Source organism: Rhizobium sp. T1470 (assembly GCF_042140505.1).
Lineage (GTDB): Bacteria > Pseudomonadota > Alphaproteobacteria > Rhizobiales > Rhizobiaceae > Rhizobium > Rhizobium favelukesii.
Genome location: NZ_CP148091.1, coordinates 618,039 through 841,738 on the forward strand (window position 1 = coordinate 618,039; position 223,700 = coordinate 841,738).

The following is a 223,700-nucleotide window of genomic DNA, read 5'->3' on the forward strand; positions in this document are numbered from 1 at the left end:
CGGAGATGATCCGCTTTGTCGAAAGCCTTGCCGAAAAGCTTCTCGGATCGGTGCTGCTGCGCTACACGGCGGCCTTCTCGGATGGGAAGGCGCTCTACGCGATCCGTTATGCGACCGACCGCAAGGCGCCGACGCTCTATGCATCACCCCTTGGCAAGGGCTACTGCCTGGTGTCCGAGCCGCTCAACGACGACGTCGATGCCTGGGCTGAGATCCCGGACGGGAGCGCCATCACGCTCGGCGAAAATGGCCTCGATATCGCGCCGTTTCGTCCGGTGCAGGCAGCCGCAAAAACCGTCCCGGTTGCAATCACTGCTTGAGCCGTTCGGCGACCATCGCCGCGAGCCTCGTCGCAACCTCTTCCTTCGCTAGATCCGGCCACTGCTCGATGCCGCTGTGGGAGACGATCCTCACCCGGTTGCGAACGCCGCCCATGATGCCGGTTGCCGGCGAAACATCGTTGGCGACGATGATGTCGGCACCCTTGCGGTCAAGCTTCGCCTTGGCGTTGCTTTCCACATCCTGCGTCTCTGCCGCGAAGCCGATCACCAGCTTCGGCCGCATCGTATGATGGCCGACCGTCTTCAGAATATCGGGGTTCTCCGTCAGTGCGAGCGTCGGAATGGATTCGCCGGGATGTTTCTTGATTTTCTGGTCGGCAGCGGATGCCACGCGCCAGTCGGCGACGGCCGCAACCATCACGGCGACATCGGCGGGAAGCGCGGCAAGAACGGCGTCCCGCATCTGGTCCGCCCGCTCGACATGAATGACCCTGACGCCAAAAGGATCCGGAATGGAGACCGGCCCGGAAACGAGTGTCACGTCCGCCCCAAGCGCGGCAAGCGCCGCGGCAATCGCGTGTCCCTGGCGGCCGGAGGAGCGATTGGCGATGTAGCGCACCGGGTCGATCGGCTCATGCGTCGGCCCGGAGGTGACGATCGCCTTGCGGCCGGTAAGCGGCTTCGGCCGATCATGGAGCAAGGCTTCCGCGGCCGCGACGATCTCCAGCGGTTCGGCCATCCGCCCGATGCCCGCTTCGCGGCTCTCGGCCATCTCGCCGGACATCGGTCCGATGAAACGGATGCGGTCGCCGCGCAGCGTCTCGATGTTGCGCCTCGTTGCCGGATGCGCCCACATATGCGGGTTCATGGCAGGGGCTGCGAGCACCTGCCGATCGGTCGCAAGCAGCACGGTCGAGGCAAGGTCGTCGGCAAGTCCGTTCGCCATCTTGGCAAGCAGGTCTGCGGTCGCCGGCGCGATCAGGACGAGGTCGCAATCGCGCGCCAGCCGGATATGGCCGACATCCTGCTCGTCCTGACGCGAGAAAAGATCGGTGAACACATGGTCGGCGGCGAGCGCCCCGACGGCAAGCGGCGTTACGAATTCCTGCGCACCCTTGGTCATCAGCGGGCGCACCGATGCGCCTCGCTCCCTGAGCCGTCGGATCAGATCCAGGCTTTTATAGGCAGCGATCCCGCCTGAAATGATGAGGAGGATGCGTTTGCCGCTGAGAACCATGGCGTTCGTCCATCGAATATCTGATTGCAAGAAACCCTAAGCCTTTGGGGAATAATAAGCAATCGGCAGCGCCGGCCGATCGGTCGCAGTGACAACGCCGTGCTGCTGTGGCATGGAGCGAAGCATGGGGACCATGCGTATCATCTTGCGGGATCAGGTGTCGGCCAGCGCTGTCGCGCTGCTGGTTGCCTGTCTGCTGCTGATGCAAGGGCTGCTGACTGGCACTGCGCAGGGCGCCATGGCGGCATCCGCCGTCGATCCCTTCGAGATCATTTGCTCTTCGAGCGGACACGGTTCCGTCGATGACGCCGGACATGGCAATTTGCCGGCCAAGAAAGCGCCGGAGTGCCCGTGCGGCGCGCTCTGCCGTTTGGCATCGGCTTCCACGCCGGCAATTCTTCTTGGGCAGGCGGGACCGCTTTTCGTCGCAGTCGAGACTGCGATCGACACAACGATCCGAACCGATGCTGTCTTTTTGCCTGCCTTACGCGGGCGGATCGCCGAACCCCGTGCACCTCCCGTCACTGCCTGACGTCCTCGTTCCGCCTTCGCGCGTATTGCGCAGAGGCCCGATTTCTTACGTTGGGAGACATTCATGTCCGATCTTACCATCGGTCGCGAGAGCGTCGGCGCTTCGGTGCGCTCCGCCTCCGACCTCTACCGCGCCGTCTGGCGCTGGCATTTCTACGCAGGCCTTCTCGTCCTGCCTTTCATGATCACGCTGGCAATCACTGGTGGCCTCTACCTCTTCAAGGATGAGATCGATGCGGTGATCCATTCCGATCTCAAGCGCGTCGAGGTGCAGCAAGGCGCAAGCCGGGCTGCGCCTTCGGCAATCGTGGCCGCCGCCCTTGCCGCCCACCCGGGAACGCCGATCAAGTTCACCGACCCGGCCACGCCGGATGCCACTGCTGAAATCACGGTCGGCACGGAGAAGGAAGGCAAACTTGTGGTCTACGTCAATCCTTACACGGCGCAGGTGCTGGGCGCGCTGCCGGATCGGGGCACGGTCACGTGGACTATCCGCTACCTTCACAGCCTCAAATACTTCGGCAACTACGCGCGCATGCTGATCGAGGTCGCCGCCGGCTGGTCCATCCTCATCGTCGCCACCGGCATCTATCTCTGGTGGCCGCGCCGGCAGACCGGCGGCGTTCTTTCCGTTCGCGGTACGCCAAAGCGGCGGGTGTTCTGGCGGGACCTGCATGCTGTAACCGGGATCTCTGTCGGCTTCATCATCATCTTCCTGGCCATCACCGGAATGCCCTGGTCCGGTGTCTGGGGTGGCAAGGTCAATGAATGGGCGAACGGCAACAACTTCGGCTATCCCGCAGGTGTGCGGGTTGCCGTGCCGATGTCCGGCGAACATCTCGATCATGTCGCCAAGACCTCCTGGTCGCTGGAACAGGCGCAGGTGCCACAGTCTGCCGCTGGGAACGCGCATCGTTCACAGACGATTGGTCTCGATGATGCCGTCGCCACCTTCGACCGTCTTGGCCTGCATCGAGGCTATGCCGTCAACACACCACCCACGGCGGATGGTGTGTTCTCCGGCTCGGTCTATCCCGACGATCTCTCGCAGCAGCGGGTCGTGCATCTCGACCAATACTCCGGGAAGCCGCTGATCGATATGAGTTATGCCGACTACGGTCCGCTAGGGAAATCGCTTGAGTGGGGCATTAACACCCATCTCGGCCAGCAATTCGGGCTCGCGAACCAGCTGGTGCTGCTCGCCGCCTGCTTGGCGGTCATCCTGCTTGCGGTTTCGGCCGCCGTCATGTGGTGGAAGCGACGCCCGGCGGGATCGCTCGGCGTTCCGCCGATGCCTGTAGACAAGCGCGTGTTCGCCGGCCTGATCGCGATCCTTGCCGTCGGCGGGATCGTTTTCCCGCTGGTCGGCCTGTCGTTGATCGTCATGCTGGCGGTGGATTGGGTCTATCTCAGAACCAGGAAGCAGCGTTCGGTATGAGCCGGCAGAGGCGCTCGCCCGGGCGTCTCTGCTCTATCCGATGATCTCGATGCAGAAGTCGATGAAGGCTCTGACCTTGGCAGGCACATGCCGGCGCGAGGGATAGAAGACATAGAGCGGGAATGTCTCGTCTAACCAGTCGGGAAAGAGGTTCACGAGCTGTCCATTGTTCAGATAGCCCGTCATCCCGAGCGAAAAGACCTGGGCGATGCCGATCCCGGCAAGGCAGGTCGCCAAGGTCGTGCCGGCATCGTTCACCAGAATGCGGCTGCGGGTCTCGATCGAGACGGTTTCGTCACCACGCCGAAGCTCCCATCCGAAAGGCCTACCGGTTGACGGGTCCTGGAACTGGATACAGGTATGCTCGCTCAAATCCTGAGGGCGCTGCGGCCGACCGTAACGCTCGATATAGGCGGGAGCGGCGATCGTGATCACGCGCGTCTGCATCAAAAGGCGCGAGATCAGCGACCTCTGTGCGGGCTCACCGAAGCGCACCGCGACGTCAACGCCGTCAGCGACAAGATCTCCGATTTCATTGCGGGTGATGATCTCGATCTGGATATCCGGGTAACGATCGAGGAAGGCGCCTAGCCGCGGACCAAGTACGAGACGTGAGAAATATGGGTCGACATCGACGCGCAGTCGGCCGCGCACCGCCTGTCGGGCACCAGCAGCCGTCTGCGCGGCCTCTTCGATACCGCTTAAAAGCGGAGCCACCTGTTCGTAGAAGCGCGCGCCGTCGTCCGTCAGCCGCATCGTGCGTGTCGTTCGGTCGAGCAGCCGCAAGCCGATCCGTCCCTCAAGCCGGGCAACGGCGCGGCTGACGCCCGATGGGGACAGGCCCATGGCCTCGGCCGCCCGTGCGAAGCTGCCACTCTCGATTACGGCGGCGAGTACGCTCACGCCGTTCAATAGTCGTCCGTCAAACATCGCCCGTCCGTGATTTTGAGTCACCAATCATGTGACAGAAACGCGCTTCAGTCAAAGACCGTCAAAGGACATGATCAGCGCAAACAGACCACCGGCCAACTGGCGGTGAAGACATCAAAGGAGTTTAGCCATGTTTGTGATCACCGGAGTAACAGGGCAGGTCGGAGGCGTCGTAGCCGCGCATGTCCTGGCGGCCGGGTTGCCGGTACGCGCCGTCGCGCGTAACGCGGAGAAAGCCGCGGAATGGAAGGATAAAGGCGCGGGATTGGCACTGGCCGAGATGACCGACGCCGATACGCTCGCCAAGGCTTTTGCCGGCGCCGACGGCGTCTTCCTGCTCATCCCGCCGACCTTCGATCCGACGCCCGGCTTTGCGGAGGTGCGCGCTGTCATTGCGGCCCTGAAGGCCGCGCTTCTCAGCTCTCGTCCTGCCAAGGTCGTCTGCCTCTCCACCATCGGCGCGCAAGCCACCGAGCCCAACCTCTTGAGCCAGGTCGGTCTCGTCGAACAAGAACTATCCGCTCTGCCAATGCCGATCGCCTTTCTGCGTGCCGGGTGGTTCATGGAGAATGCGGCCTCGGATATCGCGACGGCGCGGGAGACCGGCGTCGTCCCGAGTTTCCTTCAGCCGCTTGATCATCCATATCCGATGGTTTCGGTCTGCGATGTCGGCGCCAAGGCGGCGGAACTGCTGCTGCAGGAGTGGGCGGCAAGCAGGTCATCGAGCTGATGGGGCCAAAGCGCGTCACCGCGAACGATATCGCCGCCGTCTTCTCGTCCGTCCTCGGCAAACCCGTCCGCATGGAGCCGGTCGCCCGCGACACCTGGCAGCAGCTCTTCATCGGACAGGGCATGAAGAACCCCATCCCGCGCATGCGCATGATCGATGGCTTCAACGAAGGCTGGATCCGGTTCGAGGGCGAGCCGGCGAAGGGCACGACGACGCTGGAGATGGCCACCCGCCGCCTCGTTGACGCTGGCCGATGAACAAGCGAAAGGCCGCGGAGGAGAGGATCCGCGGCCTTTCTCATGCATCGTCCGGTGGGTCTCGGTCCTCAGAGGTTGCTCATTCCGCCATCGATGACGAGCTCGCTGCCGACGATATAGGCAGCCTCATCGGAGGCGAGGAAGATGATGGTCTTGGCAACTTCGCCGGCATCGCCGAACCGGCCGACCGGGATCTGCGACTGGATCTGTGCGGCCATCGCCTTGGAATCGGCTTCCGACATGCCAAGCTTGTCGTAAAGCGGGGTTGCGATCGGGCCGGGGCTAACGGCGTTGACGCGAATGCCGCGGCCGATGAGTTCTCCCGAAAGCGTCTTTGCCAGCGTCAGCAGCGCACCCTTGGTAAGGGCGTAGACACTCGAATTCGGCATGCCGATATGGGCGTTGATCGAAGTGTTGAGCACGATCGAAGCCTGCTTCGAAAAGACCGGGAGCAGCGCTTGAATGAGGAAGAACGGACCCTTGACGTTGATCGCGATCGACTTGTCGAAGGCTTCCTCGCTCCACTGCTCGAGCGGGCCGAATTCGGCCACGCCGGCATTGACGAAAAGAATGTCGAGATGGCCGAAGGCGTCCTTGATTGCGTTCGCGACAGCCTTCTGGCCGACGGCATTGCCGGCATCCGCCTGGATGACCAGCACCTTGTCGCCGAACTCGGCGCGGGCTGCCTCGACGCTCTTGGCGCTGCTGCCGGTGATGGCCACACGAGCGCCTTCGGCGATGAATTGACGGGCGGTCTCGAGGCCGATGCCGCTGGTGCCGCCAGTGATGAGGGCTGTCTTGTTCTGTAGGCGTGCCATTGTCGTGGTGTCCTTGTGATCGCGGGTTGGGCCAGCGCCCTTTGATGTCTTGGAGAGTGCGATGAAAAGTCGGCTGCGATAATCGGCTCTTTTCCGGAAAGCTACTTTGGTCAGAGCCGAATGATCTTCGACGTCAGGTGCGGGTGATCGAAGCACCGCCATCGACGAGCGAGGCGGTGCCGGTGACGAAGCTTGAGTCGTCGGATGCGAGGTAGAGCACCGAGCGGGCAAGCTCATTCGGGGCTGCAACGCGCTTCAGCGCATGCAGGTTGGTGATGAAGCTCTGCTTGTCCGAGGTATCGTTCATCTCACGATACATGTCGGTATCGACGGCGCCCGGCAGGACCGCGTTGACGCGGACGTTCTGCTGGCCGAATTCGGCGGCGAGCGCCTGGGTCAGGCCGATGAGGCCGGACTTGCTGGCGGCATAGGCGGCAACACCCGGGAAGGCGAAGCTGTAGCCGACGAAGGTCGAGGTGAAGATCACCGAGCCGCCGCCATTCTTTTCCATCTGGCCGATCTGGTGCTTGGCGGCAAGGAACGAGGCCGTCAGGTTGATCGTCAGTGTTTCGGCAAAACCGGCTTCGGAAACACCGGTGCTCGGGCCAGCCTCGCCAAGCGTGCCGGCATTGTTGAAGGCAACGTCGAGCTTGCCGTAGCGATCGACGGCGGTTGCGACCAGCGCCTTGTGGTAGTCTTCCGAGCGGACATCGCCGGCAACGGCAGTGGCCTGCCCGCCAGCTGCCTTGATCTCTTCGACCAGGCTTTCGAGTTCGGCCTGGCGGCGGGCGCCGACCACCACCTTTGCGCCTTCGGCAGCGAAGAGCTTTGCCGTTGCGCGGCCGATGCCTGAGCTTGCGCCGGTGACGATGGCGACTTTTCCATTCAAGCGGTTCATTGTTCCATCCCCAGTGTTGGTTGGGGTGGCGTTTGCCGCCCCGTTCGATGAGTGGAAGATGGCATTTTCCTTTCGTTCGGATTAGTCTCCAGATAACGGAACTCGAATTCGGAATTGCCGAACGATGATCAGGGTTGAGGGGATAACGGCCTTCGTGGCCGTCGTGGAATCGGGCTCCGTCAGCGAGGCCGCCCGGCCTTGCGGCTCTCAAAGTCGGTTGTCAGCGAACGGCTGGCGGAACTCGAAAGGTCGCTCGGGGGCGTGCTCCTGCATCGCACCACGCGGAAGCTCGCGCTGACCCAAGACGGCGCGGCCTTCCTGCTGCGGGCGACGCGGATCGTTCAGGAGATCGAGGAAGCCACCGCCGAGATGGCCGTGCGCCGCGGCACGCTGTCCGGCCCACTGCGCATCGCCGCCCCGGTCACCTTCGGGCGGATGCATCTTGGTCCGGCCCTATACCCCTTTCTGGCCGAGCATCCGGAGATCCAGCTGGTGCTCGACATTGACGACCGCCGCGTCGATGTCTCCTCGGAAGGCTATGACGCGGTGGTCCGTCATGGGCCGATTGTCGATTCGCGCCTGGTGGTGTGGAAGCTCAGCCGCAGCCGCCGGATTCTGGTCGCTTCTCCAGCCTATCTCGACCGCCATGGCACGCCGAAGACCCTCGCCGATCTCGACGGGCACAAGGGTATCTTCTACACTAATCGCGGCGTCGCCGACTGGCGCTTCCAAACGCCCGATGGTGCGATCGTCGTGCGCGCCAGCCAGGCTGTCGGCATGAACAATGGCGACATGATCCGCGATGCGGCGATTGCGGGCCTTGGCATCGCGCTGCTGCCGGCCTTCATCGCCGGCCCGGCAATTGGCGAGGGAAAGCTTGTAGCGATCGATGTCGGCTACAGGCCGGAGGCGGAGTTCATCTACATGGCCCATCCCGAGGGCCGCAATCCTTCGGCCAAGCTGCGCGCCGTGGCGCAGCATCTGCGCACGACCTTCGGCGATCCTCCTTACTGGGACCCGGCAGACTGATCAGATCATGCTCATCAGGTTGGCCGCGACGAGGGAGCGCTGTGCCTTGAGCATCGCTAGCCCCAGGCGCGCCACCAGCGGTGGCCCCTCAATTGGCCGGTAGGCGACCCCGTCGAGCGCCAGATGGGCAATCGAGGCAGGCACGATCGACACGCCGAGATCGGCGGCAACAAGATTGACGACCGACGGAATCTGCGGCGCCTCCTGCGTCACCACGAGCTCGAAGCCGGCATCCCGGCAACCACGCACGATATCGTCGTAGAGGCTGAGGCCGACCGTGCGTGGAAAAAGGATGAAGGGCTCGCCTGCAAGCGCGCAGAGCGGCACCTTTTCGTATCTCGCAAGCGGATGGTGCGCGGGAAGCGCGATCAGCATCGGCTCGTCCGCCAGCCGTTTCAGCCTGACGTCTTTGGGATCCTCCAGCCCTGGCCTGATGAAGGCGACGTCGATCTCCTGCCGCATCAGCTTCTCCATCAGCCAGTTGCTGTTCATCTCCGTCAGCGACAGGCTGACATCGGGCCATTGCCTGCGAAAGCGGCGGATCGTGCCGCTGACCGCTGTGTTGAAGGCCGAAGATGCCGTGAAACCGAGCGCGAGCCGGCCGGTCTCGCCCCGGGTTGCTCGCTGGGCGGCGAGCTTCGCCTTCTCGGCAGCCGCAACGGCAGCCCGTCCTTCCGGCAAAAAGGCGGTGCCTGCCTCGGTCAGCTCCGCGCCATGCGGCACGCGATGAAACAGCGCCGCCCCGATCTCGTTTTCGAGATCGCGTATCTGCTGGCTGAGCGGCGGCTGGCCGATACCGAGCTTGGCGGCCGCGCGGGTAAAATTCCCCTCTTCGGCCACGGCCAGGAAATAGCGGATATGGCGCAGCTCCATCGGTATCTCCAAAACCTATCAAGAACGTCAGTTTCATATATTGGACAAATGATGATGCGCTGGCTAGATCAAAAGGCGTGAAAGGTTGGTGCCCCATGCCACGCGCCGCAGACAAGCCGCTTGACGCCCCCGAAATCCGCTCTCATCCAAATCTCCATGTCGTGCGAACGACGGCGGAAGCGCAGGACAAGCAGTTCCTGCTGCGTGGCACGTCCTCCTATCGGCGCGCTAGCCTCGCACTTTTCCTCTCGGGCTTTGCAACGTTCTCGCTGCTTTATTGCGTGCAGCCACTGATGCCGATCTTTGCAGAGGATTTCGGCATCAGCCCGGCCGCAAGCTCGCTGTCACTTCCCTATCGACCGGCTTCCTTGCCTTCGCGATCTTCTGTGCCGCGGCCGTCTCCGAAAGCTTTGGCCGCCGCAGCCTGATGTTCGCCTCGCTGCTCGGTGCGGCCATTTGCACCATCGCTTGCGCGCTCGTGCCGAGCTGGCACGCCCTGCTTGTGATCCGTGCTCTGGAAGGTCTGCTGCTTGGCGGCGTGCCCGCCGTCGCCATGGCCTACCTCTCGGAAGAAATCGATCCGCGAGGCCTTGGTGCGTCGATGGGTCTTTACATCGCTGGCAATGCGTTCGGCGGCATGGCCGGACGCGTCGTCACCGGCACGCTTGCCGAGTTCTTGTCCTGGCGCGTCGCGCTGGGCGCGCTTGGCACACTGGGTCTCGCCGCCGCAATCGGCTTCTTCCTACTGTTGCCCGCATCGCGCAATTTCACGCCGCGCAAGGGTTTCGACGCCCGCTTTCACTTGAAGGCCTGGGTCGGCCACATCAGCAATCCGGCCTTGCCATTGCTCTTCGCCATCGGCTTTCTCGCCATGGGCACATTCGTGACGGTTTACAATTACATCGGCTTCCGCCTCGTTCAGGCACCCTACAATCTCAACCAGACCGAACTCGGCCTGATCTTCACCGTCTATCTGTTCGGTATTGCCGCATCCTGGATCGCCGGCTTGCTGGGAGATCGGATTGGGCATTTCGTCGTCCTGCCTGCCGGCATTGCGGTCGCGGCCGCCGGCGTCGCCGTCACTTTGTCATCCTCTTTGCCCTTGATTGTCCTCGGCATCGTGCTGTTGACATCGGGCTTCTTCGTTGCGCACTCCGTGGCGAGCGCCCTTGTCGGTCGTCTTGCCCGTGGCACCAAGGGTCACGCCTCCTCGCTCTATCTGCTATCCTACTACTTCGGCTCCAGCGTTGCCGGTTCCGTAGGCGGCTACTACTGGGGCGCTGATGGCTGGAATGCTGTCGTGCTCTTCGCACTGGCGCTGCTCGCTTTGGGTATGATCGCAGCCCTCGTTGCCGCACGGCTGGCAAAACAGTAGGATTAGCCATGATCGGTATTGATCACCTCGATCACCTGGTTCTGACGGTCGCCGATATCGACGCGACCTGCGGTTTTTACGCGCAGGCGCTCGGCATGACCGTCGAAACCTTCGGCGACGGGCGCAAGGCGTTGACGTTCGGCGGCCAGAAGATCAACCTTCACATGCATGGCCACGAATTCGAGCCCAAGGCGAAGCAGCCGACCCGGGGCTCGGCTGACCTTTGCTTCATCGCCAGCACACCACTGGCCGATGTCATCGCGCATCTTCAATCACAGGGTGTGACAATCGTCGAAGGACCTGTTGATCGCACCGGTGCAGCCGGGCCGATCCGCTCCATCTATATCAGGGATCCGGATGGCAATCTGATCGAAGTGTCGAATCCGAAATCTGAGGCCTGAAAATAATAAGCCGGCTATACGTTTTTCAGCGTGCGCCGCGGCTGATCCCCTCTCATGCCGCTCCACAAATACCAGAAAACGGAGATCAGGATGATCACGCCCCCGATGATCGTCGAGATATCAGGCGTCTCGGAGAAGGCGAGCCAGACCCAGAGCGGGCCGAGCACGACGTCCAACAGCCCGATCAACCCGGCCTCGCTGGATGGAATATAGCGGCCGCCGGTCATGAAGAGCAGATAGGCGATCCCCGATGTCGTCGACCCGAAAACGGCAAGCACAAGGATTTCCTGCAGGCTCGGCATCGCATGAGACATCAAGGGCAGGCAGAGCAGCACGCAGAAGCCGGATCCGAGCGCATTGACCGGCGCCAGCCGCAGCGCTGGGTAGCGTCTTGCCGCAACAAGCAGGATGCTGAAGGTCACCGTCATCAGAAACGCCAGGGCGTTGCCGGCGATGTCCTGAGGTCTCGCGCCGAAGCCCGCGACGATCAGGACGCCGACGAAGGCGATGAGGCTGGCGATGAGTACACGCCTGCTGATCGTCGCCTTCAGCCAGACATAGGCGATGCCCGCCGCGACGAACGGAACGGTTGCGTAAATCGCCAGCACGTTGGCAACGGTCGTCAGCTTCAGTGCGCTGACGTAGCCGTACATCGACGTGGCGGCCATGAGCCCGAAGAGCGGATAGAAATAGAACGGCACCTTGCCCGGCTCAGCGCTGATCCGCTTCTTTGCAAAAATGATGACCGTCAGCGCCAGCCCGCCAAACAGAGAGCGCCAGCCGAGCACGGTCCAGATATCGAGATCGAGCGCCCGGACGAAGAGCCCCGCGGTGCTCCACATGATCGTAGCGATGCCGACGAGGAGCATACCATAGGTGCGTGGCTGCATGGCGAGGTCCGTTCGTTGGATGAGCAGCGTCGAATCGACATCCGATGTCTATCAGACACGCACGACCCGCGATCGATCCGTTGCGCCACGCCATAGCGTAATCCGGCAGGAATACGTCCGACGCCGGCGCCGCAAGCCTATCCCAGCCGAATGTATGGAACGTCCTTCTTCGCCACTTCGTCCAGCGCCTCCTCGTAGCCCGCATCCGCATATCGCATGACGCCGAGCGCCGTGTCGTTGGTGAGCGCATGATCCAGCCGTTCGTCGGCGGCATCAGTGCCGTCGGCAACGACGGTGACGCCGCAGCTCGTCATGTAGCCGGCATAGCCGCCGCCGCCGGAATGAACCGCCACGAGATCCGCCATCGAGGAGCAGAGCATCATCGCATCGATCAGCGGCCAGTCGGCAATCGCGTCGGAGCCATCCTTCATCCGCTCGGTCATGATGTTTGGATGCGCCATTGCCCCCGCGTCGAGATGGTCGCGCGAGAAGGCGACCGGCCCCTTCAGCTCACCGCTTGCAACCAGTTCGTTGACGCGGCGAGCAAGCGTCGTGCGTTCGCCGTGCCCGAGCCAGGCAATGCGCGCCGGCAGTCCCTCGAAGGGCACATGCTCGCGCGCCAGCCGGATCCAGTTGGTGATGATCTTGTTCTCGGGGAACATTTCGAGCAGCAGATCGTCGATGCGGGCGATGTCGCTCTCTTCGCCCGACAGCGCCATCCAGCGGAAGGGGCCGATGGCGCGCGCAAAGAGCGGCCGCAGATAGGCCTCGGTGAAGATCGGAATTTCGAAGGCGTTGGCGACACCACCCTCCTTCGCCTGCGTACGGATCAGGTTGCCGTTGTCGAAGACCTCGGAGCCCTTCTTCTGGAAATCCAGCATCGCCGTCACGTGCTGCACGATCGAGGCGCGGCTTGCCGCCATCAACTGGCCTTGGCCGTCGTCGCGCAGTTCGCGAACCTGCGTAAGGCTCATGCCTTTCGGCACGTAGCCATAGACGAGATCGTGCGCGGAGGTTTGGTCGGTGACGATATCGGGCACGATGCCGCGCCGCGCGATCTCGGGATAGATCTCGGCGGCATTGCCGACGAGGCCGACCGACAGCGCACGTTTCTCCTTCACGGCGGCATCGATCATCGCAAGGGCAGTGTCGAGATCCGGCGCGATCTCCTGCAGGTAGCCGATCTCCTGTCGCTTCTTCGCGCGCTCGGGGTCGATGTCGACGCAGAGGATCGCCGCGCCCGCCATGCGGCCGGCAAGCGGCTGTGCGCCGCCCATACCGCCGAGCCCCGCCGTCAGCACGAAGCGCCCCTGGAGATCGCCGCCGAACCGGCGCTCGGCAATGCGCATGAAGATCTCATAGGTTCCCTGGATGACGCCCTGACTGCCGATGTACTGCCAGGCGCCGGCCGTCAACCCGCCCCAGCAGATCAGTCCCTTGCGCTGTAGCTCGTAAAAGACCTCGGCCTTCGCCCATTGCCCGACGATGTTGCAGTTCGCCATGATGACCAGCGGCGCCTTTGCATGCGTCTTGACGAGGCCGATCGGCTTGCCGGACTGGATGAGCAGGGTCTGGTCCTCGTCCATTTCGGTCAGTGCCTTGACGATGCCCTTGTGCGCCGCCCAGTTGCGGGCCGCCTTGCCGAGTGCTGCATAGACGACGAGATTGTCGGGATCCTCACCGACAGAGAGAACATTCTCCAGAAGCCGCAGCAGCGCCTCCTGCCGCCAGCCCTTGGCGCGCAGCTCCGGGCCGCCCGGGATCGGAAATTTCGGATGGCGTGGATTGGACTTCGGCATCTGCTCGTTCCTCTATCTCAGTCTTCTTCGGGCTTGTGGGCCATCTGTGTCGCGTTCACTTGGCGGGGAGTGAGCGCACAAACGTCATAGCGGCCTCCAGGAGACGGTGCCGCATATCGTCATCGCCATAGACGTCGGCTCCGACCCTGACCCAACCCTGCATGGTGCGGCCGCCGGAGAGCATCTGCGCTGCGCCGGGCAAGCTGAGCGCCCAGCCGTCTTTGCCTTTACCGAGACGGACCAGCATGCCGTCCTTGCGGGCGCCGCAGAGCAGGTTGCCGTCGAGCAGGAAGGCTCGGCCGCCGAACATCGACTTCTCGCTGAGGCCGGAAATAGCGCCCAGTTCCTCCCTCAGCAATTCCTCCAGCCCGAGGTCCCGCGCCATGGCGTCACGCCTTTGCCGCGAGCGCGTAGCGAGCAAGCTCGATGCCCATCGCTTTTTCCACCGGCGGATAGACGGTCGGATCGAGAACGCTGGCCGACAGCGGAATGATGCTCATCGGCACATGCAGGATGAAGACATGCATGCCGTCCTTCAACTGGCCGACGCTCAACGGCTCGCCCTCGGGCGAGAGCGTTGTGATGACCGAGGGGAACGTCGCGATACGCTTGCCTTCGATGTCGTCGACGGCCATGTACTCGTTCATCACATGCATGGTCACCGCCTTGTCGGCGGAGCCGACGACGATCGTGCCGATGTCGAAGGCCTCCTTGGTGTAGACGACGTCCTTCTTGGTGATGATGCCTCCGGCGAGGATATGGCCGCCGGTCGTCTTGCAGATGGCGTCGATCACAGCCGAGCCACCGATCTTCTCGGCTGCGATGATCGCTTCACCCAGCGCCAGCGCCATCGAAATACCGCCGAGCGCTGCATGGGTGCGGACGTAGGAGGCACGCAGCGGATTGCGGCAGCTGGCGATGAAGCCGCCCGACTGGTCGGAAGCCGCCCGCAGGATCGGTGAAATCTTCGCCGTTGCGCCCTTCACGACAAGCTCGATGTAACGGTTCTCGGCGCGGTTCCCGCCGACCGCCGTCTGGATCACCCGTTCCGGCGAGCCTGCCATGCCGATCGAGCCCATATCGCCGGTCGGATGTGCGCGGATATCGCCCACGGCATCCACGACCTTGGTTCCGAGAATGGCGCAGGGCAGCCAGCCGTTCAGCGTCGACGACCTGCCGTTTTGGCCGATGATCAGGCCGGACAGTTTCTCGCCTAGCTCTTCCTGCAGCAACTGCACGGCCTTCACATAATCGATGCCCTGCATTTCCCAAGGGGTCGTGGAGGCCGGTGCACCGATCGCGGCGGCCGTGGCGATCCAGTCGTCGTCCTGCAGTTCGTCGATCGACACGAGTTCCGGCTTGCCGACATTGACGGCGGCATAGCCTAGCATTCGGCCATGGTCGGCCCAGCCGCCGCCGCCGGCGGCATAGACGGAACCGCCCTTGACGGCCGCCTCGACGTCCTTCTCAACGAGTATGCGTCCCATCAGGCATTCTCCTGCTTCAAGCTCTTGTCCATGTCTATGACGGCTTCGAAAAGCACTGCCGCGCCAAGCGCGATGTCGTCGTTTTCCGCCCATTCGTCAGCCGAGTGGCTGCGCCCTTCCTTGCACGGCACGAAGATCATGGCGGCAGGCGCCACCTTTGCAATCCAGGCCGTGTCGTGACCCGCGCCGACGCTCTCGCAGGCCCTTTCGAGCGTTTTCAACAATCCGGCGTCGCTCGGCGTCGGATAATTATCCGAGACCCGCATTGGGCTCCTGATCGAAACTCCGTAAGTAATGGCTAACTTTATGACGTGCGCATCCAGCCATTCGCAGAAGGCTTCCATGTCGTTGCGCACCTCCGCGCGTCCATCGATCAAGAGCACGACCTTCGACGGAACGACATTGGCCGCATTCGGCTCGATCCGGAATTCGCCGACAGTCGCCGCAAAATGACCTGGCGTCTTTGCCCGCGCGGCGGCCGCATTGCGGATATCGAGAACCAATTGCGCGGCAGCGACCAACGCATCCGAACGGCTGTCCATCGGCGTCGTGCCAGCGTGGTCCGCGCGTCCCTCCACGACAATTTCGATCCGGGTGATACCGGCGATCGCGGTCACGATGCCGATATCCTTCTTCTCGTTCTCGAGCACCGGCCCTTGCTCGATATGCAGTTCGAGGAAGCCCTTGAGATCGGGTCGCTCCTGCGACGGCAGTGTCGAGGCGTCGCCACCAACCTGTGCGATTGCCGACGCCAGATCACGCCCTTCCGACACGCGGGAAAGCCAAGCTTCCGGCAACTGTCCCGTCATGCCCCGGCTGCCGATGCAGGAGACGCCGAAGATGCTGACCTCCTCCGCAAGGAAATCGACGATCTCCAGGTCGTGATCGAGCTCGATGCCCTGATCGCCCAGCGCACGGGCGACTTCCAGCGCTGTCACCACCCCTGCAATGCCGTCGAAGCGGCCACCATCCGGTACGGTATCCGAATGCGAACCCACCATGATCGTGCCGAGTCCGCTGTGGGCACCCTGTCGTTTGCCGATCAGGTTGCCGGCGGCATCGATCCGGGTCTCAAGGCCAGCGGCGCGCATGCGCGCTTCGATGTAGGATCGCCCCTCGAGAAAAAGCGGCGAGAAGGCGCGGCGTGTCCAAGGCCGGCCAGGCTTGGTGATCTCGGCCAGAGCGTCGATATCCTCCGCGATACGACCGGCATTGACAGGCAGGTTTCGGCTCATTGTGCCGCTCCGGCGATCACCTGCCTTGAGAGCGGACGTACAAATTGGCCGGTGCCCGGCTCAGCCAGCACGGTTGCACCATCGGTGATCTTCCTGCCGCGCAGATAGGAAGCGGAGACCGTCCAGGGAAGGCGGATGCCGTTGTAAGGGCTCCAGCCGACCACGTTGTTGCCGCTCGCGGCTGCGTCATAAATTGCTTCACGCGGCTCAAGCACCACGATATCGGCATCCTTGCCGGGTGTCAGTGCGCCCTTGACGTGATCGAGGCGGAAGTGCTTTGCCGGGTTTTGCGCCATCAACTTTGCCGCCCAGGTCAGTGGGATACCGCGCTCGCTCGCGCCCTTGATGAAGAGCGGCACCATCACTTCGAGCCCCGGCACGCCGGAGGCGTTTGCCAGCATATCGGGATTGGTCTTGCGGTTTTCGGACCAGCTGACGTGATCCGTCGAGACGAGCCAGACATTGCCCTCGGCGACCTTGCGCCATAGCGCCTCGACTTCGGCACGCGGACGGATTGGCGGGTTGATCTTGGCCTTGCCGCCGAGGCGTTTGACGTCGTTTTCCTCGTCCAGCGTGAGATAGTGGATGCAGCACTCGACGGTCGCTTCGTAGCCGTCGCGGCGATAGGCCCGGGCAATGTCGTAGCCGCGCCCGAGCGAGCAATGCACCACGTGCGAGGGGCATCCCGTATTGGCGCCCGTCTCGAAAATCGTGTGCATGGCAAGCAGTTCGGTGATCGGCGGCCGGGAGAGCCCGTGCGCCCGCCAATCCGTGATCCCGCTCGCCTTCACGCGATCGACATAGGTGCGGACAGCCTCGTCATCCTCGTTGTGCACGCCGGCCGTCAGCCCCGTCGGCGTGATCGCGGCAAAGCACTCGTCCAGCAGGGCAGGGGGAATGCGCGGGAAGCGCTTCGGATCCGTGCCGAACGTCGAAAACTTGAAGGCGGCAACGCCAGCCTCCACCATCTCGGCGATGCGCTTGGCACCGTCCTCAGGATCGACCGTGCCGTAAAGTGCAAAGTCGACGCGCGCCTGCGGGCCAGCATGCGCGATCTTCTTCTTCACGGCTTCCGCCGAGCAGACGAGATTGCCTTCGTCGTAAGGCATGTCGACGATCGTCGTCACGCCGCCGGCGGCGGCCGACCGCGTCGACCAGATGAAGTCTTCCTGACCCTTCTGCGACAGTGAGTGCACCTGCGCGTCGATTGCTCCGGGCAGGATTAATGCCTTGCCGAGGAGATGGCGCTCGCGCGCAGCTGGCGGTACACCGAGGCCGACTTCGGCAATCTTGCCATCGTGGACGGCAACGTAGCCGGCTTCCAGAATGCGTTCCGGCAAAACGACCGTGCCTTGCAGAACGAGATCGAAATCAGCCATGCCGCTTTCTCCGTGGCGAATATTGAAGGGATCAGATGGCGACCTGTTCCTGGGTCAGACGCTGCTCGATGCGCTCCAGCGAGCCGAGTGCAAAGAAATCGTCGAATGATGCGATCGGTACCTCTTCGATGAGCTTGGACATGAAGGCGCCGGAGCCAAGCTCTTCCTCGATCGCTTCCACCTCAGCAGAGAGTGGCCGGTCGACCGTGTAGAACTCCGCATGTTTGCGAACGACATCGTAGAGCATCCCACCGACACCCTTCGGCTTGTCGCCGAGGATATCCACGGCCTGCGCCGAAAGCAGCGCCTCGAGGGCGGCAAGTCGCATCAGAGCGCGCATCTGGCGCTCAAAACGCTCGATCACCAGCGGTAGGAACGCTGCCTCGTCCTCAAGGCCGGCCGCGACCACCAGCGACTGCGCAGACACCGGGTTCGACATCGATAGCACGCGCGAGAAGATCTCGCCGGCCAGTTTGATGATCGGGCCGAAACCTGTTGCGATGCGGCCGGGCGGCACCAGATTGACGGGTAGATCGCGCCGCTGGCCGTTGCCGAGCAGGACACAGCGGTTGAAGGCATTGCGGGCCGCGTGCGCCATGCACAGAGCCGCCGATTCCAGCAGGATCGTCACATCGAGCGGCAGCGACCCGCCCGAGGTCATGACGCGGCCCTCGACGACGACAGGGTTGTCGTCGGAACGTCCGGTGGCGGCAAGGATCTTGTGTCCGGTCGTCAGCAGGTTCTCGATGACCGCACCGAATACCTGCGCGACCATGCGCAGGCTCAAAGGGTCCTGCACGTGGGTCTTGATCGGCCACTGCCAGGCGTCCGAAGCATTGCAGAGCCAGGAGCCGATCAAAGCTTCCCGGGAGGTGCCGACATGGCGAACGGAAAGCCAGGGATCTCGGGAGGCCCCAAGGGCGCCTGACGCCATCATTCCGGAGGCCAGCAGCACGCGAATGGAGGCGGCGGCATTGCGTGTCGCATCCGCTGCAGCTGCGAAGCTCACGGCGTTGACGCTGAGCGAGGCAAGACTGTCGCGCGGGGCCATGGTGAAGGGCTTCATACCAGCTGCCGCGAAGGCGTCGGCAGCCTGCATGCGCTTGCCGCGATAGACGGCTTCCCCGACGCCGGTCAAGACGGCGCCGATCTGTCCCATGAGGCCAATATCGGCGCAACCAATGGACCCGGTGCGGCGGACGACCGGAATGATGTCGACCTCGAGCATGCGCATGTATGCATTGACGAGTTCAGGTGTACAGCCGACCTGCCCCGTCAGAGCGGTGTTGATGCGGATGGCCATTGCGTTGCGCACGACGGAGCATGAAAACGGCGTCCCTGTGCCGAAGTGATGTGCGCGCACGAGGCCGAGACTGAAGGCGTCCAGGTCCTCCGGGGACCACTCGACGTCTTTCATGGCACCGACGCCGGTGGTTGCCCCGTAGACGGGCATCCCAGCCTTGATCGCGTCCTCGACAATTCCACGGGCGATCTCGACGCGGGCCATACCCGTTGCCGAAGCGGAAAGCGCCACCTTGCCCGATCCGATCCTCACCATCTCAGCAAAGCTCAGCGGCTGTCCGGAAAGTTCGATGCGCGGGCGTTCATGCTTCATCTGCCATATCTCCTTGAAAAGTGAGACTATGCGACGGCGCTATTCGATGGGATATCCCAAATATTGAACACAACATGCATTTGCATGCGATGATCAGGTGACCACCCAGGCTATATAGAGAAGGGCGAGCGCGATAATCCAGAGGGCGAACCGACCGGAGCGATTGTGACGCGCTTCGGATTTGCCGATCGCTTCGGCCGTTTCCGCATCGAAACGCAGTCCATGCTCACTCATGTGCAGCAGTTGATGGTGAAACTTCTCGGTCTTGGCCGCAATCTCCGGCGCGGCTTCTGCAAGCTTGACCGCTGCCTTCAACCCGTCCTTGAGGTCGGTGACGATACGCTTCGGGCCGAGATTGTTGCGGATCCAGTCGCCGACGACTGGTTCGGATGCCTTCCACATGTTGAAGCGTGGATTGAGCATGCGCGACACGCCTTCGACGACGACCATGGTCTTCTGCAGCATGACCAGTTCCGGTCGCGTGGCCATGTCGAACAGTTCGGTCACCTCGAACAGCAGCGTCAGCAGCTTGCCCATCGAAATGGTTTCGGCCGGCTGTCCGTGGATCGGCTCGCCGATTGCGCGGATCGCCTGCGCGAAGCTCTCCACATTGTGATGGGCGGGGACATAGCCGGCCTCGAAATGGACTTCCGCGACCCTGACATAATCGCGGGTGATGAACCCGAAGAGAATTTCGGCAAGGAAGCGGCGCTCTTTTTTGCCCAATCGTCCCACGATTCCCATGTCGACGGCGACGATGTCTCCATGCGCATCGACAAAGAGATTCCCCGGATGCATGTCGGCATGGAAGAAGCCATCGCGCAGCGTGTGGCGCAGGAAGGACTGGATCAGTGTATCCGCAAGGCGATTGAGATCGTGGCCGGCGGCGCGCAAGCCGTCGACGTCGGACATCTTCACACCATCGATCCACTCCATGGTGATCACGTCGCGGCCAGTGCGCTCCCAATCCACCTTCGGCACGCGGAATCCTGGGTCCTTTTCGGTGTTCTCGGCGATTTCGGAAAGGGCCGCAGCCTCGAGCCGCAGGTCCATTTCGACCTTGGTGGTCTGCTCCAGGGTCTTCGTCACTTCCACCGGCCTGAGGCGGCGGCTTGAAGGCATGAAGCGCTCTTGCATGTGGGCGACGAGATACATCGCCTCGATGTCGTGCGAGAAGCGCTGACGCACGCCGGGGCGGACCACCTTTACGGCAACCTTCTTGCGACCGGACAGTGTATCGACCTCCGCCGGATGCACCTGGGCAATCGACGCTGCGGCAATCGGCTCGCCGAAGCTTGCGTAAAGGTCTTCGATCGGGCGGCCGAGCGAACTGGCGATGCTCGCCTTGGCCGCCGCCGGCGGGAAGAATGCCATGCGGTCCTGGAGTTGCGATAGGTCGTCTGCAAATTCGACGCCGACGACATCCGGGCGCGTCGCCAGGAACTGGCCGATCTTCACGTAGGAGGGGCCCAACCGTTCGACGGCTTGCGCCAGCCTGTCGCTGCGCTTCTTCGATTTCGAGCGGTTGCGTGCGAATAGGCCAACAAAGGACTTGGCAAGGCCGATCGAGGGCGGAAGATCTTCTGACGGCAAGGCCGAAATGACGCCTTCGCGCACGAGAATCCAGCCGACGCGCCAGAGCCGGAAATATGCTCCGAGAGCACTCATGCCGGATTGCCTGCCTGCCAAAGCGCGCAGGTGAACGGTGTACCTCGAACCATCCGTCAGAGCTTCCAGCCGGAGTGGAGGGCTGCAATGCCGCCGGTATAGTTTGTGAAGCTGACGCGCGAGAAACCGGCGTTGCGGATCATCTCGGCGAAGTTCTCCTGGTTGGGGAATTTGCGGATGGATTCGACGAGATATTGGTAGGGCTCGGCCTCGCCGGTGATCGCCTTACCGAACTTCGGAATGGCGTTGAAGGACCAGCTGTCATAGACGCGGTCGAGCAACGGCATGTCCACTTCCGAGAATTCGAGTACCAGCAATCGGCCGCCGCGCTTCAGCACGCGATGGGCTTCGCTCAGCGCGACATCGATGCGCGGCACGTTGCGGATGCCGAAGGCAATCGTGTAGGCGTCGAAGCTGTTCGGCTCGAACGGCAGATCCTCCGCGTTGGCTTCGACGAAAGTCAGATTGTCGGAGAGCTTCTTTTTGGCGGCGCGCTCGGCGCCGACGGCCAGCATCGAGCCGTTGATGTCGAGTACGGTCGCATGTGCCTGCCGGTTCGAGGCTTCGACGATGCGGAAGGCGATGTCGCCGGTACCGCCGGCAACGTCCAGAACCCGGTAGCCTGGCTCCCTGCGTGGATTGAGCGCCGCAATCATCGCGTCCTTCCACACGCGGTGCATGCCGACCGACATAACGTCGTTCATGATGTCGTAGCGCTTGGCGACTTTGTGAAAGACGTCGTTGACGAGGCCCTGCTTCTCACCACCCGCCACGTCGCGGAAGCCGTAGGATGTTTCCATGCCGCCTTCGGCGGAGGTACGGCTTTCTGACATCGAAAATACTCCATCTATCTGAAATCGGCGCGGCGACCATAGCGAACTGACGCGCGCGACGCTATCTGTGGACCACGGTCAAAGCCGCGGCACCTTGGCGCTATAGCGTACAACGCCCGTGGTGGAAACATGTTAGATATAGATGGGTTAAGATGCCGGAATTGCCAGAAGTCGAAACCGTCAGACGCGGGCTTGCCCCCACCATGGAGGGCGCGCGTATCGCCCGCCTGGAGCTGCGACGCAAAGACCTGCGTTTCCCTTTTCCGGATGGTCTCGAGGCACGGGTGACGGGCCGCAGCATCGTCGCGCTCGGTCGCCGCGCCAAATATCTGCTGATCGATCTCGATGACGGCACGACGATCATTTCGCATCTCGGCATGTCGGGCTCCTTCCGCATCGAGGTGGAACAGCTTTCTGATAGGCCGGGCGAATTCCATCACCCCCGCTCGAAGGATGAAAAGCACGATCACGCCATCTTCCACCTGGAGGGACCGAAAGGCGCCAGCCGCGTCATCTATAATGACCCGCGCCGTTTCGGCTTCATGGATGTGGCACAGCGTTGCGAACTTGATCTCAATCCCTTCCTCTTCGGCTTGGGACCGGAACCGACAGGCAACGAACTCAGTGCCGCCTATCTGGCGGAACGCTTCGCTGGCAAGGCGCAGCCTCTGAAAAGCGCGCTGCTCGATCAGAAGAATATTGCCGGGCTCGGCAATATCTATGTCTGCGAGGCGCTGTGGCGCGCGCACCTGCGGCCGATGCGTGCCGCGGCGTCCATCGTCACGACATCGGGTAAGCCCAACAAGCAGATGGAGTTGCTTGTCGCCTCGATCCGCGACGTCATCGCCGACGCCATCAAGGCCGGTGGCTCGTCGCTGCGCGACCATATCCAGACGGATGGCTCGCTCGGCTATTTCCAGCATTCCTTCGCTGTCTATGACCGCGAAAGTCTACCTTGCGGCAACCCGGGCTGCGGCGGTACCGTCGCCCGCATTGTCCAGGCAGGGCGCTCGACCTTTTATTGCCCTGCCTGTCAAAAGTAACGGGAGGATTGTCCATGGCCTACGAAACGCTGATCGTCGAAACCCGAGGCGCGGTCGGGCTGATCACATTGAATCGCCCGCAGGCGCTGAACGCGCTGAACTCGACGGTGCTGAAGGAACTTCTTCAGGCCTACGAAGCCTTCCAAGCCGATGACGCCGTCGGCGCTATGGTGCTGACTGGTTCCGAGCGCGCATTCGCCGCCGGTGCCGATATCAAGGAAATGCAGCCGCTGGATTATGTCGATGTCTACGACCGCGATCTGATGAGCGGATGGGACGACGTTGCCAAGGTGCGCAAGCCTGTGATCGCCGCTGTCAGCGGCTTTGCGCTCGGCGGCGGCTGCGAGCTTGCAATGATGTGCGATATCATCATCGCGTCGGAGACTGCCAAGTTCGGCCAACCCGAAATCACACTCGGCGTCATTCCTGGTATGGGCGGCTCGCAGCGGCTGACGCGCGCTGTCGGCAGATACAAGGCCATGGATCTGATCCTCACCGGCCGCATGATGGACGCTGCCGAAGCCGAACGCGCAGGACTCGTTTCGCGCGTGGTGGCGCCCGAACGGCTGCTGGACGAGGCTCTGGAGGCTGCCGCCAAGATCGCCTCGCTGTCGCGTCCTTCCGTGCTGATGGCGAAGGAGGCCGTAAACCGCGCACTGGAGACCACCTTGGAGGAAGGTCTGCGCTTCGAGCGTCGCCTTTTCCATAGCCTCTTTTCCACCGAAGACCAGAAAGAAGGGATGACGGCCTTCATCGAAAAGCGTAAGCCTGCCTTCAAGAACCGCTGAGCCTTGGAGAAAGGCGGCGTTTCCTTGAAAATGCGCGTTGACGTGGGTCGGCTTTAGGGTTATATGCCCGCCCACGGTTCGGGAAGCCACTCCGGTTTTCCGATTATGCTCCCGCATTGCTGGATTGAGTGGCCGCAGGGCCCGCGGTGATGACGGAGTTTGTTCGAATTCTTAGAGAGGCATCCATGGCCAATACAACTTCGGCGAAAAAAGCGACCCGCAAGATCGCCCGCCGTACCGACGTCAATAAGGCTCGTCGCTCGCGCGTTCGTACGTTCGTTCGCAAGGTCGAAGAGGCAATCGCATCTGGTGATGCTGCCAAGGCAAAGGAAGCATTCCTCGCCGCGCAGCCGGAACTGGCTCGCGCCGCAGGCAAGGGCGTCCTGCACGCCAACACGGCTTCCCGAAAGGTTTCGCGCCTGGCAGCGCGTGTGAAGGCTCTGTCGGTTTCTGTGACCGCATAATCTTTCGTTAACGGACGCACCATTATGATTAGCCCGGCAACTTTGTCGGGCTTTTTCGATTCCGCCGACTGGCTTCCGTATGGTTAATTCGGCGACGATTTCATGTCGAGCGTGTGACACGAAAAAGGCAATGAAAACAAATACTTGTTGTAGGATACTTCAGGTACGCTCGACTCGGGGCCTACAATCTGCGGTCTGAGCAGAGTCAAGAAGCTTTTTTATTTTTTTCTTTTTATGCGTGTCAAAAATGCCCGCGGGACGAATCTCCTTGATTCAAAAGCGATTCTTTTTTGACGCGGATGTGACGCCCAAAGACTGCCCCCCGAGTCAACGGCCCGCTCTTAATTTTGCGTAAAATTCATCGTTGATTCCCGCATTCGATCCTGCCTAAATGCCGATCAACAAGGGGTCCAGACATCACCTGTGAAGGCTTGGTCTGAAACTGCCACGTCGGCAGGACGATGAACCTGTGCCACTTGTTACGGAGAGCCTAAGCTTCCGGTTTTTCACGCACTTGAGCATTTTTGACCGCGACGTGGCTGTCGCGGAACGGTGATTTTTTGTGTGTTGGTTGCACGCGTTGCGTGAAACCGGAATGGGGAAGAGAAGTCGTGGCAAGACGACTGGACGCCAGCTGACGAGGAGCGGCATCCAGTCCGACAGAAGGCAGTCGACGCCGCATGAGGCGGGCTCGCGCTTTCTCGGAAAGTCTTGTGAGTGGGGCAGTATTTGAGTGAACCGGCAGGCGAGTGGCTCATGAGGGTGCCACTTTCTGGTCATAGCGGGGAAATAATCGGGCGACGAACAAAGTCGGCCGACGAATGGAAGGCGGCATGATGCAGATGAATACAATGACGGCGGATGCCCTGGATAGCGGGGACAACGAACCGCAGGCGTTTGGCTCTATTTGCGCTGGAGCGGCAGGGGAAAAGGGAGACATGAAGCATGGTGTACTTTTCGAGCGTGTCAGCGCCCGCCTGAAGGCGCAAGTCGGTCCGGATGTCTATGCAAGCTGGTTTGCGCGGCTGAAGCTGCATTCGGTTTCCAAGAGCGTCGTGCGCCTGACGGTGCCGACAACTTTTCTGAAGTCCTGGATCAACAACCGGTATCTTGAGTTGATCACCAGCCTGTTTCAGGCCGAAGACTCCGAAATCCTGAAAGTCGAAATTCTCGTGCGCACGGCAACGCGTGGCGTTGGTAAACCGGCTGAAGCGCCGGTTTCCCCAGAGCCTGTTGCCGCCGCGCAGACGCGCCGCCCAGCGGCGCAGCATGCCGGCCAGATTGCGCAGCAGGCGGTATCGTCCGCAGCCGCTGCCCGTCCGGCGACTGCCGGCCAGCCGCTCTTCGGCTCGCCGCTGGACTCCCGCTTCACCTTCGACACCTTTGTTGAGGGTAGCTCCAACCGCGTAGCACTTGCTGCTGCCAGGACGATTGCGGAAGCCGGGCAGGGCGCTGTCCGCTTCAATCCGCTCTTCGTCCATTCCAGCGTCGGTCTCGGCAAATCGCACCTTCTACAGGCGATCGCCAATGCCGCGGTTCAGAACCCGCGCGCCCTGCGCGTCGTCTATCTGACGGCAGAGTATTTCATGTGGCGTTTCGCAACAGCGATCCGTGACAATGATGCTTTGACCTTGAAGGACTCGTTGCGCAACATCGACCTTTTGATCATCGACGACATGCAGTTCCTGCAGGGCAAGATGATCCAGCACGAGTTCTGCCACCTGCTGAACATGCTGCTCGACAGCGCCAAGCAGGTCGTGGTCGCTGCCGACCGCGCTCCCTGGGAGCTGGAATCGCTTGATCCACGCGTCCGCTCGCGGTTGCAGGGCGGTGTGGCCATTGAGCTCGACGCGCCGGACTACGAGATGCGTCTCGAGATCCTGAAGCGTCGCCTTACCGCTGCTCGCGTCGAGGACCCGTCTCTGGAAATCCCGGCCGAACTGCTGAACCATGTTGCGCGCAACATCACTGCAAGCGGCCGCGAGCTGGAAGGTGCTTTCAACCAGCTGCTTTTCCGCCGCTCCTTCGAGCCGAACCTGACGGTCGAGCGCGTCGACGAGCTTCTTGCTCATCTCGTTGGCTCGGGCGAGCCGCGCCGTGTCCGCATCGAGGACATCCAGCGCATCGTCGCACGGCACTATAACGTGTCGCGCCAGGAACTGGTCTCGAACCGCCGCACCCGCGTCATCGTCAAACCGCGCCAGATCGCCATGTATCTGTCGAAGACGCTGACGCCGCGGTCGTTCCCGGAAATCGGCCGTCGCTTCGGCGGTCGCGATCATACGACCGTGCTGCACGCCGTGCGAAAGATCGAGGAGCTGATCGCCGGCGACACCAAGCTTTCGCATGAGATTGAGTTGCTGAAGCGCCTGATCAACGAATAGTCGGGCAATCTTCTGTGCACGTTTGACGGCCGGGCATTGCTCCGGCCGTTTTCTTTTGCGCACAATCTTCTGTACGCTGGAGTGGCCACGTGGCCACAGGGGGAGCCGATGAGTTTCGACAGGATCGCTGTTCTCGGACTGGGCAAGATCGGGCGGTTGGCTGCAACGCTTCTGCATGAGGGAGGGTTCGACGTTCTAGGCGTCGACCTGCAGGCGCCGACGGAAAGCCAGCCATTCGAATGCAGGAGTGGCGACATCTCCGACCCCGCCGTCATCGGTGAACTGTTGTCCAGCGTTGAGGCCGTGCTTTCCTGCCTGCCCTATCACCTCAACATCGGCCTTGCGCGCGCCGCCCACGTCGCAGGGATCCACTACTTCGATCTGACCGAAGACGTGCCGACGACAAACTTCATCATCGAACTGTCCAAGACGGCACGCGGCCTGATGGCGCCGCAATGTGGCCTGGCCCCCGGCTTCGTCGGCATTGTCGGATCGAGCCTTGCGGACGGCTTCGACAAGTGCCGTTCCATTCGAATGCGGGTCGGCGCTCTGCCGCAGCACCCGACCGGTCTCCTCGGCTACGCGTTTAACTGGTCGCCCGAAGGGGTGGTCAACGAGTATCTGAACGACTGTGAAGTGATCGAGGGCGGCGTTCGCAAGCTCGTCTCGCCGATGGAATGGCACGAGACGATCTATGTCGAGGGCGTGAAGCTCGAAGCTTTCACGACGTCAGGAGGCCTCGGAACCATGTGCGATACGCTGCTCGGCAAGGTCGAGAACCTCGACTACAAGACGATGCGCTATCCCGGCCACATGGATCTGATGAACTTCTTCTTCCATGAGCTTTTGATGCGCGACAGGCGCAACCTTGCCGGCGAAATCCTCACCAACGCCAAGCCTCCGGTCGAGGACGATGTTGTCTACGTCCACGTCGCAGCGGAGGGCATGGAGAACGGGAACCTCCGCCGCAAGGAATTTGTGCGCGCCTATTATCCGATCGAGATAGCCGGCGCCCGCCGCACGGCGATCGCCTGGACGACGTCGGCCTCGGTGGTTGCCGTCATCGAGATGGTGCGCGACGACCTTTTGCCATCCACGGGCTTCCTGCATCAGGAATATATTCCGCTGGAGATGTTCCTGAAAACTCCGACAGGCGGCCTCTTCGAGACGAGCGCGCCAGCTCGCTAAGTGGTTAGGCTGGTCCAGTAGGCGCCCTCGAAGGGGACAGCCGCGAAGCGCTCGTTGATCTCGGCGAGGCTGTCGGCCGGATCGACATCGCCAAAGAGGTCGGGCCTTACCCAGGATGCCACGGCTTCGGCGGCGAGCACGTTCAGCGGCACGGCATTGAAGAAGTTCCACATGCCGTGCACATTTCCCTCGCGCACCGCTTTCAGCGGGGCCAGGCTTGGTGCCTTAACGGTCTCCTGGAGCGACTGCCGCGCTTCTGCGGGATCGACCCCGGGACCGATCGAAAAGACGGTGTAGGTGCCGCCCGGCGAGCCGGTGGCGATATAGACGTCCGGTTCCGCGGCGATGATATATTCTGCCGTCACGGGTCCGCCCTGTGGCGGCAGGTTCTTGTCGGCGATGTTGCGCCCGCCGGCAAGCGTGATCAATTCACCAAGGCCGGTGCGACCGACCGCCCAGCTGCCACGCGTTGTGCTTGGAAAGGCATCCATCAGCACGAGCGGTCCATCTTCGCCTTTCCCGACCGCCCTCGCTTTGATGCGGTCCACCCGCTTTTCGAAGAACTGAGCATAGTTTTCCGCTTGCTGGTCGCATTCCAGAACGCGACCGAGGAGCCGAATGTCCCGCGGCGTGCTCTTCAGCGGATCGAGATTGAAATCGACAACGATCACGGGCACGCCGATCGATTGCAGATACTCGATGGCACGTTTGCCCTGCTCGCCTTCTGCCTGCCATATGCCCATGACGGCAAGGTCGGCCTCCAAGGAAAGTGCGGCTTCGAAGGACATGCCATCCGCCTGCCCATTGCTGACAAGCGCCACCTTGTCGAGGGCCGGAAATTTCTTGCGAAAAGCATCGTAGATGAACGGGTTGTCCGTCTTCATGTCGGTCGCCCAGCCTGCCAGCAGACTCACCGGATCCGGGTGGATCAGCGACAGCGCGAAAAGATTGAAACCCGTTCCGAGGATGATTGACTTCGGCTTCTTCGCAATCGTCACCATTCGACCGACGGCATCGGTCACGGTCAGTGGCCAGCGCGTCTGTGCCTTCAACAGAGCCGGCGCGCAAAGCGCAGCAGACGCCGCAGCGAGAAAGCCGCGTCGCGTGATCGTGGACGGGATCATTGCACGTTCCTCTGGCTGGGAAGAGCACAAAGCTTGCCACAGCTCTGGACGCCGGGCAGCATGTAGCGCAGACAGCATATCTTCCGCCGGGCGACGCGCTCGCCGTCGTCCTCGACATATCGGACGCTGCCGCAGAGAGGGTTGACGCCGCCGTCCGGCAGGCAGCCGCGGACGAACACCGCCAGATCGGGGCCTTCGGGTGGCCGTGTCATCCGCAGCGCGTAGTCGAGATACACAGCGGCATTGTTCCAGCACAGCTTGGCCGAAATGCCGGAGGCGTTCAGCTTCGTCACGGCCTCTGGAAGATGCTGTTCCAACAAGGGACCGATGGCTTCGAAACCGTCCTCCTCGCCACCCTCAGCATTCCGGCCCCGGTGCGGCACGCCGAATGCACGCGGCAGGCCATTCTCCTGCACTGCGATGGCCATCCCGTCGAAGGCGACCGGAAGCTCCTGCGCGGCGAGGCGACGGGCCAGCACATAGGGAATGGAAAGGGCGGAGAAGTAATACAACGACCACATCGACACGACGGCGCGCCTGTCGCTGTTGCCGCAGGCCTCGGCGTAGCGATCGATCGCCTGCTTGAACCCGCCGTCGCCGAAGAAGAGCGGCAGCGGTACCGCGTCCGGCAGGTCGGTGGAGAGCGCCATCTTCTCGTTGCACCACGCATGCTCACCGGCAAAGGCCGGCGAGAGGACCGAGGCGCTGTCGACCGGATCAACCACATGGTCCTGCGCGCTCGCCATCAGCTCACCATGTGTAGCGCAGGCTGCCGATCATGGCGCGGCCCTGGTCGCGGTAGCAGAAGCCGGCCGAGCAGATGGGCTCGCGGCGGTCGAACAGGTTGGTGGCGTTCACCTGCAGGCTCAGGCCCTCGTATTTCTTGTCGAGCGCGGCGAAGTCATAGCTCAGGGCAGCGTCGAAGAGGACGCGGGAGCCGTTCTGCGCCGTGTTTTCGTCGCTGGTGTAGCTCTTGCCGAGGTACCGGGCACCGAGGCCGACGCCGAGACCGTAGATCGGACTACCCTCCTGAAACCTGTAGTTTGCCCAGAGCGAAGCCATGTGCCTCGGCACCGACGAGACGTAGTTACCGACTGTACCGATCGTGCCTTCCAGAATCTCGGCGTCGGTGAAGGTGTAGGACGCAACCAGTGACAGGCCGTTGTCGAGACTCGTGTTCGCTTCGATCTCGAAGCCCCGGGAGCGAATCTTGCCGCGCTGCACCTGTATGTTTTCCGGCCCGGTCGGCAGGTTCACAACCTCGTAGGAGAGGCTGTTTTTCTGGTCGATATTGAACAGCGCTGCCGTGATCAGCGTATTGCTATCAGGCAGCAGGTACTTGACGCCGATCTCCTCCTGCTCGCTTTCCGTCGCCTGGAAGGGTTGGCCGGTCTCCTTGTTTATGCCAGCATTTGGTGCGAAAGCGGTCGAGTAGCTGGCATAGGGTACAACGCCGAAATCCGTTTGGTAGGCTAGGCCGATGCGGCCGGAGAATGCCCTGTCCTTTTGCGTGATCGTGGTCAGCGCATTCGTGTTGAGGTCGGTATTGTCGGTGTCCGTGGAGACCCAGTCGTAGCGACCACCGACGGTCAGTATCCACGCGTCATAGCGGATCTGGTCCTGCAGATAGGTGCCGGCCTGCCACTGGTCCTGGACGGAGCGCGTATCGAAGTCGATAGGAGCAACTTGAGCGCCTGCCGTCGGATTGGTGGTGTCGAGCGGTGGCGACACGCCACGGCCATCGAGGGAGCGCCAGCGCAGCCTGGTCAGGTCTAGACCTGCAAGCACTGTATGGTCGACCGCGCCCGTTTCGAACTGAGCTTCCAACTGATTGTCGATGACGAAGGCCATCAGCTGCTCGTCAAACGTGCCGGCGCTGCGGTCAAGCAGGTTCGGATTGACGGCGTTCGGCGCGTAGGCGAAGGCCCAGTCGGCGTCGATGCTGAGCGTCGAAATGCGGGCGTTCTGACGGAAGACGAAGACGTCGTTCAGTCGATGCTCGAATTCGTAGCCGATACGAGCCTGGTTCTGGATCGAATCGTTGAAGGCCGGATTGCCCGCGAAATAGTCCGTTACCTTGCCGGTTGGATCGTTGTAATAGGCCGCCGTGCCGCCGGTCTTGGTTCGGGAATATTCGCCGAGGATGGTAAGTTTCGTGTCCGGTTTCCTTTGGGATTTTTCTTGACTATTAAACTCAACATAAATCCTGAAATGCGTATGACCGGTATGATAAGCCAATGAATAGTCTCCGATTTTCCTCGCGAATCCTGTCCACGTCGGCGTTGACTGGCTTGGCAATCGCCCATTTTCTCACACCGGCCGCAGCGCAGGATGCGGCTGGACAGCAGCAGGATGGCGCGACGGTTCTTGAAGATATTATCGTCAATGGCGGCAGCGGCGGCGTCATCCAGGCGGATGGCTATGTCGGCAAGAGCAGCGCGACGGGCACGAAAACCGACACGCCCTTCATCGAGGTGCCCCAGTCGATTTCCTCAGTGACCGAACAGCAGCTGAAGGATCGCGACCCGCAATCTCTTTTGGATACGGTCGCGTGGTCGTCGGGAACGCTGATCTGCTCCGTATTGGCGTCGCGATAGAGGCCCGTCAGGCGATAGTAGAAGGGGTCCTCATTGTTGACGGGGCCGGAGAGGTCGAACCGGCTCTGATAGCGCTGGTCGGTACCATACTGCAGCTGAACTTCGTGAAAAGGCTCTTCCGTCGGCCGCTTGGTGATGAGGTTGTAGAGACCGCCGGCACCCGTTGCCCCATACAGTGCCGAAGATGGGCCACGCAGGATCGAGACTCCTTCGAGACCGTACGGCTCGGTCTTGAAGAGTGACGAGCCTGCGCCCGGCTGACGAAGGTTGTCGCGGAAAGATCCCGGTATAGGTCACGTCGAAGCCGCGCACCGAGAACGAATCGAAACGCGGGTCGAAGCCATAGGCGCCGACGCGTGTGCCCGGCGTGTCTCGTCCGGCTTCCACATGAAGGCTGGCGCAATATAGACGCGCCGCTTTCATGATTAAAATACTCCACTTTTTGACCGGCATGGCAAATCAGCCACAGTCAGGTCAGGCTTGCGCCTCTGACAGCAGCCACCGGCGGAAGGCGGCCGCCGCCGGCTGTTCGAGCGCAAGCCCGGGATAGACGAGGTGGAAGGCAAGCCGGCTTGCAATGCCAAGCGGGAAGGGCGTGACCACCGCGTCTTCCTTCAGGTCCCGCTCCAGAAACGAGCGCCGCATCAAGGCAAAGCCCAGTCCGGCTTTCATCGCGTCATAGGCTCCGTTGCCATGCATGAAGACCGGTCCACGCGACGGGTCGAGTCCTGTCGCGCCGGCTGCTTCCAGCCAGAGCTGCCAGTCATGGCGATAGACGTCATGGATCAGTTGGAAGCCGGCGAGCGCGTCCGGCGAGGGATTGTCGCCGAGCTCCGCGGCAAGTCTTGGTGTGCAAACCGGCACCAGCTCGTCATCCACGAGGCGTTCGCTGATCAGGCCGTCATAGCCGCCGAGTCCGTGGCGGATTGCAAGGTCGATCCCGTCGCGCTGAAATCGAGCACGCGGTGCGACGCGCTGATGCGGACGTCGATTTCGGGATGCATCGCCTCGAAGCGTCTGAGACGCGGCACGAGCCAGTAGGTTGCAAATCCCGCCGTGCAGGTGACGTTGAGGACGGCGCCGCGTCCGCGCGCCGTGATCGCCGCCGTCGCTTCCCTGACGAGGCGGAATGCTACCCTGAGCGTCGAAAAATAGTCTGCACCCTCCACGGTCAGAGCTAGTGCGCGCGTCTTCCGCTCGAAGAGCTTGACGCCAAGCGAGGATTCCAGATCGCGGATCTGCAGACTGACGGCTCCCGGCGTCACGTTGAGCTCCTTCGCCGCCAACGTCATGCTGAGGTGTCGGGCGGCCGCTTCAAAGGCTCGAAGGGCCGAAAGGGAGGGAAGATAATCGCTCATGGTTTAGCTCAACTATATTATGGATCGAGAAAGACTCGTTTGTCGCACGACTGGCATAGCAATAATATCAGCATGAAAGCCGCCGTAAAAGCTTCGTCGAGCTGAGCGATGAGCGAGAAAAAATCAGGAAAAATGCGTGAGGACCGCCCAACAATCGGGTGGCGGCAGCCTGTACTGACATGTAGACCGGTCGCAGGCTGACCAGGGAGAAGACGATGCAGCAGAAACAGATGGGCTTTGCCGAGTGGGGAATGTTGCTGGTGCTCTCCCTGCTGTGGGGCGGATCCTTCCTCTTCAACGGCATTCTGGTGAAGAGCCTGCCGCCCTTTACGATCGTCACGGGTCGGGTCCTGATCGCAGCGCTGGCACTGAACCTTATTGTGCGTGCGACCGGCCATGCCATGCCGCGTGACGGCAGGTCCTGGGCGGCCTTCTTCGGCATGGGCATCCTCAACAATATGATCCCGTTCTGTCTCATCGTCTGGGGCCAGACGCATATCGCAAGTGGCCTCGCCTCGATCCTGAATGCCACAACGCCGCTCTTTGGCGTCGTCGTCGCGCATTTCCTGACCGCGGATGAAAAAATGACCGGCAATCGCCTGCTTGGCGTTCTCGTCGGCTTTGCGGGCGTCGCCTATATGATCGGCTTCGACGTGCTGCGCGATCTCGGGTCGAACGTGCTGGCGCAGCTCGCGGTGCTCGGTGCTGCGCTCTCCTATTCCTTTGCCGGCATCTTCGGCCGGCGCTTCCGCCAGATGGGCATGGCGCCGCTCATTCCCGCTGCAGGACAGGTCAGCGCCTCCACCGTCCTGATGTTGCCGATCGCGCTCATCGTCGACCAGCCCTGGACATTGGCCGCTCCTTCATTGGAAACCTGGATGGCGCTGTTCGGCCTGGCCTTGCTTTCGACGGCGATCGCCTATGTGCTGTTTTTCCGCATCCTGGCGGCTGCCGGTGCAACGAACCTGATGCTCGTGACCTTCCTGATTCCGGTCAGCGCCATCCTGCTCGGCGCAGCCATTCTCGGCGAGCAATTGCAGGTCAAGCATCTGATCGGCATGGCGATGATCGCGATCGGCCTTGCGGCGATAGACGGGCGATTGTTCGCTCTGCGGAGAAAGCGACCTGCCTAGCAGGCGAGATCGGCGACCACGGAATCGAGGATCAGCATGCCTGACGGCGTGCAGCGCAGGCGAGAATTGCCGATCCGCTCGATAAAGCCATGCTCCAAAAGAAACTCTTCCCGCTTCGGGTCCAGGTCGCGGCCCGAAAGCTGCTGCCAGCGGGAAAGGTCCACGCCTTCCTTGAGACGCAACCCCATCAGCAGCAGTTCGTCGGCCTGTTCCTCATAACCGAGTTGCTCCGTGTCCAGCATGCCGTGTCCATTGCGCTCGACCAGATCCAGCCAGCTCTCTGGCTTCCGCTCTGTCGCAGTGGCAATCTTCATGGAGCCACGTGTCAGTCGCCCATGGGCACCGGGGCCGATGCCAGCGTAATCGCCGTAACGCCAGTAGGTGAGGTTGTGCCGGCTCTCCGCGCCCGGACGCGCATGGTTGGAAACCTCGTAGGCGGGCAGTCCTTCGCCGGTGGTGATTTCCTGCGTCGCTTCATAGAGCAGCGCCGATTGGTCGCCGTCCGGAACCACAAGCTTGCCGGCCGTGTGAAGCCCGAAGAACGGAGTGCCTTCCTCGATCGTCAGTTGATAGAGCGAAAGATGATCGACGGCGTAGGAGAACGCCTCCTTCAACTCGCGTTCCCATTCGTCGACGGTCTGGTTCGGGCGCGCATAGATCAGGTCGAAGGACATGCGCGGGAAGATGTCGCGCGCCAGCTTGATCGCCTTCAGCGCATCGGCAACGTCGTGCAGCCGTCCGAGAAACGTCAGGTGGCGGTCGTTGAGCGCCTGGACGCCGAGCGACACGCGATTGACGCCGGCGGCACGATAGCCGCGGAAGCGTTCCGCCTCGACGCTGGAGGGGTTTGCCTCCATGGTGATCTCGATTCCATCGGGCACATGCCAGTGCTTGGCGATACCGTCGAGAACGGCCGACACCGTGGATGGTTTCATCAACGATGGCGTGCCGCCGCCGAGGAAGATGCTGGTCACCGTCTTTGGCCCGCTCATCTGGCGCACCGTCGCCATCTCCTTCAGGAAGCTCGCGGTAAAGCGTTCCTGATCCACCGGCTGGTGGCGGACATGGCTGTTGAAATCACAGTAAGGGCACTTGGCGGCACAGAACGGCCAATGCACGTAGACGCCGAAGCCGGGTTCGCCGGTATCGGGCAGAAGAGCGGCATAGCGCATCAGATCAGGCTGTTCCAAAGTGTCCACGTTTGCCCTTAGGCTTCCAGGCAGGTTTCGACGAAGATCTTGAAGGCGCGGGCGCGGTGCGACAGTGCTTCTGCGTCGCCGGGCTTCCAGCCGTGCTTTTCTTCCGCGCTCATCTCGCCAAAGGTAGTCTCATAGCCCTCGGGTTGAAAGACCGGATCGTAGCCGAAGCCCTGGCTGCCGCGCGCAGGCCAGACGACGGTGCCTTCGACTTCGCCGCGAAAAAGCTCCGTGTGGCCGTCCGGCCAGGCAAGGCAGAGTACGCTGACGAAACGCGCAGCGCGCTGAGCCGGCTTCGAAGCGCCGGCCGTTTCCAAAGCCGCCTCGACCTTCTCCATCGCCATCGCGAAGTCGCGCGTGCCGTCGGGTTTCTCCGCCCAGTTGGCGGTGTAGACGCCGGGATCGCCGCCGAGTGCATCGATGACGAGGCCGGAATCATCCGACAGCGCCGGCAATCCAGAGGCTTCGGCGGAGGCGAGCGCCTTGATCGTCGCGTTTTCCTCGAAAGTCGTGCCGGTCTCGTCAGGCTCCACGAAATTCAACTCGGCGGCCGATTTCGCCGTGAAGCCGAACGGACCGATGAGGTCCTGGATTTCCCGGATCTTGCCGGCATTATGGCTGGCAACGACGATGGTCTTCGTTTCGAGCTTGCGCATGACTGTCCTATTCGATGCCCCAGATGCGGGCGTCGGCGCATTCGAGGCTGTTGCCCGCCGGGTCGCGGAAATAGATCGATCGGCCGCCCTGCGGCCAGGTGACTTCGGATTCGATGGCGACACCCCCGGACGTCAGCCGGGCTGCAATCGCATCGAGATTTTCCCCGCAAACGCGGAAACAGGCGTGTCCTGCACCGGTCGTGCCGTGCGGCGGAACCTGCAAGGAGGTGGGCGAGGGAGGCTTGATCGTTTCCTGCGGGTTGAAGATCAGCAACACCCCGGCACCGCAGCGAAAGAAGACATGTCGGTTGCCGCCCCGCGAGATCTTCGAAAGGCCGAGAATGCCTTCATAAAAGGCTTCGGCCTTGTCGAGATCGTCCGCATAGAGCGCCGTCTCCAGCATGCCTTCCAGCATGTCGTTCATCCGGCGACGGCCTGCTTCTGCATCGCGACGAGTTCGGCGATACCGACCTTGGCGAGGGCCATCAGCGAGGCGAATTCCTCATCGGTGAACGGCGTGCCTTCAGCGGTGCCCTGGATTTCAACGATGCCGCCGTTGCCGGTCATCACGAAGTTCGCGTCGGTCTCAGCCGAGGAGTCCTCGAGATAGTCGAGGTCAATCACCGACTGGTTGGCGAAGATGCCGCAGGAAATGGCCGCGACGTGGTCCTTGAGGACGCGTTCGACCTTGAGCATGTTGCGGCTTTCCATCCACTTCAGGCAGTCGTAAAGCGCGATCCAGGCGCCGGTAATGGACGCCGTACGCGTTCCGCCATCCGCCTGGATGACGTCGCAGTCGAGCGTGATCTGGCGCTCGCCGAGTTCCTTGAGGTCGACGACAGCGCGCAGCGAACGACCGATCAGGCGCTGGATCTCCTGCGTACGGCCGCCCTGCTTGCCGGATGCGGCTTCGCGCTTCATACGCTCGCCGGTGGCGCGCGGCAGCATGCCGTATTCGGCGGTGACCCAACCCTTGCCGGTGTTGCGCAGCCATGCCGGAGGCTTCTCCTCGATGCTCGCCGTGCATAGCACATGCGTATCGCCGAACTTCACCAGACAGGAGCCTTCCGCGTGCTTGGAGAAATTGCGCTCGAACGAGACCTTGCGCATCTGGTCGGTTTTTCTGCCTGAGGGCCGCATACTATTCTCCTGAATCATGATTTCGAAGACCGCGAGCGGTTTTCGGAAGATCACGCGTGCTTATGTTGTTGAGAGCTTCTACGATCGGCAGCGTCCATTTGCAATTTCCCTTTTGCCGCTGCGGGGAGATTGGCTATATTTTGTCGCATCATCGTCAGCACGGGTACGCAAGGGTTCATGGAGTTCAGATCGACGTCGGTTTCAGATGCAGTGGCTGCGCTGGATGAACGCTCCAAGGAAATCTTTCGCCGCATCGTAGAGGGCTATCTGGAGACGGGTGAACCGCTCGGTTCGCGCAACCTGTCGCGTATCCTACCGATGTCGCTGTCACCGGCCTCCGTGCGCAACGTGATGAGCGATCTGGAAGAACTTGGCCTCATCTATTCGCCGCATGTCAGTGCCGGCCGTCTGCCGACACAAGTCGGCCTGCGCTTCTTCGTCGACGCCTTCATGCAGGTCGGGGATCTCTCGGCCGAGGATCGCGCCAACATCGATCGCCAGGTGCGCGCCGAAAGCCGCGACAATCCGATGGAATTGATGATGAACGAGGCAAGCCGCATGCTCTCGGGCATTTCGCGCGGCGCCGGGCTCGTCATCACCTCGAAGAGCGATCCTGTTCTCAAGCACGTCGAGTTCATCCGCCTTGAGCCGACCAAGGCGCTTGCGGTTCTCGTCGGCGATCACGATCAGGTCGAAAACCGCATTATCGAGCTTCCGGCAGGCGTGACGTCATCGCAATTGACCGAGGCCGCCAACTTCCTCAACGCACACATGACCGGCCAGACGCTGCCGGAACTGCGCAATCAATTAAGTCGACTGAAGGACGATGTCCGCCTCGAACTCGATGCGCTATCGCAGGATCTCGTCGAGCGCGGCATCGCCGTCTGGTCGGGCAGCGCCGACGAGGGCAAACCGGCCCAACTGATCATTCGCGGCCGCGCCAATCTGCTCGCCGATCTCGCTGGCGCCGACGATCTCGACCGCCTGCGCATGCTGTTCGACGACCTCGAGAAGAAGGACAGTCTGCTGGAACTTCTCAACCTCGCCGAAAGCGGGCCGGGCGTGCGCATTTTCATCGGCTCGGAGAACAAGCTCTTTTCACTTTCCGGTTCGTCGCTGATCGTCGCGCCCTATCGTGACGATGACGACCGCATTGTCGGCGCTGTCGGCGTCATCGGGCCGACGCGGCTCAACTACTCGCGCATCGTGCCGATGGTCGACTATACCGCCCAGCTGATGACGCGGTTGTCACGCGGCTCGACGTAGGAGAACTACTCCGGGAGCAGGTCGCCCGAGCCGCCCATCTCCGCAGGCATGTCTTTGTATTTTGGCAGGCCGTCACGGATATGCAGCACGCTTTCCTGATAGTTCACGTGCAGCGCTGGAGCGTAGTCAAGATCGGGCAGAAGTGCCGCGTAAACGTCGGTGACGCCCCAGGTCGGGTGCTCGGTGTAGAGATGCCCACCGCAAAGCTCGCAGAACTTCCGCACGCTGGTATCGGACCTCTGGTAGCCTTCCACGTGCTCTCCGCCTTTGGTGACATGGACGGTTTGCGGCTGCCAGAGCGTGAAGGCGTTGACGGGTCCCGCCGACCAATGCCGACAGGAGGCGCAGTGGCAGTAACCCATAGCCACCGGGTCTCCGGTGACGACGATCTCCACGGCACCGCAGAAGCAGCGCCCCGAATACGTTTTCTGATCGCCCATGGTGGTCGCTCCCTGACCTGGATGAGGTCGAAGCACTATTGATTCAGTTGCGCCTAAAATGAAAGAACTTTAGCACGGCCAAGTCAAGCTAGACCCTGTGGGGTAGACCGGCACGGTTGCCTACAAGTCATGCTTTTCGGTCACGCAGACTTGATTTTTGCCTGTCAAAGCTCGATATCGGGCACATCCTAAAAGACATCAATCACCGGAGAACGTCATGACTGACGAAACGACGAAGAACGGACCCGACGCCGCCGCGGCCGAAGCCGCAGCGGACGCCGCCGCAAACGTCGAGAACGAAGCCGCCGCCGAAGCCAGCGCAAAGCCCGATCCGCTGGAACTGCTAAAGTCCGAGAATACAGAGCTGCGCGACCGCTATCTTCGCCTTGCCGCCGAGATGGATAACCTGCGCCGGCGCACAGAGCGCGAAGTCAAGGATGCGAGGACTTATTCCGCCGCGGGCTTTGCGCGCGACATGCTGGCCGTTTCGGACAACCTGCGCCGCGCCATCGATGCGATCCCTGAGGAAGCCAGGGCTGCCGCCGATGCCGGCCTGACGACGCTGATCGAAGGTGTGGAGATGACGGAGCGCTCGATGTTGTCGGCGCTTGAGCGACACGGCGTCCGCAAACTGGAGCCGGTCGGCCAGAAGTTTGATCCGAACTTTCACCAGGCCATGTTCGAAGTGCCGAACCCCGATGTGCCGAACAACACCGTGGTTCAGGTCGTTCAGGCCGGTTACACCATTGGTGAGCGCGTTCTTCGCCCCGCCATGGTCGGCGTCGCCAAGGGCGGGCCGAAGCTCGTCGAACCCGAAACGAATTCCGTTTTCGACCAGAAGGACGCCTGATCTCTCAGGCGCCTGAAAGCCAATCTGAACATCAGATGCGGGCGAAACGTTCGATCAGCAGATCGAAGAAGCCGTCCGCATCGACATCGCGCATGACCTGCGCATTGCGCTTGCGGTCGGTCACGTGCCACCAGTCGACGACGGTCATGCCGGCCGTCAGCTCAGACGTCACCTCGATCTCGACATTGCAGGTTCGCCCCTTGAAAAGCTCAGGCTTCAAGAGATAGGCGATAACCGTCGGGTCGTGCAACGGACCGCCATCGGAGCCGTACTTCTCGACATCGAAGCGTTCGAAGAATTCCAGCATCTCGACCATGGCGATCGCCGGGCGCGTGCCCAGATCGGCCATGCGCTTGACGCGATCCTTTCGGGTCAGAAGCTTGTGCGTGACGTCGAGCGGCATCATCACGATGGGGATGCCAGAGCACAAGACGATATCGGCTGCCTCGGGATCGACGTAGATGTTGAACTCGGCGGCCGGCGTGATGTTGCCGCCTTCGAAGAAGCCGCCGCCCATCATCACCAGTTCGCGGATGCGCGGGATGATGTCGGGCGCCTTCTGGAAGGCCATGCCGATGTTGGTGAGCGGCCCAAGCGTGCAGAGGGTCACCGTGCCTTCAGGCTCGTTGCGTAGCGTTTCGATGATGAAATCCACGGAATGCTGCGGCTGTAGCTGCATATTGGGCTCATCGAGAACGGGACCATCAAGCCCGGTCTTGCCGTGCACGTGCTCAGCGGTCACCAGCTTTCGCGCGATTGGTTTGGCGGCGCCGGCAAAGACCTTGGTATCGGTCCGGCCACAGAGCTCGCAGACGATGCGCGCATTGCGGCTGGTGTAAGAGAGCGGCACATTGCCGGCGACCGTGGTGATGCCGAGCACTTCGAGCTCTTCCGGGCTGCCGAAGGCCAGCATGATGGCCGCGGCGTCGTCCTGGCCGGGGTCGGTGTCGATGATGATTTTTCTAGGGTCTGCCATTCCGATCGCTCCGTCCTCGTGGTGCGCGTTTTCGTGGCATGCACCATTTGTTTATACTCCCGTCGCAAATCGGCGCAGCCGGTACGGGCAGGGTTTGATGCGAGGCAGCGCTTGCTTTGTCAAGGTCGGACCCCTTGCGGGCTCTCTGGGAGCGGGCGCCGATATCTGCCTTGCGCCCGCGTGAGGCAGTTCCCATATTGGAAGCGTCCGGATGCTGTCTTTCAGGTCTGGCAAGGTCGCTTGAATCAAGGACTTGGAGACGATGAGCCGTATGACGCCTTTCGCGAGCCCTCTGCTTTTGGGCTTTGACGCCATGGAAAAGACGCTGGAGCGCCTTTCCAAGGCCAGCGACGGATACCCCCCCTACAATATCGAGCGCGTCGCCGCTGATCGCGCCTCCGGCGATCCGGAAAGGCTGCGCATAACTCTTGCCGTCGCCGGATTCAGCGAGGAGGAGCTCGACGTTTCTGTCGAGGAAAGCCAGCTTTCGATTCATGGTCGCCAGATCGACCAGGGGGAGCGCGACTACCTCTATCGCGGCATCGCCGCACGTCAATTCCAGCGGACTTTTGTTCTGGCCGATGGGATGCAGGTTTTGGGCGCTTGCCTCAAGAATGGGCTGCTCGCGGTGGATCTCATCCGTCCGGAGCCGAGCCGTATGGTGAAGAAAATTAACATTTCGGTCTCACAGTAGGACAACGGCGCAACTTGAGCCGTTGGTCCCTTCTCGTGGAGGTACAGGAATGTTGATGAAAGAAGCCAATTCGCACCTGACCAAAACCGAACTTGCCGGCATCGGCAACGGCGAGGTCGCCTACATCCGGAAAATGCGGTCTGAGGAAGTATCCAGGTGCTTCCCCGAGGCACCGGATATCGATCCGAGCGTTGACCTCTGGGCGCTGTTCGGCGCCGATGGCACGCCGATCCTTTTGACGGACAACCGCTCCAGCACCTTCTTCAAGGCTGCCGAGGATGAGTTGAAGACGGTGAGCCTGCACTAGGGCAGGCTCAGACCCGCTTGAACGTTAGATAGGCGGAGGATCTGCCCTCGCGCCGCGCCTTGGCCTCGTAGCGTGTGCTCGGCCAGCCCTCATAGGGCGTCAGCCAGTCTGCAGCATTCTGTGCCAGCCATTCGAAACCGCCGTGGTCTCGGCATTTCAGCAGCGTCCAGTTAACGTAAGTGTCGATGTCGGAGGCGAAGCAGAACAGCCCGTCCGGCTTCAGCACGCGGTGAAAGCGATCGAGATTGGTCTTCGACACGAAGCGGCGCTTCCAGTGCTTTCTCTTCGGCCACGGATCCGGGTAAAGCAGATCGATCTGGTCGATCGAGGCGTCAGGCAGCCAGTCCAGCAATTGCGTCGCGTCGTCGTTGTAGACACGGACGTTCTTGGCGCCTGCCTTGTCGACGCTCGTCAGCAGCTTCTGCATGGAATTGATGAAAGGCTCGACACCGATAAAGCTGGTGGAGGGCATTTCCAGCGCACGATGGATCAGATGTTCGCCGCCGCCGAAACCGATTTCCAGGCGCAGCCTGCCTGTCGGCACCGGAAAGAGGGTCTTCAGCGGCTCGGGCGGAGCCGCTGAAAGATCGATGAGGAACGCCGGAAGCAGGGTGTTCAGTCGCTCTGCCTGATGCTCGCGCAGAGCCTTTCCCTTGCGGCGACCGAAGAAGGCTTCGGTCGCGCGTCCGCGGCGTTCCATGTCGGTCATGCCGCTTCCTTGACCTTGACGGCGTCCTTGAGCGCCTTGACGAGGTCCGTGCGCTCCCAGGAGAACGAGCCGTCGCGGCCCGCCTTGCGGCCGAAGTGGCCGTAAGCCGAGGTTTTGGCGTAGATCGGCTTGTTGAGGTCGAGGTGACGGCGGATGCCGGTCGGCGACAGATCCATGTTCTTGCGGATCGCGGCTTCGACCTGGTCTTCCGTCACGCCCTTGCCGGTGCCGTGCAGGTCGACATAGATCGACAGCGGCTGTGCGACGCCGATGGCGTAGGAGAGCTGGATCGTGCAGCGGTCGGAAAGGCCGGCGGCAACGACGTTCTTCGCAAGATAGCGGGCGGCGTAGGCAGCCGAACGGTCGACCTTGGTGGTGTCCTTGCCGGAGAACGCGCCGCCGCCGTGCGGAGCAGCACCGCCGTAGGTGTCGACGATGATCTTGCGCCCGGTCAGACCAGCGTCGCCATCAGGGCCGCCGATCACGAACTTGCCGGTCGGGTTGATGTACCACATACAATCGTCGGCAATCGGCAGCTCGCCGAGAGCCTCGCGGATATAGGGCTCGACGACCGCGCGAACCTTCTTCGAATCCCAGCTTTCGTCGAGATGCTGGGTGGAGAGAACGATCGACGTGACTTCCGCAGGCTTGCCGTTGACGTAACGCACGGTCACCTGGCTCTTGGCATCGGGGCCGAGCTTTGCGACGTCGCCGTCGCCCTTCTTTCGGGCAGTGGCCAGCAGTTGCAGGATCTTGTGGGAGTAGTAGATCGGTGCCGGCATGAGATCCGGCGTTTCCTTGCAGGCGTAGCCGAACATGATGCCCTGGTCGCCGGCGCCTTCGTCGCCCTGCTGGTCGGCAGCGTTGTCGACACCCTGGGCAATGTCGGCGGACTGCGAGTGCAGGAGCACGTCGATCTTGGCCGTCTTCCAGTGGAAGCCGTCCTGCTCGTAGCCGATGTCCTTGATGGCGCGGCGGGCGGCGGCCTTGAACTTCGAAGGGTTGATGACGTCTTTGCCGTCTTTGTCCTTCTTCATCAGGCTCGGCGGCAGGCGCACTTCACCGGCGATCACGACGCGGTTGGTGGTTGCCAGCGTCTCGCAGGCGATACGCACGCCCCAGGGGTTGACGCCGGTCTTGGCGGCTTCGCGGTAGACCAGATCCACGATCTCGTCGGAGATCCGGTCACACACCTTGTCCGGGTGACCTTCGGCAACTGACTCGCTGGTGAAAAGGTAATTCGCGCGCATTCCGGGATTCCCCTCAAAGAACAAAAGCTGCGTAGTAGGTACTCAGTTCGCGCGGGAAAAACAAGCGTAGAAGGACATAAATATATCTTTATATCTACGGCGAAGTGGCAAATTATGCCCATAAAACGCCAAAAAGCGGCCGTTGCGACCGCTTTCGTTTTTCTCCAAATTTTGAAGTGGCTATTATTCGCTGTCAGCCTCGGCAGCGAGTGCCTTCACCAGTTCGACGACTTTACGGCGAACCTTGGGGTCGGTGATCTTCACGAAGGCGCGGTTGAGTTGGAGCCCTTCGGACGACGAAAGAAAGTCGACAACGTAGTTGGAGCTCGAGGCTTCCGCCATGCCGGACAGGCCGGAGGATTGGTCGCCGGGTGCGTCTTCAAAGAAGAAGGAAACCGGAACGTTCAAAATGCTGGAGATGTTCTGGAGGCGGCTGGCACCGACGCGGTTGGTGCCTTTTTCGTATTTCTGGATCTGCTGAAAGGTGATGCCAAGGCTCTCGCCGAGCTTTTCCTGGCTCATTCCGAGCATCGTTCGGCGAAGGCGAATGCGACTACCAACATGGATGTCGATGGGGTTCGGCCTCTTCTTGTTCTCAATCATGGTCCTGCCCTAACAATAATTTTCAACCTTGTTCAAACCGGCATGCCCAAACCCATCCCCAAAACGCCACGTTGCAAAGTCTCTATCAACCACCTTGAAACATACGCTAAGAACGCCGATCCCAACCACTATGCAATTTTAGGGGTTTTCGGTCAATTCTGCTTGAAAACAAAACCTAAACGCGAAACCAGCGCAATTGCAAACAGAAGTATTTCCAGCAACCAGAAGTAAGTTTGGCGTGGGTAGCCTGGATCGCGTTGCGCGCCGAAGCTCTCAATGGTTGCGTCGACGAAGCCCGTTTCGTTGAGGCCGAGACCGGCAATGACCTCGCCGCGGGCGTTCACAATGGCAGAAATACCACTGTTGCCGTTGCGAATCAGCGGCAGGCCGGTCTCCACAGCGCGCAACCTGGCCTGCTGAAAGTGCTGGTAGGGCCCGGGTGTCGCACCAAACCACGCATCGTTGGTGTCATTGAGGATGGCATTGGCCACGCCGAGGTCGCCGGTCATCTCATCCGGGAAAATGATCTCGTAGCAGACGAGCGGATAGAACTTGATCCCGGTCGGCAACGTCAGCAACTGCCGCGTGGCGGCCGGCGAAAAGCCACCCGGCATCTCCACGACGTTCTGGATACCGAAATCGTCTAGTATGCTTTCGAACGGCACATACTCGCCAAACGGCACGAGATGCACCTTGTCCGCGGCGCCGGCGATCTGCCCACGGCCATCGATGACGTAGATCGAATTGTAGTAACGTGGCGGATTGCCGGGCCCCATGTCCTCGACCCGGACGGCGCCGGCAATCAGGATCTGGTTGTCGTCGAGCGTGTCCGCGATCCGGCTGAGCGCATCCTGGTTGTCGGTCAGGATGAAGGGAATGGACGTCTCCGGCCAGACGATGATGTCGGGCTTGCGACCGCCATCCTTCGGCGGCTCGACGGAGAGTTTCAGGTGCTTCTCGAAGATCGCGGCGCGGTCGGCGTCATTGTCCATCTTCGCCGTCTGTTCGATCATCGGCTGAACGAGGCGGATGACCGGGCTCTTGGAGTCCGGCGCCGGCGCAGGCTGTGGGCCAAAGAGGATATAGGCGCCGTAACCGATATGTACTGCGAAAAGCAGGGCTGCCAGTGAGAGGCCGAGCTTCGCGCCCTGGCGGGTGCCGAGGAGCGCGGGAGCCGCGAAGATGAAGACCGAGAGCGAAGTAATGCCCATGATGCCGATGACATGCGCCGATTGCATCATGAGCGGCACGGGCGTCATTCCGTAGCCGACGGCGTTCCAGGGAAAACCGGTGAAAAGTACGCTCCGCAGCCACTCGAGCAATCCGAAGCTCGCGGCAAGCGCCGCAATCCGCCCCATGCCATCGGACCACATGGTGCGCGCCAGGGCGGCAGCAACGCCATAGAAGATGGCGAGCACGGCAGGCAGGCCGAGGATCGCCAGCGGCAGCGCCCAGGCGAAAGCCTCGGCATCGATCATCAAGGCATGGCCAAGCCACCAGAGACCGGCGACGAAATAGCCGAAGCCGAAGAGCCAGCCGACGGCGAAGGAAGGCCACAGCCGGCCGATCAAGCCGCTCTCAGGAGCGGCAGCCGAGCCGTCAATCAGCCAGACGAGCAGCGTGAACGACACGAACATGGCAGCAAAGAAGCCGAATGGAGGCAGGGCCAGAACGCCGAAAGCGCCTGCAAGGGCGGCCAGTGCAACCCTCTTGACCCCCCAGGCCAGGATAACCCTGTCTGCAAGCCGCTCCATGCGCACTCCCATCAAGCTGCGAATCAACCCCAACGCAGTCTTTCAAAAAAGCCGCCGTTTGTCGTGCTTTGCGGCGATCAGTTTGTCGTGGGAGCGTCGGTTTGCCGCTCTTCGCCGTGATCCGCGCCAGAGGTGCCGTCGCCGTCGATCTTGATGCGGCGGCGGATGGCCTGACGCTTGCGGGTGATCCTTACGCGCTTGATACGGCGCGGATCGGCATCGAGAATATGGAACTCGAAACCGGGCAGGGCCTGCACGACCTCGCCACGCACCGGAATGCGCCCGAGCTCGGAGAAGATCAGGCCTCCCAGCGTGTCGACTTCGTCGACCTGCTCAGTGATGTCGAAGTCCGGTCCGATCGCTTCCGCGATCTCCTCCAATTCGACGCGAGCATCCGCGACGAAGATGTCTTCGGATACGCGCTTGAACATGACTTCTTCGTCGTCGTGCTCGTCGTCGATGTCGCCGACGACCATTTCGACGATGTCCTCATGCGACGCCAGCCCATCGGTGCCGCCGTATTCGTCGATGACGAGCGCCATCTGCGTGCGATTGACCTGCATGCGGCGAAGGAGGTCCGAAGCAAGCATCGACGGCGGAACGAACAGGATCTTGCGAATGATGCCGGCCTCTGAAAGCGTCTTCTGCAGGTCAACGCGGCTGAGGTCGAAATTCGGCTTCGCGGAGCGCGTCGGCTTCTGCAGGTGCTCGGGGGAAACCTCGACCAGAGGCTCTGCCGGCTTGAGGGTCTTGGTGCTGCCGCGGCGCTTGTTGCGCGCCTGCTTGGCAACGTAGGACAGAAGATCGCGGATATGCACCATCCCGCGCGGGTCGTCGAGCGTATCCGCATAGACCGGCATGCGCGAACGGCCGGATTCCTCGAACAGGATCATCAGTTCGCCGATGGTGATGTTCTGATCGACGGCCTCGATATCGGCGCGTGGCACCATAACGTCGGCGACACGCACCTCGCGGAAGCGGAGGATATTGTGCAGCATCGCCCGTTCGTCAGGCGAAAAGACGTCGCCGTCGGCCGCGTCGGTCATCAGCGCATCGGCGATGTCCTCGCGAAGCCGCGAGCCCTGCTGTGGTCTCAGGATGCGCGCTGCGCGCGACCAGAAGGATTGGGATCGTCCGGACTGCCTACTACTACTACTACTACTACTACTACCACCCTCGTCGGAAGAGGAGGATTGGTCGGCGTCCTTGGCCTCAGGGGCCGGTCTCGTCGTAAAGTCGCTCATGGTTCCATTTTAAGGTCTTGACCCTCGTATGGGTCAGATAGGCCGAGTACCGCCAAAATGCGAGTCTCGAGCCCCTCCATTATCTCGGCTTCAGTGTTATTATTATGATCGTAGCCGAAGAGATGCAAGAAACCATGCACCATCAGATGCGTTAGATGGTCGTCAAAGCTCTTCTCAAGTTCAGCTGCCTCTCGCTCGACGGTCTCTCTTGCGATGATGATGTCGCCTAGCATCGGCCCCGGCACTTTGCCCGGCTTCACCGGGAAGGCGGGAAACGAAAGCACGTTGGTCGGCTTGTCCTTGCCGCGCCATTCCGCGTTGATGTCCTGGATCGAGGCGTCGTCGGTGAAAACCAGCGAGACTTCTGGGACCATCTTGGGAAACGGCTGCTTCTGGCTCGCGCGAAGGTAGGTCGCGGCCGCTTCCAGTACGCGATCGGCCAATGCATGCAATGCATCTTCGGAGGGCCAATTGCCCTCCTCGATGCTGATCTGGATATCGAGTTCCGCCATCAACCCTGCCGGCTATCCTCTTCGGTATCCGTTGCATAGGTGGAATCGTAGGCCCTGACAATGCGCCCGACGAGCGGATGACGCACAACGTCCGTATCCTTGAAGCGTACGATCGAGATACCCTCGACGCCGTTCAGCAGTTGGAGCGCTTCCACGAGGCCGGATTTGACGCCCCGCGGCAAGTCGATCTGGCTCGGATCGCCGGTGACGATCATCCGCGAATTCTCGCCGAGACGTGTCAGGAACATCTTCATCTGCATCGACGTGGTATTCTGCGCCTCGTCGAGGATGACGGCGGCATTTGCGAGCGTACGGCCACGCATGAAGGCGAGCGGCGCAATTTCGATGACGCCGGCGGTAATGGCGCGATCGACCTTGTCGGCCGGCATCATGTCGTAGAGTGCGTCATAGAGCGGACGAAGATAAGGATCGACCTTTTCCTTCATGTCGCCTGGCAGGAAGCCGAGACGTTCGCCGGCTTCGACCGCGGGGCGCGAAAGAATGATCTTCTCAACGACGCCGCGTTCCAGGAGTTGAGCGGCGTGGGCGACGGCGAGATAGGTCTTGCCGGTACCGGCCGGACCGCAGCCGAATACGAGTTCAGCGCGCTCCAGTGCCCGGAGATAGGCATCCTGGGTCGGCGTGCGGGCGATGATGGTCTTCTTGCGCGTGGAAACTTGGGCCATCGTCAGCTTGGCCTTCTTCTCCATCGTCGGCAGGCTCAGCTGATCGTCGGCGGCCACCGCCATACGGATCGCGCCTTCTACGTCGGAACGTTCGACGCTGCCGCCTTTCTGGAGTTTCTCGTAAAGATAATCGAGCGTGCGCCGCGCCTGGTTGGTGGCGACGATGTCTCCGGAAATAACGACGGAATTGCCCCGCGCTCGGGCGTCGATGTGCAGACGCTCTTCAAGGAGCTTGAGGTTCTGGTCGAACTGACCGAACAGTTCACTGGCGAACCGATTGTTCTCGAACGTCAGAATAAAGTGATTGGCGTCGCTCGCAATGCGTGGGTGGCGCGGTGAAGAAGAAACCAATTCTTGTCCGTTCAAGCGGTCAGGCTCCTTGGGTTAGACCTCAGCCTCTGCAATCTCGGCAAACAGGCTGTTGGTTCCGGTTCCGGTGATTCGCACATTAATAATGTCACCGATTTGCAATTCTTTTGCATCAACATTCACGGACTGAAGCCAGGGAGAACGGCCGATAAGCTGTCCTGGCATGCGACCGGGCTTTTCGAGCAACAGTTCGATCGTTTTTCCGACACAGGAACCGGCAAATTCCTGCTGCTGCTTCAGAAGAAGCGCCTGCAGGCGTTCCAGCCGTTTTGCCTTGATTTCTTCCGGCACCTGGTCCTTCAGTTCCGCGCCGGGCGTGCCCGGCCGTGTCGAGTACTTGAAGGAGAAAGCCTGCGCATAGCGCACCTCCTCCACCAGACGCAGTGTATCTTCAAAATCCTGGTCTGTCTCCCCCGGAAAGCCGACGATAAAGTCGCCGGAGAGAGCGATATCAGGGCGGGCAGTGCGGATGCGCTCGACCAGCATCAGATACTCGGCCGCCGTATGGCGTCGGTTCATCGCCTTCAGGATGCGGTCGGAGCCGGCCTGCACCGGCAGATGCAGGTACGGCATCAGCGCGCGCAGATCCCGGTGCGCCTCGATCAGCCGATCGTCCATGTCTCGCGGATGGCTGGTCGTGTAGCGCAGCCGCGCAAGCCCGGGGATCTCAGCCAACCGATAGAGCAGATCACCGAGGGTCCATTCCTGACCATTGGCGCCGACACCATGCCAGGCGTTGACGTTCTGGCCGAGCAGCGTGATCTCGCGCACGCCCCCTTCGACGAGCTTCTGCGCTTCCTCGACGATCTGGCTGACCGGCCGAGACACTTCCGAACCGCGCGTATAGGGTACGACACAGAAAGTGCAGAACTTGTCGCAACCTTCCTGAACGGTGAGGAAGGACGTTACGCCGCGCGAGCGGATTTTCTTGCTCTCGGCGATCGGCAGATGCTCGAACTTGTCTTCGAGCGCATATTCGGTATCGACGATGCGCTGCCCTTCCTTCGCCTTGCGCAGCGCTTCCGGCAGGCGATGATAGGTCTGCGGCCCGATCACGACATCGACGGCGGGCACACGGCGCAGGATTTCCTCGCCCTCGGCCTGCGCCACGCAGCCGGCAACGCCGATCATGAACTCCCGGCCTTCCCTGTTGCGTTCCTTCTTCATATCGCGCAGACGCCCGAGCGCCGAGTAGACCTTTTCAGCAGCCTTCTCACGGATATGACAGGTATTCAGTAGAACGAGATCGGCCTCTTCCATGTTTTCCGTCGGCTCGTATCCGTCGCGGGCGAGGGCGTCGCTCATGCGCGTCGAGTCATAGACGTTCATCTGACAGCCGTAGGTCTTGATGAATACCTTGCGGTTGTTGCTGCCATCACGGAGATCGGTCTCCGGGGCCTGAAGAAGGGCGCTGTCCTGGGTCATGGGCGGCTATTTAGTGGTTTTTGCTGCACTAGAAAAGGAAATCTTGTCTTACGCGGCGTCGCGGCCGCGCAGTGCCGCGCCAAGCATGGCGCGGATGCGTCGTGCAATCGTCGCGCTGACTTCCTTGCGGTTGCTGTCGCCGCGATATTCGACCGCGTCGCCGAAACAGACGTCCACCTCAAAGGCGCCGCATCGCAGCATATCCTTCAGGTGCGGAAGCATTTCCACGTCGCCGGGCCAGGAGGCGAGCGGGCGATGATAACGCCCCATCGGCAACCCGTGGACGCCGGTATAGGCAACCGCGACCGGTTGGATTACGACAGCGCCTGTTGGCGAAGCTGGAACCGCCATCGCGGCTGCGCCGAACAACGAGGATTTGACCTCCAGGAGCCGGTTCCCGTCCGAGGTCGTGCCCTCCGGAAACAGAACAACGATCTCGCCATTTGCCATGCGGGTCGCAATCTCATTCGCCTGGTGGCCGGTCTTGCGCTTTTCCTCACGCACAACGAAGACGCTCTTCTGCAGCTTCGCCAGCGTGCCGAAAATCGGCCAGTCGCGCACTTCGATCTTGGCGATAAACGCAACGTCGGCGACAGCAGACAGCACCATGATGTCCATCCACGACGAATGGTTGGCGCAAAGCATCAACGGTCTGTGCGTTTCCATCTTGCCATGGACGCGAACGCGGATGCCAAGGCAGAAACAGATAATGCGATGCCAGATGCGGGGCAGCCAGCGTCGCAGCTTCCAGTCGAAGCGCAGCGCCAAGAGCTGCCAGGGCATGAGCAGGATGCTGGCAAGGAGAATGACGATGCCGGCGAGGCCGACGCGCAGCCAGGCGATCAAAGCGAAGACTCCCCAGCTGCGATCATGGCCTCAGCGCTCGTCCTTCTTGAGCGGAATGCCATAAAGTTCCAGCCGATGGTCGACCAGCTTGAAGCCGTGTTCGCGGGCGATGCGTTCCTGCAGTGCCTCGATCTCGGGCGAGTGAAACTCGATGACGACACCCGACTTGAGGTCGATGAGGTGGTCGTGATGCTCTTCCGGCACCGTCTCGTAGCGCGAGCGGCCGTCTCGGAAGTCGTGGCGTTCGATAATGCCGGCGTCCTCGAACAGTTTCACGGTGCGATAGACCGTGGAGATCGAGATCTTGGCGTCGACCTTCACCGAGCGCCGATAGAGTTCTTCGACGTCAGGGTGGTCGGCGGATTCCTCGAGAATGCGCGCGATCACCCGGCGCTGCTCGGTCATGCGCATGCCGCGTTCAGCGCAAAGCTCCTCGAGGGTCTTGGCGACGTCAGTCATGGGCTGCCTTCCGATAGTCAACGTTCAAGCAACGGACTAGCGAAGAACGCGCTTCATGACAAGCGCTGTGGAAACCGCGCCCTTGGCATCCTTGTAGTATCCCCTGCGTTCGCCGACTTTCTCGAAGCCGAGCTTGCGGTAAAGGCCGAGCGCCGCCGCATTGCCGTCATCGACCTCCAGAAAGATGCTCTCGCCGCCGCGCGCGTGTGCTTCGCGCATCGCGGCCTGCATCAGGCGCCAGCCGAGGCCGGCGCGTGCGACCTTCGTCTGCACGGCGATCGCCAGGATTTCCGCCTCGCCGGCGACCTGGCGAGCCAGCACGAAGCCGGGCAACGGCTTCTTGAGGAATGCATTGGTCTGGCGTGCCACGAAGCCGAAAACGGTGTTCTGGCTGAGCAGGCTGTAGAACTCGCCATCGCCCCACGGGCGGGCGAAACGTTCACCGTGCAGAGCCGCGACAGCGCGGCAATCATCGGCATCCATCGCGACGATTTCGAATTCCGGCTTCAGCGTCAAATAGGATTCCAACATGGTCATACTCGCGCAATTGCAAACCCGGCCTGGGGCTTGGCGTCGGGTCCGCGCAGATAAAGAGGCTTCGGCTTTCCGGCAGAAGGATCAGAGGCGGCGCCGAGGCGCGCCACGATGGAAATCGGGAAATGGTTGGCGTGATCGCCGGTCGTGTCCGGCTTCAGGAGAGGCGTGGCCGAACCGATGATTTCGCCTTCGAATGTCGCGGCGAATGCCTGCGCTTCCTCGACGGTGACGGCACGCGCTTCATCAAGCGGCTCGCCGTCGGCATCGAAGGCCTGCAGGTAGATTTCGTTTCGCTTGGCATCCATGGCGGCGAGCACCGGGTGCATCGGCGTCTTCAGCCGCTGCGCTTCGGCCATCACCGCAAGCGTGGTGACGCCGACGGCCGAAACGCCGAGCGACAGCGCAAAGCCGCGCGCGGCGGCAACGCCGACACGAATGCCAGTGAAGGAGCCTGGACCGATGGTGACGGCAATGCGATCGACGGCCGAAAGCGCCGCGCCCGCCTGGTTCAGCGCGCGATCGATGATCCCCATCAGATGCTCTGCGTGCCCCTTGCCGATCATGTCCGATGCCTCCCCCAGCATCGTATCCCTGCCGCTGTCATAAAGAGCGGCAGCGCAATCCACACCTGCGGTGTCGAGCGCCAGTATGATCATGGCATCAATTTCCGAATAAAGCGTTCCCGAGCGTCCATACATTCACCCTGCCGCGCTTGCAAATGCTGCGCCAGAATGAATGCCGGAACGGGCGTGTCGTCGTCAGGCGGCGACCACTTCCTCGACTTCCGGAACGAAATGGCGAAGCAGGTTCTGCACGCCATGCTTCAGCGTCGCCGTCGACGACGGGCAGCCGGAGCAGGAGCCCTTCATGTTGAGATAGACCTTGCCGTCCTTGAAACCACGGAAGGTGATGTCGCCACCATCCTGCGCAACGGCCGGACGCACGCGCGTGTCCAGCAGCTCCTTGATCGTGAGGACAATCGACTCGTCGGCTTCGTCGAAGAACTCGCCGCCGGCATCGAGGTCCTCGGAAAGAACCGAGGCGTCGCCCATGACAGGCTTGCCCGACATGAAATGTTCCATGATCGAACCGAGGATCGCCGGCTTCAGGTGCTGCCACTCGGCATTGTCCTTAGAGACGGAAATGAAGTCGTATCCAAAATAGACGCCGGTGACGCCCGCAATCTCGAACAGCCGAGCAGCAAGCGGCGAAGCCTGCGCTTGGTCGGCGCTACGGAATTCGGCCGTGCCGTTTTCCATCACGACCCGGCCCGGCAGAAACTTCTGCGTGGCGGGATTCGGCGTGGCTTCGGTCTGAATAAACATCTCGCTCTCCTGCGGCGGGCATTGGCCCTCAGCCATCTTTAGAATTCTTCAAAAGAGAAAATAAGCCGATTGGCAACTCTATTCAAGAGACTGGTACTCAAGAAATCGCTTTATGCGAGAGCATCCAGTTCCTCGTCGGTCAATGTATCAGGCAGGACCGTGACGGGGATGGGAAATGTCGCGCCACGCCCGGCGATCGAAGACACCAGCGGTCCTGGACCTTCCTTGGCCGAGCTTGCGGCAAGCACCAGGATCGCAATATCGCGGTCTTCCTCGATCACGGCGTTGATCTGCTCGGTGGCGCTGCCCTCGCGGATGACGATTTCAGGGTCGATGCCGATCGTTTCGCGAACCACATGCGCCGCCTTGGCGACCACAGCCTCGGCCTCCTCGCGCGCCTCGGCGCGCATGATCTCCTCCACCCCCAGCCACTGCTGGAAGTCACCCTCCGGAATCACGTACATCAGCACAAGGCCGCCATTCGAGTTCTTGGCGCGCCGGCCCGCATAATGGACGGCGCGGGAGCATTCGGGCGTATCGTCAATGACCGCCATGAATTTGCGGCGATGACCTTCGAGCCGGGAGAGTCGTTTCGATACCATGGCGCGGACTCTGACACCTGAACCCGAAAATTTGCAAGCCCTCGTTTTTGATCCTGGAAGGATCGTCTGCGCGGGGGCCGCGTCAGGCCGGAACCAGTCCATAGAGGCGCATGATTGCCTTCACATGTTCGATGTCGGGCTTTCCCTGAACGTTGATGGCCAGGGCCATCTCCTCGAAATACCGCCTGCCGATCAAGCCGGGCGTCATGGTGATCAAAGCCTTGGCGGTTTCCCCGTGCAGGTTCTCGTGGGTGTGGACATAGCCGCGCGGAATGAACAGGGTTTGCCCCGGCGCGATCTCGTGTTTGCGCCCGTCCAGCGTCGTCGTCATCGTGCCGGACAGTCCGTGGATCACTTCGTCGACGTCGCGGTGATAATGAGCGGCTGGGACACGCGCTTGAGGCGGGACGATGAATTCGAACATCACCAGACTGCCGGCACTCTGATCCTCGTCGATCAGAAGCCGGATCTCCATGGCGCCGATCTGGATGAGGTTGCGATCTCGCATCGAAGCCCCCTGGTGGTCCGTTCCCAAAAGATTACGCCGCAGGTCCGGGTTCGACAAGTCCGGGGCTGCAAGCCGCCCCGGAAAGGCTGGTGAGGCCGTATCTCAGTACAGGAAGCCGACGATGTCGCGCACTTCCTTCATTGTCACCTCGGCGCGTGCCCGTGCCCGTTCGCCGCCGTTGCGCAGGATCGCGTCGATGTGGCTGGTGTCCGACATCAGGCGGCGCATCTCGGCGGTGATCGGCGAGAGCACGTTGACGGCGAGATCGACGAGCGCCGGCTTGAAGACCGAGAACTGCTGGCCGCCGAATTCGGCAAGCACGTCAGCCTTCGACCTGTCAGCGAGTGCTGCATAGATGCCGACAAGATTGTCGGCTTCCGGCCGACCCTTGAGACCGTCGATCTCGCCAGGCAAGCCTTCCGGATCGGTCTTGGCCTTGCGGATCTTCTTCGAGATCGCGTCCTCGTCGTCCATCAGGTTGATGCGCGAAAGATCGGACGGATCCGACTTCGACATCTTCTTGGTGCCGTCGCGAAGCGACATGACGCGCGGCGCCGGGCCATCGATCAGCGGCTCGACCATCGGGAAATAGGCATGCACCGGCTCATTGCCGACGGTGATGTCAATGCCGTAGCCCGTCTTGCGGATGTGCCCCGCATAGTCGAGGTTGAACTTCATGGCGATGTCACGGGCGAGTTCAAGGTGCTGCTTCTGGTCGTCGCCAACCGGGACATGCGTGCCGCGGTAAACGAGAATGTCAGCGGCCATCAGGCTCGGATAGGCGTAGAGACCGAGCGAGGCCTGCTCGCGATCCTTGCCGGCCTTGTCCTTGAACTGCGTCATACGGTTCATCCAACCGAGGCGCGCGACGCAATTGAAGATCCAGGCGAGCTCGGCGTGCTGCGGCACGGCCGACTGGTTGAAAACGATGTGCCTTTCCGGATCGATGCCGGACGCGATAAAGGCGGCGGCGATCGAACGGATCTGGTTCGGCATGTCCTCATGGACGAGCTGGGCCGTCAACGCGTGCATATCCACGACACAGTAGATGCAGTCGTTGCCTTCCTGCAGCGCCACGAATTTGCGGATCGCACCGAGATAGTTGCCAAGATGGAGATTGCCGGTCGGCTGGACGCCGGAGAAAACGACTTTCTTGAATTCGCTCATTATGTCCTCGATTAGGCTGGTGGAGGGCCCCAGGGTTTGTAACCCATGTTGCTAACGGGCGCGCTTATGCACGCGGAAGACAGGGCAATCAAGGGGTTCAGCCTGTGGCGTGTTCGATCAGGTCGAAGGTGTTGCCGTAAGGATCCGAAAACACGGCGACCGTCCCATAAACCTCATGCCGCGGCGCCTCGAGAAAATGCACGCCCTTGGCCAGCATCGATGCATGGTCGCGGGCAAAATCGTCGCTCTTGAGAAAGAAGCCGACGCGCCCGCCGGTCTGGTTGCCGATCGCCGCCTTCTGCTGGTCGTTGGCAGCCTGCGCGAGCAAAAAGGCTGCGCCGTCGCCGCCCTTCGGCTTGACCACCACCCACCGCTTGCCCTCGGGCTGTCTGTCGTCCTGAAGGCAATCGAAGCCGAGCGCGCCGCAATAGAAATCCTTGGCATGGTCGTAGTCGTCGACGACAAGGGTCACGAGGAAAAGCGATTGAGACATTGTGGCTCCGATTTGTGGCGTCGTGTTGTTACCAAGGGCGAGTGATCGGTCAAGGGGCGCGGTTTGGTGAACACGTCTTTACTTTCACACGGTCGTTCCTGCCCGTGGTTCGATCCTGCATTGCACTCGGACGGGGCGCTGGAAATTGCCTCGCTAGAGGAAAAAGCATATGGCGCTTCCCAACTCCGGATGAAGGAGCTTGCGTCGTTCTCCATCATCCAGCGCCGATCCCGCCTCGCCGCAACGCCTTGCGGTGTATCCGAAGATGGAACGGCACGATTGCAGGAAGAGCGCCGTAGGGCGGGGAGAATCGGCGACGAATTTCCTCTGTGAGTATCTCTCGCAAATTTACGAAAGGAAAGTTTATACTACCTTTGAGGTATCACTAACCTGCCAATTAGCGGTAGAATATGGGGATGCTGCGTAACGGAAGGTAAACAATTTCACAAAAAGGCCATTTTTAGGGAGAGCGTTCCATCCGCCAAAGGCTGCGCCGGCCGCTCCGGCGTATTTCGAGGGGAGGGAACCATGCAGTCCGCATTTTCCATCGCACTCGCCGGCCTGTTCTGTCTGTCGTGTTTCGACAGTGCCGACGCCCAGAATGTCAGAAGAGTGGCAATACCGCCGCTCAAGCATAATGAAACGCTCGCCTACTCTCTGCAGACTGTCAGCGTTCAGGCGAACTGCTTCCCGCCGCAACTCCGCGGCATTCTTGCCTATATCGCCACTAAGACCGGCCGCCGCCCGATGGTAACCTCGGGGTTGCGGGCGCGCGGGCGATCACACTCCCAACATCGCCATTGCGCGGCCGCCGATATCCGGATCCCCGGCGTATCGGAGCGAACGATCATTGCGATCGCGGCGTCGGCGCCAGGGATCGGCGGGATCGGCCGTTACTGCAACGGCATCGTCCATGTGGACATAGGTCCCAAACGACGATGGACCTACTGCTGAGGTCTAGCGCTAGCCGTCGACTTTTGCGGCGGGGTTGCGGTTCAGGTTGCGCCGGATCATGCCGAGGTTTGCGCCGCCGATCAGGAACGCCGTCGCGAAGTAAACGGCCATGGCGATGATGATCAGAAGGCCGAGTGTGCCGACCTTCGTCGCCAGGTGTGCGCCCGAGGCAAGCCACGGCTCCCACCGGTGCTGCAGGTACATGATCACGCCGCCCATCACGGCTGCGGATACGACGAGCAGCGCCGTGCGCCGCGCCAGGGCCCATTCCCAGGTGAGGTGACCGCGGCGCAGCAGCGTGGTGAAGAGAAGCACCGTGCTGATCCAGCCTGCCGTCGCTTCTGCAACCGCAATGCCGGGAGCGCCGAGAAACGGGAAGAGCGTCAGCGCCGTCGCGCAGTTGACGCCAACGGCAACGGCGGAAAAGCGCATCGGCGTCTTGGTGTCCTCGCGCGCATAGAAGCCCGGCTGCAACGCCTTGATCAGCACGAAGGCAGGTAGGCCGATGCCGTAAACGGCGAGGATGGAGCCGACGATCGCGGTGTTTTCCTGATGGAAGGCGCCGCGCTCATAAAGCACGCGGATGATCTCATCGGAGAGAATCCAGAGTGCAAAGGCGGCCGGGATGGTCAGGAATAGCACGAATTCGATCGACCGGTTCTGCAGGTTTCCGGCCTCGCGCAGATGGCCGCCCTTCAAGGCACGCGCCAATTCCGGCAGCAGCACCACGCCGACCGCGACACCGACGACGCCGAGCGGCAGCTGGTAGATGCGGTCCGCATATTGAAGTGCGGCGATCGCGCCTTCGCGCGCAGAAGCGATCGCCTGCCCGATCATCTGGTTGATCTGGGTAATGCCGCCGGTGACGGCGGCAGGGACTGCGAGGATCAGCAGCCGCTTGACGTTTGGCGTGATGCGGGGAAAGCGAAGGCCGATGCTCATGCCGGCATGCAGGACGCCGAGATAGACGACGACGAGTTGCAGGATGCCAGCTACGAGCACGCCCCATGAGAGGTACCAGGCGGTCTGAAGCGGTTCGGCGCCGATATAGAGCGAATAAAACAGCGCGCCGATCATCACCACGTTGAGGAAAATGGGCGCAATGGCTGCGGCGAAGAAATGATGCAGGGAGTTCAGCATCCCACTCATCATTGCCGTCAGCGACATGCACATGAGATAGGGGAACATCACCGCCGCCATGCGGACGGTGATCGAGAATTTTTCCGCATCGTCGGCAAAGCCCGGCGCGATGACGAAGCGCACGAGCAGCGGCATGCAGAGCTCCATGACGATGGTGATGAGCAGCAGCACGGAAAACAGCACGCCGAAGACTTCCTCGGAGAAGCGCTTGGCGCCGTCGATGCCGTGCGCCTCGATCTCCTTGGCAAAGAGCGGCACGAAGGCGGCGTTGAACGCGCCTTCGGCAAACAGGCGACGGAAGAGGTTCGGAAAGCGGAAGGCGGCGTAGAAGACGTCGGCCATCGGGCCCGTGCCGAGTGCGGCCGCCATCAGCGTTTCACGGGCAAAGCCGAAGATGCGGCTGCCGAGCGTGGCGCCGCCGACGGTGGCAAATTTCTTGACGAGGCTCATGCGTTTGGGCTCATGCGGGCGAATCCGCCTTCTTTTCTGTTTGCGTCGCGGCGCGAGCCGTGGTCGGCGGCGCGATGATGCCGGAGGGCATGCGCTCGCGCAGCTCGTCCTGCTCCTCGGCCATCACCGCCTTGAGGCGCGCGGTGATGTTCGAGCGCTTGCTGTCGCCCGAAATCTTCTGGCCGACGAGGTCGGTCACGTAGAAGGTATCGATGACCTTCTCGCCGAAGGTGGTGATGCGGGCCGACTGAATATCGAGCGAAAGATCCGAGAGAACCGCCGTGATTTCCGACAGCAGGCCTGTCCGGTCGAGGCATTCGACCTCGATGACGGTGAATTTGTTCGACAGGCTGTTGGAGATGTTGACCGACGGGGGAATGACGAAGGCCTTGCTCTTTTTGCGGTTCTTGGTGCGGGTCGCGATCACCTCTGGCAGGCGCTTGCGGCCGGAAAGCACGTCCTCGATCATCCGCCCGATGGTGCCGGCGCGACGCAGCTCGTCGGCATCGTCCTTGAATTCGCGGCTGACATGGATTGTGTCGAGCGCGCGGCCGTCCGAGGTCGTGAAGATCTGCGCATCGACGATGTTGGCGCCGGCCGCAGCGCAAGCGCCGGCGATGACGGCGAGCAGCCGCGGGTGGTCAGGCGATAGCACGGTGATCTCGGTGATCGCATGGAAGCTGTCTGTGCGCACCATGGTCGCCAGCGCCTGACCGGCCTTGTCGGCCTGGCGGATAAAGCCGGCATGACGCACCTGGTCCTCCAGGGGAACGGAGAGCAGATAGGGCTGATAGTGCAGCTTGCTGTAGATCTTGCGGTCCTTCTGGCTCCAGTCGGAGAGCGCGTTGAAGAGTGCTTCGGCTGCGAAGTTGGCGCGCTCCTTGCGAGACACCTCCGAGAAGCCGCCGGCAAGCAGCAGTTCGGTTTCATAGTAGAGCGTGCGCAGCAGCTGACCCTTCCAGCCGTTCCACACGCCCGGTCCGACGGCGCGGATGTCGCAGATCGTCAGGATCAGCAGCATCTTCAGGCGTTCGAGCGACTGCACGACATCGGCAAAGTCGATAATCGTCTTGCGGTCGGTGAGGTCGCGGGTCTGGGCGACCATCGACATCGCCAGATGTTCCTGGATCAGCCAGACGACCATCTCCGTCTGCTTCTGCGACAGGCCGAAGCGGGCGCAGAGCTTGCGGGCGACACGGGCGCCGGCGATCGAGTGGTCTTCCTGGCGGCCCTTGGCGATGTCGTGCAGCAGCACGGCGACATAAAGCGCCTCGCGGTCCTCGATGCCGGGCATCAGCTTGTTGGCAAGCGGATGCAGGTCGTCGGCCTTGCCCGTGTCGATCTCTGACAGCACGTCGAGGGTGCGGATCAGATGCTCGTCCACCGTATAGTGGTGGTACATGTTGAACTGCATCATTGCGACGATCTTGCCGAATTCTGGGATGAAGCGGCCGAGCACACCGGCTTCGTTCATCCGGCGAAGGATAAGCGCCGGATCGCGCTTCGAGGTCAGGATCGACATGAAGAGGCGGTTTGCCTCCTCGTTTTCGCGCAGATTGTTGTCGATCAGGCTGAGCGAGCGGGTGACGCGCTTCAGCGCATCGGGATGGAATTCCAGGCCGTTGATGTCGGCGACGTGGAAGAGGCGGATGATGCTGATCGGGTCGCGCTTGAAGACATCGGGGCTGGCAAGTGCGATGCGGCCGCGATCCTCGACGAACTCGGTGCTGCCGGCGATCTTGCGGCTGCGATGCGCAAAGCGGCTGATGACGCCGGTCAGCCCCGGCGTCGACTTCGCCTGCTGGTCTTCGAGTGCCGCGCAGAGAATACGCGTCAGATCGCCGACATCCTTGGCGACGAGGAAGTAGTGTTTCATGAAGCGCTCGACGGCCGAAAGGCCGGGCCGCGAATGATATCCGAGTGCCTCGGCAATCTCGCGCTGGATGTCGAAGGACAGCCGTTCCTCTGCTTTTCCGGTCAGGAAATGCATGTGGCAGCGCACCGCCCAAAGGAAGTCGTCCGCCTTCTGGAAGACGTGGTACTCGTGCTTCGAGAGAACGCCGAGCGGCACAAGTTCGGCGGTGTCGCGGACATGGTAGTAGTATTTCGAGATCCAGAAGAGCGTATGCAGGTCGCGCAGGCCACCCTTGCCCTCCTTGACGTTGGGCTCGACGAGATAGCGCGTGTCGCCGGCCTTGCGATGCCGTTCGTCGCGCTCTGCAAGCTTGGCGGCGATGAATTCCGGGCCGGTGCCGGTGACGATTTCCTTGTCGAAGCGCGTCTCCAGCTGCGTTTCCAGCGCGCGCAGGCCGCAGATATAGCGCATCTCGAGGATCGCCGTGCGAATCGTCATGTCGGACTTCGACAGCGCGATGCACTCTTCCAGGGTACGCGTGGCGTGGCCGACCTTGAGGCCCATGTCCCAGAGGACGTAGAGCATGAATTCGACCGCCTTGTGTGTCTCCTCCCCCGGTTTCGGCTGGAACAGGAACAGGAGGTCGATGTCGGAACCCGGCGCCAGCGTATCGCGGCCATAGCCGCCAACGGCGGTGACGGCGAACTTGTCCTTCTGCTGTGGGAAGACATGGGTGCAGACGAATTCATAGAGAACCGTGATGATTTGGTCCTGTAGCCAGGAGATGCGGCGGGCGCAATTGATGCCGCTGCCGTCGGCCAAGAGCAGGGTGCGTGCCTTCTGGCGACCCTCGCCGCTTGCCTTCTTGAGAATGGCCAACAGATCGGATCGCAAGACGTCAGGCCGCGTTTTGTTGGCCTCCGTTACAGCATCGCACATCTTCAGCAGATAGTCGGTGTCGAGGATATCGGAGAAATCGATGTCGTTCGTCGTCGCCATGCGCGGGGCGGCTTCCTGTTCGCGCGGCGCAGCTGCTTCTTGCTGCGCCTCTCGTTTCGTCTGCATGCGCTATAGCCTCTTTGCCCGCCGATGACACGGGCTTTCATACTGCAGAACCTTTAATTTTGGCGAAAAGGTGTTGCCACGTCCGAAACCGCCTGCATGCGGCAATCAGGCCGCCACCTGCGCCTGCACCGAATAGAGCACCTTGCGCGTCTCGCTGGCGATCTCCTCTAGTGTCTCGCGGTCACATTCTCGGTAGCCAGCCTTTGCGACACAGGAGGAAAGCTCCAGAATACCGGCACAACAGCGGATGATCTGGAGCAGGCCGAAGGGCGAGGCCCAGCCGCGTGGATTGCCACACTCGTCCGCAAGCCGCAATGCTTCGAGTGCGCTGAAAATCGCCGCAAGCCTCTGCGTCTCGTTGAATAGCCGGTCCATGAACATCGGCTAGCTCCGCTTCAGCTTCTTCTTGAGGTCGTAGAGTGCCTCCATCGCCTCGCGCGGGGTCATGTCATCGAGGCTCATGCCCTTCAACGCTTCTTCCACCTTCGACGGGCCGCGACTAGCGTCCTCGCGACGCACCGCCACCTGAAACAATGGCAGGTCGTCGATCAACTGGCTTGCCGGGTTCTTGCGGTCGGCGTCCTCGAGGCGTGTCAGCACGTCGCGGGCGCGCGCCACGACGGAAGCCGGCAGGCCGGCAAGCCGGGCGACCTGGATACCGTAGGAGCGATCGGCAGCACCCGGACCGACCTCGTGCAGGAAGATCACGTCGCCATCCCATTCCTTCACCCGCATCGTCGCGTTCGATAGCCGGGCAAGCTTTTCGGACAGCACGGTCAGCTCATGGAAGTGGGTGGCGAAGAGGCCGCGGCAGCGATTGGCCTCATGCAGATGCTCGACGGCTGCCCAGGCGATGGAAAGACCATCGAACGTTGCCGTGCCGCGGCCGATTTCGTCGAGGATGACAAGCGAGCGGTCGGTCGCCTGATTGAGGATCGCCGCCGTTTCGACCATCTCGACCATGAAGGTCGAGCGGCCGCGGGCAAGGTCGTCGGAGGCGCCGACGCGGGAGAATAGACGGTCGACGATGCCGATATGGGCGGAGGTCGCCGGCACGAAGGAGCCCACCTGCGCGAGGACCGAAATCAACGCGTTCTGGCGCAGGAAGGTCGATTTACCGCCCATGTTCGGGCCGGTCAGCAACCAGATCGCGCCATCCTTGCCGTCGGCGACAGGCGACAGATCGCAATCATTGGCAACAAACGGGCCCGACGATTGGCGTCGCAGGGCCTGCTCGACGACCGGGTGGCGTCCGCCCTCGATCGCAAACATCTTCGAGGCATCAACCAGCGGCCGGCAATAGGCCTGCTCGTCGGCGAGGAGGGCAAGGCCGCTGGCGACGTCGATGATCGCAAGCGCCCGGGCTCCCGCCTTGATCGCTTCCGCTTCGGCGACGACGGCGGATGTCATGTGGTCGAAGGCGGCGAGCTCGATTGCGAGCGCCTTGTCGGCAGCGTTTGCAATCCGACTTTCGAGGTCGGCAAGCTCGGTCGTGGTGAACCGCATCGCATTCGCCATCGTCTGGCGGTGGATGAATCGGCCCTTGGCTTCGGGTGTGTCGGTCATCGGTCCGGCATTGCCGGCGGTGACCTCGATGAAGTAGCCGAGGATGTTGTTGTGCTTGATCTTCAGCGACTTGATGCCGGTTTCCTCGGCATATTGCAGCTGCAGGCCGGCGATGACACGGCGGGACTGGTCACGCAGCGCCCTGACCTCGTCGAGCTCGGCATTGGCGCCGTCGCGCAGGAAGCCGCCGTCGCGCTTCAACAGCGGCAACGCGTCGCCGAGCGTTGCCGAAAGCAGCGCTGCGAGACCGCAGGGGAGGGCCTGGAGGCTCGAAAGCGCAAGTCTCAGCTCTTCCGGCAGCAGCGCTTCGGCCAGCAATCGGGCGAGATCGCCCGCCGCACTCAGCCCCTGGCGGATGGCGGCGAGGTCGCGCGGCCCGCCACGGTCGAGCGCGAGGCGCGAGAGCGCGCGCGGCATATCGGGCACATGCTTGAGGTGGTGGCGCAGGTCGCCACAGAGCGACGGCTCTTCCATCAGGAAGCCGATCGAATCCAGTCGCTCGTTGATGCGCGCGGGGTCGGTCAGCGGCGACATCAGCCGCTCGGCAAGCAGTCGCGCACCGCCGCCGGTCACGGTGCGGTCGATTGCTTTCAACAGAGAACCATTGCGATCGCCTGACAGCGTGCGGGCAAGTTCCAGGTTGGCGCGGGTCGCCGGATCGATGAAGAGCGTGGAAGCGGCGCTCTCGCGCTCCGGCCGCCCAAGCGGCGGCCGTTCGGCGATCTGCGTCTTCTCGACATAGGCGACGGCTGCAGCGGCAGCGGCAAGCTCGGCGCGCGAGAAGGTGCCGAAGCCGTCGAGTGTCGAGACACCAAAATAACGTGCAATCCGCCCTTCCGCTGTGGCGCTGTCGAACAGCACGGCCGGCTGCGGAACGGCGGTGCGGCCGAGCACGTCGAAGACCGGCTTCAGCTCGGGATCGTGAAAGATCGTGTCCGGCACGATGAGTTCGCGTGGATCGATGCGCAGGATATCGGCAAGCAGCCGTGAGCCTTCGGTCTCGGCAAGCCGGAAAATGCCCGTCGAGATATCGATCCAGGCAAGCGCCAGCAACGGCACGGCGCTGCCGCGAATGCGGGTAAGTGCCATCAGATAGTTCGATTCCGACGGCGAAAGCAGTTTTTCCTCGGTGATCGTGCCCGGCGTGACAAGGCGAACGACGTCGCGCTTCACCACCGATTTCGAACCGCGTTTCTTGGCTTCGGCGGGGTCTTCGACTTGCTCGCAGACGGCGACGCGGAAGCCGAGGGCGATCAGCTTCTGCAGGTAGTCGTCGGCTGCATGCACCGGCACGCCGCACATCGCAATATCCTGCCCCATATGCTGGCCGCGCTTGGTGAGCGTGATGCCGAGAGCGCGGGATGCTTCCAGCGCGTCCTCGAAGAACAGCTCATAGAAATCGCCCATGCGGTAGAACAGCAGCGAGTCAGGGTTGTTCGCCTTGATGTCGATGAATTGCTCCATCATCGGCGTCGCCGATGCACGGCTTTCTTCCGTAGCAAGCTCGGCAGCCGAAAAGGCTTCTCTTCCAGTGTCTATTCGTTCGTTCACGGAGATGCAGTTTTTTCCAAAAAAGAGGTGCCAACCCTAGCCGCCCGCCGCTATAGATGACAACCGCGATTGAGGAAGAGCAAGGCGTCACCCACAAGACGTTGGAGGAAAAATGCCCGATACCGAGAAGAAGCAGCGGCCGGTTACATCAGTGACCGACAACGAGGCTCTTGAATTCCATGCCATGGGACGGCCCGGAAAGCTGGAGATCAACGCCACGAAGCCGATGGCGACCCAGCGCGATCTGTCGCTCGCCTATTCGCCGGGCGTTGCCGTTCCGGTGAAGGCGATCGCCGCCGATCCGGCCACGGCCTACGACTACACCACGCGCGGCAACATGGTCGCGGTGATCTCCAACGGTACGGCTATCCTCGGTCTCGGCAATCTCGGCGCATTGGCCTCCAAGCCGGTAATGGAGGGAAAGTCGGTGCTCTTCAAGCGCTTCGCCGACGTCGATTCCATCGATCTTGAAGTCGATACCGAAAATGTCGACGAGTTCATCAACTGCGTGCGCTTCCTCGGCCCGTCCTTTGGCGGCATCAATCTCGAAGACATCAAGGCGCCAGACTGTTTCATCATCGAGCAGCGCCTGCGCGAGCTGATGGACATCCCGGTTTTTCATGACGACCAGCACGGCACGGCGATCATTGCTGCCGCCGGTCTCATCAACGCGCTGGAGTTGACCGGTCGCGACCTGAAGACGACGAAGCTCGTCTGCAATGGCGCGGGTGCGGCCGCGATCGCCTGCGTCGAGCTCATCAAGGCCATGGGCTTCGTGGCTGAGAACATCGTCCTTTGCGACACCAAAGGCGTGATCTACCAGGGCCGCACCGAAGGCATGAACCAGTGGAAGTCGGCGCATGCGGTCAAGACCAAAGCGCGCACGCTCGAAGAGGCCATGAAAGGCGCGGATGTCGTGCTTGGCCTTTCGCAGAAGGGCGCCTTCTCCGAAAAGATGATCCGCTCGATGGCGGACCGGCCGATCATTTTCGCCATGGCCAATCCGGATCCGGAGATCACCCCGGAAGAGGTCGCCCGCATCCGCGACGACGCCATCATGGCGACCGGTCGTTCCGATTATCCGAACCAGGTCAACAACGTCCTGGGCTTCCCCTACATTTTCCGCGGCGCTCTGGATGTTCGCGCCACCACGATCAACGACGCCATGAAAATCGCCGCCGTCCAGGCGCTCGCGAACCTAGCCCGCGAAGACGTTCCGGATGATGTCGTTGCCGCCTACCAGGGGAACCGCCCGCGCTTCGGCGCCCAGTACATCATTCCGGTGCCGTTCGATCCGCGCTTGATCTCTGCGATCCCGGTTGCCGTGGCACAGGCCGCGATTGACAGCGGCGTCGCCCGCAAGCCGATCGCCGACATGGCCACCTACGCCCGCGAACTTTCTGCTCGTCGCGATCCCATCGCCTCGACGCTGGCAAGCCTTTACGAGCGCGTTCGCCGCCGTCCGAAACGGGTGGTCTTTGCCGAAGCCGAAGAAGAACAGGTCATGCGTGCGGCAATGTCCTATGCCAACCAGCAGCTCGGTACAGCGATCCTGCTCGGCCGTGAGGACCTGATTCACGCGACCGCCGAACGCGCCGGCATCGATCTCAACCGGCCGGGGCTGGAAATCGTCAATGCGCGCATTTCCACCCGCGTCGAAGTCTATATCGACTATCTCTATGCGCGCCTGCAGCGTAAGGGCTACCTGCATCGCGACGCCCAGCGCCTGATCCACCAGGATCGCAACCACTTCGCCGCGTGCATGGTGGCGCTTGGCGATGCGGACGGGATGGTCACCGGCATCACCCGCAATTATTCGACCGCGCTCGAAGATGTGCGCCGCTGCATCAACATGAAGCCGGGGCATCAGGTGATCGGTGTCTCGGTTGCACTCTGCCGAGGCCGCACCGTCTTCGTTGCGGATACCGCCGTCCACGATATGCCGTCGGCGGCGGAACTTGCCGACATCGCCGTGGAAGCGGCAGGCTTTGCGCGCCGCATGGGTTATCAGCCGCGCGTCGCCATGCTTGCCTATTCGACCTTCGGCCATCCATCGGGCGAGCGCTCGGAGCGCGTGCGCGAGGCCGTGAAGATCCTCGACAAGCGCCGCGTCGATTTCGAGTATGACGGCGAAATGGCGGCCGATGTGGCGCTGAACCGCAAGGTGATGGAGCAGTATCCGTTCTGCCGCCTATCCGGCCCGGCCAACGTACTCGTCATGCCGGCCTTCCACTCGGCCTCGATCTCCACGAAGATGCTGCAGGAACTCGGCGGTTCGACTGTGATCGGCCCGATCCTCGTCGGCCTCGACAAGGCGGTTCAGATCACCTCGATGGGCGCGAAGGATTCCGACATCGTCAATATGGCCGCGATCGCAGCCTATACGGCAGGATCGTAAGCGAATGTGGAGCGGGAGGCAGCCTCTCGCTCCATCTTTCCGTCGGTGGAAAATCAGCTCGCGAACCGCCCGGCATCGGCGCCGTAATAGTTCAGGTAGCGATCGGAAATGCTGGCGATCGGCAGGACGATCAGAACGTCCGTCGTATTGAAGGCCTCGTCGACCACGGCAGTCGAACCGACCATCGCGCCGAGGCGGAGATAACCCTTGATCAGCGGCGGTAGCGCCATCAGCGCCCGCTTCGGGTTGACCGCTTCTGCCGGCATCAGATCCATGTCACGGGCAAGGTGTGGAAGCGCGCCAACGGCCCACTCATCCTTGGCGGCAACGTTGTGATGTAGGAAGGACAGCGCCAGAGCATGGCTTTCCGGGTGAATGCCCGGGAAGGAGGCGCAGCCGAACATGGCACTCATGCCATGCTTCAGCGCATAGGCCCAGTTCCCCTGCCACAGGAGCTCGACGGTGCGCTTGGTGCGGTAGTCGGGCAGCACGCAGGAGCGGCCGAGTTCCATGAACCGCTTATCCGGGTGGCGGGCAAGCAGCTCGTCGATCGCGAATTCCGAAGCCGAGTAAAAGCCGCCGTTCGCCATCGCGACTTCCTGTCGTAGCAGGCGATAGGTGCCAACGATCTGGTCCTCGCCGTCGCCCTCGATCGAGCGATCGAGCACGAGCAGATGATCGCAGAATGCGTCGTAGGAATCGAAATCGCGCTTGCGGCGCATGGCTTCCGGCGAAAGCTGTGCACCCATTTCTTCGACGAAGACTCGGAAGCGGACGGCCTGGGCGGCATCGATCTCGCTGGCGGTGCGGGCTAGGCGGGTCTCAAGACTGCCGATGCGGCCGAGAATATCACCTTCCTTCGGCGCAAGCGGGCTCGACGGCCGATGGACCTCGGCGACGGCACTATTGAAAGCGTCTACTGACATGGCGATTCTCCCGTTGCCGGCTTTTGACACGCCATAAAACACTTATATGCGACAGGAAAGTGACATCATACAGCCGCCGCACGCAAGAAACGTGCCGGTTGTTTGATGGCTACCGCGCTTCCGCGCGGCGGGCCGAAAGCGCAGCAACAGCTTGGACTTCCGTCAGCAACCTTATCGGGTCAACCGGCTTTACCATGACGCGGTTTGCACCATTCAGCAAGACTTGTCTACGGGATTCGTCGCGCTTGTCGGCGGTCAGTACAATGATCGGGACGGGCGGAACATCGAGTCGGCGCTCATGGCCGCGTAGCCGGCCAAGCATATCGATACCGTCGCCGCCCGGCATGGAAAGATCGCTGATCACGATATCGGGGCGTACGCTTCCCTCTGATAGCGCACGGTCGAGAAGCGTCTCGAAATGTTCGACGTGCTCGACGGTATGGCCGGCCTTTTCGAGCATTGCCCGAATGAGCATAGCGTTGATCGGGTCATCTTCCGCGAGCAGAATGCGCAGCCCGCCCTGGAGCCCGGCTTCGGGGATGGAGACGCTGAACCCGGGCTGGTTGTCGTTCAACGCATCGCGCTTTTCCATCCCGCGCATCCGCCCACGCAGCACGTCGATCAGCGACTGTTCGCGCAGCGGCCGTATCAGCCAGGCGTCGAACAGGTCGAGGGGATGGGCGTTGCGCTCTTCGGGGTTGACCAGGAAGATCTTGCGTAGACCGAGTGCCGCGATCTCGGCACGGTCGGCGAGGTGGTCGGCGAACTCTGCCGACATGCGGTGGTCGACGATGATGTCAGTCGGCCGGCGGCCGCGCGACGCCATGGCGAGCAACATGTCACGCGCGCTCGTGCCATCTGTGACCAGGTGGCAATCGCCGCCGAGCGTTGCGATCGTCTCTGATATCGCCATGCGCGCCGCACCGGCAGGCGCCAGCAGCAGCACGACGCTGCCGGCAAGCACGGCGTTGTGGCGACCGCGGCTTTCCTCCGGAATGTCGATCGGAAACCTGATGCTGAATTCGCTGCCGGTTCCTTTCTCGCTGGCCACCGTAAGCGAGCCGCCGAACTCGCGCATGATGCGGGCGGAAATCGAGAGGCCAAGACCCGTCCCGGCGCTCTTCTCGATCGGCGTTCCACCCTGCTCGAACTCGCCGAAGATGCGGTTCTGTTCTTCCTCGGTCATGCCGGGCCCGGTGTCGGTGACGCTGATCAGGACGTCGTTGCCCTGCAGCGATGCCCGCACGAAAACACCGCCCGCCTGCGTGAATTTCACGGCGTTGCCGATGACGTTGAAGAGGACCTGACGCAGGCGTGCCGGATCGAAGCTCATGAGTTCCGGCAACTCGGAAGAAACCGTCGCCCCGATCTCGATACCTTTTTCATGGGCGCGGTGGGCGAGCATTTCGACGACGCTCTCAAGCAGCTTGCGAAGCGATTCCGCCCGCGGACGCAGCTGGAAACGACCAACCTCGATGGTCGAGAAGTCAAGGAGGTCTTCGACCAGCTGTGTCAAGGCATAGCCGGATTGGCGGATGCCTGTGAGATAGTTCTGCTGTTCCTGCGTCAGTCGGGTTTCGGTCAGCAGATGCGTCATGCCGAGGATGCCGGATAGCGGCGTGCGGATCTCATGGCTGACGGTGGCAAGCAGGCGCGATTTGGCGGCGCTGTTGTATTCGGCTTTCTGCCGGGCCTCCTCGCGGGCTTGTGCCGTCAGCCGTTCTTCGGTGACGTCGCGAGCGATACTCTGGAGCAGCAGCCGTCCGTCGGCCGGGTCGCGGGTAACGACGTCACGCCAGAAGTAGATGCGCTGGCCCTCGGGTGTCGAAATCTCCACCTCGAAGCGATGCGGCGCCGTGCCGGGACGAAAGGCGATGCCGATTTCCTCACAGGTTAGCCCCTCGGGATTGAGCCGGCCCGTCAGCCGACGAAACGCCTCATTCGCGCCGATGATGCGCCGGTCCATGTGGCGCGTGACGGTAATGTCGCCAAGCGCGTCATGGATATCGGCAAAGAGAGCCGCACCCTGGCTCCATGCAGAGGAGACGCCGGTGGGGTACGTCCTCGAACTTCTCTGCCTGGCGGTCGAAAGGATTGCGAGAAGGACGATAAAGGCAAGTGCGGCGACGCCGAGGCCGATCGAAAGCAGCAACGGGCCCCCCGCCTGCGTTGCGGCGACAAGGACAGAGCCGGCAACAAGTCCAAGGCCGCCCAACCACCATGACAGAAGCTTGCGGCCCACGCGGTTGCGTTGGACTTGCGGAGAAACGAACTCGGTTTGATGAGCAGCAGCATCCGAACCCCGCTCACCTTCGCGATGAGCGGTAGGCCGCCCGAACGCGGCGGCAAGTTTTTCGTGCAATTGACCGAGACCTTGCATGGCCGCCGGATAACATAACGGCGGTTCCAAATGCCTTCAGCAAACCGGTAAGATTTTAACGGTCTGCGTTTTTAGGTTGTATCAGCTCATCCAGAATCACGCATCCCGCGCCGATGGTGATAAAACTGTCGGCCAGGTTGAAGACGGCGAACGACCATGTTTCGGTATGAAACAGGATGTAGTCGATCACGTGACCGTAGAGGAAACGATCGATCAGGTTGCCAAGCGCGCCGGCGATAATCAGCGCATAGCCGAGATGGGCGAAGGTGCGTTGCTTGCCGGTGCGATGCCAGAGCCAGATGACGAAAGCGACGATGATCAGGCGCATGCCGACGATAAACCAGCCATCCATGCCCGACAGCATAGAGAAGGCGACACCGAGATTGTAGGTCCGGTAGAGGGCCAACATCGGGATGAGATGCACCGGCTCCTGCAGCGGCAGCGTATGGTCGACGACGATCTTGACGATCTGGTCGAGCACGACGGCGATGATGATGAAGACCAGGATCGGCAACGGGCGGGCAAACAGTGTCGGGCGTTCTAGCGTCTGTTCGGTCATTTGGCCTCGTCGAGTGAGAGGAGATGGCGCCGCGCCTCGAACAGCATGACGGCGCTCGCGACGGCAAGATTGAGCGAGTCGGCGCGGCCCTGCTGCGGAATGCGGGCAAGCGCGTCGGCTTCCTTGGCAAGATGCTCTGGCAGGCCGGACTGCTCGTTGCCCATCAGGATCACGACGGGCCTCTTCTTGTAGTCGATCGTCCGGTAGTCGACCGAGCCTGTCAGGTGCGTAGCGACGACGGAGACGCCGGCATGCTTCTTCCACGAAATGAATTCTTCCGGTGTCGCGCGGGCGACGGGAACGGCAAACACCGAGCCCATGGTGGCGCGCACCGTTTCCAGCGAAAAGGGATCGGTCGTCTCGCCGACAAGGATCACGCCGGAGGCACCGGCAGCATCGGCTGTGCGGATGATCGTGCCGAGATTGCCGGGGTCGCGCACGCGGTCGAGGGCGATCCAGGTCTCGCCCTGCTTCGGGTGGATCTCGCGGAGCGGCTTCCAGCGGCTTTCGAAGATGCCGACTACCATCTGCGGATTGTCGCGGCGGGTGATCGAGGAGATCACCTTCTCGCTGACCTCCAGCACCAGCCCGCCGGAGGCGACGGTCCTTGCCGCCATCTGCTCGACCAGCGGTTTGCCCTTGGCGGCCTTGGCGTAAACCAGCGTGCGGATCGTCCAGCCGAGCTCGATCGCATCGATCACCAGCTTCAGCCCCTCGGCCAAGAAGGTGCCGCTCTCTTCGCGCGACTTCTTGTTCGTCAGCGCCTTAATGTCTTTGATGATCGGATTGGCGAGCGAAGTGACCTCTTTCACGTGCCCGACCTTGTGCGGGCCGTGGCCCCGGTGTTCATGGCTCATTTCGGCACCCAGCGGGAGAAGAGGGAGGTGGAGAGTGCGCGTCCCGGCGCTTTGCCGTCCAGTCCGGCCTCGCGAATGACGAGCTCGCCGGATTCGACGGCCCCGCCGGCGCCGCGCATCGTCTCGCGCATCAGTTCATGGATCGAATAGAAGCTGGCCCGGATCGAATAGGCCGTGAGCACCAGCCCAACCGCCTTCGGAGACAGGATCTCGCGGCAGATATCGAGCATCAGCGGCAGATGCTCGAAGAGATGCCAAACCTCGCCATTCGGTCCGCGGCCGAATTTCGGCGGGTCGGTGAGGATGATGTCGTAGCTGTTGCCACGGCGTTCCTCGCGCAGGATGAACTTCATCGCGTCCTCGCAGATCCAGCGGATCGGCGCCTTCTCCAGCCGGCTCAGCGCCTGGTTTTCGCGCGCCCAACCGATTGCCTTCTTGGAAGCGTCCACATGCGTGACCTCCGCGCCGGCGGCGGCCGCAACCAGGGAGGCGACACCGGTGTAGCCGAAGAGGTTCAGCACCTTCAGCGGCCGCCCGGCGGCCTCGACCTGCTGCTTCATCCAGGTCCAGTGGACGATCTGCTCGGGAAAGACGCCGACGTGGCGGAAAGACGTGAAGCGGCCGTAGAAATCCACACCGAGCAGATTGAGCGGCCAGGTCTCGCCGAGCGCTTCCTTGGGAAAGCGCCAGCGCCCTGTGCCTTCCTCGTCGGTATCGCCGGTGAAGACGGCATCGACCTTTTCCCAGACCTGCTTTGGCAACGATGGCTGCCACAGCGCCTGGCCTTCCGGGCGCACGATCCGGTAGGGCCCGTATTGCTCCAGCTTTTCGCCGTTGCCGCTGTCGATCAGATGGAAGTCGCCTGCGCCAAGGGATTCGAGGATGACGGGCACGCGTTCGGCCGGACGCTCGCCCGTACGCGCCATCAGGGGCCGGTCGATGGCGCCAGGCACGGAGGCCGGTTCGCGCACCTTCTCAAGGCCCGGCGCTGGCTTCGCCGGGCGTGTGCCTCGATCGTCGGCGCGGCGTCCGCCGGAGGGGCCGGCGGCGGATTTCAGGCCCGGCCGGCGTTCTTTCTGTCTCACGTGATCTTCCGCGTGCTTCAATTTTATAGAGCTCGTGCAAATAGCATTCCGTTTCACCTTGGCAAAGCGCTTTCCGGCTGTGATAAATTGAGGCAGGTCGAAATGGGAGGATTTCGGATGGACTTGACCGGCGAAGAACGGATTACCGCTCCTCGGGATGTCGTATGGGCAGCGCTCAACGACCCTGAGGTATTGAAGCAGTGCATTCCGGGCTGTCAGAGCCTGGAGATGAAATCTCCGACCGAGCTGGCAGCGGTGGTGAAGGTCAAAATCGGTCCGGTTTCTGCAACGTTCAACGGCGAGGTCTTGTTATCCAACATCAAGGCGCCCGAAAGCTATACGATCTCGGGCGAGGGCAAGGGCGGTATTGCCGGTTTCGCCAAGGGGGGCGCCGATGTGGTGCTGAAGGACGACGGCGGCGAAACGGTCCTGCAATATGCGGCAAAAGCCCAGGTTGGTGGCAAGATCGCGCAGCTCGGTGCGCGATTGATCGACTCGACGTCCACGAAGCTGGCGCAGCAGTTCTTTTCCAGTTTCAACGCTGCTGTCAGTGCCAAGGCCGCAGAATAAGGGTCCGAATTGACAGATTTCTCCGTCCAGACGAAGCCACAATCCGTAAAGTGGACGATCAGATCGCCACGTCAGTCGGATTTGGAGCGGCTTGCCGACATATATCTGGCTGTCCGCCGCGAGACGTTCGTGTGGGTTGATCCCGCCAGCTTCCGCCACGAGGACTTCAAAGCCCACACGCAGGGCGAACATCTGTGGCTCGCAGAGGCACCGAACGGCGAGGCCGCGGGTTTCATGACACTGTGGGCGCCGGACGATTTCATTCACATGCTTTATGTCAGCAAATTCTGGCGAGGGCAGGGGATCGGCGCTGCCCTGCTTGCGGCGCTGCCGGATTGGCCACATAAAAAGTATCGGCTGAAATGCCTGGTCAAGAACGATCGCGCGAACGCCTTTTATCGCTCCAAGGGGTTCATCGTCACGGGATCGGGCACGTCAGCGGAGGGCGACTATGAAGAGATGAGTTTCTATCCGGCCGTCTAGCACCGTTCTTCGCTTGGCAGGCCTATTGCAGTTGCGGCTTCCTCAGAAAAGCGTTGCGATCGGCGGACCTGATGCGCAGCCACGCCTCACGGCCGTCGCGCAGCACCCGCATCGGGATTTCCGCGCCGGCCGGGCCGCTGCTCCAGACCTTGCGGTAGAAATCGGCAAGTCCATCGACTTCGCCATCGCGGATCTCGGAAATGATGTCGCCTCGCCGCAAGCCGGCCTGAGCCGCCGGGCTTCCGTCAGCCACGCTCATCACAACCACATCGCCGTTGCTCTCTGCGGAAAAGGCTCCGAGCCACGGTCGCGGCGGCTTATTGACGCGGCCGCGTGTCATGAGGTCATCGAGAATTGGCGGAAGCAGGTTGATCGGCACGATCATGTTGATATCGGCAATCTCGTCGTTCTGGCTCATCTGCAGGCGCAGTGAACCGATCCCGAGCAGCTTGCCTTGGGCATCAATGAGTGCGGCGCCGCCCCAGGACGGATGGGCGGGTGTGGTAAAGATCGCCTCATCGAGCAGATATTCCCAATAGCCGGCGAACTCCTGCTTTGCCACGATCCTGGCTTCCACGAACTGGCCGATGCCATCCGCCAGCACGACAGGGTCGCCGAGGCTGGCTCCGGCGCCATCACCGAATTCCAATGCCGGCAGGCCGATATCCCCCAGCGCCTGAAGCAGGCCGAACCCGGTCTCCTGATCATAGGCGAGCGGATGGGCTGCGATGACGCGCCCGTCAAGCGTGGTCAGCCAAACTTCCTCGGCCTCGGTGATCAGGTAGCCGATGGTGAGGACCAGTCCGGATGGCTTGATGACGACGCCGCTGCCTTCCCGGCGGGTACCGAGCGTGCCTGCTGTAAAGGCATCTTCCGGAATTGAGGAGCGAACGGCCACGACTGACCGCAGGATTTCGTCGATATTCATGGTCTCATCCTCGCAAGGCGCGGGCGTGTGTCGCGAAACGACTGTGCCTAGCAGATGTGCAGTGGGTTCTATTTTATATAGCTATGAAGCTGGGTCTATGGCTGCAAGTGCTTGCTCGGCCTTATTTCAGCCTGCGCGCCACGCTCCGGTTTGTCGACGCGCTCTAACCTTTAGGCCCTGGCGAGCGCGTCACCTCGACGGCAGTTGCCCCGCAATTTCCTCGGCTCGGGTCTTGTGGCGGTCCGCCTCGGTCTGCCAGTGAACGGCTTCCTTCGCTTCGGTTCGCGCGCGCTTGCGGTATTTGCCCTGGGTGAGCCAGGTCGCAGCAGAGCCGACCAAAATGCCGATGATCAGCGTTATGAAAATGAACACGAAGAACGGCGCCGACAGGGAAAGGACCTGGTCATCCGGCCGGAACGGATTGAAGGCGAGCGTCACGATCTGCCTGTTGGCGACGCAGAAGATGATCAAGATGATTCCAAGTGGCAGAAAAATCAAAAGGTTGGTGATCTTCTTCGCCATGCTCGGCCTCCATATTTCATCGCGCGCCGTCGTCGACGCGGCGCTTTGATCTGGTCAGCAGGATAGTGGGCCGAGAGCCAAGTTCAAGTGCGGGCTTGCCGCAGGCTGCCACGCAGGCGAGGATCAATCCTCTTCGTCGGCCTGTCCCGGGTTGAGGCGCTCGCGCAGTTCCTTGCCGGTCTTGAAGAAGGGAACCCACTTCTCCTCGACGAAAACGGTATCGCCGGTACGTGGGTTGCGGCCTGAGCGGGACGGGCGGTTCTTTACAGAGAACGCACCGAATCCGCGCAGCTCGACGCGGTTGCCCGCCGCAAGCGCGTCGGTGATCTCGTCGAGCACCGCGTTGACGATATTCTCGACGTCGCGATGGTAAAGATGCGGGTTGCGGGCTGCAACTATCTGCACCAGTTCGGACTTGATCACTTTCGCCCCCTTAAATTATTGATTTCTTATCAGTCATGGCCAACCTGCCAAACTGAAAGGAGCCCGTCAAGGAGCAACTTTTGCGGCAGGATTCCACCGAGATCGCGAGCCTTGGCAAGATCGTCGTAGCCAAGCAGCGTCAGGATCTGAGACGCGCTGTCTGCGAGCAGGAATGACGTGCTGCTCTTCTTGTCCCAATCGACCTCAGGCAAGCTCTTGCTGACCTTGCGTGTCTCAAGATAGGCCCTGATATCGTCATCCCCGCCGATCTGGTCGATCAGCTTGATCTTGAGTGCCTGGCGGCCCGTGAAAATGGTGCCATCGGCAAGCTTCTGCACTTCCTCGCGCGGCAGCTTGCGGCGTTCGGCGACCAGATCGACGAACCAGCCATAGCTGTCAACAATCATATCGTTGATCATGGCCTTGGCCTCTTCGCTCGCTGGATGGAATGGCGAGGGCTCGGCCTTCAACGGTGAGGATTTGATCTCCTCGAGTGAAACGCCGATCTTGTCGAGCAGCGGCTTGACCTGCGGATATTGGAAGATCACCCCGATCGAGCCGGTGATCGAGCTGTCTCCGGCAATAATCATGTCGCCGGCGGTCGCGATCATGTAGCCGGCGGAAGCAGCCAGCGTGCGCACGTCGGATACAACAGGCTTCTTGGCGGCAATGGCGCGGATCGCCTTGAAGACCCTTTCGCCGCCATAGGTCGTGCCGCCGGGTGAGGAAATGGAGACGACGACGGCCTTCACCGCGTCGTTCTTTTCAATCTTTTTCAGCCGCTCCAGCAGCTCGTCATCATCGGTGATCAGCCCGGAAATGGTCACATGGGCGACGTGCGGCCGGCTGGTTGCGATGTCGCCAAGGAATACCCGGTAAGCAGCGAAACCCAATACCATAAGCAGCAATACTGCGACGACGCGCCAGAAACCGACCTTGCGGCGAAGCCTGCGGCGATCCGCGATCATCGAACTGTCCATTCATTCCTCCAGGGGGTGGCGAGCCGCGCGATCCCGTAAATCTAGGGCTCCTGCGCCGTTCGGACACATCGATTTACCACGCGTCGGCGCCTTTGTTGCTTGTTGCAGAAAAAAATCCATATTGGCAAGTCAGTGTAATAATGCGAAACGAACTGTGATCGGGCGCGGCAATGCCTATATGCGCTGCCCGATCACCGACACGGACCAGGTTTATGCTCAATACATTGAACTCCAGCGGAAGGGCTGACTATGTGAGGCCGCAGCGAAGCGCCTATGGCGCTGCGCGCTTCCATTCCGCACGTGTACGCCGCCTGAAGATGATACTTCCGATCGCAGCCGTTGCGGTGTCGCTGGTCTTCATTGGTATTTCCGTAATTCGCACCTACCTGCCGGAGAACATCAAGATCGAGGGTGCCAAGATCGAGAACGGCAAGGTGGTGATGGAGAAACCCGCGATCTCGGGCCGCAATTCGGATGGGATCAACTATTCGATGCTGGCCGAGCGGGCGCTTCAGGATATCAAGAATCCCAACCTGATGACGCTTGAGAAGATCAAGGCTGCAGTGCCGATGAAGGATGATCTGATCGCCCGCGTCGAAGCGACGGCTGCAGACTACGACCGTGCGACCGACAATCTCGATGTCAAATCCCCCTTTGTCATCCTTTTGAGCAACGGGCTGACGGCCAACTTCCAGAGCGCCAAGGTCGACATCAAAGGCGGGAAGCTCACGAGCGAGGATCCCGTAAGTATTCAGAAAGATACCGCTTCTATTGTTGCGCAGTCGATCAAGATGACGGATAAGGGGCGGACGATCACATTCGAGGGGAATGTACGCATGAATGTCGATCCCTCCACCATTCACAAACAGGGCACTTAACAGCCGGGTCACCATGACAAACGATTGTCGCATTTCTACCCGCAAGGCGGGAGCAGTATTCCTCAACGGCGCGGTGGCGCTGCTGCTGTTGGCCGGAGGCGCATTGGCGCAGGCAACGACCAGCCAGATGGACGGCCTGAAGCTGAACAGGGACGAGCCGATCCAGATCGAGAGCGACAAGCTGGAGATCCACGATCAGGAACACACGGCCGATTTCACGGGCAATGTGAAAGTGGTGCAGGGCAAGACGACGCTGCAGGCCGGACATATGACGGTCTACTACAAGCCGAAGGGCGGCGACGCGAATGCGGCCCCGGCAGCCGGCGCCAAGGACGCTTCAGCGTCGATTTCATCGGGCAACACTGATATCGATCACATCATCGTGACGGACAAGGTGTTCCTGAACTCGGGCACGCAGACAGCCACCGCCGATAACGGCTCTTTCGACATGACCAAGCAGCTTTTCATCCTCAAGGGCGAAAAGGTTGTCCTTACCGATGGACCGAACGTCTTTACTGGTTGCCAGCTGACGGTGCACATGGAGACGGGACAGGCACAGCTGGATAGCTGCGGGGGGCGCGTCCAGATCCAGCTTGATCCGAAGTCACAGAAACAGAACTGACCCCGGCCTTACCACGTGAAGTTATTCTCGCTATCGACCATGTCCGGCAGGTCCGGCCCCCAAGCGGCTGCTGAGACCCCGGCCGGTGACAAAAGCCGTTACCAGGGCACGCTGATTGCGCGCGGTCTGACCAAGACCTATAGCACCCGGCGTGTCGTGAACGGCGTGTCGCTGGTCGTTCGACGCGGCGAGGCCGTTGGCCTGCTGGGTCCGAACGGCGCCGGCAAGACGACCTGCTTCTATATGATCACCGGGCTTGTGCCCGTTGACGAGGGTACGATCGAGATCGACGGCAATGACGTTACGACGATGCCGATGTATCGCCGTTCGCGACTGGGCGTTGGCTACCTGCCTCAGGAAGCCTCGATCTTCCGCGGTCTGACTGTTGAAGAAAACATTCGCGCGGTTCTGGAAGTGCATATCAACAACAGGGCTGCGCGCGAGAAGAAGCTCGATGAACTGCTCGACGAGTTTCACATTCGCAAGCTGCGCAAGAGCGCGGCCGTGTCGCTTTCCGGTGGTGAGCGTCGCCGCCTCGAAATCGCCCGCGCACTGGCGACCGATCCTACCTTCATGCTCCTCGACGAGCCGTTTGCGGGCGTCGATCCGATCTCTGTCGCTGACATCCAGCATCTCGTTCATCATCTGACGGCGCGCGGCATCGGCGTGCTGATCACCGACCACAATGTGCGCGAGACGCTGGGGCTGATCGACCGCGCTTATATCATCCATGCTGGCGAAGTCCTGACGCATGGTCGTGCCAACGACATCGTCAACAATCCGGAAGTGCGCCGCCTCTACCTGGGCGACAATTTCAGTCTTTGACGCGCTCCGGCGCTGCGGAAATTCACCTTCTGTGACAGTTCCGCTTGACCAAATAGAATAAAATCCGCTTGACCAAATAGAATAAAAAAGCAATTTTTGGGCCAACTTGGATTTCCGTGGCCTGAGCCCGTGACAGGACGCGGTTTCCCGGAGGAGACGAACGGGAGTTTAGCGTCCGCTATGGCACTGTCGGCCAATCTTTTCCTGCGCCAGAACCAGTCGCTGGTGATGACACCGCAACTGATGCAGTCCATTCAGTTGCTGCAAATGACGCATTTCGAGCTGACGCAGTTCATTGCCCAGGAAGTCGAAAAGAACCCACTATTGGAACTTCCGTCAAATGAAGCGGACGCAATCACCGAGCGCGGAGGCGCGGAGGATGAGGCCTACGCACCGCAGGTGGAAGAACCCGGCGATGGCGGCTACGACAGCCGAACCGAGGTTTTGTCGGGCGACTGGTACGAGAGTGGCAACACCGGCGGTGCAAGCCGCCTCAGCGACGAACTCGATGCCAACTATGCCAACGTCTTTCCCGATGACGGCGTCCCGCAGCGCGCCGACGCTCCAGAGCTGATCAGCCAGTGGAAGTCGATGCCCGGCAACGGCGAAGGGGCAGAAAGCTACGATCTCGATGATTTCGTTGCCGGTCAGATCTCGCTACGCGATCACCTTGCCCAGCAATTGCCCTTTATCTTGCCCGACATGTCCGATCGCCTGATCGCCCAGTACCTCGTCGATCAGCTGGACGAGGCAGGCTATCTCCTGGGCGATGCGACGGAAGCTGCCGATAGGCTGGGCGCGAGCGTCGACGATGTCGAGCGCGTGATCGCCGCCTTGCAGACGCTCGATCCGCCCGGCGTTTTCGCACGCAACCTGGCCGAATGCCTGGCGATCCAGCTTCGGCAGAAGGACCGCTTTGACCCCGCCATGCAGGCGCTGGTCTGCAATCTCGAGCTTTTGGGGCGGCGCGACTTCGCCACGCTGAAGCGGCTTTGTGGCGTGGACGAAGAAGATCTGCTCGATATGTTGGGCGAGATCCGCCAGCTCAATCCGAAGCCGGGCGCGGGCTTCGAAGCCGGAATGTCGGAGGCGATCATGCCCGACGTCGTCGTGCGCGCAGGCTCCGACGGCGGCTGGTTGGTCGAGCTTAATCCCGACACGCTGCCGCGCGTTCTGGTCAATCAAGCGTATTTTTCCAAAGTCACGAAGAGTGGTGACGATTACGCCTTTCTGTCGGAATGTCTGCAGACCGCCAACTGGCTGACCCGGAGCCTCGATCAGCGTGCCAAGACGATCATGAAGGTCGCAAGCGAGATCGTTCGGCAGCAGGATGCCTTCCTGATGGACGGTGTCGATCACCTGCGACCGCTCAACCTTAAGACGGTGGCCGACGCCATCAAGATGCACGAATCCACCGTTAGCCGCGTGACGTCGAACAAGTATATGCTGACGCCGCGGGGTCTCTTCGAGCTCAAATATTTCTTCAGCGTCTCCATCAGTGCTGTCGAAGGCGGCGACAGCCATTCGGCCGAGGCTGTGCGCCATAAGATTCGCGCCCTTATCATGCAGGAAAGCCCGGATGCCGTGCTTTCCGATGACGATATAGTGGATATCCTGAGGAAGGGCGGCGTCGATCTTGCCCGCCGTACGGTCGCGAAGTACCGTGAGGCAATGAATATCGCTTCGTCCGTCCAGCGCAGGCGGGAGAAACGGGCCTTGGCCAAGGTCGCGGGCTTTTGATTGTCGGGTGCGGCGACCAATGCGTGTATTTCCGAGTTCTAATGAATGTGTCTGTTGACATTTTGGTAACTTCTGGCTAGAAGCGCGCCGCAATTGGCGCTGTGGACAGCGTTGGAAGTTATCCCCATCATCCTCAGGGCGCCTGAAGCCGGGAACTTCGGCCGATCTTGCTTGGGATCGCGCGAAGTGCTTGGATGAGGGTGAGCCTTGGCGTAAACTGGTACTCGCAAACCACTATAAGAAGGGAAACTCCATGAGTGTGCGTGTATCCGGTAAACATATGGAAATTGGTGACTCGTTCCGTCAGCGGATTGAGGACCAAATCGGTGTAGCCGTCACGAAATACTTCGACGGAGGGTATTCTGGTCAGGTGATCGTGCAAAAGGCCAACGCCCGGTTTTCCGCCGACTGCAAGCTCCATCTCGATAGCGGAGTTGTATTGCATGCCGCCGGAGAGGCGATGGATCCGCAGTTGGCTTTCGATGCCGCTTCCGAACGGATCGAGAAGCGTCTTCGCCGCTACAAGCGCAAGCTGAAGGATCACCACTCCGGAAATCACCAGAATGGTTCTGCTGAAGTCGCGTACACCGTCATGGATGGGATGTCGGACCAGGACGACGAGATTCCAGACGACTTCGCGCCGGCGATTGTCGCTGAAAGTACCAAGCAACTGAAAACAATGTCGGTAGCGACCGCCGTGATGGCGCTCGACATGACGGACGAGCCGCTGCTGCTGTTCCGTAGCCCCGGCAAGGAACAACTAAACATCGTTTATCGTCGCCATGACGGTAACATTGGCTGGATTGATGCAGCCAGCATCAAAAGCTGAGATCAGGCGATGGGCGGCAGTTAGGCTGCCGCTCTCCCTTTCTTGGCGCAGAAGGAAAATAAAATGGCTTTGGCAGATTTGCTGCAGCAAAATGCGATCATTCCCGCCCTCAGGGTAAATTCCAAGAAACAACTCCTCCAGGAATTGGCTGCAAAGGCGTCGAAAGTCACAGGACTTTCGGAGCGGGAAATTTTCGATGTTGTCCTGCAGCGCGAGCGCCTGGGCTCGACCGGCGTCGGAAACGGCATCGCCATACCGCACGGCAAACTCGCAAGCGTCCACTCCATCGTCGGCATCTTCGCACGTCTCGATCAGCCGGTGGATTTTGAGGCGCTGGACGATCAGCCCGTCGATCTGGTGTTTCTGCTCCTCGCGCCGGAAGGCGCAGGCGCCGATCACCTCAAGGCGCTGTCGCGCATCGCCCGCGTGCTGCGCGACCACGATCTCGTCGCCAAGCTGCGTGCGACCGACTCTGCTTCGGCGATTTATGCCTTCCTCAACGAGGAGCAGACCTCGAACGCAGCTTGAGCATTCAATATTCCAGAAAAAAGGCGCCTGATTGTTCAGGCGCCTTTTTTCGTTTCAAGCCATCGGACTCGGCTTAGAACTCTTCCCAGTTGTCCTGGGCGAGCGCGGCCGAACCGTGCGCCTGAGGAACCGCGCGGCGTGGTGGTGGTGCGGCTGCCGGGCGATAGGCTGGTGCCGCGCTCGGCGCGCGCATCTGCTGAGCCGTGGAGCGCAGCGCCGAAGCGTGGCCCATGCCGGATACGCGGAAGCGCGTCACGAGTTGCTTCAGAGTCTGGGCTTCATCGTTGAGCGTGACGCTGGCGGCCGTCGTCTCCTCGACCATGGCGGCGTTCTGCTGGGTAACCTGGTCCATCTGGTTCATGGCCTGGTTGATCTCCTTCAGGCCAATCGCCTGTTCGCTGGCTGATGCCGAGATCTGGCGGATAAGGCCATTGATGCCCATGACCTGCTCGGAGATCTTGTGCAGCGTATCGCCGGCGCGACCGACCAGATCCACGCCTTCCTTGACCTGCACGGCCGAGGTGTTGATGAGCGTCTTGATCTCTTTGGCGGCATTGGCGGAACGCTGTGCCAGCTCACGGACTTCCTGTGCGACAACGGCGAAGCCCTTGCCGGCTTCACCGGCACGCGCTGCTTCGACGCCGGCATTCAGCGCCAGCAGGTTGGTCTGGAAGGCGATCTCGTCGATGACGCCGATGATACGCGAGACTTCGGTGGACGACTGCTCGATGCCCTGCATCGAAGCGATCGCCTTGCGCACCACTTCGCCCGACTTTTCCGCATCCTCGCAGGCGAGGTTGACGTTGTCGGCAGCTGTGCGGGCGTTCTCCGCGCTGGAATTGACCTGCGCGGTGAGCTCGTTGAGGGCCGCTGCGGTCTCTTCCAGGCTTGCTGCCTGCTGCTCGGTGCGCTTGGCGAGATCGGAGGCGCTGCCACTGATTTCGCTCGTGCCCGAGCCGATGTTCACGACGCTGAGGTTCATCGTGTTGATGGTTTCTTCGAGGCTTTCCAGCGCCGCGTTGAAATCCTGCTTCAGCTTGGCGTATTCGCCCGGGAAGTCCTCGGTGATGCGGTGGCCGAGATTGCCTTGTGACAGCTCCGACAGGCCGGAGCCGACGATCGAGACGATGTGACGCTGCAACGTAATCGACTGATGCCGCTCGGTTTCCGACCGACCGCGCTCGGCTTCGGCTGCATCACGCTGGCTGTTTGCCTCGGCTTGAAGGCGCTGCGTGTCGGCGAGCGCAAAGCGGAAGCCTTCAAGGGCCTTGGCCACGGAGCCGATCTCGTCGGCGCGATCCTGACCGGCGACCGGCTGTTCGTAGCGGCCGTCGCTGAGCGCCTTGACGCTGGCAACGAGACTGCCGATCGGGCGCTGAACGAGGGAGCGGACGGCGAGATAGAGCGCGAGCATGACGGCTGCGAGCACGAGGATGCCGGCGGCGACCATCATGAAGGTCTGATCCTGAACGGGCGCGTTGATGGCCGTGTGCGGCACGTCGACGAGGATGACCCAGGTCGTGTTCACATCGGGCAGGGCGAAGGGATAGACGACGCGGTCGAACGGCTCGTAGCCGTCAAAGGTCAGATTTTTGACGACCGATGGCTGCAGGGTCGAGAGCGCGCTCTTCACCGCATCCGCGCCTTCGCCGTCATAGTCCTTCATGGAAAGCTCGGCGATTGGCGCGACGATCCATTTGCCGGTCTGTGAGAGCAGCGTGACGCGGCCAGAGCCGAAGGGATGAAGTGTCGAGAGCTTGTCCCGGAGCGACTTCAGGGAGATATCGACGCCACTGACGCCGATCAGCTTGCCGCCCGACATGACCGGGTAGGCAATCGAGGTCATGGCCGTATTCTCGCCGGTCGTCGTCTCGGCATAAGGCGGCGACAGCGCGCCCTTCTTGCTTTCCGCGGCGAGCGCGTACCAGGCAGCCTTGTAGTCGGAATCGAAGGTCGAGAAGGTGAAGCCGCCGTCCTTGCTCTTCGTCCAGTACGGGTTGAAGGTGCCATCCTTGGCGGCGCCGAAATCGACCTTGCCGGCCATCGAAGGCGACTGGCCGTCGAAGGCGTTCGGCTCTTCGGCAAACCAACTGCCGAAGGCGAACTGGTTGCGCTCGACGTTTGCCTTCAGCATGTCTAAAACGGCCTTGCGGTCGAGATACTTCCCTTCCTGACCGCGGCCGATGGTGCCGGCCATTGAGCGTGCGGCCCCTGCCAATTCGCCAACGGAGGAGGCGACCTCGTTGGCGATCGCCTTCGCCTCCAGATCGGCCTGATCCATGGTGAGCGTCTGGACACGGTTGCGCGTCTCACCGATGAGGAAGAAGTTCGAAACGAGGAGGACGAGGGCGATGGCAATGCCGGTAATGAGGATAAGCTTGGCTGCAAGCGACTTCATGCGAAAGATGAACATGGATTCCTCGGGGAGCAAGGATGTGCCGAACGGGGCATTCATCGGCACAGGGGACGAAGGCGTCGCCCCCTCATGGAGCAGCCGTTACAGAGGCCGGCCCCTGAGAGGGGTCCGGTGATGGCTGGAACATCGCCGGAAATCTCTTAAATTTGAATGAAATCCAAAGAAAATCGAAGGTATCCGCGCCAAGCGGCCCAAGCATGCCGCCGTGAGAATTGCTTTATAGCTTGTTTGCGACTTCGGCGCTGGACGGTATCGATGGCTGTGCACCTTGCTTGAGGCAGGCGAGCGAACCCGCGATCGCTGCTCGGCGTAGCGATGCCTCGAAATCGAGCCCTTCGTCGAGGCTTGCGGCGAAGTAGCCACAGAAGGTGTCGCCGGCGCCGACCGTATCGACCGGCTCGATCTTCAGCCCCTTGGCGCGCGAGATGACGCCATCGCGGATTGCGATGACCCCGTCTGCACCGAGCGTCACGATCAGGGTTTGCCCGGTTTCGGCATTCAGACGCTTCAGCGCGGCCTCGCGATCGTCGGACCCCATGGTTTCCTGGCCGGCAAGGCGCTCGAACTCTGTTTCATTCGCAATCACGATGTCGGCAAGACGGCCGAGGCGTGCAGCGTCGTCGATCAGCGGCGCAAGGTTGAGCACCGTCGTGACCCCCTTCGCCCGGGCGCCGGCCAACGCGCGCTCCACGGCCGGAACCGGCACCTCGAGCTGCAGCATCAGAATGTCGCCTTTGTTCATCGCTGATATCGCTGCGTCGGCGTCGGCTGGTGTCACCGTGCCGTTCGCACCGGGCACCACCGCAATCATGTTCTCGCCGTCGCCGCCGACGAGGATCAGTGCGGTTCCGGTCGGCTCGTCGGCCTGCTTGACGGTTTCAAGCCCCGTGCCGGCCTCCTTCAGCAATGCGAGCGCCGCCTCGGCAAAGCCGTCCCGACCGACGGCCCCTGCCATGTGAACGGCGCGCCCGGCGCGTCGCGCGGCAAGCGCCTGGTTGGCGCCCTTGCCGCCCGCCGCCGTCGAGAATCCATTGCCGGCGACCGTTTCGCCGGGTTTAGGCAAGCGCGCAGTGGTGGCGATGAGGTCCATATTGATAGAGCCGAAAACTGTGATCATGGGTGTCCCGTCCAATGCTTTCTTGGGCGCGACACTGCCCGAAGGCCTTACTCGTCGTCAACCACCCTGAGCTTGAGAAGCCCACTGCGGCTGTCGACGGATTTCGGCGCGGCGTCATTGTCTCGTGCCGTGGTCTTGCTGTTGCTGTTGTCACCGCCCTCGAACTCCAGAGCCTCGATCTTCACTCCACGCTTGTTCAGCTTGTCGGCGGACGTGACGATCATGTCGACGTCCTTCTGCGCCATCGCGAAATGCCCCTGCAGCTTGCGGACGCGCTCGTCGAGGCGACCGAGATCGTCCATCAGGTTTGCGACTTCACCCTGGATGACGTGTGCCTGGGCCCGCATCCGTTGATCCTTTAGGACGGCCTGAATGACCTGGATGGAGAGCATCAGCAGCGAAGGTGACACGATGACGATTCGCGATCGGTGCGCCTTCTGCACGACTGCTTCGAAATTCTCGTGGATCTCGGCGAAGACCGATTCAGACGGCACGAACATGAAGGCCGTGTCCTGCGTCTCTCCCTGGATCAGGTATTTCTCAGAGATATCGCGGATATGCGTTTCCATGTCGCGACGGAACTGCTGCGAGGCGACCTTGGCTCCATCCGGTCCGCCCGCGTCTCGGATCGCGTTCCAGGCTTCAAGCGGGAATTTCGCATCGATCACCAGGGGCGGCGCGCCGTTGGGCATCCGGATGGTGCAGTCGGGACGCGAGCCGTTGGACAGCGTTTGCTGGAATCCATAGGCGCCCATCGGCAGGCCATCGGCGACAATCGTCTCCATGCGCGATTGGCCGAAAGCGCCGCGTGTCTGTTTATTGGAAAGGATCGCTTGCAGGCCGACGACGTCCTTCGCCAGCGTTTGTATGTTGTTTTGGGCAGCATCGATGACAGCGAGACGCTCCTGCAGCCGTTGTAGGTTCTCGTGCGTCGACTTGGTCTGTTCGGTGATCGTCGTGCTGACGCGCTGCGACATTCCGTCCAGACGCTGGTTGATCGCCTGGTTCAGCTCAGATTGCCTCGAGCCGAACACTTCGGCCATCGTCGACATGCGCCCGTGCATTTCCGCCTGGATCTTCAAAAGCTCGGCCATGCGCGCATCCGCCTCGGCGGCGCGGAAGCTCGCCACCTCTGCCTGCTCTCTTCGCACCTGCCCGCTGTGGGCGACAAGGACGATCAAAAGCAGGATCAGCGCGGCAATTGCGCCTCCGGCGAGCGCCAGCATGGCGGGGCTTATCTGCGACAGGGCGAGGAGAAGCGACTCAGCGTTGGTGTTCATGCTTGCAACAATAGCAAACTCAAATGAGATATCTAGATCAAAACGTGAACATCCCACAGGCGTGGCGGCAGGCGAGATGACCGGAGAGAACAAACGACGGCTGACGAATCGTAAGCGCATTTAACCATTGCTCAACCATATTGCGCAAAAGCTCTGCTCAAATTTCCTTTCAGCATCAATCGCAAAGCAGAGACATCATGACCAGCCAGCAGTCGGACAGCGCGCTCAAGCAACGCCTCGATTTCATCGAGTTGGATGATGGAGCCCGTACGGCGCTGCGCGAGATGCGCCCGGCAATCTCGGAGCTGCTCGGCGGCGCCCTCGACAAGTTCTACGCGAAGCTGGCGAAGACATCGGAGGTTGCGAACTTCTTTGCCGACAAGGCACATATGGGACACGCCAAGAAGCGTCAGGAAGAGCATTGGGCCAAACTGGCGGGCGGCAACTTCGACGAAAGCTACGTGAAGGGCGTGGTCGCGGTTGGCAAGACACACGCCCGCATCGGCCTCGAGCCGCGCTGGTACATCGGCGGCTATGCCTTGCTGATGAGCGAACTCGTGAAGGGCCTGATGGCCAAGCAGTGGCCCTCGATGTTTGCCAAGCAGCAGGGCAAGGTTCTGGCCGAGAAGCTTGCCGCCGTTATCAAGGCGGCGATGTTGGATATGGATTACTCGATCTCGGTTTACCTCGAAGCGCTTGAAGAGAGGCGCCGCAAGCTGGAGGAAGAGAGGGCGAAAGCCGAACAGGATCAGGCAATTGCGCTCGACCATCTTCGCCGCGGCCTGGAGGCCCTCTCGAACGGCGACCTCGAGGCGACCCTACCTCCTGACCTCCCTGGCAACTTCAGGGCGATGGCCGATGATTATAACCGCGCGGTTGCGGCTCTTCGCACCTCCTTCGCCTCGGTGCGGGCAACCTCTGGTGAAATCCTGAGGGGTACGGACGTGATCGCCAAGGCCACAGATGACCTTGCCGTGCGCACGGCCCAGCAAGCCGCCGGCGTCGAGGAAAGCTCGGCGGCGCTGCAGCAGCTCTCGGTCAGCGTCGGTCAGACAGCCGCAAACGCCGAAAAGGCGTCCGGCGCTGTTCGCGAGACGCAACAGAAGGCCAAGAATTCGGGCGAGCTCGTCACCAGCGCCGTTTCAGCGATGGCCGGCATCGAAAAATCGTCGACTGAGATCGCGAAGATCATCGGCGTGATCGATGAGATTGCGTTCCAAACCAATCTGCTGGCGCTGAATGCCGGCGTTGAAGCTGCGCGTGCTGGCGATGCGGGCAAGGGTTTTGCCGTCGTGGCGCAGGAGGTTCGCCAGCTCGCACAGCGCACGGCAGACGCGGCCAAGGCGATCAAGAATCTGATCTCGGAAAGCTCGACACAGGTGAACGAAGGGGTGGACATTGTCAGCAGCACCGGAGAGGCACTAAACGACATGATCAACCGCATCGATATCATCAACCGCTTCGTTGCCGATATCGCCGCTGCCGCACGCGATCAGGCAACCGGGGTTGACGAGGTCAGCGTCGCCATCCGCAACATGGACACGATCACGCAGCAGAACTCAGGAATGGTGGAGAACACCTCTTCCGAGACTCGGCGCCTGCGCGGAGAAGTCGACAATCTGATCGCGCTGCTGCAGCGCTTCCGTACCGGCGTCGAGCATCGTTCGCTGGCCGTTCCGCGCCGCGCCGCCCGATAGGAACGCGGCGAAATTCCGGGCTGGGGCGTAAAAAAGCGCTCCACCTGCCTGCCGGATAATTCCATCCTGGAAAAAGATGCGTTATGGGAACGCCATGACCATCAAGCCACTCATCATTCTTCCCGATCCGCTGCTTCGTCAGGTTTCCAAGCCGATCGAGCGCGTCGATGCCGATTTTCAGCGCCTTGCCGACGACATGCTTGAAACCATGTACGATGCGCCGGGTATCGGCCTTGCTGCCATCCAGATCGGCGTGCCGCGCCGCATGCTGGTCATTGATGTTTCCCGCGAAGGCGAAGAGAAGCAACCGCTGGTTTTCGTCAACCCAGACGTCGTCGCCTCTTCCGATGAACGTTCGGTGTATGAGGAGGGATGCCTCTCCATTCCCGACTATTACGCTGAAGTCGAGCGACCTGCGACCGTGACGGTCAAGTACCTCGACCGCGACGGCAAGGAGCAGATGGTGGAGGCCGACGGCTTGCTCGCCACCTGCCTGCAGCACGAGATCGACCACTTGAACGGCGTGCTTTTCATCGACCACATTTCCCGTCTGAAGCGCGACATGGTCGTCAAGAAGTTCACCAAGGCGGCGAAGTCGACGAAGGCTCTCTAACCCGGACGTCCGTCGGTGCGGCCCTGCTTGCGAGGCGCGCCGATCCGACGAAGGCGGGCAAATGCATGGCGCCCCGCGGGCCAGCAATGTCGCGGGCAGGTGCCTGAAGGGGCTTGATCTCAAGCTCGTAAACCCGTTTGAAGACGGCTGACCGGAAACATGGCGAGATAGAAATGTCGCTTCGCATCATCTTCATGGGTACGCCCGAATTTTCTGTCCCGACCCTGCGACAGCTGGTCGACGCCGGGCACACGATCCTCGCCGTCTACACCCAACCGCCAAGGCCAGGCGGACGGCGCGGGCTGGACCTGCAGAAGTCGCCGGTGCAGCAGGCGGCCGAACTGCTCGCCATTCCGGTCTTTACCCCGGTGAATTTCAAGGATCCGGAAGAACGCGAGCGCTTCAGGGCCCATGATGCGGACGTCGCTGTGGTCGTTGCCTATGGCCTGCTGCTGCCGGAGGCGATCCTGACCGGCACGCGCTACGGCTGCTACAATGGTCATGCCTCGCTACTGCCGCGTTGGCGGGGAGCCGCCCCGATCCAGCGGGCAATCATGGCCGGCGACGAAAAGACCGGCATGATGGTGATGAAGATGGACAAAGGCCTGGATACCGGGCCAGTGGCTCTCACCAGCGAAGTCGAGATCGGTGCCAACATGACGGCCGGAGAGTTGCACGACAAGCTGATGCATCTCGGTGCCAAGGCGATGGCGGAGGCGATGGTCAAGCTCGAGATGGGCGATCTTCCCCTGACGCCGCAGCCGTCGGACGGCGTGCTCTACGCCGCCAAGATCGACAAGGGTGAGACGCGGATCGACTTCTCCAAGGATTTTGCCGAAGTCCATAATCACATTCGCAGTCTGGCGCCGTTTCCCGGCGCATGGTTCGAAGTTGCAATCGGCGGCAAGCCTGAGCGGGTGAAGGTGCTGGCCTCGGAGCTTGCGCAAGGCAGCGGCAGCGCCGGTGAACTGCTGACAGACGATCTGGTCGTTGCCTGCGAAACCGGCGCCGTTCGCCTGACCAAATTGCAAAAGGCTGGTGGCAAGCCGTTGCTGGCTGCCGACTTCCTGCGTGGAACGCCACTTGCATCAGGTACGAGGCTCCCTTGATGCACCGCTACCGCATGATCGTCGAATATGACGGTGGTCCTTACGTCGGCTGGCAGCGGCAGGAAAACGGGCCGTCCGTCCAGGGTGCGATCGAGAAGGCGATCCGATCGGCGAGCGGTGAGACGGTGTCGATCCGTGGGGCAGGCCGCACCGATTCCGGTGTTCATGCCACGGGTCAGGTGGTTCACGCCGATCTCGCCAGGGAATGGTCGGGCTTCAAGCTTCAGAACGCGCTCAACGCCCATCTCAAGCTGGCCGGCGAGCGCGTCGCGATCATCAGCGTGGAAGCGGCGAGTGAGTTCTTCGACGCACGGTTCTCGGCGCTGCGGCGCCACTATCTCTATCGCATCATCAGCCGCCGGGCGCCGCTGGCGCTTGAGGCCGGCAAGGCATGGTGGGTGCCGAAGACCCTTGATCACAAGGCCATGCATGCCGCCGCGCAGACACTTGTCGGCAAGCACGATTTCTCCACGTTCCGCTCCGCCCATTGCCAGGCCAACAGCCCGATCCGCACACTCGATCGGCTGGACGTGACAAGAAGCGGCGAACTGATCGAGATCCGCGCGACGGCCCAAAGCTTCCTGCACAACCAGATCCGGTCATTTGCGGGAACACTGAAGCTCGCCGGTGAGGGCAAATGGACGCCGAACGATGTCCGCGCTGCGTTGGATGCCCGCGACCGCAAGGCTTGTGGCCCCGTTGCGCCGCCCGACGGGCTCTATTTCATGCAGGTCGACTATCCAGACGTCATCACCGACCGCCACCGCAGGCTGGAGGGCAGCGATGACGGTGACGATCTATCATGACCTGGCCTACCGGGCTTGATAGATGGCCGTGCCGATATCGAATGGGAAGGCGCCGAACAACCCTTCGAGCGCCGTGTTCGTAAGCGCCACCACCGTCAGGCTCCTTTCCGGATCGATGAACCACGAGTGGCCGTAGACGCCGCCCCACTGGATCGCTCCCCGCGCCAGCGGCAGCCCGGCGCGGTCGGGATCGGTGACAACAGCCCAGCCGTAGCCGAAACCCAGCCCGGGTCGTTGAAGCCCGGTCAGGCCGTTCGTCTGGTCGCGGATCATCGCGGAAACGGTGCTCGCATCAAGCAGCGGCGCTCCGCCGCGTCTTATGGTTTCCAGTATGGCGAGGATATCGCCGGCTGTGCCTGCCATGCCGCCGCTGGCGGAATGATAGATATCGGGATCGAAGATGCGCCCCGGCGAATAGCCGAACACACCGGAAGGGGTAATGATCGAATCCTCCCATCCCATCGGCTCGGGTTGTGGCGCTGCATTCTTGTAGGGGACGGCAAGGCGGCCGCGGTCGGTTACATGAAACGCAGTGTCGGAAAGTCCAAGCGGCTTCGTGACGAGCGCGGCGACTGCCTCGCCTAGCGGCGCGCTGGTCTCCTTCTCGATGATGCCACCGAGAACATCCATCGAGATCGAATAGCGCCAGCCCTTGCCGGGCTCGTAGAGCAACGGTTCGGTTGCAAGACGGCGAAGCTCTTCTTCGAGCGCGATGCTGGGGTGTCTGCCCGCGATATCGGCGCCGTCGGGCTTCCGCTTGTTTGCATCCCCATTGAAGCCGTCGCCGAGACCTGCCGTATGCGTCAACAGATGATGGATGGTGATGACGGGTGCTGATCCGTCCGCCAGCGGGGGATAAAAATAGGGCAGCCAGCGGGCGACGGGATCGGCCGGATTGATGCGCCCCTGCTCGACAAGCCGCATGGCGGCGATGGCGACGATCGGCTTGGTCACCGAAGAAAGCCGGAAGATCGTGTCTGTGCTCATCGGCTGGCCGCTCTCCCGGTCCGCCATGCCGGCGGCACGGCTGTAGACAACGCGGCCCTCCCGCGCGACCAGGACGACGGTGCCGACGAGCCGCTTCTCGTCCAGCGCGGAGTCGATTGCGCTGTCGAGTAGCCGCGTCATTTTCGGGTCTGGCCTGACGATTGCGAAGGAAGACATGTTTTTCCTCTCGAAGGAACGGCGGGCGCACTCGGCCGCCTCAGGGACGGCTGGAAAATTTGGACGAGCCTTGGTGCCCGGCCCGTTGCATTGACTATGGGAGACCTTAATGCTTGCGTCCGACTGCGATAATCGTCTCTATATCCGCAAGAGCTTTGCGTGGAGGACAAAGATGACGGGTTTCGCGGATCGGCTGGATGTCTTTCTCAGGGTTGTTGCCGGAGGGAGCTTTTCCGCCGCCGGCCGGGATATGAATATGCAGGCATCATCGATATCGCGGCAGATCGACATGCTGGAAGGCGAGCTTGGGGTGGAGCTGTTCTACCGGTCCACACGCCGGCTCGCATTGACATCGGCAGGTGAGACGCTTTGCCACCGCGCCCGGCAGGTACTCGGCCAGCTCGAGGAGACCCGAAGCATCGTCGCGGCGATGGCGAACGAGCCGCAGGGATGGCTGATGATCTCGGCGCCGGTCTGCTTCGGCCAGCGTCACGTTGTTCCGCTGGTGCCGGTCTATCTGGAGCGGTTCCCGAAGGTGCATTTCGAACTGTCGTTGGAGGATCGGGCCGTGAATCCTCTCGAGGATGGCATCGATCTTGCCGTCCGCATTGGCAAGCTGCAGGATTCCGCGCTTCTCGCGACGAAGCTTGCGACAACGGAGAGCGTCGTCTGTGCCGCGCCGTCCTATCTTCAGCGGCACGGTGTTCCCGCGGTACCGGCAGACCTCGTGCATCACGCCTGCCTGACCACACCGAAGCCAATGAAGGCCGGGATGTGGCAGTTCGGCGAAACCAGCTCCGAAGACCGACTTGAGGTTTCGGGTCGTTTTGTTTGCGGCGACATGGACGGGCTTCTTGCAAGCGCCATCGCCGGGCTTGGGATCATCCACCTGCAGACATGGCTGGTGGCCGAGCCATTGAGAGATGGCAGGCTGGTGCGGCTCTTCCCGACAATGCTGCCGAGGCCAGATGGCAGCGGCATCTACGCACTCCGGCCGCCGGGCGCGCTGACGATGAAGGTGAAAGGGATGGTCGACCTCCTGAAGGCGCGCATGATTGCACTGTCGGAATAGGTCGATCCCGGTCGATTTATACCGGATAAATGCCGAGAAAGCGCTGCAGGTATTCCGACAGCATGAGCGATGGCACGAGCAGCAGCAGCGTGAGTGCCCCGATCATCAGGCCCTGGCCGTAGAAGATCATCCTGAGAATGCGTGCGATCGCAAAGACCTGCGCCAGCATGAAGGCAAGCAGCAGCAGCGAGACGACGCCGACAAGTTGGGGCAGGAAGAAGACTAGTGCGAGCAGCAGGCCGTTGATATAGGAGAGCGGGACACCCAGCCAATTGACGCTGACGATAACGGGCGCGAAACGCTCGCCCTTCTTGAAGGCCAGCAGCAGCAAGCCTGCAAAGACCAGCGGCACGAACCAATTGGCGGCTTCGACGAGCCCGAGCCGGAAATAGAAAAGCGCGCCGACATCGGTATGCGGCGGCATCGTCTGCAGGAACGCCTGGCGCCACCAGAGCCACGAGATTCCCATCGGCGGCAGGCACCATAGGATTGCCCAGAACGAGCGGTTGACGCCGCGCTCCGACATGTCGAGGAAGCGGAACCCACGCGGATCCATGCGGATCAGCAGCCAGATCCCCGCCAGATAATATTGAACTTCTCTAAAGCCCGGCATTCGCGAACCAGTGCTCGATGAACGTTTCATAGATTACTGTCAGTCGCTCGAGGTCGGAAACAGCGACGCGTTCATCGACCATGTGCATGGTCTGGCCGACAAGACCGAACTCCACGACGGGGCAGTAGTCCTTGATGAAACGGGCGTCCGACGTGCCGCCTGTGGTGGAGAGTTTCGGCGACTGGCCGGTCACACTCTCGACAGCGGAGGAGAGCGAGGCGATCAGCGCGTTGTTGCGCGTCAGGAAGACGTGGCTCGGCCGCTCTGCCCAGACGATATCGTACTTCAGTGGCGCGCGACCGGGACGGAACACGCTGTCGGCGGCGGCTGCGTCAAGGCGGCGCAGGATCTCCTGCTGCAGGCTCTGGGCCGTCCACGTGTCATTGAAACGGATGTTAAAGCTCGCCGTCGCATTGGCCGGTACGACATTCGTCGCAGGATTGCCGACATCAATGGTCGTCACCTCAAGGTTGGACGGCTGGAAATTGTCGGTACCGCCGTCGAACGGCGGGTCCATCAGCGCCTGAGTCAACTGTACGATACCCCGCACGGCATTGTCGGCCAGATGTGGATAAGCGGCATGGCCCTGTACACCGTGCACCGTGATCTTGCCGGAGAGCGATCCGCGCCGGCCGATCTTGATCATGTCGCCGAGCTTGTCCGGGTTGGTCGGTTCGCCGACGAGGCAGGCATCCCAGCGTTCGCCGCGCTCGGCTGCCCATTGTAGTAGTTTGATCGTGCCGTTGATCGCCGGGCCTTCCTCGTCGCCGGTGATCAGGAAGGAGACCGAACCCTTCGGCGCTCCATGCTTCTCGATATGGCGTGCGATGGCCGCAACGAAGCAGGCAACCCCGCCCTTCATGTCGACGGCACCGCGGCCGAAGAGCTCGCCACCTGATATCTCGGCGGCAAAGGGCGGGTGCGACCATGCCTGCTCGTCGCCAACCGGAACCACGTCGGTATGGCCGGCAAACATCAGATGCGGGCCGTCATCGCCAAGGCGCGCATAGAGGTTCTCGATGTCGGATGTTCCCGGTGCTGTCGCCTTCACCTTGTCCACCTTGAAGCCAAGCGGCGACAGCATGGCATCGAGCGCCGAAAGCGCGCCGCCCTCGGCTGGCGTGACAGACGGGCAGCGAATCAGAACCTGGAGATTGGCGACGGGATCGGTAGCGGTCATGGGTGAGGAACTATCCAGCGGTAGTGGCAAAGAAAAGGCAAGGCGGCGATACCGCCTTGCTGAAATGTGCCGTCCATTTTGCCGGATCGATGTCCGGCGTCAGCGTTCGGGCGGCGCGTATCTCCCAAGACGCGCAGGCCGCCGGAACATCACGACTTGTCAGTCGCGCAACAGTTCGTTGATGCCGGTCTTCGAGCGGGTCTTTTCATCGACGCGTTTGACGATGACGGCGCAATAGAGGTGCGGTGCCGGCAGGCCGTTGGCCATCGTGGCGTTGCCCGACGGCATCGATCCCGCGACAACGACGGAGTAGGGCGGCACTTCGCCGTACATGACTTCGCCTGTCGCGCGGTCGACAATCTTGGTCGACTTGCCGATATAGACGCCCATGCCGAGAACCGAGCCCTCGCGGATGATGCAGCCCTCGACGACTTCCGAACGCGCGCCGATGAAGCAGTTGTCTTCGATGATGGTCGGGCCTGCCTGCATAGGCTCGAGCACGCCGCCGATGCCGACGCCGCCCGACAGGTGAACGTGCTTGCCGATCTGCGCGCAGGAACCGACCGTCGCCCAGGTGTCGACCATCGTGCCCTCATCGACAAAGGCGCCGAGATTGACGAAGGACGGCATCAGCACGACGTTTTTGGCGATGTAGGCCGAGCGGCGCACGACGCAGTTCGGCACGGCGCGGAAGCCCGCGGCGCGATACTGGTTTTCGCCCCATCCCTCGAACTTGGATGGCACCTTGTCCCACCAGGTCGAGTTGCCCGAACCGCCCTTGACGACTTCCATGTCGTTCAGACGGAACGAGAGGAGCACGGCCTTCTTCAGCCACTGATTGACCTTCCAGGCGCCGTCGCTACCGCGCTCGGCAACGCGTGCCTTGCCGCCGTCGAGGAGTTCGAGCGCTGCCTCGACGGCATTGCGGACCTCGCCCTTCGTGGACGTATTGACGTTGTCGCGGTTATCGAAAGCAGCTTCGACGGTCTTTTCGAGGGAAGAAAGGTCGGTGGCGCTCATGGGAATTCCTTAAACTTCGATCTCTATCGTGGAGACCGAAGCCTCCGGGAATTGTGATTGGCGGGATGCGATCTGCTCTATCCCATGCAAGGGTAAAATGGAATGATTTTTCGGGGCATGGTAATTCTCCCGATTCACGCATGAAACGACCTACCGGCAGTGTTTGCCGGCTATACTGAAAGGCATTTCGACATGGCAAAGGCAAGAAACGGCAGGCTGCGGCGCAAGGATGGCGTCTGGGACCCGCTGAAGACGAGCGCAACCGACAAGCACCGCGCCGAGGCCGTGCCGAAGACGCCGCAGACGCTGTCGCCCGCCTACCGTCTTGCTTATGCCGATGAGGACTTTCTGTGCCGCGAGGAGCTGCGGCCGATCCGCCTGCAGCTGGAATTGATGAAGCCGGAAATGTTGCTGACGGAGCGCGGCATCAAGTCGACCGTCGTCATGTTCGGCGGTGCGCGCATTCCGGCTCCCGGCCAGAGCGCCTGGGCGGCGAGAAACGAGACGCAGCGCGCCAATCTGGAAGCAGCGTCGGTGTACTACGACGAAGCACGCAAGTTCGCGCGGCTGTGCTCGAAATATTCGGCAGGCTTCGATTTTCATGAGTATGTCGTCGTCACGGGCGGCGGTCCGGGTGTGATGGAAGCCGGCAATCGCGGCGCGGCCGACGAGGGCGCCCCCTCGATCGGCCTCAACATCGTGCTGCCGCACGAGCAGGCGCCGAACGTCTACGTCACGCCGGAACTGAGCTTCAATTTCCATTATTTCGCGATCCGCAAGATGCACTTCATGGTGCGCGCCAAGGCGATCGCGGTCTTTCCCGGCGGCTTTGGCACGCTCGACGAGTTCTTCGAATGCCTGACGCTGATCCAGACGGGCCGCATGGAAAAGATGCCGCTCATCCTGTTTGGGGAAAAGTTCTGGCGCAGCATTATCGATTTCGAGGCGTTGGCTGAGTTCGGCACGATCGCGCCCGACGATGTCGATCTGATCAGCTTCGTCGACACTGCGGACGCCGCGTGGAAGATCATCGAGGATTTCTACGAGCACCACGAATAGAAAGGCCCGCCGGAGCGGCAGGCCTCGCTATCGGTAAGTCTTTGCTTACGGGAGCGGCCGATCCGGCATGTCGTCGAGCGAGATCACGCCGTTCTTGTCGCGGTCCATCCAGGTAAAGAACTTCTCGAAGGCGGCTTCGGCTTCCTGCTTGGAAATCTGGCCGTTCTCGTCGGTATCGAAGCGCTGCATCATCATCATGCCGCGCATCATCCCGCCATGCATGCCGCGGCGATCGGGGCCGCCGTCGGGTCCGGGCTGCGATGGTGCCGGCTGCGCGTTGTCGGCATCGGTCGGCGGTGCCATCGGTGCAGCATCGTCATCCGCGGCATCGTCGGCTGGAGCTTTCGCCTTGGCCATCTTGGCTTCGTGGTACTTGCGGATCTCGCCCGGCGTCAGCGAGCCGTCCTTGTCGGTATCGATGGCAACGAAGATTGCCTCCATGCCATCCTTGGCTTCCTGCTTGGAAATCTGACCGTCCTTGTTCGTGTCGAACTGCTTCAGCATCCGAACGAAGATGACTTCACGGATCGCGCCCATGCGCGGTCCCATCATCATGCCCATGCGGTGTTGCTGGCGAGGCGGATGATGCTTCTTGTCGTGTGACGCAGCAAAACTGGTGCCGGCTGCGGCACCGACGATCATGACGGAGGAGAGTGCGGCCAGTATCAGCTTGTTCCGAGACATTTCAATTCCTTTCAATCTGCAATCTTAATGGGGATTACAGATGAAAGGGTAGGGCCGGTGCGGCAAACTGCCCAATTAAAGATCGGTAAGCTGGATGAAACTTTGGTAATCTAGCCGGCAATCTTCGCAAGAAAATCAGTAAGATCGTCAGTCACGAAGTCGATGTGATCGTCCTCGCCGCTGGTCTTTTCCCACCATTCGACAACCGTATCCTCGAGGTTGTTCGGCACCAGCAGGACGGTCTGCATGCCAAGCGTCTTTGGAACTTTGAGATTGCGGGGCAGGTCCTCGAACATTGCCGCCTTGCCGGTCTCGATGCGCTTGAGCGCCGCGAACTTGTCATAGGTCGCCTGCGCTGGCTTCGGCACAAAGTCCGCCGCCACAATGTCGAAGATATCGTCGAAATGCTCGAGGATGCCGAGCGCGCCGGCCGCCATCTCGGCATGCTTGACGCTGCCGTTGGTGAAGATGAACTTGCGACCCGGCAGGGCCTTGATTGCCGCACCCAGTTCGGGCTGCGCCGTCAGGCTCGAATAGTCGATCGCATGCGCCTTCTCGAGGAAGTCATTCGGGTCGACGCCGTGGTGGATCATCAAACCCTGCAGCGTCGTGCCATGATCGAGATAGTATTGCTTCTGCAGCTTGCGCGCCTCGTCCCGCTCCATCTGCAGCAGCGTCGAGACGTAGGCCGTCATATTCTTGTCGATCTGCGCGAAAAGGTTGACGTGGTGCGGGTAGAGCGTGTTGTCGAGGTCGAAAACCCACTCGGTCACATGCGAGAAGTCCGCCTTGGTTGGCGTGCGATCTATCTTGGTCATGGGGGCGTTATGGCATGGCCTGCGGCCTGTGCCAAAGTCTTTCGGCGCAAATCTTCGCAAAAATGCCTTCGGAAGTTCTCAACTTTAAGACGATATTCGCTGATTTTTGCCATCGTGTGGGTCTGTTCTGCAGCGTCTGCAACCCGGGGGACAGCCAGTGAAGATCACCCTGATAAATCCGCCGCATACCGCAATCGGCAGCCGTATCCCGGATGATCATCTTCCGCCGCTTGGCCTACTTTCGATCGGCGTCCCGCTGATCGATGCCGGGCATGAGGTCACTTTGATCGACGCCGAGTTCGCGCCAGCGGGTCCAGAAACCACGCCGGCCGCAATAGTTGCAGAGATACGGACAGCCGCGCGAGAACTGCATGACGACCGCGCGCTTGCCGCCCCAATAGCTGTAGCGAGCGTGGTCGATCAGCTCCCAGGCGACACGGTAGCTGTCGAGCGATGCAATCGCTCGGGCGGGTTGGGTCGCGGATGCTTCGCCCCGGCGGTCCCGAAAAGCAATGCCGTGGACCTACGCAGATGGGAAGGCGCGTCTGGTTTCACGAGCTTGTCGAGTTCTTCGTTCGCAGACGGATGGTGAAGAATGGCCCGACGCTGGAGGCCTTCTGGGGAGCACCGCAGGATGCGGAGGAGGAATCAATGCTGCTGCCGGCGCGTTCGCCCAGGCGGTCGATACCAGCCGTCATTGATGCCGCCGAATAAAATAGACGCCCGATTTGCGGCGGACGCGGCCCGCAAGGGATGGTAGAACGCCTCATGCTTTTCGATCTTCCTAGTGACGATGCGCTCTACGATGCGCTGATTGCCCGTAGCCCGGCCTACGAAGGCCTTGCCTACGTTTGCGTCAAGACAACGGGTATCTTCTGCCGGCTGACCTGCCCGGCTCGCAAGCCCAAACGGGAAAACACGCTGTTCTATGATACCGTCGCCACCTGCATGCAATCGGGATTCCGACCCTGCCAACGGTGCCGGCCGCTGGAAGAGGCGGGCCGGGAGCCGCTCGTCGACGAGCTGCTCAATGCACTCGACGGCGATCCGGCAGCGCGTTGGACGGAGGACGACCTGATCGGTCGCGGCTACGATCCCTCGACCGTACGGAGGGCTTTCAAGCGGACGCTCGGCATGACTTTTCTCGATATCGCCCGCTACCGGCGTCTCGGCGAGGCGGCAAAACAACTGGCGAACGGCGCGCGGGTCATCGATGCTCAGATCGAGGCTGGATATGAGTCCGGCAGCGGGTTCCGCGCCGCATTTCAGCGGCTGATCGGCAAAGCGCCTGTCATGTCGCAGAACCGCGATCTTCTGGTTGCCGATTGGTTTGAAACGCCGCTCGGCCCCATGGTGGCGGTGGCCGACAAGACGCATCTGCATCTTCTTGAGTTCCATGACCGCAAGGCGTTGCCAGCAGAACTGGAGAAGCTGCAGCGCAAGACGCGCTCCTCGGTTGCATCCGGCCGCACGCCGGCGATCGAGCAGATCGATGCCGAGCTGAAAGCCTATTTCGGTGGCCGGTCCACGGCGTTCCGGACGCCGCTTGCGCTGGGATTCGGCACGGCTTTCGAGCGCCGGGTCTGGTCGAAGCTGATGGAAATACCCATTGGCGAGACACGCGCCTACGGCGACATTGCACGTGGCATGGAGAACCCGCAGATGGTGCGTGCCGTCGGCCGCGCCAACGGGGCGAACCAGATGGCGATTGTCATCCCCTGCCACCGGCTGATCGGTGCCGACGGGTCGCTGACCGGTTATGGCGGCGGGCTCTGGCGCAAGCAATGGCTTTTGCAACACGAAGAGAAGATGAAGCCCAAGAGGCTGTTTGTGGGGGAAATTCAATGAACCAGGCTGAGAAAGCAAGGGCGTTCGGCGCGCTGCACCAAAAGGGCAATCCGGTCGTCCTTTACAACATATGGGACGCTGGAACGGCGAAGGCCGTGACCGAGGCTGGGGCCAAAGCGCTGGCGACGGGAAGCTGGTCGGTTGCCGCAGCACAAGGCTATGGGGATGGTCAGAAGATTCCGCTGGACGCCTTGGTAGCCACGGCTCGCCAGATCACGGCGGTCAACGACCTGCCGCTTTCCGTCGATTTCGAAGGGGCGTACTCGACCGAGCCTGCCGGAGCGGCCGCCAATGTCGCCACGCTGATCGACGCGGGCGCCGTCGGCATCAATTTCGAAGACCAAGTGGTTGGCGGAGAGGGGCTGCATCCTGTGGATAAGCAGACTGCCCGCATCCGCTTTATTCGCGAGATGGCGCATGGCCGTGGCATTGCCTTCTTCATCAATGCGCGCACCGATCTGTTCCTGCGCGAAGGCGACCAATCCAAGCATGCGGGCCTCGTCGACGAAGCAATCGAGCGCGGCAAGGCTTACGCTGCGTCCGGTGCCAGCGGCTTCTTCGTGCCTTGGCTGATTGATCCAGCGTTGATCGAGAAAATCTGCGGCGCGTCAACACTGCCGGTCAACATCATGATGAGGCCGGGGGCGCCGGATGTGAAGACGCTCGCAAGACTCGGCGTCGCTCGCGTCAGCTACGGACCGGGACCATATCGGGCGATGATGGAGAAGCTGAAGGAAGCTGCCGCGGCGGTCTATGCCGCCGCGGGTTAAATGCGATCAGGGAACGATTAGCGTTCCGGCGCCATGCTCGGTGAAGATCTCGAGCAGCACGGAATGGGCCGTCTTGCCGTTCAGGATGACGACGCCCTGGACGCCTGCCTTGATCGCATCGATGCAGGTCTCGACCTTCGGGATCATGCCGCCTGAGATCGTTCCGTCGGCGATAAGCGCGTGCGCCTGCGCAACGGAAAGTTCTTTGATCAGGTTGCCCTGCTTGTCGAGAACGCCGGGAACATCCGTCAGGAAAAGCAGGCGGGTGGCATTCAGCGCACCGGCGATCGCCCCGGCAAACGTGTCGGCGTTGATGTTGTAGGTTGCGCCGTCGCGACCGGGAGCCACCGGAGCGATGACAGGGATCATCTCGGAGCGGGCAAGCAGGTCGAGCAGCGTGCGGTCCACTTCGACCACCTCACCGACGAAGCCGAGGTCGAGCACGCGCTCGATGTTCGAATCCGGATCCTTGACCTTCTTCTGCGCCTTTTCGGCAAAGACCATGTTGCCGTCCTTGCCGCAAAGGCCGATCGCCCATTCACCGGTCTGGTTGATGAGCGCGACGATCTCCTTGTTGATCGAGCCGGCGAGAACCATCTCGACGATCTCGACGGTCTTGGCGTCGGTGACGCGCAGCCCGCCTTCGAATTTCGATTCGATGCCCATCTTGGTCAGCATCGCGCCGATCTGCGGTCCGCCGCCATGGACGACGATCGGGTTGACACCCGATTGTTTCAGCAGTGCGATATCGCTCGCGAAAGCCTTGCCGAGTTCGGCGTTGCCCATGGCATGGCCGCCGTATTTCACGACGATCGTCTTGTTTTCGTAACGCTGCATGAAGGGCAGGGCCTGTGCAAGGAGGCGTGCCTGGGTTTCGCTTTCGGACTGGTTCATGGGATACCCCGCGGAATTGATCGCGGCCTTTTATCTCAAGTTTTTGACAGATGGAATAATCTAGAGCCCATTAGTTTTCCGTATGTGCTGGCGAGCGGGTTCGAGGAGGCGGGGCGTTTGGCAAGAGGCATGGGATGACCAGCGACGAAATCGCATATTTGATAAGCCTCGTTGCGATCGGCGATCGCAAGGCCTTTGCGACGTTCTATCGCGAGACGAGCCCGAAACTCCTTTCCATCTGCCTGCGTATCTTGAGAGACAGGACCGAGGCCGAGGAGGCGCTGCAGGAAGTCTACGTCAAGATCTGGCAACGCGCCGGCGTCTTTGCCGCCGGCTCCGGGTCGCCGTCCTCCTGGCTTGCGGCAATTGCCCGCAATCAGGCGATCGATATCATGCGCGCGCGCAAGCCGGTCGCCGACGAACTGGACAGCGCATACGACCTCGCGGATGACGATCCTTCCCCAGAGATACAGACTGTGATCAAGGATGAGGGAAGGCGGATTGACACCTGCATGGAAGAGTTGGAAGCTGATCGGGCAATGGCGGTGAAGAAAGCTTACGTCGAAGGACAAAGCTATCAGGAACTGTCCGATCAGTTTGGCGTCCCTTTGAACACGATGCGCACATGGCTGCGTCGCAGCCTTTTGAAACTGAGAGAGTGCATGGAACGATGACATCGCCGGATCAGAGCAAGGGAGGCCGCTCCCGCGACGAGGTACTCGCCGGTGAGTATGTTCTTGGTGTTCTTTCTTTCAAGGATCGGCGGGTCGTGGAGGAGCGGATGCGCCGCGATAGACAGTTCGCAGCCATCGTCAGCCGCTGGGAGACCAACCTCTCCGCTTTCAACGATGATTACGACGTCGTCAGCCCCGGTCAGGAAACGTTCAAGCAGATCGAAGAGCGGCTGTTCGGCTCGCCAGAGGCGACCGCGGCTCCTGCACGCGGTCTGTGGGCCTCCATCGTCTTCTGGCGCTGTCTTGCGCTCGTCTCGCTGCTAATGACGGTGGGCGCACTGACGATTGCGACCGTCCTTGTCGCTCCGCCGCAGACTTCCGCGCCGCTTGTGGCTGAGCTGACCGCCGCCAACAGCCAGGTCAACCTCTTGGCCTCTTATGAGCGGCGGAGCGGAAAACTGAAGATCGTACCCGTGGCGACCGGCAAGCCTGAAGAGAAGTCCTTGGAGCTTTGGCTTGTTCCGGCAAGCGGCGCGCCAAGATCGCTTGGCCTGTTTCCTCCAGATCAGGCAGGCGAGTTGGTCATACCCGCTGAAATGCGTGGCAGTATAGACGAGGGCGCGACCCTCGCCGTTAGCCTCGAACCCTTTGGCGGGTCGCCGACGGGGCAGGTCACGGGGCCGATCGTGGCGAGCGGCACGGCGCATCGCCGCTGATGTTTTTCAGCAAGCGCACTGAAACTCTTCCTACGAGCCTTTCGTAGATCCTCATGTCCGCAACGGAACGCCGGCATTCGGCCGGTCTTGTGCGCGGACGTTAGAGGAGAACAATCATGATGAAGTCCGCACTGCGCTTGAATGTGCTTGCTGCTGCCGTTTCCGCATTTGCTTTCGCTGCGCAGGCCAAGAACCCGATGGTCGGCGGCGCTGCCATGTATCCGACGAAGGACATCGTCCAAAATGCGATGAACTCGAAGGATCACACGACACTGGTTGCCGCCGTCAAGGCAGCCGGCCTCGTATCGACGCTGGAAAGCAAGGGACCTTTCACCGTCTTCGCTCCGACCAACGAAGCCTTCGCGGAATTGCCCGCCGGCACCATCGATACGCTGCTGAAGCCTGAGAACAGGGCCCAGTTGACGAAGGTTCTGACTTGCCACGTCGTCGCCGCTGATGCGATGGCCAAGACGGTTGCCAAGATGATCAAGGCCGACGGCGGCGAACACGACATCACGACGGTCGGCGGCTGTTTGCTGAAGGCCAAGGAAAGCATGGGCAAGATCACGCTCACCGATGAAAACGGCGATGTCGCCCACGTCACGATCGCCGACGTGAAACAGTCCAACGGCGTCATCCACGTCGTTGACAAGGTTCTGCTGCCGAAGATGTAAGCAAGTTCAGGCAGGTTCTAGAGGCGCCCAATTCCACCCCGGGGCGCCTCTTTCATTTCCAGTTGGCGATGCCGACCGTTTGTGCGATCGCCTCGCGCAGGTCATCAAGCCCCTCGCTCTTTTCCGATGACGTGGCAATGATTCCGGGATAAGCGGCTGGCCGCTTCTTGATCTTTTCCGTCGTCTCCGCGAGCAGCTTGGTCACCGCCGGCGGCTTGATCTTGTCCGTCTTGGTGAGAACGATCTGGTAAGAGACGGCCGCTTTGTCGAGCAGATCGAGAACCTCGTCGTCGTTCTTCTTCACTCCGTGGCGGCTGTCGATCAGCACGTAAACGCGTTTCAACGTCGCGCGCCCGCGCAGGTAGTCGAAGACGAGCTTCGTCCAGGCATCGACCTGATCTTTCGGCGCCTGCGCGTAGCCGTAGCCCGGCATGTCGACCAGCGCCATCGGCGGCAGGTCGCCGCCTTCACCCGAATAGCCCTCCGGCACGAAGTAGTTGAGTTCCTGCGTGCGGCCAGGCGTATTGGAGGTGCGCGCCAGCCCCTTGTGACTGACGAGCGCGTTGATCAAAGAAGACTTGCCGACGTTCGAGCGGCCGGCAAAGGCCACTTCCAGCGGCCCTTCCGGCGGCAGGAATTTCAGGGATGGAACGCCCCGGATAAAGGTCCAGGGGCGCCCGAAGAGCGGCTTGTCGTTCTTGTTGTCGGTCATTCGGCCTTTTCCAGTCTAAATCCAGTGAGCCTATGGCATTCAGGTTTCAGGCGATTTTGTCAACCGCCGCTCCGCCAGTCGCCGGGACACGGCGGCAATGTCAGCACAAATGAAAAGCCCCGCCGAAGCGGTAATGCAGTTCACTTAGGTTTGCTTACGGCTCTTATCGGGTATCTGGCAGGCAGTTTTTTGACGACACGGGGCATGATCGCCCCCGTTTTTCTGTCAGCAGCAAGTCTGCCAATCTGTTTCTCAATCTGGTGAGGTGGGCGGGGATTTTGCCGGGTGCTTCGATCGCCATCCATCCCCATTCGTGACGCAGGTAATGCAGGGCTGTGATAAAGCTTAGTCGGGTTGGCTCGACTTGGGCTTCGGTCGCGACCTCTGCCATTTCGAGCCGCACCAGATTGTAGGCCAGCAACGCGCCCCAGACCTCCTGATAGACAGTCTCCGGCGTGCCGCTTCGCAGGGTCAGTTCGCTACCGAGAAGCTCCTGCTTGAGTTCGCGATAACTTGTCTCGATGCGCCATCGCTCTTCATACTGATGGACGATTTCGCTTGCCGGATAAGTTTGTCTGTCTGCGCGGCGACAAACAAGGTGAGACTCAGCGTCAATCAGGATGAGACTCGGCGGCGGGGGTGTGACGAAGGGAGGGCGTAGCCCGACTGGAGTTACACCCCCGCCGCGGCGCAATTTTTCGGCGTCTCATGATCGCGGTTGGCCCGGTAGCGTCGGTGATTTTCTGAGAATGGAGAATCACCTTTGTGCCGGGTCGCCATGTAACCGATCATCAGACGAGGCTTTTTATGAAGTACCGACAAAACAACCCCATTGAGGTCGCTGCCGCCAAGGCGTCGATCAGCCGGGCGACGGCTTACCGCATCGAGAAGGATGCGCGTCTTCCATCGCAGACCAAGCCGCCGCGCGACCGGCGTCGCCCCGATCCCCTTGAGCACATCTTCGACGCCGAGGTTGTTCCGCTCCTCAAGGCCGCGCCCGGCATCCGAGCGGTCGCCGTTTACAACGAGATGCTGCGGCGTCATCCAGAGCTGTCAGAAGGTGTTCGCCGTACGATTGAGCGTCGTATCCGATCATGGCGGGCTGTTCACGGTCAGGAGCAGGAAGTGATCTTCCGTCAGATGCACGAACCCGGTCGGTTAGGACTGTCGGATTTTACCGACATGGGCAGCCTCGGCGTGACGATCGCCGGCCAATCGCTCGATCATCTGCTTTATCACTTCCGGCTGGTCTGGTCGGGCTTCGAGCATGCCCATGTCATCCTGGGTGGAGAGAGCTTCGTCGCTCTGGCCGAGGGGCTGCAGAACGCCCTGTGGTCGGTTGGCGGTTCGCCGCTCTATCATCGCAGCGACAGCTTATCGGCCGCCTTCCGCAACCTCGATGCCGACGCCAAGGTCGATCTGACGCATCGCTACGACGAACTGTGCGCCCATTATCGCATGACGCCGACGCGCAACAACAAGGGCGTCGCGCACGAGAACGGCTCGATCGAAAGTTCCCACGGCCATCTCAAGAATGCGATCCGCGATGCTCTGCTGATGCGCGGAACCAGGGACTTTGGCGACCTCGGATCCTATCGCGCCTTCATCGATGAGATCGTCAGCCGCCGCAATGCCGCACATGGCAAGCGCATCGATGCCGAGCGCACGCATCTGCAAGCTCTTCCCGATCGTCGCACCACCGACTTCGAAGAGGTCATCGTCACCGTATCGAGCACCGGCGGCTTCGCCTTGCGCAAGGTCTTCTACACCGTGCCTTCCCGTCTGATTGGCCACCGGCTGCGGGTGCGTCTGTTCGACGATCGCCTCGACGTCTTCATCGGCGGCACGCATCTGCTGACATTACCCCGAGGCCGCGCCCATGCGAGTGGCAAGCACGATCAAGTCGTCAACTATCATCACGTCATTCATTCCCTGCGCAAAAAGCCGATGGCGCTTTTGGGGCTCGTCTATCGCGACAAGCTCTTCCCCAGGCCGGAATATCGCAGGACTTTCGACGCGCTCATCGAGCAACTGCCCGAGCGGCAGGCTTGCAAGATCACCGTGGAACTGCTTGCCTTGGCTCACGATCGCAGTTGCGAGCGTGAACTGGCCGAGGAGCTTGCCAAAACGCTCGACGCCCACAAACTGCCTGATCTGGCGGCTTTGAGAGCGGTCTTCAGCCCGGACCCGGATCAGTTGCCGATCGTTCATGTGCAACTCGCGTCGCTCAATGGTTATGAAGCCCTGATCGGCACGGCCTATGCGGGAGAGGTCGCATGAAGAGCAACATCCACACAGTCGATGAAGCCCGCCTCGGCATCATGCTCAACGAACTGAGGCTGCCGACGATCAAGACGTTCTGGCACCAATTTGCCGAGCAGGCCGATCGGGAAGGATGGCCTGCTGCCCGTTTCCTCTCGGCCATCGCCGAGCATGAATTGGCCGAACGCGCCCATCGCAGGATCGAAAGACACCTCGCCGAGGCCCACCTGCCACCCGGAAAGACGCTCGACAGCTTCGCCTTCGACGCTGTTCCCATGGTCTCCAAGGCCCAGGTCATGGCGATTGCAGCCGGCGATAGCTGGCTCGCCAAAGGCGCCAATATCCTGATGTTCGGTCCGCCCGGCGGCGGAAAGAGCCATCTCGCCGCAGCCGTCGGCCTCGCGCTAATCGAGAACGGCTGGCGCGTGCTCTTCACCCGCACGACCGATCTCGTCCAGAAGCTTCAGGTCGCGCGGAGGGAGCTTCAGCTCGAAGCCGCCATCGCAAAGCTCGACAAGTTCGATCTTCTCATCCTCGACGACCTGGCCTACGTCACCAAGGACCAGGCCGAAACGAGCGTGCTCTTCGAACTCATCTCCGCAAGATATGAGCGGCGTTCCATCATGATCACCGCCAATCAGCCCTTCGGAGAATGGAACCGCGTCTTTCCAGACCCGGCCATGACGCTTGCCGCGGTGGACCGACTTGTCCATCACGCAACAATCTTCGAGATGAATGTCGAAAGCTACCGGCGGCGTTCGGCCATGGAAGCCAAACGCCAGCGCGGCAGACCCGCCTCATTCGCGACAATCAAAAGCTCTTCCCAGCTTGTCGCGGAGCGGCAATCAGAACACGATGAAACTCTTGCCAGCGACAATCAACATGATAACTTCGCTCCAACCGCGACATAAGAATCTCATCCAGATTGTCGCTCGCGTCGCATCCTGATCGTCGCGCTATAGGCAAGTCCGGTTCTGCCTGCCGCGCCTGGGGCGAGACCTTCATGCGCACCCGATAATCGGTGGGGTGCGGATCCAGTCGTTCCCATGTGCTGTTGGCTTTGGCCGGAATCAGCCAGTGACGCTCATGTCCCTTCGTCTGCAATTGCAAGAGAAGGCTGGCACTGAAGAAGCCCTTGTCGAAGACCGTCAGCGAATGGTCCGGAACCCGGTCGAGCAGGCTTTTGGCATAGAGCATCTCGTTTGTGCCATAGGCTCCGAACACCGCATCACGCACCAGATGCGTCGCCAGCGCCGTCAGCGTCAGCAGCCGCAATTGCGGATAGCTTGCGACAACGCCAGACGCGTAGGCCTGCGCTCCAAAATGCGCCCGGTTCTCCGGGCTGTCGGACGTCCGCAGCGTGCTGCCGTCCACGGCATAACGACAAAGACCCCGCCAGGCACGCCCGGATTGGTGGCGTTCATCCCAGCATGATGCACTCATTGCAAACAACTGCGCCAACGGTGCCTGACCCAAGCGCTGCCGTGCCTGTGTCAACGCGCTCTTGGCAATATCCGCGTTGACCTCATCGGGCAAAACCAGATCAAGATGGGCCACCACCTCCGGGATCGACTGATGACGATAAAGGGCCAACGCAATCACCAGCCAGACGACCTGCTCGGCTGGCAGCTTGCGCTTGCGGATGCTCGCCTTGCCTGTCGTGGCGAGAGCCTGAGCGATCCAGTCCGGGTCGATCGCCTGCGAAAGAGCCGATAATTCGGCCGAATGTCCAAGGGTGCGTGACATCACAAACAAAAACAGGATGGGAAAACGAATCCCCATCCTGAACCATCAAACTTGCCCGCAGCTCACTAAGTGAACTGCATTACCGCCGAAGCGGGGCTTTCGTCATTTTTCTGTCGGTGCCGGCTTTCGTTTGAAGAGGCCCTTCAGATTGCTGAAGAGTTCGATCTTCACGCCGTGGCGGCGCATGATCACCGACTGCTGGATGACCGAAAGCGTGTTGTTCCAGGCCCAGTAGATGACCAGACCGGCCGGGAAACTCGCCAGCATGAACGTGAAGACCAGCGGCATCCAGTTGAAGATCATCGCCTGCGTCGGATCCGGAGGCGTCGGGTTCATGCGCATCTGCAGGAACATCGTCACGCCCATGATCAGCGGCCAGACGCCGAGATGCAGGAAGGTCGGAGCCGCAAACGGCAGCAGGCCGAAAAGGTTGATGAACGAGGTCGGATCGGGCGCTGAAAGATCCTGGATCCAGCCGAAGAACGGGGCGTGGCGCATCTCGATGGTGATGTAGATCACCTTGTAGAGCGAGAAGAAGATCGGGATCTGCAACGCGATCGGCCAGCAACCGGCGATCGGATTGATCTTCTCGTCCTTGTAGAGCTGCATCGTTGCCTGCTGCAGCGCCATGCGGTCGTCGCCCAATTTCGCCTTGAGCTCTTCCATCTTCGGCTGCACGCGCTTCATGTTCGCCATCGAAGCGTACTGCTTGCTGGCGAGTGGGAAGAACAGCGCCTTGACGACGATGGTGGTCATCAGGATGGCGACACCAAAGTTGCCGAAGTAGCGGAAGAAGAAGTCCATCAGCCTGAACATCGGCTTCGTCAGGAAGTAGAACCAGCCCCAGTCGATGAGCCGATCAAATTTCGGGATCTCATAGGTCTTTTCGTAGCCGTCGATAACTGGAACTTCCTTGGCGCCGGCAAAGACGAGGTTCTTCAACTCGAGCGACTGGCCCGGTGCCACCGTGACGGCGTTCTGCTTGTAGTCGGCCTGGAAGCGCGGCTGGCCATCCGTAAAGTGCGTGAAGCGCGCATCGTATGGTGTCTGCTGCGGCGGAATGATCGTCGCTGCCCAGTATTTGTCTGTGATGCCGAGCCAGCCACCAGTTGCCGTTGCCGGCGTGACCGCTTCCTTCTCGACGGCTGCGTATTTGCTTTCGATCAGGCTGTCGCCGATGACGCCGATGAAGCCTTCGTGCAGAACGTAGGTCGAGGCGACTGCCGGCTTGTTGTAGCGCGTGACGCGGCCATAGGATGACAATGCAGCTGCCGCCTGGCCGGCGTTGGTGATCTTGTCGGTGACGGTGAACATATAGTGCTCATCGACCGAGATCGTGCGGGCGAAGGTGATGCCCTTGTCGTTGGTGTAGGTGAGCGTAACCGGCGTCTTCTCGGTCAGTTTTGCGCCTTCCGGTGCCGTCCAGACCGTCGAGGGGCCGGGAACCGCGCCGGTGGCAGCATCGCCGATGTAGCCGAGTTCTGCAAAATAGCCGTCCTTGGTTTCAGACGGGCTGAACAGCGTGATGATCGGGCTCGTGTCGTCGACGGTCTCGTGGTAGCCCTTGAGCTTCAGGTCGTCGAGACGAGCACCAACGAGATTGATCGAGCCTGCGAGAGCGGCGGTATCGATCGTAACGCGCGGCGACTTTGCCAGCGCGTCGATCAGGGACGGGGGCGTCGTTGCGGTCGGAGCCGTCCCATTCGGCTGGGCCGGATTGGCGCCGCCAGCTGCCGGCGTCTGCATCTGTTCGGTCTTCTGCTGCGCCTTTTGAGCGAGTTCTGCCTTGCGCTGCGCTTCGATGCGCGGGTTCATATAGAGGAATTGCCACCCGAGAACGATCAGCACGGAGAGAGCGATCGCAATGAAGTAGTTGCGGTTGTTTTGCATCATGCGTTCCTGGGGCGGCCGTCTCCGGACCGCTTGTGTTTCGGCTTGGTCTCAACGCGAGCTTTGAGCTCTGCGGCTAATTCTCTGAAGGGCGCCTTGAGCACGTCCCTTCGCGCGACAACCACATAGTCGTGTCCGGGCTGCATTGCAAACCCTGCATGAAGTCGCACCGCCTCTTTCAGGCGCCGCCGCATGCGGTTTCGCTCGACTGCATTGCCGTGTTTCTTGGTGACGGTGAAGCCGACGCGGGCTTCGGTCTCGGGTTCCTTCCGGTCGAGCACCTCGAGCAGAAAGAAACCGCCCTTGCGTTTTTCGCCTTGGCGGACAGCAAGAAACTGCGGGCGGCTTTGCAGTCGCCCGGCAGTCATTTTCTTATTATTAGTCGTCAATTCGCCCGCCATCTCTTATCGGGCAATTCCGGCCTTAGGCCGAAAGACGCTTGCGGCCGCGTGCGCGGCGAGCAACGATAACCTTGCGGCCGCCCTTGGTGGCCATACGTGCACGGAAACCGTGGCGGCGCTTGCGAACAAGCTTGGATGGTTGGTACGTACGCTTCATTTATTTAAACACCGCGGAGTGCGGCCCTTCTTGAATTTGCATAATGCAAGGAGCGTTGTTTTTCGAACGGGCGAGGCTAACGAGAGCCTTAAATGACCGGACGTGCGGCGGCTTATACGGATGAAGGCCGCCAAAGTCAATTATCGCCCGGAATTTCCGAATTCGCGGCTGCGATACAAGATTTAGCGAGCCTCATTAATGTTTGTGATGACGTGTTAACGCGGCGCGTGCGTAATATTTTTCTTCGATCGCAACCGCCGCGCGCATTCTTGCGGCAGTCTAGCGTTTCCGGCGCAAAAAAAGAAACGGTGACGAGTAAGTACAGGTAATTTTTTGTAGTGATGCGGCCAAGCATCCGAAAGCTGACGTTAATTTATTTCGGCCAAATTTAGCTAGCGGCCGGGATGCTTTCCCGGCTTGTGATTAGTCTTGGGGGGGCTTCCTTTGAAAATTCGAGGTAAGATCAATCTGCTTGTCTCCGCCATGTGCGGCGTCGCACTGCTGATCGGGGCAACGGCACTTTGGGCCGTGCATCAATACGATGAGAACCTGTCGGCATATGGAGATGCGTCCGATCGCGCTTACGCCGGCGAGCGCCTTAACCGCTTCGTGACGGCAACAGTGATGGAGGCGCGCGGAATCTATAACGCGCAGTCGACAAAGGAGGCCGCAAACTTTGCCAAGGGACTGCTGGCCGACCTCGACCAGATAGACAAGGTCATTGTTTCCTGGGCTCCGCTGGTTCCGGAAAGCCAGAAAGATACCTTCGTGAAAATGACCGAACGCGCGAAGGAATTCCGGACATTCCGCGCCGAAACAGCGCGTCTTGGCACTGACGTGAGCCCCCAGGCTGCGAACGAGCAGGGTAACAACGACGCCAACCGCGCCAACCGCAAGGCTTTCCAGGCGGAGATCGATGCGATCGTCGCCACTGACAAGGCGACGCTGGACGCCGTCAATGCGCAGGTCGAAAGCTCGCGCACCTCCGTTTTGTGGCTGGTGGTTACGATCACCTGCGTCGGCATCATGGCCGGCGTCGGCATGGGCTTCTACATCGGCACCATTCAGCTCAGCCGCCCGATCAAGAAGGTCACGGACGCGATCAAGGAAGTCGCCGATGGCAACTTTGACGCTGAAGTGCCTTTCGCCGGCCGCCAGGATGAAATCGGCGAAATGGCTGCTGCCGTTGCCGTCTTCAAGGAAAATGGGCTCGCTGTACGCCGCATGAATGCGCAGGAAGCCGCCATGCGCGCCAAGAGCGACGATCTGCAGTCCAGCATGTCCGTTGTCGTTGCATCCGCAGCTGCGGGTGATTTCAGCCGCCGCATCGAAAAGGACTATGGCGACGACAACCTCAATCAGTTCGCCAGCAACATCAACCATCTCCTCTCCAGCATCGATGCCGGCGTCGGCGAAACGCGCCGCGTGATTGCAAGCCTGGCGGAAGGCGACCTCACGCAGACGATGCGCGGCAGCTTCCAGGGCGCCTTCGCCGAACTGCAGCAGAACGTCAACAGCACCTTCGCGACGCTGCAGACGACCATGCGCGAAGTGCGCGAGACGGCAGAAGGTTTTCACGGCAACACCAACGAGTTGCGTTCAGCAAGCGACGATCTCTCCAAGCGCACCGAGCAGCAGGCCGCTGCTCTCGAGCAGACCTCGGCCGCCCTCGACGAGATCACGGCGGTGGTCAACAATTCGACCGAGCGCGCTCAGGAAGCCAGCGTCATGGTATCCGAGGCCAAGGACGACGCCGGCAAGTCTGGCGTGGTTGTCCGCAATGCCGTCGACGCCATGGGCCGGATCGAGCAGGCCTCGCGCGAAATCAGCCAGATCATCAACGTCATTGATGAGATCGCCTTCCAGACGAACCTGCTTGCTCTCAACGCCGGTGTCGAGGCCGCGCGTGCCGGCGAGGCAGGCAAGGGCTTCGCCGTCGTCGCCCAAGAGGTTCGCGAACTCTCACAGCGCTCGGCTACGGCCGCCAAGGACATCAAGGGCCTGATCACCAAGTCCGGCGACGAGGTCCAGGTCGGCGTCAAGCTGGTGCAGGCGACCGGCGAGGCGCTGTCCCAGATCGAACGCCGTGTCAACGCGATCAACGACCACATTCACTCGATTGCGACCGCCGCGAAGGAGCAGTCGACCGGCCTTAAGGAGGTCAACACGGCGGTCAACCAGATGGACCAGGTGACTCAGCAGAACGCCGCCATGGTCGAGGAGACTTCGGCTGCAACGCACAAGCTCTCCGGCGAAGCCGACGGCCTCGTCCGTCTCATCTCACGCTTCAAGGTCTCGAACGTGGCGGCTGCGGCCCCGGTTGCCGTTGCCCGCCATCAAGAACATCGTCCCGTCGCCTCTCCGGCCCGTCGTGCCATGGGCACCGTCGCCCGGGCGTTCAGCGGCAATGCCGCCGTCGCCGAGCAGAATTGGGAAGAGTTCTGATCCTTCTTCATCTTTTCGATCGATTGGAAACGCCGCCTCGGGCGGCGTTTCCTTTTGTCGCAAATGGCTTTGCTCGCAAAGATTTGAAAGCGGACCGTCATGGTCTAATATAGAAGGCGCAAAGGGCGCCCGGCGCCGAGCGGACGAAAGACGATAGACGATGCAAGCCCACGATCAAGGCGACAATCTTCCCCAAGGCGGTGCTGCCGGGACCGAGGCCGACAAGGCGGAACAGCGGCCGTCCGGGAAGTTCGGCGGGCTTACTGGCAAGCTGCTGTGGCTGACGGTTGTCTGCATCATGCTCGCCGAGGTGCTGATCTTCTTTCCCTCGGTGGCCACTATGCGCCTGCGATGGCTGGACGAGAGGTTGAACGCCGCGGCTGCGGCCGCGATCGTCATCGACGGACTGCAGCCGGTGGAGCTACCGCGCGCGTTGCAGAAGGAGACGCTGGAGGCGACCGGCACCAAGGCGATCGTGCTGCGCAAAGAGGGCACCTCGCGTCTGCTGGCGACGACCGACATGCCGACCTCCGTCGACGAGCAATACGACCTGACCAATGTGCCGGCCCTGACGGCGATCAGCGATGCGCTCGATACGCTGATCTTCGGCGGCAACCGCATGATCCGCGTTTATGGCCCGGTGCAGGACACCAACACCGGCGTCGAAGTGGTGATGAAGGACAAGCACCTTCGCAATGCGATGCTTGTTTATTCCCGCAACGTTTTTCTGTTGTCGATTTTGATTTCGCTGTTCACCGCGACACTGGTGTTCTTCGCGATCAACCGCATTCTAATCCGGCCGATTCGCAAGCTGACCGGCAGCATGCAGCAATTCTCCTCCGATCCGGAAAATCCGCAGAACGTCTTTGTCGGTGATGGCGGGCGCGATGAACTCGCGGTCGCCGGCCGGCACCTGACCTCGATGCAGATGGAACTGCAAAAGACGTTGAAGCAGCAGAAGAACCTGGCCGCGCTCGGTCTTGCTGTCTCGAAGATCAATCACGACATGCGCAACATCCTGGCCTCGGCACAGTTGATGTCGGACCGTCTCGTGGATGTCGATGATCCGATGGTGAAGGCCTTTGCGCCAAAGCTGTTGCGCACCATCGATCGCGCCGTCGGTTATACGACCGAGGTGTTGTCCTATGGTCAGGCAAGCGAAGCCGCGCCTCGCCGGCGCCGCATTCGGCTTTTTGACCTGACCCAGGACGTGAAGGACATGCTGGCGATTGATGCTCAGAGCGGCATTGAGTTCATTGAACAGATGGGGCCTGAGCTCGAGGTCGATGCAGACAGCGAGCAATTGTTCCGCGTCATCCACAATCTCTGTCGCAACGCCGTGCAGGCGCTGAATGGGCAGGGTGCGGTACGCGGACCAGATGGCAGCAAGCGTATCACGGTTTCGGCCCAGCGCGTCGGCAGCGTCGTCAGCATCATCGTCGACGACACCGGCCCCGGCATGCCGCAGAAGGCCAGACAGAATCTCTTCGCCGCCTTCCGCGGCTCAGCCCGCTCCGGCGGCACGGGCCTCGGGCTGGTGATCGCCCGCGAACTGGTGCTGGCCCACGACGGCACGATCGCGCTTGTGGAAAAGCCCTCGGTCGGAACGCAGTTTCGCATCGAGATTCCAGACCGCCCGGTATCCCTGGACGATTACCGCAGCCGCGCGCTCCACGAAAAGTGATGCATTTCTGCGCATTTCGGTTCTGCACCACCAAAGTCGCGATTTTTTCAGAAAGCCTATTGCAATCCCCGGAAGGACCCTTTAGAGAACCGCCCACGCAAGCGGTTCGGCCGCTTCCGGCACGCACCCGTAGCTCAGCTGGATAGAGCACCAGACTACGAATCTGGGGGTCAGGAGTTCGAATCTCTTCGGGTGCGCCACTTCCGTACAAAACTGGGCACTCCTGCCGCAGCCACCCCGTTCATCACGAGACGTTCTAAAACGTCGCGCCTGCCGTGAATGCGGATTTCCTCGTCATCGACTTCGACCTGGTCAATGACCGCCCGCAGATAGGCGCGGCGGAAGGGGATCGGGCCCTGCGTCACGTTCTCACGCATCAGGCGCGCGAACGCATCAACCTTCTCCTCAGTCAGGCGCGCATCGGGGCGCAATTCCGCGAAGGCGCGCTCCAGCGCGGCCTTGGCATGATCGCGCTCGGCTTTCAGCGCGGCGACGCGGCCCTTTAAAATCTCGTCACTGAAATCAACCACGCCGGACTCGATGGCCTGATACAGGCGCGACAGGCGGCCTTCCGCATCCGCGACCTTGTTCTGCAGCGCCGTCATGCGCTGCGTGTGATCTTCGGTGCGTGCGGCCTGGCGTTCCAGAAGACCGGTCAGGATGGTCTTGACACGTTCGGCTGTGAACAGCGTTTCGGCAAGCTTGCCCGTGACCAGATCGTCAAGGCGGTCCATGGGGACGGAGCGGCCCTTGCACGCCGTCTTCCCCTGCACCGCGCAGGTCGCGCAGGTGTAGTAGCGGTAGCGGCCCGATTTTCCGGTCCGCAGCATCATCCCGCCGCCGCAGCTCGCGCAGGTCGCAAGGCCGGTCAGCAGGATCGGCCCCGACACGACGCGTGGCGGCACCGCTTTCGGGTTGCGGGCTTTGAGGCGCGCCTGCAGCGCGTCGAACACTGACGGCTCGATGATGGGATCGACGGGGACGATGACCTGCTCGGTTTCGGGCTTGTCTTCCTTGGTCTTCCAGACCTTGCGGTTGAACCGGTACTCACCCTTATAGGTGGGGCTCGTCAGCAGCTTGTGCAGCTGGCCGATGCCCCAGCGCGCGCCGCCCCGCGTGCGGTGGCCGCGCTCATTGAGCAGGGAAGTTGCGGCCTTGACCCCGAGCGGGCCGCTGCCGCCGTCGCCTTCGGTCACGAGGCGGAACATAAGCCGCACCACCTCCGCCTCGACAGGGTCGATGGCGAGGCGCTTCTTTGTTTTTGCGCCGCGCTGCTCCGCCGCCACGACTTCATAGCCGTAAGGGGCGGCCGCGCCGTTCCAGAAGCCCTGGCGGGCATTCTCCTTCATCGCGCGCAGAACATGCTTCGCGTTCTCCTTCGACTGGTATTCGTCGAACAGGGCAAAGACCTGCCGGACCATCACGCTCATGGAATCATCGCCCAAATCCTGCGTAATGCTGACAAGGCGCACGCCGTGCTTGCGCAGCCGCCGCACGGCATGCTCCAGCGCGAAATGATCGCGGGCGAAACGGCTGAAGGAATGCACGACAACGGCGTCAAACGGTGAGCCGCCGCCCGTGGCGAGGTCGAGCATTCTTTGCAGCTCAGGCCGGTTGTCGTCGGTGCCGCTAAGGCCCGCATCCACAAACTCGGAGACGACTTCCCAGCCGCGCGCCTTGCAGAACTCCGTAGCCTGCCGCCGCTGGTCGGGAATGGATAAGTCGTTATCCGCCTGTCTGCCCGTGGATACGCGCAGGTAAAGGGCGGCCCGGGACGGCTGCGGAGCCGCGCCGTCAAACAAGGTCTTCGGCAAAGACTTCATCACAGCGCTCCTTCCCCGCAACACACTCTTTTTTTTTCGCGCGAATATGTGGCGCTTCCGAGTCGATGGCGCGCAAATCTTTGTCAAAAAGGCCTGAAATCAGTGCTCCCAGGAAGCTCTCAATGGCATCCAGTTCAGCGGCGCTGACCGGAAATGTCTCCTCTATGTCCGTGAGGATGCGCACGCCTTCCGCTGCCGGTGCGCAAGCAACCGGCAAACGCAAAGCACAGCCGTGGCCGGACTTGCGCCCGCGCATCTCACAAATCCTCTTCGCATTGTTTGGGGGTTCACTTCAGGGTGGCCCTTACCAGGGGTCGCCCTTATCTTTGTCGTCAGGGCTGATCATTCCGCCGCCGGGATCGCAACCCGGATCGTTGCCCGGGTCGCTGCGCGCATCGTGTTCGGCGAGGTCCAGCATCGAATTCGCAAGGCGTATGATGAGCCTGCGGTATTCGCGCGCGCTGTCAGCCGCTTCAAGATCAAGCCCCGCAGACTGCAGAATGAAATCGAACATCAGTTCGTCTTCTTCTGCGAAGGACCGGCCATGCTCGCGGTCGTCGCCAAGGAAATGCGCCGTCGAGACGGCAATCTCCTGCAATTGCTCCTGGTATTCGGCCGCCGCCCTTTCCGGACGGATGTCCACACCCGCCCAGTCGGCGATAAACCGGTAAGTAGCCTGCGCGAGCCACATTCTGTCGGGTAACATGTCCGGACCTCCTTGCCCGATCTTCATTCCGATCCGGCGGATACTCTTCGTATTGTTTAGATAGCAGCAGGAGCGCGGCCGTTTCCACGCGATTTCCGCGTGGTCATCGCGGGCCGAAGCCCGGCGCGCGCGATGCTAGCAGATAGCGGATATGTTGAAGAGCCAGCGTTACTTCAGAATGTTCGGCCGAGTCTTCGCGCAGTGTCGCCAGCTGTTGCTGCAGCTTTGTGTGCAGGACGAAGAGTTCGGGCAGGGAGCGCGTACGCAGATATGCAAGAGTGCAGGAATGTACCATAAGAGCCTTCTTTCGATCTCACGGCCCCGCCATTCGGGGCCTTTGAGCCCCAGACACAGATCATCGGCAGCAAGGACCGATGGCGGGAGGGAGAGTGAAAGAGGGCGCAGTGGTGCGCGCCGGAGCGTCGCGGATTTGCGCATGCGCCCTTGCGGGAACACTGCAAAACCCAGGTAAAAATCAGGCTGCGGAATTTGAAGGAGGCAGAAAGACCATGCTATAATAGGGTTATTATAGTTCGATGATTTTGTTGTGAGATTTGTTTGTCGATTATGATTAGCGTGCGCGGCGATCTGACGATGGCCGAGCTTCGCCAGGCGATATTTGAAGCCATTGGCGAGATGGAAGACGAATACGGCATCTGCCATTCGCGCAATGTCACCCTTTACCTCAACCCCACAGATGAGTTCGGCGACAAGGTCATCGTGCGCAACCGCCTCGGCCGCATCGTTTCGCGCGTCAACAAGAAGGGTCCGTATCGCTCAGCGGCGGAGGAATACAACATTTGAAGGCGTGAGCCTTCAAGGAGAGATTATGAAAGTGCCACCATGCTACATCGGCCTTGACCAGGCCCGTCAGGCGCTCGCCGATGTCGGCGTCGAACTGAACGAGCGCCAGATGAAAAGGGCCGCCGAGCGCGACGGAAGCGGTCGCCGCAAACTGCCGTTTTTTGTCGATCCCATTGAAGGAACCCTGAAGATTGAAAAGGGCGCGCTGATGGAGATTTATAACAATTTGCATGTGCAAGCGATGCGCGATTTCAATGCTAATGCTTGACGCCGGAATCCCAGTTTGTTTTATTACTTAATATAACCTTTTAGTATAAGTATTTCATGGCAGATATCAGGAAACGCACCGGGTCCAAAGGCACGACTTACCAAGTCCGCTATGCGAGCAAGAGCACAAAAACCGGCTACGCGTATGCCTCCTTTAGAACGCTGAAGGAGGCGCGGACCTTTAACGAAAATCTGGGCGGCCTGCAGCACGCAACCGGCGGCAAGGTGACCGTATCGGAGGCCGTGCAGAAGTGGCTCGATATCTGTGAGAAGGTCGGCCGGGACGGCCGCGAGGTTATCGAATACACAACGCTTCTCGGTTACGAGCACCGCGCGGTCGCGATGAAGGCCTATTCTTGGGACAAGTATCTCCACGAACTCACCCCGACCGACCTCATAAAGTTCCGGACCTGGCTGATCGAGAACTACAGCCGCGACTATGCGCGGCGTACCCTGTCGTCGTTCCACTCCGTTCTGATCGAGATGAAGCACCAGGGTCTGATAACCCACGACCCTGCTGCCGGGATCACCGTTCGCAATGACGGGCGGTATGAGGAAGACAGCCGGGAAGTTCAAATCCCCACGGATGACGAAATGCGCGCGCTTCTGGTTGCCGCCGACAAAATGGGTGACGCATCAGAATATTACGCCAAGGTATGGCGGCGCTACCGCCCTTTGATCTACCTCGCCGTCTTTACCGGCATGCGGCCTTCTGAGTATCGTGGGCTGGCGTGGAGCAACGTCTTCCCTGACCGCATCAAGGTTCGGCAGCGCGCTGATCTGTTCAATACGGTCGGGCCGGTCAAATCGAAGGCAGGCAGGCGGGACCTGTTCATTCCCAAAGCCGTCTTCGAAATGCTGCAAGAATGGAAGAAGAAGTGCCCGGCCTCGCCGCTCGGGCTTGTGTTCCCGACCTCGACCGGCAAACCAATGGCGTTGAACAATCTTACCCGGCGCTGCTGGGAGCCCCTGCTGGAGGCCGCAAAGCTCATGGACCCGGACCCGGATTCCAAGGACGGAGCCATGCGCCCGCGCTACACGCCGTACGCCCTGCGCCACTACTTCGCGTCCAAGCTCATTGAAAAGGGGACGGACCTGAAGTTCATCCAGACAGCCATGGGGCACGCCGATATTCAGCTGACCCTCAACACCTACGGCCACCTCATTCGCGGCAAGGACGACGCGCACAAGGAACGCGCCGAGGCCTTCGCTGCAGAACTGATGGCGGCGGAATAGCCTTTTACTGTAAGATAAGCGCTGAACAATCGGGCGATGTGGCAAGTCTGTGGCACGTCGGCTGGAAGCCGCAGAAAACAAAGGCTCTGTAACTGCTTCCCAAGCTGAAAGTCGCGGGTTCGACCCCCGTCGCCCGCTCCACTTTAAAATCAAATACTTAGCAATCGTCTAATTTCCATAGTTGTTGGATATCAGCGAAATTTGCCACAAATTGCCGACCCGCTAGAGCCCGCAGAAACCCTCAGTTCTCTGGCGCGGCCCGCGAGAGCTTGTGGCGAGGTTGTGGCGAAAACGGCTAACGGGACTGACAGTAAGCCTGCCAGGCTGAGTGTCGGCTAACAGCCTCAAGTGCCTGATTACGGCAAAGGCCCGTGGGCCATTGCCGCTCACTTATGTGGAAGGCGGCGCAAGACGTGGCGGCCTTGTCATAGCAACGAGCGTTCGGGTGACCTGCCAGCTATATTCGAGCGCCTGCTCATCATCGCCTTCGATCAGCCGCGAGACCTTCAGGTTAAAGAGGGCCTCAATGATATTCTCGGCGGAGTTCCGGATGGCCCGGGCATCGGCTTCAACATCGAGGTCGATCCGATAGCCGTGTGGCAGGGACCTAATATGCTCGACCAGGGCGTCCAGGGACTCCTCATAAGAGTGACCGCAAATGTCCGCCAGGAACCGTACCATCCGGGCGTAGGACAGATACTCTTTGCCGTCCGGGTACCGCACCATCCCATACTCGGTTCCGAAGGCCTGGCGATCCCGGTCCTCGCGGCCCGGGTCATCCTGATCTGTGTAGTCTGATATGCCGCTCATGGCCTCGTAGCGCATGAGGTCGTCGTAGAGTTCAGTTCTCATAACTTGCTCCTTTCGCAGTTTGCGCCTCCTGCGAGGCTTGCCTGATTTCTTGTCCGGTAAAGTCAGCGCGCAGCCAGGTTCGGCCGTCAGCCGTCTGTCCCTGCCTCACGGGTTTCTCAATCAATGCGGCGATCACGGCCGGGCGCGCCGTCCGGTCAAACCCCGCCCGCACCACTCCTGCGGAAGGGCAGGACCGGGTTAGGGCCTGACCCGCCAGCTTCTCCGCCCGGCCTCCAGCTCCCGCGTCTTGAGAAACCCCGACGCCAAGGAGCAAACCATGTCCGACACCACCCAAACCCAGCGGCAGGACATCTACAGCCGCATCACCGATCAGCTCATCGCCGCGCTGGAGCAGGGCGTGAAACCCTGGACCCAGCCCTGGAACGCCGCTCACGCCGCCGGGCATGTCTCCCGGCCATTGCGCCACAACGGGCAGCCCTACGCCGGGATCAATGTTCTGACCCTCTGGGCCTCCGCGATGACAGGGCACTTCGCCGCGCCCATCTGGATGACCTTCAAGCAGGCTATCGAGCTGGGCGGTTGCGTCCGCAAAGGCGAGAAGGGCTCGCCCGTGGTGTACGCGGACACGATGCGGCGCACCGAAACCGACGAGGCGACGGGTGAGGACGCCGAGCACTTCATCCCGTTCCTCAAGGCCTACACGGTGTTCAACATCGAGCAGATCGAAGGTCTGCCCGCACACTTCTACGCCCGGGCGGAACCTGTCCCGAACCCCGACCAGAAGCTCGCGCATGCCGAGGCGTTCTTCGCCGCCTTGCGCGCCGATATCAGGCACGGCGGGGACAGCGCCTTCTACAGCCCTGGCCTTGACTACATTCAGATGCCGTCCTTCGAGGCCTTCCGCGATGCCCACGGCTATTACGCCACGCTCGCCCACGAGGCCACGCACTGGACCAAGCATCCCGCGCGCCTTGACCGCGATCTGGGTCGCAAGCGCTTCGGCGACGACGGCTATGCCCGCGAGGAGCTTGTCGCTGAACTCGGCGCTGCGTTCCTCTGCGCGGACCTTGGCCTGCGGCTTGAAGACCGTCCGGATCATGCCGCCTATATCGGCCATTGGCTGGGTGTCCTTCGCGATGACAAAAGGGCCGTCTTCGCAGCCGCCGCGCATGCGCAGCGTGCCGCCGACTTCCTCACGGGTTTCAGCAAGGCGGCGGCCGCGTGAGCGGCCGCCAGTCTTCTAGTGAGGAAGGCCCCCGGCGGGGTCGTGCCACTCATCCTGGGGATTGAGCGGATTAGTCTTCCGGCTGTTCGCCAGGTCATCGAGATATTCATCGCAAAGATTGAACCGAGCGATGATCATCTCGGCATCGTGGCGGTTCATGACCTCGGCGATGTTATAGCGCTGACCGAGATATTCGAGGGCAACCACGAAACTGTCGGAATAGTAGCGCACCCAGTTCGTCTTGCCCTTGGCCTTCGCGATCTCGATCTTGTCCCGCTCGATCACCGCCTGGGGGTGCTCGTACATCACGAAGCGATGCCTGTGGTTCCGGTCCAGCCTGAGCTGTCCCTTCTTGCGTTCCAGATAAATCGCCTTCTCGGTGAAGTAGACGGTAGCCGTTTTTGCCGCCGACTCGCGAAAGCTCATCTGCATCAGCGGGCGACCGAACACGCCGCCTGCAAAAAGGCCGCCGACCAGCAGGTTGAGTTCGCCCATCTGGTAGCCGAGAAACCCGCTGCCAATCACCGCAGCGAAAGCGCAGGCGATGCCCATGCTGTCTGCGTCGTCGGCAGCTTGCGGCGAAAGATACTTCGCCTTCACGCAAAACTGCAGGCCCTCCGTCGTCTGACTGACTTCCGTCTGCGGTCCCTGCCTGAATACTTCCAACATGGAGTTGTCCATCTTAGTAATCCTTCCCGGGGAGCCTTGATTGGCTCACTCCTGAGTGTGAATATGCCCAGCCACACGGCGCATTTTCCTCGCTCATTCCTCGCGGGCGGATTCTCGATGGAGCTGACAGAAAGCACTCTCCGGACGGTGCGGGACGCACTGGACACCTTCAAAGCCACACGGCGGAACGGCCGCGAGCTGTCGTGGCATGAGGTTGCCGAAAATCTCTGCGCGGATGGATTCCTGCCGGACCCTGCCGACGATGATGATGACGATGATGATCTTCGCAGCCGATATCCCTACAAGCAGCTCGCCGAGGCGCTGAGACGCTTTGTGTCCGGAACACAGGTACTGGGTTCCGAGCGCCTTCAAGCCGTCACGCGCTACCTGATGGAGAAGAAGTATCTGTCGCCCGAGGTACTTCAGCGGGCCGAGCCGCAGCCTTTGCTGCTGAGCGGGCTGCGATCATTCTTCGGGGGCGAGTTCGGCCCTGCCGAATTCCCGATCCGGATTCCGGGCACCTACTATGCCGTGCGAAAAATAGGCGGACGGGTTGAGGCCTCTGTGTTGACCATCGACGCCGAAAGCGAAGGTGTGTACCCGGCGGTGCAGACCGTTTACAGCCTTCACACCGAGCCCTTGTCCTTCAAGACTGACGCGCTGCTGCGCTTGCTGAAGGTCTCCGGAGGCAGCGCCTTTCGGTATCAGGGATATCTCGTGCGCGCCCGCCGCCAGTACTGCATGTTCCTGCGGGACGATACGGAGCGGGAGTCGAGTGTCGATATTCTGCTGCGCCTGTATGGCGATCCCAAGGGCACTGAAATGACCGTCGCGCGCTCGCGTGATTTCGGGCCGGGCCACGATGGTTACGTGCGGCCCATGACGATCATAACGCAGGGTGACGACATTGCGCTCGCCGGGGTGAAGGACAGGGTCTGGCGTTACAAGGCGAGGGATGGCCATGACCTCTGAAGCCGATGACCCGCAGCGGGCTTTGCTGCACCGTCAGTTCCTGCAGGCTGTGGACTACGGCGACATCGCGAAGGTGCGTGAGTTCCTGAAGGACAAGCGCCTCGACATCAACCATGCGGACCCGCGCGATGGTTTCACCGCGCTGCACCTTGCGGCGGCTCGAAACGCCGTGGCTGTCCTTAAGCTCCTGCTGTCTACCGGCCGCTGCGACGTGTCACGCCTTGACCATCAGGAACGCACGGCGGCGACCGTCGCGTTCGTTCTGGCGAACAACGCGGCTGTCGCCCGTTACCTGCGCCGACTGCAACATGGCAGCGGGCGCAGGATAAGCGCAAACGCGAAGGGCAATGCCCGGCCGGGAACCCTCGAAATCGAGGGCTAACGGACGCCGTACAGCCCCTTGAATTGCCCGTGCACGGGGTCTGCCTGGTCATAGTATTCCGTCCGCTGAATCATCATCGGATGGAAGCCAGCCCACAGCACCAGCTGCCGCCGAAGCCGGTCGCTTCTGGCGAACTGACGACTGACCTCGTCAGGTGTGAGCAGGTCGAACTGCTCCAGCGACTCCGAGCGGCCGCTGACGCCTGCGTTGCGCTGCTCCGCTGCTACCTCGTTCTCACGCGTGACCATGACCACCGTGCGGCCAAGCTTCTTGGAAATGTATTCGGTTGTCATCAGGTCATTGTTGCCAAAGAACTGGAGGATGCCCGCGTTACCAACGAAGGTTTCCCACCGGTCCTTATAAAGGGACTTTCCCTGTCCCCAGTCCTGAATGATCACCCACAGCTTGACCCCGAACGATGCGATCTGACCGGCCGCATCCTCCAGCTGCTTCATGCGGCCCAGCACCGGAAACTCATCAAGGCACACCAGCACCGGCGGCCTTGATGCACCGGTTTCCGCCTGGGGCACCGGCGTGCGTTCCATCGCATTGAGCAGCAAGTTCACGAACATGCGCAGCCAGCGATTGCAAACGTTCATGCGGGTAGCCGGAAGGCAAAGATAGACTGTCATGCCTTCGGGCGCGGTTTTCAGTTCGGACAGGTCGAAATCATTCCCGCCGAGAACCCGCTGCAGCGCGCGCGACTCCAGGAACTTCACATGTCGCCGCGCGGTGGACACGACGCCGCCACGTTCGTTTGCAGGCTTCTCGTAAAGGGATGCTGCAGCTCCTCCGATGGCGTCGGCCAGATGTGTCATGTCTTCACGGCGTCCCAGCTGCGCCGCATGATTAAGCAAAGCTGTTTCGAGGACGAACTCCTCGCTGCCGCTTCTTTTCTGCAGAATCATCCGCATGAGCTGCGCGAGGCTCATCAGGTCCCGGCGCTCCTCGAACTGCGGAGCGGTCGCTATGTAGAGCAGCAGTCCTTCGATGATGCTCTGCGCACTATCATTCCAGTGAGGGTCTTTCTCGCCGCCCTCGCTCGACACCACCATGGCATCGGCCAGCAATCCGGCGTCCTCAATGATGGTATCGCTCTTGATGTCCAGGAAGCCGAGCGGGTTGAAGCTCTTGCGGAACCGCGCCAGCCGCTCAGGCACGACCTGGAAGGGATCGACAATGCAAACCTTCTGGCCGAGCGCCGCCCGGCGTTCTGCCGTCATCGCGGCCAGTTCACCTTTGGGATCGAGCGCAAGGACGCTGCCACGATAGAAGAGCAGGTTGTTGATGAGCGTTACCGACTTGCCAGCCCGGGAACCAGCAACTGTCAGCACATGACGGTTATCCTCGATGCCGATGAGTTTGTCGGCAAGCTGTCCCACCATAATCTTCGCGCCCGGATCAGCCGTGTTGTAGGCGAGCGCCCGACTGGTCATCATGTTGTCGATCTGCATCCACCGCGCTTGCGGTACATGCATCTGCCTCATAGATTTTGACGACACGCCGCGCGCAACGTCAGCGACGAAATTCTCTGCGAATGTACTCATGTGCCTTCTCCTTTTCCGAGAGAGGCTAGCCGCACCCGCAGCGGGGTTTCCTCGCAGGTTCCTCGTGGACAGGGGAGTTCCGCGCTTTACCGGGCCGTTCACCCGTCGGCATCTATTGCCGTCCTTGTTGCCACGACAGGCGGGATACGGGAACGGAAGCCATGATCGGCACTTCCTCCTCATGACCGGGTAAACAATCGTCAAGTATCTCTTGCCGGTTTTTGCGGTTGCTCTTTCCGAGCCTTGCGCGCCACGCGCTCCTTTGCCCGAAAGCAGTTTCCCTCGACTTTCACGCCCCGTCCTGATCGGGCGCGCATCCACTTCAAGGCCGAGCCCTTCGGGTGCCCGCGCGGGTTTCCCCTCCTTTCGGCTTCGCCTGCAAGGGGGTGATCCCCCTCCCGCGCGGCAGCCATGAACCGGCTGCTTCTCCGCCCGCTCCTGAAGATGGCGTGTCGAGCAAAACTTACAGCAAAGGAGCAAACATCATGGCACGCAACGAGAAGACCAATCGCAAGACCCGCGAGAACCAGGCCCCGGCGTTTATCGCCTGGCATGTTGGAGAGAAGGGCGACAAGGCCTTCTGGACCCGCATCGGAGCCGCCTGGCGGCACGAGGACGGCGAAGGGCTGACGCTTCAGCTCGAACTGGTGCCGGTTAATGGCGGCCGCATCGTCCTCCGGTCCCCGAAGGAAGAAACCCAGCAAGGAGCGGGCGCGTAAGCGCCCCTCCATCTGGGAGGTACACCGGCATGAACACAACAATGCACATCGAAGCCACCCGCGCCGCGTTCGCCCGCGCCGCGTACCTCTTCTGTGTCGAAGGAGGGGCTTCGTGAGGAGTTATCACGCAGATTTACATAGTGCTGACACAGGTCTGCACGGTGAATATTGTTGTCTGTCGCCGGGCGCTCGCCTAAAATCCGGCATGGCCAATAAGGATGAATTGCTGACCCCGGAGCAGGTAGAAGTGGCGCGCAAGCGCCGCCTTGAAGCGCAACATCTTCAGCTCATCGAAGGGAACCCACTCGACGCTGAAGACATCGCCATGTTCGAGATGTTCGAGCGGGAACGCTGGTCACATGAGCGCTGCCGCCAATACATTATTGAGCAGGCCCTCGCTTCCAAATCTCAGGACAAATGAGCGGGGGCGATCCCTACGTCTTTCCGGGCACGCAAACGCTGCGGAACAAGCTCGATATACGGGATGCAGCTCTTCTAGATCGTGCCGAGCGACGTATCGCCACCCAGCGGGTTAGAGAGGGTGTGCCTAAAGGCGATTTTGATCTTGCCCATCTGCAGGCGATTCACAAGCACCTGTTCCAGGACGTTTATGAGTGGGCGGGCCAGGTTCGGACCGTGGACATTGCAAAGGATACAGAGCAGTTCCTTGCTTGTAGCAGGATCGAGACGGGCATGGCCGATGTGAAGAGTCGGCTGGAGAAGAAAGGCCATCTCCAGTTCTTAAGGCGGGCCGAGTTTGCCAAGGAAGCGGCCGTTATACTCGGCGATGTCAATTTTGTGCATCCTTTTCGGGAAGGTAATGGCCGTACGCAGATGCAATACCTGAAGCAGCTCGCGGAACACGCTGGCCACAATCTTGACCTCACCCTGATCCCTGAAAGCGCATGGATTGCTGCTTCGCGCGACGCGCACCATGCAAACTACGAGCCGATGGCACGCTGCATCGACGCTGCCATCACGCCCATGCGCAGTTCGGACCTGTCACACGAAAAAGGCGACGCGGGGCGAGAGCGTTAGGTAATCGGGTGAAGGACTATAAAAAAAGGCGCGCAAGCAGACTGGCTTGCGCGCCTTTTTATTGCGGCTTGTTTAGTCCCCGGCGGTCATCAGCGCCTGGTGCTCGGCGCACATGAGGCGAACGTCATGCTTGGCCCAGGCCTTGAGGTCGCATTCCGGGCAGCAATAGCGGACACGTTTTCCGCTCTTAGGAATGGCAACGGGCTCGGCTTCGCCCTCGCCTTGCGTGGGGGCGGGCAGCTCGTCCGGCGTGTTTTTCCAGACGATGGCAAAGCCCCTGGCGATGAGCTTGTCGGCGGCCACGTCGAAGGGACCGCCTTCGACAATATAATGGCCGACATTCTCGCCGATCTCCCTGCCGCCTTCCACCCCCGTGTCAGACGGATGCAGGCCGATGGCTTTCATCCGGTCCGCCCATTCACGGTTATGGTAGCGGCCACGCCCGGCGGTACCGGCATGGTGCTGCTCCTCATGGACCATCTCGTGCACGAGCGTGCCGAGAATGTCCTTCGTGGAGCGGCTCGCGAAGTGCATGGGATTGAGTGCGATTTCGTCCGCTTCACGTCCGTCATCGTTGCGGAATCTTTGACCCGCGAAATACCCGAATGTACCCGTGCGGCGCTGGAGCGTGATCAGGGCGTTTGGAAGCTTTCCTTCGAAAAGCCCCTTGTTGAAATGATCGTACGCCTGCTGGAGCCGTTCATACGTCTCCTTTGTCGGCCTGATCTGGAGGGGAAGGGCGTCAGTTTGCGTCTGAGGGATAGGCGTCAGATCGTTCACGGCGGATCATCCTTTCCACCGGGTGCTCGCTCGCTTTGTGATGTACATTACAGACGAGACGATGAGGCCGGTTGCTGATCCTCTTTAAGTAGATGGCATCATCTTCCCCATTCCGCGCCATTTCCTCGTTTGCCGATCCATTGTAGTGCGATGTACACTCCACTCATCCCGTCATGATGATGGGTGCATATTTCCACTGCGGCCCCTTCTTCTGCTAATATTGTAGTGTGGGGGTTCCGTCGGCACAGAGCAGAGTACAAGGTGTGCGCGGTAGTACCGCGCTCACCTTGCTGGGGGGACCATCCAGTCCCCCGCAGACCCCCCTCGGGCATGGCTAGGGCTCGTCTCCGCTACCGGCGGATTCTTGCCAAGCATGCGTTCAGCCGGTTCGGGCATCGAACCCTTTCCGGCTGAGGGCAACGTTTTCGGCGTTGCATCCCGACCCGGGAGACTGCGCTCTCCCCGGACCCCATCGCGCCAAAGGGCTGCCGCGCCCCTTGGCAATCCACGGCCCGGACTTCCGCGTCCGGGACCACGGCCGGTGTTTCGGCACCGGCTTCGAGCCAGGGAGATTTCGCTCTCCCTTGGCAATTCCCATCGACCGGGGATGGCGCTCCCCGGTCCCTCGCATGAGGTGCGGATGCGCTGCCGAACGCCTGCTCACAATCGCTATCCGCCCGCGTGGAAAGCGCGCGGATTGTGAGCGGCGGATGGCGCTACCTGATGATGCATGACGGAGAAGAAGAAAAGACGAGCCCCGATTTCGTACCGCCCGCCGGAGATCCTCCGGAAGGAGCTCCTGGCGCGCATCGAAAAGTCAGGGCTCTCCGTCAATGCTTTCATCACGCAGGCCATCTTCGGCAACCTGCCGCCCCGCCAGTCCCGTCGGCCGTCAGTCGCCACGCAGGACCTCGCGCGGCTTCTCGCGGAAGCCGCCAAGCTGCGGGGGCAGCTTGAGACGCTCCCCGTGGACGGCGAGCGTCAGGTCCAGCTTCACGAGCAGGCCATGGCGGTGCTGACCGACATCCGCACGCTTCTCATGCAGGCCCTGGGGCGGGAGCGTTGACCCATGATCCCCAAGGCCAGCCAGCGCGGGCTGGGTCAGGACCTCGCCACCCACCTGCTGAACGCGCTCGACAATGAGTATGTCGAGGTGGCCGAGGTCAGCGGGGCGGTCGCGACCGACCTGCATGGCGCTTTCGCCGAGTGGGAAGCCATCGCGAAAGGCCTCACCAAGTGCCGCGAATATCTCTACAGCCTGTCCGTCAATCCCGGCCCCGACTCTGAGCTGAGCCGGGCGCAGTATCTCGACTACGCGCAGCGCGTCGAGAAAAAGCTCGGTCTTGAAGGCCAGCCGCGGGCATTGGTGTTCCATATCAAGGACGGCCGCGAGCATTGCCACATGGTCTGGTCGCGCATCGACTGGCAGAGCGAGAAGGCGATCCATCTCGCTTTTGATCATGAGAAGCTCATGATGGTCAGCCGTGAGTTCGCCCGCGATCACAAGCTGACCCTGCCAGACGGCTACCGGCGCGACGCCTCAGAGCGCGGACGTAGACAGTCCCTGTACGAGACGCAGCAGGAGCGCATGACCGGCCTGTCCAAGCAGGAGCGCATGGACATGATCACCCAGGCCTACCGTCACAGCGACAGCGCGCGCTCCTTCGTGCAGGCGCTCGAAGCCATGGGCTACGTGCTGGCGACGGGTAAGCGACCTTACGTCCTCGTCGATATGTACGGCACCATGAACGCCCTGCCGAAGATGATCGACGACCGCAATGTCCGCACGCTCGATGTCCGCAAGTTCCTGTGGCACGACTTTCCGCCGACCTCTCTGCCGAGCGTCGAAGAAGCGCGCGCGCTCGTCGCCGAGTTGCGCAAGGCGCGGGAGGAATTCGCCAAAGCAGGCGCTTCCGCCGACCGCCTTACCAAGCTGGAAGCCATGCAGGGCAGACGCCGCGCCGAGCTTGTGACCGCCCAGGAGCGGGAGCGCACGCAGCACCGGCACGAGCGCACTGTGCTCGCCGGGGCCCAGCTGGCGGAACGCCAGGCCCACAAGTCCGCGTACCTTGCGCAGGTCCGCGCCGTCCGGGCAGCGCGTGAGGAGGCGCGCCCGACCGGGCTTGCGGCCTTCCTTGGTAAGGTCACGGGCGTCTCGCTCGTCATCGGGAAACTGCACCGGCATCGCGATGCGAAGGCATACCGTGCGTTTGTCGCCGAACGGCAGGACCTCATCGCTGGCCAGAAGCAGGCGGCGTCGATGCTCCAGCGGCAGCAGGAAGTGCATGGACTTGACGGTGCGCGGCAGTTGCGGGCGTTGGTGAAAGTCGAGCTACGCGAGAGACAGGCGCTGGAGGTCAAGCGCGTGCGCGAGCAGCGGACGGTGGAGCGGCAGGGGCGCGCCCAGATGCCCGGGCTTGATCTTGACCTGCGGCCGCGCGGGCGCGGCCCGTCGGTGCGTAAGGCCAAAAATCGTTATCAGGACCCGCTGCGCACGCCGGAGGAGCGGCTGCCCCAGCATCAGACCGCCCCGAAAAAGCGGTTGTCGGATGCGGAGCTTCTCAGCCAGCTGGAAGAGTCCCTGCCGCCCCCGATTGAGTCGGATATCGACCTGCGGGCGAGCTTTGAGCGCGCGGCAGAGGATACGCGCGGTGAAGGCGAGCGCGGCGAGGAAGGTGGCGAAGGCGGGGGACCGAGCGGGCGGGCGCGCCGTTCTGATCGCGATGATTTTGAGCGGGAGCGCTAGGGCGCGAAAAAGCCGCCCGCATCGGTGATGGGGCGGCTTCGTAAAGTGCGTTGGTAAGTTTAACGTTCGTGACCGGGATCATCTTTCTCGCGGCTCCTGGAGTCGTTGCTCCGTTCGCTGCCGTGCTCCCGGAAGGATGAGACAATCGTATCGACAGCGCGGCGATCTTCTGCAGTGGCAGGCCGTTCGAGCCAGCCCCGGTTGAAGTGACAGACGGTCTCACCCTCGCGCCAGACCTCCAGCTTGGAAATCTGGCCGAAATTGATGCCGTACATGCTTCCGACGTTAAAAACCTGCGCTTTGAACGTGTAGCCGGGCTGGTCGTTGATCTCGCCTGCGACCCACAAGTCGTGTTCGATATCGCCATCGTTTATGGCGATGCGGTCTGTATCGACCACCGGCGGTTTGGTGTTGTCCATGGGATGCTCCTTTCTCAAGGAGCCGAATCTGATGCCGGGCGGAGCTGATATTCCTCGCCGGTTCCGCGCAGACGTGTTGCTACATTCGTTTTGGCTATTTCCAGTCGCCTTCTGACAGGGGGCGTCCGAGAACGCAGCGGGCTATCGAAGCGCATGCCTGCTGGGCAGCCTGTTCGCGTTCATAGGGATCGGGAAGTTCGAGCGCTTTGCGAAAGCTCAGCACGCCCGCGCGGGCGATGCTTTCGCCGAGATAAGAGAGGGCCGCCTGCGTATCCTTGGAGGCGCGCATATCCTGATCGAAGCAGCGACAGGCGGCTTCAATGCAAAGGCGCAGGGCTTCGCGTCGCAGGCGGTAGTCACCGGCGGCGTCCGCCCAGACGCCGAAATAGGCGACCTTGTCGTTTTTGTTGTCTGAGAACATTTAAAGAACATGACAGACGCGGGACAGGTATGGGAATAGGGAACGTATTCTCATGCGGGACGCCGGATTTCCGCGTAGTGGTCGATGGCGGCATGCGCAATTTCAATATTGCCGAGCGTCCACCAGTGTGAGCCGTCGGCACGGGTCCCGTTATAGAAGGCGACATCGCAGGTCTGAATACCGCCGAAACTGGCGCAGATCAGGTAGGACCGGCCCGGTTGGGGCCGGTCACGGATCGGCTGCCAGGGCCCCGTTGCCATGTTCATCCGGCGTGCTCCCGTTAGGCTTTCGGCACACTATTCTCTTGGTCGTAGGTAGGTCCAGCCGGGCGCGTCCCTGCCGGGAGCACGCTCTAGGCTTTGCCCCGAGCCGGTCGTCTCGGCCCATGCGGGTGACGATCCTTTGCGCGGGAAAAGGCTCTGGAATACACCACCAAAGCAGGACCCTGGGCCTGTCCGCTGTCGCCGCCGTCACCCGCCGCCTGTGAGGCGACGGACGGCTCCAGACGGAGCAGGCCCAAAAGCCGGGGACGAATCTCGGATTAGGGAAAACATCGCCGCATCGGTTGTTGCTGGAAGTGTCCGAAATAGCCATTATGGACAGAATCTTCGGCGGGATATCAGCCATGAAAACAATGTCGGCCAAGGACGCCAAGAACGCGTTTGGTATGTTGATCGACCATGCCCGGGCGGAACCGGTTGCGGTAGAAAAGCACGGCCGAAAGGTCGTTGTTGTCTTGGCGGTAGAGGAGTTCGAGCGGCTTACGTCGTTGGCGCAGATGAAAACCGACGAAGACGAAAACGTGAGGAAAAAGGCCGTCAAATGAACGCCGTCGAAATCGAAGAAGCAATTACAGCTCTTTCAGAACAGGCGTTCGACCCTGCTGAATTTCCGTACTCTTTTCTTCGGGCCTTTGGAAATAAAGAGACCACGATAAAGCGCCTGCGCGCAGGCGAGACAAACAAATCGGACCTTGGCGGCGTTCTCCAGCGAGACAAGATTCACATCTGCGTTTGTGATGTCGGCAAAGTGACCAGAACGCTGGCCGCGTTGAAAGCCAGCCCAGCCACCTCCCGGGTGAAAGCCCGCTTTATCCTCGCGACTGACGGTACTGACTTCGAGGCGGAGGAGCTGGATTCCGGCGAGACAGTTGCCTGCGCATTTCGGGATTTTCCGGATCACTTTGGCTTTTTCCTGGTTTTGGCCGGTATCACAACCGTAAAGCAGGTCCGTGAAAGCTCGTTCGATATCCGGGCGACCAGCCGCCTGAACCGGCTTTATGTTGAGCTGCTGCAAGACAATCCCGAATGGGGAACCGCCGAACGCCGACGCGACATGAATCACTTCATGGCCCGGTTGATCTTCTGCTTTTTCGCGGAGGATACCGACATTTTCAACGGTTCTGGCCTGTTTACCTCGACCATCGAACAGATGAGCGCAAGAGACTCGTCGAACACTCACGAGGTGATCAGCGAACTGTTCCGCGCAATGAACACCAAGATAGGCGAACGGACGGCCGTCAACCTGCCCCGATGGGCTAACGTCTTTCCTTATGTGAACGGAGGACTCTTTTCCGGCGGCGTGGATGTGCCACGCTTCAGCAAGATTGCGCGCTCTTACCTTCTGCACATTGGCAGCCTCGACTGGACAAAGATCAACCCGGACATTTTTGGTTCGATGATCCAGGCCGTTGCGGATGATGATGAGCGCGGCGCGCTCGGGATGCACTACACCAGCGTGCCGAACATTCTGAAGGTCTTGAATCCGCTCTTCCTAGATAACTTGCGGGAACAGCTTGAACAGGCGGGTGACAATTCCCGAATGCTACTAAACCTGCGCAAGCGAATGTCGAAGATCAGAGTCTTCGATCCCGCTTGCGGCTCCGGCAACTTCCTCGTGATTGCTTACAAGGAAATGCGAGCTATCGAGGCAGAAATCAACCGGTTGCGCGGCGAGCCCGAGAATCGAACTGAAATCCCTCTCACGAATTTTCGCGGTATCGAACTCCGAGATTTTCCGGCTGAGGTCGCTCGGCTGGCGCTTATTATCGCAGAGTATCAGTGTGATGTCCTTTATCTCGGCCAGAAGGAAGCACTTGCCGAGTTTCTACCGTTGGACGCCATGAATTGGATCACCTGCGGCAACGCCCTCCGCTTGGATTGGCTGAGCATCTGTCCACCGACCGGAACGGGCGTTAGACATCATGCGGAAGACCTGTTCCATACCCCCTTAGATCAGGCGCAAATTGATTTTGAAAATGAGGGAGGCGAAACGTACATCTGTGGAAACCCGCCCTACGTTGGCGACAAATTCCAATCCGAAAGTCAAAAGAGCGATCTCGCCTTTGTAAGCAAAGGTAAAAAAAACGCAAAGGCCGTAGATTATATAACAGGATGGCTTTGGAAGGCCTCGGACTACATCACTAAAGAAGGCGCTTTCGCTTTTGTGTCAACCAATTCCATATGCCAAGGAGTTCAAGTTCCTGTTATTTGGCCATATATATTTGCGAATGGTCAGGAAATATTTTTTGCGCATCAGAGTTTCTACTGGTCCAATAACGCCAGTCACAATGCGAATGTAATTTGTGTCATTGTTGGTGTTAGAATAAAGGGCGGGGGCGGAAAATATATATATTTTGATACTCAGCGAAAGCATGTGAGTAACGTGAACGCCTACCTGGTGGATGGGCCAAGCATAATCATAGAAAAGCACCCATTTTCGATCTCTGGGCTTCCAACGATGTTTGCAGGGAACATTCCCAGAGATAAGGAGGGCTTTATGCTCGACCGGGATGAGAGTGATCGCCTGATCGCCGATTATCCTCAAGCCAAAATTATGATCAGAAAGATCATGGGGTCGAAGGAGTTCATAAACGGTCTCGAACGCAACTGCCTTTGGATCGCTGACGTCAACGCATCTCTTGCAAACTCGATCCCCCCAATTCGGGAGAGGCTCGAAAGCATACGACGCTACCGCGAATCTGGCAGTGAAAGGGGGAAGCTAGGCGTCGGTTCACCTCATAGATTTGAAAGAACCATTACAGGAACTAAGCATGAGATAATCGTCCCTCGCGTATCGTCAGAACGACGAGAGTACCTACCGGTAGGATATGTGGATAGCGATGTGATCGTATCGGATGCCGCGCAGGCGATATACGACGCGCCGCTGTATGTGTTGGCTATTCTTGCCTCAAAATTGCATATTACGTGGGTTTCCCTGACAGCTGGCCGTATGAAATCCGATTTCCGCTATTCTACTGGCGTTTGTTACAACAGTTTTCCAATTCCCACGCTGACTGAAAAGAACCGAGCCGACCTAACCCGTTGTGCCGAGAATATTTTGTTGTCTCGGGAAGCGCATTTTCCAGCGACAATTGCTGATCTTTATGACCCAGAGAGGATGCCAGCTGACTTGCGGGAAGCCCATGATCAAAACGATGAGGTACTTGAGCGCATCTATATCGGCCGCCGTTTCAGGAACGACACCGAAAGACTTGAAAAGCTCTTCGAGCTTTATACGAAAATGACCGCCGGAACGGGCGCAACGAAAAAGAAGAAAGCGGAGGCAAGTGCGTGACCGAGAAAATGAAATCAGTTCCATCCGTCTCGGTTTCCTACACCCGAAATGGTAGCTCGACAAAGGCCAACGCACTCGGAATGCGGCCAATGCAGGAGCGCGCTTACGACCGTCGCGGCGAGCAGTACCTGTTGATCAAGTCACCGCCCGCGTCTGGTAAGAGCCGTGCTCTCATGTTCGTGGCTTTGGACAAGCTCCATAATCAGGGTTTGAAGCAGGCCATAATCGTCGTGCCGGAGAAGTCCATCGGCGCGAGCTTCAACGACGAGCCCCTCTCAAAGTTCGGATTTTGGACGGATTGGACCGTCCAACCGAAATGGAATCTCTGCAACGCGCCCGGCGAAGATGGGGGCAAAGTCAATTCTGTCGGCGCATTTCTCGACAGCGATGACAGGGTGCTGGTTTGCACCCATGCAACCTTCCGCTTTGCGGTGGAAAAGTTCGGTATCGAGAGATTCGATGACCGGCTCATTGCCGTAGACGAGTTTCATCACGTCTCCTCGAATCCTGATAACAAGCTTGGCCTACACCTTGCCAATTTCATTGCGCGGGATCGCGTTCACATCGTGGCAATGACCGGGTCGTATTTCAGGGGTGACGCGGAGGCAGTGTTAGGACCGCAGGACGAGTCGAAGTTCGATACCGTCACCTACACCTACTATGAGCAGTTGAACGGTTACGAGTTTTTGAAGCAGCTCGATATCGGATATTTCTTCTATTCCGGCTCCTACAGCGACGACATTCTCCACGTGCTCGACGCTTCTGAGAAAACCATCATCCACATTCCGAACGTCAATTCGCGCGAAAGCACGAAGGATAAGATCAGGGAAGTAGAACATATCATCGAGGAGTTGGGGGAGTGGCAGGGTACGGACCCGGTCACCGGCTTCCAGCTTGTCAGGACGCCAGATGGCCGTACCCTCAAGATCGCTGACCTGGTCGATGACGACATCGCCAAGCGGGATCGCGTATCGTCGGCACTCAAGGACCCGGCGCAGAAGAACAACCGCGATCATGTCGATATCATCATCGCCTTGGGGATGGCTAAGGAGGGCTTCGACTGGATTTGGTGCGAGCATGCCCTGACTGTCGGTTATCGCTCTAGCCTCACGGAAATAGTTCAGATCATCGGCCGCGCCACGCGTGATGCTCCCGGCAAAGTACGAGCCCGTTTCACTAACCTGATTGCGGAGCCAGATGCCTCCGAGGATGCCGTCACCGAAGCGGTGAACGACACGCTTAAGGCCATCGCTGCCAGTCTTTTGATGGAGCAGGTTCTCGCGCCTCGCTTCAATTTCACGCCCAAGAACGCGGGTAGCGGTCCGGTAGAAGGTTTCGACTACGGTGAAGATGGGTACAACCCCGAGAAGTGTAACGTCGGCTTTAACGAGCAGACCGGGCAGTTCCAGATCGAGATCAAGGGTCTTGCGGAGCCTAAGAGCAAGGAGGCGACCCGCATCTGCCAGGAAGACCTAAATGAGGTGATTGCGGCGTTTGTCCAGGACAAGACGGCGATTGAACGCGGGCTCTTCGATGAAGAGCTGGTACCCGAAGAGCTGACTCAGGTCCGCATGGGTAAGATTATCAAGGACCGATATCCCGAACTGGATGAAGAGGATCAGGAGGCGGTTCGGCAGCACGCCATTACAGCGCTCAACCTCACGCAACAAGCAAAACACATAGCGCTTGGCGGGGGCACCGATCCCGAACAAAGCGCAAATACGGCCTTGATCGACGGCGTTCGCCGGTTTGCGATGGACGTACGCGAACTCGATATAGACCTGATTGATCGCATCAATCCGTTCGGCGAAGCGTACGCAATCCTTGCCAAGACGATGAGCGAAGAAAGCCTGAAGCAGGTCGCGGCAGCGATAGCGGCTAAGCGCACAACTCTGACCATGGAAGAGGCCAAAGAGCTTGCCGTGCGGGCTGTGAAATTCAAGAAGGAGCGGGGCCGTCTTCCTTTGATCAGCTCCACAGATGCATGGGAAAAACGTATGGCCGAAGGCGCCGCCGCCTTTGTGCGCTTCAAGGATGAGGGTCGCTATGAGTGACCTGGACCTTGATGAGCTGCGATCCGAACTCGACGACTTTGCCCAGCCCGAGAAGAAGGGCGGGCGCTCAGCGCGTGAGGAGCGCATCATTGCCGGTTTCGAGGAAATACAGCGCTTCTATGAAGAGCATCGTCGTACCCCCCAGCATGGTGAGGATCGGGACATTTTCGAGCGGCTGTATGCAGTCCGTCTGGACCGGTTACGCTTACTTGAAGAATGCCGGTCGCTTCTCTCGGCTCTTGACCATCAGGGATTACTAGCAGGAGTGTCGGACGTGCACGCCGCACCGGTAGAGTCGATGGATGATGACGAGCTTCTCGCCGAACTGGCGGGGGCCGCTGGTTCTTCCGACATCACCAATCTTCGTCATGTTCGCGGCAGCGTAGAGAAGCGCGCCGCAGAGGAGATTGCCAACCGCGAAAAGTGCGAGGACTTCGACCGCTTCAAGCCACTCTTCACGCAAATGCAGAGCGATTTGACCAGTGGATTGCGCGAGACGCGTCCTTTCAAAGACGATGCCCGCATCGAGGAAGGCAATTGGTTTATCCTCACTGGTCAGAAGGCATATGTCGCTGAGGCTGGTGAAGAGTTTGTGGCGGACTATGGCCGTAAAGATCGCCGTCTTCGCGTGATTTTCGACAACGGCACCGAGATTAGTATGTTGAAACGCTCCCTTGAGCGCGCCCTGCAGAAAGACGATGCAGGCCGCCGAATTACTGATCCCACAGCCGGACCCTTATTTGCTGATCGAACGGCTAATGGCGATGAGGCCAGTGGGACGATCTACGTCCTTCGCAGCAAGTCCGACCACCCGATAGTCGCGGCCAACCGTGGTGTTCTTCACAAAATTGGCGTTACAGGGGGCGACGTGAATCGCCGCCTCATTAACGCGAAGCTTGACCCAACCTTTTTGATGGCCGACGTGGAAATCGTCGCAACGTACGAACTCTACAACATCGGGCGGACGCGGCTGGAAAATCTCATTCACCGCATCTTTGAACCGGCACGTCTGGACATTGAGATCAAGGACCGCTTCGGGAATCCTATAACGCCTCGTGAGTGGTTCCTCGTCCCGCTTTTTGTAGTGGACGAAGCAGTTGATCGGATTAGGGACGGCACCATTACTGGCTACATTTATGACCCCCGGTCTGCGGCGCTGATGCGCACTGTCTGAGCTTAATCTTTCATCGTGGAAGATGCCGCCAAAATAGGGAACGGCTCTGTCCGCTGCCCGCCATCGGCCGCCATTCTGGGTGGGTGGCGGAGGGATGCAAGCGAAGCTGACCAAGAAAGCCCGTTGGATCAGCGGTTTGAGGAAGAGCGGAAATATAGCCTGAAGGTTTATAAATCAGGGATAATTCAAACTTGACGTCGGTTTGCAAAATGCCTATAATATAAACCATGAGTGAAGAATTCTCTGGAAAGCTAAACCAGCTTCAGCGCGACCTGCCCGAAGGACTGGTGGTGGATTCGGCGTGGCTGAAGGCGCGCGGCTACTCCGCGCAGCTCTGCCGCAAGTACGTCACCAACGGCTGGCTGGAGCGGCTTGCTCACGGCGTGTACCGCAAGCCCGGCGGAAAGCTGCTGTGGGAGCATGTCGTCATATCCCTGCAGGTCCTGCTCAAGAAGCCGCTGCTGGTCGGCGGCGCGACGGCGCTCTCGCTGCACGGGTTTTCGCACTACCTGCGGCGCGAGGAGAAAGAGGTTCATCTTTATGGTCCGGAAGAAGCGCCGACCTGGCTCGGCAAGCTGCCGCTGCCGGTCGCGTTCGTTTCTCACAACAGCGCGGCCCTGTTCCGGAACGAGCCGATACATTTCGGGCTGACGAGCCTTGGCTGGAATCTCAAAGACAACAGCCATGTCAGTGATGACAGCGTGCATGGCAATTCGTTTCGCGTCCTGCCGTGGGGACAGTGGGACTGGCCGCTGACGCTTTCGACGCCCGAGCGCGCCGTCCTTGAAATGCTGGATGGGCTGCCCACCCGTGAGAGTTTCGATCAGGCCGACAAGATAATGGAAGGGCTTACGACCCTCAGCCCCCGGCGGCTGCAAAAGCTGCTGCTTGATTGCAAGAGCATCAAGGTCAAACGCCTGTTCTTCTTCTTCGCAGACCGCCATAACCACCAGTGGCGCAAGCACCTCAACAAGGAGGCCGTCAATCTCGGCACCGGCAAGCGCATGCTGGTACAGGGGGGCCGCCTTGATCCCACGTACCTGATAACAGTGCCGGAGGACTTATATGCCGGTCAGTGAACGGTACCGGGCGCAGGTCGCCCTTCTGGTGCAGACGATCCCCGCCGTGGCGGAAGAGAAGGATTTCGCCCTTAAGGGCGGTACCGCCATCAACCTGTTCGTCCGCGACATGCCGCGCCTGTCGGTCGATATCGACCTGACATTCCTGCCGGTCATGCCGCGCGATGAGTCATTGGCCGCCATCGAGGCGGCGCTGCTGCGCATCAAGGAGCGGATCGAACAGACCCTGAACGATGGTCGCGTTCACGAGAGCCGCCAGAACGACGGCACCCTCACGCGCCTCGTCGTACAGGACAAAAACAAGACGCAGATCAAGATTGAAGTGACGCCGGTACTGCGCGGCTGCGTGTTCGCGCCCGAGGTTATGAGCGTTTCCGAGGCTGTCGAAGGAGAGTTCGGCTTCGCGGAGATGCAGGTGGTGTCATTTGCCGACCTGTATGCCGGGAAGATCATGGCGGCCCTTGACCGGCAGCATCCGCGCGACCTTTTCGACATAAGGGATTTGCTTGCCAATGAAGGCATCACCGACGAGCTGCGCCAGGCCTTTATTGTTTACCTGATCAGCCACGGCCGGACGATCAGCGACGTGATCGGCTCAGGTCAGAAAGACATCGGAGGCGAGTACGAAAGGAATTTTGACGGTATGACCGAAGTCGAAGTCCCGCTCGCCGAACTTCATGCCGCTCGGGCGCAGCTCGTGGAAAACCTGATCGGAGGCATGCCGCAGGCGCACCGGGAGTTTCTGGTGGGATTCAAAAAGGGAGAGCCGGACTGGGAAAAGCTGGGAGTCGCCGGAGCGGCAGAGCTTCCGGCGGTGAGATTTAAGCAAGAGAATCTTGAGAAAATCAGGCCCGACAGGCGGGCCGACTTGGCGGCGAGGCTGGAAACGGCATTAAAAATGAAGGATGCCTAGCTCTAAAGAGCTTATCCGGAGATATAGCAAGGAGTCTGCATTAGGGGGACTGAGTGCTTCAAAAGATAACTAAAATAAAGAATCTAGGGGTTTTCTCCGAGTTTGGGTGGGATGCCGCATTGCCCGCATTCGAACGGTTCAACGTCATTTATGGCGAAAACGGTACGGGCAAGACGACGCTCTCACGTCTCTTTGACTGCCTAAAGACGGGGGCCCACGAAGAATATCCCTCCCTGGAATTCAAGATTGAGTCTGAGTCTGGTGAGCTGGTTCACGGACGTTCTGCAACCAGAAAAGTCCGGGTATTTAATGCGGATTATGTGCAGCTGAATATCGGGCAGGTAGATGGCAGCTTAAAGCCCATCCTGGTCATCGGTGAAGAAAACAAGACCGTTGCGGATTTACTCGCTGCGGACGAGTTGGAGCTGGAGAGACGACGCGCCGCGATCAATGCTGCGCAGGGGCGTATCACTAGCCATGAGGCAGCGCGCGGTAAGATTTTTTCGCAGGTGGCAGGCACCATCAGCGAGGCGACAATCGGCACGACGCAGCGCACCTACCGCAAGCCTAACGCCGAAGCTGCATTCGCAGCGCTATCGGCGCAAAGGGCTCTGACGGATGACGAACTTACGGCGCATCGTACAACGGTAAAACAGGACGTTATGGCGTGCATTGACGCCCTGCCAGTCATCACATTTCGCAGGAACGACTCCGACTTGTCGCTGGACGAGTGTGCCAAAATCATAGAGGCAACTGCAACAGAGCTTTGCGGACGGGCAGTAATAAGCGATGCAGTCGCTCGGCTGCGAGATAATGCAGACATAGCAAAGTGGGTGGAAGAAGGTCACGAGCTGCACCAAAAGCACAGAACCGCCGACTGTGAATTCTGCGGTCAGGCTGTTCCGGCAAACCGGTGGATGCAGCTTGAGGCCCATTTCAACAAAGCCGATCACCAGCTGAAGGAGGAAGTCGAAAGCGCGTTGGCTGAAATCAGCAGGGTGAAACACTCGCTGACTTCATTTTCACTGCCGGACCGCCTCGCTCTCTACAGCGACTTTCGCGATCAGTACGACGCGGGTAGCTCCAGCTGCACGCAAGCTTTGGATAAAGCCATGGAGCAACTCCGGGCCGTCGAAAGTCGTCTCACAGAAAAGCTCGCGTTGCGAACCGTTGCGCTTGAGCTGAATTGCGCTGTGTCCTTCGCCGAATTGGCAAACGCGATGAAGGCAGTAGCGGCGGCTATCGAGGCGCACAACGCAAAGACAGCTGGCTTCGATGCCGCAAAAGAAACCGCGCGCGGCGCGCTCGAAGGGCATTTTCTCTATGGGATCAAAGGTGACGTATCTGCGCTCGACACTAAGATCCAGGACGAGAAGTTGGCCATCGATCTAAACACTATCGGGAACGAGGTCGAAAGCAAGCCTGCGCTCGCCGCTCTGCAGGCCGCCATCGCGGAGAAGAAGGCGCAAATTTCCAACGCTCATAAGGCCGGGGAGGAGCTCACAGGACTGCTACAAACCTTTTTAGGCCGGAGCGAGCTCGTGTTTCATTCCCGGGACGATGGGTACCGCGTACTGCGCAATGGGAAGGATGCTAAGCGCCTGAGCGAAGGTGAGCGGACAGCCATCGCCTTCATCTATTTCATCGTCCAGCTGAAGGATCAGGATTTCAATCTTGCAGATGGCGTCGTCGTGATTGATGACCCCGTATCGAGCCTTGATTCAAGCTCAGTTTACCAAGCGTTCGCCTTTCTCAAAAACGCGGTGAAGGACGCAAAGCAGGTCTTCCTGCTGACTCACAATTTTTCGTTCCTTCGTCTCCTGATCAACTGGCTCCAGAACGATCCCGCGTCGAGAAAGCAGAACCGTTTGTACATGCTCCTCTGCCGTACTAACGCGGCAGGACGGCAATCCACAATCGTGGGCCTCGACAAGGCCCTCGTCGAGCACCCGACCGAATACCACTTCCTCTTCAAGACGCTGTCGAGCTTTAAGGGTGATGGGACCATCGGTGGCTGCTACCACATCCCCAACGTTACCCGGAAAGTCCTTGAGACCTTCCTCGACTTTTTTGTGCCGGGAAAGAGCAGCCTCTACAACAAGTTGTTGGAGGTTAAGTTCGACGAGAACAAGAAGACCGCGATCTATAAATTTGCCAACGACCTGTCGCACTTCACGGGTCAAGGCTTCGAGCCGGGACTCGTGCAGGAAAGCCAGAAGAACGTTGCCTACCTACTGGAAATGATACAGGCGCTTGCGCCCCAACATTACGACGGCATGTTGGCAGCAACGTCATGATCGCAAACACGGCCAAAGCGCTGCCGCACCGGAGCGCATCATGACATATGACTTCCAGAGTCTCGCGCATGCTGATTTCGAAGACTTGGTCCGTGACCTCCTTGGACTGGAACTGAAGGCGCGCTTCGAAGCGTTTGGCCCCGGTCCTGACGGCGGCATTGACGGTCGTCATTCGAAAGGGAAAGCAAAGACTATTCTGCAGGCCAAGCATTACGCCAAATCGACAGTCCGCGCGCTTGTGGCAACGATGAAACGTGAGCGTGCGTCCATCGATAAGATTCAGCCGAACAGATATCTGCTCGCAACTTCACGGACGCTTTCGCCGGGCAACAAAAGCGAACTCGCTCAGGTAATCGGGCCGTCCTTGAATTCAGAATCTGACATTTTTTCTGCGGGCGACCTGAATGCTTTGTTGCGCAAATTCCCTGAGGTAGAGAAGGCGCACATCAAGCTGTGGCTATCGAGTGCCGCCATCCTTGAGCGCGTAACGCGAGCGGCTTCCCATGCCTACGCTGACATCACCAAGGCTGAGATTGAAGCGAAGGTCCGAGTCTATGCGCAGAATCCGAGCTTTAAAGCCTCAAGGGATACACTTGAGGCACAACATATCCTCATAGTCTCAGGTCCTCCCGGCGTGGGTAAGACTACCCTTGCTGAAATGCTGGCTTACGCATACGTCGGCGAGGAATGGGAGCTAGTTCCCATCAGAAGCCTGGACGACGGGTTCGCTGCAATTGTTGATACAAAAAAGCAAATCTTCTTCTTTGATGATTTTCTAGGAAGGGTTGCTCTCGATCGCAACGCGCTCGCCTCAAAAGATTCTGACCTTGCGCGGTTTATGAAACGCATCAGGTATTCTCAGAATGCCCGGTTCATACTGACAACACGCGCCTACATCTTTGAGGAAGCGCGACGGATTTCGGAGCATTTTGCAGATCAGCGTCTTGATATAAGCAAATACGTCCTCGACGTGGGCGTTTACACGAGGCGAATTCGCGCACGCATTCTATACAATCACCTGCTGGTGGCCGGGACGCCACCTGAACATATCCGGGCTCTCATTGAGAGCGGAAAAATCTCAAAAATCGTTGATCACGCGAATTATAACCCGCGCGTAATCGAATGGATGACTGACGCATTTCACCTGCGTTCAATTTCGCCCGCGCAATACGCCGACGAATTCATCAATGCTTTAGCAAACCCGAAGCAGCTCTGGGATACTGCGTTTCGTACACACATCCCTCAAAATTGCAGGCATCTGCTTTTCTCGCTATTTTTCGCTTCGCAGTATGGCGAGGAAATGAACTCTCTTCGCGCTGCGTTTCAGTCTCTTCATCCCCGGCTTTGCGCCCGATTTGGACACTCCTACGATCCGAAAGATTTTGAAGAGGCGCTTCGCATTTTGGAAGGTGGCTTCGTCACAATCAGGGACGCTTCGGTCTCGTTTGTGAACCCCTCCTTCAGGGACTACTTGACCGACTATTTGAACGACCTGTCGCTGCTTAAGGAGTTCGCCTTGTCCGCGCGGCAGGGGAAGTGGGCCAGTCAGCTTTGGGAGCACGGCAAAAAGCTGACGGCCGAGAAAGATGAGCTCACCGATTTCGCACGAGCCTTTACGGCTGTTGCAGAGCAGTTTTTGCACATACCGATCTGGAAGAAATCTGCTCGCTATCCCCATTCCTACAGTATCAACGACCTTCCTAATTCCGACCGAATACAGTTGGTACTCAAATGGTGGGAGCTAACCGGGGATCAATTATTTGCCGCCGTTGGAATGTCGCTCGCGCGCAACCCCGTAGGCGGATTTAGCGCGGACAAAGATGGGAGCGATCTCGTCGAGCTGATCGAAAATATTCGGTTCGGCTACTACGAGGGATTTCCCTCAAGCGAGGAATTTGTAGCGGCTCTGGAGGAGGGAGTCATCGGACTGCTTGAGGGCGGCATGGACTCCGAAGACCTTGACCGAATGTCGAGTTCAATTATCGGGGCTGTCTATGAATTCCATCCCGATGTGGTTGATGCCGCAAAGGGTGCAATTAGGCGTGAGTTTGCTGAGATTGAGCGCAACACCTCAGAGATCGATTCAGAGTCTACCCTTACCGATCTCTTGGAGAATTTGGACAGATTGGCAGCCCGAGGTGATGTCGAGGAAGCGACGCTCGCAACAGCGAAGCGTACTGTGAAGCGTAGGATGGAAGAATTGGCCGACGAAACAGAAGAGGCTGAGTCGCCGTCTTTTTCTGGCGCGACCAAGCCGGAACGCGATAAATTCGATGATGAGGATTTGGCGAATTTGTTCGCCCCGCTTTTGGAAACCAATGCCCACTAAGTGCGGCGTTGACGATTGCGCTGCGTCATCGTCCAAAGCCCAACCGTGCAGGCAACGTTGACGAGGGCGACAGCCGCCAGGACGGCAAGCATCAGGCTGCCGTCGCCGACCAGCAGCCATGTTCCGATGGATGGAGCCAAGGCCTGAATTACGAGACTGGGGAAGGCCAGGCGGCCCATGAACAGGGCGTAGTGCGCAGGGTCGAAGAGCACGAGGGGGAGAGCGCCGCGCGCAATCGTGTGAAGGCCGTTGCCAGCGCCGTAGGCGATCAGGGCAAGGGCGGGCAGCGGGAAACCCGATCAGCAAGAGAATGACGCCGGTGGCGATCAGGAGGACTGATGCGAGCATCGTCCAGACCGGATGGTAGTGACGGCCTGCCAGCATTTCGACGACGCGCGCGCCGACCTGTGAAGGGCCGATCAATGCGCCGAAGCCGACGGCGGCGGCGAGGTCATAGCCGCGCATCTGAAACAAGCTGAGAAGGTGAACCGACAGCATCGAGGAGATCAGGGCCGCCATCGTCAGGATCAGCGCCAGCAGCAGGAACGTCAGGGGACGGGCCGGGACATCGGCGGGCCGTTCGGGAATGTGGACGCCGTCTGAAGTTGATTGGGGCGTTGATGCGCGGGAAAGTTTGGGCACCAGGAACAGGTGAAGGGGCAGGCAGATGAGAAGGTGTATGGCGGCGTAAACCAGAGAAGAGGCTCTGGATTCACCACCAAAGCAGCACTGCTCGCTGGAGCGCCGTCGCCCTCCTTGGGTGAGGCGACGGACGGCTCCAGACGAAGCAGAATTTCATGCATGCTGCCATGCGAAGCAGCCGGAAAAACAGTGTTCCCGTGGACACTCGTTTTCACACTCCAAAAAATCATAGTGGAAATTCAATAACATAAGAGTGCCCAGTTTCATCTCGTCCGGCGCGCCATTTTCTCTATAGCTACTGTGGGTGGCAAATGAGAGCCGGTATGAGACACGTCAGAGTGACGCTCATTGCCTTCATGGACCACAGTCCTCAAGAAATACCCAATCTGCTTGACGTTTCGCACTCTTCCGCTCTTCTGGTGTCTGTCAGCGCCGGAGTGGCAATCTCCGCGTCTTGACCCATCACTTTCTCGGCAATCCGGGGGGCGATGTCTGCGATAACCGAGCGGGCATGCTAAAAGGATGATCTAGCTCGCGGACCGTGCACCCTTGACTGCATCGAACGCCCTGCAACGGGCGGCATGTACTGGGAAATTCATTCTGCCGAAAACATATAGAAACGGGACGCAGCGATGAGGCTGCGCGCCGCTAATGGCGCTGCGGGTGGCGCATATCATAGAGCGCCAGCAATAAGATATTGGTTTCCAGTTTCATCCTCTCCAGTGCGCCGTTTCACGCCATTCCAGACGAAGAATCGCTCATACGGGATCACTCGGGATAAGACTCAACGCCCTCCGGCGCCGCCTTGTGGAAGAGGATGAATACCAGGGGGTTGCCGGGCTCGGACATTGCATCGCTGCGCTGGCCCGTTATCTCTCCGGCCACGCCGCTCGTATACTCCGCGACCACTTCGCCGAAGCTATTGCGCTGGATGGCCACCTTCTGTCCGGGTTCGACCTTGTCGTTGAGCTTGACCAAATGCTCGACGATCCCGCCCTGGGTTGCCAGGATCGGCAACGCACTGTTGCCGACGAAGACATTCGCGTCCTTGGCTGTCCGGCCCATCGGCCCGGCAACGATGCCGTGATGCTTGAGGACGTTCATCGTGCCTTCCACGAACAGCGAGATCATCTCGATGTCCAGAACGCGAGCAGCGCCAATCTCCGGCGTAAAGGACGGTATGCCCGCGTCCATAAACGCGTTGTGCAAGACACCGGGATAGACATGGTTGTCGAAGATCTGGCCGACGGGATAGAGCTCCACCATCGCCTTGACCTCGGGCACATCCATGCCGCCAATATTAAATGCGGTGACTTCGAATCCGGTTGTTCCGGTGTGGAAGTCGATCGCGAAGTCGGCGTTCGGCCGCAGCAGCCGGTTGAACAGCAGCCCGGCGTGTCGGCTAGGCGCGGCGGCACCGTTCTCGTTCCCGGGCCATTCCCGATTCATATCGATCAGATCTAGGCCCCTGCCGTGATTGGGCCACCTGCGCTGCATGTTTTCAATGGCCGGGCGTGCCACGTCGGTGACCGCCATGACCGTGCCCGACATCTGCGCCGGATCGAGCTGGTTCATCACGGTCTGGACCGTGTGAATGTTACTCATTTCGTCGCCATGCACACCACTGGTCAGGACGCCGCGCTTACCCGGCCTTGCCCCCTTGGCGACCGTCACAGACACATACCAGTGCTGACCCGTGGGCATCTGCGCACCCTGAAAATATAAGAAGTGCTTCTGCCCCGGCTCCAGGTCGTTGACGTCGAGCGTGCTGACGACTTTTTTCCCCTGGATAACATCGCCGGTATAGGCCGTTCCTGATGCCGGATGGGCAGCGGGTGTCGCTGTGTCCTGGGCATTCGCAGCACCAGCGTTGACGGCGAGGGTAGCCGACGCGCCGACCGTGGCAATAGATGCAATCAACAGATCGCGGCGATCGATGCCTTTCTTCGATTTGTCCGACATGATGGAGGCCCTTTGTGATTTGAAAAGCTACGTTAGAACAACGGCGTGCACATCGGTCGCGAAAATCCCGCGCGACTTCAAACTAGGGTATGCTGCTGAACTGACAAGGTTGCGTAATTTCTGCGAAGCTATGCCGGGGCTGAATCTTGCGGTGTCGTTCGGCAAGATCCGGAGATAGCGCGACGTAGGCCTGCCGCTTAAAAATCGACAGCGATAACAATTATATACGAGTTCGCAGTCTCATCTCGTCCGGTGCGCCATTTCTTTCCGAGGCCTGCCAAAAAAGAGATGGCAGCGAGCGTCGCGTCCGGTATGCGCCCCTTAACGTACCAGCCGGCAGGATTGGCCGACTTTTCGGGCCGTATCGAGTCCAGCGTCGGTAGCCCCTGCAATCACAACATTACGGCCGGTGACTGAAGCGGGCGATTTGCGCATTCTTCATGAGGTTGCGAAAGTTGGGTCCGCTGACATGCACCAGCGTCGTGTGGTCGCCGCCCTCGAAATAGACGTCGCTGGCGTTGCCGAGGCTTTCGTCGAGGATAACAGGCACGTTGTAGGCCGATCCGATCGGCGGAACTGCGCCAATGTCGCAATCGGCGAAAAGTGAGCTGACCTCATCTTCTGAGGCGAGGCCGAGACGCTTGTTCATCAGATCCTGCAAAGTACTGAGCTCGATCCGGTGTGTGCTCGGAACAACGGCCAGGACGTATCCCATTTCATGATGTACGACGACGGACTTAGCCAGCCGGCTGCCCGGAACATGGGCGGCTTGTGCCGATTGGCTGGTTGTCGCTGTTCGATGATGAGGGACGGTGTCGTAGGCGATACCTTCACCGTCGATATAATCCTGAAGTTTCCTTGCGATAGTCATCTTGGGCACCCCTTATATTGCGCGGGGAAGCATAGAAGGCATTCTCCTCTCATCGCCTGCGAAGTCAACGGCGAATGGCCGCAGCTGCCTGCGGCGGGTTCCGTTGGCCGATGACCGCCACGGGCAAGGGCGGTCACCTCGTCACTCCAGTGCTCCGCAGGCAGTCGACACGCGTCAGTTATCGCCGGCTTCAGCAGAGGCTCTCGGCTCGCCGCGCATGGCCAGCGCCTCGTTCGTCGAGAGTACAGAGGCATAGGCAAAGGCGAGCCCCGCCATGAATGCCGCGTGCGCCTGAGCGGCAGGGACCAGCGTGCCGTTGAATTCGAGGTCGCGCATTGCGCAGGCATCATGGATGACGGTTACCCGATAGCCGAAATCGCTGGCCGCCCGCGTCACGGCATCGATGCACATGTGGCTCATGCTGCCGACGACCGTGACGTCCTCGATGCCATCGCGGTCGAGTGTCGCCTTTAGATCCGTTTCACGGAACGAGTTGACATGGTTCTTGACAATGACCGTCTCGCCGGGCCGGTTTAGCACCTTCGGGTGGATCTGCGCGCCCTCCGAACCGGCCAGGAAAAAGGCGGCATTCTCGCCGACGGACTCATGTCTGATGTGGATGACAAGTTCGCCTGCATCGCGGGCTGCCGCGATGATCCGGGCGGCATTGTCGGCGGCCGTTTCGGCGCCGCTCAACGGCCACTTGCCGTTCGGAAAATAATCGTTCTGAATGTCGACGACGATGAGGGCTCGCTTGTGCATGTCCTTGTATCCTTTCATTCCTTCGGGGGACGACCCCCGTCCGTTGATGGACAAACTATGTCTGAAGCGGCATGGTGTGGATTGGCGAAATTGACATTATCAAGGTCAAAACTGACAAATGAGCCCGACCGACCTGCCGGCCGAGATCGGTATCCTGCTTTATCCGAACGTCCAGCTCGCAGCCGTCTACGGCCTGACCGATCTCTTCAACCTGGCCAATCGGTTCGCAACGGCCCGGCAATCGTCGCGAAGCCCCGCCCTGCGTGTAAGTCATTGGCGAGGGACAGAAGCCTCGGTGGCTGTCGAGCGCGTATTCGATACCGCACCCGGTACCCCGCCAGGATCGCCGACCGCACTCATCCTGCCTCCAACCTTCGGCGAGCCGATGACATCGGAGGAAGCCGTTCCGTTGGCGCGTTGGCTTTGTGAGCGGCATGCCGAGGGAACGACGCTTAGTTCCGTCTGCATCGGCGCCTTCCTGCTTGCCGAAACGGGTCTCCTGGCGCACCGCATGGCCACGACCCACTGGGTCTATGCGGAATTGCTGGCGCAGCGTTTTCCTAAGGTGCGGGTCGACACCGACAAGCTCATCATCGATGACGGCGATGTCATTACGGCCGGCGGCCTGATGGCCTGGACCGATCTCGGCCTCAAACTCGTCGACAGATTGTTAGGATCGACCATCATGCTTGAGATCGCGCGCTACCTTCTCGCCGATCCGCCGGGCAGAGAACAGCGCTGCTACAGCAGTTTCTCGCCGCGCCTGAACCATGGCGACGAGCAGATCCTCAAGGTGCAGCACTGGCTGCACGCGAGCGGTGCGCGCGAGGTGACGCTTGCGGCGATGGCGGAGCGCGCCCGCCTGGAGGAGCGCACTTTCCTGCGTCGTTTCCGTAAGGCGACCGGCCTTCGACCGACTGAATATTGTCAGCACCTGCGGGTCGGCAAGGCGCGGGAAATGCTGGAGTTCTCGAACCGCACGGTTGAGCAGATAGCCGTTGCAGCCGGTTACGAGGACACGGGCGCTTTTCGGAAGGTGTTCCAGAGGATCACCGGGCTGCCACCGGGAGACTACCGCAGCCGCTTCGGGGTGAGTGGGCGAACATAGTCTGAGGTCCGCCACCAGGGCCGGCTGGCTAGCTTGGCGCAATATTGCGAAGCGATGGTGAGGTCGGCGCTGCGCGCGTGCAGCGATTCATGGCGCATGGCCGGAGGGAATATGCTGAGGAGTACGGTGCAAGCGTTGGCGTTGTGCGCGGTTGTTGCGGCGCTTGCCGGCTGCGTCGATGCCAATGCGCCGATCCTGGTGCCAGTCGCCGCGCCCTTTGACCCACCGCTCAACCTGCCGGGCATCGCGCATCACATCTGCACCGCCGATGGCAATTTCATGTACCGCGAGGCGAAGAAGCAATACGAACTGCGCGCCGGCATGACTGGCTATCCGATCGATCCGGCCGAGGAGGAAGCGAACGCGACCGCTGCCGCACACCGGCAGTATGTCACATGCCTGTCGAGCCAGGGATACCGTATCTACGACAGATAAGTTCGGCTCGGTGAGTTTACCTTCGAGGGGCACTGGATCGCTCGATGCGCCATCTCGGCGTCGAGTGCGCAGTTGCGTGCGACCAAGGACCTACACATCACGCGCAGTCGCTGTCGATCACGACCGCAGGAGGCTGCGTGTGATCGCGGAACTTTACTACGACAGAACGCATTTTTCTCAGGTAAATCCGAAAGGAGGGTTTATCATGAAAATGTCCAGATTCGCTTCCGCCCTGTTGGCTGGAACTCTTCTCGCGCTGGCATCCATCACTCCCGTTCAGGCGGCACCTGTGCAGCAGGTTCCTCTCCCACGTGCCTCGAATATCGAAATGGTGCAATACAATCAGCAGCGGGCAGGCTATTTGAACGGCTATCGTGGTTCGCGCACTGAGCGTGCCGGTACCCGCCGCGGTCCGGATGGCTATTGGTATCCGCTGGCAGCCTTCGGTGTCGAGGGCGGCACCACAGGTTCGATCGGCAATCAGCAGGTGCGGCCGATGCAACGGCAAACCTACTGCCAAAACTCGTTCGGCGGCACCAATGGCGATGGCAGCATGCCATGCGATAGCGGCTATTGATCGCGTTGGGCCAAAGGGAAAGGCGGGACGATCTCCCGCCTCTCCCATCATCGATTTTTTTCAATTTCTGGTGATATTTTCGCGGCGGCATGGCGCGCCAGCGGCCCGGGCGCCATCTGGTAGAATGTGAGCCGCCCTCTGAGCAGATTTGGCCTGCTTCGCCTAGGAAATTGACTAACTGATCAAAAATGCCGCAAAAAGAGGCTGCATGGCCAGCTAAGCTATGCGCAAAATGCATTGCTGCATTGCGGTAATCTCCCTATTCCTGATCGAAACAATGGGCTATCTATTATCTCGAAGGCAGCGCACTCCTCCTCCCAGCGCTCCTTCATCGGACTGACAACACTCCTCCTCCCAGTTGTCAGTCAGGATCAAGAGCCCGGTGCACCTCCTCCCGCGCCGGGCTCTTTTCTATTTCAGCCCCCATGAATCCTCTTCGTCGGTGAAGCTCCGACGCTTGCCGCGATCCGATCTGCTGAAGGCTGCCGCAGACCGCCAGGATGCCACGAGGCATGGCGGCGTCGGGAAGTTTGTGCTCCGCGAAAAATTCCCGTAGGCAATCGTCAGCGATCTGATATATCAGGCCTATCGAGCTGTATCGACAATCCACGCCGGAAACGGCAAACAAGAACTGGATGAAGCACGTCGGCAAGACGACCGCGTCGCTGCTGTCGGAGGCCTCGATACATCGCCGGACAGACTTTCGCGTTGATGGCGGCATCACGCGGCACGCTTGAGAGGAGTTGACTGATGAGATGGAAGCGCACGATCCAGCTTCTGGACGTTCACGCCGAGGGTGAAATCGGCAAGGTCGCGATCGGCGGTGTGCCGAAGATTCCTGGCGATACCGTCGCCGAGCAGCTGAACTGGCTGAACACCGATCCGAAGGGCCAGGAACTGCGCCGCTTCCTCTGCCTCGAGCCGCGCGGCGCGCCGATCGGCTCCGTCAATCTGCTGCTGCCGCCGAAGCATCCGGATGCCGACGCGGCCTTCATCATCCTGCAGCCGGACCAGGCGCATGCAAGCTCGGGCTCGAACTCCATCTGCGTCACCACCGCATTGCTGGAATCCGGTATCGTCGAGATGAAGGAGCCGGAAACCGTCATCACGCTGGAGACGGCCGCCGGTCTCGTCAAGGCGACGGCATCCTGCCGCGACGGGCGCTGCGAGAAGGTGAAGCTCACCATGGTCCCGTCTTTCGTGCACGAGCTGGATGTGGAGGTCGACACGCCGCACTGGGGCAAGATTAAGGTCGATCTCTGCTACGGCGGGATCTTCTACGCGCTGGTCGACGTGGGTCAGATCAACCTGACAATCGAGAAGGGCAATGCCGCTTCCCTGGTGCAGGCAGGCATGGTGTTGAAGGAGCTGATCAACCGCAGTATTGCGGTTGTCCATCCTGAAATCCCCGCAATCTCGGGCGTTGCCTATGTCATGTTCCGCGACCTCGAGGCGGACGGTACCGTTCGTACATGTACCACCATGTGGCCGGGCCGGGCCGATCGTTCGCCTTGTGGCACCGGCAACTCTGCCAATCTCGCGGCGCGGCATGCGCGCGGCAAGGCAAAGGTCGGCGATGTCTTCAAGTCGCGCTCGATCATCGGCTCGGAGTTCGAAGTTGGACTGCTGGCGGAAACCGAGGTCGCCGGTCGTCCCGCGATCGTTCCCACCATCACAGGCCGTGGTTTCACCTTCGGCCTTTCGCAGGTCGCGCTCGATCCCTTCGATCCGCATCCGGGCGGCTTTGCCCTGACAGACGTGTGGGGGCCATTGGCCGGCGAGATCTAACGCTTAGTAGGTGAACGGGTCGACCTCTGCCTTCTCAACGGCATGATCGGCCGCCTGCTCTGGGTAGATGACGCCCTTGCGCAGGATGATATTGGCATAAAGTCGGGGCTCGCTGGTCTGGATCACGGCATGAGCGGCCCGCACACGATTGTAAAAATCAGCACCGACGAGCGGCACGACCTGCCGATGCGGCTCGTGGCGAGTACAGCAGTCGATCATTTCCTCATGAACCGGGTCGAGCTTGTCGCGCTCGGCCTTGACGGTTGACCGGAAGATCGCGTCCTGGACGAAGTCGTCAATCGGCAGGACGCTCAGAACGGCATCGAGAACGGGCACGATGCCGTGGCCATCGAGGCGGATTAATCGGCGGGCATGTTCGATGCCGGGATAATTGCCGTCGACGATGGCGATTTCGTCACCATGCCCCATGGCACGCAGCGTCGAAAGCAATTCCGGGCTCAGAAGCGGGTTAAGTCCCTTCAGCATTTTCGACCTCCTTGAATAGAACGTTCTGGTCGGTGAGATAGCGCGCGAAGATCGGTAGGCTGGCACCACCGATGGCGCGTGCATGGGCGCCGACCGCGCCTTCGATGATGTCGGGCATGACGACGCCCTGAAGATCGAGCATGGCTGCCTCGTGGATCGTTGCCTGCACAATCCGTTCTCGCACCCATCCGGGAAAGCCGCCGTCAATCACGGCAGCACTGAAGTCAATGATCGAGGCGGCTGCGACGATTGCCTGCGCGAGCGCTCGAGCAGTATCCTGGATCCACATCTCCAGAGGCTCGCCGAAGTCGATCCAGTCGTCGGCCGAATACCAGAGAGGCTGCGGGTCGAGCCCGCGCTCGCGCAGCATGTTTTCCAGAACAAAGATTGACGCGACTTCGAGCAATTGCAGCGTTTCGCCGTTCTTGCCGCGGACGGGGAGGGGGCCGATGGCACCGGCGGTACCCGTGCGCCCGGAAAAGATAGCGGAATTGAGGACAATGCCGCCGCCGATGAAGGAGCCGATGAAGAAATAGACGAAATCGGGATAGGAAGGGCCGATACCGAACACGAGTTCCGCGCCGCAGGCACTTGTCGCGTCGTTCTGCAGGTAGACGGGGTAGGGCACGCGGGCAGCAATCTCGGCGTGAAGATCGAAATCGCGCCACACATCCATCGCGCCCTTGGGCGAACCCACTTCCTCTTCCCAGTTCCAAAGCTCGAAAGGTGCTGCAATGCCGATGCCGGCAATGCGGCTACGCTGCTTCTCGTCGAGCCGGCTCTCAAGTTCGCGGATGCCTGATGTGATGAAATCCAGGAAAACGTCGGGCAGCGGATAGGCATAGGTCTGGTGAAGCTGCAGGCGGATCTTGCCCAGGAAATCCATCAGCACCAGGTCCGCGCTGCGTCGGCCCATCTTCACGCCGAAGGAGTAAACCGCGTCGGGATTGAGTCGCATCGGGATAGACGGTTGGCCAACCCGGCCACGCACCGGCTCTCCGCGCGAGAGCAGCCCTTCCTTCTCCAACGCGCGCATGATGACGGATACCGTCTGCGCCGAAAGCCCGGTTCGGCGGGCGATATCGGCCTTGGACTGGGAGCTGTAGAGGCGCACCAGCGACAGCACAAGCCGCTCGTTATAGGCGCGCACCCTGATCTGGTTCGCGCCTCCTGCCGGACTCAAAATAGGCAGTTGAGCCGGCGTATGTACCGGACCGTCCAAAGACGACATTGGCCATCCTCCCGTCTCTTGGCCTATGCCCTATTTTCATCAAGCATGCCATATCGAATTAATAATTCAATTGGATTTATTTATTGACAAGGCAATTTCTTTCGCTCTTAATTGCCATCGTCAACGGCGCGGAACGGCTTGGAGGAGGCCGCCGGCGAGACTGCAGCGTTTCTCGCGCCTGTCAATCCGGCACCGCCAAGGGGTGGGTCGGCTAATCTCGGGAGGACTAAATGAAGAAATCAGTGCTTTCTGCCGCGCTTGGCGCGCTCGCCCTCGGTGTCGCCTTTTCGGCGCCGGCAATGGCCGCGGATGTTTCCGCCTGCCTCATCACCAAGACCGACACCAATCCCTTTTTCGTCAAGATGAAGGAAGGCGCGACGGCCAAGGCCAAGGAACTGGGTGTGACGCTCAAGTCCTACGCCGGCAAGATCGACGGTGACAGCGAAAGCCAGGTTGCCGCGATCGAAAGCTGCATTGCCGACGGCGCGAAGGGCATCCTGATCACAGCGTCGGACACGAAGGGCATCGTCCCCTCGGTCAAGAAGGCCCGCGATGCAGGTCTCCTGGTGATCGCCCTCGACACGCCGCTCGATCCGGCCGACGCTGCCGACGCAACCTTCGCAACCGATAACCTGCTCGCCGGCAAGCTGATCGGCCAATGGGCCAAGGAAACGCTCGGCGACAAGGCAAAGGATGCCAAGGTTGGCTTCCTCGACCTGACGCCGTCGCAGCCGACCGTCGACGTTCTGCGTGACCAGGGCTTCATGATGGGCTTCGGCATCGACACCAAGGACCCGAACAAGATCGGCGACGAAGACGATGCGCGCATCGTCGGTCATGACGTGACGAACGGCAACGAAGAAGGCGGCCGCAAGGCGATGGAGAACCTTCTGCAGAAGGATCCGAGCATCAACGTCATTCACACGATCAACGAGCCGGCCGCCGTCGGCGCTTACCAGGCCCTCAAGGCTGTCGGCATGGAAAAGAACGTTCTGATCGTCTCGGTTGACGGCGGTTGCCCAGGCGTCAAGTCCGTCAAGGAAGGCGTCATCGGCGCCACCTCCCAGCAGTATCCGCTGCTGATGGCTTCGCTCGGTATCGAGGCGATCAAGAAGTTCGCCGATAGCGGCGAAAAGCCGAAGCCGACCGAAGGCAAGTCCTTCTTCGATACGGGTGTTTCGCTCGTCACCGACAAGCCGGTCTCTGGCCTTGAGTCGATCGACACCAAGGTCGGCACCGACAAGTGCTGGGGCTAAGTCTCACGATATGAATCTAGCGCCGGCCGGGGCTTGATCCTCGGCCGGTTTCGACCGACCATAGCTGCTGTCTCAGGAACCGGCGAACAAAGACCGGTGTCATATGGGGCACGGCTTCCGCGCGCGGTTTGGCGCGAAAGCGGAGGAGGAACAATGACCGGAGCACAGGACTTCGAACGGGTGCTTGACGGCAGCGACAAGAATGTCGCGTCGTTCGAACATCAAGCCGTACCATTTGTGAAGCGTGCGCAGCATTTTCTGCACTCGACGCCGGCCGCCGTGCCGCTGATCGTGCTGGTGCTGGCGATCATCATCTTCGGCATCGCGCTCGGCGGGCGGTTCTTCTCGTCCTACACGCTGACGCTCATCCTGCAGCAGATCGCCATCGTCGGTATTCTCGGCGCCGCGCAGACGCTGGTCATCCTGACCGCGGGCATCGATCTCTCGATCGGCGTCATCATGGTGATATCAGCCGTGATCATGGGCAATTGTGCCATCACCTATGGCATCCCGACGCCGATTGCCGTGCTTGCCGGCATGCTTGTCGGCGGTCTCTGCGGCCTCCTCAACGGTTTCCTCGTTGCTTACATGAAGCTGCCGCCGTTCATCGTCACGCTCGGCACGTGGAACATCGTGATGGCCACGAACTTCATCTACTCGGCGAACGAGACGATCCGCGACACCGACGTCGACGCGCAGGCGCCGCTGCTGCACTTCTTCGCGCTCAGCTTCAAGCTCGGCAGTGCGGTGTTGACGCTTGGCGTTATTGCCATGGTGCTGCTGGTGCTCGTGCTCTGGTACATCCTCAATCACACCGCCTGGGGCCGCCACGTCTATGCCGTCGGCGACGATCCGGAAGCAGCCAAGCTCTCTGGCATCCAGACCAAAAAGGTCCTGCTCACGGTCTACACCGTCTCCGGCGTCATCGCCGCCTTCGCGGCCTGGGTATCGATTGGCCGCAACGGCTCCATCTCGCCGTCGTCGGCTGTCACCGACTACAATCTTCAGGCCATTACGGCGACTGTGATCGGCGGCATCTCGCTCTTTGGCGGTCGCGGCTCGATCCTCGGCACCCTGTTCGGCGCGATGATCGTCGGCGTGGTGTCGATGGGTCTCAACATGCTCGGCGCGGATCCGCAGTGGAAGGTGCTGCTCACCGGCGTACTCATCATCGCCGCCGTCGCAATCGACCAGTGGATCAGAAAGGTGTCGGTGTAACATGGCAAACGAACCCATTCTTTCGGCTCGGGGCCTCGTCAAGCGCTATGGACGCGTCACCGCGCTCGACAACGCCGACTTCGACCTCTACCCCGGCGAAATCCTTGCGGTGATCGGCGATAACGGTGCTGGCAAGTCGTCGCTGATCAAGGCGATCTCAGGCGCGGTCACCCCCGATGAGGGCGAGATCACGCTGGAGGGAAAGCAGGTCCACTTCAAGTCTCCGATGGAGGCGCGCGAAGCGGGCATCGAGACCGTCTATCAGAACCTCGCGCTTTCCCCGGCGCTGTCGATTGCCGACAACATGTTCCTTGGTCGCGAGATCAGGAAGCCGGGCGTGCTCGGCAAATGGTTCCGCATGCTCGACCGTCCGGCGATGGAAAAGCGGGCCCGCGACAAGCTCACCGAACTCGGCCTGATGACCATCCAGAACATCAACCAGGCCGTCGAAACGCTTTCGGGCGGTCAGCGCCAGGGCGTGGCGGTGGCGCGTGCCGCTGCCTTCGGCTCCAAGGTCGTCATCATGGACGAGCCGACGGCTGCGCTCGGCGTCAAGGAAAGCCGCAAGGTCCTGGAACTGATCCTCGACGTGCGGTCGCGCGGCCTGCCGATCGTGCTGATCTCACACAACATGCCGCATGTTTTCGAGGTCGCCGACCGCATCCATATTCATCGGCTTGGCCGCCGTCTGACGGTGATCAATCCGAAGGAATACACGATGTCCGATGCCGTGGCCTTCATGACCGGCGCCAAGTCCGTACCGACGGAGCCGGTCGCCGCATGAGCATCACCATCGAAGACATCGCCGGCGAGGTCATCGGCCGCGCCGGCGACACCAAGCGTTTCCTGATCGCCATTGCCGGTCCGCCCGGTGCCGGCAAATCCACCATGGCGGACAATCTCGCCGAGGCGCTGAGAGCGAATGGCCAAACCGCGGAAGTCCTGCCGATGGATGGCTTCCATATGGACAATGCCATTCTGATCGAACGCGGCCTGCTGGCCCGCAAGGGTATTCCGGAAACGTTCGATGTCCGCGGCTTTCTCGATATTATCCGGGCCGTGCGTCCGGCCGACCAGGAAGTATTGATCCCTGTCTTCGACCGGTCCCGCGAGATTGCCATCGCCTCGGCGCGCGTCGTCTCGCCGGAGCATCGCTTTATCATCGTCGAGGGAAACTACCTGCTTTTCAGCCAGGGCAAGTGGGCCGAACTCGAAGACATCTTCGACTACTCGGTCATGCTGGCGCCGCCGATCGAGGTGCTCGAGGAACGGCTGTGGGCGCGCTGGCGCGGCTACAAGCTGAGTGAGGAAGAAGCGAACGCCAAGGTCTACGGCAATGATCTGCCCAATGGCCGGCTAATTCTCGGCAATCGCCGCCGCGCGGATGTGACGCTCGACATAGCCTGATCAGCCCGCCTTCGGGCTGGAGCGCAGGACTTGCGGCTCCCGATGGCATCGTTGCAGGTTCACCTTCATGCAACTTTTGCTCTAAAGCAAACCTGTGCGGTATGGAGGGAGCGCGCATGAGCTTTATGGACGCCGTCTTGTCAGTCTTCTCGAAATACGCCGTCGTCAGCGGCCGCGCCGGCCGACCGGAATTCTGGTGGTTTGCACCCTTCAACGTCATCGCCTCCCTGATCCTGGCCGTCATCGACAAGTTCCTCTTCGGCTACGAAATACTTGGCGCCATCTACGGCCTTGCCCATGCTGCTTCCCGGCCTCGGCGTGGCGGTGCGCCGTCTCCATGATATCGGCCGTTCTGGTTGGTGGCTTCTGGTTGGCATCATTCCGCTGGTGGGCTGGATCGTCCTGCTCGTCTGGTATCTCGGCCGCGGCACGCCCGGCTCCAACGAATACGGCGCGCCTGCCTGAAAAACCGCCGGCAAAGTGTTTGCCATGCAGCGCATCGGGGTGATAATGCGCAGGGCTGAACCTTATAGGCCAGCCCGCGGAGTTTCAGCGCATGCAATCGATCACCATCCGTCGCCCCGATGATTGGCACCTGCACCTGCGTGACGGGGCCATGTTGGAAGGCGTGATCGGCGATACGAGCCGCGACTTCGCCCGCGCGATCATCATGCCGAACCTGGTACCGCCGGTGGTTACAACTGCCGATGCGGAGGCCTATCGCGGCCGCATCATGGCGGCGCTGCCGAAGGGCGACAAGTTCCAGCCGCTGATGACGCTCTACCTGACGGAGCATACGAATCCCGATGACGTCGAGGCGGGCAAGACGAGCGGGCTGATCACGGCGGTCAAGCTCTACCCGGCCGGCGCCACCACCAACTCCCACGGCGGCGTGCGCGATATCGAAAAGGCGATGCCGGTGCTGGAGCGTATGGCAAAGATCGGCCTGCCGCTTTGCGTCCACGGCGAGGTGACTGCGCCAGAGGTCGACATTTTCGACCGCGAGGCTGTGTTCATCGAAACCGTGCTCGATCCGCTCCGCAAGCGTCTGCCTGAACTCAAGGTAACGATGGAGCACGTCACCACCAAGGACGGCATCGACTACATCAAGTCCGCGAAGAGCAATCTCGCAGGCTCGATCACGACGCACCACCTGATCATCAATCGCAACGCCATCCTCGTTGGCGGCATCCGCCCGCACTACTACTGCCTGCCGGTCGCCAAGCGCGAGAACCACCGCCTCGCCCTCCGTGCCGCCGCAACGAGCGGCGATCTGCGCTTCTTTCTCGGCACGGATTCAGCCCCGCACGTCGACCCATTGAAGGAATGCGCCTGCGGCTGCGCCGGCATCTACACCTCGATCAATACGATGAGCTGCCTTGCGCACGTCTTCGAACAGGAAAATGGGCTCGACAGGCTCGAGGCCTTCGCATCGCTGAACGGACCTGCTTGGTATGGCCTGCCGGTCAACGAAGAAAGAATAACGCTGGTCAAGCGCGACGAACCCGTCAGGTTTCCGGCGAAAGTTGAAACCGGCGCCGGCCTTGTTACCGTTTTCGATCCAATGTTCCCGCTTTACTGGGACGTTGATCGCTAAGGATCGTCTACCATTCACGCAATTTTTACTCGCCTCTTCTTCGAGGGCGGCGCAGCTATGCTATTCGCGTAATGATACTGATTTAAATGCATGATTTTTTAACGAAATAAGTAAGACATTCGTCATAGCAAACCCGTAGGCTTCGCACGAATGAGGGACGCGGCAGCCGTCGCGATTTTTGAAGCATGACGCTTGATTACAATTCCCTTTTGATGGCGCTTGCAGTCTCGGCCACGTGCCTTGCCGTGACGCTGCTGGGCAGCTGGTTTGCGCGCCGCTCCGAGACTTTCCTATTGAGCTGCACGCTGGGGCTCGTCTTTATCGTCAGCGGCATCGTTGCGTATGGTCTGTATGTCGACAATCTGGTTGTGGCGTTTGGTGTTGTCTCGTTCGTACTCTACGCACGCGGGCTTTGCAACCGTCTGGGGGGCCGGCTATCAGTTCCGTACCGGCAGGCTGCCGCGTGTTGCCGTCGTCGCCTGCGCCCTCGCGGCAATGGTCGTTTCCATACCACCGCTGCTGATCGGTTATGACGGGCTCGCATTTATGGCCGACAACGCGGCGATCGCTGCTATGCTCTTCGCTACCGCCTATCAGTATTGGCGGGCGCGGTCAGTGGCGCCGGCGCCCCCCTGACCGGAATTACCGCCCTGTATTGCCTGACGGCGATCTCCTTCGTCCTGTGTGCCGCCGTCCTGATCGCCGATGGAAAAATGGTGCTGGGCGTTGCTCCGAGCAATTGGGCCGAGGATCTCAGCCTTGCAATCTGTATCGCCAGCATGACCGGCATCGGCGCCCTGTCGCTGGCGCTTCACCAGTGGCGGCTCGCTGCACGGCACCGCTTGGATGCCATGACGGATCCGCTGACCGGGCTCGTGAACCGTCGCGCGCTTTTCGATTGCTACGGACAGGGGCTGATGGGACCGGCCACCGCGGTGCTGATCTTCGATCTCGACCACTTCAAGTCCATCAACGACACCTTCGGGCATGCTGGGGGCGACCGTGTGCTGAAGGTTTTCGCCGCCGAGCTCGCGGCGAACTGCCGAACCGGCGATACCGCCGCGCGCCTTGGCGGCGAGGAGTTTGCGCTGGTTCTGAAGGAGATCATGCCGGGCCGCGCCGAAACGGTGGCCGAGCGCATTCGCAAGGCCTTTGCCGGCCGCGAGATCTACCTCGACGATGAAACCCTCGCATGCACGGTCAGTGTCGGTGTCGCGCCGGGGCGCTCCACACCGATGGATTTCGACGCCATGCTGAGTGCGGCCGACAAGGCGCTCTACGCGGCCAAGCGCGCGGGCCGGAACCGGATCGAACTCGCAAGCCATCTCCATGCCGTGCCGGCGGGTGCGGCTCGCACCGGCTCTTGATCGGAAACCTCAGCTCGCCTATTGTCGCCGTCGGCCGGATGCGGCCAGCCGCCCCGCGGCGCGAAAGCGCGATGGTGAATGCATCCAGATACATCCTTCACATCCTTGCCGTTTGGCGATTGATGGCGAACGGGTCAGCAATCGCGGGCACTGATCATCCTGTTTGCCGCCAACGGAAAGAATGAACCATGCGCGATTTTCGCGACGCCAAGCTGATGGCGAAAGCTCTGCGGCAGGCTCTGGCTGCCCGCGACATAGACTTCACCCATAGCGAAACCCTGGAGATCGTTGCCCGCCAGTTCGGGTTCGAGCAGTGGAATATCCTCTCGGCCAAGCTTGAAGAGCAGGAAGCGGCAACGCCCGCGATTGCCATTCAGCCGCCGATCCCGATTTTCCGCATCTTCGACGTCGCCAAGGCGAAGGAGTTCTATTGTGGCTTTCTCGGCTTCGCGCTGGATTGGGAGCACCGCTTCGGCGATCATTTCCCGCTCTACTGCCAGGTGTCGAGAAGCGGCATGATCCTGCATCTCAGCGAACATTCCGGCGATGCCAGCCCCGGCGCTCGCGCCTTCGTGCCCGTCACGGGCGTTCGTGCCTTGCAGTCCGAGCTCTCGGCCAAGCAATATCGCTACATGAAGCCAGGCCTGCAGGAGGTGCCTTGGGGCCTCGAAATGGAGGTCATCGACCCCTTCAACAACCGGCTCACCTTCTGCGAACGGACGTAATGCCGCCAGGCGGGAGGTATCCCCTCCCGCCTTATTTCACACGAGCATCAAGGCGCGCACGAAGGCGATTGAGGCGAGCAGTGAGGCGATCGTCCTCACATGGTTCCACCATGTCCAATCCTTGAGATAGGCCGTCCAGAGCGCGGTGGCCTCGGCGCCGCTGCCGCTGGCTTTCATCAGCGCGTCGTTCATCGGCACGTTGAAGACGATCGTCGAGAGGAACGATGCAAACACGTAAAGCACTGCTCCGGCCAGCATCCAGACGCTGACGCCACCGCGCCAGTTGAAGAACGCGAAGGCAGCGATCACGAGGCACAGGACCACGGTCGGTACGAAAAGCAGCATGAAGGGCGAGCGCACGATCGTGACATTGATGGAGTTCATCGCCGCTATGCCTTGCTCAGTGGGAATGCGGGCGAACGACGTCATGATAAAGGTCGAGAACGCAAAGAAGATGCCAGCAACCAGGCCGCTGCCGATCGCAGCGGCCGCCAAAGCGATACTGAGTACAAGCGTCATTATCCTACCCTCCATGTCCCATTGGCAGCAGCTTCGCGTGCATAGTCACCGAAATCCTTGGCGGGGCGGCCGAGAATTTCTGCGACTCCATTCGCAACCCCGGAATTTCTGCCATCGAGCACCTGCGTGAAGAGCTCTTCGAGCAGGTCGATCATGCCTTTCGGCAGCCCGGCGGCAGCAAGTCCCTCTTTGAACTCTGCCATGGATATCTGCTGATAGGCGATATCCCTGCCGCATGCTTCCGCGATCTCGGCGACCGCTTCGCAAAAGGTCAGCGCGCGCGGGCCGGTCAGTTCGTAGGTCTTGTCAACATGGCTGGCATCGGTCAACGCCGCAACGGCCGCATCGGCGATGTCGTCGGCATGGATGAAAGGCTCCTTCACAACACCTGTTGGAAGAGCCAGTTTGCCTGCAGCGACCTGCTCGGCAAAGGCGCCTTCGCTGAAATTCTGGCAGAACCATGATGCCCGCAGGATGGTGTAGCCGATGCCGGACGCCTTGAGCGCTTCCTCGGCGTGTTGCGCGCCTTCCTCGCCGCGGCCCGATAACAGGACGATATGGGTGAGACCGCAGTCGATGGCGGTGCGGGCGAGCACACCGATCGCATCAGCTGCCCAGGAGACGGCAAGGTCGGGCTGGAAGCTCACGTAGGCGCGCTTTGCGCCGGTAAGGGTTGCTGCCCAGTCCGCCCGCTTCTCCCAATCGAATGGGCGAGCACTGGAGCGCGAGGCAACGCGGAAGCCAAGACCTCTCTTCGCCAGCCGGTCTGCGATGCGGCCGCCTGTCTTGCCTGAGCCGCCGATGAGGACGATTTCGGAATTCTGCATGGGACCACTCCTCCGATCTAAATACGAGAAAGTCTCTCATTTGCAAAATGAGATAAACTCTCTTATTTTGTTCGTCAAGTGAAAAACGGAGGATGGAATGGGCGAAGAGGTTGCCGTCAGACGTAGAAGACAGCCGGAACCGACCGGCCAGCCGCGCCGGATTCCGCAGCAGAAGCGCGGCCGGGAGCGCTTCGAAAAGATCCTGTCGGTGGCGCTGGCGCTGATCGAGAAGAATGGCAGCGATGCGCTGAAAATGAGCGAGATCGTTGAAAAGGCTGAGCTATCCTTTGGTGCGCTCTACCAGTATTTCCCGGACAAAAGCTCGATCATCCGCACGCTTGCCGAACGCTTCAACGGGCAGGGCAGGGCTTGCGTCAAGGCCGAGCTTGCAACGGTGACGGATGCCGCAACACTACGGCAGGCGCTTTGCAACATTGCCGACCAATATTACGACTTCTTCCGTCAGGAGCCCGTGATGCGTGACATATGGGTCGCCACCCAGGCCGATCGGCTGCTGCAGGAGATCGATGCCGACGACATGGAGTTTCACGCTCAGGCGTTGTTTTCCGTTCTTGCAAAGCTGGAGCCGGAGCGGCGCAAGGCCGAGCTGCTTGCCATCGCCAGGCTTACTATGCAGCTTCTTGCAGCGGCCGTTCGTTACGCGATTTCGCTGGATGATGTGGACGGACGGGCCGCGATTGCGCTTTACCAGCGGATGCTGCCCACCGCTATCGCCCGGCTGTCGTAGTCGCTACAGCGATTCATTCCCGTGTGGATTTGGTCGCGTTGGCGCAATCGGCTCAGGTCGGCAGAAAGCTGCGCATCGCAAAATACCCGACGGCTCCGAGCACGACTGCCGCCGCCGATGCCTCACCGAGTGCCATCGCGTACTCCCGGCGCCCCGCGGTGAAGGCAAGCACCACCTTCGTCACCGTGTTGACCGCGACGGCGATCAGGATGACATCGGCTGCCGTCGTCACGTCGATCGTCGAGCCGACGAGGCGTGCGGTGGAAAGCGTGATGGCATCGACGTCGACGAGGCCGGAGATCGCAGCCACGACGAAGAGCGCGGATGGCCCGACATAATCGATCGCCATCTTCGAGACGAGGCTGATGAGGCCGAGCAGCAACGCAAAGGAGATGACGGTTCTGAGCTCGAAGGGGTTTTTTAGATCGATCTCCGGTGCCTCAGTCGCTGTCTTGGAACGCCACACCGAAAACAGGCCGGCCGCCAGGAAACCGATGATCGCCGGGACGAGCGCGGAAGCGAGCGGCATCAGCATGGCGAAGGAGAGCGCGCTGGCGATGACGAGAACACGCGCGAAGGAGAGGGCGCCGGCAATGCCTGCCCCGGCCGCAAGGTGCCGTGCGCCCTCGGGGGCTTCCGCCGAATAGCGGGCGAAGGAGAGTGTCAAGGCGGTCGACGAGACAAGTCCGCCCGCGGCCCCCGCCAGCAGAACGCCACGGCCCGTGCCCATCAATCGAATCGCGGCATAGCCGGCGAAGGACAAAGCTGCGATGGTGATCGTCAGCAGCCAGAGCGAGTGGGGATTGAGCGCGTCCCAGGGATCGAGCGCCCCGTCTGGCAGCAGCGGCAGCGCGATCACGGTCATTGCAAGCAGCATAAGGGCGGAGCGGAGTTCAACCCAGGTCAACCCTCTAAGAAAGCCATGCAGGCTGTGGCGGGCTGCAAGAATTGCTGTCGTTGCGACGCCGCCGGCGGCCGCAGTAACAATGTCGCCGACGGCAGCCAGAACGCCGAGCCCGAACACCACAAGGGCGGCCACGACCGATGTGATGCTGTAGTCTTCGTTCTCCTTCGTCTCCTGCCACTTGCCGGCAATGTAGACGAGACCCAGAAGCACAGCGATTGTCGCCGGCAGAAGGGGACCGGTCATGGACTGAAGTGTTCCGGCTATTCCGCCGAGAAAGCCGGTCAGGCCGAAAGTGCGGATACCCGCAGTCCTGCCTCCCGCGCGAATATCACGCTCCTGCCAACCTCGCTCGACGCCGACGAGCAGGCCGATGGCAAGTGCGACGCCGAGGCGCTGGAAAACTTCGATATGGTCCATCGCATGACGATATCGCCGCCGCGCGGGTGCGCAAGCGCAAATATCTGAAAGAATTGATGCATTGCGGATCTGCGTGCCGCGAACATGGCTTTCGTCAGCGTTTCTTGAGCGGGGGGCACCCTATCTTCCTCGATCATCAAGGCGTTTTTGCCGTCATTCTCGGTATGGAACCACTCGCTGTTCTGGAAACTTGCCGCGCTTGCTGCTATTGGCCCATAAATTTGACCAAAGGAGAGAGCGATGATCCAGACGACATTCACCGACCGCGCAGTCATGGCGGAACTCGTGGCGAAGATGCTCTGGGAGATCAAGGCGGTGCACTTCAACGCGGCGCAGCCTTACAAGTTCGCCTCCGGTATGGCGAGCCCCGTCTACATCGATTGCCGCAAGCTGCTGTCCTTCCCGCGCGTCCGCTCGACCGTCATGGATTTTGCCGCCAGCGTCGTGTTGCGCGAGGCCGGTTTCGAGCAGTTCGATTGCGTGGCCGGCGGCGAGACAGCAGGCATTCCCTTTGCGGCATTGCTCGCCGATCGCCTCAGCCTGCCGATGATCTATGTCCGCAAGCAGCCGAAGGGTCACGGCCGCAATGCGCAGATTGAAGGCAATATGCCGGAAGGCTCGCGCGTGCTTGTCATCGAGGACCTGACGACCGCCGGCGGCAGCATGTTCAAGTTCATCGATGCCGTTCGCGCTGCCGGCGGCGTGGTCGATCACGGCATAGCGCTCTTTTACTACGGCATTTTCGACGAAGGCGCGCTGCGCTTTGCCGATGGCAAGGTGAAGCTGCACTACATCGCGACTTGGCGCGATGTGCTGGCGGTCGCAAAGGCTCTAAAGCTGTTCGACGAGAACACGTTGAGCGAAGTGGAAGCCTTCCTTGATGCGCCGCTTGCCTGGTCGGGACGCAACGGGGGCATTTCATCACTTTGAATGAAGAATTGCGTCGCGGTGCTTTGCTTTTGCCACGAAATTATCTAATCGATTTGAATACCGATGGATCGTAATGCATGGGAGGCCGGAATGATTTTGTGCTGTGGTGAAGCGCTGATTGATATGTTGCCGCGGGAGACGACTCTCGGCGAGAAGGGCTTTGCCCCTTATGCCGGCGGTGCAATCTTCAACACGGCGATCGCGCTCGGCCGCCTCGGAATTCCGACGGCTTTCTTCACCGGCCTCGCCGATGACATGATGGGCGAGATTTTGCGCGATACGCTGAAGGCGAGCAACGTCGATTTCGGCCTCTGCGCCATCACGCCGCGCCCGTCCACGGTCGCTTTCGTCAAGCTGGTCAACGGCCAGGCAACCTACGCCTTCTACGACGAAGGCACGGCCGGCCGCATGATCACCACCGACGATCTGCCTGTCCTCGGCGACGATTGCGAAGCGCTGCATTTCGGCGCGATCAGCCTCATCCCGAGCCCTTGCGGCGAAACCTACGAGGCGCTGCTCGACCGCGAATGCGATAAGCGCGTCATTTCGCTGGACCCCAACATTCGCCCCGGCTTCATCAAGAACAAGGAAGTCCACATGGCGCGTATCAAGCGCATGGCGTCCAAGTCGGATATCCTGAAGTTCTCAGATGAGGATCTGGATTGGTTTGGCCTCGAAGGCAGCCACGACGATCTGGCCGCCTACTGGCTGCAGCAGGGCGCCAAGCTCGTCGTCATCACCAAGGGTGCGGAAGGCGCTTCCGGTTACACCAAGGAGCGCAAGGTCACCGTGCCGAGCCAGCGCGTCACCGTCGTCGATACGGTCGGCGCGGGCGACACCTTCGATGCCGGCGTACTTGCTTCTCTGAAGATCGGCGATCTGCTGACCAAGGTGAAGGTCGCCTCGCTCAGCGAGAAAGCCCTGCACAACGCCCTCTCGCTCGGTGCGAAGGCCGCTGCCGTTACGGTCTCGCGCGCCGGCGCCAATCCACCTTGGGCGAAAGAAATCGGCATCTGAGACAGGCTATAGCCGGTCGAGGAAGCTGAGCACTTCGCGGTTGAAGTGCTCAGGTCGCTGCAGCGGCGCGAAATGGCTTACGTCTGGAATGAGGATCAGTTCGGCATCGGGAATGCTGCGCGCAAGATAGTCGGCGTGCTCGCGCTTGATGAATTCGTCATTCTCTCCGAGAACGACCGCCACCGGCACCTTGATGCCGGCAAGGTCAGCAGCCGTGTAGTTCGGCTCGGTCTGCATCATCTGCGACACATCGGTCACGAAGCTATCGAAGGCGTCGGGTGTGGCCGACAGTGCCTGGTAGTCTTTCCTGTGGCGGCTGAAGCAACGATCGATGACCGGCGTCGGCCGGAACTCCAGCGTGCCGCTCGGATCCATGTTGCAGGCAAAGAAGAAGACACCGGAGACACGGTCCGGCCGCCTGTCGGCAAGTATCAGCGCCGTGCAGGCGCCGTCGCTCCAGCCGACGAGGGCGGTCCTTGCGAGGTCCAAATGATCCATGACGGCGAGCACGTCTTCGGCCATCTGAGCATAGTGGAACGGCCGGTCGTCGCGGGTGCTGCGGCCGTGCCCGCGGCTGTCGATGACGACCGCCTGCCGGCCCGAAGCGACCAATGCCGGCACCTGATAACCCCAGTTCCTGGCATTGCCGAGCCCGCCATGCAGCAGCATGACGGCGGGGCCGGAACCGTAGGTCGCGTACCAGATGCGAGCCCCGTCGTTCTCGACGAAGCCTTCATCCTTGGGTTTTGCTAACGGTGCCGCGCCATGTGCGTCGAAATCTACAAGTTCGTCGTCCGTCACGTACATTCAACCTCTCCTGAAGCGTATACTAAGAACGCGTTGTGAGGTCGAATTTCGACACTGCCAATAAAAAAATTGGTCGCAATGATCGGCGCTGCTGCTTTTGGGCTGAGCAGCCTTCTGATCTCCGGCATTCGCCCGCCCCCAACCGAAGAGATTCTATGCCCGCATGGGGCAGGAGAGGGCTGTGGCCAGGAAGACACCCTGGCATGTCATACTTAATAGACGGCTAATATTCATATCCGTAGGTTCGACGTTTAACGTTGGAGGAGAAAATGATTCTACGGTTGGACGGTCAAGGCTGGTCACTCGGCAGCGTCGAAGCGGGACATTGCTCGGCGGCAACCAAGGCTGCAGTCAAATGTGCGCTGGAGGTGGCATCGGAGTTCGATAGCACGCAGATCATTGTTTCAATGCTTGGCGACTTCGTCGTGCTTGAAGGGTTCGTCCGATGTCGCGGCGATGACGAACTTGCGGTGGATGTTGCCGCCTCAATCGTCGGGTCGGAACATGTTCACAATCGGCTGATATGCCGCGGCTTCCCGAAGCGGCCGAGCTAGAGGGCGGTCGAGACTGCGTTCCTTGCTTTCGGCCTCGAGGCCGATTGCCGTCGGGGCCGTTGTCGGCGCGAAGCGGCCAGGGAGCCTCATCCACAGCCACGATCGAGGTTGGCCGAAGCGGCTCGTGCGCATGAGAGTGTCCCGCTGCGCGAGCCGCGGGAGCACTCGATGTCGGTCGCTGTTACTTGGTGAGCTTCGCCAGCGCGGCAACGAGCCCCTGCGTCGAGGAATCGTGGCCGGAAGGGCTTTCCTTACCTTCCACGACGGGCAGCAGGCCGGTCGCCAGTTCCTTGCCGAGCTCGACGCCCCATTGGTCGAAAGAGTTGATGCGGAAGAGCACGCCTTCAACAAAGACGCGGTGTTCGTAGAGAGCGATCAGGCGGCCAAGCGCATAGGGCGTCAGCTTATCGTAAACAAAGGTGATCGACGGACGGTTGCCTGTGAAGACGCGGTGCGGCGCGATGAAGTCCGCCTTCTTGTCGTCCATGCCCTTATCGGTCAGCTGCTTCTTCGCTTCCTCGAAGGTGCGGCCTTTCATAAGCGCCTCGGACTGGGCGAGCACATTTGCCATCAGAAGCTGGTGCTGGTGGCGCAGATTTGGCTCGAAAGCGTTTGCCGCGATCATGAACTCGGCCGGGATGACGCTGGTGCCCTGGTGGATCAGCTGGTAGAAGGCGTGCTGGCCGTTGGTGCCTGGCTCGCCCCAGACGACCGGGCCGGAATTGCCCTCGACCGGCGTACCGTCGACCGTCACGCCCTTGCCGTTCGATTCCATGTCAAGCTGCTGCAGGTAGGCCGGGAAGCGCGACAGGCGCTGGTCGTAGGGCAGGATCGCGCGGGTCGAATAGCCGAGCACGGTGCGATGATAGAAGCCGATCAGACCGAGCAGCATGGGCAGGTTCTTGGCAATCGGCGCCTGACGGAAGTGATTGTCGACAGCATGCGCGCCGTCGAGGAACTTGCCGAAATTTTCCGGCCCGACAGCGATCATCAGCGGCAGGCCGATCGCCGACCAGATCGAGTAGCGGCCGCCGACCCAATCCCAGAAGCCGAAGACGCGTTCGCTCCCGATGCCGAAGGCGGCGACCTTGTCGAGTGCCGTCGAAACGGCAGCGAAATGATGCTGGACGGCCGCCTCGCCGAGCGCGTCGGCAATGAACTTGCGCGCCGTCTGCGCGTTGGTCATCGTTTCCACGGTCGTGAATGTCTTGGAGGCGACGATGAAAAGCGTCGTTTCAGGCTGAACGAGCTTCAGCGTGTCGGCGATATGGGCGCCGTCGATGTTGGAAACGAAGTGCGCGCGGGGGCCATCATGGAAAGGCGCCAACGCCAGCGTCGCCATGACGGGGCCGAGGTCGGAACCGCCGATGCCAATGTTGATGACGTCGGTGATCGCCTTGCCGGTCGCCCCCTTCAGGCTGCCCGAACGGATTCCGTCGGCAAACTTGCCCATGGCGGCAAGCACGGCATTGACGTCAGGCATGACATCCTTGCCATCGACGATAACGGGCGTATTGGAGCGGTTGCGCAGCGCGGTGTGCAGGACGGCGCGGCTTTCCGTGAAGTTGATCGCCTTGCCGGAGAACATCTCGTCACGCTTGGCTTCGACGCCGCCCGTTTCGGCGAGCTTGACCAGCAGGGCCAGGATATCGTCGTTCACGGACGTCTTGGAATAGTCCATCAACAGGTCGTCGAGTGACACGCTGAAGCGCGAGAAACGCTGCGGGTCGGCGACGAAGGCGGCGCGCAGATCCGTTGCCTTGGAGGCGGTCGCCGTGCTCTTCAATTGTTCGACGATGGCATTCATGGGAGGCTCCTTTTCAGGGCGAGAGGGTCGCGGAAACTATTCGCTTTGTAGGGCGCAAATCAAGTTCGGCGACGTGTCGAAGCGCAAAAAAGCCACCCGCGGCGGCGGATGGCCCGTAATTTCACGCAACCGTCAAAATCAGCCGCGCAGATCCTTGCGCAGGATCTTTCCGACCGGCGTCTTCGGCAGTTCGGTGCGGAATTCCACGAAGCGCGGCCGCTTGTAGTTGGTGAGGTTTGCTGCGCAATGGGCCTTCACGTCCGCCTCCGTCAATGCCGGATCCTTGCGCACCACGAAGAGCTTGACCGCCTCGCCGGAATGGCCGTCGGCAATGCCGACGGCTGCCGCTTCGAGAATGCCTGGATGCATTGCCGCCACTTCCTCGATCTCGTTCGGATAGACGTTGAAGCCCGACACGAGGATCATGTCCTTCTTGCGGTCGACGATCTTGGTGTAGCCGCGCGCATCCATGAAGCCCATGTCGCCGGTGCGGAAATAGCCGTCCGGCGTCATCACCCGCGCCGTCTCCTCCGGCTTGTTCCAGTAGCGGGCCATCACCTGCGGACCGCGGATGCAGATCTCTCCTATGTCGCCAAGCGGCAGCGAGTTGCCGTCCTCGTCGCGAATATCAAGTTCGGTGGACGGGATCGGCAGCCCGATCGAGCCGGTGAACTCCGCCGAATCGAAGCGGTTTGCCGTTGCCACCGGCGATGTCTCAGAGAGACCATAGCCTTCGGTAATATGCGAGCCGGTGATCTTCAGCCAGCGCTCCGCAACCGGCCGCTGTACCGCCATACCGCCGCCAAGCGACATCACCATGGAGGAGAAGTCGACCTTGGCGAAATCGGCATTGTTCATCAACGCGTTGAAGAGCGTGTTGAGGCCGGGGAATATGTGGACCTTGACCTTCCCGAACTCCTTGACCAGCGCCGGAATATCGCGTGGGTTGGCGACGAGGATGTTGTGGGCGCCGAGCGACATGCCCATCAGCGAATTCACTGTCAGCGCGAAGATATGGTAGAGCGGCAACGCGCAGAGGAAATTCAGCACCTCGGGGCGCGGCTTCCCGTCAAAGGCCGATTGCAGCCAGAGTTCAAGCTGCAGCTTGTTGGACAGCAGATTCTTGTGCGTGAGCACCGCGCCCTTGGCGATGCCCGTCGTGCCACCAGTGTATTGCAGGAAGGCGATATCGTCACCCTTGAGGCCTGCGGGCTTCAGGGCCTTACTCGCGCCTTCGCCCAGCACCTGCTTGAAGGTCTTATGCTGCGGGATGGACCAGGAGGGAACGAGCTTCTTCACCTTGCGCACGAGCAGATTGACGATCAGACCCTTGGCGCCCAGCATTTCGCCGAGTGAGGTGACGACGACATGGCGCACGTCGGTCTTGACCAACACCCGCTCCACCGTGCGCGCGAAATTCTCCAGCACGAAGATCGCCTTGGCGCCGGAGTCCCGCAACTGATGTTCGAGTTCGCGCGGCGTGTAGAGCGGATTGACGTTCACCGCGACAAAGCCGGCGCGCAGGATGCCGTAGACGGCGACCGGGTTCTGCAGCACGTTCGGCATCATGACGGCGACACGGTCGCCCTTCTCGAGGCCGAGGGCCTGAAGCCATGCCGCGATCTTGCGCGTCTGGTGTTCAAGCTCGCCGTAGGTCAGCGTCCTGCCCATGCTGGAGAAGGCGGTGCGATTGGCATAGCGCGCGCAGGATTTCTCAAGCAGTTCCGCCAATGATTGGTATTCCAGCGGGGGAAGCTGCGCCGGCACGCTGTCAGGATAGGTGGCAAGCCAGGGTTTTTCGGGCTTCGCACCGCCTGGATGGACGGAAATGCTGTTCATCTTGTCTCTCTCCCTCTCGCTGCCGGCCGGTCCCACCGGCAAGCCGATTGGACGATCCTCCATCTTCCAACACGGCAGCTTATGTCATCGCCTGAATGGTTCAAGCTGAGATTAGAGTTACACTAACCTTGACGTAAACGTCAATATTGCCGTGTCGACGATGAGGTTCATTGAATCGGGAACCTTGAGTTCAGGGCGGCGTTGTCAAACCGTGGACCAACCACGAGGAAACAAGAAGGAGGTGCACGATGCTGCACCAGGACGCCGACAACACGCGCCGTGACCCGAATGTGAAGGATACGCCGACGTTGATTGCCAGCGACCGCGTGGAAGGCACCCGCGTATATGGCGCCGATGGCAAGCATATCGGCTCGATTGAACGATTAATCCTCGGCAAGCAGGATGGCCGCGTTGCCCACGCCGTGCTCGAGTTCGGCGGCTTCATGGGCATCGGCCACGATCACTATCCGCTGCCGTGGGAAAAGCTGTCCTACGATACCCAGCTTGACGGCTACCGCATCGACCTGACCAAGGAGCAGATCGAAGGCGCGCCGAGCTATGCGGATGATGACGACACCTGGTACAACGATAGTGGCCGCCGAGTTTATGACTATTATGGCGTGCCACCCTACTGGATGTAACGTCGTCCGCATACGCGCGGTCCATTGATCGCGGGTACATGCGCTGCGCCACAAGAACTCTTTGGGCGCGGGGCGTGGTAAAACGACTTGGATGGGCCCCGTCGCAGACGGGGCCTTTTCAGTTTGCGTTGACGAGATCGTTGGCCGACCGCAGTACAATGCCGATGGTGATATCGCCCGCCGACAGCGGGTTTGCAGTCTGCAGCTGGAACACGTGGCTTTCGCCAGGCAGCAGCGTCACCAGCATGGAATCGACGACAGCAGTCGGGTCGAGACGATCCGCCATCAGGCAGAGATCCTTCAGGAACGTTTCGGCTGTTACCTTCACCGCATAACCACCCACGCTGGGGCTCGTCTCGACCGACAGTTTCGGCTGCGGAAGCTTGAGGTCGACATCCTCCACGAAATAGTGGAACGCACGCCGGTCGAGCATCTGCACGACGATGACCTCGCTGTCAGCATTGCCCGGCGTTGCGATATCAGCCGGTAGCGGAAATTCCTTTGCCTCGAAGCGGTCGCAGAGCAGCCGCCAGAACTCGAATTCGGCAAGCACCGTTCCGTCCAGCCGCAGGCGATTGCCTGATATCTTCGCCCGCCAGAACAGCGTCCGCTCGTTGACGGCTACGGCCGCCAGTCCGCCGGCGTGTGGCTGGATCGTGAGGAGCCGCGGGTCGAAAGCCTGCTGCATGGCGTACCAGAGCGGCTTGCGGCGTCCGGCCGAATCGAGTGCCGCCCAGGAGGTCACCGGCCAGCAATCATTGAACTGCCAGACGACGGCGCCCTTGCAGACGGCGCGGTGCGAGCGCATGTGCTCGATCGCGAAACGGATGGCGCGCGCCTGGTTGAGTTGCGTGGCGAAGTGCCAGTCATCCATGGTCTGTGGGACCGGAAGATGCCCGGCAAGGCCGCGGATCAGCTTGTCGTTGCCCTGGGTCGCCTTCTGATGGTGGAAGACGCCATTCGAGGTCGGCGTGAGCGGCGCGTCATGCACACTTTCCTCGATCGTCGCCCAGTTTGGCGGCGCCTGCCAGCCGAACTCCGAGCAGAAGCGCGGTATGTAGTTGCGATAGACCTCGTAGCCGACATCGTTCCACACGTCCCAGATGTGCTTGCACCCATGCTCGTCGGCATTGGGATCGATCTCCATCGTGCCGGAATAGGGGCTACCGGGATAGTACGGCCGATCGGGGTCGAGCCCTGCGCAAAGCTTCGGCAGAATGTCGAGATAATAGCCGAGCCCCCAGCTCTCGCCCTCCTTGATGATCGGTCGCCAGCCCCACTCGTCGAAGCCCCAGATATTCTCGTTGTTGCCGTTCCAGACGATCAGCGACGGGTGTGGCATCAGGCGCACGACGTTGTCGCGCACCTCCGCCTCGACCTCGCTGCGCAGCGGCTCTTCCTCGGGGTAGGAGGCGCAGGCGAAAAGGAAATCCTGCCAGACGAGCATGCCGGCGCGGTCGCAGGCCTCGTAGAACTCGTCGCGTTCGAAGATGCCGCCGCCCCAGACGCGCAGCAGATTGACGTTGGCCTTCTTGGCTTCCTCGATCCGGGATGCATAGCGCTCCGCCGTGACGCGAGAGGGAAAGCAGTCGTCCGGAATCCAATTGGCGCCGCAGAGGAAGAGCGGAACATCGTTGATAACGAAAGTGAAGGCGGAGCCGTGCTCGTCGGGTGCGGTATCGAGCCTGACGGAGCGGAAGCCGATCTCCTTGACGTAGGCATCGAGTAAGTCATCGCTTACGCTATCACGCAATTCGATCCGCAGCGCATAGAGCGGTTGCGCACCAAGATGATGCGGCCACCAGATCTGCGGTGCAGGAACGGTCAGCTGGAACTCGACTTCGTCCGATCCCTCCACGAGCTCCGCAACATGGCTGATGCCGGCAATGCTTGCGACGAGCCTTGCACCCACGCCGTCTTGCCGCTCGATGCGCGCGCGAACCGTCACACGCCCGTCGCCGCCAGCCAGCGTTGTCGAAACCCGCGTCTCCGCGAGCCTCGCTTGGTCCCAGCTTTCCAGCCGCACAGGCTTCCAGACACCCGCCGTCACCAGCGTCGGCCCCCAGTCCCAGCCGAAGTTGCAGGCCATCTTGCGCATCAGATTGCCGGGGCCGGGATAGTTGTTCGGCCGGTAGCCGTAATGCGCTTCCATCTCTGCGCCATAGGCATAGGCGGAGCGGAAGGTCACAACGAGCTCGTTCGAGCCTCGTTTCAGCCGCTCCGAGACATCGAAGCGATAGGTGCGGTGCATATTGGAGGTGCGGCCGAGTTCCTCGCCGTTCAGCGCGATCGTCGCGACCGTATCAAGACCGTCGAACACCAGCTCGCGGACTTTTCCGGCGTCCGGCGATGCATCGAAGACGCAGCGGTAACTCCAGTCTTGCTTCCCGACCCAGTCGTTGGTGATCTCGTTGACGTCGAGATAAGGATCCGGGATCAGCCGGTTGGCCAGAAGGTCGAGATGCACGCAGCCCGGCACTTTGGCCGGAATTTCGGTTGGCAGGTCGTGTCGGCCTGCAACGTTGCAGATAAGAGTCCAGCCCCGGTTCAGTTCGATCTTTTCGATCATGGGGAACTCTTAGAGGTAGCGGCCGTGGCGCTGCAGGACTTCGATCTTGTAGCCGTCAGGATCGGTGATGAAGAAGAACAGCGCCAAGAGCTTGCCGTCGCGATTGAGCTCGACGATCTTGCCGGGGTTCAATCCCGCTTCCGTCAGATGCTTGTGCTCGACTTCGACTTCCTGGACGGAGAGAGCAAGATGCCCATAGCCGTTGCCAAGATCGTAGGGCTCGGTGCGCCCCTTGTTGACCGTCAGCTCCAGCTCGAAGCCGGTCTCGTCATTGCTCATGTAGATCAGCGTGAAGGTGTCGAAGTCGATGCGATCGGCGACTTTGAGGCCGAAGACCTTGCCGTAGAACTCGACGGAGCGCGCCTCGTCGAGAACGCGGATCATGGAGTGAATCATCTTGGCCAAGGCTGCCTCCCATTGCCGATATCAAGGCAGTCTTGGTAGCCGCCGCCTCATGCCGGGCGCAAGCCAATTCTTTGCGTGATCGCTTTTTCGATAAGCCCCAGCGCATCATAGATCAGCACCGCCATCAGGCCGACGATCAGACCGCCTTGCAGGATGAAGGCGGTGTTGTCGGAGATCAGTCCGGCAATGATGACTTCGCCAAGCCCCTTGGCCGCCACCGTCGAGCCGATCGTCGCGGTGCCGATGTTGATGACCGTCGCAACCTTTAAGCCCTCCAGAATCAGCGGCAGGGCGAGCGGCAGTTCCACCCGAAAGAGCCGCTGCGTGCCATTCATTCCCATGCCGTCGGCGGCATCCAGCACGGAGGGAGAGACTTGCTTCAGGCCGGAGACAGTATTCTCGAAGATCGGCAGCAGGCCATAGAGAAAGAGGGCGATCAATGTCGGTCCGGCACCGAATCCGGTCGCCGGCACGGCCAAGGCGAGCACCGCGACTGGCGGGAAGGTCTGGCCGGCATTGGCGATCGCCCGCGACAACGGCAGGAAGTCTTCGCCGCTCTTGCGGGTAACGAAAATGCCGCCGAGGATCGCGAGGACCGCGCTGCCCGCGATCGAGATCGCCACAAGGAAGAGATGCGAAGCGGCAAGCTGAGGAAGGCTGTTTTGCGTGTAGACGGCCGGCGCATTGTTGCTCGTCAACGGCACCAGCAGAAAGGACAGCCACTCTGTCCTGAACAGCAGGATCAGGAGCAATAGCAGAGCGCCAACACGGAATAGGTTCGCAAAGACGAGCTTCATGCCTTGCGGCCCAGCTCGAGCAGCCGTGTCATCGAGATCGAGCCGACCGGCGCCTTGTCGGCGTCCTGGACGGCGGCTTCGCCGACCCCTTGCCAGATCATCTCGGCCAGAGCATCGCGCAGGCTGAGCGATTGCGGCAATGCGTAAGCCAGACCCGACTTTGCCGGCTCCATGCTTTCCTTCAGCGGCAGCAGCGACATCAGTTTCAGCGCCCGGTCGGAGGTGCCGGTCAGTTGCTGCACGAAGGGGTCGGCCGGTTCGGTCAGGATTTTCTCCGGTGTCGAGCATTGCAGCAGCTTGCCGGCGCTCATGACGGCGATCTGGTTGCCGAGGTGGAAGGCCTCGTCCATATCGTGCGTGACAAGGACCACCGTCGTGCCGAATTGTTTCTGGATCGCGAGGAGATCGTCTTGCGCCTTGCCGCGGATGACAGGATCGAGCGCGCCGAACGGCTCGTCCATCAGCAGCAGTTCCGGCTCCGCCGCCAGCGCTCGCGCAACGCCGACGCGCTGCTGCTGGCCGCCGGAAAGCTGGTGCGGATACTTTTCGGCAAAGGTCGCCGGATCGAGGTTGAAGAGGCCAAGCAGTTCTTCGACGCGGCTGTTGATCTTTGTCGTGTCCCAGCCGAGAAGCTGCGGCACCGTGGCGATATTCTGTGCGACTGTCCGATGCGGAAAGAGACCGTGGCCCTGGATGGCGTAGCCGATCTTGCGGCGAAGTTCCGTCACCGGCACGTCCATGATGTTCTGGCCGCCAACAAAAATCTCACCCGCTGTGATCGGCACGAGACGGTTGATCATCCGCATCAGCGTCGATTTACCCGAGCCCGAGGTGCCGACAATGACGGTGATCGAGCCTTTCTCGACATCCATCGAGACATTGTCGACGACGGTTGCCGCGCCGTAGCGCTTGGTAACGTTCCTGATCTCGATCATGCTCATGCGGCGGATCCCCGTATGCTGTCGATGACCGCATCGAGGATGACGGCCGAAGAGAAGGCGAAGAAAACGGTCGGCACGGCGCCGAGCAGAACGAGGTCCATGGCCGTCTGACCAAGCCCCTGGAAGATGAAGATACCGAACCCGCCGCCACCGATCAGCGCCGCCACCGTTACCAGGCCGATCGCCTGCACAAGGACGATGCGGATGCCCGTGAGAATGACGGGAAAGGCAAGCGGCAGGTCGATGCCGGTGAGGACCTGTCGGCGCGTTAATCCCATCCCCGCGGCGGCATCGCGGACTGAGGGATCAACACCCTGAAGACCGACGACCGTGTTGGCAACGATCGGCAGCAGCGAATAGAGGATGAGCGCGATCAGCGCCGGCGCAGCGCCGATGCCGCGAATGCCAATGGAGGCTGCAGCAGGAACGTGCGTCGCGAGATAGCCGAGCGGCAGCATCAGGATACCGAAAAGCGCAAGGCTCGGGATCGTCTGGATCAGGCTCAGTGCCTGCAAGACGGCAGCGCGCAGTTTTGGTACCCAGAAACAGATGATGCCGAGCGGCAGGGCGATGACGACGGCGATCGCCAGCGAGCCGAGTGCCAGAAGCAGATGGGTCACCGCCTCGGTCCAGAATTGCGCGGACCGGGTCGCGAATTCCTTCATGATCGAGAGATTGTCGAGCAGACCCGAGGTGAGGAAGATGCCGAGCAGGCCGGTGTAGGCGGCAAGGGCTGCGATCCGCATCCACGGGGTAAGCCTGATCTTTACGAGCGCGTCCGAGATGATGAGGCCGATGACCGCGAACAGCACCCAGAATCCGCCGCCAGGCGTCATGCGTGCGGCATTGCTGTTCGGCGGTGTGAATGCTGCAGCCGCAAGCCCGATCGTCGCAAGCAGCGCCGCAAAGCAGAGGGTCGCAATCACCAGCCGCAGCAGCGCATTTTGCAGAAATAGAACGGACAGAGCGGTGACGATGAGGAGGATTGTCAGGATGACGGCGGACGGCTGGTCCAGAAGCTGCATCAGCAGCATGGGCTTTCCGGCGGCGATGCGGTTTGCCTTCACATAGATGAAAGGCAGGAGCGCAGTTGCGACGACACCGGCCGTCACAAGCACCACGCCGAGCCGGTCCAGCTTGCGGACCGCTAAGGTTTCTTCCATCGATCCATCCCTGTCCGGTCAGAAAGGCTGCTCCGCCCGCGGGCAGGGCGGAGCTTCGGGCGACGAGATTACTTCAGGAAGCCTTTTTCCTTCAGGTAGCCCTCAGCAACGGACTTCGCCGGTTCGCCATCCACCTGGATCTTGCCGTTCAGCTTGCGCAGTTCATCGGCGCTCAGGCTCTTGAAGATTGGTGCAAGGACTTCCTCGATCTTCGGGTTTGCCTTCAGCACTTCCTCGCGAATGATCGCGGTCGGCGCATAGACCTGCTGCACGTTCTTGTCGTCTTCGAGAACCGTCAGCTCGGCGGCCTGAATTGCGCCGTCCGTGCCATAGACCATGGCGGTGTTGGCACCGTTCGTCTGGTCGGCTGCCGCCTTGATGGTAGCGGCCGTGTCACCGCCCGACAGAACGATTTCCTGATCCGGCTTCAGCGCGAAGCCATAGGTCGTCTGGAACGCCGGAAGCGCGCCGGCCGAGTTGACGAACTCGGCGGAAGCCACAAGCTTGGCAGCGCCGCCACCGGCGACCCACTTGCCGAAATCGGACATGGTCTTCAGGTTGTTCGGACCGGCGACGTCGTTGCGTACGGCGAGCGCCCAGGTGTTGTTGGCCGGAGATGGAGTCAGCCAGACGATCTTGTTGGCGTCGTAGTCGAGCTTCTTCGCAAGCTCGTAGCCCTGCTCGAGGTTCTTCCAGGCTGCGTCATCAGCCTTGTTGAAGAAGAAACCGGCATTGCCGGTATATTCCGGATAGATGTCGATCTCGCCGGCGGTGATCGCCTTGCGAAGAACCGGCGTCGTGCCGAGCGCAACGCGGTCCTGCGTCTTGATGCCGCTTGCATTGAGCGCCAGCACGATCACGTTGCCGAGCAGCGTGCCCTCAGTATCGATCTTCGATGAAACGACGACGTCTGCAGCGTGGGCCGCGCCTGCCGCAAAAGCGGAGAGCGAAACGGCAAGAGCGAATTTCTTCAGCATGGATTGTCCCCTTGATTTACACCGTTTGACTGCATGGAAAGCCCCGGCGGAAGGCTCCCACGTATAAAATACCGGCGAAAGCAGCCCCGCTGCGATCATGCCGGAAATACGTGCGTGATGGAAATAGCGTTCGCGTTCAAAAAATCGATGCAAGCCTCTCCAGTTTTGCGGTCGCGGCGTGATTATGGCGGTGAATGCAAACGCTTGCGCGAAAATGCATTTCCTTTTCCATCGCCGCCGCGATTTGTTTTTGTTCCCTTGGGCGTTTCCGCAGATGTCCGGTGCTCTTTTGTGGTTCTACTGTCACGCCCGGTTTTGTTCTTGGCAAGAACGATAGCCTTCTGATTTCGCGACAGGGATATCTTTTTTGGCGAACACATCATATCGTTCGATTTTTCATATCGTTACGGAGAAAGCGGTTGCAGCTCGGCACGTTGTTTGTTGCTAGTCACGTGCTCTCGTCCGGCTCGGTCAGAGAAACGGCACGAAACCTTTCACTTTCGGCATCGACCGTCTCGACAGCAGTCCGCAACCTTGAGACCGAATTGGCGCTCAAACTGACCGAGCGCAGTTCCGGCGAGCTTGCGACGTTGCTTGCCAGCGACGACGTGCGTGAAAAGCTCCGGCCGATTGTGCAGTCGGCCGAGGCGCTGGCGGGATGGATGGGAACTGACAGGCCATCGCGCCTGCCCTTCAAGATCGCCACCATGGAGCGTTTTCTCGAGGTCGCCGATCAGGGCAGCATCAACCGTGCGGCGCGGCGGCTGAAGCTTGGTCAGCCGCAGCTTTCGCTTCAGATCGCGACTTTGGAGAAGGCGCTGGGTCATCGCCTGTTCGAGCGGCAGGCTCAAGGCTCTGCGCTGACCGAGCAGGGCAACCAGGTCTATGCCATCTTCCAGGCAATCGCTCAGGGATGGAATGAACTGAAGGCATCCGCCGACGAGCGCTATCAGCGCACGGCGCGGGCGCTGCGCATCGGTTCGATCATTCCAACGGGATCGGAAAGTTGGGTTGCGCGATGCCTTGGCGCGCTCGTCGCCGAATGGAATGCCGGCCGCAATAAGAACGCGATCTCGCTGGTGTTGATGACCGCGGATGATTTGCGCGAAGCCCTCAAAGCTGGCCGTATCGATGTTGCAATTCTCGATTCCGTCTTCGGCCTTGAGCGTTTCCAGCACCGCGAACTGCTGCAGACGAATATGGTTCTTATCGCGCCGCCGCAGAGCCGCGAGCGGACGGTGGCCGAACTTGTCGAAAGGCACGCGATCTGCACGCCGAGTTCGCGCACCGGTCTCGGACACGCCACGATGTCGCTGAGCCATGAGCGCACCAACAATCGCCGATACCGAAACCAGGATATCACGGCCGCCGACTCGCTACCGGTCATCGTCGACCTTGTCGCCAACCACGGCTACATCTCGTTTCTCGGCCGCGTCAGCGCCATGCCTATTGCGGGCAAGGTTCGGATCGTCGAGCTCGACGAGTATATTCCGATGTCCTATCACATCGCCTTCAACCATCGGAAAGCCTCAGCGGATGCAAGCGCCATGATCCTCGACGCCGTCGCCAAAATAATTGCCGAGCCCGTCGCGCAAGAGACTGCCTTCGCTTAAAGAGACAGTGGCGGAGAAGGAGATTCGAGCGTGGCCGTTTTGCTGGAAGTATGCGTGGACAGCCCACAGGGCCTTGCGGCTGCAATCTTGGGCGGCGCCGGTCGCATCGAACTCTGCTCGGCTCTGGAGCTTGGTGGACTGACGCCGCTTGCAGGGCTCATGAAGGCTGCTTCCGCAGCACCTATTCCCGTCTATGCGATGATCCGGCCGCATCCCGGGCCCTTCGTATTCGATGCGGCTGACGAGGAGGCGATGACGGCCGATATCGATGCCGTGCGCGCCTTTGGCCTCGCCGGAGTTGTCATCGGCGCCAATCGCGTGGACGGCACATTGGATATGCCTCTGATCAGCCGGCTAAAGGCTCGCGCCGAGGGACTTGGATCGACCTTCCACCGGGCCTTCGACCTCGTCCCGGATGCCGATGCGGCGCTGGAACAGGCGATCGAGCTTGGCTGCGAGCGCATCCTGACATCAGGTTGCGTGCCGAAGGCAATCGACGGCCTCGAGACGTTGAGCCGTCTTTCCAGCAAGGCGGCTGGCCGTATCTCGATCATGCCCGGCAGTGGCTTAAGACCGGGCAACGTCGCCGATATACTGCGAGCCACAGGGGCGAGCGAGGTTCACGCCTCTTGCAGCTCACGGGTCGACAGCATCGATCCACGGGCCGTTGCCTTCGGCTTCGAAGCAGCGACGACGAGCCGGACGGATGCTGACGTCGTCCGTCAGATGCGGGCGGCGATCGAGGCCATTTAGGCGCTGACCTTGATAACAGCTTTGATCAGACCACTTTTTTCGTGCGCCCAGCGTGCCAAGTCGCGCGGTGCATCCGCCAGGGTCGTTCGGTGAGTGATCAACTGTTCGACGGGCACGAGGCCCTTGGCCATCGAATCCGCGACATGTTCGAAATCGACGCGGGTCGCATTGCGGCTGCCGACCACCATCATTTCGCGCTTATGAAACTCCGGGTCGGAAAACCGGATGTCGTCTTTCACGACGCTGACCAGAACCAGCGCGCCGCCATGGGCGACGAAGCCGAAGGCCTTCTCCATCGAGGGGCCATAGCCGGTGGCATCGAAGACGACGTCGAAACCATCGCCGCCGGTTTTGGCCTTGACTGCCTCGGAAGTATTTTCGTCGGCAACGATGCCTGAAGAAAAGCCAAACCGATCGGCAGCCATCTGCAACCGCTCCCGGCTGGTGTCGAGCAGTGTCACGTCATGCCCGGCAATCCGCGAGAAGATCGCGGCCCCGGTCCCGATCGGACCTGCACCGATGACGAGTGAGCGTGATCCGGTCGGCGCCATCGAACGGCGAACGGCATGGGCGCCGATTGCCAGGAACTCGGTCGTCGCTGCGGCCTCCAGGCTCACGCCCTTTGCTGCATAGAGATTGCCAGCCGGCACCGTGATCTCATCACAAAAAGCTCCGTCGGTGTGCACGCCGAGTACCTTGATGTCTGTGCAGCAATTCGGCTTGCCCTGGCGGCAGGCGACGCAGTTGCCGCACGAAAGATAGGGGTTGACGATGACAGGCGTGCCAACTGCCATGGCGACGCCGTCACCGGCTTCCAGAACCGTCGCCGAGATCTCGTGCCCCATCACGCGCGGATATTCGAGGAACGGATGCTTGCCCTCGAAGATGTGGTAGTCAGTGCCACAGATGCCGACATGGCTGACCGCAAGGCGGACCCAGCCGGCTGACGGCGTGCCGGGGGAAAGGCGCTCCACGAGTTCGAGGACGCCGGGTTCTTGGCAGAGCACTGCTTTCATGATGGTCTCGCATTCCTGAAGTTGAAGAAGCCAGCCTCTGGGCCGGCTTCGTGTCCCCACGCCGGGCTTACGGGTTGCGGCGGCGGCGCAGCTGATCGAAGTAGACGATCACGATGATCAGCAGACCGGTGATGATGCGCTGCCAGAACGAGTTGACGTTGAGCAGGTTCGCACCGTTGTTGATGGTCGCCAGAATAAAGGCGCCGATGAGCGGCCCGTGAACCGAACCGACAGCGCCGAACAGGCTGGTGCCGCCGATCACCGAGGAGGCGATCGCCTGCAGCTCCCATCCGTCCGCCTGCGTCGCATTACCGATCGCGATGCGCGAGGCAAGCAGAACGCCGACGAACGCAGCGAACGTCGCCGAGAGAATGTAGGCGAGATAGATGATGCCGTTCACCCGGACGCCCGACAGGCGGGCGGCTTCGCGGTTCGAGCCGACGGCAAAGAGATAGCGCCCCCAACGGCTCAGATGCAGGAAGACGTAGGAGGGGACTGCGACCAGAATGACCATCCAGAACAGGCTAGGCACGCCGAGAAAATCGGCGCGAGCAAAGTTGGTGAAGGGCTCGTTGACGATATTGATCGTGGAACCGTTGGTGATCAAAAGCCCGATGCCGCGCAGCGACGTGAGTGTCGCCAGCGTGATGATAAAGGGCGGCAGTCCCATCTTGACGATGCCGAAGCCATGGAACGCGCCGATGGCGACGCCGATCATCAGTGTTATCAGGATGGACGCCCAGACCGGCACGCCCGCCTGCAGCAGCCAGGCGAGGATGACGCTGGTGAAGCCGACGATCGCGCCGACCGAAAGGTCGATGCCTGCGGTGATGATCACGAAGGTCTGGCCGAGCGCCAGGATCGCCGTCATTGCGCCTTGGCGCAACAGGTTGGAGATGTTCAGCGGCGTCCAGAAGCTGGCGGTCACGAAGCCGAGTAGAATCCAGAGGAAGGCCAGCAGACCGATAAGGGTCAGGCCGAAGAGGATGTTCACTTTCCGGCGCGGCGGCGGCGCAGCGATTTCGGTCGGGGCTACGGTCATTGGTTCTCTCTCCCTCTTGTTCTTTTAGACGCCGATCGCTTCGCTGAGCACTTCTTCGTGCGTTGCCGCGTGGAAGTCGTGACTGGCGACAAGCTGGCCCCGACGGAAAACGTGCAACCTGTCGGCAAGTTCGTAAACCTCCGGCAGATAGGACGAGATCAGGATGATCCCGGCCCCCTGCTTCAGAAGCTTGGCAAACAGCCGGTAGATTTCCGCCTTCGTGCCAACGTCGACGCCCACGGTCGGTTCATCGAAGATAAAGAGGCGTGCGCCGTAGCTCAGCCACTTGCCGATAACGACCTTCTGCTGATTGCCGCCCGACATCGCGGAAACGAGGACGCGCCGGCTTGGCGTCTTGATCGAAAGGTCTCGGATCTGCTGGTCGGCGTTCTGCGATTCCTCCCTGTGGCTGATAACCGGGCCCTTACTCATCCGCTTGAAGACGGGGAGATTGATGTTCAGCCCGATCGGCAGGTTGAGGCAAAGACCCTGGTCGCGGCGGCTCTCCGGCGCCAGCGCAATCCCGAGCTCCATCGCCGTGCGCTCGTTTTTGATATCGACCTTCCTGCCCATCCAGTGGATCTCACCGGCCGTTGTCTTTTCCCGGCCGAAAAGGCCCAGCGCGAATTCGCTTCGTCCCGCACCGATCAGGCCGTAGAGGCCGACGATCTGCCCGGCCTTTACCGAGAGCGACACGTTCTCGAAGCCAGGCCCGGAAAGGCCCTGCACGTCGAGGATCGTTTCTCCGATCGGGATCTCTTCCTTGTGATAGATCTGCTCGATCGAGCGGTTGATCATGAGGGCGATCAGCTCGGCCTCGTTCGTCTCGCCGATGGCGCGCGTGCCGACATGCGTGCCGTCGCGCAGCACTGAGACACGATCCGCGAGCTCGAACACTTCCTCCATGCGGTGGCTGATGTAGACGATCGTCACGCCTTCGCCCTGAAGGCGACGGATCAGCTTGAAAAGTTGCGCCGATTCCTGACGCGTGAGGTAAGCGGTCGGTTCGTCGAAGATCAGAAACTGGGTGCCGCGCATCGCCGCACGCGCCGTCGCGACGAGCTGCTGCTGGCCGATCGTCAGATCGGCGAGCGGGATGCCGGCCGGTAGCCCGAAGCCGAGATCGTCGAGCACGGCTTGCGCCATCTTCTCCATCTCTCGCTTGCGCATCAGGCCATATTGATTGACCTCGTCGCCAAGGAAGAGGTTGGCCGCGACCGTCAGATGCGGGCAGAGCACCACTTCCTGGTGGACGGCGTTGATGCCGCGCACGATCGCCTCATTTGGCGTCGCCAGGGCGACGGGATGACCGCACCATAAAATCTCGCCTGCCGTTCTGGTGATAACGCCGGTCAGCAGCTTGATCAGCGTCGACTTGCCAGCGCCGTTCTCACCGACGATCGCATGAATCTCGCCGGCCAGGAACGTCACCGTCGCCGGTTTCAGCGCCTGCACGTAGCCGTAATTCTTCTGCAATCCCTTGAGTTCGAGGATCGGGGCGCCCGCGGGAATGCGGTTTGCCTCCGTCAGTGTGGCGCTGTCATCGTGGCGATGACTGACCTCTTCCAGGCTCATTGGCGCGTCTCCTCCTCGCGAATTGCCGTCTTTCCACCGGCCGTCCGCGCTCCTGATGCGGACGATAACACAGGTGAAGCAAAGGCCGCGCGGGATTTGTCTCGCGCGGCCACCGTCACATGACTTACTTGATCTTCGGGTTCAGCAGAGCGTCGATCTTCGGGTCGCTCATGTTCGCCTTCGTGACCAGGTTGGCGCCCGTATCGACCTTCTCTTCGACCTTCTCGCCCTTGGATACGGCGAGTGCCGTCTTCACGCCGTCATAGCCCATGCGGTAGGGATCTTGAACAACAAGACCGGCAAGCGAGCCGTCCTTGAGGAAGCCAACCGTCTTGTCGTCGCTGTCGAAGGCGATGACCTTGATCTTCTCGCCGAGCTTGTTTTCCGCAATCGCTTGGCCGACACCCTGTCCCAAGATGAGGTTCGAGGCGAAAACACCGACAAGGTTAGGATTGGCCGTGATCAGATCGGTCATCATGTTGAGGCCGGTTGTCGCCTGGCCATCACCGTATTTGTCGGCAATGACCTTAAGGCCGGGATGCTTCGTCTTCACTTGATCCAGGAAACCTTCGCGGCGCTGCTCGAGCGAGCCGACGCCGGGAAGGTTGGTGAGGATGACGACTTCGCCCTCTTCCTTTCCGGTCATTTCCTTGACGGCCGCGGCAAGGCCGTCGGCTGCGATGCGCCCGCCCTGAACGTTGTCGGTCGTCAGGAACGACTTAAACGCCTGGGAGTCCGCACCCGAGTCGATGCCGATGATCGGAACGGACTTGGCGGCTTCATCGATCGGCTTGCCGAGCGCCTTGAACTCCGTCGGCGAGATCACGATTGCAGCCGGCTTGCCGGCAACCGCGTTCTCAAGAATGCTGATCTGGCCGTTAATGTCGGATTCGGCCTGTGCACCGAGTTCCGGCACCTTGACGCCGAGATCCTTGCCGGCAGCGCGGGCGCCGGCCAAAACGATCTGCCAGTAGAAGGACGTCGTGTCCTTGACGATGATCGGGATCGTCACGTCAGCCGCGAACGACGTCATCGGCATTGCGGTGGCGATGACGGCGGCGCCCGCGAGAGCCGTGAAGGCTCGGCGGGAGAGAATGGATTTCATGCGCATGTAGTTCTCCTCCAAGATGCGTTCTCCTCCTGACAAACCGTACCGCTGAACGCATGCGGACGATTTTTATCGATAAAAAACATTTACCACGAGAAGCTAGCCGAGCGAAAGTCAAATTGCAAGTAGCTTGGCAGGCTCAATTGACGTTTCTTCGTTCGCCGCAAGTGGTTGTTTTTACGTTTATTCAACCGCAGTCTGAAGTTCTATCAGCCGCGATATACTTCATACGGGTGAACAACGCCTTTCTTCAAAATCAAGTTGCCGTAGAGCCGGAATTCGGTCGTCGCCACGATATAGGCAGCGTGCGAGCGCGCTCGTAAAAGGCAAAGCGTTCGAGGGAGGCGATCCTGAAGTCGCCAGCCCGCCTCGCCACGATTTCCTGAAATTCGGCACAAACTTCGGGCACGGCCTTGGGATCGCCGACCACCTCCATGCGCCACGCCGTTTCCGGCACGAACGTATCGAGCGGAAAATGTGTCAGGATGGCCTCGGCCATGTCGGTCGCGCTGACGCCGTCGGCGCGAATGACCTCCGGTCCCATCGTGCTCGACGGGAAATTGGCGTCGGCAATGACGATGTCGTCGCCATGCCCCATGCGGGCGATCGCGCGCAGCAGGTCGGGATTGAGGATGGGATGGATACCTTTGAGCATGGTCGGTCCTTAAACACGTACGGCGTCTTCGCCGAGCGGCGGCGCGACGAGCGTCAGAGCTTCGAATTCCGGGAAGATGGAGTCTGGCAAGGTCGGCTCGAAAAGCTCCATGTTGCGCTGCAGGCTCGATGCCTTGGCCGTGCCGATCAGCACGGACGCGACGAGCGGATCGCGGAGCGGAAATTGCAGGGCAGGGGCGGCCAGCGGCACACCGTGCTTAACGGCAATCTTTTCCATGCTCGCGACCTTGGCGAGCACTTCATCTGTCGCGGGCATGTAGTCGAAATGCGAGCCGGGCACGGGTCCGGTTGCAAGGATGCCCGAATTGAAGACGCCGCCGACCACGAGCGATGTGCCCTTCTTCCTGCAGAGCGGCAGCAGCTCAGCAACCGCCGACCGATCGAGTAGGGTGTAGCGACCGGCCATCAGGATGCAGTCGATGTCGGCATTGCGCATCACGTCGAGGCAGACCGGGACCTCGTTGACGCCGAGCCCGAAGGCCTTGATCGCACCGGAGGATTTCAGCTCCTCCAACGCCTTGATGCCGCTATCCAGGAATTGCTTCTGAAGGACGGCGTTCTTCGCCCCGCCATGCGTATACCCACCGATATCATGCACATAGAGGATATCGATCCGGTTCAGTCCAAGACGGGCGTAGCTGAACTCCACCGAACGCATGATGCCATCGTAGGAATAGTCGTAGTCGGCATCGAAGGAGAGCGGATCGACATAGCTGTAGTCTGGAACCGTCCCCGTCGCTACTGGGCGCAGCAGCCGGCCAACTTTGGTCGAGAGCACCCACTCCTTCTCCGGCTTGTCGCGCAGGAAGTCGCCGAAGCGACGCTCGGCAAGGCCGAGGCCGTACCACGGCGCGACATCGAAGTAGCGAATGCCGCTGTCCCATGCAGCCTCCAGCGTCCCCATGGCCTGCTCGCGCGGGCAGGCGCGGTACAGGCCGCCGAGAGCGGCGCCACCGAAGCTCACTTCGGTCACCTCCAGCTCAGTCCTGCCGATTCTCCTCGTCCTCATCATTCCTCCTCTGAAGACTTGATATCCGTCTGATTTAGAGCGTTGCTCCCAGATGCCACGGCACGAACTCATTGTCACCGTAGCCGAACTCTTCGCTCTTCGTCTTCTTGCCCGATGCCGTGTCGATGATCAGGTCGAAGATCTCGCGGCCCTTGGCGCTGATCGTCGCATCGCCCGTCGCGATCGTGCCGCAGTCGATATCCATGTCCTCTTCCATCGAGGCATAGAGAGCCGAATTGCTGGAAAGCTTGATCGAAGGCGCCGGACGACAGCCGAAGCAGCTGCCGCGACCGGTGGTGAAGGCGATCATGTTCGCACCGCCGGCCACCTGGCCGGTCGCGGAGACCGGATCGTAGCCTGGGGTGTCCATGAAGACGAGACCCGGCGCGCTGACGCGCTCGGCATAGCCATAGACGGCCGTCAACGGTGAACGACCGCCCTTGGCGACGGCGCCGAGCGATTTTTCCAGGATGGTCGTCAGGCCGCCGCGCTTGTTGCCCGGCGAGGGATTGTTGTCGAGCGATGCCCCGTGCAACGCCACGTACTTCTCCCACCACGCGATCTTGTCGTCGAGCTTCCTGGCAACCTCGTCGTTGACGGCACGGCTGCGCAGCAGGTGCTCCGCACCGTAGATCTCGGAGGTTTCGGAAAGTATTGCCGTGCCGCCGGCAGCCGCCAGCAAGTCGGCGGCAACTCCAAGCGCCGGGTTGGCCGTGATGCCGGAAAAGCCATCAGAACCGCCGCACTGCAGACCGATGATGATGTCGCTGATCGGCAGCGACACCCGCTTTTCCTTGCCGACATCCTGTGCGATCTCGCGAAGCATGCCCATGGCGCGCTCGACCGCACGGCGCGAGCCGCCAGCATCCTGGATGTTGAAATGGCGCTTGGAATTGCCTGCGCCGCTTTGGCCGTAGAGCGTGAGCTGGTTGACTTCGCAGCCGAGGCCGATCATCAGCACGCCGCCGAAGTTCACATGCCTGGTATAGCCGGCAAGGGTGCGGTGCAGCACCGCCATGCCGTCGCCGGTGGCGCTCATGCCGCAGCCCTGGTCATGCACGATCGGCACGAAACCGTCGATGCCATCGAAATGCGGAAGTATCGACCGGTTGGCCTCCTCGGCGATCGCGCGACAGACCGTGGTGGAACAGTTCACACTGGCAATGATGCCGATGTAGTTGCGTGTCGCCGAACGACCGTCGGCACGACGATAGCCCATGAAAGTGCGAGCCCGGTCGGCGGCACTTGCTTCCTCGGGCGCCGAGTTGGCGGTTGCAGCGAGGCGATCGTTTTCGAAATGGAGATTGTGGCTGTGAATATGGTCGCCGGCCTTCACATCGGCCGTCGTCCGCCCGATCGCCTGCCCGTATTTGACAACGGGCTGGCCGAGCGGAATATCGGCCAGTGCGATCTTGTGGCCGGGGTCGATCTTCTCGCGTGTCTGGACGCCGGCGACCGTGGTGCCGGAGGGGATTGTCGCCGTCGCGACCGCAACGTTATCGCCAGCAGACAAGATGATCCAGGGGTCTTTGGTCAACATTCTTCTCCCTAGGGAAACACTCGCTGCGTCGGCGAATGTTCATTGATTTTGTTTTTTATCTACAATAAACATTTTCAAGTCAACGGGATTATTGATCCTGTGGACGAGGGAGGCAAACAGCCGCATGCGATCCAAAATAAGATAAGGATTGCTGAGAGATAAGCTTCTGCCACGCTTCGCGCCGCGCCCTGCGGCCGGCCGATCCGTGTTGCCGAGGCAAGAGGGCGGGCGCGTATGGCAAGGCAGAATACAGTCTTCAAGGAAGCATACAACCGCTATGCTGCGGCCCTGCATACGGATGCGGCATTGCCCTCCGAGCCGGAAATTGCAGCCCAGCTCGGCATCAGCCGCAGCACCGCGCGAGCCATCCTGACACGGCTCAGCGATGCCGGCATCATTCGCTGGAACAAGCGTCAGAAGGTCGTCCTGCGGCAGCCGACCGAGGCCGATTTCTTTCCATCGGAAGAGACGAACTCGCTGCACGACATCATCGAGCGCAGCTTCATGCGCCGCATTCTGTCGGACGATGCTGCTCCTGGCATGCAGATCAATGAACTGGAACTTGCGCGCGAAATCGGCACCGGGACCACGAGCGTTCGCGAGTTCCTGATCCGCTTCTCGCGGTTCGGCCTGATCGAGAAGCGCCCGAACAGCCACTGGATCCTCAAGGGATTCACACGCGATTTTGCGCTGGAGTTGGCCGACGTGCGCGAGATGTTCGAGCTGCATTCGGCGGCTGAATTCGGCAAGCTTCCACCTGAGAGCGACGCATGGCGCGCGCTGGCGGACATCAAGGCCGAGCATCAGTCGATGCTGCACGATCTCGACTCGCGCTACAAGGAGTTCTCCACCCTCGACGAACGCTTCCATCTGCTCATCCACGGGGCCTCGAAGAATCGCTTCATCGCCGATTTCTACGATGCGATCGCGATCATCTTCCACTATCACTACCAGTGGAACAAAGCTTTCGCGCGCGAGCGCAACGAACGCGCCATTCACGAGCACTTGGATTATATCGCCGCACTGGAATCGCGCGATCAAGGGGCGATCGATTTCTCCTGTCGCCTGCATTTGCGCTCGGCGCGGCAGACGTTGCTACAATCGATTCCGCAGGTGCCTTCCGACGAGTTTCTGGCACAGAGTTAATCTAAAACCCGGCCGAGGCCGGGTTATCGGCACGCCTGCTGCGTGTCGGGCGAAGTCATCGTAGTGCTTAGCGTTGGGTTCGATGTGCCGTTGGAGTCGCGGCGCTCCACAGTCGTTCAGGTCGCCGCCCGAGATGCCCGACTGCCCGTTCGGGCTCGTCACGCTATTGGTAGCGTTCGGATCCATCGGCATGCCGGTGCCATTGCCGTTATTTTTGATGCCAGGCGAGTTGTTGTTTCATGCCCAGCGTCGCTGCAGAGCCGCTGCCGGTTGCATTTGCTCCGCCGCTTGCGGTGGCACCACCGGTGCCACCGCAAGATGCGCCATGGCGCTGGTTGCAAGTCCGATTGCACGAACGGGCGCTCCTATCGCTTTTAGGAGCATGGAAGGTTCTCCTTTGGCTTCGTAGGCTTCGTGACCGACAATAGTCCTCTCCCCTCGGTCGAGGCGCTTCATCGCGTCGCATTTCGGGATTGGGAGCTTTGCGCGAGAGGCCGGCCATCATTCGCGGTTATCTGCAGCGGCGTACCGTCTTGGTGACCTCGTCGCCATCATCGGTCATTGTTGTGACCGTCTTGGTGTAGCAGCGATCGCGATAATAGCGGTCACGATCTCGGAGGGCGCCAACTCTGATGCCGTGCTCGTTGATGGTAATTCCGGGACGCACACGATCATAATCGTCGTCGCTGTGTTCGCGCGTCACGGTCACGCTGTCAGCCATGGCAGGAGCGACGACCGAACAGAGCGCCATCGCCGCAACAGTACAGTTCATAAGGGTCTTTCGCATGTCGATTCTCCTTCATTCATGAGAAGACCAACGAAGGAGAAAAGAACTGGTTCCTCGAAAAATGACGCGCCGACCCGTCGGATTGCCCTCTTTCGAGGACCAAACGGGGCGGCGGCGAGGATCTATTGCGACGCTTCGCTGGCCGCTGCGGCAACCGGCGTCCGGCCGTGTTCACGTCCCACTGGAATGAGCCAAGCCGACAGGAACGTCAGTACGGCAACCACGGCCACACCCCAGAACGTCCAGTGAAGCGAGGCATCGAAGACCGCGCGGATCGTGGGATCGGCGGCCAATTCGGAAAGCCCGGTTGGCTGGTTCAGTACATCATGCAGCGAGCTTGCTGCATCGCCGGCGGCATAATGGCTGATGCCGGCATTGAGAATGGCGCCGAGCACGGTTGCGCCGAGCGTATTGCCGAGGCTGCGGGCGAAGATGATCGAGGCAGTGGCGCTGCCGCGCATCGACCATTCGACGCTGTCCTGCACGAGTGCGATGCTGGTGAGGCTGATCAGCCCCATGCCGAAGCCCATGAAGAAGGAGCCTGCTCCGGCAAGCGCCGGATGGCTGTCGGGCGTCAGAAAGAGCAGGAAACTTGCGCCGAAGGGAACATCAGGCTGCCGACCCGCAGCGTCCGGCGGATGCCGAACGCCTTGAAGAAGCGGCTGGAGAGCATTACCGCCAGCGGCCAGCCGACGACCAGCATGGTCAAGGTAAAGCCGGCCACGATCGACGATCGCCCGAGGACGCCCTGGACGTACATGGGCAATACCGTCGATAGACCGATCAGCACCATTCCGGCCAACAGCGTGGCGGCGTTGCTGGTCGCAACCAGCCGGCGGCTCCACAGCGCGATGGAAATGATCGGCTCTGCCGCCCGCTTCTCCTGCCGCAGGAAAAGGACGGCGGCAACGACGAACACCAGGGCGAGCAATGCCAATACCCACGCTTTGGCATCCGCGGCCTCCGTGAGGATGACGAGCAATGCGACGACGGCGATCGAAAACAGAATGGCGCCGAGATAATCGATCTTTGCCTGCTTATGTGCGACCGATTCCTTGAGGAAGAAGGCAAAGGCGGCGATCGACACGATGCCGATCGGCAGGTTGATCCAGAAGATCCAGGCCCAGGAAATGGTGTCAACGATCACACCGCCGGCGAGCGGCCCGACGACCGCCGATGTGGCCCATACCGTTGCCATGATCCCTTGCACGCGACCCGCTCCTCCAGCGTGAAGAGGTCGCCGATGATCGTCATCGTTACCGGCTGGATCGCCCCGGCGCCGAGCCCCTGCAGCAGACGGAAGACGATCAGCGACGCCATCGACCATGCGAGGCCGCAGAACAGGGAGCCGACGAGAAAGATCAGAATGCCGGCGATCAGCACCGGCTTGCGCCCGAAGATGTCCGAAAGCTTGCCATAGATGACGGTTGTCGTCGACTGCGCCAGAAGAAACGCCGAGAAGACCCAGCTGTAGTAGGTAAAACCGCCTAACTGCCCGACGATCTTCGGCATTGCGGTCGCGACGATCGTTGCCTCGATGGCGACCATGAAGGTCGCGAGCATGATGATGGCGACGACGAGCGCACGGTTCGAGCGCTGAGCTGTAGTGGACATGACATCTTCTCCGGGTACTCCGCGAAGTGCCGGAAATGCTCGGCAGGTCGGCAGGCGGGAAACGCGCCGGCGCGAAGTGTTGCACCGTTCTATGCCGCCAACGAAAACCCGTCAATTATTATCCGTTTGGTTACGAGTGCAGTTTTCCTGCGTCGCGGCGAAGGTGGCTAGGGGCGCGGCATTCTGGACCGGACCTCGACGACACCGTCGAGGTCGCCGCCGCCGCAACCACCCTCGACCGCGCCACCGGCCAGCTCTTCTAGCTCCCGTCGCTCTCGCTTGCTGACAAAATCCTCATCAAGGACAACAAGCTCATCCTCGGAATGCCCGTCGAGGTCTTGTCCAACCGCCGAGCGAACCGCCCTCGCATCGTTCATCAAACCATTCACCGACCAAACGATGAAGGCATTAGAGAGGAATGAGGCACGTAGAAGGGGAGTGGCGTGCGCATCGCGCGACACCTGTTTCAGGCGCCGCAAAATTCAATTACCGGCTGTCGGCGGCTTTTACCAGATTGCAATAATATATACCCCTATTGTCGTAAGAAGTGGATAGATGTTAGGCATTTTACAACAGGAAGGCGCATGCTATTCATAGAAAGCTCTAGGTTTTTAGAGTTGATGTTGGGATTATTCTCGACATGGTAGCTGCTTCTATGGCTCGGTTTGGTCTTTGACCAAATGAGCGCGTTGCTTGTTGTCGGCGTGGCCGTACGACTTGAAGATATAAAAACAATCTGGAGGAGATATCCGATGTTTCATATGGAGATTTTGCTTCCCTTCGGCCTTTCCTAAAGGCCGCCGAGGCATTGAGCCATCAGGCGAGTGGCTGGGAACCACCTTCGACCGCACGGTCGGACCGCGATGAAGGTAGCCTGAAACATTCATAAAGGTGAAAGCGCGGCAATTGTGCTGCTGTATGCAATATCGGGCGGACGGCGTCATGAAACGACGCGGGCCGTACGTGAAACTCTGGAAATTCGCCACAGCATTGGAGTGGGTCCGATGATCAATAGCTTTGGTGAAGACATCTGCTTGCCCCTGGTACAGTTGATCTACGAAACCGTCGTGAGTCCGCCCGAATGGGAAAAGGTCATAGCGGAGTTGATCGACATCACCAAGGCTGCCGCAGGTGCAGTTGTGGGCTTCAAAGGGGCGGAGGATCGGCGTGCGAGCGTGTTTGCAAAGGGCGTTCCGAAAGCCTCCCTCTGCAATCCGCAGATGATCGCCGCATTGCATGCAGCGACGCTCACCCTGGGGCAAGGGGCGTTCCTGACGATCGATTTGAAGGCCAAGCTCAATCCGCAATGGGACGTGCCCGTGCACGAATGTTTTGGTGCCGAGGGCAGCCTTCTTATACTCGTCCTCGTCAAGGAAGGCGGGCGCCGCATTGCACTCGTGCTTCATTTCGATCGGGGAGGTCGAAGCGATACGGACAGAGCGGCCGAAACGCTGATGAAATTGCTGCCGCACTTTCAGACGGCCTTTGCAATACAGAAAACGACACTTCTGGAGCGGGAGAAATCCGCGCACATGGAGAGTGCCTTCTTCAGTTCCTCGGCACCCTCTGCAATCATCACGGAAGACTATCAGGTGCGCCTGGCGAATGGCAGTTTCGAGAAATTTGTCGAAGCGTCGCATCTGCTCGTCGAATACAGCGACTCGGTGATCGATTTTGTCGATACCACTCTTCAGGATGAGGTTGCTCGACTGATCGGCATGGCGGCGTCGCATGGACGCGTTCGCCATGTTGCCTGGGTCGAGGACAAAGTGAAGAACATCAAATGGCTCGTCAGCGTCGATGCGCTGTCGGGACGCGTTGGCCTAGGATCGCAATTCAAGAACGTCTTTGCCACCAACGAGCGTGTTTACATGCTCACGATACGCGAACTTGGTGGAAACAGCCTGTTGGCGCCAGACACCATCAAGTCCATCTTTGGCCTGACACCGACAGAGGCCGATCTTGCGTATTGCCTTTTGAGGGGAGAAACGGCATCGGAGATCGCGCGGCAACGCGGGGTCTCAAAGAACACGGTCCACAACCAGCTTGCCTCCGCGATGGCCCGCGTCGGGGTGAACCGGCAGACGCAATTTCTCCACTGCCTGTCGATGCTTTCCGCGATGTGCTGACGTGTTGCTCAGAACCGCCAGGTAATGCTGACGGAAACGTTGTAGTCGATCGCGTGACTCATTCCGATCGTGGGCGATACACCACCACCGGCATCCGCGACATAGTTGATCGTCGGTACTTTGTTGACGAAGTTCACGCCGGCGTCCAAGCCGACCACCAGGTTCTCGCTTGGCGCGTAGCGCAGCCCGGCGCCCACGCCGGCAAGCAGGCTGGCGTCATCGCGCGTTTCGGAGACAAAGTCGAAAGCGCCAGTCGATACGCTCGGCAGAATCGCAGAGTAATGGCTTCGATAGTGGGAATGGAGGTAGGCGCCGCCAAATCTCGCATCGAACGAGACACTGAGATCCGGCTGCAGCGCCCTGCTTATGCCCAGTTCCGCGAGGGCGCCGACATAGCGCGCATCAAGTTCGTCGGTCTGCCCGACGCCGATCTCGGGGACTACCGTGCCAGGAATGCTGGCCCCTATGACGAGTGTCCTGCGAAAATCCACGTCGCGATCGATGGAGCGATACATCGGGCCGAATTTGGGCGTAATCGTCCAGCCGCCTTGGAGATCGATCGGAGCGCCGAGTAGCAGTGTCTGATCGATGACAGTGGCATCCTCGCTGCGCTCATCGATGATTGCGCTGTTGCTGAGGTCGCCGATTGCTCGCAGAGTGATACCGGTATTGTCGGCATAGGCAGCATAGGCTGCGGCACTTGGGGTGCCGCCATTGGTCACGAGCGCGGTAAATACGCCGCCGGCAACCGAACTGCTCGAAGCAAATTGTGTAATCCGGCCATCTGCAAGCGCCGATGACGCGGCCGAGTGGATGTGCGCCGTCCCCCCCGCGCTGTCGTTTACCGTGACATCTGCCACCGCGGCCGCAGGCAGCGTACCCGTAGGTGATGCCGTCAGAGTATTGATGCTGCCGTTCGCCGAGTTCCCGAAGCTCAGGTTCAGCGAATTTTGCCCGGCAAGGCTCGTTCGGTCCGTGGAACCGGAAGAAAGGTCTGCGATGCTGCCGTTCCACTCCAGGATAAACGGCTGCGATCCAATCTGCCCAAGCGGCAGATCCAGGCTGATGCCGAGGTTGAGGCCATCGTCAACGACCCTGCTGTCTCCGCTTCCGAAGAAATCGGGCCGGCGCGAACCCCAGCTTGGCAGGCTCAACCAGTTGATCCCCGTCCCGATCTGCAAGCTTGCTACGGGTTCCTCATTCTGCGCCGTTGGCGTCAGTTTGATGTCGTCCGCAACTGCAATGGAGGTGGTGCTTGCAAGGCTTGCCAGAGCCGCAACCATGATCGCAGCCAGTTTGTGCGACTGAACGGCAAGGCAGATCCGCATTCTCTCGTCACCCCAATATGGCCGCCGAAGCACGCCGGCACGACACACCGAGGTCTATTACTATTATAATTTAGTATACAATCAATTAGCCGCGGTTTCCTCCGCCGGGAAGATCATGCGAACGGTGCATAAATGTCACGGCACCGACACAACGCAGAGCTTCTCGCCGTTCGGACCAAAGACGGTGAGCCGGGCGCTCCATCCGTTCGGCGACACGGAGACGGTCGATCGCGAAAGCGCAAGCCGTCCTGGGTCAGCCTTCTGGAAATCACCGCCTTGAACATTGCTTGAGGTGTTGCCATTGGAATTCGAGAAGATCTCGAACTGGTAGCTTCCTTCACCGCGACCATCGCTTTCGATCGTCGGGACCAGGGTCATGGCGCCGCCAGTCTCCTTATGGTGCTCGATGATGCAATGTACGGGTGGGAGGGCCGCAATCATTGTAGGACTCCGTAGCGAAAGAGGTCAGCGGCATCGCCGCTGACCTTCAACTGAACTCGACTAGTGTTGAATGGTGATGGATTTGTTGCCGACGCCGGACTGATAGGTCTGAGAGTCATTGCCAACGCCAAACTGACCGGTAAAAGACATGTTTCCTCTGCCCGATTGTTCGGTATACGATTCGTTACCGAAACCTCTTTGTAGGGTTACGGATTCGTTGTATCTGCCATGTTGAACAGTTGATGCGTCATTCCAGCCGCCGCGCTGGCCAGTGAAGCTGAAGTTGCCCCTGCCACTCTGGGCCGTGCCAGCGAAGTTGCCCCAGCCGCTCTGATCCGTGATGGACTGATTATCCGCAGCGAATACGCCGGAGATCGACGAAAGCGCAAACACGGTTGCAATTACTAGACCCTTGATTTTCATTGTATCTCTCCTCTTCCCCCGTCGGAATTGACGGTTGAGAGACACTACCGCATCGCCACTCGCGCGCGGGTTTCAAAGCTTACCTAATGGAATGGATGAATTCCCCGTTTGCGGCAAGGAATGTGGTGTCGCTTAGTGATGATGGGGGCTGCAATCGTTTCCGTGACTATGCCATTAGTGACATTTGCCAGACAGGTAGGCTGGAGCTCTAGAGTTCCTGAAGGTCGCTTCAACGACACATTGGGCGACTGCGATACGCTTCCACACGATTTTGAAAAGAGATGGTGCCGCTTACGTGACTCGAACACGTGACCCCATCATTACGAATGATGTGCTCTACCGACTGAGCTAAAGCGGCAATCCCTGCGGCCGAACGATGCGGCCCGCGATTTGCATGGGGCTGATACAGGCATTGTTTGAAGATTTCAAGCGCCCTGTCATCTCTTCGGCAAAAAAGAACGACGCTGTGGAAATCTGTTGCCGGTCTCTAGAGCGACAGTCGCGCCCGGGCAGCCGCGTATTCCGCTTCGAGCCGATCGACAAGCGTGTTGACCGGTTCGATCGCCTTGATGGCGGCGATGCCTTGTCCGCTGCCCCAAATGTCCTTCCATGCCTTGGCGCCGCCGACGGCCTGTTCGAAATCCATTTTCGAGGGATCGGCGACCGGTAGGTTGTCGGGGTCGAGGCCGACTGCCCTGACCGACGGTTTGAGGTAGTTGCCGTGCACGCCGGTGAAGTAGTTGGAGTAGACGATGTCGTTCGCCATGCCATCGACGATGGCCTGCTTGTAGGCTTCAGAGGCGCGTGCCTCTTCGGTTGCGACGAAAGGCGTGCCGATATAGGCCATGTCGGCTCCCATGGCCTGCGCCGCGAGGATCGCGCCGCCATTGGCGATCGCGCCGGCAAGCAGCAGCGGCCCGTCGAACCATTCGCGGATTTCCTGGACGAGGGCAAAGGGCGAAAGCGTGCCGGCGTGACCGCCGGCACCGGCCGCGACGGCGATCAGCCCGTCCGCGCCCTTGCGAATGGCCGAGTGTGCATGCCGGTTGTTGATGACGTCGTGGAGCACGATGCCGCCGTAGGAATGCACCGCGGCATTCACCTCCGGCACGGCGCCGAGCGACGAGATGACAACAGGCACCTTGTATTTGACGCAGAGCCTGAGATCGTGCTCCAGCCGCTTGTTCGACATATGGACGATCTGGTTGACGGCAAACGGAGCCGCCGGCCGTTTAGGGTTTGCAGCGTTGTAGGCGGCCAGCTCCTCGGTGATCATGGCGAGCCATTCGTCGAGCTGGCTCTCCGGCCGTGCGTTCAGCGCCGGAAAGGCGCCAACGATCCCAGCCTTGCACTGCGCCAGCGTCAGCGCCGGATGCGAAATGATGAAAAGCGGGGAGGCGACGATCGGCAATCTGAGATTCTGGGTTAGGATCGGAGGCAGAGCCATGAGACACCGTGAGAATTGACGTTTACGAAAACGTCAATGTGATACCAGAGACTTTGGCAGAGGAAAAGCTCGCTCTATCGATTCCACAAATATCGGCTATTCTTGCAGGGACATAAGAGGTGTGCGGCAACCGTGCGTTATCCCCTGCCGATGCGATCCGGAGGCCCGGTGAGGCTTGCGATTTGCTGTGGCAGTGGTTACCGCATTTACGAACTGTTAGGGATAAGGCCCAGTCTCAGAGTAAAGGACCGGATGTGAGCGGATTAGAAACGGCTATCAGAACGGCGCTCAGCAATGCCGATCGCGACAATCCCGAAGTCCGTGCAAAAATCTATCAGTCCGCGCGTCAGGCGCTCGAAGCCGGTCTTCGCAAACAGGACATCACTGACGCGGAAGCGGTTGCCTATCACCGCCACAGGCTCGAAACGACGATTCATATGATCGAAGCGGAGGAGCGCGAGCGCCTTCATCCGCGCCAGGGACCGCCGGAAATTCCTGTTCCACCAGTCGTGGAAATGCCGAAGCCCGCTGCCCACGTGGCAGAGGAAGAGGTAGCGAACGTCTCGATCGGCGGCGAGACTCGCGAGCATTCCGTCACGGATCCGCGCTTCGACGACGAATCCAGCCTCGCCGGCGTGCATGCCGGTAGCGGTGACCATCTCGGCGTTGCGCCGGTTGCTGAGACGCCGGCTGCGGAACGAAAGCCGGCTCAGATGGACTTCCGGCCGGAGCGCGCGGCGGTTCGGCGCAAGCCGCGCAAGTTCTTCTCCCGGCTGCTCGTCGCCTGCGTGCTTCTTGCCTTCATCGGCATGGGCGCCTGGTGGGTATATTCATCGGGCTTGCTGATGACCGCTGCAGAACGAGATACAAGCGTTGCCAATCCGCCGGCGAGCACGCAACCGGAAGACTTCGACGGCGCCGACAGCGGCAGCGATAACGCTGCTGCGGGCGATAATGCGGCGCCCGTCGCGATCGACCCGCAGAATTCGTTCTCTGCCGATTGGATCGAGGTTTTCAAGCCGTCCGACGCCGACAAGATCAAAACCGGCGCACAATCTCAAACCCAAAATGTCGCGGAAAATGACGGCCCGGCTGTGCGCCTGATTTCGCAGAGCAATGGCAGTGACGGCAATGTCAGTATCAGCGTTCCGGCCGATGTGCTGCAGCAGCTGGCCGGCAAGTCCTCGACGATTGCGATCACGCTGCAATCGACGTCCGACGAACCGACGCAGATTACCGTGGAATGCGATTTCCAGTCGCTCGGCGACTGCGCCCGCCATCGCTTCTCCGTCACCCGGCAGAAGTCGGATGTGCTGCTCCAGGTCCGCTTCGATCGATCGCTGGCGCCGAACTCTGCGGGAAGCCTTATGATCAACAGCGACGTCGACGGCAAGGCGCGGGGCATCAACCTCTACGCCGTGCGAATCCTGCCTGGGCAATAGGCTATTTCAGGAAATGGGGACCTGCGCCGATGATTTTATCGTCGAGCTTGCCGATGGCGTCCTTCTCCTTGCCGTCGTAATCCATCGTCTTCAGCATGTGACGGATCAGGTTCAATCGAGCGCGACGCTTGTCGTTGGCATGAATGACCGTCCATGGCGCGAATTCCGTATGCGTCTCCTTCAGCATGCGGTCGCGTTTCTCGCTGTAGTCGCCCCATTTCGTCAGGGCCGCTATATCCATCGACGACAGTTTCCAGACCTTGAGAGGATCGTGGCGCCGATCATGGAAGCGCTTCAGTTGCATCTCGCGGCCGATATCGAGATAGAATTTGAAGAAGAAGATGCCCTCATGGGCGATGATCTTCTCGAGCTGAGGCGCCTGGTTCAGGAAATCTTCATATTGTTTCGGCGTACAGAAACCCATGACGGGCTCGACGCCGGCACGGTTGTACCAGGACCGGTCAAAGAGCACGAACTCGCCGGCAGTCGGGAATTGCGCAACGTAGCGCTGGAAATACCATTGCCCGGCTTCGCGTTCGGTGGGTTTCGTCAAGGCGACAACGCGGGCGAGGCGAGGATTCATATGAGCCGATGAGGCGGAAATCGCGCCACCCTTGCCCGCCGCATCTCGCCCCTCGAAAAGGGCCAACACCCGCCTGCCAGTGGCCTGCAGCCAGAACTGCACCTTGACCAGCTCGATCTGCAGCTTCTCCAGGTCCTCAAGGTATTCCTCTTCCTGGAGCTTTTTGTTGTAGGGGTAGTCGCCCGATTGCAAGGCAGCCTCGTCAACCCATTCCGGCAGCACGGGATCGTCGACGTCGAAGACACGTTTCTTTCCGCGGATGTCCAGTTCGACGGCTCTACGTTCGACATCATCGGCCATGGCTTCTCCCCCCACTGTGAGCTTCGAATGCAGGCGACCATATTTCTCGTTGAAAATCAAATGTCTTGCAGTTTGCGGAAATTCCTGTGCGTTCCCGTCACGGCTTTTCCGTCTGCCGGTTGCAGCCGAAAACTTCTGTCATGATTCACGGCTATCAGGCAGAGTTTGAAGATAGAAGTACGAGTCGAGATCGCGAGGGGCAGTTGGAAAACGAGACGCCATGGACACGAAGCCTGATTTTGCGCATTCGGCAGGAGCGCCCCGTCCTGCTTGTGGCGCTGCTGATCGCACTGATCGCGCTTGCCGCAGGCACGAACAAGTGGGTTGTGCTCGGCCTTCTGCTACTGATGATCATTACGGCCTTGTGGCACGCGGTTCCGATCATCCCGGAAGTCCCGCTGGAACCCATTCCCGAGACTGTCGAAACTGCCGGCAACCGCTTGGCCGAGGTTACCGCGACGCTGGAGGCGCTCGATGTGCCGGTCATGGTGCTCTCCGGCGACGCCTCGGTGCTTTACCAGAATCGCGCCGCCGAAAAGGCTTTTGGCGAGGTCACCACTGGTGCACATATTTCCGCTCGCCTGCGCTCGCCTGGCGTCCTCGACATGATTAGTGAAACGATTGCGACCAATGCACCGAACCAGATCGAGCATTCCGAACGTCTGCCATCCGAGCGCGTTTACATCGTCCGCAGCGCGCCGGTGATCCTTGATGGGCAGCAGCCTGCCGATGAGCGGTTCTTTGTGGTTTCTTTTCGGGATATTTCCGAAGTCCGTCGCATCGACCGCATGCGCTCCGATTTTGTCGCCAATGCCAGCCATGAATTGCGCACGCCGCTCGCGTCCCTGCGCGGTTTCATCGAGACCATCCAGGGACCGGCAAAGAATGATGCGAAAGCGCAGGAGCGCTTTCTCGGCATCATGCTGGATCAGACCACCCGCATGAGCCGTCTTGTCGACGACCTGCTGTCCCTTTCGCGCCTCGAGCTCAAGTCACATATCGCCCCGGATCATAAGGTCGACCTCGTTCCCCTTCTCGGCCACGTGAGGGACTCGCTGGTACCGTTGGCAAATGACGTCGGCGTTGAGATCGCCCTGCATCTTCCGCAAGGCAAAGCAGAGGTGCTCGGCGACCGCGACGAGCTGGTGCAGGTCTTTGAAAACCTGATAGAAAATGCCTGCAAATACGGGCAGGAGGGAAAGGCGGTCGATGTGTTCCTGAAGAACGGTCGGGGCGAGCCGGTGGAGGTCGCCGTCGTCGACAAGGGGCCGGGTATTCCGGCCGAGCACGTGCCGCGTCTGACGGAGCGATTCTACCGCGTGAGCATCGAGGATAGCCGCTCGAAGAAGGGCACGGGGTTGGGCCTTGCCATCGTCAAGCACATCCTGACGCGGCACCGGGCGCGCCTGATCGTCAAGTCTGAAGTCGGCAAGGGAACGAGTTTCACCGTGCGTTTTTGACATAAAACCGCAGGCGTTCGTCCGTGCACACGAATTTTATCAAATAAATTCAATAGTATAATACGTCACAAATGTTTCATCAAAATGACATAAAAGCTCTGGTCATCAGGGGCTAAAGAGAGCGGGCCGCTGATGAAGACGGCACCGCCAAGGGCCACTCAAGGCCGCACTCAGACCGCTATATGCCCGGGAGATTGTTATGAACGCCTTTAAATTTACGGTCGCTGCACTCGCCGCTTCCGCCGCTTTTGCCGGCGCGGCTGTTGCTCGCGACCAGGTTCAGGTTGCTGGTTCGTCCACCGTCCTGCCTTACGCCAAGATCGTTGCCGAAACCTTCGGCGAAACCTTCAAGGACTTCAAGACGCCGGTCGTCGAATCCGGCGGCACGGGCGCGGGCCTCAAGGAATTCTGCAAGGGCGTAGGCCCGGACACCATCGACGTTGCCAACGCTTCGCGTCCGATCAACGCCAAGGAACTGGATGCCTGCAAGGCGGCCGGCGTAACCGACATCCAGGAAGTGAAGATCGGCTATGACGGCATTGTCTTCGCAACCGACTCGTCCAACCCGGACGTTGCCTACGTTCCGGCCGACATCTACAAGGCTCTGGCTGCTCAGGTCGTTGTTGACGGCAAGCTCGTCAACAACCCGTACAAGAAGTGGTCGGAAGTTAATCCGAAGCTCCCGGCCGTTGACATCGCTGCCTACATCCCGGGCGAAAAGCACGGCACCCGCGAAGTCTTCGAACAGAACGTTCTCGCAGCTGGCTGCAAGGCCTCCGGCGCTCTGGATGTCATCAAGGCTGCGGTTTCCGAGGCTGCTGCTCAGACCAAGGCTTGCGTCGCAGTCCGCAAGGACGGCGCTGCTGTCGACATCGACGGCGACTATCCGGAAACCCTGGCACGCATCGCTGCCAACAAGACCGGCGTTGGGATCTTCGGCCTTTCCTTCTATGAAAACAACGCCGACAAGCTGAAGGTTGCAACCGTCAACGGTATCGTTCCGTCGACCGAAACCATCTCCGACGGCACGTACCCGGTTTCCCGCCCGCTGTTCTTCTATGTCAAGAAGGCACACCTCGGCGTTATCCCGGGCCTGAAGGAATATGTCAACTTCTTCGTTTCGGAGCCGATGATCGGCCCGGATAGCCCGCTCGTCGAGTACGGCCTCGTTGCTGCTCCTGATGCAGAGCGCGACGCGATCCGCAAGTCGGTCGAAGATGGCAAGACCATGTAATGACCTTGCCGGCGCGATCGCCAAGATCGCGCCGGCATTGCCTTGTCCCGCCAGTTGGTACGGGGTTTGAACTTCTCCAAGTTTGAGAGCCGGATCGGTCCGCCTGCCGTTTCCGCTTTTTGGGGTCAAAGGGCCTGGGGACCTTACGAATGAGTACATCCGTCATACTCCTGTGCCTCGTGGTGCTGGGCGCCGTTGCCTTTCTGGCAGCCAGCAGCCGCGCTACGGCACTTGCGGGAGGCAAGTCCTCCGCGCTGCATTCGCGACCGGGCTATTATGGCGCCTATGCCGCTATCTGGACGATACTTCCGGCACTGATCGTGCTGTGCGCTTGGCTGGCAATCAGCCCTTCAATCATTGAATCTTCCGTCCGTGGCGCCTTCCCGGATGACGTCAAGGCGCAGCCTGCTGCGCAGCAGAACCTGAACTACGGGATGGTCAGCGCGATCGCACGCGGCCTGCCGCTGCTCACCCCGGAGGCGATCAGCGGTGCTGCCAGCGATCCGGCGGGCCTCCAGGCAAAGCTTGCTGCGAAGGGTGTTCCCCTTGCCGGTCAGCCGCAGCCCTACATGATCGACGCAGCGCAGAAGCTGAATGCTGAATCCGGCTCCAGCCGTCTCGTCATGACGGCGCTCGTTCTCGTCCTTGCCGTTGCCGGCGCGTTCTATGCGCTTCGCGAAGTCGCTCCGCGGTTCCGTGCACGAAACCGCGTCGAACGCGTCATGCTCTGGGGCCTGCTCCTGGCGTCGTCGATCGCCATCCTGACGACGATCGGTATCGTTCTGTCGATGCTGACGGAAGCCGCACATTTCTTCGCGGCAGTTCCTGCCGCAGACTTCTTCTTTGGTACTGTCTGGGATCCGCGCTTTGCCGGTGCCGGCAGCTCGTCCTTCGGGCAATTCGGCTTGATCCCGCTGTTGCTCGGCACGCTCTACATCGGTTTCGTTGCAATGCTGGTGGCAGTGCCTGTCGGTCTCTTCGCGGCGATCTACATGGCTGAATATGCTGCCCCCAGGGTCCGGTCTATTGCAAAGCCGCTGCTCGAGGTCCTCGCCGGTATTCCGACGATCGTTTACGGCTTCTTCGCCCTCGTCACCGTCGGCCCCTTCCTGCGCGACCTGTCTTCGCAGGTGAGCGGCCTCCTGTCTGGCAATTATACGAACTTCATTCAGGCGCAGAGCGTTTTGACGGCGGGTATCGTCATGGGCATCATGCTGATCCCGTACGTTTCGTCGCTGTCGGACGATATCATCACCGCAGTGCCGCGTGCGCTGCGCGACGGTTCCCTCGGGCTCGGTGCGACTCGCTCGGAGACGATCAAGAAGGTCGTGCTTCCCGCAGCGCTGCCCGGCATCGTCGGCGCGCTTCTGATGACAGCCTCGCGCGCCATCGGCGAAACCATGATCGTGGTGCTGGCGGCGGGCGTCGCAGCGCGCATCCAGCTCAATCCTTTCGAGCCGATGACGACAGTGACGGTCAAGATCGTCAACCAGCTGACCGGCGACCTAGAGTTTACCTCGCCGCAGACGCTGGTCGCCTTCGCCCTCGGCATCACGCTGTTCTTCATCACGCTTTGCCTCAACATCTACGCGCTCTACATCGTGCGCAAATACCGGGAGCAGTACGAATGACGGATATTGTTTCTCCGGTTCAAGGCGTTGTCGTTTCGAAGGCGCCTGAACGTCGCGACATCGGTCTGAAGGGCCGCTATGCCGCCGAACGCCGGTTCCGTGCCTATGGCATAGCCGCGATCTCCTTTGGCTTGATCTTCCTGGCAATCCTTCTGACAACCGTCATCAGCAAGGGCTACACGGCCTTTCAGCAGACGGCGATCACGTTGCCGATCGAATTCAGCGAGAAAACGATCGACCCGAACAACAAGCGGGCGACCGATCCGTCCGTGCTGATTGCCGCGAACTACCCGGTTCTCATCCGCGACGCGATGATCAAGACGCTGAACCTGAACGCATCGAGCCGTCCTGATGTGCGTGATGCGACAGCGATGATCTCCAAGGGTGCGCCGATCCAGTTGCGCGACATGGTCGTTGCCGATCCGTCGCTCATCGGCAAGACGGTCAATGTGACGCTGCTTGCCGACGCCAACATCGACTCCGCCAACAAGGGTCAGATCGACCTCAAGGTGGACGAAAAGAACCGCAAGGTGAACGACAAGCAGGTTGGCTGGATGAACCAGCTGGCTGCCACCGGTACCCTGCACAAGCAGTTCAACACCGGGCTCTTTGTCAACGGCAACTCCAGCCGTCCGGAAGCCGCGGGCCTTGGCGTTGCGCTGATCGGCTCGCTCTACCTGATGCTGATCGTGCTTGCCCTCGCACTGCCGATCGGCGTTGCCGCTTCGATCTACCTCGAAGAATTCGCCCCGAAAAACAAGCTGACGGACCTGATCGAGGTGAACATCAATAACCTCGCAGCCGTTCCCTCGATCGTCTATGGTCTGCTCGGTCTTGCCGTCTTCATCAACTTCGCTGGCCTGCCGCGCTCGGCGTCGCTGGTCGGCGGTCTGGTGTTGACGCTGATGACCTTGCCGACGATCATCATCGCGACCCGCGCAGCACTTCGCGCCGTGCCGCCGTCGATCCGGGCGGCTGCTCTTGGCCTCGGCGCTTCCAAGATGCAGATGGTCTTTCACCACGTACTGCCGCTTGCGATGCCCGGCATCCTGACCGGCACCATCATTGGCCTGGCGCACGCGCTCGGCGAGACCGCACCGCTCCTCCTGATCGGCATGGTCGCGTTCGTAGCCAACGCTCCGGCAACGCCGATGGATCCTTCGACGGCCCTGCCGGTGCAGGTCTATATGTGGGCCAACGAAGCCGAACGGGCGTTCGTCGAACGCACGTCGGGTGCCATCATCGTCCTGCTCCTGTTCCTGATCGTCATGAACTTCGGAGCCATCCTCTTGCGTCGTCGCTTTGAGCGCCGCTGGTAAACGGAGTAGACATTATGAACATGTTGACGGAAGCAGCAGTTGAGAAGGCGCTGGATCAGAAGATGAATACCGTTCCCTATAAGATGATCGGCCAGGACGTCTCGGTTTACTACGGCGAGAAGCGCGCGCTCTTCGACGTAAAACTGAACATTCGCGAAAACACCGTGACGGCGCTCATCGGCCCTTCGGGCTGCGGCAAGTCCACCTTCCTGCGCAGCCTGAACCGTATGAACGACACGATCGACGGTTGCCGCGTCACCGGCAAGATCACGCTCGACGGCGAAGATATCTACGATCCGGATATCGACGTCGTGGAACTGCGGGCCCGCGTCGGCATGGTGTTCCAGAAGCCGAACCCGTTCCCGAAGACGATCTACGAAAACGTCGCCTACGGCCCGCGCATCCACGGTCTCGCCAAGTCGAAGGCCGACATGGATCAGATCGTCGAACTCAGCCTGCAGCGCGCCGGCCTGTGGAACGAAGTGAAGGATCGTGTTCATGAAGCCGGCACCGGCCTTTCCGGTGGCCAGCAGCAGCGCCTCTGCATCGCCCGCGCCGTTGCCGTGAGCCCTGAAGTGATCCTGATGGACGAGCCGTGCTCTGCGCTCGATCCGATTGCGACGGCAAAGGTCGAGGAGCTGATCCACGAGCTTCGCGAGAACTACACGATCGTCATCGTGACGCACTCGATGCAGCAGGCTGCCCGTGTTTCGCAGCGCACCGCCATGTTCCACCTCGGCAACCTCGTCGAGGAGAACGATACCGACAAGATGTTCACCAACCCGGACGATCCGCGCACCCAGGACTACATCATGGGGCGCTTCGGTTGATCGCCGGCGTCGGTAACACTCACGATATTCAAGGATGATCCCTATGGCATCGACACATATCTTTTCTGCCTACGACGATGATTTGAAGTTCCTGTCCCGCCGTATCTCGGAAATGGGCGGCCTGGCCGAGCAGATGGTCTCGGATGCCGTTCGCGCTCTTGTAAACGGCGATACTGCCCTGGCCCAGAAGGTCATTTCTGACGACGTGATCCTCGACCACGCTGAACGCGAGATCGGTGACAAGGCAATCGTTACGATCGCCCGTCGCCAGCCGATGGCGGCCGACCTCCGCGAGATCATGGGTTCGATCCGCATCGCGGCCGATCTTGAGCGCGTCGGCGATCTCGGCAAGAACACCGCCAAGCGCGTCATTGCTGTCCAGAGTGCCGGCGTGCCGCGCAAGCTCGCCCGCGGCCTCGAGCACCTTTCCGAACTGGCGCTCGTCCAGCTCAAGGAAGTCCTCGACGTCTATACCAGCCGTGCTGCCGACAAGGCAAAGTCGATCCGCGAGCGCGACGAGGAAATCGACGCGATGTACACCTCGCTGTTCCGCGAGATGCTCACCTACATGATGGAAGATCCGCGCAACATCACCAGCTGCACGCATCTTCTGTTCTGCGCCAAGAACATCGAGCGCATCGGCGACCACGCCACCAACATTGCCGAGACCATCTATTACATGGCCACCGGTGCTCAGCCGGAAGGCGAACGTCCGAAGGACGATACCGCCAACACCGTCGGCGCCGTCACGGAATAGTCGTTCTGCGACCGCGCCCCCAGGAGACCGAAACGAATGATCCCTAAAGTAGCTGTCGTTGAAGACGAAGAAGCACTGAGCGTGCTTCTTCGCTATAACCTTGAAGCTGAAGGTTTTGAGGTCGATACCATCCTGCGCGGCGACGAGGCCGAGATCCGGCTGCAGGAACGCACGCCAGACCTTTTGATCCTGGATTGGATGCTGCCGGGTGTGTCCGGCATCGAGCTCTGCCGGCGTCTGCGTATGCGACCGGAAACCGAGCGCCTTCCCATCATCATGCTGACGGCTCGCGGCGAGGAAAGCGAACGCGTTCGCGGTCTCTCCACCGGCGCCGACGACTACGTCGTCAAGCCGTTTTCGACGCCGGAGCTTGTCGCGCGCGTCAAGGCAATGCTTCGTCGCGCCAAGCCGGAGGTGCTCTCCACGCTGCTGAAGTGCGGCGACATCGAGCTCGACCGCGAGACGCATCGCGTTCATCGCAAGAGCCGTGAAGTCCGCCTCGGCCCAACCGAGTTCCGGCTCCTCGAGTTCCTGATGGCGTCCCCCGGACGCGTCTTCTCGCGTTCACAGCTCCTCGACGGCGTCTGGGGTCACGATATCTATGTGGACGAACGCACCGTCGACGTCCATGTCGGTCGCCTGCGCAAGGCGCTGAACTTCTCCAACATGCAGGATGTCATCCGCACCGTGCGCGGCGCCGGATATTCCATGGAAGCATAAGGCTTCGATGGGGACCGAGCGGCTTTCATCTCGGAAACAAAAAAACGGGCCCGCGCGGGCCCGTTTTCTTTATTCCTTATCCGGCTTGCGCATCAGGCGACCCGGTTAGCGGCCTTGCGGCGCTCATTGACCGGCTGGTAGGCCATGCGCTGATGGTACGTGCAATACGGGGAGGAATCCGGGGACTCGCAGCCGCAGAAGTGGAAGTCGTCCTTCAGCGGATCGCCGACCGGCCACTTGCAGGTGCGCTCGGTCAGTTCCGTCAGGCCGAGGCGACGCGAAATCGGGACGACCACATTTGCGGCCGGGCGGAAGCGGACTTCCTCGACCGTGTCGATCTCGATCTCTTCCTTGAGCATCGTTGCACCCTGCTGGCGGGTGACGGTACGCGTGGTGATCCGCGATGCGTAGTTCGGTGCGCGCGGCGCCGATGTGGTGCGCTTGGGCGTTCTGACGGTGGTCGTCGAGCCGCCGGCCTTGGCACGACCGGGCAAACTCAAACGGTGAACTTTGCCAATGACGGCGTTACGGCTTACACCGCCAAGTTGCGCTGCGATCTGGCTGGCGCTCAGGCCCTCTGACCAAAGCTTCTTCAGTTTTTCAACGCGCTCGTCTGTCCAGTTCATGCCCCTGTCTCCGCCTTATTAGCGTTGGTGTAGGCAGAATCCCTCACCGTTGCCCCGGACGTATCCGAAGCAAGAAACGCTTGCTCGATTTTGGTGACTAGTTCCGCCGCATGCAGTCTAGTAATTGAGTTTTAACCTAGTGTGAGGCTGACTCCGTGACAAGAGTCGGTTGAATCTCGGCGAATCGATTCTCAGGTTTTCCCCAACTTGCTGGGCGCGAGAGTCATTTCTGCAACATTAATTGTTGATAGATCCGGAGCCTCCCGATCGCCGCTTGACGCATGCATCAAAACCTCAGTTTTGTTGACATTGCAGTGCGAAAAGTAAATAGTGCTGCTCGCCGCCGAAAGGCGGCATTTTTAATTTCCGGACCTGCATTCCTTAGCCGGCGTCCGGCTGCTGATGGTTATTGACAGGAGATCGCGCCATGGCTGAAGCCGCGCTTTACGACACCTACTCTCGTGCCCCGCTGCGGTTCGAGCGAGGGGAAGGCGTGTGGCTGATCACCGAAACGGGCGAGCGATATCTTGACTTCGGCGCAGGCGTTGCCGTTACCTCCGTCGGCCACAGCCATCCGCATGTGGTGGGTGCGCTGAAGGAGCAGGCCGACAAGGTCTGGCACCTGTCCAATATCTACGAAATCCCGGGTCAGGAAGTGCTCGCGAAGCGGCTGACCGAGGCTACATTCGCCGAAAAGGTGTTCTTTACGAACTCCGGCGCGGAAGCCCTGGAATGCGCGATCAAGACGGCGCGCCGCTATCAGTTTTCGAAGGGCCACCCCGAGCGGTTTCATATCATCACGTTCGAAGGTGCCTTCCATGGCCGCACGCTGGCGACGATCGCTGCGGGTGGCCAGGAGAAGTACCTCGAAGGCTTCGGTCCGAAGGCGCCCGGCTTCGATCAGGTTCCTTTTGGCGATCTCGATGCCGTCCGCAGCGCCATCACAAACGAGACGGCCGCGATCCTCATCGAGCCTGTCCAGGGGGAGGGTGGCGTCCGTGCGGCGACCAACCAGTTCCTGAAGGCACTTCGTGAGATCTGCGACGAGCACGGTCTGCTGCTGGTCTTCGACGAAGTGCAGACCGGCATGGGCCGCACGGGCAAGCTGTTTGCACATGAATGGTCCGGCGCCACCCCTGACATCATGGCAGTGGCCAAGGGCATCGGTGGCGGCTTCCCGCTCGGCGCCTGCCTTGCGACTGCAGAGGCAGCGTCCGGCATGAAGGCCGGCACGCATGGCTCCACTTATGGCGGCAATCCGCTTGCCATGGCTGTAGGCAGTGCCGTGCTCGACGTGATCCTCGCGGACGGCTTCCTGCAGCAGGTGCGCGACGTCTCGCTGGTTTTCCGCCAAGGGCTCGCCTCGCTCAAGGATCGCTATCCTGATATCATCGAGGACGTTCGCGGCGAGGGACTACTGCTCGGCGTCAAGGCAGCCGTGCCGTCTTCCGAGCTGCTGCAGGCAATCCGTGACGCTCATCTGCTCGGCGTTCCCGCTGGCGACAACGTCATCCGTCTTCTGCCGCCTCTGGTCGTCACACCGGACGAAGCTCGTGAGGGCCTCGCCCGCCTTGAGCGTGCCGCCGAAAGCGTGCGCGCTTCGAAGGTCAAGAAGACGGCTTAATGGATAATGCCTGCCGCAAGGCGGGCCTGATAGGTAAAGACAATGGCTTCCACCAAACACTTTCTCGATCTCTCCGTCGTTGCGGCATCAGACCTGCGGCTCATCATGGATGACGCCATGTCCCGCAAGCAGGCCTTCAAGGCTGGGCAAGGCGACAAGCCGCTCGCCGGCAAGATGCTCGCGATGATCTTCGAGAAGCCTTCGACCCGTACCCGCGTCTCCTTCGACGTCGGCATGCGCCAGCTGGGCGGCGAGACGCTCTTCCTCTCGGGCACCGAAATGCAGCTTGGTCGCGCCGAGACCATTGGCGACACGGCGAAGGTGCTCTCACGTTACGTCGATGCGATCATGATCCGCACCACCGATCATGCCCGCATGCTGGAGCTGGCCGAGCACGCCACGGTTCCCGTCATCAACGCGCTGACGGACGATACCCATCCCTGCCAGATCATGGCCGATATCATGACCTTCGAGGAGCATCGCGGCCCCATCAAGGGCAAGACGATCGCCTGGACCGGCGACGGCAACAACGTTCTGCATTCGCTGGTCGAAGGGGCTGCCCGTTTTGGCTATCGTATGAATATGGCTGTCCCCCTTGGTTCCGAGCCGAAGGATCACTATCTGAACTGGGCCCGCAATGAGGGCGCCGAAATCATGCTCTGCCATGATGCCGACCGTGCGGTCGCCGGCGTCGATTGCGTGGTGACCGATACCTGGGTCTCCATGAATCAGGAACATCGGGCCCGGGGTCACAACGTCTTCCAGCCTTATCAGGTCAATTCGGCTTTGATGGCACAGGCCGACAAGGATGCATTGTTCATGCATTGCCTGCCCGCCCATCGTGGTGAGGAAGTCACGGACGAGGTGATCGACGGCCCGCAATCCGTCGTCTTCGATGAAGCGGAAAACCGTCTTCATGCGCAGAAGTCGATTCTTGCTTGGTGCCTGGGCGCGATCTGAACCATACTTGACGCCACGTTTGGCCGGAAGGCCCGTTGGCCGCGCGAGCGGATGGACACTCTCGTCTGCCGCTCTCAGACTAGGAGAAGACCATGGCAGAACCTGCAGCCGCCCTCGGCGAATTCAATTTCGCCGGCGATGATCACGTCGTTCCGTTTCAGGTTGAAGGGCTGGATGTGCGCGGTCGCGCCGTCCAACTCGGGCCGATGCTGGACGCGATCCTCGAGCGTCATCGCTATCCTGCGCCTGTCGCGAGGCTTCTTGCCGAAGTCGTCGTGTTGACGGTGCTGCTCGGCACGTCGCTGAAATTTGACGGCAAGTTCACGGTGCAGACCAAAGGCGACGGCCCGGTGGACCTGCTTGTTTGCGATTTCTCGACGCCCGAAAACGTGCGTGCTTATGCGCGCTTCGACCAGGGCCTCCTCGACAAGGCCATCGCCGCTGGGCAAATCGAGCCTGAACAGCTGCTCGGCAAGGGTATGCTGGCGTTTACGATCGATCAGGGGAAGTTTAGCCAACCCTATCAGGGCATCGTTGCGCTCGACGGAGCGACCCTCGAGGAAATCGCCGGCGCCTATTTCCGCCAGTCGGAGCAAATTCCGACGCGAGTGCGTCTTGCCGCTGCCGAGCTCTTCGATCGCGACGACGTGGGCAAGCCGCGTCACCGTTGGCGGGCAGGGGGGCTCGTGGCCCAGTTCCTGCCGGTAGCGCCGGAGCGCATGCGCCAGCCGGATCTTCATGGGGGCGACGGTGACACGGCCGGCGGTTCCCACAAGGAAGACGATGCATGGATGGAAGCCCGCTCGCTCGTTGAAACGATCGACGCCGACGAGTTGACGGATCCGCAGGTGGGCACAGAGAGGCTGCTGTACCGCCTGTTCCACGAACGCGGCGTTCGCGTCTACGAACCGCGCGAGGTCTTCGATCGCTGCAGCTGTTCGCGCGAAAAGATCAAGGGCGTGCTGAAGGGTTTCTCTGCCGAGGAAATCGATGACAGCCAGGAAGACGGCGCGATCTCGGTCACCTGCGAGTTCTGCTCGACAACCTACCGCTTCGAAGTGGAAGAGGTGGCTGAGGCTGCCGAGTGATCAGTTCAGGACTCTGAGCAGCCCTGGCGAATCCAGCGAGAAGGCGGGTATTTCGACATCGAAAAGCTCGCCTTCATCCGTTTCCATCTGGTAGTGGCCGAACATCAGCCCTGATGGCGTATCCAGTGGGCAGCCCGAGGAATATTCATAGGTATCGCCCGGAGCAAGCCGCGGCTGTTCGCCGACAACGCCGGCGCCCGTGACCTCATCGACGATCCCGTTCTGGTCTGTGATGTTCCAGTAGCGGTTCACCAATCGCACGGTCGTGTCGGAATTGTTGCTGATGACGATCTTGTAGCCCCAGACATAACGATCGTCCTCCGGATCGGATTGCTCCTCCAGATAAAAGGGTTCGAAGACGACTTCAATGTCGCGTGTAAGGGCGCGGTACATGCCTACACCATAGTCAACATACGTTACCGGTATCTTATACGGCGGCCCATCCGTCAATAAACCGATAGGCGATCAAGTCCCGAATGCCTGCAATGGCAAGAGGTTTCGCGTGCTAAGCCTAATTTTAGCCCGCCTCGCGTGTGGCGGAAGCGCATGGCGGTCGGCCGGATCGCAGGTGATCCGGCCGATATGGGCTGATCAGGCGTTCACCTTGGCGAGCGCCTGGGCAAAATCCTCGATCAGATCGTCCGTGTCCTCGATGCCCGCAGAGAGACGAACGGTGCCGCCGGAGATGCCGAGCTCTGCGCGCGCCTCGTCGGTCAGGTTCTTGTGCGTCGTCGTCGCCGGGTGCGTGATCAGGCTCTTGGCGTCGCCCAGATTGTTGGAGATCTTGACGATATCAAGCGCGTTTTGAAGCGCAAAGGCTGCGTCCTTGCCACCCTTCAATTCGATGGCAACAAGCGTTGAGCCGCCCTTCATCTGCTTGGCGACGATGTCGGCCTGCGGATGATCCTTGCGGCCGGGATAGATTACCTTGGCGACCTTCGGCTGATCAGCCAGGAAGTCGGCGATCTTCGACGCATTTTCGGTCTGCTGCTTGACGCGCAGTGGCAGTGTCTCGAGGCCCTTCAGCAGCGTCCACGCCGTGAACGGCGACATCGCCGGGCCGGTGTGGCGGTAGTAGTCCTGCAGGTTCTCGTTGACCCATTCCGTGTCGGAGAGGATCACGCCGCCGAGGCTGCGGCCCTGACCATCGATGTGCTTGGTGGCCGAGTAGACGACGATATGCGCGCCGAGCTCGAGTGGCTTCTGGAAGATCGGGGTTGCAAAGACGTTATCGACCACGACCTTGGCGCCGATCTGGTTGGCGAGCCTGGCAACACCGGCGATGTCGATCACTTCCAGCGTCGGGTTCGTCGGGCTTTCCAGGAAGAACACCTTCGTGTTCGGACGGATCGCCTTTTCCCAGTTCTCGAGATGGCGACCATCGACCAGCGTGCATTCGATGCCGTATTTCGGCGCAAGCGTCTCGACGACCCAACGGCAGGAGCCGAAGAGGGCGCGGGCTGCGACGATGTGGTCGCCTGCCTGCACCTGGCAGAGGATCGCCGCGGTGACGGCTGCCATGCCCGAGGCCGTGGCACGGGCCTCCTCGGCACCTTCGAGCGCGCACATGCGCTTCTCGAACATGTCGTTGGTCGGGCTGCCGTAGCGAGCGTAAATATAGCCTTCGGTCTCGCCCTTGAAGCGTGCTTCGGCCGCTTCCGCGCTTTCATAGACGAAGCCCTGCGTGAGGTAGATTGCTTCGGAGGTCTCGCCATATTGCGAGCGCAGCGAACCGCCGTGGACGAGTTGGGTTGCCGGGCGCCAAGTCTTGCTCATGAATCACCACTTTCAAACAACAAAAAAACCGGCCGCGAAAGCAGACCGGTTTTGCACCCGGTCCTTTTAGCCACTTGTTTAACGTGGCTGCAAGCCGACCGGCCAAATCACCACGGGATAAAGCTGCAATACTGCCGTTCTATGCTTGCGTCAATTCCTTGAGTTTGGTTTTGTCTGCGACAAATATGGATGAGGCATGATGGCTCGCGTAACAGGAATTTTGGCAGATCGTGCGATTGCCGCGCTCTTTGAGGCCGGGCGTCTCACCTCTGAGCGCGATTTAGATCACGACCAGATCCAGCCGGCAAGCCTCGACCTCAGGCTTGGCGCCAAGGCGTTCCGCGTTCGCGCGAGTTTCATGCCGGGCCCATCCCATCTCGTGTCCGACAAGCTCGATCGCCTAAGCCTTCACGTCGTCGACCTCTCCGAAGGTGCCGTGCTGGAGACAGGCTGTGTCTATATCGTTCCGCTGATGGAGCGCCTCGACCTGCCGACCGATATGTCGGCCTCGGCCAACCCGAAGAGCTCGACGGGGCGTTTGGATATCTTCACGCGTGTCATCACCGACTATGCGCAGGAGTTCGATAAGATCCCGGCCGGCTATTCCGGCCCTCTCTACCTCGAAATCAGCCCGCGCACTTTCCCGATTGTCGTGCGCCGGGGCTCGCGCCTGTCGCAGATCCGCTTCCGTGTCGGGCATTCTCTGCTCGGCGAGCCCGAACTTCTGGCGCTGCACGATGCCGAAACGCTGGTTGCCAGCAAGCAGCCGAACGTCTCGGGCGGCGGTATTGCGCTGTCGATCGATCTTGCGGGCGACAAGGACGGCCTGATCGGCTACCGCGGCAAGCATCACACCGCCGTCGTCGATGTCGACAAGAAGGCGCAGCACGACATCTATGATTTCTGGGAGCCTCTCTATAGTCGCGGCCGCAACGAGCTGATCCTGGATCCTGACGAGTTCTACATCCTCGTCTCCCGCGAAGCCATCCATGTGCCGCCGCACTACGCGGCCGAGATGACCCCCTTCGATCCGCTGGTCGGCGAATTCCGCGTGCACTATGCCGGCTTCTTCGACCCAGGCTTCGGCCACGCGCCCGCTGGCGGCCGCGGCAGCCGCGCCGTGCTCGAGGTCCGCAGCCACGAGGTTCCCTTCATCCTCGAAGACGGCCAGATCGTCGGCCGCCTCGTCTACGAACATATGCGGGAGCACCCGGAAAGCCTCTACGGCTCCGGCCTCGGCTCGAACTATCAGGCGCAGGGCCTGAAGCTTTCCAAGCACTTCCGCATTTGAGCGTCCTGGTGTGCTCGGTCGCTGGTTGTCGCTTTCGCGTCGGCCGCCAGAGGGCGCCGTTCGCCATCATTCGGCCAGAGGTGGGGCAATGTTTCTGCCGTCGATTTGAAGGAGCGGCGCGTGATAAGGTCCGGCCGGTAGAATCTTCTTGAGCCTTGTGGTGTTCGTGCTGTGACGGTGTGGGGTCCTAGATCGGGACAAGGACCGATGGGCGCGCGAACACACGCTTAATCCTGACATTGTCATGAGTCAGATGAATTGAAGGGCGGTTCGCGCGTGCTTTTGTTTTGTTCGTGAGAGCGCTTATAACGTTCGGGTTATTTGCCGCCAAAGGTATTTTACTATGAAAAGGAAGTATTGATCCGCAGTTGTGACCCCACCTACCAAACCGCGCGGTGGCTGCAATATCAGAAGTGCCTTGTTACGGTTGTCGGTGTTTGACCGCTTGACAGCGGCCATCATCTGTAGAAAGTCTCGCTCTAGTGCGGGTGTAGCTCAATGGCAGAGCAGCAGCTTCCCAAGCTGAATACGAGGGTTCGATTCCCTTCACCCGCTCCACTTAAGCGCTTCACCCGCTCCGCGAAGGCCACAGGGCGCATCGCCGACAACGCAGAAAGCAAAAAGATCCTGATCGCTACCTGACGGAGCGAAGCGGCGGAACACTCTTATGCCGCGGCCGTTTAGTCTCCAGTCCAACAAAGCAAGGAGAAACGTTATGGATTGGAACCGCGTCGAAGGAAACTGGAAGCAGATGAAGGGCAAGATCAAGGAGCAGTGGGGCAAACTCACTGATGACGACCTTGATCAGATTGCCGGCAAGCGCGACCAGTTGGAAGGCAAAATCCAGGAACGCTACGGTATCGCCCGCGATCGCGCGCGGCGAGACATCGACGATTGGTACGGCAATCAGACTTGGCATTGACCATGACGAGCCCGGAGCCAACCCTCCGGGCTTTCCGCGTCATGCCAGCTTCACGATGGGAAGTTGATCTTGGTCATGAAGCCGCGATCGATCAGTTGCTGCGGCCCGTCATAGCGAATCGACTGACCGTAGCTGAAGTCGATTTCCCCTTCGCGATGAAGGACATCCATCATCTTCTGGTAGTGCTCGGAAGAATTATAGTGCTGCTTGCCCTCAGCTGCTTCGGTTATCTTGGCCTTGTAATTGGTAAAGAATTTGAAGTGCAGGATAGCGCCCCAGACAGACGGGAAATTGCGGCCATAAGGCAACGGCTGGTGGAGGCTGCTTCCGAAAAGGCATGTTCTGTCCCAGTAGATCAACGGGTATTTGATAAGCTCGTTGCCCTCTCCGAATTTTCTGCCCCGCGGCCCGCCCCTGACACTGACGCCTCGCTTCTTGATTGTTGACGCATAGCTGTCACCATCAAAATAACGCGAGAACTGCCACGGCTTGTCGACAGAAGATGGGCGCGCGCAGACTTCGCTCAGCTTGGGATACATATCCAGCATAGGCGCCGCCATTCGCTTGAGGTTTTGAGCTTCAAGCGTGCGGATAGTGATGGCAACGGTTGGCTGAGGCAATCATCATAGACGAGGAATTCATCGGAATCGACATTCAGATACCATCGATCGAGACCATACCTGGAGAACAGGCTTTCCCTCCAATTTCGTCCCCGCCGTGCTTCGCCAAATCTTACTGGCGAGGTCCAAACGTCAACGTCCGGCTCATCTAAGAGAGCCTCCCTTGTACCGTCAGTCGAAACGTCGTCAACGCAGATGAACCGCGTCACGCCCAGCTCGCGATAGTGTTGAAGGAATGCGTTTAAAAGAACAGCGTCGTTGTGGGTAACAAAGACAAGGGGCACATCTGCTGACGTGAGGGGCTTGATCTCGCGAACTGGCTGGATGGTCACATCGGCTCGATTGCGCCTCTCGCGGCGCGTTACCCGAAATGTGTCATAGCCCGTCTGGAGACGATCGAGGAAAGAGCGCGCAAGATCGGGCGCGCCGGAGGGAAATGGGTAGTTCATGAGCGGGACACAGGACTCCTAGAATATCCAAAGCAGCTTATAGCGCGTTTTCCGGCGTGCATCGTTCCAACACATCCTGAAAAACTTCGCTTTCGTCAAAAGACCCGTCGGTGGCAGTTTGTCGACCAGGCGGTAGCAGCCAAGCGTGTATGTCAGTCGTTGGGAGAGCTTATCACGAAACCCCTTCGCCCCATACCTTTGCTCGGAACCCGATCCTTCCCTGAAGTCCAAGGTGGGGCCGGGGACATAGGCGACCAGATCGCGAACGACAAATTCCGAGAGGACATAAGAGGCGAAGCCCCAAGGATTGCCCAGTTCGTACCAGCGCGCCATCAATATATCGACTGACCGCGATCTGAACATGCCGTAGATCCACTCGGACGGAAATGTCAGATTGCGTGGTACGCGACCTTTTGCATACGACTCCTGAAAGTTGAATATGTTGGCTGCCGGATTCTTGAGCTTGAAGCCTTGGGCATTGAAGCTCTTTGTCGAGCAGGCGGCGAGCAACTTTGCGTCGTCGGCATCGAGCGCCTCGACCAGCTTTCCCAAGAAATCTCGAGATGAAAGATCGTCGGCTGCCCGAAGGCAAAAATAGCCTGCCGCCTCAGCGCCGAGCTTCATGGCCTTGGCGAAGTTAGCTTCTGCACTCAGATGGGTTTCGTTTGATATGACGGAAAAGCGGGCATCTTCCTCGCAGAAGCGCTGCGCCACCTGCAATGTCTCATCTGTTGAGCAGTTATTGAGGATAATGGCGCGGAAATCGCCGAAGTCCTGACCGGCGATTGACTGCAAGCTCTCTCGCAGGGTCGTTGCGCCGTTGTAGACCGGAAACATCACCACAACTCTGGCATTCATCGGCAAGACACCACGACAGAACCATTAATCGAAAAAAAGCGGCCGATATCCACGCGCGGCACCGGCTTCCCAGCTTTGGGTCCCCGCTGATTTATCCCCTTGCCACGGAAATGCAACGACCACGTAGCCAGCCTGCCTTGATCGCCTTGCAAACACCGCGAAGGATGCCCTTAAGACGTAGGCTCGCAGGAAATTTCGATAGTTGACAATCCTCTAATAAACATAGTTAATTTTTAACTATTCTCCGATATCACGGGAACGCAGACGACCCCTTGGTCGTTGTCGGCATGATCAGGAGGAGTGGCAGCATGCTTTTGAAGATTTTCACGGCAAAGCGCGAAATCCGGGACAATGGCGATACCGGCACCTATGCGGATGGCTACCATGCGCCGGAAGCGCCTCCTGCGTCGGCGCGCGATGACGATCGTGCTTCCTATGAGCGCGATTATGGTCGCGGCCGCAAGGTAGAACAGATTCCGCTCGGGTTTGCCTGAGTTCTCTTTTTGAGTTGCCTCTCGGCGCGAGCTTGCGTGCCCTGCAGCGAAGCCATGGCTTGCTGCTTGAAGTCAGAAGACGATAATCAAAGGGTGGCAATGAGCCGCCCTTCGTCTTTTGTGTCTTTTGGTTGGATCAGAATTCCGTCCAGTCGGCGTCGTCGCGCGCGCTGGAAGGAGCGCTGCCAGCACTGAAGGCGCTTGCAAGCTTCTGCCCGAGCGCCCGAGCCGGCGAGTTGGACGGGCGTGTGATCCCTGAAGTGGCGATGCGGACCGGCGCCTTTCTGGCTGCGGTCGGCGGCACGGCCGGACGTGGCGCGGAATGGATCGGAGTGCCCTGGAGTGGAACGCCGGCGACGGTCGCGCTGAACCCGCCGGTGCCGGTGAGCTTGAACTGGTCGAGCAGATTGTTCAGTGTCGCCGCTTCCGTCGCGAGCTTGTGGCTCGCCGCCGTGCTTTCCTCCACCATGGCCGCATTCTTCTGCGTTCCCTGGTCCATCGTGTTCACGGCCGTGTTGATCTCGTGCAAGCCGGTCGATTGCTCGCGGGCGGCTTCGGCGATCGCGTCGACGTGCTTGTTGATCTCCTGGACTTCATGAACGATGGCATCCAGCGCCTTGCCGGTTTCGCCGACAAGCGACACGCCCGTCTGCACATGACCGCCTGACGCGGTGATCAGCGACTTGATCTCCCTGGCGGCGTTGGCCGAGCGCTGCGCGAGTTCGCGCACTTCCTGAGCAACGACGGCAAAGCCCTTGCCGGCTTCACCAGCGCGGGCGGCCTCGACGCCGGCGTTGAGTGCGAGAAGGTTCGTCTGGAAGGCGATGTCGTCGATGACGCCGATGATGTTGCCGATCTCCGCCGAGGACTGCTCGATCTGCTGCATGGCGTTGACTGCCTTGCGCACGACCTGGCCGGACTTTTCGGCACCCGCCCGCGTGCGCGCCACGAGGCCGCGTGCTTCATCGGCGCGTCTGGCGGCATCCTTCACCGTGGTGGTGATCTCCTCAAGTGCGGCCGCCGTCTCCTCGACGGAGGCGGCCTGCTGCTCCGTGCGCTTTGAAAGCTCGTCTGCGGAGGCGCGGATCTCGCTTGCGCCGGCAGTGATGGAGCGGGCGTTGGCGCCGACCGTCTGCATGGTGTCGTTCAGCCGCAGGATCGAGTTGTTGAAATCTTGCCGCAGCGTGTCGAGATCGCCAACAAAAGCTGTGTCGATCCGTGATGCGAGGTCCCCGGCGGCCAGTCGGCGCAAGCCGTCGCCAACCGCGCGTGAGAGGTCTGCGGCGTCGGTCGCGCGCTGCGCCTCGCGCTCGCGGCGTTCGCTGTCGCTGAGATTGCGGTTCCTCTCGGCCTCGCTCTCGAGCCGGAGGCGCTCGACGGCGTTGTCGCGGAAGACGGCAACGGCGCCGGCCATTTGGCCGATTTCGTCGCGACGATCAAGGCCGTCGATGGCGCTCTGCGTATCGCCCCGCGCGAGCTGTGTCGTCCGATCACGCAGACGGGCCATCGGGGCGGTGATCCCCGCTTGAGCGACCCATACGCTAAGGCCGAGCGCGCCTAGTACAGCAAGGCCGATCAGCGCGAAACAGAAGGTTATACGCTGGTTGACCGTGGAGGAGAGCGCATCGCCGCCGTCGTTCAGCAACGCCATCAGCGCGTCGTTGTTGGCGATCATTTTCGGGGTGACCGTGTTCAACTTGGCGTTCAGCATGCTGGCCGCAAGCTGCGCGCCCGCGCTGTCCTTTGCCTTGGCAAGGGCGACGACCTTGCTGGAAAGCGCTTCCATCTCGCCAATGCCGACAAGAATGTCGTCGATTGCCTGCGTGCGGCTTGGAACCAAGGCGGCGGCCTGTTCGAGACGTTCGCGCGCCTGAGGCATCTTACTTGGCGTTGCGAGCGCCGTATTGAAAGCGGGCGTGTCCGGCTTGAGGCCGGCGATCAGCGTCACCTGAAGCACGGCGGCTGTTGCCGAAGCGCTGGCGCGCGATGCCTGCATGGCAGCCATCGCCTCGTGGTCGATGAAGGCACTGTAGGCGGCGTCGGCACCGCGAAATTCCGTGATGACGTAAACGAGGCCTCCGAGCGCGATCGCTCCAAGAAGCGCGACGACAGATATGATCTTCGTCGGGATTTTGAAATTCTTCAGCATGGATATGTCCAGTCGTTTCATCCGGCCAATGGCGGGCCGGCTATGAAAGCATTTTAAGAGGCAGGGCATGACGCATGACACGGCATGGTGGGATGCCTTGAAGGCTCGACATGCGCATCATGCATTCGGCCCGCGAGCCGGCGTCGTCCCGGCGAATAGAATGGGACATTGTTTAATGCGCCCCTAACGCTTACTGCCTGTCC

At 60.7% G+C, this 223,700-nt stretch carries 210 protein-coding genes, 3 tRNA genes, 14 pseudogenes and 1 riboswitch (1 of these 228 only partly in view); of the genes and pseudogenes, 104 read left to right on the top strand and 123 right to left on the bottom strand.

All coding sequences use genetic code 11. From position 1 onward, the window contains the following. Positions 1–320 carry the end of a class II glutamine amidotransferase gene (locus WGT02_RS03080; RefSeq protein ID WP_024314470.1) on the top strand. The gene continues 490 nt to the left of window position 1, outside the view, so only the last 320 of its 810 coding nucleotides appear in the window; its start codon lies off the left edge, out of view; its stop codon occupies positions 318–320. Here the strand turns inward: WGT02_RS03080 and coaBC are convergent. Beyond that, positions 310–1,518: a bifunctional phosphopantothenoylcysteine decarboxylase/phosphopantothenate--cysteine ligase CoaBC gene (coaBC, locus tag WGT02_RS03085; RefSeq protein WP_208249156.1), complete on the bottom strand. Its 1,209-nt coding sequence runs from the start codon at positions 1,516–1,518 to the stop codon at positions 310–312. The genes WGT02_RS03080 and coaBC overlap by 11 nt on opposite strands. Positions 1,519–1,642: 124 nt before the next feature. Here coaBC and WGT02_RS03090 point away from each other — a divergent pair, with 124 nt between their 5' ends. Continuing rightward, entirely contained in the window at positions 1,643–2,050 is a 408-nt protein-coding gene (locus WGT02_RS03090; RefSeq protein WP_208249153.1) for a DUF2946 family protein, read from the top strand. 63 nt (positions 2,051–2,113) lie between these two features. Continuing rightward, positions 2,114–3,487 carry a PepSY domain-containing protein gene (locus tag WGT02_RS03095; RefSeq protein ID WP_208249150.1) on the top strand — a complete coding sequence of 458 codons (1,374 nt, stop codon included), beginning with the start codon at positions 2,114–2,116 and terminating at the stop codon, positions 3,485–3,487. Positions 3,488–3,520: 33 nt separating this feature from the next. Here WGT02_RS03095 and WGT02_RS03100 read toward each other — a convergent pair whose 3' ends face one another. Continuing rightward, entirely contained in the window at positions 3,521–4,417 is an 897-nt protein-coding gene (locus WGT02_RS03100) for a LysR family transcriptional regulator (RefSeq protein WP_208249148.1), read from the bottom strand. 130 nt (positions 4,418–4,547) lie between these two features. Here WGT02_RS03100 and WGT02_RS03105 point away from each other — a divergent pair. Continuing rightward, positions 4,548–5,404 (top strand): annotated as a pseudogene (locus WGT02_RS03105) (NmrA family NAD(P)-binding protein). Positions 5,405–5,472: 68 nt separating this feature from the next. On the opposite strand, the gene WGT02_RS03110 reads toward WGT02_RS03105, so the two are convergent. Continuing rightward, the gene (locus WGT02_RS03110; RefSeq protein ID WP_208249147.1) at positions 5,473–6,222 is read right to left on the bottom strand and encodes an SDR family oxidoreductase; all 750 of its coding nucleotides are present in this window, start codon (positions 6,220–6,222) and stop codon (positions 5,473–5,475) included. A gap of 133 nt (positions 6,223–6,355) precedes the next feature. Beyond that, the gene (locus WGT02_RS03115; RefSeq protein ID WP_208249146.1) at positions 6,356–7,120 is read right to left on the bottom strand and encodes an SDR family oxidoreductase; all 765 of its coding nucleotides are present in this window, start codon (positions 7,118–7,120) and stop codon (positions 6,356–6,358) included. 124 nt (positions 7,121–7,244) lie between these two features. On the opposite strand from WGT02_RS03115, the pseudogene WGT02_RS03120 reads away from it, so the two are divergent. Further along, positions 7,245–8,149 (top strand): annotated as a pseudogene (locus WGT02_RS03120) (LysR family transcriptional regulator). Here WGT02_RS03120 and WGT02_RS03125 read toward each other — a convergent pair. Continuing rightward, positions 8,150–9,022: a LysR family transcriptional regulator gene (locus tag WGT02_RS03125; RefSeq protein ID WP_024314479.1), complete on the bottom strand. Its 873-nt coding sequence runs from the start codon at positions 9,020–9,022 to the stop codon at positions 8,150–8,152. 95 nt (positions 9,023–9,117) lie between these two features. Between WGT02_RS03125 and WGT02_RS03130 the strand changes: the two are divergent. After that, positions 9,118–10,397 (top strand): annotated as a pseudogene (locus tag WGT02_RS03130) (MFS transporter). Positions 10,398–10,405: 8 nt separating this feature from the next. Further along, positions 10,406–10,798, top strand: a complete 393-nt coding sequence (locus tag WGT02_RS03135) for a VOC family protein (protein ID WP_208249145.1) — start codon at positions 10,406–10,408, stop codon at positions 10,796–10,798. A 14-nt stretch (positions 10,799–10,812) separates the two neighbouring features. Here WGT02_RS03135 and WGT02_RS03140 read toward each other — a convergent pair whose 3' ends face one another. From WGT02_RS03140 to ubiE, 9 genes are all read right to left on the bottom strand, one after another. After that, on the bottom strand, positions 10,813–11,688 hold the full coding sequence (locus tag WGT02_RS03140) for a DMT family transporter (RefSeq protein WP_208249143.1): 876 nt from the start codon (positions 11,686–11,688) through the stop codon (positions 10,813–10,815). Between the two features lie 137 nt (positions 11,689–11,825). Next, positions 11,826–13,487: a urocanate hydratase gene (locus WGT02_RS03145; protein WP_208249141.1), complete on the bottom strand. Its 1,662-nt coding sequence runs from the start codon at positions 13,485–13,487 to the stop codon at positions 11,826–11,828. A gap of 55 nt (positions 13,488–13,542) precedes the next feature. Then, entirely contained in the window at positions 13,543–13,872 is a 330-nt protein-coding gene (locus tag WGT02_RS03150) for a TfoX/Sxy family protein (protein WP_024314483.1), read from the bottom strand. Between the two features lie 4 nt (positions 13,873–13,876). Continuing rightward, on the bottom strand, positions 13,877–14,974 hold the full coding sequence (locus WGT02_RS03155; protein WP_024314484.1) for a DUF917 family protein: 1,098 nt from the start codon (positions 14,972–14,974) through the stop codon (positions 13,877–13,879). Beyond that, entirely contained in the window at positions 14,974–16,209 is a 1,236-nt protein-coding gene (locus WGT02_RS03160) for a Zn-dependent hydrolase (RefSeq protein WP_208249139.1), read from the bottom strand. The genes WGT02_RS03155 and WGT02_RS03160 overlap by 1 nt, the downstream gene beginning before the upstream one ends. After that, on the bottom strand, positions 16,206–17,588 hold the full coding sequence (locus WGT02_RS03165) for a dihydroorotase family protein (protein WP_208249138.1): 1,383 nt from the start codon (positions 17,586–17,588) through the stop codon (positions 16,206–16,208). The genes WGT02_RS03160 and WGT02_RS03165 overlap by 4 nt, the downstream gene beginning before the upstream one ends. A gap of 31 nt (positions 17,589–17,619) precedes the next feature. Continuing rightward, positions 17,620–19,203, bottom strand: a complete 1,584-nt coding sequence (locus WGT02_RS03170; protein WP_208249134.1) for an aromatic amino acid lyase — start codon at positions 19,201–19,203, stop codon at positions 17,620–17,622. Between the two features lie 93 nt (positions 19,204–19,296). Continuing rightward, on the bottom strand, positions 19,297–20,871 hold the full coding sequence (ubiB, locus tag WGT02_RS03175; protein WP_024314488.1) for a 2-polyprenylphenol 6-hydroxylase: 1,575 nt from the start codon (positions 20,869–20,871) through the stop codon (positions 19,297–19,299). Positions 20,872–20,927: 56 nt separating this feature from the next. Continuing rightward, positions 20,928–21,704: a bifunctional demethylmenaquinone methyltransferase/2-methoxy-6-polyprenyl-1,4-benzoquinol methylase UbiE gene (gene ubiE, locus WGT02_RS03180; protein WP_024314489.1), complete on the bottom strand. Its 777-nt coding sequence runs from the start codon at positions 21,702–21,704 to the stop codon at positions 20,928–20,930. Positions 21,705–21,856: 152 nt separating this feature from the next. Between ubiE and mutM the strand changes: the two genes are divergently transcribed. The 5 genes from mutM to WGT02_RS03205 all read left to right on the top strand — a co-directional run bounded on the left by mutM (position 21,857) and on the right by WGT02_RS03205 (position 27,571). Next, entirely contained in the window at positions 21,857–22,747 is an 891-nt protein-coding gene (gene mutM, locus WGT02_RS03185) for a bifunctional DNA-formamidopyrimidine glycosylase/DNA-(apurinic or apyrimidinic site) lyase (protein WP_208249132.1), read from the top strand. Between the two features lie 14 nt (positions 22,748–22,761). Next, positions 22,762–23,535 carry an enoyl-CoA hydratase gene (locus tag WGT02_RS03190; RefSeq protein WP_208249131.1) on the top strand — a complete coding sequence of 258 codons (774 nt, stop codon included), beginning with the start codon at positions 22,762–22,764 and terminating at the stop codon, positions 23,533–23,535. A gap of 185 nt (positions 23,536–23,720) precedes the next feature. Beyond that, positions 23,721–23,999 carry a 30S ribosomal protein S20 gene (rpsT, locus tag WGT02_RS03195; protein WP_024314492.1) on the top strand — a complete coding sequence of 93 codons (279 nt, stop codon included), beginning with the start codon at positions 23,721–23,723 and terminating at the stop codon, positions 23,997–23,999. A gap of 836 nt (positions 24,000–24,835) precedes the next feature. Beyond that, a complete protein-coding gene (dnaA, locus tag WGT02_RS03200) occupies positions 24,836–26,383 on the top strand; it encodes a chromosomal replication initiator protein DnaA (RefSeq protein WP_024314493.1) in 1,548 nt (515 codons plus the stop codon). Between the two features lie 108 nt (positions 26,384–26,491). Next, positions 26,492–27,571 carry a saccharopine dehydrogenase family protein gene (locus tag WGT02_RS03205; protein WP_024314494.1) on the top strand — a complete coding sequence of 360 codons (1,080 nt, stop codon included), beginning with the start codon at positions 26,492–26,494 and terminating at the stop codon, positions 27,569–27,571. On the opposite strand, the gene WGT02_RS03210 is transcribed toward WGT02_RS03205, so the two are convergent. The 3 genes and pseudogenes from WGT02_RS03210 to WGT02_RS03220 form a co-directional block, all read right to left on the bottom strand. After that, a complete protein-coding gene (locus WGT02_RS03210) occupies positions 27,568–28,695 on the bottom strand; it encodes an ABC transporter substrate-binding protein (protein ID WP_208249129.1) in 1,128 nt (375 codons plus the stop codon). The genes WGT02_RS03205 and WGT02_RS03210 overlap by 4 nt on opposite strands. After that, positions 28,692–29,441: a siderophore-iron reductase FhuF gene (gene fhuF / locus WGT02_RS03215; RefSeq protein WP_024314496.1), complete on the bottom strand. Its 750-nt coding sequence runs from the start codon at positions 29,439–29,441 to the stop codon at positions 28,692–28,694. The genes WGT02_RS03210 and fhuF overlap by 4 nt, the downstream gene beginning before the upstream one ends. 4 nt (positions 29,442–29,445) lie before the next feature. Further along, positions 29,446–30,855, bottom strand: a pseudogene (locus WGT02_RS03220) (TonB-dependent siderophore receptor); the annotation flags it as partial. Between the two features lie 77 nt (positions 30,856–30,932). On the opposite strand from WGT02_RS03220, the gene WGT02_RS03225 reads away from it, so the two are divergent. Further along, positions 30,933–31,292 (top strand): hypothetical protein, encoded by a 360-nt coding sequence (locus WGT02_RS03225; RefSeq protein WP_375679031.1) that lies wholly within the window; start codon positions 30,933–30,935, stop codon positions 31,290–31,292. A 209-nt stretch (positions 31,293–31,501) separates the two neighbouring features. Here the strand turns inward: WGT02_RS03225 and WGT02_RS03230 are convergent. Further along, positions 31,502–31,582: pseudogene (locus tag WGT02_RS03230) on the bottom strand (hypothetical protein); the annotation flags it as partial. Between the two features lie 184 nt (positions 31,583–31,766). Continuing rightward, positions 31,767–32,650 (bottom strand): annotated as a pseudogene (gcvA, locus tag WGT02_RS03235) (transcriptional regulator GcvA). A gap of 215 nt (positions 32,651–32,865) precedes the next feature. Between gcvA and WGT02_RS03240 the strand changes: the two are divergent. Next, on the top strand, positions 32,866–33,783 hold the full coding sequence (locus tag WGT02_RS03240; protein WP_024314498.1) for a DMT family transporter: 918 nt from the start codon (positions 32,866–32,868) through the stop codon (positions 33,781–33,783). Here the strand turns inward: WGT02_RS03240 and hemW are convergent. The 4 genes from hemW to rph are packed head-to-tail and all read right to left on the bottom strand — an operon-like array spanning position 33,780 to position 36,775. Further along, positions 33,780–34,955, bottom strand: coding sequence for a radical SAM family heme chaperone HemW (gene hemW / locus WGT02_RS03245; RefSeq protein ID WP_208250516.1), 1,176 nt, complete (start codon positions 34,953–34,955; stop codon positions 33,780–33,782). The genes WGT02_RS03240 and hemW overlap by 4 nt on opposite strands. Before the next feature lie 35 nt (positions 34,956–34,990). Then, positions 34,991–35,635: an RdgB/HAM1 family non-canonical purine NTP pyrophosphatase gene (rdgB, locus tag WGT02_RS03250; RefSeq protein ID WP_024314500.1), complete on the bottom strand. Its 645-nt coding sequence runs from the start codon at positions 35,633–35,635 to the stop codon at positions 34,991–34,993. A gap of 7 nt (positions 35,636–35,642) precedes the next feature. Then, positions 35,643–36,059 carry a VOC family protein gene (locus tag WGT02_RS03255; RefSeq protein ID WP_024314501.1) on the bottom strand — a complete coding sequence of 139 codons (417 nt, stop codon included), beginning with the start codon at positions 36,057–36,059 and terminating at the stop codon, positions 35,643–35,645. Then, positions 36,056–36,775: a ribonuclease PH gene (gene rph / locus WGT02_RS03260; RefSeq protein ID WP_024314502.1), complete on the bottom strand. Its 720-nt coding sequence runs from the start codon at positions 36,773–36,775 to the stop codon at positions 36,056–36,058. Before rph ends, WGT02_RS03255 begins: the two co-directional genes overlap by 4 nt. 177 nt (positions 36,776–36,952) lie before the next feature. On the opposite strand from rph, the gene hrcA reads away from it, so the two are divergent. Beyond that, positions 36,953–38,041, top strand: coding sequence for a heat-inducible transcriptional repressor HrcA (hrcA, locus tag WGT02_RS03265; protein ID WP_024314503.1), 1,089 nt, complete (start codon positions 36,953–36,955; stop codon positions 38,039–38,041). A 5-nt stretch (positions 38,042–38,046) separates the two neighbouring features. On the opposite strand, the gene WGT02_RS03270 is transcribed toward hrcA, so the two are convergent. Next, positions 38,047–38,481 carry a GFA family protein gene (locus WGT02_RS03270; RefSeq protein ID WP_024314504.1) on the bottom strand — a complete coding sequence of 145 codons (435 nt, stop codon included), beginning with the start codon at positions 38,479–38,481 and terminating at the stop codon, positions 38,047–38,049. A 217-nt stretch (positions 38,482–38,698) separates the two neighbouring features. Here WGT02_RS03270 and grpE point away from each other — a divergent pair, with 217 nt between their 5' ends. Further along, positions 38,699–39,331, top strand: coding sequence for a nucleotide exchange factor GrpE (gene grpE / locus WGT02_RS03275; RefSeq protein ID WP_024314505.1), 633 nt, complete (start codon positions 38,699–38,701; stop codon positions 39,329–39,331). A 31-nt stretch (positions 39,332–39,362) separates the two neighbouring features. Here the strand turns inward: grpE and WGT02_RS03280 are convergent, their stop codons facing one another. Next, complete coding sequence (locus WGT02_RS03280) at positions 39,363–40,307, bottom strand: nucleoside hydrolase (RefSeq protein ID WP_024314506.1); 945 nt, start codon at positions 40,305–40,307, stop codon at positions 39,363–39,365. Positions 40,308–40,569: 262 nt separating this feature from the next. Here WGT02_RS03280 and WGT02_RS03285 point away from each other — a divergent pair, with 262 nt between their 5' ends. Further along, a complete protein-coding gene (locus tag WGT02_RS03285) occupies positions 40,570–41,001 on the top strand; it encodes an Hsp20 family protein (protein WP_024314507.1) in 432 nt (143 codons plus the stop codon). Positions 41,002–41,050: 49 nt separating this feature from the next. Then, a complete protein-coding gene (locus WGT02_RS03290) occupies positions 41,051–41,308 on the top strand; it encodes a DUF1150 family protein (RefSeq protein WP_024314508.1) in 258 nt (85 codons plus the stop codon). Between the two features lie 7 nt (positions 41,309–41,315). Here the strand turns inward: WGT02_RS03290 and trmB are convergent, their stop codons facing one another. The 17 genes from trmB to WGT02_RS03375 all read right to left on the bottom strand — a co-directional run bounded on the left by trmB (position 41,316) and on the right by WGT02_RS03375 (position 55,797). Beyond that, positions 41,316–42,017, bottom strand: a complete 702-nt coding sequence (gene trmB / locus WGT02_RS03295) for a tRNA (guanosine(46)-N7)-methyltransferase TrmB (protein WP_208249126.1) — start codon at positions 42,015–42,017, stop codon at positions 41,316–41,318. Next, complete coding sequence (gene metK / locus WGT02_RS03300; protein ID WP_024314510.1) at positions 42,014–43,267, bottom strand: methionine adenosyltransferase; 1,254 nt, start codon at positions 43,265–43,267, stop codon at positions 42,014–42,016. The genes trmB and metK overlap by 4 nt, the downstream gene beginning before the upstream one ends. 183 nt (positions 43,268–43,450) lie before the next feature. Next, on the bottom strand, positions 43,451–43,870 hold the full coding sequence (locus WGT02_RS03305; protein WP_007789368.1) for a helix-turn-helix domain-containing protein: 420 nt from the start codon (positions 43,868–43,870) through the stop codon (positions 43,451–43,453). A gap of 152 nt (positions 43,871–44,022) precedes the next feature. After that, on the bottom strand, positions 44,023–45,624 hold the full coding sequence (gene lnt, locus WGT02_RS03310) for an apolipoprotein N-acyltransferase (RefSeq protein WP_208249124.1): 1,602 nt from the start codon (positions 45,622–45,624) through the stop codon (positions 44,023–44,025). Positions 45,625–45,701: 77 nt separating this feature from the next. Then, positions 45,702–46,868, bottom strand: coding sequence for a hemolysin family protein (locus WGT02_RS03315; protein WP_208249121.1), 1,167 nt, complete (start codon positions 46,866–46,868; stop codon positions 45,702–45,704). After that, positions 46,865–47,380 (bottom strand): rRNA maturation RNase YbeY, encoded by a 516-nt coding sequence (ybeY, locus tag WGT02_RS03320; RefSeq protein WP_024314513.1) that lies wholly within the window; start codon positions 47,378–47,380, stop codon positions 46,865–46,867. Before ybeY ends, WGT02_RS03315 begins: the two co-directional genes overlap by 4 nt. Beyond that, positions 47,380–48,432: a PhoH family protein gene (locus WGT02_RS03325; RefSeq protein ID WP_024314514.1), complete on the bottom strand. Its 1,053-nt coding sequence runs from the start codon at positions 48,430–48,432 to the stop codon at positions 47,380–47,382. The genes ybeY and WGT02_RS03325 overlap by 1 nt, the downstream gene beginning before the upstream one ends. Before the next feature lie 18 nt (positions 48,433–48,450). After that, entirely contained in the window at positions 48,451–49,860 is a 1,410-nt protein-coding gene (miaB, locus tag WGT02_RS03330) for a tRNA (N6-isopentenyl adenosine(37)-C2)-methylthiotransferase MiaB (protein WP_024314515.1), read from the bottom strand. Between the two features lie 48 nt (positions 49,861–49,908). Next, positions 49,909–50,706 carry a 1-acyl-sn-glycerol-3-phosphate acyltransferase gene (locus WGT02_RS03335; RefSeq protein WP_024314516.1) on the bottom strand — a complete coding sequence of 266 codons (798 nt, stop codon included), beginning with the start codon at positions 50,704–50,706 and terminating at the stop codon, positions 49,909–49,911. A 30-nt stretch (positions 50,707–50,736) separates the two neighbouring features. Beyond that, on the bottom strand, positions 50,737–51,165 hold the full coding sequence (locus tag WGT02_RS03340) for a Fur family transcriptional regulator (protein ID WP_024314517.1): 429 nt from the start codon (positions 51,163–51,165) through the stop codon (positions 50,737–50,739). Between the two features lie 36 nt (positions 51,166–51,201). Further along, complete coding sequence (locus tag WGT02_RS03345) at positions 51,202–51,702, bottom strand: GNAT family N-acetyltransferase (protein ID WP_176703582.1); 501 nt, start codon at positions 51,700–51,702, stop codon at positions 51,202–51,204. Then, positions 51,699–52,358 carry a tRNA (adenosine(37)-N6)-threonylcarbamoyltransferase complex dimerization subunit type 1 TsaB gene (tsaB, locus tag WGT02_RS03350; protein ID WP_208249119.1) on the bottom strand — a complete coding sequence of 220 codons (660 nt, stop codon included), beginning with the start codon at positions 52,356–52,358 and terminating at the stop codon, positions 51,699–51,701. The genes WGT02_RS03345 and tsaB overlap by 4 nt, the downstream gene beginning before the upstream one ends. Positions 52,359–52,460: 102 nt before the next feature. After that, complete coding sequence (locus WGT02_RS03355) at positions 52,461–53,027, bottom strand: NifU family protein (RefSeq protein WP_208249117.1); 567 nt, start codon at positions 53,025–53,027, stop codon at positions 52,461–52,463. A 110-nt stretch (positions 53,028–53,137) separates the two neighbouring features. Continuing rightward, positions 53,138–53,629 carry a universal stress protein gene (locus WGT02_RS03360; RefSeq protein WP_007789346.1) on the bottom strand — a complete coding sequence of 164 codons (492 nt, stop codon included), beginning with the start codon at positions 53,627–53,629 and terminating at the stop codon, positions 53,138–53,140. Between the two features lie 82 nt (positions 53,630–53,711). Continuing rightward, positions 53,712–54,137 carry a cupin domain-containing protein gene (locus WGT02_RS03365; RefSeq protein WP_024314520.1) on the bottom strand — a complete coding sequence of 142 codons (426 nt, stop codon included), beginning with the start codon at positions 54,135–54,137 and terminating at the stop codon, positions 53,712–53,714. 102 nt (positions 54,138–54,239) lie between these two features. After that, on the bottom strand, positions 54,240–55,304 hold the full coding sequence (gene trpS, locus WGT02_RS03370; RefSeq protein WP_024314521.1) for a tryptophan--tRNA ligase: 1,065 nt from the start codon (positions 55,302–55,304) through the stop codon (positions 54,240–54,242). A gap of 97 nt (positions 55,305–55,401) precedes the next feature. Continuing rightward, positions 55,402–55,797: a VOC family protein gene (locus WGT02_RS03375; protein WP_024314522.1), complete on the bottom strand. Its 396-nt coding sequence runs from the start codon at positions 55,795–55,797 to the stop codon at positions 55,402–55,404. A 528-nt stretch (positions 55,798–56,325) separates the two neighbouring features. On the opposite strand from WGT02_RS03375, the gene WGT02_RS03380 reads away from it, so the two are divergent. After that, on the top strand, positions 56,326–56,751 hold the full coding sequence (locus WGT02_RS03380; protein ID WP_024314523.1) for a DUF882 domain-containing protein: 426 nt from the start codon (positions 56,326–56,328) through the stop codon (positions 56,749–56,751). Between the two features lie 9 nt (positions 56,752–56,760). Here the strand turns inward: WGT02_RS03380 and murJ are convergent, their stop codons facing one another. The 4 genes from murJ to mutS all read right to left on the bottom strand — a co-directional run bounded on the left by murJ (position 56,761) and on the right by mutS (position 64,378). Then, complete coding sequence (gene murJ, locus WGT02_RS03385; RefSeq protein ID WP_208249114.1) at positions 56,761–58,341, bottom strand: murein biosynthesis integral membrane protein MurJ; 1,581 nt, start codon at positions 58,339–58,341, stop codon at positions 56,761–56,763. Positions 58,342–58,351: 10 nt separating this feature from the next. Further along, entirely contained in the window at positions 58,352–61,261 is a 2,910-nt protein-coding gene (locus WGT02_RS03390) for a [protein-PII] uridylyltransferase (protein ID WP_208249113.1), read from the bottom strand. Between the two features lie 105 nt (positions 61,262–61,366). After that, positions 61,367–61,642, bottom strand: coding sequence for a hypothetical protein (locus WGT02_RS03395; RefSeq protein WP_024314526.1), 276 nt, complete (start codon positions 61,640–61,642; stop codon positions 61,367–61,369). 3 nt (positions 61,643–61,645) lie between these two features. Next, positions 61,646–64,378 (bottom strand): DNA mismatch repair protein MutS, encoded by a 2,733-nt coding sequence (mutS, locus tag WGT02_RS03400; RefSeq protein ID WP_208249111.1) that lies wholly within the window; start codon positions 64,376–64,378, stop codon positions 61,646–61,648. A 112-nt stretch (positions 64,379–64,490) separates the two neighbouring features. Between mutS and WGT02_RS03405 the strand changes: the two genes are divergently transcribed. Then, entirely contained in the window at positions 64,491–66,776 is a 2,286-nt protein-coding gene (locus tag WGT02_RS03405; RefSeq protein ID WP_024314528.1) for an NADP-dependent malic enzyme, read from the top strand. A 53-nt stretch (positions 66,777–66,829) separates the two neighbouring features. Here the strand turns inward: WGT02_RS03405 and WGT02_RS03410 are convergent, their stop codons facing one another. The 5 genes from WGT02_RS03410 to WGT02_RS03430 form a co-directional block, all read right to left on the bottom strand. Continuing rightward, positions 66,830–67,702, bottom strand: a complete 873-nt coding sequence (locus WGT02_RS03410) for a GNAT family N-acetyltransferase (protein WP_024314529.1) — start codon at positions 67,700–67,702, stop codon at positions 66,830–66,832. Positions 67,703–67,811: 109 nt separating this feature from the next. Continuing rightward, on the bottom strand, positions 67,812–70,082 hold the full coding sequence (locus tag WGT02_RS03415) for an ATP-binding protein (RefSeq protein WP_208249109.1): 2,271 nt from the start codon (positions 70,080–70,082) through the stop codon (positions 67,812–67,814). A 55-nt stretch (positions 70,083–70,137) separates the two neighbouring features. Beyond that, positions 70,138–70,641: a signal peptidase II gene (gene lspA / locus WGT02_RS03420; protein ID WP_024314531.1), complete on the bottom strand. Its 504-nt coding sequence runs from the start codon at positions 70,639–70,641 to the stop codon at positions 70,138–70,140. Further along, positions 70,638–71,498, bottom strand: coding sequence for an RNA methyltransferase (locus WGT02_RS03425; RefSeq protein ID WP_208249107.1), 861 nt, complete (start codon positions 71,496–71,498; stop codon positions 70,638–70,640). The genes lspA and WGT02_RS03425 overlap by 4 nt, the downstream gene beginning before the upstream one ends. Then, entirely contained in the window at positions 71,495–72,583 is a 1,089-nt protein-coding gene (locus WGT02_RS03430; protein ID WP_024314533.1) for a class I SAM-dependent methyltransferase, read from the bottom strand. The genes WGT02_RS03425 and WGT02_RS03430 overlap by 4 nt, the downstream gene beginning before the upstream one ends. 117 nt (positions 72,584–72,700) lie before the next feature. Here WGT02_RS03430 and WGT02_RS03435 point away from each other — a divergent pair, with 117 nt between their 5' ends. Further along, positions 72,701–73,153, top strand: a complete 453-nt coding sequence (locus WGT02_RS03435) for a carbon monoxide dehydrogenase subunit G (RefSeq protein WP_024314534.1) — start codon at positions 72,701–72,703, stop codon at positions 73,151–73,153. A 9-nt stretch (positions 73,154–73,162) separates the two neighbouring features. After that, positions 73,163–73,636 carry a GNAT family N-acetyltransferase gene (locus WGT02_RS03440; RefSeq protein ID WP_051166648.1) on the top strand — a complete coding sequence of 158 codons (474 nt, stop codon included), beginning with the start codon at positions 73,163–73,165 and terminating at the stop codon, positions 73,634–73,636. A gap of 22 nt (positions 73,637–73,658) precedes the next feature. Here WGT02_RS03440 and WGT02_RS03445 read toward each other — a convergent pair whose 3' ends face one another. The 4 genes from WGT02_RS03445 to sppA form a co-directional block, all read right to left on the bottom strand. Beyond that, complete coding sequence (locus tag WGT02_RS03445) at positions 73,659–74,564, bottom strand: S1C family serine protease (RefSeq protein WP_208249105.1); 906 nt, start codon at positions 74,562–74,564, stop codon at positions 73,659–73,661. A gap of 189 nt (positions 74,565–74,753) precedes the next feature. Beyond that, the gene (locus WGT02_RS03450) at positions 74,754–75,086 is read right to left on the bottom strand and encodes a DUF1049 domain-containing protein (RefSeq protein ID WP_024314537.1); all 333 of its coding nucleotides are present in this window, start codon (positions 75,084–75,086) and stop codon (positions 74,754–74,756) included. A gap of 123 nt (positions 75,087–75,209) precedes the next feature. After that, positions 75,210–75,509, bottom strand: coding sequence for an integration host factor subunit beta (locus WGT02_RS03455; protein WP_003544934.1), 300 nt, complete (start codon positions 75,507–75,509; stop codon positions 75,210–75,212). Between the two features lie 29 nt (positions 75,510–75,538). Beyond that, entirely contained in the window at positions 75,539–76,489 is a 951-nt protein-coding gene (gene sppA / locus WGT02_RS03460) for a signal peptide peptidase SppA (RefSeq protein ID WP_208249103.1), read from the bottom strand. A gap of 212 nt (positions 76,490–76,701) precedes the next feature. Between sppA and lptC the strand changes: the two genes are divergently transcribed. The 6 genes from lptC to ptsN all read left to right on the top strand — a co-directional run bounded on the left by lptC (position 76,702) and on the right by ptsN (position 81,911). Continuing rightward, positions 76,702–77,367 carry an LPS export ABC transporter periplasmic protein LptC gene (gene lptC, locus WGT02_RS03465; protein ID WP_208249102.1) on the top strand — a complete coding sequence of 222 codons (666 nt, stop codon included), beginning with the start codon at positions 76,702–76,704 and terminating at the stop codon, positions 77,365–77,367. A 13-nt stretch (positions 77,368–77,380) separates the two neighbouring features. Then, positions 77,381–77,989, top strand: a complete 609-nt coding sequence (locus tag WGT02_RS03470) for an LptA/OstA family protein (RefSeq protein ID WP_024314540.1) — start codon at positions 77,381–77,383, stop codon at positions 77,987–77,989. Between the two features lie 39 nt (positions 77,990–78,028). Continuing rightward, positions 78,029–78,814, top strand: coding sequence for an LPS export ABC transporter ATP-binding protein (gene lptB, locus WGT02_RS03475; RefSeq protein WP_024314541.1), 786 nt, complete (start codon positions 78,029–78,031; stop codon positions 78,812–78,814). Between the two features lie 180 nt (positions 78,815–78,994). Next, a complete protein-coding gene (gene rpoN / locus WGT02_RS03480) occupies positions 78,995–80,554 on the top strand; it encodes an RNA polymerase factor sigma-54 (RefSeq protein ID WP_208250513.1) in 1,560 nt (519 codons plus the stop codon). Positions 80,555–80,807: 253 nt separating this feature from the next. Continuing rightward, a complete protein-coding gene (gene hpf / locus WGT02_RS03485; protein WP_024314543.1) occupies positions 80,808–81,383 on the top strand; it encodes a ribosome hibernation-promoting factor, HPF/YfiA family in 576 nt (191 codons plus the stop codon). Positions 81,384–81,446: 63 nt separating this feature from the next. Beyond that, positions 81,447–81,911 (top strand): PTS IIA-like nitrogen regulatory protein PtsN, encoded by a 465-nt coding sequence (ptsN, locus tag WGT02_RS03490; RefSeq protein WP_007529605.1) that lies wholly within the window; start codon positions 81,447–81,449, stop codon positions 81,909–81,911. A gap of 73 nt (positions 81,912–81,984) precedes the next feature. Here ptsN and WGT02_RS03495 read toward each other — a convergent pair whose 3' ends face one another. From WGT02_RS03495 to WGT02_RS03505, 3 genes are all read right to left on the bottom strand, one after another. Further along, complete coding sequence (locus tag WGT02_RS03495) at positions 81,985–84,324, bottom strand: methyl-accepting chemotaxis protein (RefSeq protein ID WP_208249100.1); 2,340 nt, start codon at positions 84,322–84,324, stop codon at positions 81,985–81,987. A gap of 220 nt (positions 84,325–84,544) precedes the next feature. Then, positions 84,545–85,444, bottom strand: a complete 900-nt coding sequence (locus tag WGT02_RS03500; RefSeq protein WP_208249097.1) for a ribokinase — start codon at positions 85,442–85,444, stop codon at positions 84,545–84,547. 47 nt (positions 85,445–85,491) lie between these two features. Beyond that, on the bottom strand, positions 85,492–86,724 hold the full coding sequence (locus WGT02_RS03505; RefSeq protein WP_208249095.1) for a DNA recombination protein RmuC: 1,233 nt from the start codon (positions 86,722–86,724) through the stop codon (positions 85,492–85,494). A 197-nt stretch (positions 86,725–86,921) separates the two neighbouring features. Here WGT02_RS03505 and WGT02_RS03510 point away from each other — a divergent pair, with 197 nt between their 5' ends. The 4 genes from WGT02_RS03510 to truA all read left to right on the top strand — a co-directional run bounded on the left by WGT02_RS03510 (position 86,922) and on the right by truA (position 90,949). Further along, positions 86,922–88,421 carry a globin-coupled sensor protein gene (locus tag WGT02_RS03510; protein WP_208249093.1) on the top strand — a complete coding sequence of 500 codons (1,500 nt, stop codon included), beginning with the start codon at positions 86,922–86,924 and terminating at the stop codon, positions 88,419–88,421. Between the two features lie 94 nt (positions 88,422–88,515). Further along, positions 88,516–89,034, top strand: coding sequence for a peptide deformylase (def, locus tag WGT02_RS03515; RefSeq protein WP_024314548.1), 519 nt, complete (start codon positions 88,516–88,518; stop codon positions 89,032–89,034). Between the two features lie 173 nt (positions 89,035–89,207). Further along, positions 89,208–90,143 carry a methionyl-tRNA formyltransferase gene (gene fmt, locus WGT02_RS03520; RefSeq protein WP_024314549.1) on the top strand — a complete coding sequence of 312 codons (936 nt, stop codon included), beginning with the start codon at positions 89,208–89,210 and terminating at the stop codon, positions 90,141–90,143. Beyond that, positions 90,143–90,949 carry a tRNA pseudouridine(38-40) synthase TruA gene (gene truA, locus WGT02_RS03525; protein ID WP_208249091.1) on the top strand — a complete coding sequence of 269 codons (807 nt, stop codon included), beginning with the start codon at positions 90,143–90,145 and terminating at the stop codon, positions 90,947–90,949. The genes fmt and truA overlap by 1 nt, the downstream gene beginning before the upstream one ends. Before the next feature lie 6 nt (positions 90,950–90,955). Here the strand turns inward: truA and WGT02_RS03530 are convergent, their stop codons facing one another. Beyond that, entirely contained in the window at positions 90,956–92,113 is a 1,158-nt protein-coding gene (locus WGT02_RS03530) for a serine hydrolase (protein ID WP_024314551.1), read from the bottom strand. A gap of 172 nt (positions 92,114–92,285) precedes the next feature. Between WGT02_RS03530 and WGT02_RS03535 the strand changes: the two genes are divergently transcribed. Further along, the gene (locus WGT02_RS03535; protein ID WP_208249090.1) at positions 92,286–93,185 is read left to right on the top strand and encodes a LysR family transcriptional regulator; all 900 of its coding nucleotides are present in this window, start codon (positions 92,286–92,288) and stop codon (positions 93,183–93,185) included. A gap of 16 nt (positions 93,186–93,201) precedes the next feature. On the opposite strand, the gene WGT02_RS03540 is transcribed toward WGT02_RS03535, so the two are convergent. The 3 genes from WGT02_RS03540 to dapD all read right to left on the bottom strand — a co-directional run bounded on the left by WGT02_RS03540 (position 93,202) and on the right by dapD (position 95,998). Further along, positions 93,202–93,798 carry a hypothetical protein gene (locus WGT02_RS03540; protein WP_024314553.1) on the bottom strand — a complete coding sequence of 199 codons (597 nt, stop codon included), beginning with the start codon at positions 93,796–93,798 and terminating at the stop codon, positions 93,202–93,204. Continuing rightward, on the bottom strand, positions 93,785–94,978 hold the full coding sequence (gene dapE, locus WGT02_RS03545; RefSeq protein WP_024314554.1) for a succinyl-diaminopimelate desuccinylase: 1,194 nt from the start codon (positions 94,976–94,978) through the stop codon (positions 93,785–93,787). The genes WGT02_RS03540 and dapE overlap by 14 nt, the downstream gene beginning before the upstream one ends. Positions 94,979–95,137: 159 nt before the next feature. Continuing rightward, the gene (dapD, locus tag WGT02_RS03550) at positions 95,138–95,998 is read right to left on the bottom strand and encodes a 2,3,4,5-tetrahydropyridine-2,6-dicarboxylate N-succinyltransferase (RefSeq protein WP_208249089.1); all 861 of its coding nucleotides are present in this window, start codon (positions 95,996–95,998) and stop codon (positions 95,138–95,140) included. Positions 95,999–96,190: 192 nt separating this feature from the next. Here dapD and WGT02_RS03555 point away from each other — a divergent pair, with 192 nt between their 5' ends. Beyond that, positions 96,191–97,057, top strand: coding sequence for an LOG family protein (locus WGT02_RS03555; protein WP_024314556.1), 867 nt, complete (start codon positions 96,191–96,193; stop codon positions 97,055–97,057). Positions 97,058–97,102: 45 nt separating this feature from the next. On the opposite strand, the gene WGT02_RS03560 is transcribed toward WGT02_RS03555, so the two are convergent. Together WGT02_RS03560 and WGT02_RS03565 are read right to left on the bottom strand one after the other, a co-directional pair. After that, entirely contained in the window at positions 97,103–97,741 is a 639-nt protein-coding gene (locus tag WGT02_RS03560; protein ID WP_208249088.1) for an EF-hand domain-containing protein, read from the bottom strand. 110 nt (positions 97,742–97,851) lie between these two features. Next, positions 97,852–98,559 (bottom strand): pyrimidine 5'-nucleotidase, encoded by a 708-nt coding sequence (locus WGT02_RS03565; protein ID WP_007802038.1) that lies wholly within the window; start codon positions 98,557–98,559, stop codon positions 97,852–97,854. 157 nt (positions 98,560–98,716) lie between these two features. Here WGT02_RS03565 and WGT02_RS03570 point away from each other — a divergent pair. Further along, positions 98,717–98,866: pseudogene (locus tag WGT02_RS03570) on the top strand (magnesium-protoporphyrin IX monomethyl ester cyclase); the annotation flags it as partial. Here WGT02_RS03570 and WGT02_RS03575 read toward each other — a convergent pair. Then, positions 98,861–99,076 (bottom strand): annotated as a pseudogene (locus tag WGT02_RS03575) (magnesium-protoporphyrin IX monomethyl ester cyclase); the annotation flags it as partial. The pseudogenes WGT02_RS03570 and WGT02_RS03575 overlap by 6 nt on opposite strands. A gap of 14 nt (positions 99,077–99,090) precedes the next feature. Here WGT02_RS03575 and WGT02_RS03580 point away from each other — a divergent pair. The 4 genes and pseudogenes from WGT02_RS03580 to WGT02_RS03595 form a co-directional block, all read left to right on the top strand. Then, complete coding sequence (locus WGT02_RS03580; protein ID WP_037068977.1) at positions 99,091–99,273, top strand: hypothetical protein; 183 nt, start codon at positions 99,091–99,093, stop codon at positions 99,271–99,273. Between the two features lie 54 nt (positions 99,274–99,327). Further along, a complete protein-coding gene (locus WGT02_RS03585) occupies positions 99,328–100,407 on the top strand; it encodes a bifunctional transcriptional activator/DNA repair enzyme AdaA (protein WP_208249087.1) in 1,080 nt (359 codons plus the stop codon). Continuing rightward, positions 100,404–101,177 (top strand): isocitrate lyase/phosphoenolpyruvate mutase family protein, encoded by a 774-nt coding sequence (locus WGT02_RS03590; RefSeq protein WP_024314560.1) that lies wholly within the window; start codon positions 100,404–100,406, stop codon positions 101,175–101,177. The genes WGT02_RS03585 and WGT02_RS03590 overlap by 4 nt, the downstream gene beginning before the upstream one ends. Further along, positions 101,161–101,310 (top strand): annotated as a pseudogene (locus WGT02_RS03595) (hypothetical protein); the annotation flags it as partial. The gene WGT02_RS03590 and the pseudogene WGT02_RS03595, both read left to right, overlap by 17 nt. 5 nt (positions 101,311–101,315) lie before the next feature. On the opposite strand, the pseudogene argB reads toward WGT02_RS03595, so the two are convergent. Next, a pseudogene (gene argB, locus WGT02_RS03600) lies at positions 101,316–102,071 on the bottom strand (acetylglutamate kinase); the annotation flags it as partial. A 134-nt stretch (positions 102,072–102,205) separates the two neighbouring features. Between argB and WGT02_RS03605 the strand changes: the two are divergent. The 3 genes from WGT02_RS03605 to WGT02_RS03615 all read left to right on the top strand — a co-directional run bounded on the left by WGT02_RS03605 (position 102,206) and on the right by WGT02_RS03615 (position 104,135). Beyond that, positions 102,206–102,745: a sigma-70 family RNA polymerase sigma factor gene (locus tag WGT02_RS03605; protein ID WP_024314562.1), complete on the top strand. Its 540-nt coding sequence runs from the start codon at positions 102,206–102,208 to the stop codon at positions 102,743–102,745. After that, complete coding sequence (locus WGT02_RS03610; protein ID WP_208249085.1) at positions 102,742–103,461, top strand: anti-sigma factor domain-containing protein; 720 nt, start codon at positions 102,742–102,744, stop codon at positions 103,459–103,461. The genes WGT02_RS03605 and WGT02_RS03610 overlap by 4 nt, the downstream gene beginning before the upstream one ends. 116 nt (positions 103,462–103,577) lie before the next feature. After that, complete coding sequence (locus WGT02_RS03615; RefSeq protein ID WP_024314564.1) at positions 103,578–104,135, top strand: fasciclin domain-containing protein; 558 nt, start codon at positions 103,578–103,580, stop codon at positions 104,133–104,135. A gap of 52 nt (positions 104,136–104,187) precedes the next feature. Here the strand turns inward: WGT02_RS03615 and yihA are convergent, their stop codons facing one another. Both yihA and WGT02_RS03625 read right to left on the bottom strand, forming a co-directional pair. Further along, the gene (gene yihA / locus WGT02_RS03620; protein ID WP_007802023.1) at positions 104,188–104,847 is read right to left on the bottom strand and encodes a ribosome biogenesis GTP-binding protein YihA/YsxC; all 660 of its coding nucleotides are present in this window, start codon (positions 104,845–104,847) and stop codon (positions 104,188–104,190) included. A gap of 163 nt (positions 104,848–105,010) precedes the next feature. Then, positions 105,011–105,541 carry a transposase gene (locus WGT02_RS03625; protein WP_208249083.1) on the bottom strand — a complete coding sequence of 177 codons (531 nt, stop codon included), beginning with the start codon at positions 105,539–105,541 and terminating at the stop codon, positions 105,011–105,013. 113 nt (positions 105,542–105,654) lie between these two features. Between WGT02_RS03625 and istA the strand changes: the two genes are divergently transcribed. Both istA and istB read left to right on the top strand, forming a co-directional pair. Further along, on the top strand, positions 105,655–107,127 hold the full coding sequence (gene istA, locus WGT02_RS03630; protein ID WP_208245170.1) for an IS21 family transposase: 1,473 nt from the start codon (positions 105,655–105,657) through the stop codon (positions 107,125–107,127). Beyond that, the gene (gene istB, locus WGT02_RS03635; protein WP_208245168.1) at positions 107,124–108,020 is read left to right on the top strand and encodes an IS21-like element helper ATPase IstB; all 897 of its coding nucleotides are present in this window, start codon (positions 107,124–107,126) and stop codon (positions 108,018–108,020) included. The genes istA and istB overlap by 4 nt, the downstream gene beginning before the upstream one ends. Here istB and WGT02_RS03640 read toward each other — a convergent pair. From WGT02_RS03640 to rpmH, 4 genes are all read right to left on the bottom strand, one after another. Then, positions 107,920–108,891: an IS4 family transposase gene (locus tag WGT02_RS03640; RefSeq protein WP_208248020.1), complete on the bottom strand. Its 972-nt coding sequence runs from the start codon at positions 108,889–108,891 to the stop codon at positions 107,920–107,922. The genes istB and WGT02_RS03640 overlap by 101 nt on opposite strands. A gap of 66 nt (positions 108,892–108,957) precedes the next feature. Then, positions 108,958–110,745: a membrane protein insertase YidC gene (gene yidC, locus WGT02_RS03645; protein WP_024316743.1), complete on the bottom strand. Its 1,788-nt coding sequence runs from the start codon at positions 110,743–110,745 to the stop codon at positions 108,958–108,960. Beyond that, positions 110,745–111,146 carry a ribonuclease P protein component gene (gene rnpA, locus WGT02_RS03650; RefSeq protein WP_024316742.1) on the bottom strand — a complete coding sequence of 134 codons (402 nt, stop codon included), beginning with the start codon at positions 111,144–111,146 and terminating at the stop codon, positions 110,745–110,747. Before rnpA ends, yidC begins: the two co-directional genes overlap by 1 nt. A gap of 22 nt (positions 111,147–111,168) precedes the next feature. Next, entirely contained in the window at positions 111,169–111,303 is a 135-nt protein-coding gene (rpmH, locus tag WGT02_RS03655) for a 50S ribosomal protein L34 (RefSeq protein ID WP_016552555.1), read from the bottom strand. A gap of 92 nt (positions 111,304–111,395) precedes the next feature. Between rpmH and WGT02_RS03660 the strand changes: the two genes are divergently transcribed. From WGT02_RS03660 to WGT02_RS03675, 4 genes are all read left to right on the top strand, one after another. Continuing rightward, positions 111,396–111,632 carry a hypothetical protein gene (locus WGT02_RS03660; RefSeq protein WP_141652588.1) on the top strand — a complete coding sequence of 79 codons (237 nt, stop codon included), beginning with the start codon at positions 111,396–111,398 and terminating at the stop codon, positions 111,630–111,632. A gap of 115 nt (positions 111,633–111,747) precedes the next feature. Beyond that, on the top strand, positions 111,748–113,748 hold the full coding sequence (locus WGT02_RS03665; protein WP_208249068.1) for a methyl-accepting chemotaxis protein: 2,001 nt from the start codon (positions 111,748–111,750) through the stop codon (positions 113,746–113,748). A gap of 160 nt (positions 113,749–113,908) precedes the next feature. Further along, entirely contained in the window at positions 113,909–115,432 is a 1,524-nt protein-coding gene (locus WGT02_RS03670; RefSeq protein ID WP_208249066.1) for an ATP-binding protein, read from the top strand. A 123-nt stretch (positions 115,433–115,555) separates the two neighbouring features. Continuing rightward, positions 115,556–115,632: transfer RNA gene (locus tag WGT02_RS03675), tRNA-Arg, on the top strand. On the opposite strand, the gene WGT02_RS03680 is transcribed toward WGT02_RS03675, so the two are convergent. The 4 genes from WGT02_RS03680 to WGT02_RS03695 all read right to left on the bottom strand — a co-directional run bounded on the left by WGT02_RS03680 (position 115,603) and on the right by WGT02_RS03695 (position 118,256). After that, positions 115,603–117,255, bottom strand: coding sequence for a recombinase family protein (locus tag WGT02_RS03680; RefSeq protein WP_208249064.1), 1,653 nt, complete (start codon positions 117,253–117,255; stop codon positions 115,603–115,605). The genes WGT02_RS03675 and WGT02_RS03680 overlap by 30 nt on opposite strands. Continuing rightward, on the bottom strand, positions 117,227–117,511 hold the full coding sequence (locus tag WGT02_RS03685; RefSeq protein ID WP_208249062.1) for a hypothetical protein: 285 nt from the start codon (positions 117,509–117,511) through the stop codon (positions 117,227–117,229). Before WGT02_RS03685 ends, WGT02_RS03680 begins: the two co-directional genes overlap by 29 nt. A gap of 48 nt (positions 117,512–117,559) precedes the next feature. Continuing rightward, positions 117,560–117,961 carry a hypothetical protein gene (locus WGT02_RS03690; protein ID WP_208249060.1) on the bottom strand — a complete coding sequence of 134 codons (402 nt, stop codon included), beginning with the start codon at positions 117,959–117,961 and terminating at the stop codon, positions 117,560–117,562. Positions 117,962–118,064: 103 nt separating this feature from the next. Next, on the bottom strand, positions 118,065–118,256 hold the full coding sequence (locus tag WGT02_RS03695) for a hypothetical protein (protein WP_208249058.1): 192 nt from the start codon (positions 118,254–118,256) through the stop codon (positions 118,065–118,067). 272 nt (positions 118,257–118,528) lie between these two features. Here WGT02_RS03695 and WGT02_RS03700 point away from each other — a divergent pair, with 272 nt between their 5' ends. Genes WGT02_RS03700 through WGT02_RS03710 form a run of 3 tightly spaced genes read left to right on the top strand, consistent with a single transcriptional unit; the run spans position 118,529 to position 120,268 of the window. After that, positions 118,529–118,765: a hypothetical protein gene (locus WGT02_RS03700; protein WP_225039790.1), complete on the top strand. Its 237-nt coding sequence runs from the start codon at positions 118,529–118,531 to the stop codon at positions 118,763–118,765. 25 nt (positions 118,766–118,790) lie between these two features. Then, entirely contained in the window at positions 118,791–119,033 is a 243-nt protein-coding gene (locus tag WGT02_RS03705) for a hypothetical protein (RefSeq protein WP_208249055.1), read from the top strand. Between the two features lie 56 nt (positions 119,034–119,089). Next, positions 119,090–120,268, top strand: coding sequence for a site-specific integrase (locus WGT02_RS03710; protein WP_208249052.1), 1,179 nt, complete (start codon positions 119,090–119,092; stop codon positions 120,266–120,268). A 390-nt stretch (positions 120,269–120,658) separates the two neighbouring features. On the opposite strand, the gene WGT02_RS03715 is transcribed toward WGT02_RS03710, so the two are convergent. After that, positions 120,659–121,120 carry a hypothetical protein gene (locus tag WGT02_RS03715; protein WP_208249049.1) on the bottom strand — a complete coding sequence of 154 codons (462 nt, stop codon included), beginning with the start codon at positions 121,118–121,120 and terminating at the stop codon, positions 120,659–120,661. 277 nt (positions 121,121–121,397) lie between these two features. Here WGT02_RS03715 and WGT02_RS03720 point away from each other — a divergent pair, with 277 nt between their 5' ends. Further along, entirely contained in the window at positions 121,398–122,306 is a 909-nt protein-coding gene (locus tag WGT02_RS03720; RefSeq protein WP_208249047.1) for an ArdC family protein, read from the top strand. A gap of 15 nt (positions 122,307–122,321) precedes the next feature. On the opposite strand, the gene WGT02_RS03725 is transcribed toward WGT02_RS03720, so the two are convergent. Continuing rightward, positions 122,322–122,975, bottom strand: a complete 654-nt coding sequence (locus WGT02_RS03725) for a hypothetical protein (RefSeq protein ID WP_208249044.1) — start codon at positions 122,973–122,975, stop codon at positions 122,322–122,324. Positions 122,976–123,092: 117 nt separating this feature from the next. Here WGT02_RS03725 and WGT02_RS03730 point away from each other — a divergent pair, with 117 nt between their 5' ends. Continuing rightward, positions 123,093–123,947, top strand: a complete 855-nt coding sequence (locus WGT02_RS03730; RefSeq protein ID WP_208249041.1) for a hypothetical protein — start codon at positions 123,093–123,095, stop codon at positions 123,945–123,947. Further along, positions 123,937–124,329 (top strand): ankyrin repeat domain-containing protein, encoded by a 393-nt coding sequence (locus tag WGT02_RS03735; protein WP_208249038.1) that lies wholly within the window; start codon positions 123,937–123,939, stop codon positions 124,327–124,329. The genes WGT02_RS03730 and WGT02_RS03735 overlap by 11 nt, the downstream gene beginning before the upstream one ends. Here the strand turns inward: WGT02_RS03735 and WGT02_RS03740 are convergent. Next, a complete protein-coding gene (locus WGT02_RS03740) occupies positions 124,326–125,876 on the bottom strand; it encodes a type IV secretory system conjugative DNA transfer family protein (RefSeq protein ID WP_208249035.1) in 1,551 nt (516 codons plus the stop codon). The genes WGT02_RS03735 and WGT02_RS03740 overlap by 4 nt on opposite strands. 485 nt (positions 125,877–126,361) lie before the next feature. On the opposite strand from WGT02_RS03740, the gene WGT02_RS03745 reads away from it, so the two are divergent. From WGT02_RS03745 to WGT02_RS03755, 3 genes are all read left to right on the top strand, one after another. Further along, positions 126,362–126,595, top strand: a complete 234-nt coding sequence (locus WGT02_RS03745; RefSeq protein WP_208249032.1) for a hypothetical protein — start codon at positions 126,362–126,364, stop codon at positions 126,593–126,595. Positions 126,596–126,707: 112 nt separating this feature from the next. Beyond that, the gene (locus tag WGT02_RS03750) at positions 126,708–127,016 is read left to right on the top strand and encodes a hypothetical protein (protein ID WP_208249029.1); all 309 of its coding nucleotides are present in this window, start codon (positions 126,708–126,710) and stop codon (positions 127,014–127,016) included. Then, positions 127,013–127,633 carry a Fic family protein gene (locus WGT02_RS03755; protein WP_208249028.1) on the top strand — a complete coding sequence of 207 codons (621 nt, stop codon included), beginning with the start codon at positions 127,013–127,015 and terminating at the stop codon, positions 127,631–127,633. Before WGT02_RS03750 ends, WGT02_RS03755 begins: the two co-directional genes overlap by 4 nt. Positions 127,634–127,705: 72 nt before the next feature. On the opposite strand, the gene WGT02_RS03760 is transcribed toward WGT02_RS03755, so the two are convergent. Then, on the bottom strand, positions 127,706–128,413 hold the full coding sequence (locus WGT02_RS03760; RefSeq protein WP_208249027.1) for a SprT-like domain-containing protein: 708 nt from the start codon (positions 128,411–128,413) through the stop codon (positions 127,706–127,708). Positions 128,414–129,143: 730 nt separating this feature from the next. On the opposite strand from WGT02_RS03760, the gene WGT02_RS03765 reads away from it, so the two are divergent. Then, on the top strand, positions 129,144–129,479 hold the full coding sequence (locus tag WGT02_RS03765; protein WP_208249026.1) for a hypothetical protein: 336 nt from the start codon (positions 129,144–129,146) through the stop codon (positions 129,477–129,479). 3 nt (positions 129,480–129,482) lie between these two features. Next, positions 129,483–131,159, top strand: coding sequence for a relaxase/mobilization nuclease domain-containing protein (locus WGT02_RS03770; protein WP_208249025.1), 1,677 nt, complete (start codon positions 129,483–129,485; stop codon positions 131,157–131,159). 59 nt (positions 131,160–131,218) lie between these two features. Here the strand turns inward: WGT02_RS03770 and WGT02_RS03775 are convergent, their stop codons facing one another. The 3 genes from WGT02_RS03775 to WGT02_RS03785 all read right to left on the bottom strand — a co-directional run bounded on the left by WGT02_RS03775 (position 131,219) and on the right by WGT02_RS03785 (position 132,265). Further along, complete coding sequence (locus WGT02_RS03775; protein ID WP_208249024.1) at positions 131,219–131,578, bottom strand: hypothetical protein; 360 nt, start codon at positions 131,576–131,578, stop codon at positions 131,219–131,221. A gap of 94 nt (positions 131,579–131,672) precedes the next feature. Next, positions 131,673–131,999 carry a hypothetical protein gene (locus WGT02_RS03780; RefSeq protein ID WP_208249023.1) on the bottom strand — a complete coding sequence of 109 codons (327 nt, stop codon included), beginning with the start codon at positions 131,997–131,999 and terminating at the stop codon, positions 131,673–131,675. A 50-nt stretch (positions 132,000–132,049) separates the two neighbouring features. Further along, positions 132,050–132,265: a hypothetical protein gene (locus WGT02_RS03785; RefSeq protein ID WP_208249021.1), complete on the bottom strand. Its 216-nt coding sequence runs from the start codon at positions 132,263–132,265 to the stop codon at positions 132,050–132,052. Positions 132,266–132,594: 329 nt separating this feature from the next. Here WGT02_RS03785 and WGT02_RS03790 point away from each other — a divergent pair, with 329 nt between their 5' ends. The 8 genes from WGT02_RS03790 to WGT02_RS03825 all read left to right on the top strand — a co-directional run bounded on the left by WGT02_RS03790 (position 132,595) and on the right by WGT02_RS03825 (position 145,421). Then, on the top strand, positions 132,595–132,825 hold the full coding sequence (locus WGT02_RS03790; RefSeq protein ID WP_375679075.1) for a type II toxin-antitoxin system Phd/YefM family antitoxin: 231 nt from the start codon (positions 132,595–132,597) through the stop codon (positions 132,823–132,825). Continuing rightward, positions 132,822–135,575 carry a DNA methyltransferase gene (locus tag WGT02_RS03795; protein WP_208249018.1) on the top strand — a complete coding sequence of 918 codons (2,754 nt, stop codon included), beginning with the start codon at positions 132,822–132,824 and terminating at the stop codon, positions 135,573–135,575. Before WGT02_RS03790 ends, WGT02_RS03795 begins: the two co-directional genes overlap by 4 nt. Next, positions 135,572–137,629, top strand: coding sequence for a DEAD/DEAH box helicase (locus tag WGT02_RS03800; RefSeq protein ID WP_208249016.1), 2,058 nt, complete (start codon positions 135,572–135,574; stop codon positions 137,627–137,629). The genes WGT02_RS03795 and WGT02_RS03800 overlap by 4 nt, the downstream gene beginning before the upstream one ends. Then, positions 137,622–138,803 (top strand): GIY-YIG nuclease family protein, encoded by a 1,182-nt coding sequence (locus WGT02_RS03805; RefSeq protein ID WP_208249013.1) that lies wholly within the window; start codon positions 137,622–137,624, stop codon positions 138,801–138,803. Before WGT02_RS03800 ends, WGT02_RS03805 begins: the two co-directional genes overlap by 8 nt. 227 nt (positions 138,804–139,030) lie before the next feature. Next, positions 139,031–139,882, top strand: coding sequence for a type IV toxin-antitoxin system AbiEi family antitoxin domain-containing protein (locus tag WGT02_RS03810; protein ID WP_208249011.1), 852 nt, complete (start codon positions 139,031–139,033; stop codon positions 139,880–139,882). Further along, positions 139,869–140,795: a nucleotidyl transferase AbiEii/AbiGii toxin family protein gene (locus WGT02_RS03815; RefSeq protein ID WP_208249008.1), complete on the top strand. Its 927-nt coding sequence runs from the start codon at positions 139,869–139,871 to the stop codon at positions 140,793–140,795. The genes WGT02_RS03810 and WGT02_RS03815 overlap by 14 nt, the downstream gene beginning before the upstream one ends. Before the next feature lie 53 nt (positions 140,796–140,848). Continuing rightward, complete coding sequence (locus WGT02_RS03820) at positions 140,849–143,092, top strand: AAA family ATPase (RefSeq protein WP_208249006.1); 2,244 nt, start codon at positions 140,849–140,851, stop codon at positions 143,090–143,092. Between the two features lie 40 nt (positions 143,093–143,132). Beyond that, positions 143,133–145,421 (top strand): restriction endonuclease, encoded by a 2,289-nt coding sequence (locus WGT02_RS03825; RefSeq protein ID WP_208249003.1) that lies wholly within the window; start codon positions 143,133–143,135, stop codon positions 145,419–145,421. Here the strand turns inward: WGT02_RS03825 and WGT02_RS03830 are convergent. The 4 genes from WGT02_RS03830 to WGT02_RS03845 form a co-directional block, all read right to left on the bottom strand. Beyond that, on the bottom strand, positions 145,418–145,633 hold the full coding sequence (locus tag WGT02_RS03830) for a hypothetical protein (protein WP_208249001.1): 216 nt from the start codon (positions 145,631–145,633) through the stop codon (positions 145,418–145,420). The genes WGT02_RS03825 and WGT02_RS03830 overlap by 4 nt on opposite strands. A 1,198-nt stretch (positions 145,634–146,831) precedes the next feature. Further along, complete coding sequence (locus WGT02_RS03835; RefSeq protein WP_208248999.1) at positions 146,832–148,025, bottom strand: succinylglutamate desuccinylase/aspartoacylase family protein; 1,194 nt, start codon at positions 148,023–148,025, stop codon at positions 146,832–146,834. A gap of 400 nt (positions 148,026–148,425) precedes the next feature. After that, positions 148,426–148,896 carry an aminoacyl-tRNA deacylase gene (locus tag WGT02_RS03840; protein ID WP_024316738.1) on the bottom strand — a complete coding sequence of 157 codons (471 nt, stop codon included), beginning with the start codon at positions 148,894–148,896 and terminating at the stop codon, positions 148,426–148,428. Positions 148,897–149,070: 174 nt separating this feature from the next. Then, positions 149,071–149,658, bottom strand: a complete 588-nt coding sequence (locus WGT02_RS03845) for a cysteine hydrolase family protein (RefSeq protein ID WP_208248997.1) — start codon at positions 149,656–149,658, stop codon at positions 149,071–149,073. 118 nt (positions 149,659–149,776) lie between these two features. On the opposite strand from WGT02_RS03845, the gene WGT02_RS03850 reads away from it, so the two are divergent. The 4 genes from WGT02_RS03850 (at position 149,777) to WGT02_RS03865 (ending at position 153,566) form a co-directional block, all read left to right on the top strand. Further along, complete coding sequence (locus tag WGT02_RS03850) at positions 149,777–150,766, top strand: GlxA family transcriptional regulator (protein ID WP_208248995.1); 990 nt, start codon at positions 149,777–149,779, stop codon at positions 150,764–150,766. A 111-nt stretch (positions 150,767–150,877) separates the two neighbouring features. Further along, positions 150,878–151,201: a hypothetical protein gene (locus tag WGT02_RS03855; RefSeq protein WP_024316735.1), complete on the top strand. Its 324-nt coding sequence runs from the start codon at positions 150,878–150,880 to the stop codon at positions 151,199–151,201. A gap of 205 nt (positions 151,202–151,406) precedes the next feature. After that, positions 151,407–151,778: a hypothetical protein gene (locus WGT02_RS03860; protein WP_024316734.1), complete on the top strand. Its 372-nt coding sequence runs from the start codon at positions 151,407–151,409 to the stop codon at positions 151,776–151,778. A 750-nt stretch (positions 151,779–152,528) separates the two neighbouring features. Further along, positions 152,529–153,566: a 4-hydroxyproline epimerase gene (locus tag WGT02_RS03865; protein WP_024316733.1), complete on the top strand. Its 1,038-nt coding sequence runs from the start codon at positions 152,529–152,531 to the stop codon at positions 153,564–153,566. A 3-nt stretch (positions 153,567–153,569) separates the two neighbouring features. On the opposite strand, the gene WGT02_RS03870 is transcribed toward WGT02_RS03865, so the two are convergent. Both WGT02_RS03870 and WGT02_RS03875 read right to left on the bottom strand, forming a co-directional pair. Further along, positions 153,570–154,052 carry an RbsD/FucU family protein gene (locus tag WGT02_RS03870; RefSeq protein WP_024316732.1) on the bottom strand — a complete coding sequence of 161 codons (483 nt, stop codon included), beginning with the start codon at positions 154,050–154,052 and terminating at the stop codon, positions 153,570–153,572. Further along, positions 154,036–155,283, bottom strand: coding sequence for an ROK family transcriptional regulator (locus tag WGT02_RS03875; RefSeq protein ID WP_024316731.1), 1,248 nt, complete (start codon positions 155,281–155,283; stop codon positions 154,036–154,038). The genes WGT02_RS03870 and WGT02_RS03875 overlap by 17 nt, the downstream gene beginning before the upstream one ends. Positions 155,284–155,513: 230 nt before the next feature. Between WGT02_RS03875 and WGT02_RS03880 the strand changes: the two genes are divergently transcribed. The 9 genes and pseudogenes from WGT02_RS03880 to WGT02_RS03920 all read left to right on the top strand — a co-directional run bounded on the left by WGT02_RS03880 (position 155,514) and on the right by WGT02_RS03920 (position 162,853). Then, positions 155,514–156,539: a sugar ABC transporter substrate-binding protein gene (locus WGT02_RS03880; protein WP_016552567.1), complete on the top strand. Its 1,026-nt coding sequence runs from the start codon at positions 155,514–155,516 to the stop codon at positions 156,537–156,539. 153 nt (positions 156,540–156,692) lie between these two features. After that, complete coding sequence (locus tag WGT02_RS03885) at positions 156,693–157,757, top strand: ABC transporter permease (protein WP_208248993.1); 1,065 nt, start codon at positions 156,693–156,695, stop codon at positions 157,755–157,757. A gap of 1 nt (position 157,758) precedes the next feature. Then, positions 157,759–158,541 (top strand): ATP-binding cassette domain-containing protein, encoded by a 783-nt coding sequence (locus WGT02_RS03890; RefSeq protein WP_024316728.1) that lies wholly within the window; start codon positions 157,759–157,761, stop codon positions 158,539–158,541. Beyond that, the gene (locus WGT02_RS03895) at positions 158,538–159,164 is read left to right on the top strand and encodes a nucleoside triphosphate hydrolase (protein WP_208248991.1); all 627 of its coding nucleotides are present in this window, start codon (positions 158,538–158,540) and stop codon (positions 159,162–159,164) included. Before WGT02_RS03890 ends, WGT02_RS03895 begins: the two co-directional genes overlap by 4 nt. Before the next feature lie 116 nt (positions 159,165–159,280). Further along, on the top strand, positions 159,281–159,505 hold the full coding sequence (locus WGT02_RS03900; RefSeq protein ID WP_375679083.1) for a DUF805 domain-containing protein: 225 nt from the start codon (positions 159,281–159,283) through the stop codon (positions 159,503–159,505). Continuing rightward, entirely contained in the window at positions 159,489–159,629 is a 141-nt protein-coding gene (locus WGT02_RS03905) for a DUF805 domain-containing protein (protein ID WP_231052196.1), read from the top strand. The genes WGT02_RS03900 and WGT02_RS03905 overlap by 17 nt, the downstream gene beginning before the upstream one ends. Positions 159,630–159,720: 91 nt before the next feature. Further along, complete coding sequence (gene pyrC, locus WGT02_RS03910) at positions 159,721–160,761, top strand: dihydroorotase (RefSeq protein ID WP_024316726.1); 1,041 nt, start codon at positions 159,721–159,723, stop codon at positions 160,759–160,761. 185 nt (positions 160,762–160,946) lie between these two features. After that, positions 160,947–162,128: pseudogene (locus tag WGT02_RS03915) on the top strand (GGDEF domain-containing protein). Positions 162,129–162,316: 188 nt separating this feature from the next. After that, the gene (locus WGT02_RS03920) at positions 162,317–162,853 is read left to right on the top strand and encodes a glyoxalase superfamily protein (protein WP_208248989.1); all 537 of its coding nucleotides are present in this window, start codon (positions 162,317–162,319) and stop codon (positions 162,851–162,853) included. A gap of 36 nt (positions 162,854–162,889) precedes the next feature. Here WGT02_RS03920 and WGT02_RS03925 read toward each other — a convergent pair whose 3' ends face one another. Beyond that, entirely contained in the window at positions 162,890–163,372 is a 483-nt protein-coding gene (locus tag WGT02_RS03925) for a DUF1772 domain-containing protein (protein WP_208248986.1), read from the bottom strand. Beyond that, on the bottom strand, positions 163,372–164,199 hold the full coding sequence (locus WGT02_RS03930; protein WP_208248984.1) for an NmrA family NAD(P)-binding protein: 828 nt from the start codon (positions 164,197–164,199) through the stop codon (positions 163,372–163,374). Before WGT02_RS03930 ends, WGT02_RS03925 begins: the two co-directional genes overlap by 1 nt. A 97-nt stretch (positions 164,200–164,296) precedes the next feature. Here WGT02_RS03930 and WGT02_RS03935 point away from each other — a divergent pair, with 97 nt between their 5' ends. Then, the gene (locus WGT02_RS03935; RefSeq protein WP_024316722.1) at positions 164,297–164,947 is read left to right on the top strand and encodes a TetR/AcrR family transcriptional regulator; all 651 of its coding nucleotides are present in this window, start codon (positions 164,297–164,299) and stop codon (positions 164,945–164,947) included. A 52-nt stretch (positions 164,948–164,999) separates the two neighbouring features. Here the strand turns inward: WGT02_RS03935 and WGT02_RS03940 are convergent, their stop codons facing one another. Beyond that, the gene (locus WGT02_RS03940) at positions 165,000–166,271 is read right to left on the bottom strand and encodes an MgtC/SapB family protein (RefSeq protein WP_024316721.1); all 1,272 of its coding nucleotides are present in this window, start codon (positions 166,269–166,271) and stop codon (positions 165,000–165,002) included. A gap of 240 nt (positions 166,272–166,511) precedes the next feature. Between WGT02_RS03940 and WGT02_RS03945 the strand changes: the two genes are divergently transcribed. Further along, the gene (locus WGT02_RS03945) at positions 166,512–167,201 is read left to right on the top strand and encodes an orotate phosphoribosyltransferase (RefSeq protein ID WP_208248981.1); all 690 of its coding nucleotides are present in this window, start codon (positions 166,512–166,514) and stop codon (positions 167,199–167,201) included. Between the two features lie 90 nt (positions 167,202–167,291). Then, on the top strand, positions 167,292–168,218 hold the full coding sequence (locus WGT02_RS03950) for a carbohydrate kinase (protein ID WP_024316719.1): 927 nt from the start codon (positions 167,292–167,294) through the stop codon (positions 168,216–168,218). 6 nt (positions 168,219–168,224) lie between these two features. Here WGT02_RS03950 and WGT02_RS03955 read toward each other — a convergent pair whose 3' ends face one another. Continuing rightward, positions 168,225–169,025 carry an alpha/beta fold hydrolase gene (locus WGT02_RS03955; RefSeq protein WP_024316718.1) on the bottom strand — a complete coding sequence of 267 codons (801 nt, stop codon included), beginning with the start codon at positions 169,023–169,025 and terminating at the stop codon, positions 168,225–168,227. A 269-nt stretch (positions 169,026–169,294) separates the two neighbouring features. Between WGT02_RS03955 and WGT02_RS03960 the strand changes: the two genes are divergently transcribed. Continuing rightward, positions 169,295–169,579 carry a BON domain-containing protein gene (locus tag WGT02_RS03960; protein WP_024316717.1) on the top strand — a complete coding sequence of 95 codons (285 nt, stop codon included), beginning with the start codon at positions 169,295–169,297 and terminating at the stop codon, positions 169,577–169,579. A 181-nt stretch (positions 169,580–169,760) separates the two neighbouring features. Here the strand turns inward: WGT02_RS03960 and pgi are convergent, their stop codons facing one another. Continuing rightward, entirely contained in the window at positions 169,761–171,386 is a 1,626-nt protein-coding gene (pgi, locus tag WGT02_RS03965; protein WP_208248979.1) for a glucose-6-phosphate isomerase, read from the bottom strand. A gap of 138 nt (positions 171,387–171,524) precedes the next feature. Continuing rightward, the gene (locus WGT02_RS03970; protein ID WP_208248977.1) at positions 171,525–173,225 is read right to left on the bottom strand and encodes a long-chain fatty acid--CoA ligase; all 1,701 of its coding nucleotides are present in this window, start codon (positions 173,223–173,225) and stop codon (positions 171,525–171,527) included. A gap of 248 nt (positions 173,226–173,473) precedes the next feature. Here WGT02_RS03970 and WGT02_RS03975 point away from each other — a divergent pair, with 248 nt between their 5' ends. Next, entirely contained in the window at positions 173,474–173,866 is a 393-nt protein-coding gene (locus WGT02_RS03975) for a PRC-barrel domain-containing protein (RefSeq protein WP_208248975.1), read from the top strand. A gap of 118 nt (positions 173,867–173,984) precedes the next feature. Here the strand turns inward: WGT02_RS03975 and WGT02_RS03980 are convergent, their stop codons facing one another. From WGT02_RS03980 to WGT02_RS04005, 6 genes are all read right to left on the bottom strand, one after another. Then, positions 173,985–176,435 (bottom strand): glycoside hydrolase family 2 protein, encoded by a 2,451-nt coding sequence (locus WGT02_RS03980; RefSeq protein WP_208248973.1) that lies wholly within the window; start codon positions 176,433–176,435, stop codon positions 173,985–173,987. Between the two features lie 9 nt (positions 176,436–176,444). After that, positions 176,445–176,840 (bottom strand): VOC family protein, encoded by a 396-nt coding sequence (locus tag WGT02_RS03985; protein WP_024316712.1) that lies wholly within the window; start codon positions 176,838–176,840, stop codon positions 176,445–176,447. Positions 176,841–176,887: 47 nt separating this feature from the next. Continuing rightward, on the bottom strand, positions 176,888–177,637 hold the full coding sequence (locus WGT02_RS03990) for an ABC transporter permease (RefSeq protein WP_208248971.1): 750 nt from the start codon (positions 177,635–177,637) through the stop codon (positions 176,888–176,890). Next, positions 177,634–178,578, bottom strand: a complete 945-nt coding sequence (locus WGT02_RS03995; protein ID WP_024316710.1) for an ABC transporter ATP-binding protein — start codon at positions 178,576–178,578, stop codon at positions 177,634–177,636. Before WGT02_RS03995 ends, WGT02_RS03990 begins: the two co-directional genes overlap by 4 nt. Beyond that, a complete protein-coding gene (locus WGT02_RS04000) occupies positions 178,575–179,741 on the bottom strand; it encodes an ABC transporter permease (protein WP_024316709.1) in 1,167 nt (388 codons plus the stop codon). Before WGT02_RS04000 ends, WGT02_RS03995 begins: the two co-directional genes overlap by 4 nt. Positions 179,742–179,809: 68 nt before the next feature. Beyond that, positions 179,810–180,718: an ABC transporter substrate-binding protein gene (locus WGT02_RS04005; RefSeq protein WP_024316708.1), complete on the bottom strand. Its 909-nt coding sequence runs from the start codon at positions 180,716–180,718 to the stop codon at positions 179,810–179,812. 419 nt (positions 180,719–181,137) lie between these two features. Between WGT02_RS04005 and WGT02_RS04010 the strand changes: the two genes are divergently transcribed. Together WGT02_RS04010 and WGT02_RS04015 are read left to right on the top strand one after the other, a co-directional pair. Beyond that, a complete protein-coding gene (locus WGT02_RS04010; protein ID WP_024316707.1) occupies positions 181,138–182,331 on the top strand; it encodes a LysR family transcriptional regulator in 1,194 nt (397 codons plus the stop codon). A gap of 30 nt (positions 182,332–182,361) precedes the next feature. Next, the gene (locus WGT02_RS04015) at positions 182,362–183,084 is read left to right on the top strand and encodes a copper homeostasis protein CutC (protein ID WP_024316706.1); all 723 of its coding nucleotides are present in this window, start codon (positions 182,362–182,364) and stop codon (positions 183,082–183,084) included. Here the strand turns inward: WGT02_RS04015 and WGT02_RS04020 are convergent. The 7 genes and pseudogenes from WGT02_RS04020 to WGT02_RS04050 form a co-directional block, all read right to left on the bottom strand. After that, positions 183,081–184,100: a zinc-binding alcohol dehydrogenase family protein gene (locus WGT02_RS04020; protein WP_208248969.1), complete on the bottom strand. Its 1,020-nt coding sequence runs from the start codon at positions 184,098–184,100 to the stop codon at positions 183,081–183,083. The two genes, WGT02_RS04015 and WGT02_RS04020, sit on opposite strands and share 4 nt — an antisense overlap. Positions 184,101–184,167: 67 nt before the next feature. Next, complete coding sequence (locus tag WGT02_RS04025; protein ID WP_208248968.1) at positions 184,168–185,142, bottom strand: ABC transporter permease; 975 nt, start codon at positions 185,140–185,142, stop codon at positions 184,168–184,170. A 24-nt stretch (positions 185,143–185,166) separates the two neighbouring features. Beyond that, a complete protein-coding gene (locus tag WGT02_RS04030) occupies positions 185,167–186,717 on the bottom strand; it encodes a sugar ABC transporter ATP-binding protein (RefSeq protein WP_024316703.1) in 1,551 nt (516 codons plus the stop codon). A 124-nt stretch (positions 186,718–186,841) separates the two neighbouring features. Beyond that, on the bottom strand, positions 186,842–187,828 hold the full coding sequence (locus WGT02_RS04035; protein ID WP_208248967.1) for an ABC transporter substrate-binding protein: 987 nt from the start codon (positions 187,826–187,828) through the stop codon (positions 186,842–186,844). 206 nt (positions 187,829–188,034) lie between these two features. Continuing rightward, positions 188,035–188,480: pseudogene (locus tag WGT02_RS04040) on the bottom strand (RbsD/FucU family protein). 9 nt (positions 188,481–188,489) lie between these two features. Beyond that, positions 188,490–189,509 carry an aldo/keto reductase gene (locus WGT02_RS04045; RefSeq protein ID WP_208248966.1) on the bottom strand — a complete coding sequence of 340 codons (1,020 nt, stop codon included), beginning with the start codon at positions 189,507–189,509 and terminating at the stop codon, positions 188,490–188,492. 34 nt (positions 189,510–189,543) lie between these two features. Next, positions 189,544–191,046 (bottom strand): UxaA family hydrolase, encoded by a 1,503-nt coding sequence (locus WGT02_RS04050; RefSeq protein ID WP_208248965.1) that lies wholly within the window; start codon positions 191,044–191,046, stop codon positions 189,544–189,546. A gap of 237 nt (positions 191,047–191,283) precedes the next feature. On the opposite strand from WGT02_RS04050, the gene WGT02_RS04055 reads away from it, so the two are divergent. After that, positions 191,284–192,195, top strand: a complete 912-nt coding sequence (locus WGT02_RS04055; protein ID WP_024316698.1) for a GntR family transcriptional regulator — start codon at positions 191,284–191,286, stop codon at positions 192,193–192,195. A 511-nt stretch (positions 192,196–192,706) separates the two neighbouring features. On the opposite strand, the gene WGT02_RS04060 is transcribed toward WGT02_RS04055, so the two are convergent. From WGT02_RS04060 to WGT02_RS04070, 3 genes and pseudogenes are all read right to left on the bottom strand, one after another. Then, entirely contained in the window at positions 192,707–192,982 is a 276-nt protein-coding gene (locus WGT02_RS04060) for a hypothetical protein (protein WP_024316697.1), read from the bottom strand. A 122-nt stretch (positions 192,983–193,104) separates the two neighbouring features. Then, positions 193,105–194,596, bottom strand: a pseudogene (locus WGT02_RS04065) (MDR family MFS transporter). A 167-nt stretch (positions 194,597–194,763) separates the two neighbouring features. After that, positions 194,764–194,973 carry a hypothetical protein gene (locus WGT02_RS04070; protein WP_208248963.1) on the bottom strand — a complete coding sequence of 70 codons (210 nt, stop codon included), beginning with the start codon at positions 194,971–194,973 and terminating at the stop codon, positions 194,764–194,766. A 627-nt stretch (positions 194,974–195,600) separates the two neighbouring features. Between WGT02_RS04070 and WGT02_RS04075 the strand changes: the two genes are divergently transcribed. Then, positions 195,601–196,725, top strand: coding sequence for a helix-turn-helix transcriptional regulator (locus WGT02_RS04075; protein ID WP_024316694.1), 1,125 nt, complete (start codon positions 195,601–195,603; stop codon positions 196,723–196,725). A gap of 8 nt (positions 196,726–196,733) precedes the next feature. Here WGT02_RS04075 and WGT02_RS04080 read toward each other — a convergent pair whose 3' ends face one another. The 5 genes from WGT02_RS04080 to WGT02_RS04100 form a co-directional block, all read right to left on the bottom strand. After that, positions 196,734–198,053: a hypothetical protein gene (locus WGT02_RS04080; protein WP_208248961.1), complete on the bottom strand. Its 1,320-nt coding sequence runs from the start codon at positions 198,051–198,053 to the stop codon at positions 196,734–196,736. Between the two features lie 135 nt (positions 198,054–198,188). Then, complete coding sequence (csgH, locus tag WGT02_RS04085; protein ID WP_024316692.1) at positions 198,189–198,494, bottom strand: curli-like amyloid fiber formation chaperone CsgH; 306 nt, start codon at positions 198,492–198,494, stop codon at positions 198,189–198,191. 60 nt (positions 198,495–198,554) lie between these two features. After that, positions 198,555–198,917, bottom strand: coding sequence for a hypothetical protein (locus tag WGT02_RS04090; RefSeq protein WP_024316691.1), 363 nt, complete (start codon positions 198,915–198,917; stop codon positions 198,555–198,557). 282 nt (positions 198,918–199,199) lie between these two features. Beyond that, a tRNA-Thr gene (locus WGT02_RS04095) sits at positions 199,200–199,275 on the bottom strand. Between the two features lie 129 nt (positions 199,276–199,404). Continuing rightward, complete coding sequence (locus WGT02_RS04100; protein WP_024318306.1) at positions 199,405–200,364, bottom strand: nitronate monooxygenase family protein; 960 nt, start codon at positions 200,362–200,364, stop codon at positions 199,405–199,407. Between the two features lie 254 nt (positions 200,365–200,618). Here WGT02_RS04100 and WGT02_RS04105 point away from each other — a divergent pair, with 254 nt between their 5' ends. Then, the gene (locus WGT02_RS04105; protein ID WP_024318305.1) at positions 200,619–201,806 is read left to right on the top strand and encodes a hypothetical protein; all 1,188 of its coding nucleotides are present in this window, start codon (positions 200,619–200,621) and stop codon (positions 201,804–201,806) included. Position 201,807: 1 nt separating this feature from the next. Here the strand turns inward: WGT02_RS04105 and ppk2 are convergent, their stop codons facing one another. Then, complete coding sequence (ppk2, locus tag WGT02_RS04110) at positions 201,808–202,689, bottom strand: polyphosphate kinase 2 (RefSeq protein ID WP_024318304.1); 882 nt, start codon at positions 202,687–202,689, stop codon at positions 201,808–201,810. A 236-nt stretch (positions 202,690–202,925) separates the two neighbouring features. Here ppk2 and phoR point away from each other — a divergent pair, with 236 nt between their 5' ends. The 7 genes from phoR (at position 202,926) to phoB (ending at position 210,640) form a co-directional block, all read left to right on the top strand. Then, the gene (gene phoR, locus WGT02_RS04115; protein ID WP_208250508.1) at positions 202,926–204,149 is read left to right on the top strand and encodes a phosphate regulon sensor histidine kinase PhoR; all 1,224 of its coding nucleotides are present in this window, start codon (positions 202,926–202,928) and stop codon (positions 204,147–204,149) included. Positions 204,150–204,348: 199 nt separating this feature from the next. Next, on the top strand, positions 204,349–205,383 hold the full coding sequence (locus WGT02_RS04120) for a substrate-binding domain-containing protein (protein WP_024318302.1): 1,035 nt from the start codon (positions 204,349–204,351) through the stop codon (positions 205,381–205,383). 149 nt (positions 205,384–205,532) lie between these two features. Next, the gene (gene pstC / locus WGT02_RS04125; RefSeq protein ID WP_024318301.1) at positions 205,533–207,014 is read left to right on the top strand and encodes a phosphate ABC transporter permease subunit PstC; all 1,482 of its coding nucleotides are present in this window, start codon (positions 205,533–205,535) and stop codon (positions 207,012–207,014) included. Next, a complete protein-coding gene (gene pstA / locus WGT02_RS04130; protein ID WP_024318300.1) occupies positions 207,011–208,333 on the top strand; it encodes a phosphate ABC transporter permease PstA in 1,323 nt (440 codons plus the stop codon). The genes pstC and pstA overlap by 4 nt, the downstream gene beginning before the upstream one ends. Positions 208,334–208,347: 14 nt before the next feature. Then, on the top strand, positions 208,348–209,163 hold the full coding sequence (gene pstB / locus WGT02_RS04135) for a phosphate ABC transporter ATP-binding protein PstB (RefSeq protein WP_024318299.1): 816 nt from the start codon (positions 208,348–208,350) through the stop codon (positions 209,161–209,163). Between the two features lie 43 nt (positions 209,164–209,206). After that, entirely contained in the window at positions 209,207–209,920 is a 714-nt protein-coding gene (phoU, locus tag WGT02_RS04140; RefSeq protein ID WP_007796220.1) for a phosphate signaling complex protein PhoU, read from the top strand. A 36-nt stretch (positions 209,921–209,956) separates the two neighbouring features. Next, positions 209,957–210,640 carry a phosphate regulon transcriptional regulator PhoB gene (phoB, locus tag WGT02_RS04145; RefSeq protein WP_007529789.1) on the top strand — a complete coding sequence of 228 codons (684 nt, stop codon included), beginning with the start codon at positions 209,957–209,959 and terminating at the stop codon, positions 210,638–210,640. A 92-nt stretch (positions 210,641–210,732) separates the two neighbouring features. On the opposite strand, the gene WGT02_RS04150 is transcribed toward phoB, so the two are convergent. Beyond that, positions 210,733–211,266 (bottom strand): GcrA family cell cycle regulator, encoded by a 534-nt coding sequence (locus WGT02_RS04150; protein WP_024313157.1) that lies wholly within the window; start codon positions 211,264–211,266, stop codon positions 210,733–210,735. A gap of 427 nt (positions 211,267–211,693) precedes the next feature. Between WGT02_RS04150 and WGT02_RS04155 the strand changes: the two genes are divergently transcribed. From WGT02_RS04155 to WGT02_RS04165, 3 genes are all read left to right on the top strand, one after another. After that, entirely contained in the window at positions 211,694–212,890 is a 1,197-nt protein-coding gene (locus WGT02_RS04155) for an aspartate aminotransferase family protein (protein WP_208248960.1), read from the top strand. Positions 212,891–212,932: 42 nt separating this feature from the next. Next, positions 212,933–213,850: an ornithine carbamoyltransferase gene (argF, locus tag WGT02_RS04160; RefSeq protein WP_208248958.1), complete on the top strand. Its 918-nt coding sequence runs from the start codon at positions 212,933–212,935 to the stop codon at positions 213,848–213,850. Between the two features lie 92 nt (positions 213,851–213,942). Next, positions 213,943–214,938: an Hsp33 family molecular chaperone gene (locus tag WGT02_RS04165; RefSeq protein ID WP_208248957.1), complete on the top strand. Its 996-nt coding sequence runs from the start codon at positions 213,943–213,945 to the stop codon at positions 214,936–214,938. Here the strand turns inward: WGT02_RS04165 and apaG are convergent, their stop codons facing one another. Beyond that, positions 214,939–215,331: a Co2+/Mg2+ efflux protein ApaG gene (gene apaG, locus WGT02_RS04170; RefSeq protein ID WP_208248956.1), complete on the bottom strand. Its 393-nt coding sequence runs from the start codon at positions 215,329–215,331 to the stop codon at positions 214,939–214,941. It lies immediately after the preceding gene. Between the two features lie 198 nt (positions 215,332–215,529). Then, positions 215,530–216,714 (bottom strand): O-succinylhomoserine sulfhydrylase, encoded by a 1,185-nt coding sequence (locus WGT02_RS04175; RefSeq protein ID WP_208248954.1) that lies wholly within the window; start codon positions 216,712–216,714, stop codon positions 215,530–215,532. Between the two features lie 45 nt (positions 216,715–216,759). Next, positions 216,760–216,838, bottom strand: a riboswitch (SAM riboswitch). Positions 216,839–216,910: 72 nt separating this feature from the next. Here WGT02_RS04175 and WGT02_RS04180 point away from each other — a divergent pair. The 3 genes from WGT02_RS04180 (at position 216,911) to WGT02_RS04190 (ending at position 218,927) form a co-directional block, all read left to right on the top strand. Then, positions 216,911–218,005 carry a 2'-deoxycytidine 5'-triphosphate deaminase gene (locus WGT02_RS04180; RefSeq protein WP_024313151.1) on the top strand — a complete coding sequence of 365 codons (1,095 nt, stop codon included), beginning with the start codon at positions 216,911–216,913 and terminating at the stop codon, positions 218,003–218,005. 484 nt (positions 218,006–218,489) lie between these two features. Next, a tRNA-Gly gene (locus tag WGT02_RS04185) sits at positions 218,490–218,563 on the top strand. 157 nt (positions 218,564–218,720) lie between these two features. After that, positions 218,721–218,927 (top strand): CsbD family protein, encoded by a 207-nt coding sequence (locus WGT02_RS04190; protein WP_024313142.1) that lies wholly within the window; start codon positions 218,721–218,723, stop codon positions 218,925–218,927. A gap of 50 nt (positions 218,928–218,977) precedes the next feature. On the opposite strand, the pseudogene WGT02_RS04195 reads toward WGT02_RS04190, so the two are convergent. After that, positions 218,978–219,996: pseudogene (locus WGT02_RS04195) on the bottom strand (glycosyltransferase family 2 protein). Between the two features lie 18 nt (positions 219,997–220,014). Further along, positions 220,015–220,854, bottom strand: coding sequence for a glycosyltransferase family 2 protein (locus tag WGT02_RS04200; protein ID WP_225039560.1), 840 nt, complete (start codon positions 220,852–220,854; stop codon positions 220,015–220,017). Between the two features lie 308 nt (positions 220,855–221,162). Here WGT02_RS04200 and WGT02_RS04205 point away from each other — a divergent pair, with 308 nt between their 5' ends. Beyond that, a complete protein-coding gene (locus WGT02_RS04205) occupies positions 221,163–221,348 on the top strand; it encodes a hypothetical protein (protein ID WP_208248950.1) in 186 nt (61 codons plus the stop codon). Between the two features lie 136 nt (positions 221,349–221,484). Here WGT02_RS04205 and WGT02_RS04210 read toward each other — a convergent pair whose 3' ends face one another. Further along, entirely contained in the window at positions 221,485–223,497 is a 2,013-nt protein-coding gene (locus WGT02_RS04210; RefSeq protein ID WP_208248949.1) for a methyl-accepting chemotaxis protein, read from the bottom strand. Between the last annotated feature and the right edge of the window lie 203 nt (positions 223,498–223,700).

What these genes read in the sequence shown, in the direction of transcription:
- WGT02_RS03500 (WP_208249097.1), bottom strand. Translation starts at nt 85,444, where the DNA reads ATGATCACAGTTTTCGGCTCTATCAATATGGACCTCATCGCCACCACT.
- WGT02_RS03190 (WP_208249131.1), top strand. Translation starts at nt 22,762, where the DNA reads ATGGCCTACGAAACGCTGATCGTCGAAACCCGAGGCGCGGTCGGGCTG.
- WGT02_RS03095 (WP_208249150.1), top strand. Translation starts at nt 2,114, where the DNA reads ATGTCCGATCTTACCATCGGTCGCGAGAGCGTCGGCGCTTCGGTGCGC.
- WGT02_RS03850 (WP_208248995.1), top strand. Translation starts at nt 149,777, where the DNA reads ATGAGCCCGACCGACCTGCCGGCCGAGATCGGTATCCTGCTTTATCCG.
- WGT02_RS03765 (WP_208249026.1), top strand. Translation starts at nt 129,144, where the DNA reads ATGACGGAGAAGAAGAAAAGACGAGCCCCGATTTCGTACCGCCCGCCG.
- pstC (WP_024318301.1), top strand. Translation starts at nt 205,533, where the DNA reads ATGAGTACATCCGTCATACTCCTGTGCCTCGTGGTGCTGGGCGCCGTT.
- WGT02_RS03705 (WP_208249055.1), top strand. Translation starts at nt 118,791, where the DNA reads ATGAAAGTGCCACCATGCTACATCGGCCTTGACCAGGCCCGTCAGGCG.
- WGT02_RS03165 (WP_208249138.1), bottom strand. Translation starts at nt 17,588, where the DNA reads ATGGCTGATTTCGATCTCGTTCTGCAAGGCACGGTCGTTTTGCCGGAA.
- WGT02_RS03980 (WP_208248973.1), bottom strand. Translation starts at nt 176,435, where the DNA reads ATGATCGAAAAGATCGAACTGAACCGGGGCTGGACTCTTATCTGCAAC.
- WGT02_RS03255 (WP_024314501.1), bottom strand. Translation starts at nt 36,059, where the DNA reads ATGAACGACATGCTGGAAGGCATGCTGGAGACGGCGCTCTATGCGGAC.
- WGT02_RS03495 (WP_208249100.1), bottom strand. Translation starts at nt 84,324, where the DNA reads ATGTTCATCTTTCGCATGAAGTCGCTTGCAGCCAAGCTTATCCTCATT.
- pyrC (WP_024316726.1), top strand. Translation starts at nt 159,721, where the DNA reads ATGCAATCGATCACCATCCGTCGCCCCGATGATTGGCACCTGCACCTG.
- WGT02_RS03685 (WP_208249062.1), bottom strand. Translation starts at nt 117,511, where the DNA reads ATGCGCGGGCGCAAGTCCGGCCACGGCTGTGCTTTGCGTTTGCCGGTT.
- WGT02_RS03225 (WP_375679031.1), top strand. Translation starts at nt 30,933, where the DNA reads ATGAATAGTCTCCGATTTTCCTCGCGAATCCTGTCCACGTCGGCGTTG.
- WGT02_RS03205 (WP_024314494.1), top strand. Translation starts at nt 26,492, where the DNA reads ATGAGTTTCGACAGGATCGCTGTTCTCGGACTGGGCAAGATCGGGCGG.
- WGT02_RS04055 (WP_024316698.1), top strand. Translation starts at nt 191,284, where the DNA reads ATGGCAAGGCAGAATACAGTCTTCAAGGAAGCATACAACCGCTATGCT.
- WGT02_RS03160 (WP_208249139.1), bottom strand. Translation starts at nt 16,209, where the DNA reads ATGAGCCGAAACCTGCCTGTCAATGCCGGTCGTATCGCGGAGGATATC.
- WGT02_RS04090 (WP_024316691.1), bottom strand. Translation starts at nt 198,917, where the DNA reads ATGAAAATCAAGGGTCTAGTAATTGCAACCGTGTTTGCGCTTTCGTCG.
- WGT02_RS04080 (WP_208248961.1), bottom strand. Translation starts at nt 198,053, where the DNA reads ATGCGGATCTGCCTTGCCGTTCAGTCGCACAAACTGGCTGCGATCATG.
- pstB (WP_024318299.1), top strand. Translation starts at nt 208,348, where the DNA reads ATGAACATGTTGACGGAAGCAGCAGTTGAGAAGGCGCTGGATCAGAAG.
- yidC (WP_024316743.1), bottom strand. Translation starts at nt 110,745, where the DNA reads ATGCAAAACAACCGCAACTACTTCATTGCGATCGCTCTCTCCGTGCTG.
- WGT02_RS03920 (WP_208248989.1), top strand. Translation starts at nt 162,317, where the DNA reads ATGCGCGATTTTCGCGACGCCAAGCTGATGGCGAAAGCTCTGCGGCAG.
- WGT02_RS03530 (WP_024314551.1), bottom strand. Translation starts at nt 92,113, where the DNA reads ATGTCTTCCTTCGCAATCGTCAGGCCAGACCCGAAAATGACGCGGCTA.
- trmB (WP_208249126.1), bottom strand. Translation starts at nt 42,017, where the DNA reads ATGACCGACATGGAACGCCGCGGACGCGCGACCGAAGCCTTCTTCGGT.
- WGT02_RS03170 (WP_208249134.1), bottom strand. Translation starts at nt 19,203, where the DNA reads ATGAAGCATGAACGCCCGCGCATCGAACTTTCCGGACAGCCGCTGAGC.
- WGT02_RS03940 (WP_024316721.1), bottom strand. Translation starts at nt 166,271, where the DNA reads ATGGACCATATCGAAGTTTTCCAGCGCCTCGGCGTCGCACTTGCCATC.
- WGT02_RS03945 (WP_208248981.1), top strand. Translation starts at nt 166,512, where the DNA reads ATGATCCAGACGACATTCACCGACCGCGCAGTCATGGCGGAACTCGTG.
- fmt (WP_024314549.1), top strand. Translation starts at nt 89,208, where the DNA reads ATGTCGCTTCGCATCATCTTCATGGGTACGCCCGAATTTTCTGTCCCG.
- WGT02_RS04180 (WP_024313151.1), top strand. Translation starts at nt 216,911, where the DNA reads ATGATGGCTCGCGTAACAGGAATTTTGGCAGATCGTGCGATTGCCGCG.
- WGT02_RS03740 (WP_208249035.1), bottom strand. Translation starts at nt 125,876, where the DNA reads ATGAGTACATTCGCAGAGAATTTCGTCGCTGACGTTGCGCGCGGCGTG.
- WGT02_RS03450 (WP_024314537.1), bottom strand. Translation starts at nt 75,086, where the DNA reads ATGGCGAAGAAGATCACCAACCTTTTGATTTTTCTGCCACTTGGAATC.
- WGT02_RS03145 (WP_208249141.1), bottom strand. Translation starts at nt 13,487, where the DNA reads ATGCCGAAGTCCAATCCACGCCATCCGAAATTTCCGATCCCGGGCGGC.
- WGT02_RS03555 (WP_024314556.1), top strand. Translation starts at nt 96,191, where the DNA reads ATGGCAAAGGCAAGAAACGGCAGGCTGCGGCGCAAGGATGGCGTCTGG.
- WGT02_RS04000 (WP_024316709.1), bottom strand. Translation starts at nt 179,741, where the DNA reads ATGGAAGAAACCTTAGCGGTCCGCAAGCTGGACCGGCTCGGCGTGGTG.
- hrcA (WP_024314503.1), top strand. Translation starts at nt 36,953, where the DNA reads ATGGAGTTCAGATCGACGTCGGTTTCAGATGCAGTGGCTGCGCTGGAT.
- argF (WP_208248958.1), top strand. Translation starts at nt 212,933, where the DNA reads ATGGCTTCCACCAAACACTTTCTCGATCTCTCCGTCGTTGCGGCATCA.
- miaB (WP_024314515.1), bottom strand. Translation starts at nt 49,860, where the DNA reads ATGACCCAGGACAGCGCCCTTCTTCAGGCCCCGGAGACCGATCTCCGT.
- WGT02_RS03290 (WP_024314508.1), top strand. Translation starts at nt 41,051, where the DNA reads ATGTTGATGAAAGAAGCCAATTCGCACCTGACCAAAACCGAACTTGCC.
- WGT02_RS03825 (WP_208249003.1), top strand. Translation starts at nt 143,133, where the DNA reads ATGACATATGACTTCCAGAGTCTCGCGCATGCTGATTTCGAAGACTTG.
- def (WP_024314548.1), top strand. Translation starts at nt 88,516, where the DNA reads ATGACCATCAAGCCACTCATCATTCTTCCCGATCCGCTGCTTCGTCAG.
- WGT02_RS03315 (WP_208249121.1), bottom strand. Translation starts at nt 46,868, where the DNA reads ATGAGCGACTTTACGACGAGACCGGCCCCTGAGGCCAAGGACGCCGAC.
- WGT02_RS03415 (WP_208249109.1), bottom strand. Translation starts at nt 70,082, where the DNA reads ATGCAAGGTCTCGGTCAATTGCACGAAAAACTTGCCGCCGCGTTCGGG.
- WGT02_RS03580 (WP_037068977.1), top strand. Translation starts at nt 99,091, where the DNA reads ATGGGAAGGCGCGTCTGGTTTCACGAGCTTGTCGAGTTCTTCGTTCGC.
- WGT02_RS04175 (WP_208248954.1), bottom strand. Translation starts at nt 216,714, where the DNA reads ATGAGCAAGACTTGGCGCCCGGCAACCCAACTCGTCCACGGCGGTTCG.
- WGT02_RS03870 (WP_024316732.1), bottom strand. Translation starts at nt 154,052, where the DNA reads ATGCTGAAGGGACTTAACCCGCTTCTGAGCCCGGAATTGCTTTCGACG.
- WGT02_RS04210 (WP_208248949.1), bottom strand. Translation starts at nt 223,497, where the DNA reads ATGCTGAAGAATTTCAAAATCCCGACGAAGATCATATCTGTCGTCGCG.
- WGT02_RS03540 (WP_024314553.1), bottom strand. Translation starts at nt 93,798, where the DNA reads ATGCCGGGCTTTAGAGAAGTTCAATATTATCTGGCGGGGATCTGGCTG.
- WGT02_RS03970 (WP_208248977.1), bottom strand. Translation starts at nt 173,225, where the DNA reads ATGAACAGCATTTCCGTCCATCCAGGCGGTGCGAAGCCCGAAAAACCC.
- rpoN (WP_208250513.1), top strand. Translation starts at nt 78,995, where the DNA reads ATGGCACTGTCGGCCAATCTTTTCCTGCGCCAGAACCAGTCGCTGGTG.
- ppk2 (WP_024318304.1), bottom strand. Translation starts at nt 202,689, where the DNA reads ATGGCCGATGATGTCGAACGTAGAGCCGTCGAACTGGACATCCGCGGA.
- WGT02_RS03900 (WP_375679083.1), top strand. Translation starts at nt 159,281, where the DNA reads ATGAGCTTTATGGACGCCGTCTTGTCAGTCTTCTCGAAATACGCCGTC.
- WGT02_RS04200 (WP_225039560.1), bottom strand. Translation starts at nt 220,854, where the DNA reads ATGAATGCCAGAGTTGTGGTGATGTTTCCGGTCTACAACGGCGCAACG.
- WGT02_RS03695 (WP_208249058.1), bottom strand. Translation starts at nt 118,256, where the DNA reads ATGGTACATTCCTGCACTCTTGCATATCTGCGTACGCGCTCCCTGCCC.
- hpf (WP_024314543.1), top strand. Translation starts at nt 80,808, where the DNA reads ATGAGTGTGCGTGTATCCGGTAAACATATGGAAATTGGTGACTCGTTC.
- WGT02_RS03895 (WP_208248991.1), top strand. Translation starts at nt 158,538, where the DNA reads ATGAGCATCACCATCGAAGACATCGCCGGCGAGGTCATCGGCCGCGCC.
- WGT02_RS03725 (WP_208249044.1), bottom strand. Translation starts at nt 122,975, where the DNA reads ATGTTGGAAGTATTCAGGCAGGGACCGCAGACGGAAGTCAGTCAGACG.
- rpmH (WP_016552555.1), bottom strand. Translation starts at nt 111,303, where the DNA reads ATGAAGCGTACGTACCAACCATCCAAGCTTGTTCGCAAGCGCCGCCAC.
- WGT02_RS03135 (WP_208249145.1), top strand. Translation starts at nt 10,406, where the DNA reads ATGATCGGTATTGATCACCTCGATCACCTGGTTCTGACGGTCGCCGAT.
- WGT02_RS04020 (WP_208248969.1), bottom strand. Translation starts at nt 184,100, where the DNA reads ATGAAAGCAGTGCTCTGCCAAGAACCCGGCGTCCTCGAACTCGTGGAG.
- WGT02_RS03975 (WP_208248975.1), top strand. Translation starts at nt 173,474, where the DNA reads ATGCTGCACCAGGACGCCGACAACACGCGCCGTGACCCGAATGTGAAG.
- WGT02_RS04165 (WP_208248957.1), top strand. Translation starts at nt 213,943, where the DNA reads ATGGCAGAACCTGCAGCCGCCCTCGGCGAATTCAATTTCGCCGGCGAT.
- WGT02_RS03390 (WP_208249113.1), bottom strand. Translation starts at nt 61,261, where the DNA reads ATGCAGACGAAACGAGAGGCGCAGCAAGAAGCAGCTGCGCCGCGCGAA.
- WGT02_RS03605 (WP_024314562.1), top strand. Translation starts at nt 102,206, where the DNA reads ATGACCAGCGACGAAATCGCATATTTGATAAGCCTCGTTGCGATCGGC.
- WGT02_RS03445 (WP_208249105.1), bottom strand. Translation starts at nt 74,564, where the DNA reads ATGAATATCGACGAAATCCTGCGGTCAGTCGTGGCCGTTCGCTCCTCA.
- WGT02_RS03110 (WP_208249147.1), bottom strand. Translation starts at nt 6,222, where the DNA reads ATGGCACGCCTACAGAACAAGACAGCCCTCATCACTGGCGGCACCAGC.
- lptB (WP_024314541.1), top strand. Translation starts at nt 78,029, where the DNA reads ATGTCCGGCAGGTCCGGCCCCCAAGCGGCTGCTGAGACCCCGGCCGGT.
- WGT02_RS03355 (WP_208249117.1), bottom strand. Translation starts at nt 53,027, where the DNA reads ATGTTTATTCAGACCGAAGCCACGCCGAATCCCGCCACGCAGAAGTTT.
- WGT02_RS03785 (WP_208249021.1), bottom strand. Translation starts at nt 132,265, where the DNA reads ATGAACATGGCAACGGGGCCCTGGCAGCCGATCCGTGACCGGCCCCAA.
- WGT02_RS03995 (WP_024316710.1), bottom strand. Translation starts at nt 178,578, where the DNA reads ATGAGCATGATCGAGATCAGGAACGTTACCAAGCGCTACGGCGCGGCA.
- rph (WP_024314502.1), bottom strand. Translation starts at nt 36,775, where the DNA reads ATGCGGCCCTCAGGCAGAAAAACCGACCAGATGCGCAAGGTCTCGTTC.
- WGT02_RS03835 (WP_208248999.1), bottom strand. Translation starts at nt 148,025, where the DNA reads ATGTCGGACAAATCGAAGAAAGGCATCGATCGCCGCGATCTGTTGATT.
- WGT02_RS03340 (WP_024314517.1), bottom strand. Translation starts at nt 51,165, where the DNA reads ATGACTGACGTCGCCAAGACCCTCGAGGAGCTTTGCGCTGAACGCGGC.
- istA (WP_208245170.1), top strand. Translation starts at nt 105,655, where the DNA reads ATGAAGTACCGACAAAACAACCCCATTGAGGTCGCTGCCGCCAAGGCG.
- WGT02_RS03885 (WP_208248993.1), top strand. Translation starts at nt 156,693, where the DNA reads ATGACCGGAGCACAGGACTTCGAACGGGTGCTTGACGGCAGCGACAAG.
- WGT02_RS03505 (WP_208249095.1), bottom strand. Translation starts at nt 86,724, where the DNA reads ATGAACACCAACGCTGAGTCGCTTCTCCTCGCCCTGTCGCAGATAAGC.
- ybeY (WP_024314513.1), bottom strand. Translation starts at nt 47,380, where the DNA reads ATGGCGGAACTCGATATCCAGATCAGCATCGAGGAGGGCAATTGGCCC.
- WGT02_RS03270 (WP_024314504.1), bottom strand. Translation starts at nt 38,481, where the DNA reads ATGGGCGATCAGAAAACGTATTCGGGGCGCTGCTTCTGCGGTGCCGTG.
- WGT02_RS03365 (WP_024314520.1), bottom strand. Translation starts at nt 54,137, where the DNA reads ATGCGAGATCGCAACCTCATCCAGATCGGCGCCATGGAGATCCGGCTT.
- WGT02_RS03125 (WP_024314479.1), bottom strand. Translation starts at nt 9,022, where the DNA reads ATGGAGCTGCGCCATATCCGCTATTTCCTGGCCGTGGCCGAAGAGGGG.
- WGT02_RS03590 (WP_024314560.1), top strand. Translation starts at nt 100,404, where the DNA reads ATGAACCAGGCTGAGAAAGCAAGGGCGTTCGGCGCGCTGCACCAAAAG.
- dapE (WP_024314554.1), bottom strand. Translation starts at nt 94,978, where the DNA reads ATGACCGCTACCGATCCCGTCGCCAATCTCCAGGTTCTGATTCGCTGC.
- WGT02_RS03880 (WP_016552567.1), top strand. Translation starts at nt 155,514, where the DNA reads ATGAAGAAATCAGTGCTTTCTGCCGCGCTTGGCGCGCTCGCCCTCGGT.
- WGT02_RS03845 (WP_208248997.1), bottom strand. Translation starts at nt 149,658, where the DNA reads ATGCACAAGCGAGCCCTCATCGTCGTCGACATTCAGAACGATTATTTT.
- WGT02_RS03700 (WP_225039790.1), top strand. Translation starts at nt 118,529, where the DNA reads ATGATTAGCGTGCGCGGCGATCTGACGATGGCCGAGCTTCGCCAGGCG.
- pgi (WP_208248979.1), bottom strand. Translation starts at nt 171,386, where the DNA reads ATGAATGCCATCGTCGAACAATTGAAGAGCACGGCGACCGCCTCCAAG.
- WGT02_RS03805 (WP_208249013.1), top strand. Translation starts at nt 137,622, where the DNA reads ATGAGTGACCTGGACCTTGATGAGCTGCGATCCGAACTCGACGACTTT.
- istB (WP_208245168.1), top strand. Translation starts at nt 107,124, where the DNA reads ATGAAGAGCAACATCCACACAGTCGATGAAGCCCGCCTCGGCATCATG.
- sppA (WP_208249103.1), bottom strand. Translation starts at nt 76,489, where the DNA reads ATGGACAGTTCGATGATCGCGGATCGCCGCAGGCTTCGCCGCAAGGTC.
- WGT02_RS03360 (WP_007789346.1), bottom strand. Translation starts at nt 53,629, where the DNA reads ATGGTATCGAAACGACTCTCCCGGCTCGAAGGTCATCGCCGCAAATTC.
- trpS (WP_024314521.1), bottom strand. Translation starts at nt 55,304, where the DNA reads ATGAGCGAATTCAAGAAAGTCGTTTTCTCCGGCGTCCAGCCGACCGGC.
- WGT02_RS03090 (WP_208249153.1), top strand. Translation starts at nt 1,643, where the DNA reads ATGGGGACCATGCGTATCATCTTGCGGGATCAGGTGTCGGCCAGCGCT.
- WGT02_RS03755 (WP_208249028.1), top strand. Translation starts at nt 127,013, where the DNA reads ATGAGCGGGGGCGATCCCTACGTCTTTCCGGGCACGCAAACGCTGCGG.
- rdgB (WP_024314500.1), bottom strand. Translation starts at nt 35,635, where the DNA reads ATGCGCAAGCTCGAAACGAAGACCATCGTCGTTGCCAGCCATAATGCC.
- WGT02_RS04075 (WP_024316694.1), top strand. Translation starts at nt 195,601, where the DNA reads ATGATCAATAGCTTTGGTGAAGACATCTGCTTGCCCCTGGTACAGTTG.
- WGT02_RS03935 (WP_024316722.1), top strand. Translation starts at nt 164,297, where the DNA reads ATGGGCGAAGAGGTTGCCGTCAGACGTAGAAGACAGCCGGAACCGACC.
- WGT02_RS04150 (WP_024313157.1), bottom strand. Translation starts at nt 211,266, where the DNA reads ATGAACTGGACAGACGAGCGCGTTGAAAAACTGAAGAAGCTTTGGTCA.
- mutM (WP_208249132.1), top strand. Translation starts at nt 21,857, where the DNA reads ATGCCGGAATTGCCAGAAGTCGAAACCGTCAGACGCGGGCTTGCCCCC.
- WGT02_RS03610 (WP_208249085.1), top strand. Translation starts at nt 102,742, where the DNA reads ATGACATCGCCGGATCAGAGCAAGGGAGGCCGCTCCCGCGACGAGGTA.
- WGT02_RS03875 (WP_024316731.1), bottom strand. Translation starts at nt 155,283, where the DNA reads ATGTCGTCTTTGGACGGTCCGGTACATACGCCGGCTCAACTGCCTATT.
- WGT02_RS03345 (WP_176703582.1), bottom strand. Translation starts at nt 51,702, where the DNA reads ATGACCATGTTGGAATCCTATTTGACGCTGAAGCCGGAATTCGAAATC.
- WGT02_RS03790 (WP_375679075.1), top strand. Translation starts at nt 132,595, where the DNA reads ATGGACAGAATCTTCGGCGGGATATCAGCCATGAAAACAATGTCGGCC.
- WGT02_RS04030 (WP_024316703.1), bottom strand. Translation starts at nt 186,717, where the DNA reads ATGAGCCTGGAAGAGGTCAGTCATCGCCACGATGACAGCGCCACACTG.
- metK (WP_024314510.1), bottom strand. Translation starts at nt 43,267, where the DNA reads ATGCGCGCGAATTACCTTTTCACCAGCGAGTCAGTTGCCGAAGGTCAC.
- ptsN (WP_007529605.1), top strand. Translation starts at nt 81,447, where the DNA reads ATGGCTTTGGCAGATTTGCTGCAGCAAAATGCGATCATTCCCGCCCTC.
- WGT02_RS03775 (WP_208249024.1), bottom strand. Translation starts at nt 131,578, where the DNA reads ATGGACAACACCAAACCGCCGGTGGTCGATACAGACCGCATCGCCATA.
- WGT02_RS03280 (WP_024314506.1), bottom strand. Translation starts at nt 40,307, where the DNA reads ATGGCAGACCCTAGAAAAATCATCATCGACACCGACCCCGGCCAGGAC.
- rnpA (WP_024316742.1), bottom strand. Translation starts at nt 111,146, where the DNA reads ATGGCGGGCGAATTGACGACTAATAATAAGAAAATGACTGCCGGGCGA.
- WGT02_RS03815 (WP_208249008.1), top strand. Translation starts at nt 139,869, where the DNA reads ATGCCGGTCAGTGAACGGTACCGGGCGCAGGTCGCCCTTCTGGTGCAG.
- WGT02_RS03305 (WP_007789368.1), bottom strand. Translation starts at nt 43,870, where the DNA reads ATGATTGAGAACAAGAAGAGGCCGAACCCCATCGACATCCATGTTGGT.
- lptC (WP_208249102.1), top strand. Translation starts at nt 76,702, where the DNA reads ATGCTCAATACATTGAACTCCAGCGGAAGGGCTGACTATGTGAGGCCG.
- WGT02_RS03710 (WP_208249052.1), top strand. Translation starts at nt 119,090, where the DNA reads ATGGCAGATATCAGGAAACGCACCGGGTCCAAAGGCACGACTTACCAA.
- WGT02_RS03925 (WP_208248986.1), bottom strand. Translation starts at nt 163,372, where the DNA reads ATGACGCTTGTACTCAGTATCGCTTTGGCGGCCGCTGCGATCGGCAGC.
- WGT02_RS03210 (WP_208249129.1), bottom strand. Translation starts at nt 28,695, where the DNA reads ATGATCCCGTCCACGATCACGCGACGCGGCTTTCTCGCTGCGGCGTCT.
- WGT02_RS03435 (WP_024314534.1), top strand. Translation starts at nt 72,701, where the DNA reads ATGGACTTGACCGGCGAAGAACGGATTACCGCTCCTCGGGATGTCGTA.
- WGT02_RS03735 (WP_208249038.1), top strand. Translation starts at nt 123,937, where the DNA reads ATGACCTCTGAAGCCGATGACCCGCAGCGGGCTTTGCTGCACCGTCAG.
- WGT02_RS04100 (WP_024318306.1), bottom strand. Translation starts at nt 200,364, where the DNA reads ATGGCTCTGCCTCCGATCCTAACCCAGAATCTCAGATTGCCGATCGTC.
- WGT02_RS03680 (WP_208249064.1), bottom strand. Translation starts at nt 117,255, where the DNA reads ATGAAGTCTTTGCCGAAGACCTTGTTTGACGGCGCGGCTCCGCAGCCG.
- WGT02_RS04120 (WP_024318302.1), top strand. Translation starts at nt 204,349, where the DNA reads ATGAACGCCTTTAAATTTACGGTCGCTGCACTCGCCGCTTCCGCCGCT.
- WGT02_RS03960 (WP_024316717.1), top strand. Translation starts at nt 169,295, where the DNA reads ATGATTCTACGGTTGGACGGTCAAGGCTGGTCACTCGGCAGCGTCGAA.
- WGT02_RS03535 (WP_208249090.1), top strand. Translation starts at nt 92,286, where the DNA reads ATGACGGGTTTCGCGGATCGGCTGGATGTCTTTCTCAGGGTTGTTGCC.
- WGT02_RS03380 (WP_024314523.1), top strand. Translation starts at nt 56,326, where the DNA reads ATGCAGTCCGCATTTTCCATCGCACTCGCCGGCCTGTTCTGTCTGTCG.
- WGT02_RS03950 (WP_024316719.1), top strand. Translation starts at nt 167,292, where the DNA reads ATGATTTTGTGCTGTGGTGAAGCGCTGATTGATATGTTGCCGCGGGAG.
- WGT02_RS03410 (WP_024314529.1), bottom strand. Translation starts at nt 67,702, where the DNA reads ATGTCAGTAGACGCTTTCAATAGTGCCGTCGCCGAGGTCCATCGGCCG.
- apaG (WP_208248956.1), bottom strand. Translation starts at nt 215,331, where the DNA reads ATGTACCGCGCCCTTACACGCGACATTGAAGTCGTCTTCGAACCCTTT.
- lnt (WP_208249124.1), bottom strand. Translation starts at nt 45,624, where the DNA reads ATGGAGCGGCTTGCAGACAGGGTTATCCTGGCCTGGGGGGTCAAGAGG.
- WGT02_RS03890 (WP_024316728.1), top strand. Translation starts at nt 157,759, where the DNA reads ATGGCAAACGAACCCATTCTTTCGGCTCGGGGCCTCGTCAAGCGCTAT.
- WGT02_RS04005 (WP_024316708.1), bottom strand. Translation starts at nt 180,718, where the DNA reads ATGCTGAAGAAATTCGCTCTTGCCGTTTCGCTCTCCGCTTTTGCGGCA.
- csgH (WP_024316692.1), bottom strand. Translation starts at nt 198,494, where the DNA reads ATGATTGCGGCCCTCCCACCCGTACATTGCATCATCGAGCACCATAAG.
- WGT02_RS03615 (WP_024314564.1), top strand. Translation starts at nt 103,578, where the DNA reads ATGATGAAGTCCGCACTGCGCTTGAATGTGCTTGCTGCTGCCGTTTCC.
- WGT02_RS03395 (WP_024314526.1), bottom strand. Translation starts at nt 61,642, where the DNA reads ATGTTCATGGACCGGCTATTCAACGAGACGCAGAGGCTTGCGGCGATT.
- lspA (WP_024314531.1), bottom strand. Translation starts at nt 70,641, where the DNA reads ATGACCGAACAGACGCTAGAACGCCCGACACTGTTTGCCCGCCCGTTG.
- grpE (WP_024314505.1), top strand. Translation starts at nt 38,699, where the DNA reads ATGACTGACGAAACGACGAAGAACGGACCCGACGCCGCCGCGGCCGAA.
- WGT02_RS03865 (WP_024316733.1), top strand. Translation starts at nt 152,529, where the DNA reads ATGAGATGGAAGCGCACGATCCAGCTTCTGGACGTTCACGCCGAGGGT.
- WGT02_RS03660 (WP_141652588.1), top strand. Translation starts at nt 111,396, where the DNA reads ATGACCGGACGTGCGGCGGCTTATACGGATGAAGGCCGCCAAAGTCAA.
- tsaB (WP_208249119.1), bottom strand. Translation starts at nt 52,358, where the DNA reads ATGATCATACTGGCGCTCGACACCGCAGGTGTGGATTGCGCTGCCGCT.
- WGT02_RS04155 (WP_208248960.1), top strand. Translation starts at nt 211,694, where the DNA reads ATGGCTGAAGCCGCGCTTTACGACACCTACTCTCGTGCCCCGCTGCGG.
- ubiE (WP_024314489.1), bottom strand. Translation starts at nt 21,704, where the DNA reads ATGTCAGAAAGCCGTACCTCCGCCGAAGGCGGCATGGAAACATCCTAC.
- WGT02_RS03240 (WP_024314498.1), top strand. Translation starts at nt 32,866, where the DNA reads ATGCAGCAGAAACAGATGGGCTTTGCCGAGTGGGGAATGTTGCTGGTG.
- dnaA (WP_024314493.1), top strand. Translation starts at nt 24,836, where the DNA reads ATGCAGATGAATACAATGACGGCGGATGCCCTGGATAGCGGGGACAAC.
- WGT02_RS03745 (WP_208249032.1), top strand. Translation starts at nt 126,362, where the DNA reads ATGGCACGCAACGAGAAGACCAATCGCAAGACCCGCGAGAACCAGGCC.
- yihA (WP_007802023.1), bottom strand. Translation starts at nt 104,847, where the DNA reads ATGACCGACAACAAGAACGACAAGCCGCTCTTCGGGCGCCCCTGGACC.
- WGT02_RS03155 (WP_024314484.1), bottom strand. Translation starts at nt 14,974, where the DNA reads ATGGGACGCATACTCGTTGAGAAGGACGTCGAGGCGGCCGTCAAGGGC.
- WGT02_RS04205 (WP_208248950.1), top strand. Translation starts at nt 221,163, where the DNA reads ATGCTTTTGAAGATTTTCACGGCAAAGCGCGAAATCCGGGACAATGGC.
- murJ (WP_208249114.1), bottom strand. Translation starts at nt 58,341, where the DNA reads ATGAGCCTCGTCAAGAAATTTGCCACCGTCGGCGGCGCCACGCTCGGC.
- WGT02_RS03510 (WP_208249093.1), top strand. Translation starts at nt 86,922, where the DNA reads ATGACCAGCCAGCAGTCGGACAGCGCGCTCAAGCAACGCCTCGATTTC.
- pstA (WP_024318300.1), top strand. Translation starts at nt 207,011, where the DNA reads ATGACGGATATTGTTTCTCCGGTTCAAGGCGTTGTCGTTTCGAAGGCG.
- WGT02_RS03640 (WP_208248020.1), bottom strand. Translation starts at nt 108,891, where the DNA reads ATGGGGATTCGTTTTCCCATCCTGTTTTTGTTTGTGATGTCACGCACC.
- WGT02_RS03150 (WP_024314483.1), bottom strand. Translation starts at nt 13,872, where the DNA reads ATGGCGCGGGACCTCGGGCTGGAGGAATTGCTGAGGGAGGAACTGGGC.
- WGT02_RS03670 (WP_208249066.1), top strand. Translation starts at nt 113,909, where the DNA reads ATGCAAGCCCACGATCAAGGCGACAATCTTCCCCAAGGCGGTGCTGCC.
- WGT02_RS04035 (WP_208248967.1), bottom strand. Translation starts at nt 187,828, where the DNA reads ATGCGCATGAAATCCATTCTCTCCCGCCGAGCCTTCACGGCTCTCGCG.
- WGT02_RS03840 (WP_024316738.1), bottom strand. Translation starts at nt 148,896, where the DNA reads ATGACTATCGCAAGGAAACTTCAGGATTATATCGACGGTGAAGGTATC.
- phoU (WP_007796220.1), top strand. Translation starts at nt 209,207, where the DNA reads ATGGCATCGACACATATCTTTTCTGCCTACGACGATGATTTGAAGTTC.
- WGT02_RS03780 (WP_208249023.1), bottom strand. Translation starts at nt 131,999, where the DNA reads ATGTTCTCAGACAACAAAAACGACAAGGTCGCCTATTTCGGCGTCTGG.
- WGT02_RS03860 (WP_024316734.1), top strand. Translation starts at nt 151,407, where the DNA reads ATGAAAATGTCCAGATTCGCTTCCGCCCTGTTGGCTGGAACTCTTCTC.
- WGT02_RS03690 (WP_208249060.1), bottom strand. Translation starts at nt 117,961, where the DNA reads ATGTTACCCGACAGAATGTGGCTCGCGCAGGCTACTTACCGGTTTATC.
- hemW (WP_208250516.1), bottom strand. Translation starts at nt 34,955, where the DNA reads ATGCGCTATGCCGCTCTTCTGCCCGATACCGGCGAACCCGGCTTCGGC.
- WGT02_RS04190 (WP_024313142.1), top strand. Translation starts at nt 218,721, where the DNA reads ATGGATTGGAACCGCGTCGAAGGAAACTGGAAGCAGATGAAGGGCAAG.
- WGT02_RS04070 (WP_208248963.1), bottom strand. Translation starts at nt 194,973, where the DNA reads ATGAACGATGCGAGGGCGGTTCGCTCGGCGGTTGGACAAGACCTCGAC.
- WGT02_RS03955 (WP_024316718.1), bottom strand. Translation starts at nt 169,025, where the DNA reads ATGTACGTGACGGACGACGAACTTGTAGATTTCGACGCACATGGCGCG.
- coaBC (WP_208249156.1), bottom strand. Translation starts at nt 1,518, where the DNA reads ATGGTTCTCAGCGGCAAACGCATCCTCCTCATCATTTCAGGCGGGATC.
- WGT02_RS03730 (WP_208249041.1), top strand. Translation starts at nt 123,093, where the DNA reads ATGGAGCTGACAGAAAGCACTCTCCGGACGGTGCGGGACGCACTGGAC.
- truA (WP_208249091.1), top strand. Translation starts at nt 90,143, where the DNA reads ATGCACCGCTACCGCATGATCGTCGAATATGACGGTGGTCCTTACGTC.
- WGT02_RS03855 (WP_024316735.1), top strand. Translation starts at nt 150,878, where the DNA reads ATGCTGAGGAGTACGGTGCAAGCGTTGGCGTTGTGCGCGGTTGTTGCG.
- WGT02_RS03470 (WP_024314540.1), top strand. Translation starts at nt 77,381, where the DNA reads ATGACAAACGATTGTCGCATTTCTACCCGCAAGGCGGGAGCAGTATTC.
- WGT02_RS03585 (WP_208249087.1), top strand. Translation starts at nt 99,328, where the DNA reads ATGCTTTTCGATCTTCCTAGTGACGATGCGCTCTACGATGCGCTGATT.
- phoB (WP_007529789.1), top strand. Translation starts at nt 209,957, where the DNA reads ATGATCCCTAAAGTAGCTGTCGTTGAAGACGAAGAAGCACTGAGCGTG.
- WGT02_RS03565 (WP_007802038.1), bottom strand. Translation starts at nt 98,559, where the DNA reads ATGACCAAGATAGATCGCACGCCAACCAAGGCGGACTTCTCGCATGTG.
- WGT02_RS03715 (WP_208249049.1), bottom strand. Translation starts at nt 121,120, where the DNA reads ATGAGAACTGAACTCTACGACGACCTCATGCGCTACGAGGCCATGAGC.
- dapD (WP_208249089.1), bottom strand. Translation starts at nt 95,998, where the DNA reads ATGAGCGCCACCGACCTTTCTTCCCTCGAAAAGACCGTCGAAGCTGCT.
- WGT02_RS03140 (WP_208249143.1), bottom strand. Translation starts at nt 11,688, where the DNA reads ATGCAGCCACGCACCTATGGTATGCTCCTCGTCGGCATCGCTACGATC.
- fhuF (WP_024314496.1), bottom strand. Translation starts at nt 29,441, where the DNA reads ATGGCGAGCGCGCAGGACCATGTGGTTGATCCGGTCGACAGCGCCTCG.
- WGT02_RS04060 (WP_024316697.1), bottom strand. Translation starts at nt 192,982, where the DNA reads ATGCGAAAGACCCTTATGAACTGTACTGTTGCGGCGATGGCGCTCTGT.
- WGT02_RS03100 (WP_208249148.1), bottom strand. Translation starts at nt 4,417, where the DNA reads ATGTTTGACGGACGACTATTGAACGGCGTGAGCGTACTCGCCGCCGTA.
- WGT02_RS03810 (WP_208249011.1), top strand. Translation starts at nt 139,031, where the DNA reads ATGAGTGAAGAATTCTCTGGAAAGCTAAACCAGCTTCAGCGCGACCTG.
- WGT02_RS03405 (WP_024314528.1), top strand. Translation starts at nt 64,491, where the DNA reads ATGCCCGATACCGAGAAGAAGCAGCGGCCGGTTACATCAGTGACCGAC.
- WGT02_RS03115 (WP_208249146.1), bottom strand. Translation starts at nt 7,120, where the DNA reads ATGAACCGCTTGAATGGAAAAGTCGCCATCGTCACCGGCGCAAGCTCA.
- WGT02_RS03990 (WP_208248971.1), bottom strand. Translation starts at nt 177,637, where the DNA reads ATGAAGCTCGTCTTTGCGAACCTATTCCGTGTTGGCGCTCTGCTATTG.
- WGT02_RS04045 (WP_208248966.1), bottom strand. Translation starts at nt 189,509, where the DNA reads ATGAGGACGAGGAGAATCGGCAGGACTGAGCTGGAGGTGACCGAAGTG.
- WGT02_RS03375 (WP_024314522.1), bottom strand. Translation starts at nt 55,797, where the DNA reads ATGTCTCAATCGCTTTTCCTCGTGACCCTTGTCGTCGACGACTACGAC.
- WGT02_RS04025 (WP_208248968.1), bottom strand. Translation starts at nt 185,142, where the DNA reads ATGACCGTAGCCCCGACCGAAATCGCTGCGCCGCCGCCGCGCCGGAAA.
- WGT02_RS03285 (WP_024314507.1), top strand. Translation starts at nt 40,570, where the DNA reads ATGAGCCGTATGACGCCTTTCGCGAGCCCTCTGCTTTTGGGCTTTGAC.
- rpsT (WP_024314492.1), top strand. Translation starts at nt 23,721, where the DNA reads ATGGCCAATACAACTTCGGCGAAAAAAGCGACCCGCAAGATCGCCCGC.
- WGT02_RS03770 (WP_208249025.1), top strand. Translation starts at nt 129,483, where the DNA reads ATGATCCCCAAGGCCAGCCAGCGCGGGCTGGGTCAGGACCTCGCCACC.
- ubiB (WP_024314488.1), bottom strand. Translation starts at nt 20,871, where the DNA reads ATGAGTGCTCTCGGAGCATATTTCCGGCTCTGGCGCGTCGGCTGGATT.
- WGT02_RS03560 (WP_208249088.1), bottom strand. Translation starts at nt 97,741, where the DNA reads ATGTCTCGGAACAAGCTGATACTGGCCGCACTCTCCTCCGTCATGATC.
- WGT02_RS03425 (WP_208249107.1), bottom strand. Translation starts at nt 71,498, where the DNA reads ATGAGCCATGAACACCGGGGCCACGGCCCGCACAAGGTCGGGCACGTG.
- WGT02_RS03930 (WP_208248984.1), bottom strand. Translation starts at nt 164,199, where the DNA reads ATGCAGAATTCCGAAATCGTCCTCATCGGCGGCTCAGGCAAGACAGGC.
- WGT02_RS03795 (WP_208249018.1), top strand. Translation starts at nt 132,822, where the DNA reads ATGAACGCCGTCGAAATCGAAGAAGCAATTACAGCTCTTTCAGAACAG.
- WGT02_RS03720 (WP_208249047.1), top strand. Translation starts at nt 121,398, where the DNA reads ATGTCCGACACCACCCAAACCCAGCGGCAGGACATCTACAGCCGCATC.